Raw genomic sequence first — 177,905 nt, 5'->3', positions numbered from 1 at the left:
GCTACTCGATACGACAAGATCGCCGCCAACTTCCTTGGCTTCATCAAGCTCGCCAGCATCATGCTATGGCTCAAATGATTAAATCGTCACTACAGCCTAGCAATCTTTTGATTCTAGTGGATTTTACGATTTTGACATTTGCAGACCCATCCCAGCCGCCAGGGGATGCAAATGTCAAGATCAATCCACTAGAGGTTGGCATCCGTCTGGTTCAGCACATTGCGCTTGCATGACGCACAGAACATTTCATGCCATATCGAGAGGCGCGCGCAGCTATCGCGCCGAACGATGGCATGGCAGTGGACCGAGGTTCAGTCGAGATGCAGATATCTCGTGTCGAAATCCGCGACTCTAGCGAGCTGAAGGAAATCGAGAATGCGAATCGATCGTTTACTTCTTTCGATATACCCTTCATCAGCAAGATGCTTGAGCGTCCTGTTTATATGAACATTGGTCAAGGCCAGAGCATCGGCCAATTGTTCCTGCGTCATGGGGAGTTCGTAATGATCCTTCTCGCCAAGACCTGCAACGTCCAGACGAACGGAAAATTCGCATAGAAGATGCGCGGTTCTCGCGCGGGCATCCCTGCGTCCGACGTTGAGCGTCCATTCGCGGAAAATGGCCGCATCGACTAACGTTTCATACCACATTGCCTCTCCGACTTGAGGATATGCGGTGATGATTTCGCGGATAGCGGCTACCGGTATCATCGCGACATCGACTGTGGTCAGCGCCTGAATGTTATGATCGGCACGGCGAAGAATCGAATTGTGCAGATCGACAACGTCGCCCTTCATATGGATGGAAAATATTTGCCGGCCGCCATTTCCGGCGACTTTATGGCGAATGGCGTAACCGGAGAGCAGCAGGCAGCTATGGGTTGGTCTGTCATCCTCCCGGACGATGAATTCGGATGCTCGTAACGAACGAATGACATGCGGAAGCGACAATATTGCCGCCTCGTCTGCCGCGGTCAGCGGCAGCCAGAGTTTGAGTTTATCGACCATGGGAGAGATGGGGGAAACAGGCATAAGCGCTCCGTAATTTGACGGGAGCGCATCGCATCTCTCAGTCATTGGCGGCCAAAACACAGCCAATGATGCCGTTACCCTATATAAAAACTTCGGTCTTGTCTCTGCATTATTAATCCATGAAACTAATCTGGGATAATAATGGTTTGGAGCCTATCGCTGGCTTCGATATGAGCGCCTGCGACTGAGAGATGTCACGCTCCCGCTCACAGGGAGGTGATATGCTCAACAGATTGCCGATATTGGTCGTGGAAGATGAGCCTTTTCTGGCGCTCAATCTGGTCATGGCTATCGAGGACAATGATGGGCTGGCGATCGGTCCGGTTTCGACGGTCGCCGAAGCATTGGCCCTGGTCGAAACTCAAAAGATAGTTGCTGCCATATTGGATGCCAACCTGCTGGACCGCGACGTGACGCCCCTTGCTCTGGCATTGATCGAAAGGCTCATACCCTTCGTCATTCATACCGGGACCGGATTGCCAGAGGAGTTGGCCCGGAAATATCCGGATCTGCCCGTCATCCTCAAGCCTGCGCGATCGACGGTCGTCCTTGCCGCCTTGCTCCAGCAGCTATCGCCCGATCGCAGCCTGTTCGAGCATTGATCGAGCGTTCATGCCGGCCACAGCCGGCATTATGCACATGGTCTTTGCAGGTATTGCGCGATCGAGGATGCCGTCACACCAATCCGTTGGCGATGGCGAAAGCCACCATATGAGACCGATTTCGGGTGCGTGTTTTCAACCGAATATGGTCGATATGACGCTCCACCGTACGCGGCGCGATATTGAGCAGCTTGGCAGCTTCCTTGGCAGACAGGCCAAGTGCGATGGCGCGCAGAGTTTCGAGTTCCCTGGGGGTCAGTTGATCGATCGGACCATGTGGCGGGTCATCCATGTAAAATTCCATTGATCCAGATCAATCAATACAGGCTTTCTGTTATCCTACGTAAAACGGAATATCATTGATACTGATACGAAATCATCGGCTGCACAACGGCAATGGCTGTACGTAAAAATCCCCCGTAGCAAGAATCGTGCGAGATATTTGCAATCTATGTTATGAATAATTGTTATGAAAAGAATCTGGTAAACGCGCCAGCAGATTTCGGCATTTAAATTCGTTGCACAATGGCGGCGGCAATCATCAGGCCACGTACTTTTGTGCAGATAGGGGAAATATGCTCGATATATCATGCAATTTGCAGCTGACGGTGCGAGAGACAGAGGTTGTTTGTCTCGTCGCACGTGGCATGTCTGCAAAAGAGGTGGCGTTGATGCTGGCAATCGCGCCCTGTACCGTAGAGCGCCATGTTGAAAATGTGCGTTTGAAGACGCGGACCCGAAACCGGGTCCATATGATTGCCTATGTCATCCGTAACGGGATGCTGGCGGACAAGACGGGATATGTGGTGAACGCTGCCTAATTGCAGGAGCGCATTATGCCTGTTCATCTTTCCAATCCGCATCTTAAAGGTGCGGGGCGTATCCTGGCGCCGCAGGGCGGCTACGGTGTCGGGCGGCTGCGGTCGATACCTGTCCAATGCGTACACTGCGTAGTTGTGACCGCAGACATCGGCGTTATCTTTTGTGTCAGCCTGATCATAGAGAGCGTTCCGTTTCTCTCTGAGGGCAACGACATGATACGGTTCGATCGGATCGGCGTAATGGCAGCGGGGCTGTTTGCAATTATAGCCCATCTGGTCGGCGCTTATGAATTGCCGGTTCATTTTTCGGTGCGTCGGTCACTGCTGCGCGCTGCCAATGCGTGGGCGGGCGTATTATTGTTCGTTTTCGGCCTGACGACGGCCGTGCTTGGCTTTTCCGGACGGGCATCCCCGACGATCCTTATATGGGCTGCCGCTTGCGCGCTGGCCCTCCTTTCAGGCCGTGCATTCATGGTCGGTACGACACGCTTCTTGCGCAGACGCGGGGTTTTCGATCAGCGCAGCGCCATGATCGGCACTGGACGATCTGCTGCCCAACTGGTTCGCTACGTCGCGCAACACGAGATATTGACCCTCTCCCTGATCGGTATTTTCGGAGATACGGCGGATATTTCAGATCAGGATGAAGTGGGTGTCCCCTATCTTGGTAACCTGACGGCGCTACTTTCGGCGATACGGGAAGGGATGGTCAAAAGGGTGATCATTGCCCTGCCATCCGATCAGGAAAGCCGGGTAAAAGCTATCGTTGCCCGCTTGTCGGAAACCCCTGTCGAAATTCGACTGCTACCCGCCAACGACAGCTTCTCATGGATGGAGAATCCTGTCGTGGTGCTGGGGGAACTGCCGGTCTTCACGCTGCTGGATTGGCCCTTGTCGCGTCGCCAGCGGCTGCTCAAAGCATTGGAAGATCGGTTGCTGGCCTTTGTCGCGCTTTTGATCCTGATGCCTGTGATGGGGATGATTGCATTGGCGATAAGGCTGGAATCCCCCGGCCCTGCTTTGTTTCGCCAGCAGCGACAAGGGTATAATTGCCGGAATTTCGCTATTCTCAAATTCCGCACCATGCATCAGGCCGAGCATCCGGCGGAGGCTGTGCGTCAGGCACAGCGGGGTGATCCGCGCGTGACCCGCTTCGGCGCCATGCTGCGCCGCACCAGCCTTGACGAACTTCCACAGTTGTTCAATGTCCTGATCGGGCAGATGTCGCTCGTCGGCCCACGGCCCCATGCGCCGTCGACGCGGGCGGCAGGTCGATTGTTCAGCGAGATCGCGCAAGCCTATCCGTCCCGTCACAATGTAAAGCCGGGCATGACCGGATGGGCGCAGGTTTGTGGCTGGCGCGGGGAAACGCAGAGCGAGGCGCAACTACTCGGCCGGCTTGAGCATGATCTTTACTATGCCCGGAATTGGTCGTTGTGGTTCGACCTGCGCATCATGTTTCGGACGATCGCAACGGTGATGGGTCAGCAAAATGCCTATTGAAAGATGGGGACGGAGTTGTCCGGGAGCGTGGAGACGCGCGCCCATGCGGCGGTGAAACCGACGACTGGAGTGAAGGAATCGACTATAATTTCGACCTGTCCAGCGATGTGTACGCGGGCCTGTCCACTGATACCTGAATGGATATCCGTCGTAGCCATAGACAATCCGCATCCCAAAGCCTTCAAACATGCTTCCTTGCGGGTCCAGCCTTGAAGAAAGGCGACACCCCGCCGCGATGTGGGTGCCAAAGGGGCCAGTGCGTCCCTTTCCTTCGGGTGGAAATGCAATGCGCTGAGTTCGTCTGCATCAGCTAGATTACGGTTGGTTTCGATGTCGACACCGACCCGATTGTTGAAGTCCATGCCCACAAGGGCGAGATCGTCGGCGTAGCTCAGGCTGAATTGCCAGTTTGGGAAGTTTGCAAGTTGCGGTTTCCCATCGGCTTGCAGGACGAAGCGCTGACGATGCGCGGCGACGCCACAATGTTCCTCCAAAAGAACACGCACTGCGATGTGCGCGTTGAGATAGCGATTCCTATGGCGCGGGGACGCAAAACGGGCGGCGCGTTCGCACTCCATGTCGGATAAACAGCTGACGGCCTGGGCGTCTGGTGGAGCGGAAAGGTCGACCAGCCAAAGAGACAGTGGCGCATCTATGGCCAGCGGACGAGCCAGGCGCGCGATATCCAGCATATACGCCATTGTTCCTGCTCCTGTTCCTGGCGCCTTATCTGGCATGCGGTCCATGCAAGAAGGCGGACCCTTTGACGAAATCTCGAAAGAGGAAGGGGACAACCCTATCCTTGCGCGATCGAAAGCGTCTGAGTAAGCGCCACAGCAGATGTCCCGCCATCCAGCATATGTCGGCCAACAGCGCATAGCTTCGGCCATGATTCATGATGAAATAGCGGCGCCGGGCGTCGAACCAGTAAGCGGGAATACGACTGAAGCCCGCTTCGGTCAGTCCCGTGCTTTGGCCTGCGATATGCAACACGACGGCAGATGGCAGATACCAGCATGTCCATCCATGATGCCGCGCCTTCAGGCATAGATCGGTCTCCTCATAATAGAGGAAATAGCCTTCATCCATGAGGCCGGTGGCCTCCAGCGTTTCGCGACGCACGACCAGGCTGGCGCCCGACACCCAGTCCACCTGTTCGGGAATATTCCCCATGGATCGGGGTACGCGATGATCGCGCAGCAACCGGCTGATGATGCCGATGCTGGCGCCGCGTTCCAGTTCGCTGAAAATGGATGGAAAGCGGAAGGCAAAAGGCCAGGGGCGCTCATTGCCATCGAACAACATGCTGCCGACGATGCCTACGTCTGGGCGGGCATGGAAAAAGTCCAGAAGAGCACCCAATGTACCCGGAAAGACCCGGGTGTCAGGATTGAGCATCCAGAACAGATCAGGCGTTGCGTCCGCCATCGCCGTGCGGAAGGCTATGTTGTTCCCGTAGGCAAAGCCTCCGTTGAAGCCGGACGGGATCAATTGTGCCCAATCGGTCCAGTGGCGTTCAGCGATGGCGGTTGCGATGACATGCGCGGAATTGTCGAGGGAGGCGTTGTCGATAATCAGGACTTTGGTTTGATGGAAAGCGGCGATTTCATCGACAAGACTGGCGAGGCAGTCGACCACGAGCGCGGCGGTGCAATAGTTGACGATGACGATCGTCAATTTTGGCGCGCCTTGCCTGTCCACGGACGGTGCGCGCTCGATCAACGGGATGACATTTCGACGATGGCGTCCATTGCCTGCCTGACGCTTGACCCCGCGCTGTCAGGGGGAGGCCGGGTTTCGATGGACGGCGCAACCTCTTCGGCGCAGGCGCGCTCAATCGCGGCACGCATGGCGTCGGCCAATATGTCTACATTGGGTTCCTGCAATATACTGCTATGGCCGCCGGGAACGTTGATAAGGGATACGTCCCCGGCGACCCGCTTGCCCCAGCCGAATATATAGTCGGTATATAATTCGACATAGGGGACGTCGTCGTCGGCGCCGGTGCCGTGCGTGGCTTTGAAGAGGACGACCTGGCCACCGTCGAACAGCCCATGCGGGCGATGGGCGCGGTGGGCGACTTCGTACAAGTGCAGGAAGGACAAGTCGGGCGCGGTATCCTGGGCGTCATCGGCGTTCGCCATTTTGGCGACGGTGCGCGTGCGCCGCATCCATTCCAGACGGGTTCTCACATCGTAAGTCACGGCATTGGCGGCGCGGCGTGCCAGCAAGGCAAGGGGCGCACCTTCTCCTGACGTGCGATTACGCAGAAGCGCGCGCATGCGTTGGATGCGCGTGCGTGTAATATAAAAAGATCGTTTGTTCGCTTCGACGTCGGCCGCATCGATGATGCCAACGAAGGCCGTTATTTCTCCCAAGTCCTGCAACTGCCGCGCCATCTCGAAAGCGATTACGCCGCCGGCGCACAAACCGGCCAGCAGATAAGGGCCTTTGGGTTGCACGGTTCGCATGCGCGCGACGTAGGACGCAGCCATCTCCGGGATACCGATGTGGACATGGGTGCCGCCCACATGACGCTCCGGCTCTATCCCCAATATCGGGCGACCCGCCTCCATTCGCATCGCCAGCGCGCGATAGAGCAATGTTTCGCCCAGTCCGTCGTGGATCATGAAAAGCGGCGTCTTGTCGGCTATGCCCGGCCGAATGGTGATGACGGACAGGCTCGTTTCCGGCGCGCTGGCATCGCTCCGTGATGTCGGTGCAACCGCGCTGTCCGGGTCGATCAGTGCGCCAAGCTTTTCTACGGTTGATGTTTCCAGCAATGTGGCGAGGGGCAATTGCCTGCCGGTTCTTTTGCGCAGCCGATTCATGAATTGCACGCCCAGCAGGGAATGGCCGCCAAGGTCGAAAAAATCATCGCTGCGCTGAACGTCTCTGACACCCAGCATGTCGCTCCATATTTCCGCGATGATCCGTTCTGCGGCGGTGGCGGGCGGATTGCCGCCGGTCTGTCGATCATCTTGGACAATGGCGCGTTCGGGCTGATAGGGGGAACGCAGACGAGCGACGGCCTGATGCAGATCGAATGGCGAGATGATGAAATGGGCTGCGCGACCGCCGGAAAGAAGTGCCTCGATGATGCGCAGTCCTTCGGCGGGGCGCATATCCTGGCTAATCTGCTCCAACGGGGCGGATCTGGCCGTTGTCGATGGAGGCGCGGCGTCGGTGCTGGACAATGCCGATCCGGCCGCCATTTTGAGCATCGTGAATTCCGAGATTTCCACGACGACCCCGCCGTCCGCATCCGCCAGAAGAACGTCGAATTGGGCGACCGATTCGCTTGTGGCGGGGCGATAGCGGACGTGGCTGAACAGGCGTGCAGGCAGCGCGCCGTGCAGTTTGACGGACCCGTAGGACGCCGGCGCGAAAAAATCACGGCCGGGGCGCCGCGCGGCGATCAGGCATTGCGCACCGGCGGTCGCAAAATCGAGCAGGGCCGGATGAAGCGCGATCCGTTCCAGATCCGGCTCGAACTGCGGCGCGATCGCCAGTTCCAGCAGCGCTTCGTCCGGCCCGACGTGCAAGTGGCGGGCCGTTTGCCAACGCGGTCCGAACCGCATCATGGACGACGCATCGGTGAGCGCGGCGATATCGCCGGTGTCGGTGCATCCCATGATGAGCGCATCTATGTCGATGGACAGGGGAGCGGTCCGGGGCAGGGGCTGGACCATGCCCCGGACATGTTCGGTCCAGCCCTGTTCGGGCAGGGCATCGGTCGGGCGGCCCCATATGGCGCAGTGCCAATGGCCTTCGCCGCGCGGATGCAGATGGACGCGCAGATCCCTTCTCTGTCCGTCCGCGACCATGAAGGGTGCCAGGAACAGGATGTCGCGCAGTTCGGCGGGGCCAGGCTCGACGTGCGCGAAGGCTGCCCTGATCAATTCCAGAAACCCGGTGCCGGGGATGAGGGCGCTGCCGTCGGCCATCCTATGTTCGTCCAGCAACCAATGCGCATCGGGCGACAGCGTAGCTTCCACCACCAGTTCGTGCGGCGAGAGGCGATGTACGCCGTGGAGGAAGGGATGATCGATCGCGTCTCCCGTACCGAGCGGTGCGGTGGCGCGATCACGCGCCGCCTGTTCGGATAACAGGGATGCCATGCCGACATCTTGCCATCGGCTCCATGCGACGGACATTACGCGGGTCACGTCCTGTCGGCGGCTCTGTGCATAGGCGTCGAGGAATGCGTTACCGGCGGCATAGTCCGCTTGCCCCGCCAAACCTGCAAAGGCGCTGATCGAAGAGAATAGCATCATGAAGTCAGGTTGTTGGTCGAGCAGGACGTCATGGAGCGCCAAAGTGCCGTGCAACTTGGCGGCCAGCACCCGGTCCATCGACGCGCGGGTCTTGAGTTGCAGCAGTTCGTCGTCAAGGATGCCTGCGGCGTGAAAGATGCCGTCGATCCCGCCCCATTGTTTGCCAACCTGTCGAACGGCGCGCCGCATGGCGCCCACATCGCACACATCCGCCGCGATCGGCATGACGTTGCCACCGGCAGCTTCGATCGCATGGATTTGCCGAATGATCTGCGCTTGCGGGTCAGCGCCGGCCCGCGCCATGACATCCTGCCATCGCGCGCGTGGCGGCAAGGCCCGGCGAGTCAGCAGCACCAGTCGTGCCTCGCAGGTCCGCGCCAGATGCTCGGCCAGCAACAGCCCGAGCCCCCCAAGCCCGCCGGTGATGAGATAGACGCCGCCTTGTTTCAGACCGTTGCCGGATGACGGCCGCGACGCCGGGATGTGCGTGTTCGCAAAATCGCCGACCCAGCGTTCCGATGCGCGATAGGCTACGACCTCCGCATCGTCCGGATCGGCCAATTCGGCGATCAGCATATCGACCAGCGACGCCCAGCCCGGATCTTGGCGCGACGGCAGGCGGAGGTCGATATTGCGCAGATTGATATTCGGATATTCGCGCGGGATGACGCGGATCGGTCCCAATATTGTCGCCTTGGCCGGCGACAATCCGTCCTCATCGGACACGCGTTGTATCCCGTCGGAAAGAACCGCGATGACAATGGAGTCATTGACCCTTTCGCCCAGCGCCTGCACCAGGAAAATCAGGCTGAACATGCCCCGATCCTGCAATTCGGTCACATCATGACGTTGGCCGCCGGTTACCAGCCAGCCATGATAGATATGGCTTGGCATCCTGCCCAGGTCCGCCAACAGGCCGATGAGGCGGCCATAATCTTCCGCTTTGCGGACATCGACTTCGAAATTGTCGTCGGCCAGCTGTTTAAAGCGGCGCCCCGGTCGCACGGTCACGACGTGGCGACCCTGTGCGCGCAGGGTTGCGGCCAGTGCCACGCCGATACCCGCCTGATCCTCGAACAGCAGGACGTCGCCATCGACCGGTACAGCCAATTTTTGTGGCGTGCGGTGCCAGATCGGCTCGTAAAGCCAGTCGGCCATATCGTCCCGCCGAGGCAATGGCTCGTCGGCGGGTGTGATGCCCTGCGCCAGACCGTTGGTGGTAGGCGCCGATGCACCCGGCGCGAACCAATGTCTGGTGCGATCGAACTGATAGGTCGGCAACGGAATCCGGCAGCGCCGCTCCTGCGTCCAGAACCCGTCCCAGTCCGGCGTTACACCCGAAGCCCATAGCTGGCCCAGCGTGTCGAGCAAATGGGCAAGGTCAGTCGTCTTATGGTCGTCCTTGTGCCGCATGCAATGGAATATGGGCTGGTCGGGCGAACGATCGGGATGCTGGCGCGCAAGACTCGACAAGACCCGGCCCGGCCCGACTTCCAGCAGCACACGATCCGGGTCAGCCATCAATCGGGAAAGCCCATCTGTAAATCGTACCGTCTGGCGCAGATGCCGGACCCAATAATCGGGGTCTGTCGCTTCATCCGGCGTAATCCAGTTCCCGGTAAGGTTGGACACGAATGCCAGCGTCGGCGGATTGAGCGTGACCGCCCCAAGCACGCGCCGAAAATCGTCCAATATGGGGTCGAGCATTGTGGAATGCGCGGCGACAGATATGCCCACGCGGTGGGTTTCCACCTCCAATGCCTTCAATGTTTCGTCAAAAGCCAGGATCTGGGGCGTCGGACCGGACACGACGACGAGCCGGGGGCCGTTGACCGCTGCGATCGACAGCCCCGGCGGCAGCAACGGTAGCAGGTCCGCTTCGGACATTGGGACGCTCAGCATGCTGCCGGCTGGAACCGTTTCGAACAAACGTCCGCGTGCGCGCACGATCATCAGCGCATCGGCCAGGCTGAATACGCCCGCCAAGTGAGCGGCTGCATATTCGCCCGAACTATGGCCGATCATCGCGCCAGGGGCGACGCCCCACGACATCCACAGCCGCGCCAACGCCACCTGGACGGCAAAGAGGAGAGGCAGGGCGATCGACGGACGTTGCAACGCTTCGTCCGCCAGTGCGATGTCGTGCGTGTCGGGGTGTAACCAGCGCCTCAGCGCGTCGCCGTCATCCAGTCCCAGATGGGCAAGGCATTCGTCGATCACGGCGCGAAATAGCGGTTGCGTGTCATAAAGGTCAGCGCCCATCCCGGCATGTTGCGCCCCTGCGCCGCAGAAGAGGAATGCTACCTGGCGGCCAGCCCTGCCGGCGATAGCGCCATGGACGCGGGCCGCATCCGGCGATGTCAGAGCTGCAGCGGCGTCGGTGCTGTCCCTCGCGATCAGAATGCGGCGGTGGGACAAGTGCCGACGGCCGGTGCCGAGCGTATAGGCGACATCTGCCAGATCGATATTGCGATGGCGCGACAGATGATCGGCCAGCGCGGCGCAATTGGCATCGAGTGCCGTCTCGTTCTGGGCCGACAGCATCAGCAATTGCCATGGTCGGCTGGTGCCGCCCGATGGCCGGCTGGGCGCCTGTTCCAGGATGAGATGGGCATTGGTGCCACCCACGCCGAGCGAACTGACACCGGCGCGCCGTGGCTTCCCGGCCTTTTCAGGCCAGGGCTGTAATGCCGATACGACCTTGAAGGGGCTGGTTTCGAATGCGCAACCGGGATTGGGGCTTCTATAGTGCAGCGTTGGCGGAATTGCGCCATGATGCAGGGACAAGGCGACCTTGATGACGCTGGCCACCCCCGCGGCCGTATCGGTATGACCGATATTGCTTTTCACCGACCCGATCCCGCAAAAACCGATATCGCGCGTACCCCGCCGATAGGCCTGCGTCAGTGCCGCGATTTCGATCGGATCGCCGACCCGCGTACCGGTGCCATGCGCTTCGACATAGTCGATGCTGCGGGAGTCGATCTGCGCTACGTCCAGCGCCTCGCTGACGACGCTGGCATGACCATCGACGCTGGGGCTGAGATAGCTGACTTTGCCCGACCCGTCATTGTTGACCGCCGACCCGCGAATGACCGCGTAGATATGGTCATTGTCCGCAACCGCATCTTCCAGCCGCCGCAGAAGAACGACGCCGACGCCGCTGGCGAACACCGTGCCGGTTGAATCTGCATCGAACGGACGGCAATGGCCATCGGCACTGGCTATGCCGCCATCCTCATACAGATAGCCATGGCCATGGGGCAGTTCGATCGAGGCTGCACCGGCCAGAGCCATGTCGCATTCGCCGTTAAGCAGGCTTTGTACCGCGCTGTGGATCGCTACCAGCGATGTCGAGCAGGCAGTCTGCACATTCACGCTCGGCCCTTTGAGGTTGAGCAGATAGGACAGGCGGGTGGTCAGAAAATCCTTGTCATTGCCGGTATGGCGCAGAAGGAACAGGCCGACATCGCGGACCAGTTTGGGATTGGTCAGCAGGTTCGCCGCCAGATAGGCATTATGCCCTGTTCCGCCGAACACACCGATTGCGCCTGTTACACGATCGGCAACATGGCCAGCATTTTCCATGGCTTCCCACGCACATTCCAGAAACTGGCGGTGCTGGGGGTCCATGATCGCGGCGTCGCGCGGGCTGAGGCCGAACAAGCCCGCATCGAAACAGTCCATGTCGGCCAGGGGCGCGCCTGAACGCACATAGCCCGGAAGGGCAAGCGTGCGGGCGTCTACCCCGGCGGCGAGCAGCGCGTCGTGCGTATAATGTTCTATGCCTTCCTTCCCATCGCGCAGCGCCTTCCAATAGGCTTCTGTTCCCCGCGCGCCCGCAAAACGGCACGACATGCCGATGATCGCCACCGCGTTGTCGATGCCGGCCCCATCGCCGGTCGCATGGCTTTCCCCAAAATCTTCGGCGCGGTACATGAAGGCTTTCCCCTATTCCTGTGCAATGACGGGCGTTCTTGCAGGTCTGCGCCGACGGAGTGCGGCCCGTCGTTCGGCTGCGCGGACCTGCCCTTGCGATACGTCCACCGCATCGCCCTTATCGTCATCGGAAAGATGGGCGCTGAGCATTTGGATGGTCGGAAAGCGAAAGATGTCGGTCAGCGCCAGCGGACGATCAAATGCGTCGCGCAGATGGCGGTGTACCTGAACCGCCAGCAGCGAATGCCCGCCGATGTCGAAGAAATTGTCGTGTGTGCCCACCTCGTCGAGTTTGAGCACTTCGCGCCAGATGGCCGCGACCTTCTTCTCCAGCGCGTCGGCCGGGGCAACATGGGCGGCAGAGACGGACGCAATGCTTTGGCCGACCGGAACGGGCAGAGCCTTGCGGTCCACCTTGCCATTGGGGGTTCGCGGCAGCGCGCGCACCTCCATCAGGATCGACGGCACCATAAACTCCGGGAGATGCGCGCGCATGAGATCACGCAGTACGTCTCGCGGGGGGCAAGAAACGCCTGCTGGCACATAATAGCCGACCAGGCGGACATCTCCCGGAGTGTCCTCCCGAGCAGAGACAATCGCTTGCTCCACGCCGGGGTGACTGCTGAGGACCGCTTCGATTTCGCCCAATTCGATGCGGTAGCCCCGTATCTTGACCTGATCGTCCAGCCGCCCCAGAAATTCGAGCGTGCCGTCCGGGCGCTGGCGCGCCAGGTCGCCCGTGCGATAGCCGCGGGCATCATTGCGGAATGGGTGCGGAATGAACCGTTCCGCTGTCAGTTCGGGTCGATGCAGATAGCCCCGCACCACGCCTTCGCCACCGATGACCAGTTCGCCCGGAATGCCCGGCGGCAACAATTGCTGGCGACTGTCGAGGATGAAGATTTGCTGGTTTGCAAGCGGCCTGCCCAGTGGGACGGTTCCCGGCGCATCATCCAATCGGTGGACGGCAGACCAGATGGTGGTTTCCGTCGGACCATACATGTTCATCACCGTGCCGCCGACAAGGCCATGGAGATCCTGCGCCAACGCCGGCGGAAAGGCTTCCCCGCCGATCATCAGGCGGGTCAGCTTCGCCAGTTGGGGACGGGCGCTGTCGTCGGCCGCCAGCATATGCGCCATGGACGGCGTGCATTGGAGATGGGTGACATGATGACGGGCCATCAGCGCAGGCAGTGTTTCGGCCTGCGAGAGTTGCCCCGGATTGGCCAGTTGCCGCAATCGATCGAGCGCGGGCAGATGGTCGATCACCTGCTGCACCGGCAGGCCGAAATCGATCAGACAGCCGATTTCATCGACCCCGGCATCCCGTACGCGGTCCACCATCGCCAGGCAATCGTCCGGGGTGCCGAACAGGCCGCTCGTCGCATAATAGCGGTCGAACGCATGCTCCAGCAGCGCGTCCATTTCCGCGTCCGTGATGCTGCCCAGGTCGGTCTGCGCGCTCGATTGCTCCATGCCGGGGCGACGCTTGAACGCGGGGAAGGACCAGGCGTATGTCTTCACCAGATCGGTAGAGCTGCGCAGATAGGCGATCATCGGTCCGCGCACAGCTTCCCGTACCGCTCTTGCGTCGTCACCGACGAAACTGTGCAGCATTAGGGTGACATGGCCCTCGCCAACATGGCCTGCCGCCTTCCATGCTGCCCGATAGCGCGCGATCTTGACCGCCAGTTCATCGACCGTCTGGCCCAGCAGATGGGTGAGGATGAACGTCCCTGCCGTACCCGCCGCAGCGAAGGTATCGGCATTGCCGGCCGACGTGATCCATACCGGCAGTTCGGGCTGAACCGGGCGCGGGTAGATGGCGGTATCGACAGATGTGCCGAGGGGGCCGGGGAAGGCGCGCGTTTCGCCACGCCACAGCGCGCGTACCGTGTCTATGCCGGCCATCATGACGGCGTTGCGATCGGCAAAGGCATCGGGCCGCAACACGAAATCATTGGGCTGCCAGCCCGAAGCAAAGGATATGCCGACCCGGCCGTGCGACAGATTGTCGACCAGCGACCATTCTTCCGCCACGCGGATCGGGTGGTGCAGGGGCAGGACGACGCTGCCGCCCCGAATCTGGACCCGATCGGTGATGGTGGCGATCGCTGCGCTGGCCACCGATGGATTGGGATAGAGGCCGCCAAAGGCATGGAAATGCCGCTCGGGCGTCCAGATAGCAGTGAAATCATGGGTGTCGGCGAATTTGGCGCCTTCGATCAGCAGCCGATATTGGTCGGCCGCGCTTCCGCTATCGGCATTTGGAAAATAGAAGAGGCTGAACTCGACCGGCGCGGACGGCCTTTCCATCACGGGCCTGCCCGTCATCGCGTCGCTGGTCGCCAGCACGATGTGGAAGCCGCGTATGAGCGTCCAGTAAAGTTCCAGCACCGAAATGTCGAAGCTCAGGCTGGTCACCGCCAGCCATGTACCTGGTGCCTCAATCTCGCGGTCCATGCCCGCAAAGAAATTTACGGCATTGCGATGCTCGACCATCACCCCCTTGGGCTTGCCGGTGGAACCCGACGTGTAGATGACATAGGCGAGGTTTTCGGGCTGCACCGTAGACGGGACGGGGTCTGTGGAGAGCGATGCTATCGTCGGCCAGTCGCTGTCCAGACAGAGGATCGTCGCGTCGGTCGGCGGTAACGACCCGACAAGATCGCTGTCGGTGATGATGATCGCTGTCCGCGAATCCCTGATCATGTGGGCGATGCGATCGGGCGGGTAGGTCGGGTCGATCGGGACATAGGCGCCGCCTGCCTTATGGATCGCGATCATCGCGACCAGCAGGTCGACCGATCGCCCCGCATTCAGGCCGACCAGACTGTCCGGCCCGACGCCCAACAAGCGCAGGTGGCGGGCCAACTGGTTGGAACGGGCATCAAGCTGTGCGTAGCTCAGTGCCTTGTCGCGACAGGTTACGGCCATGCTGTCCGGCTTTCGTTGCGCCTGCTCCGTAAAAAGCTGATGGATGCACATATCCCGCCGAACAGGGGCGTCCGTGGCGTTCCATTCTTCCACGATCCGGCGCTGTTCATCGGGCGCGACCAGCGGCAGAGTGCCTATGGGTTGCGCGGGATTCATCTGGGCAGCGGTCAACAATGCCAGAAATCCGGCCTGCATGGCCAGGATCGCCTGCGGGCTCAGACGGCTGGGGTCATGGAACCATCGGCATGCGCGGCCGTCTGAACGCAAGGCGATCGTCAGGTCCGCGTCGGAGCGGGGACTGGCCTGCTCCAGCGTATCCACCACCAATAGGGCGATCGGCAAAGTGGCCGGATCGCGGGCATCCCTGCATCGTAACTCGGGACTGCGGGCAAACAGGTCTGCACTATGGCCGATCTTGCGCCGGATCTGCCGGATGTCGGCGCTCAGGCACTCGCGCAGATGGGTGAGGCTGCGTGTGAAATCGACGGCGACGCCCAGGGGCAGTTGGTCTGCGAACCAAGTTTCCATCCCGTCGTACGGGCTGCGCGAAATGGGGTCGGCATAGCCTATGTCGAAACGCGCCTTGTCGGCGATGCGCGCCAGATAGGCGACCAGTGCCGACAATATGGTGCGATCATGACCTGCGGGCGCGTCTTCCGGTCGCAGCCCGCACTGGTCGATATGGCTCAATCCGGGTGCGACAGAGCGGTTGCCGCAATCTATCTGGGGCAAAAGCAGTGGTTGGCGTTGCGCCAGTCTTTTGCGCCACCAGGGCTCAAAGCGCCCGCTCGCATTGGCAAGGATCGAAAGGTTGTCATGCTGTTGCGCGGTGAGAATATCGACCCGCGCGCCGGCGACAAATCCCCGATCGCCAAGTTCGGCGGCCGTCTGGATCGGCATGCCGCCATTTGTCGTGAGGCCGGAAAGCAGGATATCCTCGGTCACGGTGGCCATCAGCAGGCCGTCCATATCGGTGGTCAGGATGGTGCCGGTCGGCAGCCCCGACCGGCCCGGTTGCGCGATGGCCGTGCCGATCAGCAATGTCTGGCCGTTTACGCTGATTTTGGGCGATCCCAGTCTGTTGGCATAGCCGCCATGGTCGAGTGCCCGCACATGATCGGCGATGCTTTGGGCCGGGTCATTCCAGTCGATCACGCCTGCGCCGGGAAGGCGATGGCTCAGCCCGTAGAATTTGCCGGTTGTGTCATCCTGCGGCTGCGGGACGATATCACCCATTGCCAGACCGCTTATCAGGGTGTCGAAACTTTCAAGCGCCGCGGCAAAACATTTTGTGTTCGCCGAAAAAGCGGTTTCGTTGGCTGCAAGATCGAACGATCGGGTCAGCAATATGTCGCCGGCATCGACATGCGCGGTCATCAGGTGCCAACTGATGCCGTGCTGCGCTTCCCCGTTCAGCATTGCCCATAACGGCGTGTTCAGACCGGCATAGGCCGGCAGCAGCCCATCATGGAAATTGATCGCCGCGCGCCGCGGCAATATCAGGATATCGGGCGGCAGCATCTGTAAATTGGTGATACTGAACAGATAGTCGAACGGTGGCAGCTGCGCGTCAATCAAGGATGCGACATGTTCCAATGCAAAGATGCGTTCCTTGCCTGCCCATTCCAGAATGACCGGCTGATCGCTGACGATGGCGATGATGTCATGACCATGACTCCGCAACCGGGTGGCGCACTCGATCAGCAGGCGTTCCGATCCGACGAGCACACAACGCCATTGGTCGGCCTGTACGGGCTTGCTGCCGGCAAATGTCATGAGAATACGACCCTTGCCTGCCGCCGGCGGATCGCGGGTATGCCTATGATCAGCATTCCAAGGATGAACAGCCCGTATATCTGAAGGTCTGCCTGGGCTGCACTGCCTTCCCTGTCGCATGCGATCCGCGCTTGCGTGCTGGCTGCTGTAGCAGACTGTGTTGAGCCGGCGCTGGATTGCGGATATTGGCCCTTTTCGGTGCCTGCGCAACCTGTTGTGGCGTCACGCTGTCGAACGGTGGCTGCCGGACTGGCCGCATGCAGTCCTATTAACGCAATCAAGGCGATCGCTGAAAAGCGCATATCTTCCTCCAATATTCACATGAATGCCGATGGCATCGCAGATGAATTCATGAAGAACGTCATACTATATTCATGATCTGTCGGTAATTTCATCTATTACGTTGTGATTAATCACCATATCGGAATAAATGTTATTTATATTCTATGATTTTATATCTATTGTTTATGTTGTTTATCAAATATTCTACCTGTCCCTGGAGATGTGGCAGTTTTGCCAGTACGATCAGATTGGCCACTTGCGCATCATGGCGGCGGGAGATGCGCCACCAGAGTAGCGGCCATAGCGGCCAGGCCATGGGCAGCGCCCACAGGACATTACTGAAGAAGGTTCGTTTCAGCCCCGGATCGTCTCGCCCCGCGTCGGCAAAGGCTTCGGCGATCGCGTGACCATTGCGCCTGTTGCGTTGCCACCATTGACCAAAGCGCGTTATGGCCGCGTCATGCAACGTCATTTCCGCTGCAATGCGATCGACGGTCCAGCCGGCCCGGCGCAGACGATAGCAGAGTTCCGGTTCCTCGCCCGCGATCAGTGAAGGCTTGAAACCACCCACTGAGGCAAAGGCATCGGCGCGCATCAGCACGTCTCCGCCACAGCTGTGCGTTTCCCCGACGGGCGTATTCCATTCGATGTCGCATAACCGATTGTAGCGGCTGGCATGCGGATAGCGTTCGCGCCGGCGCCCGCAGACCGCGCCCAGGTCTGGCGCCCTTGATATAGCGGCGACGGCCACGTTCAGCCATCCCTCGGCCAGCTCGCAGTCCCCATCGATAAACTGGACCAGTTCGGTTGCGGGCTGAACGTCCATCAATCTGGCGAACCCGGCATTACGCGCCCGCGCAGCGGTAAAGCCATCGGCATGATCCAGTTCGACGATGATACATCCCATGTCGCGCGCCAGGGTCACGCTTTCGTCCGTCGATCCGGAATCGACATATATGGTCACCTCGATCTTGGCCCTGATGCTGGCGATGCAGACTGGCAGATGTTTTGCTTCATTGCGTCCGATGATCACGGCGCCCACTATCGGGGGGATATATGACATTGTGCGCACCTTTTCAGTCAGGTTCACGGCTGGTTCGGACCCAGTGTTTCTGTCTGCCGCCCATCAAGCGGCGGTAGATTGGCAGCTTCCACAGCAGATAGCGCGGCAGCTGGACGATCATTGCACCAGGCAGGATCTTGCGGCCCCCAAGCAGCCATATGAACAGGAGCGCACAGGCGGCCATGACTCCAGCGCCCAGCAGTGCCACAAAAGGTGCGACCGGCCCTCCCAGCGTCGCGACCCCGGCCAACAGGGCAAGGATCGCCATCGCGCCAAGTGCCAGCAGGGCCAGCGGGGCAATGGTCAGGTCCATCGCGATCGGCAGCAACGCGGGTTGCCCCGTCAGGCCAGCCCACAGGAAGCGCGGAATATAATGCAGGGCGGTAATGATCGACCCATGTTCCCATCGGGTACGCTGCCCCTGGGTCGCGGCCTGCGCGCTGGCGTTGCTGGTGAAGAGGGCATGGGTATCGAACCGGACCGGCGAGCCGGCCAAAGTCAGGTCCAGACCGAGCTTCAGATCTTCGACAAGAGAGCTGGTTTCCAGAGGCGCTGTATCGAAGATCCGCCAGGGAAATGCCATGCCTGTCCCTTGCAACAGGGCGCGGCCGCCGCTCAAACGCGCAAGCCCGCGTTGCCGCACCATGTTCTTCATCATGAAAGCCAGACAGGACACCCGCACCAGAGGCGTGGCATGGGGCGGTATGGTCAGCAGATAGCATCCTTGCACGACGCTTGCGTATCGGGCGGCATGGGCGGCCAGACGCGGCAATGCGCCCGGCCCCGGCAGGCAATCGGCGTCCACGATGATGACGATGGATGGCGGCGCGTCCTGCCGCAACGCGGCCCTGCCATAAGCCAGCGCATAGGCTTTTCCACGCAGATCGGGATCGTCGCGTTCCACCACGTCCGCGCCGGCCGCACGCGCAATCGCAGCGCTATGGTCCGTGCAATTATCCGCAACGACCAGCACCCGGTCGCACCTGCGGAGCTGGTTGCGCACGGCGCGGATGACCGCATCGATGCCATGGGCTTCGTCATGGGCGGGGATCAGAACGACGAATGGTGGCGCAGGAATATGGCTCTGCCTGGTTTCAGGAAAGGCGCCGACAAAGCATTCGGCCGCCAGCATCAGCAGAGGTGTCCCGGCGCATGCAGCGATCGCCCAACAGAGGATGAGGAGCATCGGTCAGGCCAACGGACGCAGAAGGTCGGCCAGATCGGCGACATTGTCGTCGATGTCATGGCCCGCCCTTACACGTTCACGCCCGACATCGCCCATGGCCCGCAACTGTTCGGTCGGCGTTTCGAGCGCGGCGATCATCGCATCGGCAAGGGCAGTCACCGACCCGGCCGGAATGATCCAGCCCGTTTCGCGATCGACCAGTTCCGATATGCCGCTAATCGACGTCGCGATAACCGGCCGGCCGAGCGCCAGGGCCTCCATGATGACGACGGGCAGCCCTTCTGCGAAGCTGGGCAGTACGAGCGCGCGCGCGCCGAGCATTTCTCGCCAGACGCTCTGGGGGTCGCGCCATCCGCATAGCGTGACGATATCCTCCAGATTCGCCGCTGCGATCTGGGCTTCCAGTTCCTCGCGCATCGGCCCGTCGCCGACGATGTTGAGATGAAAGTCATGGGTTTGCGCGACGATTGCGGCGGCGGCGATCAAAAGCGCAATGCCTTTCTGGGGGCTAAGCCGCGCCACGCAAATGAGCGTGTTGCCATGCAGGCCGTTGTCGGTGATCGGAGTGACGTGATGCATGAACAGCGGATCGCTGCCGCACCGGACAATGGCGACCTTTCGCCAGTCCTGGGGGGCAGACCAGCGCATGATCTGGCTTCGGCCAAACGCGCTGATCGCGATCACGAAGCGCGCGTCGGCCACCTTCTCGCAAATCTGGAGCTGTTCGGGTGCGTCGAATTCGTCGGGGCCGTGCATGGTCAGGCTATAGCTGAGCGGCCCCAAGCGGCTGGCTATCCGGGCGACGGTCGCCGGATTGGTGCCGAAATGCACATGGACGTGCCGGATGCCGGCCCGCTCCATCCGGTCAGCAAGGCGGCATGCTTCCAGAAAATAGGCGGTGCAGCGCACCAGTCCCTTGGCGCCATGCAGAAAGGTCGAACGGGTGACGCCCAATGCTCTGGCAAAGGCGCGTGGGCGCCGCACCATCCGGCTGAGGGCAGACCACAGCATGGTGACGATATGGCCGTCGAGCAATGTGATGGTGTTGTCCTGCTCGTCCTGGTCGGTCGCATCGGAAAAAATATCCGCCGATTGGCGGATCGTCAGCCGGGTCACCGAAAAGTCCAGCCGTTCCAGCGCCAATATTTCGTTGCGGATGAAGCTGTGACTGATCTTGGGATAGACGTTCGTCAGATAGGCGACCCGGACCAGCCCTGGCTCAGGCATGGTCTGGGTAAAGTGGCGCTGTGCCTGACCCGCAGCACGGGTCATTTCGGATACGCTTCCTGCGATGCGCTGCATGCGGCAGGGCGGAGATGAATAGGCATGGCAATGCTCATCCTCTATCTGTGGAGCGGCGCTGACTTGCCGTATCGCGCATCATGATCTTGTGTCGGGGCCATGCCCATCCGCGCTTACCGCCCCTCGAAACACCGTGGTGGCCAGCGCCTTCCGATATTGCCCAACGTAGATCGCAGGCTGTGGCGATGCCCGACGGGGGGGTAGCATGCCGTGGCGTCCTCGATGACGCCGATAACGTCTGGGGGACACGGGCATGCGGATATTGCTGGTGGCTGAAAACATATCGCTACGTATGAGCGGCGAGACGTTGCTGCCCTGCTGCTATTTCGAGCAGTTCATCGCCAACGGCGAAGATGTCTATATGGTGTGCCATGAACGGGTGCGGGAGGATTTGCGCGCCGACCTGCCGCCGGACGAATTTGATCGCGTCCGTTTCGTGTCGGATTCCGCGCTACAGCGCCTGCTTTTCCGGATCGGTCGGCATTTCCCATATCGGGTCGAGGATCTGATCTTCAACCAGCTGATTCAGCTGGTCACACAATGGCGCATGCGCGGCATTGCGCGCGCCATGGTGAAAGCGCTGAATATCGATGTCGTGTTCCAGCCCACGCCGATCGCGGCGAAGGCGCTCAGTTTCATGCTGGGGCTGGGCGCTCCGGTCGTCATTGGTCCGATGAGCGGCGGCATGAACCTGCCACCGGCCTTTCGCCGGATGGACAGCGCGATCGTCCGTGCAGCGATCGCTGCATCCAGATGGGGCTCGGCGTTGCTGCACCGATTATTTCCAGGGAAATTGCGCGCGACCGCCCTGGTCGTTGCCAATGACCAGACCCGTGAGGCTTTGCCGCCCGGTGTGCGCGGCAAGGTGTACCAGCTTATGGAAAGTGCGGTCGATCTGGAAAGGTGGCAGGTGCGCCCGCCGCTAGTGCGCCCTGCCAATGCGCCGGTGAGCTTCATTTTTTGCGCACGGTTCGTCGATTGGAAGGGGATAGGACTTCTGGTGCAGGCTTTCGCGCCACTGGCCCGATCGGGCGGCGCCATGCTGCATCTGGTCGGGGACGGTGAATTGCTGGAAGAGATCAAGGCACAGGTAAGGCGGGAGGAATTGAACCAGCATATCACCCTGTATGGGCGCCTGGGACGCGATCATTATCAGGCTTTGCTGCGACAAACGGATGTCTATGTGACGCCATCGCTGCGCGAATGCGGCGGGATGGCCATGATGGAGGCGATGGCTGTAGGCCTGCCGGTCATCGGCCTCAATTGGGGTGGCGTGGCGCAATATGCCTCGGCCGATTGCGCGCTGCTTATCGATCCGACATCCAAAGAGGCAGTCGTGGCCGGGCTGACCAGCGCCATGCGTCGCATGGTTCAGTCTCCATTGTTGCGCCAGTCGATGGGAACGGCTGCGCGGCGCCATCTTGAACAGGCGCGGCATGGCTGGGCCGACAAGGCTGACGACATGTTGAACATTCTGGCGGAAGTCGCAAAAAAGAAGAGAAGCACGGTTCCGGCCGTTGCCCTCACGGAGCCGTCGCCGGCCATTCTGCCCATCCCGTCCATATTCCTGCGCGTGGTGAACTGAAATGGCGGTACGCGCGTCCGTCAGTCAGGTCGACATTATTTTCTACACCCGTCAGTTACACAATGGCGGTGTCGATCGGGTAGTGTTCAACCTGGCCGAGGAATTTCTGCGCCGCGGCATCCGCTGTTCGATCCTGGTCGATATCGACAATCCCCATTCCCCGTTCCGCGCACTCATTCCCCCCGGCGTTGGATATGATGTGCTCGATGCAAGGGGGCCGCTAGCCCGGCTGTTCAAGCTGCGCCGTTACATGCGGGAACATCGCCCGACAGCGCTGATGTGTACGAGCTTCGGGTTTCCCAACCTCTACGCCGTCGTCGTGCGATGGATAGCGGGCATGCCGTTTCGATTGATGCTGACCGAACATTGTTTCCCGTCCGTCGATCGGGCTGGTCCCAGGCCGTGGCAGTCACGCTACTGGTTCTTCCCGCTGGCGCATTATCTCTACCCCTTTGCCGATCGGATCGTTGCCGTGTCGAAGGGTACAGCGCTTGATCTGGCAAAGGTGATCCGCATCGATCCGAAAAGCATCGCCTGCATCTATAATCCGATCGTCAACGACGCGATGATCGCCCAGTCGCAAGAACCCGTGGATCATCCCTGGTTTGCCGGTGGCGGATGTCCCGTCATCATCGCCGTGGGACGGATGGAACCGCAGAAGAATTTTTCCCTTTTGATCCGCGCCTTTGCCCGCGTGCGGGCGCAGATGCCGGCCCGACTGGTCATTCTGGGGGATGGTGGGGAGCGTGATATGCTCGCTGCGCTGGTGGCGCAGATGGGGTTGCAAGACGATGTCGCCCTGCTGGGCTTTGTCCCCAATCCCCACGCTTATGTGGCCAAGGCGACTTTGATGGTCCTGTCGTCCGATTTCGAAAGCCTCGCCAATGTCGTGATAGAGGCGATGGCGGTAGGTACGCCGGTGGTCGCGACCGACTGCCCGTCGGGGCCAGCCGAGGCGCTCAACCGGGGGCAGTGCGGTACGTTGGTACCGGTGGGCGACCTGGAGGGGATGAGCGCGGCGATGTTGGATGTGCTGCGGGAAAAGCCTGCACCCGTCGCGCGGAGCTGGCTCGACCAGTTCAGCACGCGACAGGTGGCGGACCGATATCTCGCCTTGCTCGCGCCGGATGCAGGGTGATGCGTGGCGGCGCTGGACGGGTCTTCCTCCCTCTCCCAACTGACGGCCTTACGCTTCGTTGCGGCCTTTGCCGTACTGCTGTCCCATCTCGACTTCCTGGGCGATGGTTCAGGCAGGGTAAGTGGCTTGCTGTACGAAACACTGTTTCGGCAGGGCTATTGCGGCGTGTCCTTCTTCTACATCCTGTCGGGCTTCATCCTGTCCCACGCCTATGGCGACCGGCTGAAGCAAGGCTCGATCGGCCTGCGATCCTACATCATGCTGCGCATCTGTCGCATCGCGCCATTGCACTGGCTCATGGCGCTGCTCTTCATCGGCTGGCTGGCGCTGGCGGGGGAGATGCCCGGCCCCGGTACGATCCTTCTCAACCTTGGCCTGATGCACGCCTGGGCGCCCGATCCGACCATTCACTATGCGCTCAATGGCCCGTCCTGGAGCCTGTCCGACGAACTCGCTTTCTATGCGCTCTTTCCGTGGCTTTGCCGGATGCAGACCCGATCGCTTGGGCTGTGCCTGGCCAGCGGTCTTCTCCTGATAACGGTTTTTGCGATAATCATGGCTCGGCATGGCGGCTATTCGGCCACCGAAGAATGGGTCTTTTATGTCTTTCCTCCGGTGCGGCTGATCGACTTCCTCGTCGGCATGCTGCTGTATCGGGTTTGGCGGTCGCGATATGGCCACGCGCTGGCCGGCACGGGCGCGGAGGTTGCAGTCGTTATCGCCGTGCCTGCGGCGATGATCGGCTTTTCGCTCATGGCCTTGCCGATGCCGCTGCGCTGGCAACTGGCGTATCTGCCGATCATGGCAGTTGCCGTGCTGACTTTCGCTTATGGGGGAGGTGCCGTCTCGCGTGCCTTGCGCCATCCGTGGCTAATCCTGCTGGGGGAATCATCCTTCGCACTATATCTGACCCATCGGCCGATCATCACGCTGACCCATCGGTTGTGGGGCAGCGATCCGGCGCATTACCTGTCCATGTCGTTGTCTCTCCCGCCATTTTGCGTGGGCGTATCCCTCATGATCTTCCTCTTCCTGGAGCGGCCAATGATGGTTCGCCTTCGACATGGGGCATGGGCGCATGACCGCAACAGGGGCAGGATAAAGGCGTGGCGACCGTCATAGAACGACCAAAATGGCACCGGGCGATGTCCAGCGGGGTCAGTCTGGTCGCAATCACGATCATCGCATCGAACCTGCTGCGTATCGTCAGCACCATCATATTGACCAGGGTATTGTCGCCTGCCGATTTCGGCGTCGCCGGGCTGACCGGGGCGATCCTCAACATTCTGCTGATGATCTCCGACGTGGGCTTCGGCGTCTATATCATCCGCCATGCCCGCGGCGACGATCCGCATCTGCTCGACATCATCTGGACGGTCCGGCTGGCGCGTGGGCTGGCCCTGACCCTGCTGCTTGCCACCTGCGCCGGTCCGCTCGCCCAGGCGCTCGACAAGCCTATGTTGCAGGTCGCCATTGCCGTTACTGCCTTGCACTTCCTGATCGACGGTTGTTCCTCGCTCGCGCCCTTCACGACGATCCGGCAGGAACGGCTGTTGATGCTCAGTCTGCTCGACATCGTCAGCGCCGTGAGCCAGACGGTGGCGGGCATCGCGCTGGCGCTGCTCCTGCACAGCTATTGGGCGATCATCCTGGCCGGACTGGTCGGGACCGCGCTCAAATCGCTGCTCAGCTACCTGCTTTTCCCCGGCGCTGGACGACGTCTCGCCTACGACGAGCAGGAAGTCCGCGATCTCTGGCGTTTTGGTCGCACGATCGCGAGCGCCCACACGATCCAGGTTCTGCTGTCCAACGTCGACAAGATCGCTCTCTCTCGCATTTTTCCGCTGTCCCTGTTTGGCCTCTATTCGCTGGCGTCCAACCTTTCGAGCGCCGCTTCCGGCTTCACGACCCTCTACCCCAATCGCATCCTTCTGCCTGCTTTCGCGCGCGCGCTGAGGGACGAACCCGCCAATCTGGCGCGGATCTACTATGCCAGTCGCCGCAAGTTGACCCTGTTATACATGGTCGCGATGGGCGGTTTCATCAGCATGGGACCGGCGGTCGTCGATCTGCTCTATGATCCCCGATATCAAGCCGCGGCCACCTATCTACAGCTTCTCGCGCTCGCTCCGGCCATCGCCATGAACAACTATGCCGCGCGCGAGATATTGATCGTTGTCGGCCGGGTTCAGGCGCTGCTCTATGCGAATCTGGTGCGGCTTGGATGGTTGCTGAGCGCAGGAAGCGCCGGCTTCCTGTTGTTCGGCCCCATAGGGCTGGTTGCTGCGGTGGGTGGTATCGAACTGCCCGTGCAATGCTATTGCTGGTATGAACTGCGGCGCGCTGGACTGCTGAGGATGGGGGAGGAGGCGCTCATCATTATGGCTCTGTTGCTGGGCATGGGGTTCGGCTTGATGGGCAACGTGCTGTATTTCATGCTGAAGGCGCCATAAGGGCGTGAAGTGGGTGCCCGCTGGCAACCGCTCCGACGCTTGCCCTGCGCCGCGCAAGCAATCCCGCGCCCGCCGCCAGCAACATCACATATGTTGTTTCGTTGCGCCCGTAGCTGGTCGTGGTCAGGCTGGCCATCAGTCCCACCAGCCCGGCGAAGCATGCCGTTGCCGACATGGCCGAATCCCGCCCCAAAGCAGGGCCGCGCGCGAACAAACGGCTCAGGACGCCAAGCAATATGGCATAATAGACCGCCGCTCCGATCACGCCACCGCGCATCAATATGGTGAGCGGCTGATCGACCAGGTCTATGATCCCTTCACCCTGACGCAGATGCTCAAGCCGCGCCAGCAAGTCCGGCATGCTAAGCCCAGCCGCCCAGTTTTCGCGCACCAGCGCCATCCCGGAAGACAGAAGTTCGGATCTGTAATCGACCGATCCGGCCGCGTCTTCCCCCGTGCCGATCGACGCGGCGAGCGTAGGTATGACGCGGGACAGCAGCAACAATAGACCGGCACATAGGGGCATCGCCAGTAGCATCTTGAATAGCCCTACCCATCGGCGCTCCTGCACCATGCAGGCGATCAGGCCGGCGACAATGACGATATAGCCGATGCGCGCGAGGGTGAAGAACACGCCACACGCCAGCAGCGCCAAGGTCGCGAAGAAGGTGAGCCGCGACTCCAGATGCCGCCGCAGCGCGACGAGTATCACAACGTCCAGACCCAGCAGCAGCGACAGGCCTGTGGATTCGGGGAAACTGGCGCGCCCCCGCAGCAACCCGCCCCGTTGCTTGGCATAGCCCGAACTCAACTCGGGATCGGCCCCGATACTCTGTGGCATGGTGTCGTACAGTAGCCAGTGACGGGGTGCCTCGAACGTCACGATCAGGGCCAATATGCAGCCGCCCAGGACGACGGACAGCATTAGATCATTGGGCGATCTGGATCGGATGAACGCCCGGCTGACGGCGAGATAGGGCAGGCCAAGGTTCAGGATCACCTGATTGCAAGCGCGGATCGAATAGGTCAGGTCGTTCCCGCGGCAGTCCATGGACGCCTGTACGATCAGCATCAATATCAGTAAGATATCCCATTGCAGCAGCCTTGGGTGGTAGATGCGTTCGCCCGCCATCAGCATCGCCAGCAACAGGCCCATGCTGAGCAGATGGACATAGGTAAGCTGGGCAAAGGTCAGGCCGCCGATGGCAATGGTGTAAACCATCATCGGCATCAGCGGCAGGCATAGCAGAAACAGTCGGTAGCGCAGGTCCAGGGCGCCTGGGCCGGGCAGGACCAGACCCGCACGGCCAAATCCCGGCGCCAGCAGGATCAGGCCGATGACACCGGCCGCGAATGTCGCATAGTGAAGGCCGAAAGTTCCGATCAGCGGCAAGGCGAGCGCAGCGGTCATCTGATGCGGTCCAGCCAGCGCGCCAAGCCTGCCGGGCAAATATCTCGCGCCTGCCAGCGCCATGGCGGTCAGCATCAGGATGACGAGGAACGACATGGGTCAAAAGATTCCGGGCATCAATGAAGGGCGTGATCCGCCGTCGCGTACCCAGTCGTAGAGCTGCATGATCTGTTCGGCCTTCCGGTCCCAGGTAAACAGCGTCCGGACGCGCTCGACGGCCGCATCGCCCAACAGGTCGAGGCGCGCGGGATCCTTCAGTAAAGCGGAAATGACGCCACGAAACCCCTCTTCCAGCGTTTGCGCGCTCGCAAAGGGCACGCGAATGCCGGTCTGATCGTCCATCAATTCGATGGGACCGCCATAGTCGGCGACGATGGGCGCCACACCTAATGCCATGGCTTCCAGCACCACGCCCCCGCCAAATTCCCTTATGCTGGGGCAGGCCAGAAAATCGCAATCGACGAGCAATGACTGCACCTGCCGATGCTCTACTGCGCCATGAAGCGTGACCGCTTGATCGACGCGCAGTTCCCTGACCAGCGCGGCGATAGAGTCGCGTTCCGGCCCGTCGCCGATGATGTCGAGATGGAGGGCATTCGCCCGCAACATGTCCTGTGCCGCGCGGATCAGCACGTCGGCGCATTTATACGGCACCAGCCGCCCGACAAATGCGCCACGCAGCGGTGCCTGCGCACGCCTTGTCCGTCGCAAGGCGAAGCGAGCAGGATCGATGCCATTTTCGGGGAAGTGAAAGCTGCGCGGCCGAGCCTGCTCCGGTAATTCAGAAAGACTATGGAGCGATCCTGCCAGTATCGCTGCGGCGTCGCGGCGGGTCGCCCTATAACCCGGCAGCCATTTATAGGCGCCGCGCAGGTGCGACAGCCATTCCCGCTCGCGCGTTCGGCGATCCGCAAAGCCGTCCGGCCATGGCAGCCCGCCATTGAGCGGCCCGACCACCAGCGGGACGCCCAGCCGCTTGAGCCGCGCGGCAAGATAAGAGGGGGTCGTCGGACTCATCGGCGTCAGGCGATGCACGATGTCGTAGGCGCCGGCCTTCAAGGCCGACCGGAATTTATCCCAGACCGCTTTTTCGAACGCATAGCATCCGATCGGCGCCAACGCCTGGTAGATCGTCCAGCCACGATTGTCGCTCGCGCCAAGAAATCGCGCGACGCGAAATATCGTGCGCACCACGGCTTCGGTATCGATGGTCGAAAAATCGCGGCCTTCCTGCCAGTCCATGGCGATGATGGCGGGCCGATTGCGGATATGGGTCACCAGATGCACGTCCGCCTGCCGGGCCAGCGCCTCTGCAATGCACCACCCGATCAGCGGCACGCTCACCATCTCGGGATTGGCGATTTCCGCTAGCAGCAGCACGTTGTGACGCCTTTGCACCGTCGATGCGGATTTCTTCCCGGTACATTCAACCACCATAATATCGCTACCTGTCGCATCGGGGTCGTGGGGCTAGAATGGGGGGCAGGAGCATGCCTCCTCGAACCCATGTGTCCGGTCAGTATATGGACACGGCCTGCAACATCCGATCATGCCCATTGGGAGGGGAGAAGTGCGTGGGGAAATCTCCGGCAATTTCAGGCATCACGTGCATGGATGTTCTGTGTCGGAAACCCGCCGCTTTGTTCGTGATGTTGTGTCTGGTTGGGTGCGGGGAAGGTGGCGTGGCCGCCGCGACAGATAATGATCGCGCGGCGGCCACGCCGGTTTCGCGCTCTGTTTCGGGGCCGTCCCCGGGCGGTATGGGGATGGGTACCAATCTGGATGGCCTTGCCTATTGGAGCAGCGCCATGCCGGTGCTGGACCTGATGAAATCCGCGAGCGTCTGGTTGCCCCAGGCTGAAGGAGTCTATGATACGGGGGAAACCATAGCGCAGGACCGCGACGGCTGGCCTCTGGCGCCGGCGGAGGCCGCCGTGCGCCGTTACCGTACGCTCCTCGTCAACATCCTGCATGACAATCCCGCTGCGCTGCCTGCCGAACGCTATGTCGTCCTTTATCAGGGCCATGGTGCGATCACGGCCGTCGATGTTGACGGAGCGCGGGTCTTATCCCGGACCGATGGGGAATTGCATGTAAGCGCTGGCCGGGGCGGAAGCCTGTATTTACGTATCGACGCCGATGGAGGGGGGGATGACCCGATACGCAACATACGCGTCATCAGGGAAGATTATCTGCCGCTTTACCGGGCCGGGCTGACATTTGATCCGGAATTTATCGAGCGGATCAAACCCTTCCATGCGCTGCGTTTCATGGACTGGATGAACAGTAATGCGTTGTTCGCGCCTATCGGTGGCCCGTTGACGGACGAAACGGCGATCGAGCGTGCGCCGCAACTGGACTGGGCGGATCGGCCCAGGCCCACGTCCATGCGTTGGGGGGAAGGCAGTCGCGGGGTGCCGGTCGAAGCCATGGTCGAACTGGTCAATCGTACGGGCGCCGAGCCGTGGTTCACCATGCCCGTCAACGCAAGCGATGATTATGTCGAAGGCTTCGCCTCCTATGTCCACGCGCATCTGCGTCCCGACCTCAAAGTCCATGTCGAACTTTCCAATGAGGTCTGGAACTGGATGTTCCCGCAGGCACGCTATGCGCGCGCTCGCGCCCGCGCGATTTTCGGCCCCGATGGCGACGGGCTGGAATGGTATGGTGTGCGCGCGGCGCAGGTGGGCATGATCTGGAAGCGGGCGTTCGGCCAAGCGGAGAAACGCGGGCTGCAATCCGGTAGGGTGGCGATGGTGTTCGGCACCCAGTTCGGCTGGCGCGGGCTGGAAGCGACAGGCCTGGAAACCCAGCATTGGCGCGACGGTAATGGACGGCGGATGCATGCCGCCGACTATTTCGACGAGTATGCCATCACCGGCTATTATGATGGGACGATGAACGTCGATGACGCCGTTCCCATCGTCCAAAGCTGGTGGAAGGATGGCGACGGTGGCTATGCTCGTGCGATCGCTGTCCTCAACAAGCGGATTTCGGATTTCAACGCGCCGCTCTATCAATATCATGCTGAACGTGCGCGGGCTCATGGCCTTCGCCTTGTCAGCTATGAAAGCGGTTTCGGCGAATATACACCCATATCCCAGCATGCTAATCAGCCTTATACGGATTTTCTGGCCAAATTGCAGCGCAGGCCGGAATTCAGGGCGCTGGAAACCGCCAACTACAGCGCCTTTGCGCAAGCGGGCGGCAGTCTCTTCATGAACTTCGGCATCATCGGCACGCCGTCCAAATGGGGGAACTGGTCGGCGCTCGAAACGATCCGGCAGACTGGTTCGCCGCGATATGATGCATTGATGACATGGTTGCGCACGCATCCGCCCTCTCCGGCACGCGGACCGGCCATTGCCTATGCCGACGCACGGATCGCACTGGGCGGGAGGCAGGGAGAAACCTTCACCGGAACCGCACATGGCTATGATGTGCTGGTCGGAGGCAGCGGCAATGACCGCTTCGTTGCCGGGCGGGGATCGGGCAGCCGCATCGACGGGGGCGGGGGGCATGATGTGCTTGTCCTGCCCGCGCGCCGGACATCCTATCGCTTCAAGGCGCACCCATCGCAGGCCGTGGTGCAGGTGTTCGGTCCCACCGGCGTGCAAAGCGTGACCCGCATCTCCAATGTGCGCTTTTCGGACGGGGCGCTGATCGACCTTGCAAAGCTCGTATCAGAGGATCGGAACGACCGGCTCGTCGGTGTGAAACGGGTTGCTGGCGTCTCTGCGCCTGAACAGACCGGGCCATGAGAGGCGCAGCCTTACCCATCGCAGCCAGATATTGGCGCCAGGATTGCGGCGCCATTGCAGATCGCGCTGATAGGCAAGGTAGGCAGGCGCAAAATCGTCGCTGAGATAGGCCAGGCAGGCGTCGCTGGACATCGGTCTATATAGTCCACCAAGGTCGGTCGTGAAATTCCACGCAATCTGTTGCAGCCTCTGCGCCGTGTCCTCTCGCATGCCAAAAGGGCGCTCGGGCGTATGAATGGCCCGCCCATGCATTATCGCGGACGTCAGCAGCGCAACGAAATATGTGCCGGTCTCGGTAAGGTGGACGTCGTCCCGGAAAAGCGTGGCCATTGTCGCGCGCGCATTATGTCCTTTCAAACCGGGGACGGACATGGGCGATAGCGCCTGTTCGACCAGTGCGGCCAGCGCCGATCCGGCCGGGATCGTCATCAGGCGGTCAGCGCGGCCGGATGCCGCAAGATCATGGTTGACCCGATCCGCGACGCATCGCCATATGGGAGTAGCCGATCGTTCATAGGCGATCCATGATGCAGGATTGTCCATGTCGGCAACGGTCATCCACGCTTCAAAAACATAGGTTCGTGCCTGCGGATTCTGTTCGACCATGCGGTCATGAAAATCGCGCAAATATCGTATCATGTCGTTCCGCACGACAGCGTCCAGCAAGCTATGCTGTTCCGTGATGATCAACGTGTCATAAGGCTGGTTTCCATAGGAACCTGCGCGCTGAAGTTCCGACAACACGTCTATCGGCTGGTCATTCCTGTTTGTCCCCGCGGCATAGCCGGTCCAGCGGCGTGCACCCTGTCCCATGGTGCGATCCTTTATGGACGAGCCGGCCAGCTGTTGCATGTCCCATAGCAGAGGTCGATCGATGCTTGCGGCAAGGCGTTCGAGATATTCAGGGAAGGGATGATCCATCAGGCTATGCCCCGAAAGGAACAGGCGCCGTGGACTGCGCAAAAGCTGGCGGGATACCGCCATCGGCGCCGCGACACCGGTCATCTGCGTCACGACCGGTGTCGCCGGACCGACTTGCGACAGGGCCACAGCCGCGATCCATAATCTTTTGCGTCCATGCCGATGCCTCATGTCGTTCGACGGCGGGTCACTTCGCCCGGCGGCGTTGCCATTGGCGAAAGATCCGGAAGATGAGGGGACCGTCCACCAGATAGCGGCGCCACAATCGCCTGGGATCACGCGTGAGTCGGAAAAGCCATTCCAGGCAAAGACGTTGCAGGATTCTGGGAGCCCGGGCCTGTTCCTCGGTCAGGAATTGCAAGCTGGCCCCTATGCAAAGCCCGACGCCTACAGCCTGCCCTGTCCGACTGATGCGGTAGGCGAGCATTTCCTGCTGTGGCGATCCCACGGCAATAAAGACATAGCGCGCGCGCGCCACGATCGCGAAGCGTACGGCATTTTGTGTCGCATGGGCATCGTGAATGAAACCCATTGGCGGATCATGATGGATCAGTTGGGAAAGGCCGAAGCGCTGTCGCAATGTATCGACCATGGCAGGGTTCCCGCCAATTATGGCGATGCGATCGTCAGCCTGAACGATGTCTCGCAGCAGCGCGACGGTCAGGTCGCTGCCCGGCACGACCGTCAACGGTACACCGGCCCGCTGCGCCAGCTTCCCCAATATGCGGCTATCGCACAGCGTGATCCACGCATTGCGATAGATGGGCCACAGATCGGATCGCTTGCGCTGGATGCGGACGACATGATCGACATTGGGCGTGACGATATAGGCAAAAGCCGCATCTGTCGGTCGTCGTTCGATATCGGCCAGCAATTGGGCCTGATCTCGCTGGCTGAACGCAAAGTCGAAAAATTCGAATGTCTGCGCCGGTGAACGATACTGTGAATATTGTGAAACAAGGGATTCGTTACCAACATTCACAGAAGGTGCGTGCAGGGGAACATGCGATGCCAGGGACATGAAATCTTCCATCCTCGACAGCTGTTGGATGATATCGGATCAACATTCAGCAGATCCGAAATTTCTATACATCCGCGCCGCAACATCGTGGTCGATTTAATATACGGGGTCATTATATCCCCGTATATTCTATCTACGCGTAAAAAGGAGGGTGCCTATTCCGTATTTCAAGTGGTCAGAAATAGGACCATCCTCGAACGACTGACAGACGCCTCCCGATCAAACTAGACTCAGTGTTCAACTGCTGGGGGCTGTCACGATGCTTGGGGCGCGAACCGATATCTATTTGCGCAAGCTGTTGCTTGTGTTCTTGCCATTATTGCTTCTTTCCAGCCCCTATGCTGCAATGGGGCAGCCTGTAGCACCCTTGGTTCCACCAATCGGTGCCGACCCTGAATATCGTATCAATCCAGGCGACGAACTCGACATATTGATCTGGGGGGAAGAGCGGTTGCAGCGCGTCGTGCGCGTCCTGCCCGATGGCACCTTCACCTTCCCGTTGGCCGGACGGATCGCGGCGGCCGATCGCACGGTGACGGAAATTGCCAACCAGATTCGCGCCAACATCGCACCCAATTACCGGGAAGGTGCGCCGGACATCACCGTTGCGGTGAGGGAGGCCACAGGCATGCGCTTCTATGTGATGGGCAAGGTACGCACGCCGGGCGGATTTTCTTCCGGCAAGGCGGTCAACGTGATCCAGGCTCTGAGCATGGCCGGCGGGCTGGCGGAGTTCGCGGACGTAAAGAACGCCATCATCCTCAGGCATACGGCGCAAGGGCAGACGGTAGAGCGGGTGCGCCTTTCTGCCTTGCTGAAGGGCGCGCGCGGCATTGATCCGGGGCGGCTCGCCGTGCCTCTTCCTCTGCTGGAGGCGGGCGATGTCCTTCTCATTCCCTGAACGTCAGGCATGGGCCGCTGCCATGGTCATCCCGGCGCTGATCGTCGTGCCGGCCAATGGCCGCACCGAACCGCGGCTGGACGTCGATATGTCGGTTCTGGCATCTCCCAATCCCCTGTTGCTGCAAGGCGAACGCAGAGGCGCGACATCGCTCGAAGTGGCGGCATCGCCCGGCATCACCATCACATCGCCGGGTGGATCGACCCTGGATGCTGGCGGCACAATCAGATATCGCAACTATACGCGCCGATACGGCCATTATCTGCTGGGTGATTTCCGCGCGGAGGGGCGCTATCGCGACAGTGAATATCTCACCGTCGGTGGATGGGCGGGATATAGTCGGGCGCTGGCGATCGACCTGCTTGCGTCCAGCGATGATGCGGCAGGCGATCCACGCGGTATTCGCAACAGCTGGTATGGTGGTGTCGATGCGGCGTGGCGGCCCGACATCCATACGCTCATCACCCCGGACGTACGGTTTGAAAGGGCCGTCTATGCGGACAGCGACCTGCTGCGCAATGCAAACGCCTTGACCCTCAGTCTGGCTTACGCCCGCCGTGTCGGCCCTCGCACAAGTATAGGACTGCGCGTCCGCGATACCATGAATTCCGTGACCGGCATGGCCGGCATGAACAGTATGGCACTCTACGCCACGCTTAATCGCCAGCTGGGGCCGCGCGCACGCCTGCTGGCGGAACTCGGTGTGGAACGGGCAGGGCGTCAGATCGAATGGCTGGAGGATGTCAAAATGCGTCGGCCAGGCCGCACCCTGCTTGCAGGCCGGGTCGACCTGTGCCGGGAGGCGGAGGAAGGCGACCATGCGTTGACCGGTTGCCTTTCCGCCATGCTGAATTCGGAAGTCAGCGGCTTTGGCGGCCTGCGTCGTGACGCGACGGTGTCGATATCGCTCAGCAAGGCTCTGGGCGAGCATTTCAAGCTGCGCGGTGTCAGCGAATATCGCCATTCCTCGCTGATCGGCGGATCGCTCTTGACCGCACCTGCCCAAGGCATGCGCACCAGTACGACCGACGCGGTGCGCAACATCGTGATGCTGGACTGGAAGTTGCGGCCGAATGTCACGTTGACCGGCAGCGCCCAATATCTTCGCCGTCAACTCGTTACGGGGAAGCGTATCGGATCGGCCTTTATCGGCCTTCAGTTGCGCTACCAGTTCGGACAGCGCAAATGAACGACGACCTCAGCCAGAATGGCAGCGTGATCAGCCTGCCGGAACTCTTCGCCATTTTGTACAGGCGGCGGTGGTGGATCGTAGTACCGACGCTGATCGGGATATTGGTGGCGCTGACGATCGCGCTGGTGATGACGCCAGCCTATCGTTCGCAAGCGACGTTGTTGATAGATTCGCCGCAGATACCGACCAGCTTCGCCACGCTGCGTACCGCCAATTACGCCAATGAACGTGTCGCAAAAATCCGGCAGCAGATCATGAGCCGGTCCAACCTGACCAGATTGATCCAAGAAGGGGGGCTTTACGAAAGGGAGCAGCGTTCGATGTCGTTCGACGACCTGCTTGAGATCATGCGCAGTGCCATCGCCGTCGATCTGGTAAGCGCCAGCGGGAACCAGCGTCCGGGCGCTGCAACCGACACGATCGCATTCGACCTGTCCTTCACCTATTTCGACCCTGCCGCCACCCATACCGTCGCTGAGAAACTCGTCGCGATGTTCATGACCGAGGACAAGAGGCTCCGGACCGAGCAGGCTGTAGGCACCGCCGCCTTTATGGGGCGGCGCGTCGATGATTTGCGTAATCAGATGGTCGCGCTGGAAGGCAAACGCCGGGAGATCGAAAGCCGCTATGCTGGCGCTCTTCCAGATCAGGTGGCGTTAAGCGCGCAATCGGGGTCATCGCTCCGTTCCGAAGTGTCCCGGCTGGATGCGGAAACACAGGGCCTCGTGCAGCAGAACAGCCTGCTTGCGACGCGGAGCGAGGAAATCGCGGCCGCGCCTCGGCCAGAATTGGACGCGTTGCGCAGGGCCGAAGAACGTGTCGCACAATTGGGCTCCACCTATTCGGATACGCATCCCGATCTGATCGCTGCGCAAATTGCCGTCGACCGGCAGCGGCGGGTCGCTCAGCGGTCGGCCGGGCCGATGCCGGGCAGCGGTGCGGTAGTGTCTGAAATGGGGGCTACGCGCGCCCGTATCGCTATGTTGGCCGCACGCCGGAATGAACTGGTTGGAACGATTGCGCAGATGGAGCGTGTGACGGCGCTTGCGCCGCAAGCGACCTATGAACTGAACAATCTGGAACGCGATTACGACAATCTGAAACGTCAATATCAGGACGTGCGCGACACACAGATGGAGGCGCAGGTCGCCGCCAGCCTTCAGGCAGAGGACAAGGGCGAGCGGTTTTCGGTCGTGAACGCGGCGAGTGCGCCGCTGGACCCTATTCGCCCCAAAACAATGCAACTGTTGATCAGCGGCCTTCTGGGCGGGTTTGTCGTCGGATTGATGTTGGTCATCATTTGGGAATTCATTGCCGGTCCGATCCATGGCGAGGGCGCGGTGGCGCGGCTGATGGACTGTCCGCCTCTTGCCATCATCCCGATATTGGCGCCCGGCATGGCGGTGCCGATATTGGAGCGCGCGCGTCGCTTCTTGCGGTTGCCGTCTAAACGGTCCGGCATCCTTCGACCGGGAGTGGAATGATGGCGACTATAGCCAAGGGCACCGCGATCATGGTCGCGCAGGCAACCGGAAGACGGGATATCATTCTCGACCGGTCGCTGCTGCTTGATAATGGCATATTCGGGCTGGAGCATATGGATCAGCGCGCGCGCAGCTTCATCCTGCTGCGGTCCCAGATCATGAACGGCTTTCACGCCGATGGCGGCAGGATATTGGCGATCACGTCGACCCAGGCGGGCAACGGAAAGACGTTCATCACCACAAATCTTGCGACGGCGCTCTGCCTGATCCAGCCGACGATATTGATAGATTTCGACCTGCGCCGGCCGTCGATGGCGGATCGCTTCGGCCTGACGGTGAAGGTCGGGGTAGACGATTATCTGCTGGGTGACTGCGAATGGGAGGATGTCGGGCAAAAGGCGAGAGGACTGGATCTGACATTATTTCCGGTTCGGCTGCCTCGGCAGGATTCCTCGACCCTTCTTGCGTCGGGGCGAATGTCCGGCGCGATACGGGCCATTCAGTCCGCATCCCATCAACCCATCTGCATTATCGACACGCCACCGGCCCTTGTTCTGGACGACATAATGCTGATCGGGCGCAATGCCGACGGCATCGTGGTGGTGATAGAGGAAGGGCGCACCACGGCGAGGGATGTGAAGCAGGTCTTGCAGTTGCTCAGCCCGACGCGGATTGTCGGATCGGTGCTGAACAAGTCCATAACCGCCAACCGGGATCGTTATGGATATGACTATTATGACGCACCCTGATCGCCACTACTGCCTGTGGGATGAAGGTCTGGAATTCCCCCACGCATTCCGCTGTCTCTGCGGGCGTATGGCGATCCTCTATAGCAGATGGCAGGACCGGCATGCGCCCTTGCAATGTCGTATGATCCTTGCCTGACAAGGTGGAGATGGACGCATGACTCCTCGTGAACTGCTTGCTGCGATCCCCCCTGTATCTCCCCCACTTGCTTTGGTGCAGGAACAATGGCCGACACCCGTTACTCAGCCTTTCATGCCGCCACTAGCCGAATATATGCCTTATCTTCAGACCATATGGGCCAATCGTTGGCTAACCAACTCCGGGCCGTTCCACCAGGAACTGGAACGTGCTTTGGAGCAGCATCTTGGTGTGCCGCATCTTTCCCTGATATCCAACGGGACCACAGCTCTATGGATAGCCTTGCAGGCGCTCAAGGTCGGTGGAGAAGTCATAACGACGCCATTTTCCTTTGTCGCGACCGCGCATGCGCTTCGCCTTGTCGGCGCGACGCCGGTCTTCGTTGACATTGATGACGCTGATTGCAACCTGGCACCGCAAGGCATAGAGGCGGCCATCACTGAGAGGACCAGCGCCATCCTGCCGGTGCATTGTTTTGGCCATCCCTGCGACGTAAGGGCGATCGGGGAAGTGGCCGACATTCATGACCTCAAGGTGATCTATGATGCGGCCCATGCCTTTGGTGTGCAGGCTGATGGGTCAAGCATTCTGTGCCATGGCGATCTGTCGACTGTCAGTTTCCATGCCACCAAGGTTTTCAGCACGATAGAAGGGGGAGCGATCATATCGCCTGACGCGCGGACCAAGGCGAAGATCGACCGGCTGCGCAATTTCGGTTTCATCGGCGACACGACGTTGGCGGGCGCCTCCATCAATGGCAAGCTGAATGAACTCCAGGCGGCATTTGGCCTCCTGCAACTGCGCTATATCGACGACATCATCGCGCGGCGGGCCGCGATCAGCGCGCGTTATCATGATGCGTTGGCAGACATGACGGGCATCACGCCGTTCCGCGCCATTGGCTCGCCCACGCTCAATCACGCCTATTTCCCCGTACGCGTGACGGAGGAATATGCGGTCAGCAGCGATATATTATGCCGCGAACTGCAATCTGTCGGGATCATGGCGCGGCGCTATTTCCATCCCCTGATCTGCGACATGCCCGGTTATCGCGACCTTCCTTCGGCACGTCAGGCTCTTCCGGTCGCCCGCCGCATCGCGCGCCAGATATTGTGCCTGCCGATCCACGCCAATCTGAGCGATGAGCAGGTCGACCGCGCTGTTGGCATACTCGCTCGTGCCTGAAGCGCGTGGACTCGGCGCGATGGCATGGATGCGCGATCTTCCTGCGCGCCTTGCTCTGCGGTGCACCAATATCGGCGTGATCGACCGGCTCCTTTACCGACGTCATGCCAAAGCATTGGCGATGCACAAAGGGAGTATGCCCATATTGACCGGAATCGATCTTAAGATCGTGGAAGGACTGCGGCGGGACGGCATATTCATGACGAGCCTCGCCGAGCTGGGGTTGCCTGGCTCTGCCGAAATGCTCGCATCGGCCCGAATGGTGGGAGACGCTTTCTCATCAGAGGCACGTCGGCTGTCCGCCGAAGGAACTGCATTCACCATCGTGCCACCTGATATCATCGCGTCCCGACCAGAGATATTCGCTTGGGGATTGCATGAACGCCTTCTGGATATTGTAGAGGCCTATCTCGGCGTGCCGGCCGGTTATGATGGCGTCAATCTTATCTACACCGCCGCCGGTGGCAAGGAGGCCGGGCCGCGTTGCTGGCACCGCGATTGGGAAGATCGGCGCACCATAAAGATCGGCATCTATTGCAACGACGTCGTCGCCGGGGGTGGCCCGTTCCAATTGATACGCCGTCGCGATTCCACCCAGGGCGGGGGACATGGCTATCGCTACGTCCTGGCCGATGACACTATTCTGACGGAAAAGCTGGGCGCGGACTATGATCAGGACATAGTCAGTTGCGAAGGTCCGGCGGGAACCGTCTTCTTCTGTGAGACTGCGCTCCATTTTCATCGAGGCGAGCCGGCGGTCCATGCGGATCGGCAAGCGTTGTTTCACAGCTATTTTGCGAGAGTGCCACGCCATCCATTTCTTTGCGAGCGGTCGGGATTGAACCGAAGCCAGATTTCCCACCTCGCTAGAACACTGAATCATCGTCAGCGTGCAAGCGCATATTGGCGGCGAGATCTACCTTGGCTCATCCGGCTCATTCCCCGGGCAAGGATTTAGTCTCCTCTGAAACGGCTAACCGCGCTGGCGCCTATTTTTGGGTTTGCCGCAATCAGCATGTGGCAATGACCCCAATTGAACCGTTCCGACTGATACCGGACAGTCCGCTTCCCACCCATCCCAGCGAACTGGCCGGATCAAAAGCATGGCGCGTCACGCCGGTGCGTTTATGTCCGCCTATAATCCATTTGCGGCCGTTCGCGGTGCGCTGCCGTGTTGAGCGAAAATGGTTGTCGCTTGGCGCGTCGGCAATAAAGTCAGTTTTGACGGAGAGCACGAAGCAAAAGACCTCATGGTCCGAGCCTTTTTGGTAATCACCAGGTGAACACGACGTCAGAAAAACACCGGAAATTGTAGTATGTTGGCGAAGGAACGACGGTAAAAATCGCGCCATAGGGTATCAACGGCGGCGATATCTCATATACCAGACTTCGTGGCCGATGCGGCGGGCCTTGGCTTCGTAGCGGGTTTCGGGCCAGCCGCCGGGGCGGGTCTGGAAATCCTTTGGATCGCTGGCCAGCCAGTCGAAATCGGGATGACCGTTCATCACCATCAGCGCCCAGCGCAGATAGACCGGATGGTCGGTGCCGAAGCGGAACTCGCCGCCGGGCTTGAGCTTCCTGGCGATCATCGCGACCGGGCCGGGGTTCATCATGCGGCGCTTGGCGTGACGCGCCTTGGGCCATGGGTCGGGGTGGAGCAGATAGACGAAGCTGAGTGAGCCGTCGGGGATGCGGGACAGGACATCGAGTGCATCGCCCATGTGCAGACGGACATTGCCCAGCGCGCCGTCGCGGATATGGCCGAGCGCCTGCACCACGCCGTTGAGGAAGGGTTCGCAGCCGATGAAGCCATGGTCCGGCAACATGTCGGCGCGATAGGCCATATGCTCGCCGCCGCCGAAGCCGATCTCGAAATGGAGCGGGCGGTCATACCCGAAAAGGTCTGCGGCGGTCACTGCGCCTTCGGCCGGCACCGACACGGCGGGCAGGAGGGTGTCGATCAGTTCCTGCTGACCCTTGCGGAGTTTCGGCCCCGACTGGCGGCCGTAGAGGCGGTTGAGCGTCGTGGGATCGCCGGATTTATGCGCTGTCATGGGGTGCGCCGATAGCGGGGCCGGGCGATGGGGGCAAGCGCGTAGCTTGGAAATGGGGTGCCCCTTCCCGGACCCCCTTCACTGTGCAGTCGAGGGGTTCGGGAAGGGGCAGAATGAAAAGTGGCTGGCGACGACGGGCGAGGAGGGGGTGTCGTCGGGTTTCGGCAGGGCCTGGCTGAAAGCCGCCCGCCGCCACAGGCTCGTCAGGTCATTTGCACTTGATGAAGCGACCCTTTGCGTCCTTGCAAGGCGCCTTTTTGACGGGCGGCTTGGGGGCGCATTTGACGAACTTGCCCTTCGCGTCCTTGCATGGCGCGGCAGATGCAGGAGCAACAGTGCCGGCAATCAGAGCGAAGCCGAGAAGGGCGGTGGCAACCATCTTTGTCATGTGAACCTCTTTGGGGAGAGGGGTGTCGGGTTCGACAGGGGTTGCGAACCCGACGAGGCTTTTATGCGCCGGTCGGGGGCGGTTGCCTAATGAACTTTTCGTCATTTTATGGACAGGTGGGGGCATGAAAAAGGGCGCCGCGGCTGAGGCCGGGCGCCCTTTTTGTGTTGTGTATGGAGGCTAGCGCCCCACCCCAACCCCTCCCCTGAAGAGGAGGGGCTAATAAGGATCAGGCCAGCGCGGCCTTGAGCGCGTCGACCAGGTCGGTCTTTTCCCAGGGGAAATAGTCGCCGTCGGGGGTGCGGCCGAAATGGCCGTAGGCGGCGGTCTTCTGGTAGATCGGCTTGTTGAGGCCGAGATGGGTGCGGATGCCCTTGGGCGTCAGGCGCACCAGCGTCGGCAGGACGGCTTCGATCGCGGAGGCTTCCACGGTGCCGGTGCCGTGCAGGTCGACATAGAGCGAGAGCGGTTCGGCGACGCCGATCGCGTAGCTCAGTTGGATCGTGCAGCGACGGGCGAGGCCGGCGGCGACGATGTTCTTCGCCAGATAGCGTGTGATGTAGGCGGCCGAGCGGTCGACCTTGGTCGGGTCTTTGCCGGAGAACGCGCCGCCGCCGTGAGGGCTTGCGCCGCCATAGGTGTCGACGATGATCTTGCGGCCGGTGAGGCCCGCGTCACCATCGGGGCCGCCGATTTCGAACAGGCCGGTGGGGTTGACGTAGATGCTTTCGTCGCCGGGCAGCCAGCCTTCTGGCAGGATGTCGGCCATGACGCCCTTGACGTAGGCGCGCAGCTTGGCGCGGCTTTCGTCATTGTCCATGTTGGCAGCGTGCTGGGTCGAGACGACGAGGGCGGTCGCGCGGACCGGCTTTTCATCGATATATTCGAGCGTCACCTGGCTCTTGGCGTCCGGCTCAAGGAAGTCCACGACCTTGGCATGGCGGTCGTGGGCCATGCGTTCCAGGATCTTGTGGCTGTAATAGAGGGTGGCGGGCATGAGGTCGGGGGTTTCGTCCGACGCATAGCCGAACATGATGCCCTGATCGCCGGCGCCTTCATCCTTGTTGCCGCTTTCATCGACGCCCTGCGCGATATGGGCGGACTGGCCGTGGAGATTGTTTTCGAAACGGAAGGTCTGCCAGTGGAAGCCGTCCTGCTCGTAACCGATGCGCTTGACCGTTTCGCGGACCGTGGCTTCGATTTCTTCCTGCGCGCCAGGCGCCCATGCGCCATTTTCATAGACGCCCTTGCAGCGGATTTCGCCGGCGAGGACGACCAACTGGGTCGTGGTCAGCGTTTCGCAGGCGATGCGGGCTTCGGGGTCTTTCGACAGGAAAAGATCGACGATCGAGTCGGAAATCTGGTCAGCGACCTTGTCGGGATGGCCTTCGGACACGGATTCCGAGGTGAAGAGAAATTGATTGCGCATGGGACTCCCGTAAGCCGTTTGGGCGGGTTGCGATATAAAGAATTGTTTATGTGGCTATTAGCTTTTGGCTCTGCGCAGCGCAAGAGCCGCGCCCAGAAGGAGCAGCATCAGGATCGCTGGCGCCCAGTTGCCAAGCCGCGCGAAGAGCGTGGGCGGGAGTGCGGGGGGCAGGCCGGAATCGAGGAAGCCGGCGCGGCCGAGGCCGAGCGCATGGACGACCTGACCGCGCGCGTCGATGATGGCGGAGACGCCGGTGGGGGTGGAGCGGATGATGGGGATGCCTTCCTCCAGCGCGCGCAGGCGGGCCTGCGCCAGATGCTGGACCGGCCCCCAACTGCCGAACCAGGCGTCGTTGGAGGGGTTGAAGAGGAAGTCGGGGCGGTTGTTCGGGTCGATCACTTGCCCGGAAAAGATGATTTCATAGCAGATCTGGATGCCCATTTTCAGCGGCGGACGGCCGGGATTGGCGGGCAGGGTCAGGCTCTGCGGGCCGGGACCGGGCCAGAAATCGGCGTCGCCCGGCACCAGGCGGGACAGGCCGATGGGTTCGAGGATATTCCGCATCGGCAGATATTCGCCATAGGGGACCAGATGCGCCTTGGAATAGCGGCCCGCGATGGTGGCGGCGGGGGTGACGATCCAGACGCTGTTATTGGCGCCGGAGAGTTTGTTGACGAGGGTGCCGTTTTCCTCGACCGGCTTGAAATAGACCTTGTCCCCGCCGGTCATCAGCAGGTCGTTCGGGCCGAGCAGGGTGGCGAGGCGGGCGCGCCAGTCGGGTTCCATGTCGAGATAGGCGGGGATTGCGGCTTCGGGCCAGAAGATCAGGCGCGGAGCCGGGCGGGGATGACCAGAGAGGGTCGAGAGCTTGTGGAAATTGCGATATTCCGCCTCGACGGAGTATTTCTCGTCCTGGCCGATATTGGGCTGGACGATGCGGATGCGGGGTGCGCCGGGAGGGGCGGCGGGGCCGGGGGATGGGGGGAAGGAGAGGAGAAGGAGGGCGAACAGCGGTGCCAGAAAGCCTAAGAGCGAGATAATGGCATAGGATAGCCACGTCCCATCCTTCCATGCCGCTGCTAAACCGGCGCGCCATTTTTGAGGCGATCTGTCGTCTTGAGCCAGCCAGTTGCGGCCATTGAGAAGCACCGTGCCTGCGATCGCGACCGTCAGGCCAGACAGGCCATAGGTGCCGACATAGGCTGCCAATCCCGAAACGCTGGTCGGCATCCAGATGACGCCGAGCGGGTTCCAGGCGAAGCCGGTGAAGAGGGTGGAGCGCAGATATTCGGTGGCGATCCACAGGGCGGCAAAGAGGAGGATGAACGAGGGCGCGTTGGCGCCCACCGCGCTGCGACCAGGCGGCAGAGCCGCCAAGTCTCGCTGCCCTTGGCCGGAGTCACGTGCCTCCGGCCAACGCTTGCGGGAGGGGAGTTTGTGGTGGAGCCACCATGCGCCCAGCGTGGCGAGGCCGGGATAGATGGCGAGATAGAGCGAGAGGAGGAGGACCGCGCCATAGCCGAACCAGTGGGGCATGGCGTCCTGAAAGGTGAAGGCGTGGGCGATCCAGTTGAGGCCGAGGGTGAAGTGGCCGACGCCGAACAGCCAGCCGCGTGAGAAGGCGGCGCGGCGGTCGGGGGCGCGTTCGACAGCCAGGATCAGCACGATCAGGCAGGCGAGCGTCACCGGCCAGAGATTAAGCGGGGCGAAGCCGGTGGCGGAGGCGAAACCCGCCAGCAGGACCGCGACCTTGGGGTGGCGGGCGAAGGCTTGTTTCAGCACGTCAGCGGATCGATTCCATCGTGGCGCCGGAGCATCTGTCGCTCTTGTGCCCGCCGCCGGTCAGCATCGAGGCGGCGATGAAGCCGCCGGCGATGAGGACGAGGAAGAGGGCGGAGAGGAGGGCGAGATATTTCTCGATGAACGCCTTGATCGGGCGGCCGAATTTCCAGAACAGGAAGCCCACCAGCATGAACTGGAAGGCGCGGCTGACGATGCTGGCCCAGAGGAAGGTGAAGAGTGGCAGGCCGATGAAGCCCGCCGTGATGGTGATGAGCTTGAACGGGATGGGCGTCGCGCCCTTGATCAGGATGATTTCCGCCCCGTAATCGCGCAGATAGCAGGCCGCGACCGGGAATTTGGCGGCGAGGCCCAGCGCGGTCAGAATCTGCTGTCCGACCGTTTCATACAGGAAATGGCCGATGGCATAGCCGAAGAGGCCGCCCAGCACCGAGGCGAGGGTGCAGATGAAGCCGAAGCGGATCGCCTTTTCCGGGCGGGCGAGACACATCAGGCCGAGCAGCGGATGCGGCGGGATCGGGAAGAAGCTCGATTCCATGAAGCTTATGGCGAAAAGCCACCGTTCGGCGTGGCGGTGCGCGGCCTTTGCCAGCGTCCATTGATAGAGCCTGTTGAGCATTGGCGCGGGGGTCAGGCCGACTTTCCGGTGATGCCGGGCTGCAAATGACGTTTTTTTCCGCTTCCGGTGCTCACGTGCTGGCAGCACGCTGCGCTCCGGTTCTCAAAAAACATCATTTTCGCCTCGGCCTGACCGGAAATTCGACCAGACCCCTAGCCGAGATCGTTTCGGGTCGCCAGCGCTTTTGCGTGACGGCTGGGTGACACAAGAGGGGCGACAGGACGGGGTGGGCGGGACGGGCTTGATTGTTCGGCGCCGTCTGGGCATGACCCCCCACTTCCAAGACCTGTTCGGCCGGCGCATTTGACCTTTTCTTCGATTCCCTGGGACAAGGTGCGACAGCGTGCCGGCGGCATCGCCTTTGCGCTGGTGCTGAACCTGCTGCTGTTGCTGGCCCTGTTCACCCTGTCCCCGACGTTCGAGCCGCCCAAGGTGGACGATCGCCTGCCGGTGACGTTCGATGTCGAAACGGGCGAGAAGACAGACCAGCAACAGGCCAAGGCGGAAAAGACGCAGAAGCGGGAGAAGCAGTCTTCACCGCAGAAGCAGGCCGATCCGGTGGTGCGGCCGCCGGTTCCTCAAGAGAAGCCGGCCGAGCAGCCGCCGTCGCCCTTCCCCTTCCTGACGCTCAATCGCGAGCAGATGGCGTCGGCCGATATCGGTACCATGCCCAAGGGGACGCAGGGCGTGGGCGAAGGCACGGGCAACAGCTCTATGGTGCAGGGGCCGGGCGAGGGGCCGGGCGGGGTGCAACTGTACGAGGCGGAATGGTATCGGCGGCCGACCCATGCGGAACTGGGCAGCTATCTGCCCGCCAATGCGCCGGCGCGGGGCTATGGCCTGGTAGCGTGCAAGACGATCGACCATTATCATGTCGAGAATTGCCAGATTCTGGGGGAGTCCCCGCGCGGGTCCGGTTTTGCCAAGGCGGTTCGACTGGCGGCCTGGCAGTTTCTGGTGATGCCGCCGCGGGTCAATGGCAAGAAGATGGTGGGTAGCTGGGTGCGTATCCGCATCGACTATACGCGGACCATGGTGCCGGGGGGTGCGGGGCCTGGGGCTGGGGCCGATGATGACGAGGCTGAGGCTGAATCGCGGCCGCAGTCGAAGCCGTTGGGGCCGGGGGTCGCCGGACCGCAATTCTGAAGCAAGCCAATTGCGATTCAGTTCTGACGGCCTGCAAATGGCGCTTTTCCGTGCTTCCGGTGCTCACCTACTTTGAGTAGGCTGCGCTCCGGGTCACGGAAAAACACCATTTTCGGCTCGCCATCTCCTGAATGTCGGTCGGCCCTAGCAGATGGAGGCGGCGATGCGGGTTGCGGTGGTTACGTTCGACGGATTCAACGAGTTGGACAGTTTCGTGGCGCTGGCGCTGCTGAACCGGGTGGCGGGCTGGCGCGCGGGGATTTGCGGGCCGGGCGAGACGGTGACGTCGATGAACGGCGTACGGGTGGATGTGCAGCAAGAGATTGAATTTGCTGGTGAAGCCGATGTCGTGCTGATCGGCAGCGGGGTGCGGACGCGCGAAGTCGTTTCGGATGCGAAACTGATGGCGCGGTTGCGGCTGGACCCGGCCCGGCAGATCATCGGGGCACAATGTTCGGGCGCCTTGGTGCTGGCGCGGCTGGGACTGCTGGAGGGCGTGCCGGTCTGTACCGATGTGACGAGCAAGCCATGGGTGGTGGCGACCGGCGCGCAGGTGATCGAGGCGCCTTTTGTCGCCCATGGCAATGTGGCGACGGCCGGGGGCTGCATGGCGGCGCAGTATCTGAGCGCCTGGGCGATCGGGCGCGGGGCGGGGGGTGAGGCCGCGCGGGCCGTGATCGACTATGTCGCGCCGGTGGGGGAGAAGGCGGAGACGGTGGCGCGGGTGATGGGGGTGGTGGCGCCGTTTCTGGGGGGGGGGGCGGGTCGCCGCATTGCGCTCCGATGAGCCTTGAGGGTTCCGTTTGAAGGCGGGATGTTTTGCATGATATCCAATGCCGGCAAGTGATGATGGAGCCTGTCGCTCCATGTTCCCCGGCGCAGGCCGGGGGCCAGGTCCAAGGCCTGAACTGGACCCCGGCCTGCGCCGGGGGACGGTTCATGTGGGCTGGCCTTCTCCTGTTCGCATAAATAGATTGCATATCGATACCGGATTGGCAGAGTGCCGCCACCCGACCGGATCACAGGAGGAGAGACGAGATGATTATCCATGGCGCGCGGCCGTCGCCCTTTGTGCGCAAGGTCATTGTCTTTGCGGCGGAAAAGGGGATCGAAGTCGAGGTGCAGGCGGCCGGGTTCGGGCGCGGGGCGGACGGCTATCTGAAGGGGTCGCCGTTCGGCAAGATACCGGCGCTGGAGGATGGCGATTTCCTGCTGTGCGATTCGACCGCGATCATCACCTATATGGATGCCCTGCACCCCGGCACGGAGATGATCCCGGCGGAGCCGAAGGCGCGCGCCCGGACGATATGGTATGAGGAATTCGGCGATACGGTGGTGCAGCCGATCGGTCAGAAGATCTTCTTCAACCGGGCGGTGGCGAAGCGGCTGAAGCGCGAACCGGATCTGGCGGCGGCGGATGCGGCCGAGGCCGGGGAGATGCCGAAAATATATGATTATCTGGAGAATGTCCTACCGCAAAGCGGGTGGCTGGTGGAGGATCGCTTCACGCTGGCGGACCTGGCGGCGGCCTGTCCGATCATCAATGTGGGCTATGTGTCGGACGGGTTGAGCGCCGATCGCTGGCCCAGGGTGGCGGGCTGGATCGGGCGGGTGAAGGCCCGGCCGAGCGTGGCGGCAGCGCTGGAGCAGGAAGCGGAGGCGGTTCGGGCAATGGTCGAAAAATAACCCATCTGGAACATTTATCTTGACATCGTCACGCTGATCTGGCAGAGATTGGCACAGTGGAAAAATGTGAATCGCCGACGCGACGATGCGGGTGGCGGCGCAAGAAGGGCTGGTCCGAAAGGGCCGGCCCTTTTTGCTTGGGGCAGGTTTGCCTGGGGCAGGGTGGATGGGCCGATGCGGATGGAGGAGGGATGGATGGCGGGTGAAGCGGAGCGGGAACTGGTGGCGGGGCGCCAGCACAGGGACGGCGGTGCGCGGGGGCAGAAGCGCAAGGTGCGCGAGGATGGCTGGACGGTGGAAAAGGTGCAGGCCTTCTTCGCGGCGCTGGCGGACAGTTGCAACGCCAGCGAGGCCGCGCGCGAGGCCGGGGTCTGCCGTGCCAGCGCCTATCGCCGGCGCAAGCTGGACACGGGCTTTGCCGAGGCGTGGGACGATGCGCTGGAGGAAGGCTATGGCGAGATCGAACTGATGCTGATGCGCGAGGCGCTGCATGGCAGCGAGGTCGAGGAAGTGGTGCTGGACGGCGAGGGGGCGGTGAAGGCGCGCAAGGTGAAGCGCGTGCGCAACCTGGCCGTGGCGTTGCGGCTGTTTGCGCTGCATCGCGACCGGATGGAGAAGCGGCGCGCGGCGAGAGAGGTGGTGGGACGGCCCGACAGCGCGGACGCCATCGCGCGGGTCGAGGCGGTGCTGGGCGAGATCGGCTGGCGACGGGAAATGGCGGGGGTTTAGGGATGGGCGCAGGACGTTGCGACGGCCTGCCCCGCTGCGACCAGGGCCGATCGACATTCAGTTCTGAGCGCCTGCGCTTGCGATCGGGCCGTGATGGTGTCACGGCGTTGGGCATGACCGTGCTTGTCTATATCGGCGCCGCGCTGGCGGAGATCGGGGGCTGTTTTGCCTTCTGGGCCTGGTTGCGGATGGGCCGGTCGGTCTGGTGGCTGGGGCCGGGCGTCGCGTCGCTGTGCCTGTTCGCCTGGCTGCTGACGCTGGTGGAGGCGGATCATGCCGGGCGAGCCTATGCCGCCTATGGGGCGATCTACATCATGGCGGCGGTCCTGTGGCTGTGGGCGATGGAGGGGGTAAGGCCGGACCGGTGGGATATGATCGGCATGGCCATCTGTTTGATCGGTGGCGCGGTGATCCTGTGGGGGCCGCGATCGGCCTGACAATTTGGCCACCGGACATTTGCCATGGATGACGGTAGCGGGCAGAGATGGTTCGGATGATGGGAGATGAATGGTGCGCAAGCTGATGATGCTGGGTCTGGCCGCGATGCTGAGTGGCGCGCTGGCCGGCTGTGGTGATGGCGGAACCGGGCAGGTCGTGGCGGAAAACCGGATCGAGCCGGAAACCGGCGCGGCGGCGCAGGTGGCCAGGCTGGACGAGGATTTGCGCAATGGCGTGTTCGCCAAGGCGATCCGCGACAGCGGTGCGGCCTGCCCGGAAGTGACGGGATCGGAACGGGCGGAAATTCGCCATGGCGTGCGCGGGTGGAAGGCGCAGTGCAGCAATGAGAGCGCGCACCTGATCCAGATCTTGCCCGACGGCACTGCGAAGGTGACGAGCCGGACCTACTGATCGCAGTCGCCGGTCGGGTTTTTCAAGCCAGCAGCCAGCGTTCGGCGGCGACGGGGTCTTCGAAGAAGCAGACGCCGTCCCGGTCGGTCAGCCGTTGCGCCTGAAGCCGGGCAAGGGTGGAGCCGCAGAGAAAGGCGAGCTTGCGCGATCGCACGTCCGGCGCGGCGAGCAGGCCGGAAAAGGCGGCCACGACATCCTGCGCCTGGATCTTCATCGCCGTGATATCCACCAGCGTCAGATGGCCGGGCGATGTCAGGCCGGCAAGGGCCGAGCGGTAGGCGGCGGCGAATTGCCGCACCTGCTCCTGATCGAAAAAGCCGGTCATCCGCACCCGCATCATATTATGACGGGGGTCGGGGACGATGTCGAAATCCACATCCATGCGCATAGTCTCCCGGAGTGAAGAACGACCGGAACGGAAATGGGTTCATCGGGATGGATTCAGGGCGATCCTGGCAGGCGGGCGCGGGCGGCGGCGCGAGGGGCGTACCAGCCCCGTCGACGCCGCCCGCGCGCCTGACGATCAGTTGGCCTTGATTTCCAGCGAAGGCGTCAGATGCCGAAGTCGAAGATACGCGCAGTCATGGCACCGGATGATCCACCGGGTGTAAGAGCGTAGATGAAACCATATTCACCGGCTTCCAGCTCTTGCGTAGGGGTTACTCTGAAGACGCCCGGACGGACCATTTCATAGTCGAAGGGAAGGCGATCCTTATCCATGACGCCCGTCTTTGCCCCGCCGATGTTCGCGCTGCCGACCCGCGCTTCTCGACGGCCATCTTTCTTCATGAGTTTGATCAGCGTAAACTCGGCTGGGGAAGAGACGGTCGCCGCTGTGCCGGCTGCCCAAGCGGTATTCGCGCGCGCAGTGTCAGGATTGGATTCGTCGAAGAAGAAATAGAAGCTGGGGCGACCGGGTTGGGCGCGGACGCGGGCGGCCTCGTTCTGAATGGCAGCTTTGATGCTCATCGACGCAATGCCGCCCGTGAAGGCATAACCAATGATGCCACCAGTTTTGGCCTGATTGGTGATAGTGGGATCAATACGCTGCATCTTGCGGCCTGCGCCGGTGCTGGACAGGAGATAGACCCCAGACGGATGAGGAACGAGTGGATCGGATGAATCCATCGACATGGTCGGAGCGGCGGTGGTCGCACTGTTGTTCAGCATCGCAGCGATGACTGGCCCGGAGACGCCCTTGCTCTTGAGCATGAGCATTTCATCCGTCGTCAGATCGAATTTGGTGCCGGATGTCTTGATCTTGGCTATTACGGCTTCGTCGCCAATGCCTGCTTGCGACAATGTGATCACGCTATCCACGCTCAATGTTTCCGCAAAGGCAGGCGAGGCGATGGCAAGCGCCATAGCCGCAATAGTCATTCTGAACATGTAAACCCCCAAAAGACTCAACTCCCCCCGGAGCCGAGTTTTGCTCTGGTGCATTTGTGGCGGGGGCGTCGTCAAGGGATAAATATTTGATCTATATTGGGGATTATGCTGCGGGCGCGAGAAGGACGGGGGTGCTTTACAGATGTGCGACAGGCGGTAGACCGGGGGGATGAGAAAAATCATCCTGCTGGCCGCAGCATCCGCCCTGACTGTTACACCCGCCGCCGCGCAGACGCGCGCGCCCGATCCTGTGCGGTTGAAGGCGACGGTGGAGAGACTGGTCGGGTTCGGGACGCGCCATACGCTGTCTTCGGCGACCGACCCGAAGCGGGGGATCGGCGCGGCGCGCAAATGGGGCGCGGATGAATTTGCGAAGATCAGCAAGGGGTGCGGCGGGTGCCTGAGCGTGGAGACGATTTCCGGGCCGTTCACCGGGCCGCGGGCGCCGAACGGTGTCGAAGTAGCCGATGTGCTGGCGATCCAGAAGGGGACGGGCGATCCACGCCAAGTGGTGATCGTGGCGGGGCATATCGACAGCCGCGTGACCGATGTGATGAACATCACCGACGATGCGCCGGGCGCGAACGACAATGCGTCGGGCACGGCGCTGGTGATCGAGGCGGCGCGGGTGCTGGCGGGCGAAAAGTTCGACGGGACGATCATCTATGCGCTACTGTCGGGCGAGGAGCAGGGGCTGTGGGGCGCCAAGCTGCTGGCGGAGACGGCGAAAAAGCGCGGCTGGCAGGTGCGGGCGATGCTGAACAACGATATCGTGGGCAACACGGTGGGCCAGAATGGACAACAAGTGGCGGACCGGGTGCGGGTGTTTTCCGAAGGCATCCGCTTTTCGGAGGATGCCAAGGCCAATCTGACGCGCCGGGCGATCGGCGGCGAGGATGACGGGCCATCGCGTGCGCTGGCCAAGAAGATCGACGGCATAGCGGAGGGCAATCCGCAGATCGGGCTGGACGTGTTCGCGGTGCGGCGGCTGGACCGGTTCGGACGGGGCGGGGATCATTCGCCTTTCCTGGAACTGGGGTTTCCAGCGGTGCGCTTTTCGGTCGGGATCGAGAATTATGACCGGCAGCATCAGGATTTGCGGACCGAGAATGGCCGCGTCTATGGCGATACGGTCGAGGGGATGGACTTTCCCTATCTGGCGAAGGTGACGGCGCTTAACGTCACGGCGCTGCGGCAGTTGGCGGATGCGCCGGCGGCCCCGGCGACCGTCTCGCTGGACGGGGCGCTGTCGATGGATACGCGGGTGTTCTGGGACGCTGTGCCGGGGGCGGCGGCCTACAAGGTCTATTGGCGGCGGGCCGATGCGCAGGACTGGAGCGACAGCCGGGTGGTCGCGGGCGCGACCGAGACGGTGCTGAAGGATATCGTGGTGGACGATCATTTCATCGGCGTGGCGGCCGTGGCGAAGGATGGGGCGGAGAGTGTGGTGACGTTCGGCGGGATGGCGCCGCGGAAATAATCGGTTCGCGCAGAGGCGCCGAAAGCGCAGAGATTTGAGAGGAAGGCCGCCTTTGGGTGGCCTTTTTTCGTCTGTGCGATCCCGGCGCCTTTGCGCGAATTTTTTTGGGGGGGGGAGGGCGATGGAGATTTCGGGCAGGGAATGGCTGGTCGCGGAGGAAGCGGCCGGCCGGGCGGTGCTGGACCTGCTGGAAGACTTGCCGGCGGCGGAGCGGCTGGCGCAGGAGTGGCGCTATCTGGCGCGACGGGGGCAGTTGCCGCCGGCGGGCGCGTGGCGCATCTGGCTGATGATGGCCGGGCGCGGCTATGGCAAGACGCGGGCCGGGGCGGAATGGGTGCGCGCCGTGGCGGAAGCGGACCCGGCGGCGCGGATCGCGCTGGTCGGGGCGACGCTGGGCGAGACGCGCAGCGTGATGGTGGAGGGGGCGAGCGGTCTGCTGGCGATCGCGCCGTGGTGGAACCGGCCGTCTTATGCGCCGGCGCTGCGGACTTTGCGCTGGCCCAATGGCGCGATGGCGACACTGTACGGCGCGGCCGAGCCGGAGAGTTTGCGCGGACCGCAGTTCAGCCATGGCTGGGCCGACGAGATCGCCAAATGGGCGAGCGGCGAGGCGGCCTGGCATAATCTGATGATGGGATTGCGGCTGGGCGCCTGTCCGCAGGTGCTGGCGACGACGACGCCGCGACCGGTGCCGCTGGTGCGCGGGCTGGTAGCCCGTGACGGGGGCGATGTCGTGGTGACGCGGGGGCGGACGGCGGAGAATGCGGGCAATCTGGCGCCGGGCTTCGTCGCGGCGATGACCGACAGCTATGGCGGCACCCGGCTGGGCCGGCAGGAACTGGACGGCGAACTGATCGAGGAGGTGGAGGGCGCGCTGTGGTCGCGCGACCTGATCGAGCGGTGCCGGGTGGCGCATGTGCCGGGGATGCTGACGCGCGTGGTGGTGGCGGTCGATCCGCCGGCTTCGGCGGGCGGCGATGCGTGCGGGATCGTGGTGGCCGGTGTCGGCGGCGACGGCCGGGCCTATGTGATCGCCGACGCGAGCGTGGCGGGGCAGTCGCCCGAAGGCTGGGCGCGGGCGGTGGCGGCTGCTGCGCTGGTGCATGGCGCCGACCGGGTGGTGGCCGAGGCCAATAATGGCGGGGCGATGGTGGCGAGCGTGCTGCTGGCGGCGGAGGAGGCGCTGCCGCTCAAGCTGGTCCATGCGAGCCGGGGCAAGTCGGCGCGGGCGGAGCCGGTGGCGGCGCTGTACGAGGCCGGGCGGGTGGCGCATCGCGGCGCTTTCCCGCAGATGGAGGACCAGATGTGCGGGCTTCTGGCGGGGGGCGGCTATGTCGGGCCGGGGCGCTCGCCCGATCGGGCCGACGCGCTGGTGTGGGCGATGACGGAACTGATGCTGGGGAAGAAGGGCGAGGCGCGGGTCAGGGGGATGTGAGGGGGTGGATTGGGGGTGGATTGGGGTTGGTCCAGCAGGTATATGATAAGCCATGGGATGGAATTTGACGACTTTTTCCGAACGATCGCGTTATCGGTTTGGCTCGATTGCGCTGATAGCGGCATCCTGCCTCGCGCTGGCGGGGGTTTTGATTGGCGTAGCTGACTGGCTCAGCTTCCTCGTCGCTGCGCCTCTATTGGCATTACTGATCGTCATCACCTACCGCCGCCTTCGCGATGGTGGATTTTCTGGCGCCTGGGTCGGGCTGATGATCCTTTCATTCGGTATCGGTCCAACCTGGCATGTGTCCGATCTGCTGACGGTCAGTCTTGGCGGGGCCATTATAGGCTGCGTGCCGGTAATTTTGGGATGGGTTATTCCGTCCAAGGGCGACGCTAGATCCGAGCCTCAGTCGGTTTAGGGTGGATTTCAGTCTTCTCCCTCCCGCAAGCGAGAGGGGAATGGTAGGGAATGCTCGTTAACCGCCATAGCCCCTTTCGGCATGCCGGGCTTGATCCGGCATCCTGCTGTCTCCGCAAGCGTCAGAAAAAGCGGGACCCCGGATCACGTCCGAGGTGACGGGAGATGGTCGTTTCCGGATTGTCGGGGCGGGAGTTCCAGTTTTTAAACGATACCTTTATTTCGGCGGCGAAGCCTCTACATCATAGCGGCATGCGCCGGGTTCAGGCCGGGCGCGCTGTCATGAAGAGGTATCGCATGCTGATCGACCGTTTGAACTGGCGCTATGCCACCAAGAAGATGAACCCGGACAAGGCGGTGCCGGAAGAGACATTGGAGCGCATCCTGGAGGCGGTGCGGCTGGCGCCGACGTCGAGCGGGTTGCAGCCGTTCGAGTTGATCGTCGTCACCAGCAAGGACGTGCGCGAAAAGATCAAGCCGATCGCCTGGAACCAGGAGCAGGTGACGGATGCGTCGCACCTGATCGTCTTTGCCGCGTGGGACAATTATACGCCAGAGCGGATCAACCATATGTTCGACCTGGTCAATGACGAGCGCGGGTTCAAAAATGAGGGCTGGGAAGCCTATCGCCAGATGCTGCTGGGCAGCTATCCGCAGCGCGACGCGCAGACCAATTTCGAACATGCCGCGCGGCAGGCCTATGTGGGGCTGGGCATCGCGCTGACCGCCGCCGCCTTCGAAGAGGTGGATGCGACGCCGATGGAGGGGTTCGATCCGGCGGCGCTGGACGAGATTCTGGATTTGCGGGCGCGCGGGTTGCGCTCCGTGGCGATCATGCCGGTCGGCTATCGCGCGGAGGAAGGCGACTGGCTGGTGAACCTGAAGAAGGTGCGGCGGCCGGTGGAGCAGTTCATATCGCGGATGGACTGACATTGCGGATGGCCCCGTCGGCTTGGGGAACCGGCCGGCGGGGCGGGTCGTTTTCGCTCCATCATGATTTAACGGAGCAAATATGATGAGGATGGCCAGTATCTGTGCGGCTGTCGTGGGTCTTTCGCTGATGGCGGGACCGGTGATGGCGGCGAGCCTGAACAGCAAGGACCGGGCGCGGGTGGCGCGCGCGGCGCCGCGTGATCGCGACGATGTGCGCTACTGTTTGCTCAAGGGCAAGAAGGGTCGCGACAAGGGTACGGTGATCGGTGCAGCCGGTGGCGCGGGTGTCGGCGTGCTGGCCGGTGCGAGCCTGGGCGAGACGTTGCTGGCGGGCGCGGCAGGTGCGGTCGCGGGCCGGGTGATCGGCAAGAGCGAAGGCACGAACAGCGTGTGCGACCGGGTGCTGGCGCGCAATAGATAGGGGGGGGACGCCCCCTCTCCGGTTTTGGGTCAGCGGCTGGCGCTGCTGATTTTCACGGACCCTCTCCCTTGCCGGGGAGAGGGTTTTTGCGTTTTGGGGGGTGCTCATATGAAATGGTTCGGAACGAAAGCGGCCGCATCGAACGATGCGCGGCCGGTGTTGGCGCGGGCGTGGGGATCGGGCGCCGTGGCGCTGGGGGAGTGGCCGGCCAGTTATGAGGCGCAGTTGCGCGCCGGCGTGATGGGCAATGCGGTGGCGCAGCGGGCGATGCGGCTGGTGTCCGAAGGGGCGGGGGCCTGCGCGATCAAGGTGCGGGGCGTTGAGGATGCGGCGGTGGCGACGGTGGCCGCGCTGGTCGGGCGGGCTTCGGCCGGGCAGGGGCTGGTGGAGACTTTGGCCTGCCATCTGCTGCTGCACGGCAATGCCTATGTGCAGGTGATCGCCGGGACGCAGGGGAAGCCGGCGGAGCTGTTCGCGTTGCGCCCTGAGCGGGTGAGCGTGGAGGCCGATGCGCGGGGGTGGCCGGCGGCGTATCTCTATCGGGTGGGGGAGAGCGTGACGCGCCTGTCGCCGCAGGATGGCGCGGGGCGGACGGGCGTGCTGCATATCAAGGCGCTGCATCCGCTGGACGATCATTATGGGCTGGGCTGTATCGGTGCGGCGGCGGGCGCGGTGGCGATCCACAATGCGGCGAGCGTGTGGAACAAGGCGTTGCTGGACAATGCGGCCCGGCCTTCCGGGGCGATGGTCTATGATCCGGGCGACGGATCGGTGCTGTCGCCCGACCAGTTCGAGCGGGTCAAGCGGGAGATGGAACTGGCCTTTGCCGGGGCGGCCAATGCGGGGCGGCCGATGCTGCTGGAGGGTGGCCTGAGCTGGAAGGCGATGAGCCTGACGCCGGCGGAGATGGATTTTGTGGGGCTGAAAAGCGCGGCGGCGCGGGAGATTGCGTTGGCGTTCGGGGTGCCGCCGATGCTGATGGGGCTGCCGGGCGACAATAGCTATGCCAATTATCGCGAGGCGAACAAGGCGCTGTGGCGGCAGACGATCCTGCCGCTGGTCGCCAAGATCTGCGGGGCGCTGGCCCAGGGGCTGGACGACTGGTGGCCGGGGCTGGTGATCGAGGCAGATTTGGACGCGGTGCCGGCATTGTCGGACGAGCGCGCGGCGCTGTGGGAGCGGGTCGCGGCGGCGGATTTCCTGAGCGCGGAGGAGAAGAGGGCGATGCTGGGTATCGCCTAGAGCATCGTGCGAAAAAGTGGGCACCGGTTTTTCGCTTAAAATGATGCGAAAACAAAAACCTAGAGCGCGCGACCTGCGTCGGATTCAACGCAGCGCGCTCTAATGGTCGCAGGCGGCCTTTGCGGCGGACCAGCGACCACCGCTGTCGAGGCAATGATCCTGCGCCAGCCAGTCGCTGTTCCACAGGGACACGGCGATGGCGGTCGCGACCAGCATGGTGGTGAATAGAAGGCGTTTCATGACTGGCAGCGCGCCGTTCAGGGCGCGTCAGGTGCGCGGGCGGGCAGGGAATCGAGGCGGCAAAAGCCATTGTCCCAGTTCCAGCTACCGCCCTGCACCATGCAGTCGCCCGCCCGGAACAGGCCGAAATGCCAGGCGAGGGCGGCGAGGATGACCAGCGCGAGGATGATCAGGACTTTGCGAGGGGCGCGTTTCATGCGGGCGCAGATAGGGATGTGCGCGCCTTTAGAAAAGATGGGTTCGCGCAGAGGCGCGGAAGGCGCGGAGAAGAAAGAGGGGCGGGTGCCGCTTTTGGCGGCTTTTGGGAGAGCGTGACATGAAAGAGGAGATGCTGGCGCGGCTGGTGGCGCAGGCGGAGGGACGGCCGATGGACATCGTGACCGTCCGCGCGCTGATCGAGGAGGCGAGCGATCTGGGCGCGGGGCGGGCGCTGGCGCGTCTGGGGCTGGCGGATCGGCGGGCCGAGGGCGACATGCGGGAATTGCGCGAATTGCTGTCCGCCTGGCGCGACGCGAAGAAGGCGGCGCGCGGCGCGGTGATCGGCTGGATCGTGCGGATCGCGATGGCGATGATCCTGCTGGGGATTGCGGTGAAGGTGGGGCTGGTCGGCCTCGTACGGGGGTGAGGATGGAAGGCGATGTGCGCTTTGCCGGCTATGCGGCGATATTCGACCGGGTCGACCGGGGCGGGGACGTGGTGCGGGCGGGCGCCTTTGGCGCGATCGACCCGGCGGGCGTGCCGCTGCTGTGGCAGCATGGGCCGGGGCAGGTGATCGGCGTGGTGGAGAAGGCGCTGGAAGACCGGCGCGGGCTGCGCGTGATCGGCCGGGTGTCGCGGCGCACGGCAGCGGGACGCGAGGCGGCGGCGGCCTTGGCGCGGGGGGAGTTGGACGGGTTGTCGTTCGGATACCGGGTGAAGGCGGCGCGCGGGGCAAGGCCGAGGGATTTGCTGCGGCTGGAACTGGTGGAGGTCAGCCTGGTGACGCATCCGATGCAGGATCTGGCGCGGGTGGTGGCGGTGGAGGGGTGAGTAGAATCGGTCTGCTTATACCTTGCAGGCTGCATGATTTTGGCAGCGAATCGCCGGCAAGCAAGTTATAATAGGATGTCAATCATTGACAGTTATCCATGTATGCCCCATTTGCAGCGTGCGCTAGGAAGGAGAATGAACATGACCTATCATGATCGTAGCCTCCTTGAAGGCCAAAGAGCCAAGCTGAAAAAGCGGGCTAAGCTAAGGCATGACATTCTGCAAGGATCGTTTAGCTTTACTCTTTTCCCGAAATCACCTCGGTTCCAATCTGGTTCTATAGAAGGCGATTGGAAAGCTGTCGGCGCCGATTTTCGTAAAGCCATGAAGCAATACGAAAATCGTGACTAAGCCTCCGGTGAAAATGGAAATTGAAGAAGAGGACGAGCGGCTCACTGTTGAGGCGCTCGAACCCCTGTTCAGGCCTGACAAAAAAGATCTGGGTGTTCAAATTGTCGCGACGATGGTGCGGCGTGTACACAGCGGCCCGTTGCCTGCTCCAGAAACCTACGCTCAATATGAGGCAGTCCATGCTGGAGCAGCTGAGCGAATTTTAAAGATGGCTGAAAAAGAGCAAGACCATCGGCATGGCAGCGAAAACAAGATCATATTTCATGAATATGGTATCCGCTATGTTGCGCAATTCGGAGCGATTTTCGCTCTTATCCTTCTTTGCTCATTGGTCGCATATTGCGCATTTGTTGGTGAACCGATTACAGCTGCTGTGATCGGCGCTGTAGGTGCGATAGTGGTAGCATTTTTACGCTATACTCAGATCAAAATTGATGTTGAGCCAGTCGAGAAACCTTTGCCGACATCCAAAAAGTTGCCGGTAAAACGAAAGCGCTGAGCATGAAAATCTGAATTATTTAACTGAGTTCAAAGGCGGTCCCATCCGGGGCCGCCTTTTTCGTATGGCGGTCCATTTGGGCCGCCCTTTTTTGTGGAGACGGGCATGACGGATCAGGTGATGGACACATTGGAAGCCAGCTTCGATGCGGTGTTGCAGGGGGAGCGGATCGAGGGATTGGAGAGCGAGGTCGCGGCGTTGAAAGGCGCTTTGCTTGCCGCACAGCGACCGGCGCTGGATGGGGTGAAGGGTGGCAGCGTCGATCCGGCGCGGGCGGTTTTTGTCGATCGGTACCTGCGGCAGGGGCATGAGGCGGGCGTGGAGTTGAAGAGCTTTTCGGGGGCTTCCGGCGCGGCGGGCGGCTATGCGGTGCCGCGCGAGATCGACCAACTCATCGGATCGACGCTGAAGGCGATTTCGCCGATCCGCTCGATCGCCAATGTCGTGCGCACCGGCACGGCGGGGTATCGCAAGCTGGTGACGTCCGGCGGCATCGTGTCGGGATGGGCGAGCGAAACCGGGGCGCGGGCCGAGACGGGGACGCCGAGCTTCAACGAGATCGCGCCGCCGTCGGGCGAATTGTTCGCCAATCCGGCGGCGAGCCAGGCGATGCTGGATGACGCGCAGTTCGATGTCGAGGGCTGGCTGGCGAGCGAGATCGCCCGCGAGTTTGCGGTCGCGGAGGGTGCGGCCTTCGTCAATGGCAATGGGACGAACAAGCCCAAGGGCTTCCTGACCTATACGACCACCAACGAGGCGGACAGCGTCAGGGCGTTCGGTTCGCTGCAATATGTGGCGGCGGGTGCGGCGGGCGGTTTTGCGGCGTCCAACCCGCAGGACAAGCTCATCGACCTGGTCCAGAGCCTGCGCGCGCCATACCGGCAGGGGGCGAGCTTCGTCATGAATAGCGCCACGCTGGCGGCGGTCCGCAAGATGAAGACGACCGACGGCGCCTTCATCTGGCAGCCGGGGCTGACCGGCGGACAGGCCGCGACGCTGCTGGGCTATCCGGTGGTGGAGGCCGAGGACATGCCGGACATCGCGGCCAACAGCCTGTCGATCGCCTTCGGCAATTTCCAGGCCGGCTATGTCATCGCCGAACGCAGCGAGACGAGCATCCTGCGCGATCCGTTCAGCAACAAGCCGTTCGTGCATTTCTATGCCGTCAAGCGGATCGGCGGCGCGGTGGCGAATTCGGACGCGATCAAGCTGATGAAGTTCGCGGCGTCCTGAGGATGAGGGGGCGCGCTACCCCCTCATCCAACTGCGCCTAGCCAGCAAGCTGGCAAGGCTTCGTATCCTTCTCCCCCATGGGGAGATGATTTTGGGGGAGGCTTTTGGGCCTCCCCCTTTTTTTGTTTTCGAGGGGGTGGCTGTGGGGATTACGGATTGGGCGGTGGCGGACCTTGTGCGGGAGGTCTGTGTCGATGCGGGGGCGGGGCCGTTGGTGCTGGGCGGGGCATTGCCGGGCTATCGCGGCTTTGCCGGGGCGCTGAGTGCCGGCGCGACCTTCCCCTATGTCATTCAGGGCGTGGCCGATCCGGGGCAGTGGGAAGCGGGGCACGGGATGATCGATGAGGGCGGGCGGCTGGTGCGGACGCCCCATGCGTCGTCGGCGGGCGGGGATGCGGTGGATTTCGCGGCGGGCGAGAAGCATGTCGGGCTGGCGCTGCATGCCGACTGGGTCGCGCGGGTCGAGACGCATGGCCATGGCATCGGGGCGATCGACGGGCTGGCGACGGCGCTGGCGGGCAAGCAGGCGGCGAGCGGCGAACTGGGCGCGATCGCGGCGCTGGCGACGACCGGATATGGGCGCGGATTGCTGACCCGCGCCGATGGCGGCGGCGCGCGTGCCTATGTGGGAGCGGTGGCCAATAGCGGCGAGGCGCAGATCGTCGGCGGGACATTGAGCGTCAATGCGCCGGGCAGCGCCTTCACCCCGATCGCGGCCGAAACGATCACCGCCTATCGCACCGAAGGGACGGCGATCATCGCCGCGCGGGGCGACGGCATCGGCGCGTCGCTGCGCGCGCTGGCCCATGGCGGCAGCAGCGCGACGCTGCGGCTGCAACGGGCGCAGGGGACGCAGGGTAGCCCGGCCGACCTGGAAAGCGGCGCGGTGGTCGCCGACATGGCCTGTTACGGCCAGGTGGCGGGCAGCTTTGCCGAATTGTCGCGGATGCGCACGACGCTGACATCCGCGACGCCCGGCGCGAACAACAAGCAGACGAAGATATCGCTGTCGGGCTGTCGCGACGGATCGGCCAGCATTTCCACCTTCATGGCGTGGCAATATGGGCTGACCGAATGTTACGGCGCGGTGCAACCGACGGCCGACAATGGCTATGCGCTGGGTGCGGCGGCCTATCGCTGGTCCACCGTCTATGCCGGCAGCGGCACGATCAACACATCGGATGCGCGCAGCAAATGCGACATCGGCCCACCGGACGCGGCGCTGATCGACGCCTGGGGGGCGGTGCAATGGCAGCGCTATCGCTTTGGCGCGGCGGTGGCGGAGAAGGGCGAGGATGCGCGCTGGCACATGGGGCTGGTGGCGCAGCAGGTGCGCGATGCGATCGACCAGCGACTGGGCGCGGGCGCGGCGGTCCGATGGGGGCTGATCTGCCATGATAGCTGGGACGCGCAAGCCGAGCAGCGGGCGGAGGATGGCGCATTGCTGCGGCCGGCGCGGGCGGCGGGCGACCGGTGGGGGCTGCGCTATGACGAATGTTTCGCGCTGGAGGCGGCGTGGCAGCGGCGCGCTGTCGCCCGGCTGGAAGCGCGACTTGCGCTGCTGGAAGCGGGAGGCGGCCATGCTGGCGGGTGAGGCGATCGGCGCGGTGGCGCTGGGTATGGTGCGGCTGGCGGGCCTGTGGCGCGGGCCATGGGGATGGGGCGTGCGGCCGGGGCAGGATGCGCGGGTGTGCGTGCGGGACGGGGCGATGGCGCCTGAAGCGAACGGGGGGAGCAAGGTGCGATGAGCCTGTATGTCAAGGACCCGCAGGCGCGGGTGGACCATGCGATCGACTGGTCGGCCTATCTGGCCGGGCAGGATCTGGTCGCGAGCCTGTGGACGGTCAGCCCGCAGGAGGATGGCGGGCTGGTGGTCGAGGCGAGCGCGTTCGAGGCGCAGCGCAGCAGTGCGCGGCTGAGCGGAGGCCATGTCGGGCGCGTCTATCGGCTGACCAATCGCGTCACCCTGTCCGACGGGCAGGTGGACGAGCGGTCGGTGACGATGCGGGTGGAGGAGCGCTGATGATCATGGTGGACGAGAGCGAGAGCGGAGCGCTGGCGGCATCGCTGGCGGAACTGAAAGCCTATTTGCGGATCGAGACGGCGGGCGAGGATGCTGTGCTGGCAGGCTTGCTGCGCAGTGCGGCGGCTTTGTGCGAGCAGTTTACCGGGCAATGGCTGGTGCGGCGCGCGGTGGGCGAGACGGTGGCGGCGGACGGTAGCTGGCAAAGGCTGGCAGCGCGGCCGGTGGCGCTGATCGACGGGGTCGAGGCGGTGGATGCCGAGGGGGTGGCGCAGGTGTTGCCGGTGGAGGGCTGGGCGATCGACATCGACGCGGCGGGCGATGGCTGGGTGCGATCGACGCGGGCGCGGGCGGGCGAGCGGCTGAAGGTGCGATACCAGGCGGGGCTGGCGGCGGAGATGAATGGCCTGCCAGAGCCGCTGCGCCAGGGGATCGTGCGGCTGGCGGCGGAGCATTTCGCGGCGCGGGGGACGGAAAGCGCGGCGCCGCCGGCGGTGGTGAGCGCGCTGTGGCGACCGTTCCGGCGGATGCGGCTGGCGTGAGGGCGCAGTTGGTGGCGCTGCTGGAGGCGCGAGCCGAGAGGCGGCGGGCGCGGATCGTGGCGGGGCTGGCGGATATGGGCGTCCCGGCGGTGGTCGAGGGCGAGGATGTGCGCGCGTCTGCGCCGGGGCTGGCGCGGCGCTGGTGGCGGAATCTGGCATTGCGGGATGTGGGGAGGGGCGGGCTATGAGCGCGGAATTGGCGGCGCGGGCGGCGGTGATCGCGGCCCTGAAGGCGGACGGGGCGCTGATGGACGGGCTGAACGGCCTGTATGACGGGGCACCGGGGCGGGCGAGCGCGCCCTATGCCTATGTCGATGCCTGCATCGGGGCGGACTGGGGCGGGAAGGCGCTGGACGGGCGCGAGGTGCGGTTGAGCCTGGGTTTGCGCGTGGGTGACGAGGCGGCGGCGCGGCTGGGCGGCATGATCGCGCGGGTCGATGCGGCGGTGGCGGGGCTGGGCGTGCAGGACGGATGGCGGATCGTCACCGCCCGGCTGGTCCGGTCACGGGTGGCGCGTGATGATGGCCGGCCGCCTGCGGGGTGGCGGGCGGTGATCGATTATCGGCTGAGGATGGTGCGGGAGGGGTGAGTAGACATGATCCCTTTCCCCTAAGAGGAGGGAGCAGCGTGCGGCCATCCTAATGATGCACCTGTCATAGGCGATGCCCCACCCCAACCCCTCCCCTGAAGGGGAGGGGCTATAAAAGTCCGCCTCTAGGGCGTTTTCCAAGCAGGTGGAATCACCTGCTGACTCGGAAAACGCGGCAAACCAAAAACTTAGAGCGGCCGGTCCGATGCAATCGGACTGGAACCTGTTCCAGTCGTTTAAGGGCATTCCCCTCCCTTGAAGGGAGGAGAGGAATTTAGGTCGAACCTTGCCCGTCAGCGGGGCTGGCTGCTTTCTTCATATTCGCTGGTGATCTTGTCGACATATTCGCCGATCTGGTCGTCCGCGTCCGAATTGGCGGCGGCGTCGGACATCTTGTCGGCCTTGTCGGAGGCGATGATGGCGGCGCGGAAGGCGGCTTCCTTGTCGGCGCAGGCCTTTTTGGCTTCCGCCTGGAAATCGCCGACCGCGATCTTCTTGTCGAGCGAGGGCTGGACCTGGGCGCTCAGGCATTTGGAAAATTCCTTGCGGCCGGTGCCGACCGCGTCGGCGGACGGGGCCGCGGCCAGCATCATCATGAGCGAAGCAGCAACAATCATACAGACCTCTCCATAAGCGGCGCGTGGCGGTTGCGACCTGATGGTCGGGCCTGCGCCGAGTCCCCTATTTTTTCGCGATTTTCCGGGCGGCGACATGGTGTTGCCGACGCGGCGATCGCTTGTGCGGAGGATGCGCCATGGGCGTCGAAAAGGGAAGTGCGTTTCTGTTGAAAGTGGGCGACGGCAATGTCCCTGCAACATATGCGACGGTGGCGGGCATGCGCACCACGCAACTGTCCGTCAACGGCGAGGCGGTGAACATCACCAGCAAGGATTCGGGCGGCTGGCGCGAATTGCTGTCGGGGGCGGGGGTGCGGTCCGTCAGCGTATCGGCGGCGGGGCTGTTCACTGGCTCTGCGGCAGAGGTGCGGGTGCGGGGCCATGCGCTGGCCGGCACGATCGAGGATTATGAGCTGAGTTTCGAGAGCGGCGAGCGGATGCGGGGGCGCTTTCTGGTCACGCGGCTGGACTATGCCGGCGATTATAATGGCGAGCGCAATTATGCGCTGAGCCTGGAAAGCTCCGGCGCGGTGGTGAGCGAATGAGCGGGGCATTCAATCCCGAAAGGGGTGAGGCGGCGCTGGATCTGGGCGGCGAGCGGCTGGCGCTGCGGCCGAGTTTCGGGGCGCTGGTGGCGGCCGAGGCGGAACTGGGGCCGCTGTTCGATCTGGTCGAGCGGGCGGCGGATGGAAAGCTGTCGCTGGCCGATCTGGTGGCTTTGTTCTGGCATTGTCTGGTGGATCGGGAGGCGGTGAGCCGCGAGGCGCTGGGCGAGGCGATCGTCGCGGTGGGGCTGGCGAAGGTGACGCCGGTGCTGAAGGCGATTTTGCAACAGATATTGGCGGGAAAATGACGCGCTTCGCCGATGGGGCGGGGCGGCTGGCGGGGGTGGCCGGATGGCTGCTGGGCTGGCGGCCCGACGAATTCTGGCGCGCGACGCCGGCGGAACTGGCGGCGGTGCTGCGCGCGGCGCGGGGGGAGGAGGCGGTCGAAGCCGCCGTGGATGGGGCGGAGTTGCGGCGGTTGATGGGGGTGATGCCGGATTGAGGGCATGAAGGTGGGTGTGTGGAGCACGCCCCCACCCCAACCCTTCCCCTGAAAAAGGGAGGGGCTCTACAGGTTGGAGGGCGGGCTATGGACGAGGATATCGAGACTTTGGTGGTGCGGGTGCGGGCCGATACGCAGGGGCTGAGCCGCGATGTGGAGGCGATGCGGGCGGGGCTGGAAGGGCCGTTGGGCGACGGGGCGGACCGAGCCGGGCGGCGGATCGAACAGGGGCTGATGCGCGCGGTGCGGACCGGCAAGTTCGGGTTCGAGGATCTGCGGCGGATCGCCGTCAGCGTGATGGACGAGATTGCGGCCAGTTCGCTGCGGTCGGCCGTGGGCGGCGGCGGGAATGGCGCCGGCGGGCTGGTGAGCTTGGGGGCGTCGCTGATGACGTCGGCGCTGGGCCTGCCGGGACGGGCGACGGGCGGGTCGGTGGCGCCGGGGCGGGCCTATATGGTCGGCGAGCGGGGGCCGGAAATGTTCGTGCCGACGAGTAGCGGGCAGGTCGTGGCGCATGGCGGCGGCGGGCGGGACGTGCGGGTGAGTATCGCAGTCAATGGACGCGGTGGCGAGAGCGAGCCGCGATTGCTGGCGCGCAGCGCGCGGCAGGTGGCGCGGGCGGTCAAGGGGGCGCTGGGCTGATGGGCGGGACAGGATATTGGCTGGCGGACGCGCGGCGGGGGCAGGAGACGCGCTGGATGAAGCGCTTTGCCGCCACGCACTGGACCGTCAATTTTCCGCGACCGATGATGGCGAGCGTCGTGACGACCGCGCCGGATGCGCTGCGGGTGGATGCGATCTTTTACGGGTCGGGCGATCTGGCGGGACTGATCTGGGACGCGGCGGATGGGTGGAGCCATCCTTTGCTTGCCTATGAAACGCGACGGGATTTCCGGGATTGCGTGCTGTCCTTTCGGTGGCGCAGCGCAGGCGTGCGGCGGCTGGACGAGACGCATGGACCGACGCTGACGATCGAGGGGCGTGATGCGGACGGAACCCCCCGCGCCTGGTATGTGCGCTTGTGGAACTATGCCAGCGGTGCGCCGGAAGATGCTGTCATCAGGCTGGATTTTGCTGCGCTGACGGGTGGCTATGACCTGCCGTCAGAGGCCGATCCGGTGTGGGCGGGGGATGTCGATCGGATGTTCATTTCGCTCGTGCCGCCTGGCTATGATGAAGGGACTACGCCCTTTGCCGCTGCGGTCGAGGGGTGGGCGGAACTGAGCGATATTGCGTGCGAGGGCGCGGGGTCAGTGCTGGCGATCGGCGACGTGATGCTGCCCGAACATGGGCTGTCGATGGCGACCGGTTACGACGATTGTTTCAACCAGACGCCCGAACGGGTGGTGGGGGCGATCCATGCGCTGGGCTATCGCGGGGCGATCAACCATTATGTGGGGATGAGCCATTATTTCCGGCTCGAAAGACTGGGCGACGGGCTTTACGTCAGTCTGGGCGGCGGGGTGCTGAACGCGGCCTGTGCGGCCTGGCACCGGGACTTTGCGAGCCGGGCGAAGGCGCTGGGCTTCGATGTCATCTGGTCGCTGTCCTACGAATTGTTCGATGCGCATTGCTGGAACGACTGGAAGCAGCGGGCGGAGGATGGCGCGCCGGCGCTGACCGGATGGGAGCCGCCGTCGACCCTGTTGTCGCCGGCCCATGGCGGTGCGATGGCGTATTTGCAGCAGGTGGCCTGTGCCTTTGTTTCCATGGGGTTGGAAGCTGGACTGCCGATCCTGTTTCAGGTGGGTGAACCCTGGTGGTGGGTGATGCCGGGGGACGGGCGGATATGCCTGTATGACGATGCGGCGCGGGCGGCGCTGGGCGGGAGTGTGGTGTCCATTCCGAGCCTGTGGGGTGATCTGGATGCCGGGCAATGCGCTTTGCTGGATGCGGCGGGGGCGTTGCTGGCGGCGTCTACGGGGGCCTTGTGCGCATCCGTGAAAGCGGTCGCGCCGGGGGCGGTGACGCATTTGCTGGCATATCTCCCGACGATATTGGACCCGCGCGCGCCGGAGGCGAAGCGGGCGAACATGCCGGTGGGATGGGCGGCCCCGGCGTTCGATGTGCTGCAACTGGAGGATTATGACTGGGTGACGGAGGGGCGGCCCGGCCTGACCGACAGGGGCGTGATGCTGGCGACGGCGCGGCTGGGCTATCCGATTTCCGAGCAGCATTATTTTTCCGGCTTCGTGCTGCTGTCCGAACAGGCCGCGCAATGGGAGCGGATTGCCGGAGCGGCGCAGGCGGCAGTGGCGCGGGGGACGGCACAGACCTTCATATGGGCGCTGCCGCAAGTGTGCCGCGATGGCTTTACCTGCTTTAGCATTGGTGGGGAGGATGATGTGCAAGCCTTTGATGACATAGTGTTTCCGATCGCGATCGGGGCGCAGGCCAGCGTATCGCCGGCCTTTTCGACGCAGATCGTGGAGAGCCCGTCGGGGCATGAGCGGCGCAGCGCCGACTGGGCGGATGCGCGGTTGTCCTATGATGCCGGGCCGGGGGTGCGGTCGGAGGCGGATATCGCCGCGCTGATCGCTTTCTTTCGGGCGCGGCGGGGGGCGGCGCGGGGGTTCCGTTTCACCGATCCCTATGATGATCGCAGCGGCGCGCCGGGCGTGGCGCCGGGGCCGATCGACCAGCGGCTGGGCGTGGGTGACGGGGTGACGGCCGCGTTTCAGTTGATGCGCCATTATGGCGTGGGCGAGGAGGCGCAGGGGCGGATCATCACGCGACCGGTGCCGGGCAGCATCCACGTGGCGGCCGATGGCGTGGAATTGACGGAGGGGTGGAGCCATGCGGGGTTGGGCGTGATCGCGTTCGATGTGGCGCCGGCGGACGGCGTGGTGCTGACCGCCGGATACCGGTTCGATGTGCCGGTGCGCTTTGCCGAGGACCGGCTGGATATCAACCGCGCGACCTTTGCTGCGGGCGAAGCTCCGTCGGTGATGCTGGTGGAGATACGGCAATGAGCGATCTGGAAAGGCTGGGCGAACCGCTGAATACGCTGGCCTTTTGCTGGCGGATCGAGCGGCGGGATGGGGTGACGATCGGCCTGACGAGCCATGATCGCGATCTGGTGATCGGCGGGCTGACCTATCGTGCGGCGCCGGGCATGACGCCGTCGGCGGTGCGTAGCGGCATTGGCCTGGAGGGCGAGGATAGCGATGTGGCTGGTGCGCTGTCGAGCGATGCGATCGGCGAGGCGGACCTGATGGCCGGGCGCTGGGACGGGGCGGCGCTGGAATTGCGGCTGACGCAATGGGAAATGCCGGGGGCATTGTGGTTGCTGCTGGCGCGCGGCGAGATGGGCGCGGTGGCGTGCAAGGGCGGGGCGTTTACCGCGGAACTGCTGGGCGTGGCGGCGGTGCTGGGCGGGCCGGTGGCGCCGTCGACCTCGCCCGATTGCCGGGCGAGGCTGGGCGACATGGCATGCCGGGTCGATATGGCCGCGCGGCGGCGGATCGTAGCAGTCGATAGCGTGACGGATACGGAGATTGCGATCGGGGGACTGGCAGCGGGCGCCTATGCGTTCGGGACGTTGCGATGGCTGGGCGGGGCCAATGCCGGGCTGGTGCAGGCGGTGGTGGATAATGGCGCGGACGGCGTGACGTTGAGCGATCCGCCGGCCTTTGCGGTGGCGAGCGGGACGCTGGCGCTGCTGACGGAAGGGTGCGACCGGCAATTGGCGACCTGCGCCGGGCGTTTCGGCAATGGGGTGAATTTTCGCGGGGAACCTTATCTGCCGGGGATGGATCTGCTGACCCGCTATCCCGGCGCATGAGCAACATCGTAGAGCGGGCGCGGGCGATGATCGGCGTGCCGTTCCGGCTGCATGGGCGCAGCGGGAGCGGGCTGGATTGCGTCGGGCTGGCGGCGGTGGCGCTGGGGCGGGATGGGGCGTCCGATGTGCCCTGCGCCTATGGGCTGCGCAGCGGCGATGTGGCGCGGGCGGAGGGCTGGCTGCGGGCGGCGGGGCTGCGGCCGGTGACGGTGGCGCGTCCGGGCGATCTCGCGCTGGTGCGGCCGGGGCCTTTGCAACTGCATCTGATGATCGGAACCGGAACGGGGTTCGTCCATGCCCATGCAGGGCTGGGGCGGGTGGTCGAAATGCCGGGGGTGTCGCCATGGCCGGTGCTGGGTTGGTGGCGGGCCTGAGGTGAAGCGAACAATGACGTGTTTAGGAGGGGCTTATGGCGACGGTGGTGCTGACGGCGGTGGGGACTGCGCTGGGCGGGCCGATCGGCGGGGCGATCGGGGCGGTGATCGGCAATGTCATCGACAATCAGGTCCTGTTCAAACCCAAGGGGCGCGAGGGGCCGCGCCTGTCCGACCTGCAAGTGCAGACGTCGAGTTACGGGACGCAGGTGCCCAAATTGTTCGGCACGATGCGGGTGGCGGGCACGGTGATATGGGCCACGGACCTGAAGGAGGTGAAGAGCAGGGGCGGCGGTGGCAAGGGGCGGCCGAGCGTCACCAGCTACAGCTATTCGGCGAGTTTTGCGGTGGCGTTGTCGGCGCGGGCGATCCGGTCCGTGCGGCGGATCTGGGCGGACGGCAATCTGCTGCGCGGGGCGGCAGGGGATTTCAAGACCGAGGTTTCCGCCTTTCGCGTGCATGGCGGTGGAGAGGACCAGCCGGTCGATCCGCTGATTGCGGCGGCGGAGGGGATGGGCGTGACGCCGGCGCATCGCGGGATCGCCTATGTGCTGTTCGAGGATCTGGCGCTGGCCGATTATGGCAATCGCATTCCGTCGCTGACCTTCGAGGTGGAGGCGGACGAGGGCGCGGTTGCGATCGACGCGATGGCCGGGGCGCTGAGCGAGGGGCGGCTGGGCGGCGCGGGACTAGCGACCGTGGATGGCTTTGCCGCGAGCGGGAGCGATGTGCGGGACGCGATCATGCCGCTGGTCGAGGCGCATGGGCTGGCGCTGCGATCCGATGAAGCGGGCTTGCGGCTGGTGCCGACGGCTGCGGTGGCCGAAGGCGAGATCGGCGTGGGGGCGCGGGTGCGGCGGGTGAACGGGCAGGCGGTCGAGCCGCTGGAACGATCGGGCGCGGCGGCCGATGCGGTGCCGGTGGCGCTGACCCTGCGCCATTATGATGCGGCGCGCGATTATCAGGCCGGGTTGCAGCGGGTGACGCGGCCGGGGCCGGGGCGGCAGGAGCAGGGCATGGAATTGCCCGCCATGATGGCGGCGGACGAGGCGCGGGCGCTGGCGGCGGTACGACTGGCGGCTGGCTGGACCGGGCGGGCGACGATGGCGCTGCGCTGCGACTGGCGGGCGCTGGCTTTGGCGCCGGGCGCGGTGGTGAGCGTGGCGGACGCGCCGGGGCTGTGGCGGATCGAGGAGCGGGAATGGGAGGCGATGGCGGTGCGGCTGGCGCTGCGGCGGGTGCCGGGCGCGGGAGGCATGCTGCCGGCCGGCGCTTCATCCGGCGCGATCGTGCGGCAGGTTGATGCCCCGCATGGCGAGACGACATTGATGCTGGCGGACCTGCCATGGTTGAAGGACGGGGTGGCGAGCGCGCCGTTGCTGGTCGCGGCGGCGAGCGGCGGCGCAGGCTGGCGCAGTGCGGCTTTGTTCGTGATGAGCGAGAGCGGCGAGGCGATGCCGGTCGGGCGCAGCGGGTTGCGGGCGGTGATGGGGAGTGTGGACGCGGCTTTGCCGGCGGGGAGCGCGACGCTGGTGGATCGGCTTCATACCCTGTCGGTGACGTTGCTGGCGCAGGATATGGACCTGGGCGGCGCGGATGCGGCGGCGCAGAGGCAGGGGCGGAATCTGTGCCTGGTGGGACGGGAGTTGATGCAGTTCGAGACGGCGGAGCGGATCGGGCCGGATCATTATCGCTTGGGCGGTTTGCGCCGGGGGCTGCGCGGGACCGAATGGGCGATGGCGGGGCATGAGGCGGGCGAGCGCTTCCTGCTGATCGAGGAGGATCGGCTGGTCGAACCGCTGGCGGCGCTGGGCAGCGTCGGCGAAACGGGGGCGATGCTGCGGGTGGCGGCGCTGGGCCTGGGCGATGTCGCGCCGGTGGAGGCGGCGCTGACGATCGAGGGCATGGCGTTGGTGCCGCCGTCGCCGGTGCATCTGACGGTGGCGGCGCGCGATGGCGGCTGGCGGATCGGCTGGGTGCGGCGCAGCCGGGCAGGCTGGCACTGGAGCAATGGCGGCGACGTGCCGCTGGGCGAGGAGACGGAACGCTATGCCATCCGCCTGCTGGATGGGGCGGCGGTGCTGCGCAGTGTCGAGAGCGCGGTGCCGCACTGGACCTATGAGGCGGCGATGATCGCGGCGGACGGCAGCGCCGGGCGATCGCTGGTCGCGGAGGTGCGGCAGATGGGGACGCGGGCGCCGGGGCGGGCCGCGTCGGTCGGCTTCGTCGCCTGACCGGGATCAAGAGGAGAATTGAGCATGGATGGAACGGCGCGATGGGCGATGCCCCTGTTGTTTGCGGGGCAGGCGCAGAAGGAAATTACGCATAATGAGGCACTTGTGCTGATCGATGCGCTGCTGCACGGGCGGGTGGAAAGCGCCGATCTGGGCAGTCCGCCGGGCGACGCGCTGATCGGCCAATGCTGGATCGTGGCGGACGGGGCCGCGGGCGACTGGGCCGGGCAGGCGGGAACGGTCGCGCTCTGGACCGAAGGAGGATGGCGCTTCGTCGTGCCGCGTGCGGGCCTGTCCATCGGCGTCGCGGACCGGGATCATGCGCTTTTCTACGACGGGACAGAATGGCGAGCCGGTGCGATACGGGACGACGGCATATATCTGAACGAAGAAAAAGTGGTGGGCGAACGGTTGGCGGCGATCCCGGTGGCCAGCGGGGGGAGCGTGATCGACGTGCAGGCCCGCTCTACGATCGCGGCTATTCTGGAAGCCTTGCGCGGACACGGCCTGATCGCGACCTAATATTACGGTAATATGCTTTTCTTGTTGCGGTGGTGCGTCAATAGTCTAGGATTTGTCTGCATTAGCTGAATAAGGCTCTACTTGCCGGGCTAGTGCGTTATTTTTGCAACGGTTTCACTAATTGTGGACTTGCCATGAAACCTTCTCGTGATTACAGGGTTTCAGCAGTCCTTCGTGACACTCTTGAAAGGGGAATTCAAATGCGGAAGCTTGCCCTCGCGGCTGCGCTTGCGACCACTGTCCTGGCCACCCCGGCCATGGCGCGTGACAATAGCTGGTATGTCGGCGTCGATGCCGGCGTTCTGCTGGTCGAAGACCAGAACCTGACCTTCGACGCCGTCCCTCCGGGTGGCTCGGCGGTTCCGTCGATCGATTACCACAAGGGTTATGATTTCGACGCCAACATCGGCTATGATTTCGGCGGCTTCCGCCTGGAGGCCGAAGCGGCCTACAAGCGCGCCAAGATCGACATCGACAAGACCGGCGGCGGCTTCGGCGGCGCGGCTTCGGCCCTGTCGTTCATGCTGAACGGTTTGCTCGACTTCGGTCCCGATGACGGCCTTCAGGGCTTCGTCGGCGGCGGTGTCGGCGTATCGCGCGGCAAGCTGGCTTCGGACATCGTGAACGACAGCGACACCGGCTTCGCCTGGCAGGCGATCGCGGGCGTTCGTTACCCGGTCACCAACAATGTCGACGTCTCGCTGAAGTATCGCTTCTTCAACCAGGATGACATCAAGCTCATCCCGGCACAGCAGAGCATCTACGGCCAGGCCGGTTCGAACGCAGAAACCAAGCTGCGTACGCACAGCCTGCTGCTCGGCCTGACCTACAACTTCGGTGGCGAAACGGTCGCTCCCCCGCCGCCCCCGCCGCCGCCCCCGCCGCCCCCGCCGCCCCCGCCGCCGCCTCCGCCGGCCGCTGAACAGTGCAACCCTGGGCCGTACATCGTGTTCTTCGAATGGGACAAGTCGGACATCACGCCTGACGCCGCCACCATCCTGGACAACGCGGTTTCGGCCTACAGCAGCTGCGGCAGCGCCCAGGTCATGCTGGCCGGTCACGCTGACCGTTCGGGTTCGGCCTCGTACAACGTCGGCCTCTCGCAGCGCCGCGCTGACTCGGTCAAGGCCTATCTGGCCTCGAAGGGTATCCCTGACGGTGTCATCACCACGCAGGCCTTCGGTGAATCGAAGCCGCGCGTCGACACTGCCGACGGTGTTCGCGAAGTCCAGAACCGTCGCGTGGAAATCAGCTACGGTCCGGGTTCGGGCATGTAAGCCGATCTCCATTCTTCGGAATGGGGTACAGAATTGGGGGCCGATCGCAGGATCGGCCCCTTTTTCTTTGCGTGGACGCGGCGCGGAAGGGCGCAAGGCGTAGGCGCGGCGTTCGGCTCTGGCGACCCAGGGTGCCTACAGCGATTTCCCGATCGTTGGCGTGGCGGGTTCGTCGCAATTTGGCTGACGGGGGCGATGATCCGGTGTGCGTGGCGTGCAAAAGACAGGGGGCGGGGGATGGAAAATGCTTTGACGATCCCGCAACCCATCACCTTTGCAGGGTGCGGCCTGCTGTTCATGGCCTATCCCCTGATCGCCGGATGGTTATATGCGCGTCAGTGGAAGTCGGCCCTTTGCTGGATCGCCGCTATCCTGTTGGCTGCCGGATGTTTGATCGTCGGCATTGAACTGACTGAGGATGGCGTCGGCTGGATCGTCGACCCGGCACCGCTGTTTTTCCGATATCTCGGTATGGCCGCGCCTGTGGCGATGCTCTTTTTCGGGGTGGGAATTGTCGCTCGCCGATGCTCTGCCAGATAAGCAGTGTCAGGCGTGTGAGTGCGAATAATAGGCAATATCAGATTGTTCCAGCGTGACAAATCGGTGTGGATCGGCAACAAAAAGCCCGTTGCCGCGTTCGCGCTTCTATCTATGACCCTTCCCTGGGAGCCTGCCATGAAATTTCTTGCCCTTGCCGCCGCCCTGCCTGTCGCCCTTGCCACATCGGCCTGCGCGACGACGGCCGATACGCCTGCCGCGCCGACCGCTTCGGCCAAGCTGGCCGCCGGCGACGGCGCTGCGCGTGGCACGGCGAGCGTGACCCAGGCGGCCGATGGCCTGCACGTGCTGGTCAAGGCGACCGGCGTGACGCCGGGCATCCATGCCGTCCATATCCATACGACCGGCCAGTGCGCCGGCCCGGACTTCACCAGCGCGGGTGGCCATTGGAACCCGACCGCGCACAAGCATGGCAAGGATAATCCGGCCGGCCCGCATATGGGCGACATGCCCAACATGACGGTCGGGTCGGACGGCACCGGCGCGATCGAATATGTCGTGGCCAGCGGCACGATCAGCGACGGGGCTTCGCCGCTGCTGGACACCGATGGCGCCGCGATCGTGATCCATGCGCAGGCGGATGATTATGCCACCGACCCCACCGGCAATGCCGGCGGCCGCGTGGCATGCGGCGTGCTGACCAAGGGATGAGGACTATGCTGCGCGGCTGATGGCGCGGTGGCATTTATGGTGCCCGGATCGTGTCCCAAGAGGGAGGCGGTCCGGGCGCTTTGTCGTTCCGCTGGGTAGTCTGCGCCGGGGGAGGTATCGAGCCCTACGAGACGATCGATTGGGCGGCCGCATTGTGGTCGATGGATATGACGTTGCGCACAGGCAGGTGATTGCCCATGATCGTCAAGGTGAGACGCATGCGCCGTTCCAGTATCAGCCCCATTTTGCTCTGCGTTATCTGCTGCCTTCTATTGGGGCCGTCGCTGTATCTGGCCTATGTTGGTGTCATCTGGGCAGATGGTCTGGACGGACACGCGCAATGGGGTGCCATCGCCCTGATCATCATGCCGGTCCCGCTGGTCATTGCAGGGCTTATTGCAGGGAAGGCGGCACGAACGCAGGACGGGGCAGGACGGCTGACGTTGCTGGCGGTCCTCTTCATCGCCTTTTCTCTGATCCCGTGGGTACTGGTGATATTGTATGGCGGGCCTATGCTATTGTAGCGGCGCCTTGGGATGCCGTGGATTTGAATATGGTCTATATGCTAGATCGTCGCGATGCCGGTATCCACATTCGAGAATAGCAGCGATCGGACCATGCGGTTCGTCATTGAGCCGAACCAAGAGGAATATGATCTGCCGCCTCTGGCGAGGATTGGTGTGAAATATGCCTTTGGCCCAGACAGCAATGACCGTGTCTTAGCCGATATCGGCGAGCGCGAAATCCGTTTCTGGTGCGATAGTCGGCAAAGGCAGGTCGAGATCGTGCATCCTTACGCCTTCGATCGTTTGTTGTGGGATATCTGCGTCCATCAGGGCTGTTGCGGGGGGGTGGTCGATGGCGAGCCGGTTCATGTTACCGATTTGCTGCCTGCGAGCGGGGTGATGACGGCGGCGCAGTTTGCCGAACTGGTCATCCAGGCGGAAGGAGAGGCGGATGCCGCACCAGCCAGCATCGCGCAATGGACGGCGCGTCTGTCAGCCCTGTTCGTACAACATATGGGCGGTGAGTCCGCACCGGTGGAAGCACTGGCGGGCAATTTTGCACAGCCTTTCGATGCCGATTATCTCTGATCCCTAGTCCGTGATGATCGGGCCTGTAGCAGTCGCCGAATATTCCTCCACCGGATGATAGCTCGCGCCGCCATGGCCGATGCGGCTTTCGTAGAGGGTGAAGCCGTCGACGCGGAAGAGCGGGCAGGTGAGTGCGGCGTGGCGGGCGACAAAGGGATCGACGAAGGCGCCGGTACGGCCGAAGCGGGCGAGCGTGATGTGTGGGAGATAGGCGCGGCTTTCGGGCGGGAGACCGGTCGAGATGCAGGCGCGGTCGGCCTTTTTATGCAGCCGTTCGAGCGGGTCGCGCGGCTGGACCCCGGCCCAGAGCGTATCGACCACGCCCTTGCGATCGAAGCGGCCGACGCCGGACAGTTGGATGTCGAACGGGGAGAAGCGGATGGCGGACAGGGCGTCGGCGATGTCGTTTGCCCGATGCCGGTCGACTTCGCCGATGAAGCGCAGCGTGAGGTGAAGCTGGGCGTCATCCTGCCAACGGGCACCCTCTACCCCCATCATCAGCGAGAGAAGATGCGCGCGCTGGTCTGCGGGCGGGCGGATGGCGACGAACAGGCGGTGCATGAGAGGCTATATATGAGATGTTTGTGGCAAATGCTTGCGTGGCCTGGAAAGGGACGGGGGCGTTCTCGACCAGAAACGGGATCATTTCCCCCTCGTTTTAGGGGGGCTTGCGTCGCCCAACCACCGATTTCCGCCCTTGGCGCCATATTGTAGCCAGGCCGGGCGCAAAAAAGGCGGCTCGTTGAGCCACCTTTTTCTTCTACCTGTTCAACGGCTTATTTCGTGCCTTCGGTCGTCTTGGCCTTGCCGCCCTTCTTGCCCTTCTTGGGGGCTGCGGGGGTGATCTGGAAGGCCAATGCCTCGTCCTTCATATGGACATGGACTTCGCCGCCATGGACCAGTTTGCCGAAGAGCAGTTCCTCGGCCAGCGGCTGCTTGATCTTTTCCTGCATCAGGCGGCCCATCGGGCGCGCGCCGTAGAGCTTGTCATAGCCCTTCCTGGTGAGCCAGGCCTTGGCTTCGTCGTCCAGGGTGATGTGGACGTCGCGGTCGGCCAGTTGCAGTTCCAGTTGCAGCACGAACTTGTCGATGACGCGGGCGACGATTTCCGGCGGCAGATAGCCGAAGGGGACGATCGCATCGAGGCGGTTGCGGAATTCGGGGGTGAAGAGCTTCTTCACCGCGTCTTCCTGCACATCTTCGCGCGTCAGTTCGCCGAAACCGATCGATTCCTTCGCCATGTCCGACGCACCGGCGTTGGTGGTCATGATGAGGATGGTGTTGCGGAAATCGACGGTCTTGCCGTGATGGTCGGTCAGGCGGCCATTGTCCATCACCTGCAAGAGGATGTTGAACAGGTCCGGGTGCGCCTTTTCGATCTCATCGAGCAGCAGCACGCTGTGCGGTTGCTGGTCGACGGCGTCGGTCAAAAGGCCACCCTGATCATAGCCGACATAGCCCGGAGGGGCACCGATCAGGCGGCTGACCGAATGGCGCTCCATATATTCCGACATGTCGAACCGCTGGAGCGGGATGCCGAGCAGGGTGGCAAGCTGGCGCGCCACCTCCGTCTTGCCGACGCCGGTGGGGCCGGAGAAGAGATAGTTGCCGATCGGCTTGTCGGGATCCCGCAGGCCCGCACGCGACAGCTTGATCGCGGAGGACAGCACCTCGATCGCCTTGTCCTGACCGAAGACGACGCGCTTGAGGTCGGTGGTCAGCGATTCCAGCACGCTCTTGTCGTCGGACGACACGGTCTTGGGCGGGATGCGGGCCATGGTCGCGATGACCAGTTCGATCTCCTTGGGGGTGATGGTCTTCTTGCGTTTCGACGGGATCACCAGCATCTGCATCGCGCCGACTTCGTCGATCACGTCGATCGCCTTGTCCGGCAGTTTGCGGTCGTTGATGTAACGCGCACTGAGTTCCACCGCCGCCTTGATCGCGTCGGGGGTATATTTGACGTGATGATGTTCCTCGAACGCGGTGCGCAGGCCGGTCAGGATTTTGACCGTGTCATCGATCGTGGGTTCGTTGACGTCGATCTTCTGGAACCGGCGCAGCAGGGCGCGGTCCTTTTCGAAATGGTTGCGGAATTCCTTGTAGGTGGTCGAGCCGATGCAGCGGATCGTGCCGCCCGACAGGGCGGGCTTGAGCAGGTTCGATGCGTCCATCGCGCCGCCGCTGGTCGCGCCGGCACCGATGACGGTGTGGATTTCATCGATGAACAGCACCGCATGCGGCATTTTTTCCAGTTCGGTGACGACCGCCTTCAGACGCTCTTCAAAGTCGCCGCGATAGCGGGTGCCGGCCAGCAGCGCGCCCATGTCGAGCGAGTAGATGACGGCTTCCTTGAGCACGTCGGGCACTTCGCCCTCGACGATCTTCCGCGCGAGACCCTCCGCGATCGCGGTCTTGCCTACGCCGGGATCGCCGACATAGAGCGGGTTGTTCTTCGACCGGCGGCACAGAATCTGGATCGTACGATCCACCTCCGCCGTGCGGCCGATCAACGGATCGACCTTGCCCCGGCCCGCTTTCTCGTTGAGGTTGACGGTGAATTGATCGAGGGCGCTGTCCTTCTTGGCCTTGCCATCCTGCACCTTCTTTTCCTCCTCGGCGGCGCCCTTCGTCTCCTGACGCTCGGGCGCGGGCGTGCCCTTGCCGACGCCGTGGCTGATATAGCTGACGGCATCGAGACGGCTCATATCCTGCTGTTGCAGGAAATAGACGGCATAGGATTCGCGTTCGGAAAAGAGCGCGACGAGCACATTGGCGCCCGTCACTTCATCCTTGCCGGACGACTGGACATGGAGGATGGCGCGCTGGACCACGCGCTGGAAACCGCTGGTGGGGGAGGGGTCGGATGCCCCTTCGACCTTGAGGCTGTCGAGTTCGGTGTCGAGATAATGGGTGACCGCGTCGCCCAGTTCGCCCAGTTCCACGCCGCACGCCTGCATCACTTTTGCCGCATGTTCGTCATCAATAAGTGCCAGGAGGAGATGCTCCAGCGTGGCATATTCATGCTTGCGCTCCGACGCATGGGTCAGCGCATTGTGCAGGGTGGTTTCAAGAGCGGGTGCGAATGAAGGCATGTCTGTTCTACTCCTGGCCCGAAACAGGGGCGGTGTTGAACCCTATGTCGGCATTGCTCGACGCGGGATCAAGGCCATGGCCCCGACCAGCGGAATTGCCTGACTGCCGAAGCCCTATGGAGCCTTTCGAGGCGCAGGGGGCATGGCAATGGTTCATCGTCTGAATAGCGCCTCGGCACTTGCCTTATGGTTAACGGCGCTTTCCAATTTCGACTTGGTCCGTATGATTTCTGCTTCCAGCGCGACGATGCGGTTGTGCAGGTCAGCCACGGAGAACGGACCCAGATCCTGTTGGAGCAGGCGGGCCAGCGGATCATCTCCCTTGCGCGGCAGATCGTCTTCCAAATCCATGACGCCAATGTTGACCCTGTTGCCCACTCTGTCAATAAGGGCACAGGCTCCGTCCGTCGATTTTAGGTGCGGTGCAACATGGTTAACGGCTGGGGGCAGCGATATGGCGGATTTGGGCGCAGTGCCGGACGAAATGACGGCGATCGCGATTCCGACGCCGGGGGGACCGGAGGCTCTGGTGCCTGAGCGGCGTCCCGTACCGTTACCGGGCGAGGGTGAGGTGCTGATCCGCGTTGCCGCCGCTGGCGTGAACCGGCCGGACGTGTTGCAGCGGCAGGGCAAATATCCGCCGCCGCCGGGGGCTTCTGACATTCCGGGGCTTGAAGTGGCCGGCACGATCGTCGCGGCCGGCAGTGGCGCGGACAGACTGGTCGGGCAAAAGGTCTGCGCGCTGCTGGCGGGCGGAGGCTATGCGGAATATGCGGTGGCGCCTGCGGGGCAATGTTTGCCGTTGCCGGACGATTATGATCTGGCCGAGGCGGCAGCGCTGCCTGAGACATTATTCACCGTGTGGACCAATTTGTTCGAGCGCGCCTATGTCGTGTCAGGCGACACGGTGCTGGTCCATGGCGGGACCAGCGGCATCGGCACGATGGCCATCCGGCTGTGCAACCTGTTTGATGTGACCATCATCGTCACCTGCGGGTCGGATGAGAAATGCGCGCAGGCGAAGGGCTGGGGCGCGGATCATGCGATCAATTACAAGCGCCAGGATTATGTCGAGGAAGTGAAGCGCATCACCGACGGGCAGGGCGTGGCGGCGGTGCTGGACATGGTGGGCGGCGATTATGTGCCGCGTAACCTCAATTGCCTGGCCGAGGATGGCCGGCATGTGTCGATCGCCGTGCTGGGCGGAGCGAAGGCGGAAGTGTTCATCCCCGCGATCATGCAAAAGCGGCTGACGCTGACCGGATCGACGTTGCGGGCGCGGTCGGTGGGGTTCAAGAGCCTGGTGGCGGATGAACTGATGCGGACGGTCTGGGGCTTTGTCGGCGAGGGCAAGCTGCGGCCGGCGATGGACCAGCGGTTCGCGCTGGCGGATGCGGCCAAGGCGCATGCGCGGATGGATGCCGGTGAGCATTTCGGGAAGATCGTGCTGGTGGCTTGAGATCATGTCGCCCCCCCTTTCAAGGGAGGGGGATTCGTTCGGCTAGCGCGGATTTGCATGAGGTGCGGCATGGACGATTGGGTTTCGGCGGGTCTTGGTGCGTGGCTGGGCAAGCGGTGCTGTGCACCGTGGTTCAAAAGGCATCCGATGCTGGGTTGGAGCCTTTTCACAATCGGAAATGTGTTAGCGATCGGCGTGCTGATCTTGACTGACTGATTTGACCCCAAACCCACGCAAACCGTAGCATTTCCGTCATATTCTCTTCGGAACTGTAACATTGCAGCGTTAAGGATTCGCTCCCAAGGACATTGATCTTTGGGGATCGTATCATGAACGCCATCACCCGCCTGCCCTTCCTGAGCGATATGGAAGAGGGCGTCGATGACCGCTTCCACATTCCGGAGCGGGAGGGCAAGCGCCGCCGGTATCGCACCATCTGGATATCGGATATCCACCTGGGTACGCGCGGCTGCAATGCGGCGATGCTGATCGACTTTCTCGACACTGTGGACAGCGACACCATCTATCTGGTGGGCGACATCATCGACGGCTGGCGGCTGAAAAAGCGTTTTTACTGGCCAGCCAGCCATAATGACGTGGTGTGGCGGCTGATGAAGCGGGCCAAGCGCGGCACGCGGGTCGTCTATATCCCCGGCAATCATGACGAAATGTTCCGTCAATTCACCGGCATGAGTTTCGGCGGCGTGGAAATCCGGCGCAAGGCGATCCACCAGACGGCGGATGGCCGCAAACTGCTGGTGCTGCATGGCGACGAGTTCGACACGATCATGCTGGCGCACCGCTGGCTCGCCTTCGTGGGGGACGCCGCCTACACCACGCTGATGCGGCTGAATGTCGTGGTCAACGCGGTGCGTCAGAAGATGGGCCTGCCCTATTGGTCGCTCAGCAAGATGGCCAAGCACAAGGTCAAGAATGCCGTGTCCTTCATTTCCCGTTTCGAGGAAGTGGTGGCGCATGAAGCCGGTGCGCGGGGCGTGGACGGCGTGGTGTGCGGCCATATCCATAATGCCGAGATGCGCGAGATCGAGGGCATCGAATATTATAATGACGGCGACTGGGTGGAAGGCTGCACCGCGCTGGTCGAACATGGCGACGGACGGATGGAGGTGCTGCACTGGGCCGATGAAATCGCCAGGCGCGAGCAGGAAGAGCAGGCCGCACGGGCACGGATGGCGGCCTGAGGCTGGTATCACGTTGAAATGACGAATGACGGGAAGGTTCGTCCCATGCGCATAGCGATCGTGACCGATGCCTGGCACCCGCAGGTCAATGGCGTCGTGCGGACATTGCAGACGATCCGGGCTGAGTTGGAACAGATGGGCCATGTGGTCGATGTGATCTCGCCCGACCTGTACGGCTCCATCCCCTGTCCGACCTATCCCGAAATCCGGCTGGCGCTGGTACGCTCCGCCGTGGTGGGGCAGGCGATCGCCGCGATCCAGCCCGACGCGGTGCATCTGGCGACCGAGGGGCCGTTGTGCCTGGCGGCGCGGCGCTGGTGCCTGCGTAGCGGGGTGCCGTTCACCACCGCCTATCACACTCATTTCCCCGATTATGTCGCGCAGCGCACCGGCCTGCCTGCCGCCTGGTTCTGGCGCTATATTCGCTGGTTCCATGGTCCGGCGCAGGCGGTGCTGGTGTCGACCCGGTCGGTGCGGGATCAGTTGCGCGCCCATGGCGTGCCCAATGTGCAGCCATGGGGCAGGGGGGTGGACCTGGCCGCCTTCACACCCGATGCGCCGCCGCCCGCGCTGTTTGCCGATCTGCCACGCCCCATCCAGCTTTATGTCGGCCGGGTGGCGGTGGAGAAGAATCTGGAGGCGTTCCTGGCCACCGTTCATCCCGGCACGAAGGTGGTCGTGGGCGATGGCCCGGCGCGTGCGGCGCTGGAGCGCGCCTATCCGCAGGCGCGCTTTCTGGGGCCGATGTTCGGTGCTGAACTGGCGGGGGCCTATGCCGGGGCCGATGTGTTCGTCTTCCCCAGCCGGACCGACACGTTCGGGCTGGTGATGATCGAGGCGCTGGCCTGCGGAACGCCGGTCGCGGCCTATCCGGTCACCGGGCCGGTCGATATCGTGATACCGGAAAGCGGGGCGCTTTCGGACGATCTGGGCACCGCGATCGGGCAGGCGCTGCTTTGCGACCGGGCCGCCTGCGCCGCCTATGGCCGCAGCTTCACCTGGGCGCGCAGCGCGCAGGAATTCCTGTCGGGCCTGCATGCCATCGACCCGCATGTCATCGAAAGCGCCGCCTGACGCTTTTCTTGGGCGTAATTCCTTGCCGGAAGCGCCGGGATGTTCTATCTCCGACCCGTCGTGGCCGCCCTGATTGGGCGGCCCTTATCGTTTTTACGTGCGGAGAAGTCCCGTGTCCCAGCCTCTCATGCCCCATGCGACCGCCAGTTGGCTGGTCGACAACAGCGCCCTGAGTTTCGACCAGATCGCCGAGTTCTGCGGGCTTCATATCCTGGAAGTGCAGGCGATCGCCGATGACACCGCCAGCATCAAATATACCGGCCGCGATCCGGTGCGCGCCCATGAAATCACCATGGATGAAATCCACAAGGGCGAAAGCAATCCCGACTATAAGCTCAAGATGCTGAAAGGCCCGGAGCCTGTGCGCCGTACCAAGGGGCCGCGCTACACCCCGGTCAGCAAGCGTCAGGACAAGCCGGACGGCATCGCCTGGATCCTGCGCAATCATCCGGAAATTTCGGACGGCGCGATCGGCAAGCTGATCGGCACCACCCGCACGACCATCGCCGCGATCCGCGACCGCACCCACTGGAACATCAGCAACATCACGCCGAAAGACCCGGTGACGCTCGGCCTCTGCTCGCAGCGCGAACTGGACGGTCTGGTGACGAAGGCCGCGAAGAAGGCGGGTATCGAGGCACCGACCGATTCGCGTCTGGATGGCGACCGTGAGGCGCTGATCGAGGAACTGCGCCGTGAGCGTCAGGACAATGTGCGCCGCGCCGAAGAGGCGTTGAAGAGCGAGTCCGAATTTATTTCCGGCGCCGCAACCATCCTCGACCCGTTCAGCAGCAACAAGGGCGAGGTCTGATGCCGTAGCGTCATCGGCCGCCTGTCACGGGCGGGCCATGATGCAGCCATCAAAAGGGCCGCGCGGGGCAATCTGCGCGGCCCTTTTTGCTGTGGTTGACGCTTGCGTAAAGCACCCGCGCGCCATAGACTTCATGCCATGGAGAGCATAGAAAAAATCTGGAGAGAGCGGTACCAGCACCCTACGGTCTGGGACCAGACATTCGCCCCGATGTCGATGGGAGAGATGGTCGAGACAAGCGCGCTGGCGCATCCCGACGCCCCGATGATCGACTTCATGGGCCGGCATTTCAGCTACGGCGCGATGCTGGAACAGATACGCCACATCGCCTGCGGCCTGCAAAAGATGGGCGTGCAGAAAGGCGACCGGGTCGGCCTGTACCTGCCCAATACCCCCCATTATGTCGCGGCCTATTATGGCGCGCTGATGGCCGGCGCGATCGTCGTCAACTTCTCCCCCCTCTATACCGCCGCCGAACTGGAGCATCAGGTCGAGGATAGCGGGACGAAAATCCTGTTCACCTTGTCGGCCAAGGCGCTGCTGCCGACCGCGCTGGAAGTGCTGGACCACAGCACGCTCGAAACATTGGTGGTCGGATCGGTCGCGGAGATGCTCCCGCCGGTCAAATCGCTGCTGTTCCGCTGGTTCAAGGCCAGCGAAAGCACGCCGTTGCCGGACGATCCACGCATCATCCGCTATGACCGGCTGATCGCCAATGCGGGCGGCTGCACCGTGCCGGAGATCGACCCGGTCAATGATGTCGCGCTGCTGCAATATACCGGCGGCACCACCGGCACGCCCAAGGGGGCGATGCTGACGCACCAGAATCTGACCGCCAATGCGCGGCAGGCGCAGGCGATCGACCCGCACCGGAATGAACCGGACCGGATCATCGCGGTGCTGCCCTTCTTCCACGTCTTCGCCAACACCTGCACGCTCAACCGCACCGTGCTGAACGGCGGCGAAATGGTGATGCTGCCCCGTTTCGACGCGGCGCAGGTGCTGGCGGCGGTGCAGCGGGTCAAGGCGACGTCGCTGCCGGGCGTGCCGACCATGTTCCAGGCGCTGCTGGATCATCCCGCCATCCGCAACATCGACTTTTCCTCGCTACGCGCCTGCATTTCGGGCGGCGCGCCACTGGCGCTGGAACTGCGGCAGAAGTTCGAGGCTGCGACCGGCGCGAAGCTGGTCGAGGGCTATGGCCTGACCGAAACCAGCCCGATCGTCTGCACCAACCCCTATGAGGGGCTGAACAAGAGCGGGACGGTGGGACAGCCGGTGCCGGGCACGCGGGTCAAGATGGTCGATCGCGAAGACCCGACCCGTCCACCGCCAGAGGGCGAGCCGGGCGAACTGCTCTTCGCCGGGCCGCAGGTGATGAAGGGCTATTGGAACCGTCCCGACGCCGATGCCGAAGTATTCGTCGGCGACTATGTCCGCACCGGCGACGTCGGCCTGATCGACGAGGATGGCTATGTAAAGATCGTCGATCGGTTGAAGGACATGATCGCGGTCGGCGGGTTCAAGGTGTTCCCCAGCCAGGTGGAAGCGGTTCTCTACCATCATCCGGCGGTCAAGGAGGCGCTGGTGATCGGCGTGCCGGACCATTATCGTGGCGAGCAGCCCAAGGCCTTCGTCACCCTGAACGAAGGCGCGGAAGTGGATGGCGCGGCCCTCAAAAGCTGGCTCAACCCGCAACTGGGCAAGCATGAGCGGGTATGCGAGGTGGAGGTGCGCCTCAACCTGCCCAAGACGCTGGTCGGCAAGCTGTCGCGCAAGGAACTGGTGGCCGAGGAACGGGCCAAGGCGGACGCCGCGCTGGCAGAGGCTGGAACTGCGGCCTGATCCTTCCTATCTGTGCGACGGTTGGTGATGTGCCTGGCGGCACATCACCCGCACCGGCCCGTTCCTCCACCCGGCCACCCACACAATACTGGCGTTGCGTGGCCGGGTGGAGGAACGGGCCGGTGTCGCGTTCAAAAACAGTTTGAGGAAATGGATCATGGCGCAGGATATCGCAACGCTGGCCGGGGGCTGCTTCTGGTGCACGGAGGCGGTCTATCAGAATCTCAAGGGCGTCCAGGGAGTGGAGAGCGGCTATATCGGCGGCAAGCTGCCCAACCCGACCTATGAACAGGTCTGTTCGGGCGCGACCGGCCATGCCGAAGCGATCCGCATAAGCTATGACCCAGCGGTCATCAGCTATGCCGACCTGCTCGACATCTTCTTCGCCACGCACAATCCCACGACCCTAAATCGTCAGGGCAACGATGTCGGCACGCAATATCGCTCCGCCATCTTCCCCCATTCGGCGGAACAGGAGAGCGAGGCCCGCGCCGGCATAGAGCGTGCGCAGGCGGACCAGAGCGATCCCGTCGTCACTACGATCGAAGCGGACGCGCCCTGGTATCCGGCCGAGGATTATCATCAGAAATATTGGGACCGGGTCGGCGACCAGAATCCCTATTGCATGGCCGTGATCCCGCCCAAGCTGGCCAAGTTGCGCAAGGGCTTTGCCGCGCGGATCGAGGGCTAACCCCCCGCGTCTACGGCCCGTCGCGTTTCGCAGCGTCCTTTATGGGCGGTTCATCCGTCTCATGCTAGGGACGCGCGAACGCACAAGCCGGGGATGAAAAATGAAGACGAAGCTGTTGCTTGCTATGCCGCTGTTGATGCTGGCGCTCCCCGGTTGTGTGCGGACCGTCGCCAGCGTCGTGACCGCGCCGGTGCGGGCCGGGTCGCAGGTGGTGGACTGGACGACCACGAGCCAAGACGAAGCAGACCGCAATTACGGCCGCAAGATGCGCAAACAGGAAGCGCGCGAAGGCAAGGAACGCAAGAAGGCCGACAAGGAACGGCGCGAACAGTGCCGTAGGGCCGGCTATGATAATTGCGGGTGAGACTGGCTGAACGAGGCATAGCTCGCGCGCGAACGTGAGACGCGATATGTCTGTTTTTGGATGTTAGCGACCGTTCAAAGCAGACCGGTTCCCGCTGGATGAGCGACGGACCCCACGGGCGCAGACCGCAAGAGTGGCAGCAATCAGCCAAACGAACGCGATTATGCCCAGCATGTCAGCAAACCGCGAGGCGATAGGGGCCATGATCGCAACGCCAAAGGCGTGCGCTCCAAACACGATCAATGCGCCATAACTTAAAACTCGGACTGCCTCGATTGTGATCCGGCTAGTTATCACCAGTGACATCGCGAGAGCAGCCAAGCTCTCTGCAATCACGATTGTGATGTCACTCATCTCGTAGAGCCTCCCGAAGCAATCTGGCCGGGAGAATGTCAGAAATGCTCAACTACCGCAAATGGGAGTTAATGGACGCACCGTCATTGAAATATCCAATTGGCATCCCAGCGACGGCTGCGACATCAAGCCGTCTGGCGCTTCACCGCATAAGGCCGCCGCATGACCGTTCGTGCCGCTGTGTTTCGGCTATTATCTGCTTCCCGACATAATCCAACGACTGCCCCTCAGGCCGCCGCGCGCCGCAGCCGGTCGTTGATCGCCGCGCCGATGCCGTCGTCGGGAATGGGCGCCACCGCGATCCGATCGGCCGCAGCGGCGTCGGCGATATGCAGCGCCGCGAAGAGGTGCGCCGCCGCCTCGCGCAAATCCGCCTCCTGGCTCAAGTTGATGTGGCAGGGCATCAGGCCGAAGCCGATCAGATATTCGTCCTTTTCCGCCCGCAGCGCGTTCAGCCGCACCGGCTTGGACGGGGCATAATGGCTTTCCAACTGGCCGGGCGCCTCGATCTTCGCATCGCCGCCGATCACCACCGGCAGGCCGGTCGCCTCCTCCAGCATCTCCGCCGTCACCGGGCCGGGGCGCAGCAGGCGGATGCGGTCCACCTCCGGCGCGGCGATGGTGGATTCGAGGCCCTCGCTGGTCGGCCCTTCGTCCAGGATCATGCGGATCTTGCCGTCCAGGCTGGCCAGCACATGGTCGGCGCGCGTCGGGCTGATCGATCCGCTGCGATTGGCGGACGGGGCGGCGAGGGGACAGCCGCTTTCCCGGATCAGCGCACGCATCGCCGGATGAGCGGGCAGGCGCAGCGCCACGGTCGGCAGGCCGGCCGTCACCAGCGGCGACAGGCCGCTATCGGCGCGCACCGGCAGCACCAGCGTCAGCGGCCCCGGCCAGAAACGGTCGGCGAGCAGTGCGCCCGATGGCGACATCTCGGCCAGCCGTTCCGCCATCGCCCGGTCGGCGACATGGACGATCAGCGGATTGAAGCTGGGCCGCCCCTTGGCGCTGTAGATCGCGGCGACGGCGTTGCTGTCGGTGGCGTCGGCGGCCAGGCCATAGACCGTCTCGGTCGGCACGGCCACCGGTTCCCCCGCCCGGATCAGCAGCGCCGCCTCCCGCAGGGACTCGCTGCCATAACGGACCGACCTGGTGGAAAAGACTGGATGAGCGATCGTCACAACCCCCGCGATATAGACCCCGATCCCGGCGATTAAAAGGCCATTGCGTCAGCGACATGACAACGGGGCCGCGCCATGTTCGGATGCTTGCGACCGCAGCCAAGCCCGGTTAAGCCCCCGCCATGAACGACGCACTATTGACCCGCATTGCCGAGGCGCTGGAGCGACTGGCCCCGCCGCCGGCCATCTCCGCCGATCTGACCGCGCATCCCGCCTATGTGTGGGATGGCCGCGCGATCCGCGCGGTGGAGGCATTCGCGCCGGTGGATTATGGCCTGCTGACCGGGATCGACGCGCAAAAGGGGCAGTTGCTCGACAATAGCCGTCGTCATGCGGCCGGCCATGCCGCGCATGATGCGCTGCTGTGGGGCGCGCGCGGCACCGGCAAGTCGGCCGTGGTCGCATCGGTCGTCGGTCAGTTGCAGGGGGAAGGGCAGGACATCGCCCTGCTGCAATGCGCGATCGACGAACTGGCCAGCCTGCCGACACTCTTTTCGTTGCTGCGTGGCACGGATCGGCCCTTCATCCTGTTCCTGGACGATCTGGGCTTCGATGAAGGCGGCGTCGGCGACGCCCGGACGTTGCGATCGCTGTTGCAGGGCGGCACGGCCGCACGTCCGGCCAATGTCCGCCTCTATGTGACGTCCAACCGTCGCCATATCGTACCGCGCCACCTGTCGGAACAGGATGATCCCATCAACCCGCGCGACGTCGTGGATGATCGCATGGCGCTGTCCGACCGCTTCGGACTCAGCCTTGGCTTCCATGCGCTCGATCAGGACGCCTATGTGGCGATCGTCGGTGGCTATGCGACCAAGCTGGGCGTCAGCTTCGACCCTCTGGAGGCGATCCAGTGGGCCACCCAGCGCGGCAGCCGCTCAGGCCGGGTCGCCTGGCAATATGTGGTCGAACTGGCCGGCCGGCACGGGCTGACGATCTGATCGCAAAAGGGGCGCTCCTGACCCGGTCAGGAGCGCCCCTTTTGCTTCCCGGCTTGTGTTTTACTGCGCCTTCGTCACGCGCCACACCACGCCGCCGACATCGTCGCTGACCAGCAGCGCGCCCTTGGCGTCGGCGGTGACGTCGACCGGGCGGCCCTGTGCCGCACCATCCTTGTCCAGGAAGCCGGTCAATATATCGACCGGCTTGGCCTTGCCCGCCTCCCCATCGGCAAATCCGACATAGACGACCTTGTAGCCGGCGGCGGGCTTGCGGTTCCAGCTCCCGTGCAGGCCGACGATCGCGCCGTCCGTATAGGGCGCGCCCAGTTGCAGCTTGTCGGCGAAGGTCAGGCCCAGCGGAGCGACATGGTTGCCCAGCGCATAATCGGGGCGCTTGGTATATTCGCGGATTTCCGGGCGCTGCGGCTGGACGCGGCGATCTTCATAGCCACCCCAGTAATTCCATGGCCAGCCATAGAAGGCGCCGAATTCCACCCGCGTCAGATAGTCGGGGACGAGGTCGCCGCCCAGCATGTCGCGTTCATTGACCACGCCCCACAATTCGCCGCTCTTCGGCTCGAAGGCGAGGCCGACCGGATTGCGCAGGCCGGACGCGAAGATGCGCTTATATCCGGTCTTGGGGTTCACCTCGAACACCAAAGCGCGGTTCTTCTCCACCTCCAGCCCGTTGTCGCCGATATTGCTGTTGGAACCGACGCCGACATAGAGCAGCCCTTCCGGGCTGGCGACCAGGCTCTTGGTCCAGTGCTGGTTGGGGGCTTGCGCGGGCAGGTCGATGATCTTGCGGCCCTTGTCCGTGATCTTCGTGTCGCCTTCCTTATAGGGGAAGGCCATCAGCGCGTCGGTATTGGCGACATAGAGCGTGTCGCCGATCAGCGCCATGCCGTAGGGCGAATTGAGGCCGGTCAGGAAGGCCGTTTTCGTCTCCGCCTTGCCATCGCCATCGACGTCACGCAGCAGGGTGATGCGGTTGGCGGACGGCGTACCGGCCCCCGCCTTGTTCATCAGGTAATTCATCACCTTGTTGACGAAGCCGCCCTGCGGACGGGGCGGGCTGTTGGTTTCCGCCACCAATATGTCGCCATTGGGCAGGCGTAGCAGCGAGCGCGGATGGGCCAGACCCTCGGCATAGCGCGCGACGGTCAGCCCCTTGGCCGCGACCGGATGCGCATTGGCGGTCCACGGCTTCACTTCGGCGATGTTCACCGTTGGCAGCATCTCGTTCTTCGGCGTGGTGAAGACCGGCTCCCTGCCGGTGTCCGCGCCCGGCGGCAGTGCGGCCGTGTTCCCCTGCGCCAGATAGAGGAAAGTGCCGCCGCCGATCAGCAGCAGGATCGCGGGGATGGCGATGATATGTTTTTTCATGACCCCACATCTATGCGGAGGCAGGATCGGGAGCAAGGGGCTGGAGAGCGCAGATTTGCGCCTTATTGGCCCCGTTCGCGCAGCCAGAGCAGCAGCGCAATCAGCACGCCCGCGCCGGCGCCCGCCAGCAGGCCGATGCTGGGCTGGCCCATCAGCCCGCCGCCGATCGCCCCGGCCAGGATCAGGAAGGCGATGATCGCGCCCGCGCCGGTCGGTTCTTTTCTGCCCTTGCTCATTCCTGCCCCTTGCCATGATAGCGGCGGCGAGGCCAGATGCTTTGGTGAAAGGGGGACGTCAAAGCGGCGCTGGCCCGTTTCGGGACCGTCCGTGTCATTTCGGGAATGCTGTCCCGCTGTGGGACTTCCCTAATGGTCCATTGACTCATTTCCCCCGCCTGCGCCGCCAAAGCGTTGAAATGGCACGGGGATTGAAAGGGCAGTCCCATAACAAAGTCGCCAAGAACAATCGGGGGTTGCAATGCAGGTGCCATATCTTTCGAACCGAAAGAGCTATGATGATGCGGCCGAACTGATGGCGCTGTTCGGCGACAATGCCGGCTATGAAGCCGCTGCTCGCGCCGATCGCAGCCTGGATCAGGGCAATCACATCCATTTCTGCCACTGGCGCCAGATCGAGCGGCTGATCGTGCTGCTTACCTACGACCAGCCGATGGGCACCATCCATTGAACGGGAATTTCAGAGAATCGTCCGGAAAAGTGGGAAGCGGTTTTTCGCTTAAATCGATGCGAAAACAAAAAACCAGAGCGCGCGACCTGCATCGGATTTAACGCAGCGCGCTCTAGAGGCGCAGGCCTGCGGTTTCCGGCAGGCCCGCCAATATGTTGAGATTCTGGACCGCCGCGCCCGCTGCGCCCTTGCCCAGATTGTCGAGCGCCGCGACCAGCCTTGCCTGTCCGCTCGTCTCGCTGCCGAACAGGAACAGCGCCAGACGGTCGGTCGCGCCGACATGCTCCAGCGTGACATTCCCCATGGCCGCGCTCTCATCCAGCGATGCGACGCTGACGATCTGCGACCCGGCATAGGCGGTTGCCAGCGCGGCATGAATGTCGGCCAGCGTCGGCGCACCCGGCATCGCCCGCAGTTGCAGCGGTACTTCCACGATCATCCCGCGATAGGCGTTGGCCACGGCGGGGGCGAAGATAGGCGGATGGGCGAGGCCCGAATAGCGGGTCATTTCCGGCACATGCTTGTGGCCCAGCGCCAGCCCATAAGGACGGAAAGCGCTTGGCGCGCCGGCTTCCCCTTCATATTCGGCGATCATCGCCTTGCCGCCGCCCGAATAGCCCGATGCGCCCGACACCGTTACCGGCCATTGGGCAGGCAGCAGGCCGGCCAGCACCAATGGCCGTACCAGTGCCAGGAAGCCGGTCGGCCAGCAGCCGGGATTGGCGACGAAGCGGCTGTTCGCCAGCACGTCGCGGTGACCCGGCTCCAGTTCGGGGAAGCCATAGGTCCATCCGTCCGCCACGCGATGCGCGGTCGAAGCGTCGATCACACGGGTATGTCCGTTGTCGATCAGCGCCACGGCTTCACGCGCGGCATCGTCCGGCAGGCACAGGATGACGACGTCCGCGGCGTTCAGCGCATCGCGCCGCGCATTGGCGTCACGGCGCAATTCTTCCGGCACGGTGATGATCGACAATTCGGCGCGACCGGCCAGCCGGTCGGCTATTTCGATGCCAGTGGTGCCATGGCCACCATCAATGAAGACCTTGGTACTCATGCGCCGATTCTCCGCCGGGCGATAATGGGCTGCGGATGCGTGTCGGCAAGCCGCGCGACCACGTCCGCCAGCGGCTCCTGCACCACCGCCATCCAATGGGCATTGGCGTGCAGCAACGTCTTGCCATCGGTCATGATGCCGACATGGCCGGGGAAGAAGATCAGGTCGCCGCGCCGCAGCGCTGCCTCACTGTCGATCGGCGCGCCGATCCCCTCGCATTGCAGGTCGGTGTCGCGCGGCACGACGATGCCGGCCTGACCCAGCGCGACCTGCACCAGTCCCGAACAGTCGATCCCGCGATGGCCGCGCCCGCCCCAGATATAGGGCTGGCCCAGATAGCGTTCCGCCGTAGCGACCCAGTCGGTCGGCCTGGTATCGGCTGGTTCGACGTGGCGAACATGGATATACCCTTCGGCGCAGGCGATGAAATCACCCTGCGCTTCGCCCGAAAAGAGCGCGCCGCCCGGCCAATGGTCGGCGATCGGCGACTTGATGTCCGCTGCGCTGAACAGCGGCGCGCTTGCCACCCTGATCCGGTGGTTCGGCGTTTCCAGCAGGTCCAGGGCATCGCGACGGATATAGCCGACATAGCCGTCATGGCCGCAAAAGCCCCAGGCCCAGTCGGTCATCACGTCCAGCGCATGGAAGGTTTCGCCGCGCAGCAATTCGCTGACCGCTTCGGCCGTGGGCGATGTGCCCGACACGATCGCCGCACCGGCCGCCACGCAGGTGAGCGGAACCGCCTTGGCGTAATGCGCCGAGAAGAGGACGCCCGCCAGCGCCAGATCCGCAAGGTCGCCACGCGCCGCATGGACGCGGCGGTCGAGCGCTACCGATCGGCCGTCGAGCGTGAAACGGGTTCGTTCAGGCGGTGCGTTCCGCGTGGAGTTTGTCGTGCCTGTCATCGCGGCCGGTTCCTGCGATGAAATGGTGAAAGGCGTCAAGGAATTCCGCGCCTTTCGACGTCCGGGTGATGAAAATATTGCGACGATCGGCGACATCGCGCTCCCGGCGGAGGTACCCAAGTGCCGAAAGCTTGTTCAGCGCGCGGGTTATGACGGGCTTCGACACATGCAGCGCCTCCGCCAGACCGCGCACCGTATGCGGGCCGGACCCGATATACACGGTCATCATCAGCGCCATCTGGCGGTTGGTCAGGTCGGGTTTGCCCGACCGGACATAATCGACAAGGGTGCGCATCCACTGTCCCAGGGGTTGAAGGGCGGGGCGCTCGGTTTCGGTGAGGCTATGCGCGTTCATGCCCCCTTAACGCATGATTCCCAATCCGGTTGCGTAACGGACTGAGAACCGGTCGCAGCTTTATTGGCTCCTGCCATAACGCTGTTGCAACAGGCGGAAAACCGCGCGCAGGCCCAATGCTTCTCCGCCCTTGGGCCGGCCGGGCCGGGACGCCGGACGCCAGGCGAAAGTGTCCAGATGCAGCCAGGGCGTATCCTCCGGCACGAACCGTTTCAGGAACAGCGCGGCGGTGATCGCGCCGGCAAAGCCGCCTTCGCCCGCATTGTTGATGTCGGCCACATCGGATTTCAGCATGTCGGCATAACCGTCCCATAGCGGCAGACGCCAGGTCGGGTCGTCCACTTGGGTACCGGCGGCGGCGATATCGGCCGCCAGCGCATCGTCATTGGCGAACAAGGCGGGCAGGTCGGGGCCGACCGCAACCCGCGCCGCGCCGGTCAGGGTCGCGAAATCGACGATCAGTCCGGGCTTCTCCTCACCCGCGCGGGTCAGGGCGTCGCCCAGCACCAGCCGCCCTTCCGCATCGGTATTGCCGATCTCGACGCTCAGCCCCTTGCGCGTGCGCAAGATGTCGCCGGGGCGGAAAGCGTTGCCGGCGATCGCATTCTCCGCCGCCGGGATCAGCAGGAGCAGCCGCACCGGCAGCCGCGCGGCCATGATGAGCTGCGCCAATGCCAGCGCATGCGCCGCCCCGCCCATATCCTTTTTCATGATGCGCATGCCCGACGACGGCTTGATGTCCAGCCCGCCGCTGTCGAAGCAGATGCCCTTGCCCACGATGGCGATGCGCGGATGGGCGACATCGCCCCAATGAAGTTCGATCAGGCGCGGGGCGAAGCTCTTGTCCGCCGCCTTGCCGACGGCGTGGATCATCGGGAAACCCTGTTCCAGCGCGTCGCCTTTAACGGTGGTGACGCTCGCGCCAAAGGCGGCGGCGACCTTCTCCACCGCCGCTTCCAGATCGGGCGGCCCCATGTCGGCGGCGGGGGTGTTGACCAGGTCGCGGACCAGCGCCACCGCCTGTGCCAGTTGCACGGTGGCGCTTGTCCGCGCGACGTCGCCGGTCAGCAGCACGCGCGCCCCGGCGGGCGCCTCCTCCTTGCGATAGCGGTCGAACCGATATTGCGCCGTCAGCCAGCCCAGCGCCGCCGCACCGACGGACCCCTCGGTCAGGCGATAGCTGCCTTCCGGCAATGTCTCGGCCAGACGGGCAAGGCACCAGCTACCCAGAGTCTCTTTATTGGCGACCCCGGCGACGACCGACCAGTCGCCATCCCGTGCGCCGGGCAGAATGGCATGCTCATGCGCAAGCCCCCTGAACTTCTGCGCCGCCAGCAGCCCGCGCACGGATGCGGGGCGGCCGGCCAGCCATGTGTCGAAGCTCTTAGCGTCGACCAACTGGATCGAATGGGCGGGCTGCTGATTGTCGGCTTTGAGCAGGTCGGAAAAATCGGTCATGACGCGGATGTAAGGGAAAGCGAACCGCGAAGGAAAGCGCATTTTTCATCGCTGCGTCGCCACGTCCGACCCTTTCTTCAATTGCGATGTGAACCGGCCGGGCGTAGCTTCGTTGGATAAAGAACAAGGAGATGGACGATGATTCATGGTGATGATCGCAGCCTGCAAGCGGCAAGGGCGCGGGCCTATGCGCTGGCCGAAAGCGGGCAATTCGACAACAGCAATGCGGTCCAGCAGGCTCTGGTAGCCGAAGGCTGGTCCAATGCCGGGCGTGCGCTCGACAGCGACTATGCCCGCAAGGCGGTCGGCGAAAAATGCCGCGCGGCTGCAAAGGCCCATTGATGCAGGGTAGAATGATGGTTTCGGCGGCGGTCCTGCTGATCGCCGCCTGCTCGCCGTCGCACGATCAGTCGACTGGCAACGCCGCAGAGAATGAGGCGGCCGCGCGCTTCGCCGACAAGATGGCGGGCGCGCCCCAGCCTCAGCCGGCGGCCAAGCCCTTTGCGCAGGCGGACAAAAGCGAATTTCTCGAATTTTCCTATGCTTATCCTGCGCAGGCGGCGGCGATTCCTTTCCTGGTCGACAAGTTCGGCAAGGACGCGGCGTCATCCAGGGCGGATGCGCTCAGGATGGCGAAGGACGATAGCGCGGCCATGAAGGCGTCGGGCTATCCCTTCCGCCCGCACAGTGTCGAAACCCGATGGCGGGTCGAGGCGGACACGCCGCGCTTCCTGTCGCTCGAATCCGAATCCTACGTCTATACCGGCGGCGCCCATGGCATGACCGGCTATGACGTGGTGTTGTGGGACAAGGCGCGCCGGCGCGAAGCCAGCGTCAAGGCGATGATGACGTCGCCGGCGGCCTTCGCGGTGGCGATTCGCGACCCCTTCTGCAAGGAACTGGACCGGCAACGCGCGGAAAAGCGCGGCGAACCGGTCGTGCGCGGCGATGACGACTTCACCAAATGTATCGACCCGATGTCGGAGACATTGGTGCCGACCTCCAGCGACGGCAAGCTGATCGACAGCATGACCGTCGTCGTCGGCCCTTACAGCGCCGGTCCCTATGCCGAGGGCAGCTATGATGTGAAGTTGCCGGTCGATGCGGCCATGCGCAAGGCGATCAAGACCGAATATCAGGACGGATTCGTGCCGGGCTGAATTCGCCCCTGTTCCCCGGCCTGCGCCGGGGAACAGGGATGCCTGTGTCTTTAAGCCGGCACCCCATAAAGGTCATGATCGTCGGCGTCCTCGATCAGCACATCGAACATGTCGCCGGCCTTCCGTCCTTCGCCCACATCGCGCAGGAAGACGTTGCCATCGATTTCCGGCGCGTCGGGCTGGCTGCGCGCGGTAGCGCCGATGCTGCCATCTTCCTCGTCCGGCTCGCCCACTTCATCGAGGATCACGGGCAGGACGCGACCGACCTTCGCCTGCAACTTGGCGGCGCTGATCGCGGCGGTCTTTTCCATGATCCGCTGATAGCGTTCTTCCTTGACCTCTTCGGGCACCGCGCCGGGCAGGGCATTGGCCGCAGCCCCCTCGACCGGCTCGAACCGGAACGCGCCGACGCGGTCCAGTTGCGCCTCGTCCAGCCAGTCGAGCAGATACTGGAAATCCGCCTCCGTCTCGCCGGGGAAGCCGACGACGAAGCTGGAACGGATCGCGATGTCCGGGCAGATGTCGCGCCATTTGGCGATGCGGCTGAGCACCTTGGCTTCATTGGCCGGGCGCTTCATCGCCTTCAATACGCTGGGCGAGGCATGCTGGAAGGGAATGTCCAGATAAGGCGTCAGCAGCCCGTCGGCCATCAGCGGAATGACCTGATCGACATGCGGGTAGGGATAGACATAGTGGAGTCGCACCCACGGCGCCTTGCCCTCGGCCGTGCGCAACTGGCCCAGTTCGCGGGCCATGTCGGTCATATGGGCGCGGACTTCGCGACCCTTCCACATGCGCGGATCATGCCGGGTGTCGACGCCATAGGCCGACGTATCCTGGCTGATGACCAGCAGTTCCTTCGTACCCGACGCGACCAGCTTTTCCGCCTCGCGCAGCACCGCGTCGATGCGCCGCGACACCAGATCGCCCCGGATGGACGGGATGATGCAGAAGGAGCAGCGATGATTGCAGCCCTCCGAAATCTTCAGATAGCTGTAATGGCGCGGCGTCAGTTTCAGCCCGCCTTCGGGCACCAGGTCGACAAAGGCGTTGGGAATGGGCGGCGATGCGTCATGCACCGCATTGACCACCTGCTCATATTGATGCGCGCCGGTGACGGCCAGCACCTGCGGGAATTTCGCGCGGATCACATCCGCCTCGTCCCCCATGCAGCCGGTGACGATGACCCGGCCATTTTCCGCGATCGCCTCGCCAATGGCCTCCAGCGATTCCTCCTTGGCGGAATCGAGGAAGCCGCAGGTGTTGACCAGCACGACGTCCGCGCCGGCATAGTCGGCGGACATCTGATAGCCGTCGGAGCGCAGCTTGGTCAGGATACGTTCGGAGTCGACGAGGTTTTTCGGACAGCCGAGCGAAACCATGCCGATTTTCGGCGCGTCTGGGATTTTGGTTGCCATGATCGCCGCGCACATAGGGATTTTTGCGGCAAATGTCACGAGGGGCGCGAAAATGAAGAAGGGCGCGCCGTCGCCGGCACGCCCCTCTCATGATCAAGCGACCGGATCGCCTACATTTTATAGGACAGGCGCAGATAGCCGAACTGGCCCGGCACGTCATAGCTGGTCGTGTCGAAATTGGCGCCGTCGCAGGTGCCGCACAGCGGCGGGTCCTGATTGAACAGATTGTTGACGCCGATCGTGAAGCGCGCGCGATGGTCCATCCAGCCGGGCGAGAAATAGGCCTGCATGTCGCCATAGAAGGTCGCCTTCATGACGTTGCCGTCGCCCTCGGTCACTTTGCTCAGATAACGGCCGGTGAAGGACAGGCCATAGGCTTCGGTCGAATAGTCGATCGTCGCGTTCGCCTTGAAATGCGGATAGGCCTGGTCGCTCGCCCCGCACCGTTCCGTACCGGCGCATTTGATCGTCGGCGCGCCCAGATCCGCTGGCGGCTTGATATTATATTTCAGCAGATAGGCGGCGTTGATGTTGAGGCCGACGGAGCCATTGCCAACCATCTTCGACCGATAGTTCAGCGTCCCGTCGATCCCGTCCGTCTCGATCGCGTTCAGGTTCTGGAGCACGCCGTCGATGCCGGCCACCGCGCCGCTGCCGGTGCGGGTGATGGCGGCGCAACTGATCGGGTCAGCCTCGAACGCGCAGCGTTGCAGCGTCAGCGACGCTGGCACCGAGTCGATCGCGTTCTTCAGCGTGATCGTGTAATAATTCACCTCGATGCTGAACTGGCTGGCGAAGCTGTCGCGCGCCCAGGCCGGGCTGTATACGCCGCCTGCGGTCCAGGTCTTGGACGTTTCCGGCTTCAGGCCGGCGAAGCCCTGCGAGAAGACGCCGAGCTGGCCGCCCTGCGGTTCTTGATAGCTGCCGCTGGCCGGCACGCCATTGGCGATGCAGTTGGCCCGCACCGTGGCGTTGGTCTGCCACGCGCTGCCCGGTACGTTCGTGCACGGATCGTTGATCGTGGCGTCGGTACGCGACCGGCCGGCATACAACTCGCCGATGCTAGGCGCGCGCAGGCTTTCGGCATAGCCGCCGCGCAGCAACAGGTCGCGGGTCGGCTTCCACAGGCCCGACACGGTATAGGTCGTGTTGCTGCCAAAGCTGCTATAGTTGGAATGACGCACCGCGCCATCCAGCTCCAGCTTGTGGAAGAAGGGCGTGTCGGCCAGGATCGGGATGCGCAGTTCGCCGTAAAATTCATCGACGTTGAAGCCGCCGCGCGCCGGACTGGTCGGCACGTCCGCGCCAAGGCCGGCAGCAATCAGCGGGTCGGGCGTGTAGCTGGCCTGCTGGTCGCGATGTTCATAGCCGATGGCAAAGCCCACCGCGCCGGCGGGCAGGTTGAACAGGTCGCCGGACAGGTTGGCGGTGACGTCCCACAATTCCTGCTCGCTGCGGTCATGCTGGTCGAAGGTCACATAATCGAGCATCGCCTGCGTAATCGAACCCGCGCCACCGAAGATATTGAACGGCACGCAATCGCCAGCGCAGTCCGCGACCGGGCCGAGCGCCCGCGCCAGCTTGGCCGCGTTCAGGTTGCCGGTGAAGGTCTGGTGCGCATTGTTGGTGCCGTAACTGCCGTTGACGTCCCAATACCATTTATGGTCGCCGACATCGAAACTGCCCTCCAGCGTCGCCGCCATGGTCAGCGTATCGACTTCCTGACTGAAGATGCGTGGCCCGCCCTCCACGAAGCGGCGGCGGATGGTCGAATAATTGGCCGCATTGCCATCCGCGCCGGACGACAGCGTCACGCCGAACGGATTGAACGGATTGCTGGCATCGACCGATATGGTGTCGAGCAGATTGCCGTTGCCCGCATCCGGCCCGATGAACAGCGGCAGGAACGCCGCCTGCGTGGTCGATTCGCGATGCTGATAGACCAGCCGCGTGCGCAGGCTGACGGCGTCGGAAAATTCGAACTTGCCGTTCAGGAACGCGCCATAGCGTTCCGACGGGGTCAGCAGATAATTATAGGGCGCGAAATTGAACGAGTCGGTCGAGGAGCTATAGGGGCGATAGTCGCCCACGACCGGCGCGCGGCCGATGACCGGGCTGCCCAGCGTCAGGCTTTGTCCCAATACGTCGTAACGGCCATTGGGCGTGGCGCTGGAGCAACCGCCATCGGCGCAACTGCTGCCGCCCGCCGCCGGCCATTGCGATATGGAACGGTCGGCGGTGCTGACCCCTTCCTGCTTCACATAATTGCCGCCGACGACGACCGATACCCGGTCGCTCTGGAAGCCATAGCTGGCGTTGACGTCATAGGTATGGCCGTCGCCCTGACGGAAGGTGCCGAACTGGGCCGACATGTCCAGGCCCTTTTGCGACTGGCGGGTGATGATGTTGACCACGCCCGCAACCGCGTCCGACCCGTAAAGCGGGGACGCGCCCGATTGCAGCACTTCCACCCGCTCGATCATGCTTTGCGGAATGGTGTTGAGATCGACCGAGGCCGGGATGCCGCCCGCCGCCGATCCGTTGACGTACCGCATGCCGTCGACCAACACGAGCGTCCGCTTGGCGCCCAGATAGCGCAGGTCGATTTCCGCCGAACCCGATGAAACGCCGGTGCCGTCCGGCGGGCCACCGATATTGCCGGCATTGTTGGTCTTGGTGTTGAGGCCGCCGGCCGCGCTGGGGATGCGCTGCAACACATCCGCGATGGAGGTGAGGCCGGTGCGCGCGATCGACGCCTGATCGACCGTGACGATCGGCTTGTCCTGATCCAGCGGGTCTCTGCGGATGCGCGATCCGGTGACGATGATCGCGGTGCCATCTTCGGCCTGCGGTTCGACGGATTGGGCGAAGGCGGGAACGGTCCAGGCGACGACGGACAGCATGACGCCACATTGCAAGGCACTTTTAAAGCGCATGATACACCCCTTATTTCAGCGACCTGTCTGGCACAGGTTCTGCGGAAAGAGTGTTTGCGTTTTACAACAGTATAGCAATCGGGGTGGCGGCTGGCCGGATGAGATATAGCGCTAATATTGCAAGTTGTTGCTGCTCTGCAACAAAACGCAACAGTTCGTCTCTGCGCAGGCTCTATTGGTCGGACGGAGCGCCGTCACCTTCGGTCACCTCGATAATGCAATCGCCGGTCTGGAGCCGCTGCGCGCCTTCCTCCCAGAAGCCGATCGGCCGATCGTCGCGATAAATGCGCAGGCCAAGCCCGGTCCTGATCGCCGACAGCGGCCCGCCAATCTCCTGCGGCAACACCGCGCGCTCATTCAGCTTGATGCGCCCGCCGGTTGCCGCCAGATCGGTCATATAATCCGCGATATGCCGCCCGCTGGTGCTGCCCGCCAGCAACAGGCCGGCGAAGCTGACCGGGTTGATGACCGTGGTCGCGCCCGCCTGCCGCGCGGGCAGTTCATTGTCCTCGTTGCGCACGACGATGCTGATCGGCAGGCGCGGGGCCAGATGCCGGGCAGTGAGCGTGATGAGGATGGAGGTATCGTCCCGCCCCGCCGACACGATCATGATGCGGGCGCGGTGGATGGCGACATCCTTCAACGTCTTGTCCCGCGTGGAATCGCCGCACAATATGTTGCACCCTTGCGCCTCCGCCAGTTCCAGCGCCTTTTCATTGCCGTCGATGACGACGATCTCGCGCGGGTCGGTGCCGCGCGCCAGCAGTTCGTTCACCGCCTCCTGCCCGCTGGTGCCGAAACCGGTGACGATGATGTGATTGTGCAGATCAGCCTGAATACGCGCCATGCGCCACCTGTAGAGGATGTTGCGGAGAAAGAGATTATAGGCCGTGCCGAGGAAGATCAGCCAGACGAACAACCGGATCGGCGTCACGAAGATGGATTCGAACAGGCGCGCTTCCGGTGTCACCGGCACGATGTCGCCATAGCCCACCGTCGTAACTGTTACGGTAGTGAAATAAAGGACGTCGATAAAACTGATCTGGTTGTCGTAATTGTCCTTCAGCCCGTCGTGCCCGACCCAGTGGAGCAGCAGCACCAGCGCGATCAGCCCGAACACCAGCCCAAGCCGCCAGACCAGATCGGCCCACAGCGGCATGGCCGACCGCCGTCGCAGGAAACCGGCCGTGGCCGAAGAGGCGGCCGATGACGAGATCGTCGGTCTGATCCTCATGCCGGGGGCAACTGCGCGATCGGGTTTACGGGCACGCGGTCCCTGCGCAGTTCGAAATGCAGCTTGGGCTTGCTGGCATAGCCGGTGTCGCCGGTCAGGCCGATGACCTGCCCTTGCTTCACCTTCTGCCCGCGCACCACATCGACGCGGCTGGCATGGCCATAGGCGCTGACCCAGCTACTGCCATGGTTGATCAGCACCAGTCCGCCGAACACCGCCACCTTGTCCCCCGCATAGGCGACGACGCCATCGGCGCTCGCGCGGATCGGCGTGCCCATGGGCGTCGCGATGTCGATGCCATTATTCTTCGCACCGCTCTCGCCGGGACCGAAGCGCGACAGGATCGTCCCCCTGACCGGCCAGACGAAGCTGCCGGCAAAGCGCGCCGGCTGGGCCGCCGGGACATTGGAGGGCAGGGGCCTGGGCGCGCTCGATGCGACCGCCTTGGGCGCATTGTCGGCTATCGCGGGCTGGCCGCCGGTCAGCACATCGTCAATGTCGATGCGGAAGGCGGACGCCCGCTGTTCCATGCTGCTGGGCGCCCGTACGGGCGTGTTGCCGGGCAGGAGCAGCCTTTGCCCCCGCCGCAGCATATAGGGTTCGTCCAGCCCGTTGACGTCCACGATCTGCCGCCATGGCACACCATAAGCCGCCGCGATGGCGATGCCCGTCTCGCCCTCCGCCACCAGATGGTATCGACCGCCGGGAATTTGCAGCTTCTGCCCGGCGCGCACGCCATAGGGCGGCGTCAGGCCATTGGCCCGCGCGATCGCTTCCGATCCCGCGCCGGTGCGATTGCCGATGCCGCGCAGCGTGTCGCCCGGCTGGACGATGTAGGTGGAGGCGGGGATGGTCCGCGCGCCCGGCACGACCTGCTGCGCGGTCCAGACCGGCTGCGGTTCGGCCAGCTTCACGGTGGAGGCGTCGGCATCCATGCGCGGCGGCGGTGTCGGCGCGGGGTCGGCCCGCTCCGCCTGATTGGGAATACAGGCCGCCAGCAACAGCGAACCCAACGGCAGGATCAGGAAGGACGTGATCGGGAGGGACGGGCGCAGCATCGGCATTCATGTACCGTATCGCGCAATGGTTTCCACTCCTTAACCAACGGCCTTTTGTTCTTTGAGCAACTTCCGTTCGGTCCGCGCCTGTCGAGGCCCCTTGCGCCTTGTTCTCGACAGGCTCGAACGGAACGCAACAGGGATAATTCGTTAGCAGGCTAACGAATTATCCCCGTGCATTGACCTGTCCAACTCGCTGTCGCACAGCGCGCGGACTGTCCTGTCAGCGCGGCTCCAATTTGGTGATCCCGCCCATATAGGACGCCAGCGCCGCCGGCACGGTGACGCTGCCATCGGCCTGCTGGTAATTTTCCAGCACCGCCACCAAAGTCCGCCCCACGGCCAGTCCCGACCCGTTCAACGTATGCAGGAAGCGGGTCTGCTTCTCGCCCTCCGGCTTGTAGCGCGCGTTCATCCGCCGCGCCTGAAAATCGCCGCAGTTGGAGACAGAACTGATCTCACGATAGGTTTGCTGGCTCGGCAGCCAGACCTCCAGATCCCAGGTCTTGCGCGCGCCAAAGCCCATGTCGCCGGTGCACAGCAGCATCTTGCGATAGGGCAGGTCCAGCGCCTGCAAGATACCCTCGGCCGCCGCGACCATGCGTTCATGCTCGGCCTCGGACTCTTCAGGCGCACAGATCGCGACAAGTTCGACCTTCTCGAACTGGTGCTGGCGAATGAAGCCGCGCGTATCGCGCCCGGCGGACCCGGCCTCGGACCGGAAACAGGGGGTCAGCGCGGTCAGGCGGATCGGCAGGCTGTCGGTCGGCACGATCTGGTCCGCGACCAGATTGGTCAGCGAGACTTCGGCGGTCGGGATCAGCCAGCGGCCGTCCGTGGTGCGAAACAGGTCCTCGGCGAACTTGGGCAACTGGCCCGTCCCGAACAGCGCGTCATCCTTCACCAGCAGCGGCGGATTGGTTTCCTCATAGCCGTTGGTGCCGCTTTGCGTATCCAGCATGTATTGCGCCAGCGCCCGATGCAGCCGCGCCATCTGCCCGCGCAGCGCGGTGAAGCGCGCGCCGGACAGCTTCGCACCGCCCTCGAAATCCAGCCCCAGCGCCGGGCCGAAATCGGCATGGTCCTGCGGCGCAAAGTCGAAGCTGCGCGGCGTGCCCCAGCGGCTGACCTCGACATTGTCCGCCTCGTCCGCGCCCTGCGGCACATCGTCGGCGGGCAGGTTGGGGATGGCTGCCAGCATCGCGGTCAGCGCGTCGCCGACCTCCCGATCCTGCGCCTCCAGCGCCGGCGCGCCTTCCTTCAACGCGGCGACCTCAGCCTTCAAAGCCTCGGCCTTGGCCATGTCCTTGGCCGCCATCGCCTGGCCGATCGCCTTGCTGGCCTCGTTGCGGCGGGCCTGGCCCTGTTGCAATTCGGTCTTGATCGCCCGGCTCTTCTCATCGAGCGCCAATATCTCGGCGGACAGCGGGGCCAGCCCACGCCGGGCAAGGCCGGCGTCGAAAGCAGCGGGGTTTTCGCGGATGAAGCGGATGTCGTGCATGGGGCCGTCCTATGCCGCCGTGCGACGAACCGCGCAACCCTGTGCGCCGCCGTCCGTTGGTCCTCCACCTACGAAAAACACAGGAGACGGCGATGCAGATCGATCATGACGCGATGATATTGGTGGCGGACGGCCGCAAGCTGCTCTTTTTCCGCAACAAGGGCGATAGCGCCTATCCGCAACTGGAGGCAGAAACGGTCGAGGTGCAGGACAATCCGGCCCATCTGGAACAGGCGTCGGACAAGGCCGGGCAATCGTCCTCCACCGGCACCGCGTCCGGCACGATGGGCGAGAATAATTTCCACGAACTGGAGGAACAGCGCTTCGCCGCCCACGCCGCCGATCTGCTCAAGCGCCGCGCCTTCGCGCAGGATTATGAGAAGCTCATCATCGTCGCACCGCCATCCGCGCTCGGCGAGATGCGCAAGCACCTGCACAAGGAAGTGCAGAACCGGCTGGTGGGCGAAATCGCCAAGGATCTGACCAATCACCCGGTGGCGGAGATCGAGAAGCTGATCGCCGCGAACTAACTGGAGCGGGATTAGATCGGTATTACCTTACATCCGTTCGGGCTGAGCCTGTCGAAGCCCCGGCCTTCCGCATTCCGTTGTTGAGCGAAAAATAGCCCTTCGACAGGCTCAGGGCGAACGGGCGTTAGCGAAAACGTGATTCCCCAGTGCGACTGACACGAAAAAGGGGCGGCCCCGACTGGCGGGGGCGCCCCTTTTTCATGCGCCGTTCCGCGTTCAGGCGGCGGCTTGCGCCTTGCGTTCGGCAAAGCGGCGGCGGGCGACGAGCGCCACGGCGGCGGCGCCGAACAGGAGTATCATGGGCGGGGCCGGAACATCGGTGCCGCCGGTGCTGCTCGAACCTCCGCTCGAACTGCTGGATGACGAGCTGCTGCTCGAAGACGAAGAGGAACTGCCGCTCGACCCGGTGCTGCCCGTGCTGCCGCTGCTACCGAAGCTCGAAGAACCACCCGACGACGAGCTGCTGCTCGAAGAGGAGCTGGACGACGAACTGGACGACCCGCCGCTGCTGCCGGAGCTACCGCTGCTGCCGCTCGATCCCGAACTGCCGCTGGAACCACTGCTGCCGCCCGAAGAACCCGGATGGTCGGGCTTGCCCGGATGGCCCGGCTTGCCGCCGCTCGACCCGCCAGAGCTGCTCGAAGAGGAACTGGACGAGGAGGAAGAACTGGAGCTGGACGAGGAAGACGAGCTGCTGCTGACGTTGCCCGAGGAGGTCGAAACATTGCCCGACGAGGTCGACACATTGCCCGACGAGGTCGACACATTGCCCGACGACGTGGACACGTTACCCGACGAAGTCGAGACGCCACCGGTCGAGGTCGAAACCCCGCCCGTGGACGTGGACACGCCGCCCGTGGTCGAACTGGTCGAACTGCTGATGCCGCCGGTCGAACTGCTGGTCGAGGAGATCACGACCGATCCGCCCCCGCCGCCGCCACCGCCGCCGCCGAAGAAGCCGCCGATGAATCCGCCGCCGCCAAAGCCGCCGCCACCGCCCATCACGACCGGCACGGCGCTGCCGCCGCCCGACATCATCGGCATTTCGGCCATCGGCGCGGGCAGGGGAATGGGCGCGGGCTGGGTCGTGACGGTCACGACCTGAGGTGCTGCGGCCACGCGGACGGTCTTGACGACCTTGCGCTTGACGGTGCGGACGGCCAGGCGCTTCTTGGGCGCTGCCTTCACGCTCTTGGTGCTCTGGACCACGGCCGGGCGCGCATTCTCCGCGACATGGACGGCGCCGCCGCCGATGATCGCCCCGCCACAGGTGCAGGCGCACAATTTTGCCAAAGCCATCCGAACCGACATAGGATCTACTCTTTTCTCATTACCCCTGCACCCTTTGCCGAATCCCCTCCAGCGCCAGGTTTCACGGGAACTTCCTATGCGTATAGAACGCAAAAAAAAGGGTTAACTGCAATCCCGTTAACCCTCAATATAGCGTTGAAGTCGCAGGAAAAGCTACCGTCTGCTGAAGGTAAATGGTTAACGTCCCACTATGGAACGGCCGGAGGCGCAGGTCTGAACGTGCGGGCCGGGCGGCCCGCCGCAGCATGGCGCAAAATCGCCGTCCATGACAACGCCTGTCATCTATTGGAAAAAATGGTTTAATCCATATTTCCGATCGTTGATTGCCCGCTTGTGTCGGTCTGCGCCGATGGCTATGAGGCCCGCACAATCAATATTTGGGCGCCCGGAATATCAAGCGCCGGGGCCTGATGAGTCGGAGAGCCAGATGGCATCGGTCCTGAATTCCGATAAAGACGGTGAAAAGCCGCCCAAATCGAATGTGACGCTTCCCGCCGATTACCGCCCGTCGGCTGACGAAGAATTTATGAATCCGCTGCAACAGGAATATTTCCGGCAGCGCCTTTGGGACTGGAAGAAGCAGATCCTGACCGAAGCGGAAGGCACGCTGGCCGTGTTGCAGAATGAACCGCTGCGCGAGCCCGACCTGAACGATCGCGCGTCGAGCGAAACCGACTGGTCGATCGAACTGCGCACCCGCGACCGCCAGCGCAAGCTCATCTCCAAGATCGACTCCGCCCTGCGCCGCATCGACGACGGCGAATATGGCTATTGCGAAGTCACCGGCGAACCGATCTCGCTCGGTCGGCTGGAGGCGCGGCCGATCGCGACCATGACGGTCGAGGCGCAGGAGCGTCACGAGCGGCAGGAAAAGATATCGCGCGACGATTAACGGTTTTTCCATCACCCCACGGCTAGGATGCTGGCATCACAGCTATCTTAACCGTGGGTTTTTGCATGGACGACGAACAGGATATTTCGGACCGGGGACCGGCGCGCGCCGCGCCGCGTGACAGCCTGTTCCTGCTCACCACGCTCACCACGCCGGATGGTGCGCAACTGGGCAAGGCCCGCGTGCGCAATCTGTCCGCCACCGGGCTGATGGCGGATTGTGAGCGGGCAGTGCCGTCGGGCATCAAGATCATCTGCGAATTGCGGGGTATCGGACCTGTGGCCGGATCGGTCGCCTGGTCGCGGGAGGAAAAGATCGGCATCGCCTTTGACGAACCGATCGATCCGCAACTGGCGCGCAAGCCGGTGGGCAGCGGCGCGCAGAAGGCGAATGTCCCCGACTATCTGCGGATGCACCAGCGCGGCACCATCCGGCGCTGATCTGCCCATATCCACGATATGAAAATGCCCCGCGAGCCGGCCCGCTCCGGGGCTTTTTGCGTGGGCCGGATTTCCATTCCCGGAGCATCGTGCGAAAAAGTGGGAACCGGTTATTCGCTTAAAACGATGGTAAAAATAAAACGATGGTAAAAAACCAGAGCGCGCGACCTGCGCAGGATTGGACGCAGCGCGCTCCAGGCAGCCTGTAGCCTATCTGTGCGGAGGGAGGGGCGGCGATCGGCGTCGCGCGGCCCCAACCTCCTTTACAGACCTTACCAGCGTCTCAGTGCTGCGCCGCCAACTCTTCCTTCAACCGCAATTTCTGCTTCTTGAGCGACGCCACGAGGATATCGTCGGGCATGGGCCGACTCGATTCTGCCTTGATTCGGGCTTCAAGGCCGGCATGCTTGGCTGAAAGGGCTGAGATGTGGCTATTTTCCATGACGTTCTCCTTACGAGGGGTGATGGATGATCAAATAAATCATGATTCGCCCCGCTTGTCTCGTGGTGATTCGGCCTTTGCGACGGGCCGCACGAAAATTTGCGATGGTCCGCATCGCCTGCCCGCGTTATCAGGCATGGCTTAGGTAGCGAAACGAAGGGCAGGGAGGCGCAGTGAGCCGGGAAGACATCATGCGTCGACTGGAATTGTTGCGGGTCGAGCATCGCGATCTCGATAGTGCGATCGCCGCGCTGATCGACGCCGGAGGTAGCGACCAGATGCAGATCGCCCGCCTCAAGAAGCGCAAACTGCGCCTGCGGGACGAAATATCCACGCTGGAAGACGCGCTGGTCCCCGACATCATCGCCTGACCGGATCTTTTTTCGTTAACACCGCGCTAACCGATCACAAATGGGACAAAGGGCGGTCGTGACCCGGCAATGGGCCTGACAAGGTTGCGAAATTATGGCAGCAACGCAGGATGCAGAACCCCGCTTTCCTTGATCCTGGCCTCCATCGCCGGCTGGTGGACGGTCTTTATCTGGAAGCTATGGTCATGGCGGATGAGGCGCGCGCCTATTTCGATGGCAGCGCATCGCTGGACGATGGGGTGGACGATCCGATGCGCCGGGTCGCCTTCGCCTGCGAATCGCTCAAGGTGACGACCCGGCTGATGCACATCATCGCCTGGCTGCTCAGCCAGCGGGCCTGGCAGCGCGGTGAAATCGAACAGATCGACCTGAGCGATGAAAAATACCGGCTGGGCCGCGCATCGCACACCGACGCAGCACTGGCCGCGAGCTTTCCCTTTGCCGCGCGCGCGCTGATCGACGCCAGCCAGGAACTGTATGGGCGCGTCGCCCGGTTGCAGGATCGGATCGACGTCATGGGCAGTGCGGCCGCGACGGCGCTGGCCAGCCCTGCGCGTGCGCTGCTCGACCGGTTGAATACCGCATTCTGACCTTTGGCCCGTAAAGCAAGGCGATTCCCGTCTTCTAGGGCTGGCGTTCGCGCCCGTTTCTGGTCTAGACCGGCCCCATGACCGATGGTTTGCGGACCCGACGCCGCTTTTCAGGCTGCCCGCAAGCCACCCGGCTTCTGCTCGCACCGCTTCTGCTGATTGCGCCCGCATCGGTGCGGGCGCAGGACGCGGCGCCGTCTGTCGTGCCGGAGCCGGATCAGGCGCCTGGCCAGGCGCTGGACGCCATGCCCGACATCGGCGTCGATTGGCCGGATATGGGCCAGCCTGACAGCATCGCGCCGCTGCCCGACGATCCGGCCGATATGCAGGCAACGGCGCCTGCGCCGACCGATCCCGCCGCACCGGACGACCCGGCGGTGCCCCAGTCCCCCGCATTGGCCCTGCCCAGCGAGGACGATGATGCGACCACCGCGCCGGCCGAGGAGAGCGCCAGCTTCGCCGACGCCAGCGAGGAACGCCGTTATACGGTCCAGCTTAGCGGACTGGATGCCATTGCGGACGCGCAATTCACCCTGCGCTTCGATGAATTGTCGGTGCTGCGCCAGGGGCAGGGCAAGCCCGCCAACCTCGCCCAGATCAATCGCCGCATGAAGGAAGATGGCGAACTGCTCGACCGGCTGCTGCGGGCGAAGGGCTATTATGCCGCCCGCATCCGCAGCGCCGTCGCCGCGCCGCCGCCGGGCAGCGACCGCCTGTCCGTGACCTTCGATATCGTGCCGGGCACGCAATATCTCCTGGAATCGGTCGATGTCACCGGCCTTTTGGAGACCGCGGGGCAGGAGGCGCGGCTGCGTGCTGCCTTCCCGCCCAAGGTCGGCGATCCGGTGGACGCGGACAAGATATTGGCGGGCCGCGACGCGCTCGGCACCGCGCTGGCCGAAAGCGGCTTCCCCTTCGCCCGCGTCGATGAACCGGAAGTGCGGATCGACCATGAGGAGCGCAACGGCGACCTCGACATCATCGTCGCGCCCGGCGGCTTCCGTCGCTTCGGCGCGATCCAGATGGACGATACCAGGCTGTTCGACGCCCATCATGTGCAGGAAATCGCCCGCTTCCATCCCGGCGACACCTATATGGCCTCCGACGTCGAGGATTTGCGCCGGGCCATCGTCGCCACCGGCCTCGTCTCCTCGGTCAGTCTGAAACCGGTCGATGCCGGCGATGGCGAGCATGTCAATCTGGACGTGGACCTGCGCCCCGCGCCGCTGCGCACCATCGCCGGCGAACTGGGCTATGGCACCGGCGAAGGCTATCGCGCCGAAGTCAGTTGGCAGCATCGCAACTTCTTCCCGCCCGAAGGCGCGGTGACGGTGCGCGGCGTGCTCGGCACGCAGGAGCAGACCGCCTCCTTCACCTACCGACGCAACAATTTCAAACGGCGCGACAATGTGCTGACCGGGCTGGTGTCGATCAGCAATATCCGCCGCGATGCCTATGACGCGCGCACCATCAACCTGTCGGGCGCGATCGAGCGGCAGAGCAACATCCTGTTCCAGAAGAAGTGGGTCTGGCGCTTCGGCGGCGAGCTGATCGCGTCGGACGAAGCCGATGCCTTCAGCGGCGGCGCGCGCCGTACCTTCCTGATCGGTGCGGTGCCGGTCAGCCTGACCTATGACGGCAGCGACGATTTGCTGAACCCGTCCAAGGGCTTCCGCCTCGGCGCGCGGGTCAGCCCCGAACTCTCCTTCCAGAACACGACCTTCGGCTATGCCCGCGTGCAGGTGGACGGCAGCGTCTATCAGCCGGTCGGCGACCGGGTCGTTCTTGCCGCCCGATCCCGTTTCGGCACCATCTTCGGGTCGACCGTCGAGCAGATCGCGCCGTCCCGCCGCTTCTACGCCGGCGGCGGCGCGTCGGTGCGCGGCTATGGCTATCAGGCGATCGGTCCGCGCTACGGCGATGACAATGATCCGGTCGGCGGCAAGAGCCTGGCCGAATTTTCGCTCGAAACCCGCATCCGTTTCGGCAATTTCGGCGTCGTGCCCTTTGTCGACGCCGGCAATATCTCGACCAGCTTCCTGCCGCGCTTCCGCGACCTGCGCATCGGCGCGGGCATGGGCCTGCGCTATTACAGCAATTTCGGCCCGATCCGGGTCGATGTCGGCACCCCGCTCAATCCGCAATCGGGCGATCCGAAGGTCGCGGTCTATGTCTCGCTGGGGCAGGCTTTCTGATGGCCGACGACGCAGCCCTGCCCGTCCCGCCGTCCCCCGCGCCCGCGCCGCGCCGGCGTGCATGGGACGGCCGCTGGCAGCGCTGGCTGGCCGGACTGTTGCTGACGCTGGTGCTGATCGTCGCGGCGGCGGTGGCATGGCTGGACACGAGCGGCGGCCATCGCTTCCTCGCCACCCGCATCGCCACCATCAAATCCTCGTCGGGCCTGCGCATCCATGTCGGCGCCATAGAGGGCAGCATCTATCGCAAGGCGGTGCTGCGCGACCTGATCCTGTCCGATCCCAAGGGAAAGTTTCTGGAGGCACCCCGCGTCGAACTGGACTGGTGGCCCTTCGCCTGGCTGTCGAACCGGCTGGATATCGACCGGCTGGTGATCCCGCGCGCGACCCTGCACAAATTGCCCAAGCTGAACCCTACCGCGCGACGCGGGCCGATCCTGCCCGGCTTCGATATACGCCTCATGCAATTTTCGGTCGGCCAACTGGATATCGCGCCGGGCGTCACCGGCCGGGTGCAGCGCGCCACCATGTCCGGCGATGCAGACATTCGCGGCGGTCGCGCGATCATCGACCTGTCCGCCCGCACGCTGGACGGCAGCGACGCGCTGACCATCGCGCTCGACAGCCGGCCGGACAAGGATCGCTTCTCCCTCGACGTCACCGTGAACGCGCCGAAAACCGGCGTTCTGGCGGCGATGGCTGGTCTGAAGCAGGACGCAAACCTGCGCATCGGTGGCAAGGGTAGCTGGAGCCAATGGGACGGGCGCTTGTCCGCCACGCTCGACGCCGCGCCGGTCGCCGACTTCACGCTTGCCGCTCGCAGCGGTGCCTATTCGGCGCGCGGCACGGTGGAGGGGGACGCGATCGCCGGCAATGGCCTGCTCCGCCGCATCGCCGCGCCGCGCCTGACCGTGCGGGCCGACGGCACGATGGTCGAGCGGGTCATCGACGGCCGCCTGTCGCTCCGCTCGGCCGCGCTGGACATGACCGCCGATGGCGCGATCGACCTGCGCAACAATGCGCTCGACAATATGCGCGTGGACGTGAAACTGGCCCGGCCCGCAGCGCTGATCAAGACCATGCGCGGCAAGGATATTGCCGCCAAAATCCGGCTGGACGGCGCCTTCACCGCGCTTGGCTACGAATATCTGCTCACCGCGCGCCAGATCGCCTTCGATAAGGCGATCATCAACGACGTTCGGGCCGAGGGCAAGGGCCGCACCACCGGCAAGGGGCCGGCGCTGATTCCGCTGCGCCTGCGCGCCCGCAGTCTGGACGGGCAGGGCGATCTGGTCGGCGGGATCGTCCGCAATTTTCAACTCGACGGCGTGCTGCAACTGAACGGGCAGACAATCGTCAGCAATCCGATGCAGTTGCGATCGGACAAGTTGCGGGGCAAGCTGACGGTGATCGCCGACCTGGCGACCGGCCGCTATGATGCGGGACTGGACGGCCAGATCAACGGCCTGTTCATCCGTGGACTGGGCATCGTAGACCTGACCTCCAAGCTGCGCGCCGTGCCGCGCGCCGATGGCGGCTTCGGCCTCAGCGGCAATGCGCTGGCGCGGGTCCGGCGGCTGGACAATGATTTCCTGCGCACGCTGGGCGGTGGCCTGCCGACCTTGCGCAGCAGGCTGGAACTTATGAAGGACGGCCAGTTCGCGCTGTCCGACATGCAACTGACATCGCCCCTGCTCAATCTGACGGCGCGCGGCATACGTCATCGCGACGGATCGCTTCATCTGGAGGGCAGCGGCCGGCATGGACGGTATGGCCCGGTCACGCTGACGCTGGACGGCATGATCGAGCGGCCGACCGTCGACCTGTTGCTCGCCCGGCCGATGGATGCGCTGGGCCTGCGCGATGTGCGGGCGAAGCTGATCCCGGATGCCAATGGCTACAGCTATACCGCCATTGGCGGATCGACGCTTGGTCCCTTTACGGGGCGGGGCGTGATCCTGCTGCCGCAAGGCGGGCAGGCGGTGGTGCGGGTCGCCAATCTGGCCGTGTCGGGCGTCACCGCCAGCGGCGATATCCGTCCCGTCGACGGCGGCCTCGACGGCCAACTCAGCGTCATGGGGCCGGTCACGGGCTATATCAATTTCAAGCCGGTCGACGCCAATCAGCAGGTGCAGTTGAAACTGACCGCCAATGACGCCAGCTTTGAAGGCCCGACCGTCATAGAGGTCCGGCGCGGCACGCTGGATGGCACCATCCTGCTCGATCCATCGGGCACCACGGTCACGGCCACGGCGCAGGCGCGCGGTCTGCGCGTTGGCGGCATATTGCTCGGCCGCTTCGCCGCCAATGCCGAACTGGTCGATGGCAAGGGCAAGATCAGCGGCAGCCTGTCGGGCCAGCGCGGGCGGCTGTTCGATGTGCAGGGCGAGGCGCAGGTCGAACCCGACAGCATCCGCCTCACCGCTGCCGGCACGATCGACAAGCGGCCCATCCGCCTGACCAGAGCCGCCGTGCTGACGCGGACGGAGGATGGCTGGCGCCTGTCGCCCGCGACGATCAGCTATGCCGGCGGATCGCTGCAACTGGCCGGTGAACTGGGCGGCGCCTCCACCCATATCGAGGCGCGGATGCAGAAGCTGCCGCTGGCGCTGCTCGACATCGCCTATGACAATCTGGGCCTGGGCGGCATGGCGACCGGATCGCTCAGCTACGCCCAGCCGCGTGGCGGCCTGCCCACCGGCAAGGCGGAACTGCGCATCCGTGGCCTGTCCCGCTCCGGCCTCTCGCTCAGCAGCCGCCCGGTCGATGTCGGCGTCAACGCCGCGCTGACCGGGGATCGGCTTGCCACCCGCATGGTCTTCGTCGCCGATGGCAAGACGATCGGCCAGGCGCAGGCACTGCTCAATCCGCTGGGGAGTGAGGGTGGCCTTGCCGCCCGGCTCAACAGCGCGCCCTTCTTCGGCCAGTTGCGCTTCAACGGCACGGCCGACACGCTCTGGCGCCTGACCGGAGTGGAGATCGTCGATATCGCTGGCATGGTCGGCGTGTCGGCGGACATGCGCGGCACGCTGGGCGCACCGGTCATCACCGGCAATTTCACGACCGACAATGCCGCCATTACCAGCCCTGTCACCGGCATGCGGTTGAAGGGCGTGAAGGCGCGGGGCCGCTTCTCCGGCGCGCAACTGGTCATTTCCAGCTTTGCGGCGACGGCGCAAAATGGCGGCACCGTCAACGGCACCGGCCGCTTCACCTTCAATGGCATCGCCGGCGTCGGCATGGACCTGAACCTGCAAGCCGACAATGCCGCCCTGCTGGAGCGGGACGATATCGCCGCGGCCGTCACCGGTCCCATCACCCTGCGATCCGACGGCGTGGGCGGCACGATCGGCGGCGATCTGGTGCTCAACAAGAGCCGTTTCACGATGGGCCGCGCCGCCGCCGTGGCGCAGATCCCCGAACTCAAAGTGGTTGAAATCAACCGGCGCGGCGACGAGATCGAACGCCCCCGCACCAACGTTCCCTGGGCGCTGGCGATCAAGGCGCGCGCGCGCAACCGCCTGACCGTCACCGGTCTTGGCCTCGACAGCGAATGGCGGGCAGACCTCGATATCGGCGGCACCGTGACCAATCCGGCCATCGCCGGTCGCGCGCAACTGGTGCGCGGCGGCTATGAATTTGCCGGCCGCCGCTTCGAGTTGCGCGAAGGCAATATCCAGTTCGACGGTAAGGTACCGGTCAACCCGACGCTGGATATCAGCGCCGAAGCGGACGTCAGCGACCTCAGCGCCACCATCCATGTCGGCGGCACGGGCCTGAAACCCGACATCACTTTCACTAGTATCCCTGCGCTGCCGCAGGACGAACTGCTCTCTCGCATCCTGTTCGGCACGTCGATCACCAACCTGTCCGCGCCCGAAGCGTTGCAACTCGCCTCCGCCGTGGGATCATTGCAGGGCAATGGCGGCCTCGACCCGATCAACGCGGTGCGCAAGGCGGCAGGCCTCGACCGGCTGCGCATCATCGCCGCCGACCCGACGCAGGGGCAGGGCACGTCGATCGCGGCGGGCAAATATCTGACGCGCAAGACCTATGTCGAACTGATCACGGATGGTCAGGGCTACAGCGCCACCCGCATGGAATATCAGGTCACACGCTGGCTGTCCCTGCTGGCGGCCATCTCCACCCTTGGCCGCGAAAGCGCCAACGTACGTATTTCCAAGGATTATTGACGTGACGAAGAGCGCGATCGACGCCGCCACCGCGATCAGCGTGATGGACCTGTTCACCATCGGCATCGGTCCTTCCAGCTCGCACACGGTGGGGCCGATGCGCGCCGCGCTCCTGTTCATGGATACCCTGCCCGCCACGCCGACGCGGGTGCAGTGCGAATTGTTCGGATCGCTGGCGCTCACCGGCCGGGGTCATGCGACGGACAGCGCCATCCTGCTCGGCCTGTCGGGCTATCGCCCGGAAAGCGTCGCCCCGGACGCGATCGGGTCGATCCTGACGGCGATCCGCAACGATGGCCGTATCCGGGCGGGCAGCGCCGTGGATCACTGGCTGCCGTTCGAGGAAGCGCGCGACCTGCTGTTCCGCATGGGCGAGTTTTTGGAGGCGCACAGCAATGGCATGCGCTTCACCGCCTGGATCGACGGGCGCGACGATCCGGTCGTGCGCGACTATTATTCCATCGGCGGCGGCGCGGTGCTTCCCGGCGTGGCGCCTGTCAGCGACGACGCACCGCTCGGCCATAATGTCGTCCAGCCCTGGCCCTTCTCATCCGGCGCGGAAATGCTGGCGCAGGGCGACGTCAGCGGCCTGTCCATCGCGACTTTGGTATTGCGCAACGAAGGTGCATGGCGGGTGCAGGCGGACACCGAAGCCTTTCTCGACAATGTCATCGACGCCATGAGCGCGTCTATTGACCGGGGCCTGATGCAGGAAGGTCTGCTGCCCGGCGGCCTCAAGGTCCGCCGCCGCGCCCGCGCCATCCACCAGCGGTTGCGCTTGCAGCAGGACGCCCTCGGCCCGGCGCAGATTTTCGAATGGGTGAGCCTGTTCGCGCTCGCCGTGAATGAGGAAAATGCCGCCGGCGGCCGCGTCGTCACCGCCCCCACCAATGGTGCGGCTGGCGTCATCCCGGCAGTGCTACATTATTATCGCCGTTTCGTGCCCGGTGCCGACCGCGACGGGGAGCGCCGCTTCCTGCTCACCGCCGCCGCGATCGGCTTCCTTTACAAGAAGCGGGCCTCCATCTCCGCCGCCGAAATGGGCTGTCAGGGCGAAGTCGGCGTCGCCTGTTCCATGGCCGCCGCCGGCCTCGCCGCCGTGCTGGGCGGCACCAATACACAGGTCGAAAATGCCGCGGAAATCGGCATGGAACATAATCTCGGCCTCACCTGCGATCCGATCGGCGGCCTCGTCCAGATCCCCTGCATCGAACGCAACACGATGGGCGCGGTCAAGGCGATCAACGCCGCTTATCTCGCCCTGCAAGGCGACGGCCGTCACATCGTCAGCCTGGACGCCGTGATCGAAACCATGCGCCAGACCGGCGAGGATATGGCCAGCCGCTACAAGGAAACCTCGCTCGGCGGTCTGGCCGTCAATGTGGTGGAATGTTGAAAAACGTTCCGTCGCTTCATCGCCCAAACGGCACGGTTGCACGGCGAATGGAGTAGGTTTCGTGACATTAATAACACAGAATCAATCGTTTATCTGCCGTTCATGAAACTAACTCGGCCGCTCCGGCTTGTGCGTCTCACCCCCTGAGAGAGGGGAAGAATGACACACGGAGTATTTGTTATGCGTAAGTTGATGGTCGCAACCCTTCTCGCCGGCGCCACTGTCGCCACCCCGGTTTTCGCACAGGATGTCGGCCCGACCTTCACCGGTCCGCGCGTCGAAGCGATCCTGGGCTATGACCGGACCGGGGCCGGCAGCGACGTGGACAATGACAATGGCAATGACGATCAGAAGATCGACGGCCTGCTCTACGGCGTCGGCGCCGGCTATGACATGAACCTGGGCAGCGCAGTCGTCGGCGTCGAAGGCGAATATACCGACTCCACCGCCAAGAGCAGCCGCCGCGACTTCTCCGACCAGTTCGGCTTTGGCCGCGTCAAGCAGGGCCGCGACCTCTATATCGGCGCGCGCGCCGGTATCTTGGCCGATCCCGCCACGCTGGTCTATGTAAAGGGCGGCTATACCAACACGAAACTGGACGTGCTGGCTGGCGACAGCGACCAGGAAACCGACACCAATTTCAAGCTGGACGGCTGGCGCATCGGTGCGGGCGTGGAACGCGCCATCAACGCCAACACCTTCGCCAAGATCGAATATCGCTATTCGAAATATGAGGATGCGCATATCGACTTCGCCAATGGCGCCACCAGCGACGAATTCGGCATCGACACCGACCGTCATCAGGTGGTCGGCAGCGTCGGCTGGCGTTTCTAAGCCAGCCACCATGCGTCCTGCATAGCCGCTAAGCCTGTCAAAGCGGGGTATCGAAGGATTTTCCTTCGATGACGGATGGTTGATGCCGAAGCAAAGGAGAGGGGCCGGTCATCGGATCGGCCCCTTTTTGCGTGCATCCGCCTATCCCCTCTATCAGGGGGCGCGCAGCCCTGTTATTGACACTGTTGTGAGTAACGCGATTCCCCACCGCTTCCCGATCGGCATCGATCCGACCGACATCGACTTCATGGGTCATGTCAACAATGCCAGTTACCTGAAATGGGTGCAGGAGGCCGTGCTGGACCATTGGCGCGCGCTCGCCCCGTCCGAAGCGGTCGCCCAGCATCTCTGGGTCGCGCTCAAGCATGAGATCACCTATCGCAAGCCTACCTTTCTGGACGACGACGTGATCGCCACGGTGCTGCTGGAAAAGGTGCAGGGCGCCCGCGCCTTCTACGAAACGGTGATCCGCCGTGGCGAGGAAGTGCTGGCCGAAGTCAAATCAAGCTGGTGCTGTATCGACGCCAGCAGCCTGCGCCCCGCGCGGTTGACACGCGAAGTGATCGACCGGTTTTTCGCTTCGGATGACGGGGAAGAGCGCGGCTGATGCGAGGGGCGTTTATGTCCGCAATGGGTGGATGGCGGAATGGCGGTTGTGCCGCCATTAAGAGCGGTAAGCAGACATTGGAGGTGCAATGCCGTTTCCTGTAGCAGAGCCGCAAATAGCCGAAGCTGAACAGGCACTCGGGCGGAAATTTCCCGTGGAGTTACGAGCGCGATTGCTCCGCGACAACGGAGGCGAGATCGTCGCTGCTGACGATGACTGGCTCATTCATCCGGTCTGGGACCCGTCAGATCGGAAGACGATGGGGCGAACGGCGGGACATATCGTTAGGGAAACAGAGGTTGCGCGCTCTTGGGCATTGTTCCCGCCCGAAGGTATTCCGTTGGCAGCTAATGGCAACGGCGATCAAATTATTCTATTAGCAGACGGAGATCAGGTTCTCATCTGGGATCACGATACGGGGGAATGCCTGCCAGTTTCAGTTGATTGGAGCTAAAGCCTAACGTCAGCTTTAGGCAATGTAAAATGAAGCTCTCGACTTCCAACTTTGGTCGTTCATCGACCAGCAGCATTGACGACTGCATAATTCTCAATCCCATTGTCGCCATGGCGGCTTGTGGCCCGGCGAGCGGTTTTCGGTAATGCCGTCTTTATAGAGTAGCCAGTAGATGAGCAGCGTGAATGGCAGCATCACTCCGAATTTTACCCACCATTTTGCATCGTCGGATAGGACGAGTGGCGGCACAATCAGCCCGATCGCTAAGGCGATGAGGAAAGCGTAGCGATGTAAAATGTAAGGGATCACACCAACTTCTCCTTCATTGGCCAAATGTCACATTGGCAAAGAAGCTGAATGTCCGCAATCGAGACGCACCAGTCTAACGCTGAACGGCAAGAAATGGTCGAAAGCCGACTCCTCTCTACAGCGTCGCCTCGATCTCCCGCGCCGCCATGTCCGGATCGTCCGCCTGGCTGATCGGGCGGCCGATGACCAGCATCGACGCGCCCCGGTCCAGCGCCTCGCGCGGGGTTACGGCGCGTTTCTGGTCGCCCATCGTGCCACCGGTCGGGCGCACGCCCGGCACCACGAAATAGCCGTCAGGCCAGGCCGCCTTGGCGATCGCCACTTCCGCGCCCGAACAGACGATGCCGTCCAGCCCGGCGCTCTGCGCCAGGTCGGCCAGACGGCGGACCTGATCCTCCGCTTTCCCGCCCACGCCGATGTCCAGCAGGTCGCCATCGTCCAGGCTGGTCAGCACGGTCACGGCCACAACCTTGGTCTTCACGCCCGCCGCCGCCTTCGCATCCTCCAGCATGGCCCGGCCGCCGGCGGCATGGACGGTCAGCACCGCCGGTTCCAGCATATGCAGCGCCTGCACTGCCTTCGCCACCGTATTGGGAATGTCATGCAGCTTGAGGTCGAGGAAGATCGGCAGGCCGAACTTCATCATCTCATGCACGCCATGATGGCCGTTGGCGCAGAAGAATTCGAGGCCCAGCTTCAGCCCGCCGACATGATGCCGCACTTGACCGGCCAGCGTCTGGGCTTTGGTCAGGTCGGGCGTGTCGATGGCGACATAGATCGGGCTGCTCATGCTGGTCCTGTAATGGTTGGAGGGGGAGCGGAAGGGAGCGGGTCCGCCACGGTCGTCAGGCCGGGTGCATCCGAAAAGGCGGGCGGCGGCGGTGGCGGGGTGACAGCCGTGGCCGCCGCGAGCGCGCGTTCGCTGCTGTCGAGCCGACGCTTCAACCGCCAGCGCGTCGCCCGCGCCATGATCCAGAAGGGCAGGGCGCCCAGCAGGAAGGCGAGGATCAGCAGCACGGGCAGCTTGGTTTCCATCACCATGTCGCCCCACAGGCGCACGGTCACGGGGACGTAATTCGCCATACAAAAAAAGGCGAGCGCCACGGCGATCACGACCCAAAAGGCTGTCCGCAAAAACTGCATAGGCTAGACCCTCTTGCTGTTGGTGGAGGGCAGCTTAGGCGATTGCGGCGGATTTCGGAAGCGCTGGATCGATTTTGTCGATGGCGATGGTCATGGACAGGCTCGCCGTCTCGCCGGGGGCCAGAACCGGCATGCCACCGCGGTTGATCGCATCGGGCATATGGCTGACCGGTTCCAGACAGAAATCGACGCTGTCGGGCGGGCGATAGACGTGCAGCCAGTCCGCCCCGGTCGCCATCACCGTCAGTCGCAGTCCGTCACCGCGCTGCACGATCGCGGTCCCGTCCCAGCCTGTATAGGCATTGTCGACCAGACTGGTGCCGCGCACGATGGTGGGACTGGACCAGTCGCCCAGCGTATCGGCGGGCGCTTGCCTGTCGGGCAGCATGTCCGGCGTGGACAGCCACAGACCCCGCGCGCCGAAGGTCAGCGTGGTCGCTTCGTCGGCGAGGAAATAGGGATGGAACCCCAGGCCGATCGGCATCGCCACATCACCGATATTGGTTACGGACAACGACATGGACAGTTGCGATGGTGTCAGCGCGACCCGCTGTTCGGCCCGATGGGCAGACGGCCAATGATCGGTGCCGCGATGGTCGTGGATAAGTCGGGTGGACACATCACCTGTCTCACTCGCTGTCCAACTTGCCTGCCAGCCAAAGCCGTGGATGCTGTGCGGATGATCGCCGAAATTGAGCGGCAACCGATAGTCCACATCCTCGAAAGTAAAGCGCCCGCCCGCAATCCGGTTGGCATAGGGCACCAGCGGAAAACTCGCCATGGCGAGCGGATCGCCGGCCCTGTCCGGCGCGCGTCGCAGCAGGTCGACGCCGTCCAGCGCCAGCCAGAGCAGCGACCCGCCGACAGCGGGCGACAGGGCCGCTTCCAGCCCTCCCGCCCGCAATATGATGCTATCGCTGCTCAGCCGACCATATCCTCAAGCTCGCGCCCCTTCGTCTCATGCACCATGGCGCGGACGAAGAAGAAGCTGATGAACGCGAAGAAGGCGTAGCCGGCATAAGTGACGACCAGCCCCGGCGACACGGCCAGCGCCGGGAAGCTGACCGAGATCGCCGCGTTGGCGATCCACTGCGCGAAGCCGGCGACGGCCAGACCCGATCCGCGAATCTGGTTCGGGAACATCTCGCCCAGCATCACCCACATGATCGGACCCCAACTGAGGTTGAAGAAGATCACATAGAGGTTCGCGGCGATCAGCGCCATCAGGCCGTTATGACCGGGCAGCGACACCGCGCCGTTCGCGCCGGTCACGGCGGTGGAGAAGGCGTAGGCGACGATTGCCAGCGTCACCGCCATGCCCGCAGAGCCGATCAGCAGCAGCGGCTTGCGGCCGATCTTGTCCACCAGCATGATCGTGCCCAGGCACGCGCCGATCGACAGAACGCCCGACAGGATGTTGATCTGCAACGCATTGTCTTCGGAGAAGCCTACGGCCTCCCACAGGGTCGCGCCATAATAGAAGACGACATTGATGCCGACCAGTTGCTGGAACACGGCCAGGCCGATGCCGGTCCACACGATCGGGCGGATCTTGCCCGTGGTCTTGCTGATCAGGTCGCTCAGTTTCGGGCGATGATGATCGGCGGACAGGCTGGCGCGAATCTCGGCCACCGTGCGCGCGGCTTCCTGCGGCCCGAACAGGCGGGTCAGCACGGCCAGCGCGCGCTCATCCTGTCCACGCGCGACCAGGTAGCGGGGGCTTTCCGGGATGACGAGCAGGGCGAAGAAATAGATGGCGGCCGGGATCGCCTGCAACCAGAACATCCAGCGCCAGGCCGGGAAGTCCAGCCACAGCGGCGCGGTCGACCCACCGGCATAGCGGGCCAGCACGAAGTTCGCGACGAACGCGCCGGTCAGGCCGGAAATGATCATCACCTGCTGCACCGAAGACAGCCGGCCGCGCACATTGGCGGGGGTGACTTCGGAGATGTAGACGGGCGAAATGACGCTCGCCGCGCCGACCCCGAGGCCGCCGATGATGCGGGCGAAAATGAAGATGGCGGAAGAGCTTGCAGCGCCCGCAAGCAGGGCACTGACGAGGAAGAGGATGGCGGCGGCCATCATCACGCCGCGCCGGCCGATCAGGTCGGCCATGCGGCCCGCGCCGAACGCGCCGATGGACGATCCCACCAGAATGGCGCCGACATTGATGCCGATGCCCAGCTTGCCAAGATCGAAGGCCGCTTCCAGCCCCTTTTGCGTGCCGTTGATGACGCCGCTGTCATAGCCGAACATGAACCCGCCGATCGTCGCCACGGCCACGATCGCGGCGATAAAGGCCATATTGACCTTTTCCGCGCTCCCCTCACTCATCCGTCTTCATCCTTCCAATTCTTATCATCGTTGCGACTTATAATGTGGCGATATGGCCCGGCAGCCCGGCCACGCCGGGGTCGAAGGCGAAGAGATCACCTGCCAGGGGCTGCTGTGTCAACGCCGCCCTGTCCAGCCCTTTGCGCGCCGTGGTCGCATAGGCCGTCGTCAGTCCCTCGCCGCCAAAGGCGATTTTGGTGATGTTGCTGACGGGGAAGTGAATCTCCCGCATCAGCTTGCCGGCCGGGTCGTAGCGGCGCACCGCCCATCCGCCGAACAGACCGGTCCATAGGCAGCCTTCCGCGTCCACGGTCGGCCCGTCGGGATAGCCTGCATCCGCTTCGATCTTCGTGAACAGGCTGGTATTGCCGACCGATCCGTCGTCGTTCAGGTCCGTGCGCCAGATCCGCTTGCCCAGCGTGTCGGTATGATAGAGCGTCCGGCCATCGGGCGACAGGGCCGGACCGTTGGTGATCGACACGGCGGGCAGGCCGGTTTCGACGCATTTGCCCTTATGGAAGCGATAGAAATAGCCGCTGTCGACTTCCTCCGCATCATCCATCGACCCGAACCATAATGCGCCATCGGGCGCGACGCAGGCATCATTCTGGCGATTGCCGGGCAGATGCGTTTCGGGTGCGTGGATCAGCGTGAAGCTGCCCCCCTCCGCCAGATCCAGAGCCGGATCGAAGCGATGCACGCCGGTCTGCAAACCGACTGCCAACAGCCCGTCGTCGGTCGGAACGATCCAGCCGACCTGACAGGGCGCCGCCCAACTGCGCCCGACGTCGATCGCCGGATCGTAGCGGTGGATACGGTGTCCCTTGATATCGACGAACCACAGGGCGGCGTCGCGCGCCACCCAGACCGGTCCTTCGCCCAGCGTCGCACCGACGGACAGCACGCTCTGCGGATCGGCGCTCATGCTATCAGCGCCAGCCGGCATCGATGAAATAGTCATGCGCAGTGCAATAGCGGGCATCGTCCGATGCCAGGAACATTGCCAGCGCGGCGACGTCCACTGGCAGGATGCGGCCGTCCAGGCATTGCGCCGCGACGATCTCCGCCTCGCCTTCGGGCGTGTACCATTTTTCCTGACGCGGCGTCTTCACATTGCCGGGAATGATGGTGTTGACGCGGATATTGTCGCGGCCAAGGTCGCGGGCGAGGCTGCGGGTCAGTCCCTCGATCGCCGCCTTGGCGGTCTGGTACAGTGTCAGTTCGGGCAAAGCGAGGTGCCAGCTTATCGACCCGAAATTCAGGATCACGCCGCCGCCCGCGCGCTTCATCGCCGGAACCGCCGCCTGCGCCGCGAAGAAGAGATGGCGCAGATTGACCGCCATCCGTTCGTCCCAATAAGCGGGCGTCACTTCCGCGATCGTGTGCCGATCGTCATTGGCGGCATTGTTGATCAATATGTCGATCCCGCCCAGTTGCTGCTCGACCGTGCCGATCATCGCGTGCACCGCATCGATGTCGCGCAGGTCAACGGCGTGGAAGATCGGCGTGAACGCCGCGCCGGACAGGCGAGCGGCCAGCGCCTCGCTTTGTTCCACCGCGATATCGCAGAAGGCGACATGCGCTCCCTGGCCGACGAACGCCTCGACCAGCCCTTCGCCGATGCCGCTGCCGCCGCCACTGATAAAGACCCGCTTGCCCTTCAGGCTGGGGTAGATGGCACGGCTCATGCGTTTTCTTTCAGCAGGCCGCGTGCGGCCAGATTGGTGAACAGGGCGGTCAGGCCATAGGTCCAGGGCGTGGCGTCCTTCGACGTCACGACGCTGTTGACCAGCTTGCCGAGGCGCGGCGTCGAAATGGCGACGACATCGCCGACCTTGTGCGTGAAACCGCGGCCCGGTTCGTCGCGATCCTGCACCGGCGCGAACAGCGTGCCGAGGAAAAGCGTGAAGCCATCGGGATATTGATGTTCGGACAACGTCTGGCGCACCAGTTCCAGCGGATCGCGGCTGATCTGGTTCATGCTGCTATGTCCCTCCAGCCGATAACCTTCCGGCCCGTCGATGGTCAGTTCCAGTTCGGCATTGCGCACATCGTCGATGGTGAAATCCCCATCGAACAGGCGCACGAGCGGGCCGAGCGAGCAGGACGCATTATTGTCCTTCGCCTTGCCCAGCAGCAGTGCGGATCGCCCTTCAAAGTCACGCAAATTGACGTCGTTGCCCAGCGTCGCGCCGATAGCTCTCCCAGCCGCATTGACCAGCAGCACGACCTCCGGCTCTGGGTTGTTCCAGGTGGAATCCGACCGGATGCCGATCTCCGCGCCCAGACCGACGGTCGACAGGACCGGCGACTTGGTGAAGACTTCCGCGTCCGGGCCGATCGCGACTTCCAGATATTGCGACCAGAGGCCATCCTCGATCAGCGCGGTCTTGAGCGCGGCGGCTTCGGGTGATCCGGGCACGACGGCGCGGATGGAACCACCGACGCGCTCTTCCAGACGACCGCGAATCTCGGCGGCGGCGCTGGCGTCACCACGGGCGCGTTCCTCGATTACGCGCTCCAGCGCGGACAGGGCGAAGGTCACACCGCAGGCCTTGACGCATTGCAGGTCGACCGGGCTGAGCAGGGGCAGGGCGAGCGTATCGATGGGACCGAGTTCTTCACCGGTGGAGGCGTCAAGCGGCAGCTTTTCGACAAGTTGCGCCACGGTAGGCGCGACGCGGCTCATGTCATAGGCGATGCCCTTGTCCACCAGGATCGGGCTGGGACCATCGGCGGTCAGGACGCGGCCGACAAACAGGGCTTCGCGCCAGTCTGCGGGCAGGCAGTCTGCCAGATTAGCGGCAGGCAAGGAGGTTTCCCCCGGCATCATCAACTCCTAAAAGGCGGTTTTAAATTGATAGCGCTACCAACATCGAACTGCCTATGAAGTCAAGAGGTGTTGCGCAAAAGGCGCGTCAGCGGAAAGTCGTAGGACAGCGGCGTGTAACGGCTTTTCCCCACGGCTGCTTTGCGGCATAGCTGCAAGGATCATGAGCAAGACCGAAGACTCGGCGCCAGAGACTGGCGCAGCCGCCGCTCCCGAAACTCCCTCAGCCGACAAGGCCAAGGACAAGACCAGGGTCGATCTCGCCACTGCGGCGATCCGGTCGGCCGGCAAGGGCGTATGGGCAGGCGCTGCCGTCGGCATTGGCTCCGCCGCGATCGTGGCGGCCTTGCTTTACAGCCGCAAAAAGGGCTGACGCCCGACAATTTCGTATGGAAGCCGTTCGCCCCGAGCAGGTGAAGGGCTTCTCTTCGTTTCTCCTGTGAGCAGGAGTGGGCAGGGCTTTGACAGGCTCGGCCCGAATGGCGTTTTCTCCAGGCACCGGTGCATAAAAAAGAGGCGGCATGGCCTTCGTTCCATGCCGCCTCCGGGTGCGACCCTTCGGGCTCTTATGTCCCCGCCTTCGTGACAGGGGGGGAACTTTTATATCGTCAGACCGCGCCACCGCTCAGATAGCCGACCAGTTCGGTCTTGCTGACCGATATGCTCTTGTCCTTGTCGGCCGTGGTGAATGCGCCACTGGCCCAGGCGGACACCTGATCGGCCGGCAGGGTGGAACCGGTTGCCTTCATTTCCTGGCTCTTGAGCGCGACCATCCAGCGAGTGAATTCCGGCTGGTCGAGCTGGCCATCCTTGTTGGCGTCATAAGCCGGGAATTCCGCATCCACGATCGCGGCGACCGACGCAGCGGGATTGGCTGGTGCCGCTGGCGTTGCTGCCTGCGGCGAAGCTGGCGCGGCGGGTGTCGCCGGAGTCGCGGGCATGGCGCCTTCGACCGGTGCCTGCTGCGCCATCGCCGGCGCCGCTATCGCCAGCGCAGCGGTGAATAGGACTGTGCGGACCATGGCAATCTCCTGCTACCTTGAGTGAGCCGGATCACAATATGTGCCGGAAGTTCGTTTATGATGGTGTAATAATGAATGGGGACTGGCTAATGTTCCTGAACATCCATTCATGTTGCTTCATTCGTCTTGAAAATATGGTCCATTCGTCGGTCTTTTCTATCGGCAGGACATTAGGAGCCGGGTTCTTGCTGGTTTGGCTTTCCAGATTTGCCCCGGTCGGCCGACGCTGCTAGGCGCGCGGCACGTTTTCCTCCTTCAGACGCTAAGGATTCGCGCCATGGTCCCACGCTACGCCCGCCCCGCAATGACCGCCCTCTGGGAACCGGAAGCCCGCTTCAAAATCTGGTTCGAGATAGAGGCGCATGCGACCGAGAAGCTGGGCGAACTGGGCGTCGTCCCGCACTCGGCCGCCAAGGCCCTGTGGGACTGGTGGGCGACAAACCCCGCGATCGACGTTCCCGCGATCGACGCGATCGAGGCCGTGACCAAGCATGACGTCATCGCCTTCCTGACCTGGGTGGCCGAGCAGGTGGGCGACGAAGCCCGCTTCATGCATCAGGGCATGACGTCGTCGGACGTGCTCGACACCTGCCTTGCCGTGCAACTGGCCCGCGCCGCCGATATATTGATCGAAGACCTCGACAAGCTGCTGGAGGTCATCAAGCGCCGCGCCTTCGAACATAAGCTGACCCCGACCATCGGCCGCAGCCACGGCATCCATGCCGAGCCGGTGACGTTCGGCCTGAAGATGGCCGAAGCCTATGCCGAATTCAGCCGCTGCAAGACCCGCCTGATCGCGGCGCGCGAAGAAATCGCGACCTGCGCCATTTCAGGCGCGGTCGGCACATTCGCCAATATCGACCCGCGCGTAGAGGAACATGTCGCGCAAAAGCTGGGCCTCGCCATCGAGCCGGTATCGACGCAGGTCATCCCGCGCGATCGCCATGCCATGTTCTTCGCCACGCTGGGCGTGATCGCCTCGTCCATCGAACGTCTCGCCGTCGAAGTCCGTCACCTTCAGCGCACTGAGGTTCTGGAAGCCGAGGAATATTTCTCGCCCGGCCAGAAGGGTTCGTCGGCCATGCCGCACAAGCGCAACCCGGTGCTGACCGAGAATCTCACCGGCCTCGCCCGCGTGGTGCGCGCGGCCGTGGTGCCGGCGCTGGAAAATGTGGCGCTCTGGCATGAGCGCGATATCAGCCATTCGTCGGTCGAGCGCTTCTTCGGCCCCGACGCGACCATCACGCTCGACTTCGCGCTGGCGCGGCTGACCGGGGTCATCGACAAGCTGCTCATCTACCCCGAGCGGATGATGAAGAATCTCGACAAGATGGGCGGCCTCGTCCACTCGCAGCGCGTGCTGCTGGCGCTGACCCAGGCGGGCGTCAGCCGCGAAGACAGCTATCGCTACGTCCAGCGCAACGCCATGAAGGTGTGGGAATCGGACGGCCAGCTCTCGCTGCTCGAACTGCTCAAGGCCGACGATGACGTCGCCGCTGCGCTCTCCGCGCAGGAGATCGAGGACAAGTTCAACCTCGATTATCATTTCAAGCAGGTCGACACGATCTTCCAGCGCGTGTTCGGCGAGGCGTAAAGCCTTCCTTTCAGGCCCGTTCGGGTTGAGCTGACAGGCTCAGCCCGAACGGGATGAACCTTATCTGGAGCCCATCCGGGGTCGCATCCTTGGCGCAGCGTCCGACTGCCGGCGGATCAGCGCATGGTCCAGCACCAGATGCTCGACCTCTGCGTCCCCGCCGCGCCGGCCCTTCAACTGTCGCACCAGCACTTCCACTGCCGCGCGCGCCATGGCGCTGATCGGCTGGCGGATGGTGGTCAGTTCCGGCCAGATGGTGGTGGCGAGCGAGGTATCGTCGAATCCGCATACCGTCAGGTCGCCCGGCACGTCCAGCCCGGTGCGATGCGCGATCGCGACCGTGGCGGCGGCCATGTCGTCATTGCTGGCGAAAATGGCGGTCGGCGGATCGAGCAGCGACAATATATGCTCGGCCGCATCCAGCCCGGACCGGTAGGTGAAGAAACCCTGCGCGATCAGTTCGTCCTGCACCGGCAGGCCGGCTTCGCCCAGCGCCTCGACATAGCCCTCGAACCGCTTTGCACTCGCGCTCTGGTTGGGATTGCCCTTGATGAAGCCGATGCGGCTATGGCCGAGCGCGATCAGATGGCGCGTCATTTCATAGGCGGCAACCCGGTCGTCGATGCTGACGGCGGCCAGTTCGCCCGGCGCGCGCCCGGTCGCGACGGCAACGGCAGGGATGCCCGCTGCATCAAGGGCATTCACCAGGTCCGGCAGGTCGCACAGTGGCGGCGGCAGGATCACCCCGTCGATCCGCCCACGCTTCAGATGGGCGACGACCGATGCGACGGACGTTTCCTCATCCCATTTTTCCACGACCAGATCGACGCTGCTGCGGCTGGCCTGATCCAGGCTGCCGACCAGAAACTCGCTGAGATAAGAGGAAGACGGGTTGGAATAGAGCAGGCCGATCCGCGTCTCGTCACCGCCCGCCAATGTCCGCGCCGCCGCGCTGGGCGCATAGTTGAGCGCAGCGATCGCCGCCTCCACCTTCTCCCGCGTGGCGGTGCGCACCACCTGCTCCCCATTGATGACGCGCGACACCGTCATCGGCGACACGCCGGCATGGACGGCGACGTCGTTGATGGTGGGCGCGTTGCGCTGGCGGCGGGAAGATCGGACGTCGCTCAAAATGGATAGGCTTTCGCTGGGATGATGTCGCGACCGGATGGTAGCGACATCATCTGGAATATCTAAGCTAAAATCAATTATGCCCCGGCGCATAGGGGAATTTCAGCGCCTTGTACCAGTTAAGATCATGCGCGGGCGTGGCCGATCCGGCGGGCAGGGGGCGTTTCGACACCGACTGGAAATAGGCGATGCTGGCATCCCGCCACCACTGCGCCTCACGATGCTGGATGGTCAGGAAGCTGTCCGTCTCCGCGAACCGCTCCGCATCGACATAGGGTTTGAGCGACGCCCATGTCGTCTGCATGTCCGCGACATAGCGGACACCGCGATCATAGCGATGGACGAGGCCGTCCCACAGCGTCTCGCCCGATTGCAGGCGATAGTCCCAGGACACATGATGGAACCAGAGCAGGTCGCGCTCCGGCGTGGTCTTCACATTGGCCAGCCGCTTCGCCACCGGCGCGGCATATTGGTCCACGGCGTCGCTGCCGCTCTTCGTCCGGTCAAAGCCGATGCCGTTCGCATCCGCCTTATGATAATAGACCGGGTTCCATTCGGGCCGCGCCAAATCCGACACCCATGGCCCCGGACCGTAGTGATGGCCGGTGTCCATGACATGGGCGAGGCCCAGCGGCGTCATATAATCGACCGCCGCCTCGCGCGATCCCATCATCATCGTCACGACCGGCTGCACGACTTTCTGGTCGGGCGAGAAGGTCAATTCCGCCCATTCCTTCGCGATCGCCTCCGCCGACAGGCTGGTATCCCATGCCAGACGGCCAAAGGCATACCAGTCCGCCTGATTGAAGATCGACCCGCTCCAGTCGCGATCGACGCCGATATTGGCGACGCCGGCAATGCCGGTCAGTTTGTGCCCGTCCAGCGATCCGTCGATCACCTTCGCCACGGTCGATCCCTTGCCCTTGGCATAGGTGTCCGCGTCCAGCGTCTCCTCGAACAACGGGCCGAGATAGGTGAGGTGCGTCGACTGGCCCAGATATTCCTTGGTGATCTGGAATTCCATCATCAGCGGCGTCTTGGGCATCGCGCCGAACAGCGGATGGAAGGGTTCGCGCGGCTGGAAGTCGATTGCGCCATTCTTCACCTGCACGATGACATTGTCGGCGAATTTGCCGTCCAGCGGCTTGAAGTCGGTATAGGCCTGCTTCGCGCGGTCGTCGGGATTGTCATGGGCATAGACGAAGGCGCGCCACATCACGATGCCGCCATGCGGCTTCACTGCGACGGCCAGCATGTTCGCGCCATCGGCATGGGTGCGGTTATAATCCTGCGGCCCCGGCTGGCCCTCGCTGTTCGCCTTGACGAGGAAGCCGCCAAAGTCGGGGATCGCCTTGTAGATTTCGTTCGCCTTCGCCTCCCACCATGCGGCGACCTGAGGGTCGAGCGGATCGGCGGTCTTGAGGCCATCCAGTTCCATCGGCGCGGTCCATTTGACCGACAGATAGACCTTGATGCCATAGGGCCGGAATATGTCCGCCAGCGCCGCCGCCTTTTCGATATAGGGCGCGGTCAGGCTGTCGGCCTTTGCATTGACGTTGTTGAGGACGGTGCCGTTGATGCCGATCGACGCATTGGCTCTGGCATAGTCGGTATAGCGCGGCCCCTTCCAGTCGGGCAGCCGCCACCAGTCCCAGATGGATTGCCCGGCATAGCCGCGCTCGACCGTGCCGTTCAGATTATCCCAATGGTTGAGCAGGCGCAGGCCGATCTTGGGCGCGCTGCGAATGTCCAGATTGTCGAGGCTCTCGCCGCTTTGTGCAAGGCGCAGCCAGTGATAAGTGCCGTGGAGCAGACCCACATCGCTGTTCGCGGCGATGACCGTCACCGCCTTGCCGTGGATCATCGTCGTGCGAATCGCATAGCCTTCCATACCCAGTCCGTCCGTTTCCACCGGCAGGGCAGGGGTGGAGGCGGGCGTCGCCAGCAGCAGCGCACCTTGCTGGATCGTTGCTGACAGGGCGGGCGTCCTCCCGGTCATGCCGGCGATGCCGCGCTGCAATTCCTGGGTTGCGATGGCCAGCGTCGGGCTGGTCCCCGCCGCCACGATAGCGGTTGCATGCGCCGCCAGAACCGGTGCGCGCGCGTTGTCCGCAGGCGCATAGCGCAGCCACAGATCATAGCCGTCCTCGGCCTGCGCCACGGGGGTCAGAACCGGCGTTAGCGCCGTTCCGGCCATGGCAATCATCCAGCAAAACAGGCGCGCTTTCACGAAGATCCTCTCCCTTGTCCCCGAACGTCAAAGCCCATTGATCGGGCATTGACAAGTCTCTCTTGTCGAAGCAATGGTAACGCTATCAGTTCTATCGCGGCAAGCGGAAAGATTGTCGTGCAATAAAATGGAGAGGGGCATCATGATCCGTAACCGCAAAATCTTGTGCGCCGCATCGGCGCTGGCCTTCGCCGTCGCCTTGCCGATGGCGCCTGTTCTCGCGGCGCCCGCAGCCGCGACGGCGAAGCCGGTCTATAAGGATGCCGGCGCCCCGATCGAGGCGCGCGTCGATGATCTCCTCTCGCGCATGACGCTGGATGAAAAGATCGCCCAGATCACCACCGTCTGGCTCGACAAGGTCAAGATTTTCGACGACCAACTGCAACTCGATCCCGCCAAGCTGGCGGCGCAATATCCCAATGGTCTCGGTCATTTCACGCGCCCTTCCGATGCGAAGGGGGCCGTCAGTCCTCGGGTCGCACCGGGACGCAATCCGCGCCAGACGGTCGCGCTCGTCAACGCGCTCCAGAAATGGGCGACGACGCAGACGCGGCTCGGCATCCCGATCCTCTTCCATGAAGAAGGGCTGCATGGCTATGCGGCCGTCGGCGCGACCAGCTTCCCCCAGTCGATCGCCATGGCCTCCTCCTTCGACACGGACATGCTGCGCGATGTGAACAGCGTGATTGCCCGCGAGATACGCTCGCGCGGCGTGCCGATGATCCTGTCGCCAGTGGTCGATATCGCACGCGACCCGCGCTGGGGCCGGATCGAGGAAACCTATGGCGAAGATCCCTATCTGGTCGGTGAAATGGGCGTCGCTGCGGTCGAGGGCCTGCAAGGCGTCGGCCGTGAACGCAATCTGCGCGACGGCAAGGTGTTCGCCACGCTCAAGCATCTGACCGGCCATGGCCAGCCCGAAAGCGGCACCAATGTCGGCCCCGCGCCGGTCAGCGAACGCGAACTGCGCGAGAATTTCTTCCCGCCCTTCGAGCAGGTGGTCAAGCGCACCGGGATCGAAGCCGTCATGGCCAGCTATAACGAAATCGACGGCGTCCCCAGCCACGCGAACCGCTGGTTGCTGGAAAATATCCTGCGCGAGGAATGGGGTTTCAAGGGTGCGGTCGTCTCCGACTATTCGGCGATCGACCAGTTGATGAGCATCCACCATATCGCCGCCAATCTGGAGGATGCCGCGATCCGCGCGCTCGACGCCGGCGTCGACGCCGACCTGCCCGATGGCCTGTCCTACGCCACGCTGGGCAAGCTGGTGCGCGAAGGCAAGGTGAGCGAGGCCAAGGTCGATCTGGCCGTGCGCCGCATGCTGGACCTGAAATTCCGCGCCGGCCTGTTCGAACATCCCTATGCCGACGCCGCCGCGTCGGAAAAGATCACCAACAACGCGCAAGCCCGCGCCCTGGCGCTGAAATCGGCGCAGCGCTCCATCACCCTGCTCAAGAATGACGGCATGCTGCCATTGAAGCCCGAAGGCACGATCGCCGTCATCGGCCCAAGCGCCGCCGTGGCGCGGCTGGGCGGCTATTATGGCCAGCCGCCGCATACGGTGTCGATCCTCGACGGGATCAAGGCGAAGGTCGGCGCACGCGCGAACATCGTCTTCGCGCAGGGGGTGAAGATCACCGAAAATGACGACTGGTGGGAAGACAGCGTCACCAAGTCCGATCCCGCCGAAAACCGCAAACTGATCGCGCAGGCGGTGGAAGCGGCCAAGGGCGTGGACCGCATCGTCCTGACGCTGGGCGACACCGAACAATCGAGCCGCGAAGGCTGGGCCGACAACCATCTGGGCGATCGCCCGTCGCTCGATCTGGTCGGCGAACAGCAGGCGTTGTTCGATGCGCTCAAGGCACTCGGCAAGCCGATCACCGTCGTCCTCATCAACGGCCGTCCGGCATCGACCGTGAAGGTCAGCGAACAGGCCAACGCCATCCTGGAAGGCTGGTATCTGGGCGAGCAGGGCGGCAATGCCGTCGCGGACGTCCTGTTCGGCGATGTGAATCCCGGCGCGAAGCTGCCCGTCACCGTGCCGCGCTCGGTCGGTCAGTTGCCGATGTTCTACAATGCCAAGCCCTCGGCGCGGCGCGGCTATCTGTTCGATACCACCGACCCGCTCTATCCATTCGGCTTCGGCCTCAGCTACACGACGTTCGACCTGTCGGCCCCACGTCTGGCCGCGACCAGCATCGGCACGGGCGGCAAAACCACTGTCTCGGTCGATGTCCGCAACAGCGGCGCGCGCGAAGGCGACGAAGTCGTCCAGCTCTATATCCGCGACAAGATCAGCAGCGTCACGCGCCCGATCAAGGAATTGAAGGGCTTCCAGCGCATCACCCTTAAACCCGGCGAAATCCGCACGGTCACCTTCACCATCAGCCCCGAAAGCCTGTGGATGTGGAACGACCATATGGAGCGCGTCGTGGAACCGGGCGATTTCGATATCATGACCGGCAACAGCTCGGTTGCGCTGAAATCCGCTACGCTGACGGTGACGCCATGAGCCTCGCACGTCGTCAGGCGCTTGGCCTGCTCGCTTCCACCTCGCTCTTCGCGGCAGCCCCGGCGGTTGCGAAAGGGAAGAACGGCCCGCTCTACAAGGATGCCTCCGCCCCGATCGACCTGCGCGTGCGCGACCTGCTGGGCCGCATGACGCTGGAGGAGAAAGTCGGCCAGATCATCGCGCTCTGGGCGACCAAGGCGGACATCATGGACGACCTGACCTTTTCGCCCGCCAAGGCGAGCAAGGCCTATCCGCAGAGCTTCGGCCAGATCACCCGCCCGTCCGACCGGCGCGGCGCCCCCGACGGATCGCAGCAGGCCGGCGGCGTCGGCGCACGCTGGCGCACGCCTGCCGATACCGTCGCCTTCATCACCGCCGTCCAGAAATGGGCGACGCAGGAAACCCGCCTCGGCATCCCGGTCCTGTTCCACGAAGAATCACTCCATGGTTATATGGCCACGGACGCCACGATGTTTCCGATGGCGATCGGCATGGCAGGCAGCTTCGACCGGCAACTGATGCAGGATGTCCAGTCGGTCATCGCCCGCGAAGTGCGCGCGCGCGGCGTTCATCTGGCGCTCTCGCCTGTGGTGGACATCGCCCGCGACCCGCGCTGGGGCCGTATCGAAGAAACCTTTGGCGAAGATCCCTATCTCTGTGGCGAAATGGGCGTCGCCGCCGTGCTCGGCCTGCAAGGGGAAAGCAAGCAGCTCGGCCCCGACAAGGTCATGGCCACGCTCAAGCATATGACCGGCCACGGCCAGCCCCAGAGCGGCGAGAATATCGCGCCCGCGCCGATCAGCCAGCGGGAATTGCGCGAGAATTTCTTCCCGCCCTTCCGTCAGGTGGTGAAGCGCACCGGCATCGCCGCCGTCATGCCGTCATATAACGAGATTGATGGCGTGCCGTCGCATCAGAATAAATGGCTGCTGGGCGACATCCTGCGCGGCGAATGGCGTTTCGACGGCGCGGTGGTCAGCGATTATGGCGCGGTCCACGAACTCGACACGATCCACCATGTTCAGCCCGACCCGGAGGCATCGGCCCGCGCCGCCCTCCGCGCCGGTGTCGATTGCGAGTTGCCCGATGGCCAGACCTATCGGACGCTCGTGGAACAGGTCCGCGCGGGCAAGGTGCCCTCCGAAGCGATCGACATCGCCTGCACGCGCATGTTGACGCTCAAGTTCCGCGCGGGCCTGTTCGAAAATCCCTGGCCCCGCCGCGATTTCGACGCGCTGACCGGCAACCGTGAGGCGCGCGCGCTGGCGCTGAAGGCCGCGCACAAATCGATCGCGCTGCTCAAGAATGACGGCACGCTGCCGCTCACCCCCGGCGCGCACAAGCGGGTCGCGGTGATCGGCCCCAATGCCGCCATTGCCCGGCTGGGCGGCTATTCCTCGATCCCGCGTCAGGACGTTTCGCTGCTCGAAGGCGTACAGGCGAAGCTCAAGGGCAAGGCGGAGGTCGTCCATGCCCAGGGCGTCTTCATCACCCGGAGCGAAGATCGCTCGGTCGATGAAGTCTATCTGGCCGACCCCGCCAAGAACCGCCAGTTGATCGCAGAAGCGGTGGAGGTCGCGAAAAACGCCGACATCATCCTGCTCGCCATCGGCGACACCGAACAGACGAGCCGCGAAGGATTCGCGAAGAACCATCTGGGCGACCGCACCAGCCTCGATCTGGTCGGCGAACAGAATGAATTGTTCGCCGCGATGAAGGCGACCGGCAAGCCTGTCGTGGTCTGCGCGATCAACGGTCGCCCACCCAGCTACCCTGCTGTGGTCGAAGGTGCCAACGCCCTGCTCGAATGCTGGTATCCGGGGCAGGAGGGCGGCACCGCCATGGCCGATATCCTGTTCGGGGACGTCAATCCCGGTGCCAAGCTGCCCGTCACCGTCGCCCGTGACGAAGGGCAGATACCGATCTTCTACAATCGCAAGCCCAGCGCCCGGCGCGGCTATGTGTTCGAGGATATCTCGCCGCTCTTCCCCTTCGGTTACGGCCTCAGCTACACGAAGTTCGATATTGGAAAACCACGACTTTCTTCCCCGCGCATCGGTACGGGCGGGACCGTCACGGTCGAAGTCGACGTGCGCAATGTCGGCAGCCGGGCAGGGGACGAGGTCGTCCAGCTCTATGTCCATGACCAGGTCGCCAGCGTCACCCGCCCGATCAAGGAATTGAAGGGCTTCGAACGCATCACGCTTGCGCCCGGTGAAACGAAGACCGTGCGCCTGCCGCTCGGCCCCGACGCCTTCACCCTGTGGAATCTCGACATGGAGGAAGTGGTCGAACCCGGCCTGTTCGACATCATGGTCGGACCCGACAGCCAGAATCTTCAGACCGTCACGCTCGAAATCATCTGAACAGGATTGCCCAAATGCCTAAGATCATTGATGCAAAGGTCATCGTCACCAGCCCCGGCCGCAATTTCGTCACCTTGAAGATCATCACCGAAGACGGCGTCTATGGCTTGGGCGACGCCACGCTCAACGGCCGCGAACTCTCGGTCGCCAGCTATTTGCAGGATCATGTCATCCCCTGCCTGATCGGCCGCGACGCGCACCGGATCGAGGACATCTGGCAATATCTCTACAAGGGCGCCTATTGGCGTCGCGGTCCCGTCACCATGTCCGCCATCGCTGCCGTCGACACCGCGCTGTGGGATATCAAGGGCAAGCTGGCTGGCCTGCCGGTCTACCAGTTGCTGGGCGGCGCCAGCCGTGAAAGCGTCATGGTCTATGGCCATGCCAACGGCACCACGATCGAGGATACGGTCAAGACCGCGCTGGAATATCAGGCGCAGGGTTACAAGGCGATCCGCATCCAGTGCGGCGTGCCGGGCATGGCGTCCACCTATGGCGTCAGCAAAGACAAATATTTCTACGAACCGGCCGACGCCGACCTGCCGACCGAAAATGTCTGGAATACCAGCAAGTACCTCCGCGTCGTTCCCGAATTGTTTAAAGCCGCGCGCGAAGCGCTGGGCTGGGACGTCCATCTGCTGCACGACATCCACCACCGCCTGACCCCGATCGAAGCCGGTCGCCTCGGCAAGGATCTGGAGCAATATCGCCCCTTCTGGCTGGAAGATGCGACGCCTGCGGAAAATCAGGAAGCCTTCAAGCTGATCCGCCAGCACACCACCACGCCGCTCGCCGTGGGCGAAATCTTCAATTCGATCCATGATTGCCGCGAACTGATCGAAAACCAGTTGATCGATTATATCCGCGCCACCGTGGTCCATGCCGGCGGCATCAGCCATCTGCGCAAGATCGCCAACCTCGCCGACCTGTATCAGGTTCGCACCGGCTGCCACGGCGCGACCGACCTGTCACCGGTCTGCATGGCCGCCGCGCTGCATTTCGACCTCAGCGTGCCCAATTTCGGCGTACAGGAATATATGCGCCACACGCCGGAAACCGACGCCGTATTCCCGCACGCCTACACCTTTGCCGACGGCGCCATGCACCCTGGCGAAGCGCCGGGTCTGGGCGTCGACATCGATGAGGAACTGGCCGCCAAATATGAATATAATCGCGCCTTCCTGCCGGTGAACCGGTTGGAAGACGGCACCATGTTCAACTGGTGATCGAGTGACCCGTCCCCTCTTATCATCGTCATTCCCGCGCAGGCGGGAATCCATCTCCCGGCCTCGCGTCTCCGCATTGCTAAGGAGATGGATCCCCGCCTGCGCGGGGATGACGAACGCTTTTGATTGGAGGGGCGAATGACGGACATCCCCAAACCCGCCATCCCCAAACCCGCCATCCCCAAACCCTCCGGCAAAGTCCGCTGGATCGTCTGCGGCCTGCTCTTTGCCGCCGTGGTCCTCTCCTATGTGGATCGCCTCGTCCTGCCGACGCTCAAGCCCGATCTTCAGGCCCGCTATGGCTGGAGCGAGAGCGGCTATGCCAGCCTCGCCATCTGGTTTCAGGCGGGCTACGGCATCGCCTATGTCATCTTCGGCCGACTGATCGACCGGATCGGTGCGCGGGCGGGCTACGCGCTTGCCGTGACGCTGTGGACGATCGGCCATGTCGCGCACATCTTCTTCACCTCCACCGCCGGCATGCTGATCGCCCGCATCCCGCTGGCCATGGGGGAGGCGGGGACGTTCCCCGCCGCCATCGCCGCAACCAACGAATGGTTTCCCAAGAAGGAGCGGGCGTTCGCCATCGGCATCTTCAATGCCGGGTCCAATGTCGGCGCGATCCTGACCCCGCTGGTGGTGCCTATCATCGCGGTGACGCTGGGCTGGCGCTGGGCCTTCATCCTGACCGGGTTGCTCACCGTCTTCTGGCTGGCCGCATGGCTGACCTTCTATCGCCGCCCGCGAGACAAGAAGAGCCTCAGCGCGGAAGAACTGGCCTGGATCGAAACCGATCCCATCGAAGAAAAGCGCCCGGTCAAATGGGCCACCCTGTTCCGCCATCGCCAGACCTGGGCCTATATGTCCGGCCGGTTCCTGATCGACCCGGTGTGGTGGACCTTCCTCTTCTGGCTGCCCGACTTCTTCAACAAACAATATGGCGTCAAGATGCTGGACTTCGGTCCGCCGTTGATCGCCGTCTATCTGCTCGCCGATGTCGGATCGATCGCCGGCGGCTGGGCCTCGTCGCGCTTCATGGGTCGGGGCTGGAGCCTCAACCGGTCGCGCAAGTCCGCCATGTTCCTCGCCGCGCTGTGCGCCGTGCCGATCGCCTTTGCTGCCCATGCGCCGTCCATGTGGATCGCGGTCGGCCTGATCGGTTTGGCCTGTGCCGGGCATCAGGGCTTCTCCGCCAATCTCTACGCGCTCCCCGGTGACGTCTTTCCGCGCTGGATGGCCGGGTCGGTCGTCGGCCTGGGCGGCCTGGCGGGCGCGGTCGGCGGCATGCTGATGGCCAAGTTCGCCGGCATGATCCTCGAAACCGTCGGCAGTTTCGGCCCGATCTTCGCGGTCGCTTCCATCGCCTATCTGATCGCGCTGGCGGTCATCCATCTCCTGCTGCCCCGCTACCAGCCGGTGGTCGCCTCTGTTCCCGAAAGTGCCGCATGACCAAGCCGCTCAGCCTGCACCCCGACCGCCTCTTCCCGTCGGACCCCGCCACCCGCGATATTGCCCGTCGCCTCTATGCGACGGTGAAGGATCTGCCGATCGTGTCGCCCCACGGCCATACCGATCCGCGCTGGTTCGCCTATGACGAACCCTTCGCCAATCCCGCCGACCTGCTGATCGTGCCCGATCATTATGCCTTCCGCATGCTGATGAGCCAGGGCGTGAAGCTGGAGGAACTGGGCATCCCGACGGTGGACGGCAGCGCCACGGAAAGCGATCCGCGCGCCATCTGGCGCCGTTTTGCCGAGCGCTATGACCTGTTCCGCGGCACGCCGACCCGGATGTGGATGGACTGGGTCTTCGCCGAAGCCTTCGGCATCGACGTGCAACTCAGCGCCGAGACCGCCGATCATTATTATGACGTCATCGACGCCGCGCTGAAAACGGACGCCTTCCGCCCGCGCGCTTTGTTCGAGCGCTATAATATCGAAGTGATCGCCACCACCGAAGGGCCGCTCGACCCGCTCGACCATCACCGTGCGATCCGCGCGTCGGGTTGGAGCGGCAAGGTCGTCACCGCCTATCGCCCCGACCCGGTGCTCGACCCCGACGATCCGCGCTTCATCGCCAATGTCCAGCGTTTCTGCGAGATGGCGGGCGAAGACCCCTCCAGCTTCGCCGGCTACCTGCGCGCCCATGAAAAGCGCCGCGCCGATTTCCGCGAGGCTGGCGCCACCTCCACCGACCATGGCCACCCGTCCGCCTTCACCGCCAACCTGCCGCGCGATGAGATCGAGGCGCTCTACGCCAAGGTCACCACAGGCCCCGCCACCGCGCACGAGGCCGAACTGTTCCGTGGTCATATGCTGACCGAAATGGCGCGCATGGCGATCGCGGACGGCATGGTGATGCAATTGCATCCCGGCGTCCATCGCAGCCACAATGCCGCCGTGCTGGCCCGTTTCGGCAAGGACAAGGGCGGCGATATCCCGACCGCCGGCGAGTTCGTGCAGGCGTTGAAACCGCTGCTCGATGCCCATGGCAACGACCCGCGCCTGACGCTGATCCTCTTCACCCTGGACGAGGATGTCTATGCGCGCGAACTCGCCCCGCTCGCCGGCCATTATCCCGCGCTCAAGCTGGGGCCGCCCTGGTGGTTCCATGACAGCCCGGAAGGCATGCGCCGTTTCCGCGAGCGCACCACTGAAACGGCCGGCTTCTACAACACGGTCGGCTTCAACGACGACACCCGCGCCTTCCTGTCGATCCCGGCCCGCCATGACGTCGCCCGCCGCATGGATTGCGCCTGGCTGGCGCAACTGGTCGCCGAACATCGGCTGGAAGAGGATGAGGCGTTGGAACTGGCCCGCGCGCTCGCCTATGACCTCGCCAAGGCGGCGTACAAGCTGTGAGCCGGCTGTCATCCGCCAGGCTGTCCTCCGCCACGCTGGCGCACTTGCCCGCCGATGTCCTCCTGCAGGCCTATGATCGCGCCGCCGTCACTTGCGGCGTCGTCCATATCGGCATCGGCGCCTTCCACCGCGCGCATCAGGCGGTGGTGTTCGATGACGCCCTCAATGCCGGCGACCTGCGCTGGGGCATCGTCGCCGCTTCGCTGCGATCGCCCGGCGTGCGCGACCAGATGCAGCCGCAGGACGGACTCTACACCATGCTGGTGCGTGACGGCGCAGCAGAGCAGGCCCGCATCATCGGCGCGGTGCAGCAGGTGATCGTCGCCCCGGAAGACCCGCAGGCACTGCTCGCCGCGCTGGCCTCGCCCGACACGCACATCGTCACCCTGACCATCACGGAAAAGGGCTATAAGCTCGACCCGTCGACCGGGGCGCTGATCGCGGACGATCCGCAACTCGCCGCTGACCTCGCCTCGCTCGAAAGCCCGCAGACTGCCCCCGGCTATCTGGTCGCCGCGCTGGCCCTGCGCCGGGCGGCCGATCTTGCGCCTTTTACCGCCATCAGTTGCGACAACCTCCCGCATAATGGCGCGCGGTTGCGGGGTGCCGTGCTGGAACTGGCGCGTCGTCATGACGCCGATCTGGCCGACTGGATCGCGGCGCACGGCGCCTTTCCCGAAACCATGGTCGATCGCATCGTCCCCGCCACCACGCCGGACGAAATCGCCGCGCTCGCCAAGCGCCTCGGCATCGAGGATCAGGCGATGGTGAAGACCGAACCCTTCCTCCAATGGGTGATCGAAGACAAATTCTGCGGCCCCCGCCCGGACTTCGGCGCCGGCGTGCAACTGACGCAGGCGGTCGCCCCATGGGAGGAAGCCAAGCTGCGGCTGCTCAACGGCGCACATAGCGGCATCGCCTATCTGGGTGGCCTCGCCGCGATCGACCATGTCCATGACGTGCTGGCGCTGCCGGAAGCGCGCGCCTTTGTCGAAGCGCTCTGGGACGAGGCGGAAACCACGCTGTCGCCGCCGCCCGAACTGGATGTCGCCGCCTATCGCCGTGACCTCATGGCGCGCTTCGACAATCCGACGCTGCGGCACCGTACGCGCCAGATCGCGATGGACGGGTCGCAAAAACTGCCCCAGCGTCTGCTTGCACCCATCGCCGCGCGACTGGCGGCCGGGCAGGGGATCGACGCCCTCTCGCTCGCCGTCGCGGCCTGGATCCGCTGGCAGGCAGGCCGGGACGATAGGGGGAACGAGCATCAGGTGGACGATCCGCTTGCCGCACCGATCGCCGCTGCGCTCGCCGATGCCGGGACTCCGCAGGATCGCATCGCCGCCATCCTCGCTTTTGACGCCATGATTCCCGCCGCGCTTGTCGCCGATGATCGCTTCAGCACAGCGCTGACCCGTTGGCTGGTCATATTGGAAGAAAAGGGTGCGCTCGCCGCGCTGGCGGCTTTCCGCCACTGACAACGTAGTCACCTATATCGTTACCATTGTTGCTGCCTGATGCCTTGACAAAGCAGATGACAGGTTTATTGAAGCCATAGTGATAGCGCTACCAGTTTACGCCCACCGGATAGTCGGGGGCGGCGCTCAGGAGAGGGGATTGTTCATGTCTTCACGCACCCAGATTTTTCGTGTCGCGCTGTTCGCCGCGTCCGCCATCGGCTCGCTCAGTCTCGCGCAAGCCGCGTCGGCGCAGGACGCCGCGCCGCAGGCCGATGCCGTCGCACCCCAGGATGGCGACGTTGCCGACATCGTCGTCACCGGCATTCGCGCGTCGTTGCAGAGCGCTACCAACGCCAAGAAGGACGCGGTGGCATTCGGCGACTCGATCTTCGCCGAAGACATCGGCAAGCTGCCCGCCACCAACCTCGCCGAAACACTCAACCGCATGCCGGGCGTGCGCCTGAAGCGCGATAATAATGGTGAAGGCACGCAGGTGTCGATCCGCGGTCTTGGCCCCAGCTTCTCGAAGGTGTTGCTGAACGGCTCACAGATTCAGGTGGCGTCGGATGGCGGCACCAATGGCGGCAGCGCCAACCGCGAAGTCGATCTCGACTTCTTCCCGTCGGAACTCTTCACCCGCCTCGACCTCGCGAAAAGCCCGTCGCCCTCCACGCTGGAAGGCGGCATCGCCGGCACCGTCAACCTGCGCAACGCGCGTCCCTTCGACAAGGAAGGCACGCACATCACCGTCGTCGCGCAGGGCCAATATACCAGCCCCAATGACAAGATCAGCCCGCGCGGCGCGATCGTCGCCAGCCACACCACCGACACGTTCGGTATCCTGGTCGGCGTCGCTGGCGTAAAGACCAAGACTCGCATCAAGGGCTTTGAATCGGTCGGCTGGACCGATGGAAACCTGGGTGTCGGCGATGCTGGCGGCAACAACTTCTCCTGGGCCTCGGTCGTCCCCGCCAATGCCGGCCATGGCCTGGTCGCCGGCGATCCGGTCGATGTCGTCGCGACATCGGGCCTCACCCGTTCGCAACTCAGCACTGCGCTGCTGCCGCGTCTTGGCCGCGAAAGCCTGACCGAGGGGACGCGCTCGCGCATTTCGGCGCTGGCTTCGCTCGAATGGCGCCCCAGCGACACGCTGCATTTCGCGATCGACGGGCTGTGGGCCAAGTCGACCCGCGATTATACCAAGGTCAACATGAACTGGCAGGTCCGCAACTCCGGTCCGGGCACCAGCGCCCAGTCGACCGGCGGCATGATCCCGATCGACCTGACCGTGGACGACAATAATGTCGTGACCAGCGGGACCTTCGCCAATTCGTCCTATTTCCTGGAAGCCAGCCTGTTCAAGCAGACCACGAAATTCTGGAACATCAACCCCAGCGTGAGCTGGGAACCGACCGACAATCTGAAGGTCAACCTCAGCGCCAACTATTCCAAGAGTCGTTTCTTCCGCGAGCAGCCGACCTGGGCGTTCCAGACTACGCCGAATTCGGGCGTCGACACCTATTATGAAAATAATGGCGGCGATTATCCGTCGATCACGTCGAACCTCGACCTCAACGATCCCGACAATGGTAGCTGGCAGTGGTATCGTCAGAACATCCAGATCGTCCGCCGCAAGACGGAAACCAAGGGTGCGCATTTGGACGTCATGTATGGCGACGACATGTTCAACGTGAAGGTCGGCGCTGCCTATGACCAGGCGATCCGCTCGATCCGCGCCTATGACAACAGCTCGGCCTATCAGTTGTCGGTTTGCGGCACGGGCTGCACCGGCGCGACCGGGACGATCCCCAACAGTCAGATCGCGCAATATCTGAAGAGTTCCTCGACTGCCGGCTTCGTCGTGCCCGACTTCAATGCCATCAAGCAGGCGACCGACTATGCCAGCTATCGTGACAGCGCGCCGGAAACGCGCGGTGCCGTGACCGGCGGCGCGACCGGTGACATGGACGAAAAGGTGCTGGGCGCCTATTTCGAGCTGAACGGCGTGACCGAAATCGCTGGCCGCGACCTGCATATCAACACCGGCATGCGTTATGCGCATACCGATCAGGAAGTAATCGGCCCCAGCCAGGTCGGCACGGCGATCGTCGACATCACCTCGCGCTCCAAATATGAAAATTTCCTGCCGTCGATCAATCTGACTTATGACGTGGCCGATAATATCAAGCTGCGCGCATCGGCTTCGCGGACGATGACCCGTCCCGACGCCGGCCAGATCCTGCCGGGCGTCACCTTCTCCGATCCGTCGGCGCTGGTGGCCAGCGCAGGCAACCCGGACCTGAAGCCCTACACCTCGGATAATTATGATCTGGGCGGCGAATTCTACACCGGCGGAATCGGCTATATCGGTCTGTCGGCGTTCATGAAGAATGTGCAGGGCTTCACTGTGACGCAGTCGACGCAGGCGACCTTCGGATCGCTGAACATTCCCTTCAGCAGCCTGCTGTCGACCCAGCAGAATGCGCTGAACGATCGTGCGACGGCAACCGGGGTGGCGGTCAACGACCTCGCCATCACCGTGCAACGCCCGGTCAACCTCAGCGACCTGAAGATCAAGGGTCTGGAAGGAACCTGGGTCCAGCCGCTGGACTTCTTCGTCAAGGGCCTCGGATTCTCGGCCAACGGCACCTATCTCAAGCAGTCCTCCTCGTCGGGTCTGGTGGCCGAAGGCGTGTCGAAATATTCCTACAACCTTCAGGGCTTCTATGAAAATCATGGCCTGTCGGTCAGCCTGAACTATGTCTGGAACGGCAAGTCCATCGCGCTCAACGGCCCACAGAACGGCATCACCGGTGCGGACCTGAAGGCCGATGCGCGCGGTCAGTTCGATCTGTCGGCCGGCTATGAACTGCCGTTCTTCAACAAGGCGATGCGCCTGACGCTCGATGTGCTCAACATCACCAACGAGCCGATCCGCACCACCTTCGAATATTCCAACGCCGCCTATTCGGTCTATTATCCGGGCACCTCGGTTTTGGCCGGCATCCGGGCGAATTTCTGATCCTCCCCAAGGACCAACTGACAGGGCCGGCCGCAACGCCGGCCCTTTTTCTTCGCGGGGGATCGGGCCGCGATCGGGATCGGATGCTTCCAATGTTGGATTTTATCTGATCTATCCGGGCCATGTTCCAAGGGAGCACAAGCCCGATGTAGGACGTGACGCTTCGCGAGGGCCTGGCGAGCGCATGACGAGCGCTTCGCGAACGCTTCGGCCCCGAAAAGGGCGACAACGGTGTGAACTTCGGCCGTCGCTTCGGTGGCGCGCCACAGGGTCAAAAGGCAAGGCGATGATGCGTCTCTCTCTCCTCTTCGGTCTCCCGCTCGCCCTGATCGCGATGCCGGTCGAGGCAAGGACCTGCACCCCTACCTGGGTCGCTGGCTGGGCCTCCTCGCAAGTTCGCCCCACCGGCGACGCGGAACTGCCCGCCGGCACGTTGCGCGACCAGACGCTGCGCCAGATCGTGCGCCCCTCCGTTTCCGGGGACCGTCTGCGCGTCCGCTTTTCCAACCTCGCCGGCACGCAGCCGCTGCGCATCGCCGGCGCCAGCATCGCCCGCGCACGGGGCAGCGCATCGCCGGCCGTCGATCCCGGCACGCTCATCTCGCTGCGTTTCGACGGCGCGCCCGAAGTGGTGATCCCCGCCGGTGCCGACTATCTTTCCGACCCGGTAGCGCTGCCGACCAAAGCGCTCGACACTATCGCCGTTTCGATCCGCTATGATGGTGAGCCGGAACAGACCTCCCACCCCGGATCGCGCGCGACGTCATGGCATCTGCCCGGTAACCATCTGACCGACGAGGCGATGTCCGGCGCCGCCAGCTTCGACCACTGGTTCAATCTCGCCGCGCTGGAGGTGGAGCGGTGCGCGCCAGCGAACCTCATCGTCGCGCTGGGCGATTCCATCACCGATGGCAAAGGCTCCACCACCAACGGCAACGACCGCTGGACCGATATATTGGCGCAGCGGCTTCAGGTCGATCCGAAGCGCCGCCACATCGCGGTCGTCAATCAGGGCATCGGCGGCAACCGCCTGCTCAACGACGGCCTTGGCCCCAATGCTCTGGCGCGGCTCGATCGCGATCTGCTGGCCCAGCCCGGCGTGACGCACATGATCCTGTTGGAAGGAATCAACGATCTTGGCATGCTGACCCGCGACGCGCCGGTCAGCGTGGCGGACCATCAGGCCCATGTCGCCCGCATCATCGGCGCCTATCGCCAGATCATCGCCCGCGCCCATGCGAAGGGTATCAAGGTGATCGGCGCGACCATCATGCCCTTCGTCGGCAATGATTATTATCATGCCGACGCACAGAATGAGGCTGATCGGCAGGCGGTGAATGATTGGATCAGGAAGCCGGGCAATTTCGACGCACTGATCGACTTCGACCGCGTGACGCGCGATCCCGCCCATCCCGAACGGCTGCTCCCTGCTTATGATGACGGCGACGCGCTTCACCCCTCGCCAACAGGGTATAGGGCGATGGGGGAGGCGATCCCGCTCAGCCTTTTCGACTGACCCGCCTGTGCCCGGCCTCCAGCACCGTCTCCATCGCGACGAAGGTGGATGTGCTGGCGACATGGGGCAGGGCGCTGATCTTCTCGCCCAGAACGACCCGATATCGCCGGATATCGGACGTCCGCACCTTGAGCAGATAGTCGAAATTGCTTGCCAGCATATGACATTCCTCCACTTCCGGGATGCGCCGCACCGCTGCATTGAACTCCCGCAAGGCCGCCTCCCGCGTGTCGGACAGCTTCACTTCGGTAAAGGCGATATGATCCATCCCCAGTTTTGCGGGGTCCACGATCGCCCGAAAGCCGCGAATGACGCCAGCTTCCTGCAACCGCTTCAGCCGCACCTGGCAGGGCGTCTTGGAAAGCCCAACAAAAGCAGCCAGATCGGTGACGGTCATCCGGCCATCCTCGACCAAAGCGGCTATGATCCGTCGGTCGAACTCGTCCAGTTCGACTATGATGGGCTTATTCTCCATCTGATATGCCTAGCAGGAGCCACTTAATAAGTCACTCCGACCGGATAGGGGCCATTCATAAGGCGGAACGAAAATCTGATATGGATTATTCTCCCTTCATGACCGAACAGCCCCCCTTCGCCGCCTTCGCCCCCGTCCTCCGCCAGCCCACCCCGCTGCGTGCAGCGATCACCGCCGCCTACCGCCGCGACGAGGCCGAAACGCTCGCGCCGCTGATCGCCGCCTCGACCCTGCCGGCCGAGATGAAAGCAGCGGTTGCCGACACCGCCCGCACCCTCGTCACCGCGCTGCGCGCCAATCACAAGGGCACCGGCGTCGAAGGGCTGGTGCAGGAATATGCGCTCTCCAGTCAGGAGGGCGTGGCGCTGATGTGCCTGGCCGAAGCGCTGCTGCGTATACCCGACACCGCCACCCGCGACGCGCTGATCCGTGACAAGATCGCCGACGGTGACTGGGGCTCGCATCTGGGCGGTGACAAGTCGCTGTTCGTCAACGCCGCCACCTGGGGTCTGGTCGTCACCGGCAAGCTGGTCGGCAGCGTGGACGATCGCGGCCTTGGCGCGGCGCTGACCCGGCTTGTCGCCCGCGCCGGCGAACCGGTCATCCGCCGCGGCGTCGACCTCGCCATGCGGATGATGGGCGAACAGTTCGTCACCGGCGAGACGATCAAGGAAGCGCTCAAGCGCGCAAGGGAACTGGAGGCGAAGGGCTTCGCCTACAGCTACGACATGCTGGGCGAAGCGGCCACCACCGCCGCCGACGCGAAACGCTATTATGCCGATTATGAACAGGCGATCCATGCCATCGGCAAGGCGTCGGCGGGGCGCGGCATCTATGCCGGCCCCGGCATCTCGATCAAGCTGTCCGCGCTCCATCCCCGCTATGTGCGGGCGCAGGTCGACCGGGTCATGGCCGAACTGCTGCCTGCCGTGAAAAAGCTGGCGCTGTTGTCGAAGGGCTATGACATCGGCCTCAACATCGACGCGGAGGAGGCCGACAGGCTCGAACTCTCGCTCGACCTGCTGGAAAGTCTGGCGACCGATCCCGACCTTGCCGGCTGGAACGGCCTTGGCTTCGTGGTGCAGGGCTATGGCAAGCGTTGCCCCTTCGTAATCGACTGGATCGTCGACCTGGCCCGCCGCGCCGACCGCAGCATCATGGTGCGCCTCGTCAAGGGCGCCTATTGGGACGCAGAGATCAAGCGGGCGCAGGTGGACGGCCTGGCCGACTTCCCGGTCTATACCCGCAAAGTGCACACCGATGTCGCCTATATCGCCTGCGCGCAGAAACTGCTCGCCGCGCCGGACGCCGTCTTCCCGCAATTCGCGACTCACAACGCACAGACGCTGGCCACCATCTACCAGCTTGCCGGCCCGGACTTTCAGATCGGCCGATATGAGTTTCAGTGCCTCCACGGCATGGGCGAACCACTTTACGAACAGGTCGTTGGCGCGGACAAGCTGAACCGCCCCTGCCGCATCTATGCCCCCGTCGGCACGCATGAGACATTGCTGGCCTATCTGGTCCGTCGCCTGCTCGAAAATGGCGCCAACAGCAGCTTCGTCAACCGCATCGCCGACCCCGATGTCTCGATCGAGGAAATGATCGCCGATCCGGTCGATGTGGTGAACGCCATGGCGCATCCCGGCCACCGCCACGACCAGATCGCGCTGCCTGCCGATCTCTATCCCGAACGGCGTAATTCGGAAGGGCTGGACCTCAGCAACGAAACGACGCTCGCCGCATTGGGCGATGCGCTGCGGCGCAGTGCGACGATCAACTGGGCTGCGGCGCCCGAAGCGGCGGCTGGGCCATCGCGCACCGTCTTCAATCCGGCCGATCACCGCGATGTGGTGGGCCGTGTCACCGAAGCATCGCCGGAGGAAGCCCGCGCCGCCGCCATTCGCGCCGCCGCGTCGCGCTGGCCGAACAGCCCGGTCGCCGACCGCGCTGTAGCGCTGGATAATGCCGCCGACGCGATGCAGGCGCGCATGCCGATCCTGCTCGGCCTCATCGTCCGTGAAGCTGGCAAGTCCTTGCCAAACGCCATCGCCGAAGTGCGGGAGGCGATCGACTTCCTGCGCTATTATGCTGCGCAGGCCCGCACGACCTTCGGCCCGGCGCAGCAGGCGCTTGGCCCCGTCACCTGTATCAGCCCCTGGAACTTCCCGCTCGCCATCTTCACCGGTCAAGTGGCCGCGGCGCTGGTCGCGGGCAATCCGGTGCTGGCCAAGCCGGCCGAGGAAACGCCGCTGATTGCCGCCGAAGCGGTTCGCCTGCTCCATGAAGCGGGTGTGCCAGCGGATGCGCTGCAACTGTTGCCCGGTGACGGCCGGATCGGCGCTGCTTTGGTTGCCGCGCCCGAAACCGCCGCCGTCATGTTCACCGGATCGACCGAAGTCGCCCGCCTGATCCAGCGGCAACTGGGCATGCGCCTGTCGCCGACCGGACGTCCCGTTCCGCTGATCGCCGAAACCGGCGGCCAGAACGCGATGATCGTGGACAGCAGCGCGCTTGCTGAACAAGTCGTCGCCGACGTCATCGCGTCCGCCTTCGACAGCGCCGGTCAGCGCTGTTCGGCGCTGCGCATCCTCTGCCTTCAGGCGGAGGTCGCTGACCGCACGCTGACAATGCTCAAGGGTGCGCTGGCCGAATTGCGGATCGGTCGCACCGACGCGCTGAATGTCGATATCGGCCCCGTCATCTCCGCCGAAGCGCGCGACGGCATCAACACACATATCGACGCCATGGCGGCGCTGGGCCGCAGGGTGGAGCAGAGCGTGCTGCCGGTCGAGGCTGCGCATGGCACCTTCGTCCCGCCGACGATCATCGAGATCGACTCCATCGCCGACCTTGGCCGAGAAGTCTTCGGTCCAGTCCTCCATGTCCTGCGCTTCAGGCGGGACCGGCTGGACGCGCTGGTCGATCAGATCAATGCGACCGGCTATGGCCTGACCTTCGGCCTGCACACCCGGCTGGATGAAACCGTCGCCCGCGTGACGGCCCGCGTGAAAGCCGGCAATATCTATGTAAATCGCAATGTCATCGGTGCGATCGTGGGTGTTCAGCCCTTCGGCGGCTGCGGTCTGTCCGGCACTGGCCCCAAGGCAGGCGGGCCGCTCTATCTTGGACGACTGGTCACGACGCCGCCAGTCTTCGCAGCGCGTGTCAGCCATCTACGCTCGCCGCTCCACGCCTTCGCCGACTGGCTCGACCAGCAGGGGGAAGGGGAGGCCGCCGCGCAGGCCCGTCGCACCGGCGATGCCTCGGCGCTCGGCGTCGAACTGGCGCTGCCCGGCCCGGTGGGGGAACGCAACCTTTACGCCCTGCATCCGCGCGGTCGCATCCTGTTGCGCCCGGCGACCCGTCAGGGCCTGTTCCGCCAGATGGCGGCCATACTCGCCACCGGCAATCATGGCGTGGTGCAGGGGATGACGGTCCCGCCCGGCCTGCCGGCCGATGTCGCCGCCTGTTTCAGCACCGATGCCAGCGGCCATTACGCCGCCGCGCTGGTCGAGGGCGACGCCGCCAAGATCGCGGCGACCGCCCAGTGCGTCGCGGATATGCCCGGTCCGATCGTGTCGGTGCATGCCGACGATCATGGCCATGGCTATTGCCTCGACTGGCTGCTGGAAGAACAGGCCATATCGGTGAACACGACAGCGGCCGGCGGCAATGCCAGCCTGATGATGATCGGCTGAGGTGTGCCGCGTCAGTTCAGGTCATGGAAAGGGCGGATTTCGATCTCGCTCGGTCCGGGCATGGGGTTGGGGCAGCGCTTCACCCATGCGACGGCCTCCTCCATGTCCTTGACCTCCCACAGCCAGAAGCCGGCGACCAGTTGGCGTGGCTCCGGGAAAGGGCCGTCGATGACCCTGCGGTCCGGCCCGTCGAAGGCGACCCGCTTGCCCGCGGAAGATGGCATCAACCCATCGGCCATGATGAGGATGCCGGCGTCTCGCAGCGCGTCGTTGAAACGCCCCATCGCATTCATCATCGCCTCCGTCTCAGGCGTAGGATGATAGCCTTTCTCGCTATCCTCGGTCGCTTTCACCAGCACCATCACACGCATCGCCAGCCTCCTCCTGCCATCCCGCATCGCACGGACGCGGCAATGTCCGCATTTCTCCGTCGGCGTGCAAATCTTTTCGCTTATGCGTCCAACCTACGTCTGCGGTAGCTGGACGGGGTTTCCCCGGTCATGTTGCGGAACGCCCGATTGAAACTGCTCTGGCTGGCAAAGCCCAGAAATTCGGCGATATAATTCATCGAGGCGTCGGATTGGCCCAGCATTTCCTGCGCCCGTTCCAGCCGGGTCTTCAGCACATATTGATGCGGACTGACGCCCGTCGCTTTCTTGAACACGCGGCAGAGGTGCGACGGAGTGATGCCGATCTGCGCCGCCATCTCGTCCAGCCCATGCTCCGCCTCCGGCCGCTCCCGGATCGCATTCATGATGTGATGGATGCGATAGGCGGAAAAGGCGGAGGTCGGAAAGTCCTGCGCCGCCGCCTTCACCGGGCCGCGCAGCATATGCGCCTTGAGCGCGTCGATCAGGGCCGAGACATAGAGGTCGCGCGGGCCGTCCGATGGCGTATAGAGTTCGGCCAATATCTGGCGGGCAAGCGCGGCGCCCAGCGGATCGTTGAAGGCGAAGCGCATGCGCGAAAACTGGTCCAGTACCGATGCCGATCTCAGATCGTCTGCGTCGATGCTGAGCGTCACGACGTCCAGTTCGCCGTCGACCAGCCATTTCGTGCTCATCGTCGCCGGCACGATCGTCGCGGCACCGGGATAGGATGTCGTCTCGCTCCACCCGTCGCGATCCCAGGTGCGCACATTGGTCTTGCCGGCCAGTTGCACCACGAACAGCGGATCGGGCAAAGGGGGCAGGGCATAGCTGCCGACGAACTGGCGCCAGCGACTGAAGCGCCAGCGACCGTCGGAGGATTCCAGCTTCACCTCCGGGTCGCGCTTCAGCGTATCGGCGATGATCGCCTCGCCATGCCATCTGCCGTCCCTATGCGAGGCCGCTTTCATGACGCGATGGCTCCGGCGAATGGACCGATCATCTTCACTCTCCTTCTTGTTCCGCCAGCTTAGCGTCTGGTCCGCGAAATTCATCCATCAGTTTGCGTTTCATCAATTTGCCGGTGGGTTCGCGCGGCAATTGCGCACGCCAAGCGAAGCTGCGGGGCGTCTTGACGCTGCCGAGCGCGGCGCGGACGAAGCATGTGAGGTTCTCATTCAGGGCGGTGTCGCCCGTCACGCCCTCGACCGGCTGGATGATGGCCAGCACCCGTTCGCCCATGTCCTCGTCCGGCACGCCGATCACGGCGGCGTCGACGACATCAGGATGGGTAACAAGGCAGTTTTCGATTTCCTGCGGATAGATGTTCACCCCGCCGGAGATGATCATGAAGCTGCGCCGGTCGGTCAGGAAGAGATAGCCGTCCGCGTCCAGATGGCCGACATCGCCCAGTGTCGCCCAGCCCCGGTCATCATGGGCGGCGGCTGTCTTGTCCGGGTCATTATGATAGGTGAAGGCCGGCCCATCCGAGAAAAAGACGTCGCCCGTTTCGCTGGCTGCGACTTCCTGCCCATCCTCTCCGACGATACGGACCCTGCCGAGCACTGCCTTGCCGACCGATCCCGGCCTTGCCAGCCATTCGGAGGATGACAGAGCCGTGATGCCGCAACATTCCGTGCCGGAATAATATTCGTGGACGATCGGTCCCCACCAGTCGATCATCGCCTGCTTGACCGGCACCGGGCAGGGTGCGGCGGCGTGGATGACGGCTTCGAGCGATCCATGATCGTAGCGGGTACGGACATCGGCCGGCAGTTTCAGCAGCCGCACGAAATGGGTCGGCACCCAGGTCGCATGGGTGACGCGGTAGCGTTCGATCAGCGCCAGCGATTCCTCCGCGTCGAAGCGATCCATCACGACCACCGTGCCGCCGAGCCGATGGATGGTCATCGCCCAGCGCAGGGGCGCTGCATGATAGAGGGGGGAAGTGGAGAGATAGATGCTGTCTTCCCCCATGCCATAAAGGCTGGTGCCCATGGCCTCCAGCGCGGTCTGCGCGTCCAGTGAGCCACCGGGCAGCGGGGGCTTCACCCCCTTGGGCCGGCCGGTGGTGCCGGACGAATAGAGCATGTCGGTTCCGGCGCTTTCGTCCGGGACGGGCGTGTCGGGATAGCGGGCGGCGCTGGCGGACCAGTTTTCGAGCGGGCCGATGGCGCTGTCGACCAGATAGCCCTGTACGCCGTCCGCCTTCGCCAGCGCAGCCTGTGCCAGCGGGGCGAGCCGGTCGGACGCGACCAGGATGCGCGCGCCCGAATCCCGCAGGATATAGGCGATGTCGGTGAAGGTCAGCTTGGTCGAGATGCTGGTGAGATAGAGGCCGATGCGCTGGGCTGCCCAGCCAATGTCGAAGATCGCGGCTTCATTGTCCATCAGGAGCGCGATCCCGTCACCCCGCACACAGCCGAGCGCGCGCAGCAGGTGGGCGCCACGGTTGGCGGCGGCCTCCAACTGGGCGTAGCTGATGGTCTGGTCGGTCGCCGGCAGGATGATCGCCGGGCGATCCGGGTCGCTGATCGCAAATGGCCTGGGGTGCATGGGTGAGCCTCTCCAAAAATCATGCAGCATGATGCGCGGAGCATGGTCGGCCGGGGCCGCTATCGCTCGCGTCTTGCGCTTGATGGCTACAGAGGCCCGGTTTGCGCGCCAGTTCAAGGCAAGCGCAAGAAATGCCAAATCTGGCATCAACTCTGGGTAAAGCCTTCCCGGTTCGGCTGGGCTAGGTCTGCTCCATCATAACCGCATCCCCCGCCAACAGGGGGAAGATGGAGGAGAGGGTATAATGAAGGTCATCACGGGCAAGGCGTTGGCGATTCTGCTGTGCAGCGGCGTGTCGCAGGTCGCGCTGGCGCAGGAAGCGAGCGCGCCCCAACCGGCAGCGGATAATGGAGACATCATCGTCACCGCGCAGCGCCGGTCGCAATCCATGCTGTCCGTGCCATTGGCCATTTCCGCGCTGGGCGGCGAAACGCTCCAGAACAAGGGCATTTCCAATTCCGCCGCGCTGGCGACGGCGGTGCCCAATCTTCAGGTCAGCAGCCCCTATGGCAGCACCCAGCCCAATTTCTCGCTGCGCGGCATCAGCGTCGCCAATGAATATAACAGCAACCAGGCCTCGCCCGTCGGCGTATACATCGACGATGTCTATATCGCCGCACGGACCAGCCACGGCATGGGTCTGTTCGACCTGGATCGGGTGGAAGTGCTGCGTGGACCTCAGGGCACCTTGTTCGGTCGCAACACGACCGGCGGCGCGATCAACTTCATCACGCGCGCGCCCAGGCTGTCCGGCACCAACGGCTATGCCGAGGTCGGCTACGGCAATTTCAACACGTTCAAGGCGCAGGCCGCGATCGAAACCACGATGGTCGAGGATGAACTGGGCATCCGCATCGCCGGCAATTATGAAAAGGGCGACGGCATGCTGCACAATGTCGCGCCGGGCGGCCGGGATTCCAACAGCGTCGATACGGCGCAGGGCCGCGTCTATCTGCGCATGAAGCCGGGCAATGGCCCGCTGGATATCAAGATCCGCGCCTATGCCGGGCGCGATCGCGGCGCGCAGGCGGCCATTCACGGGCTGACCGGTCCCAACACGCCGGGGCAGGGCTTTTTTGACATCAACGAAAATGACGTAGGCGAAAACCGCACCGACGCCTGGGGCGTGGCGGCCAATGTCGCGCTGGAACTCAGCCCGACGGTCACGCTCACGTCCATCACCTCCTACGATGGCGGCAAGCAGAACCTGCAACAGGCGGCGGACGGTTCGCCGCTCGACGTGCTCAATATCAACTGGCGCTCCAGTTTCCGCCAGTTCAGCGAGGAGGCGCGCCTCAATTATGAAGGCGATCGGCTGAAGCTGGTCGGCGGCGGCTTCTATGGCTGGGACCGCACGATCACCGACAATCGCTTCAACATCGGCAGCGCCCTGGGGCCGGGCGTCGATGGCGGCTTCTTCCAGCACTATCGCCAGACCCGCCGCTCCTATGCCGCTTTCCTTCAGGGCGATTATAGCCTGACCGACAAACTGGTCCTGACCCTGGGCGCGCGCTACACGTGGGACAAGGCGCGCTATGGCGACGGCTATGCCTATCTGTTCGCCGGCCCGTTCGGCAGCGCGGGCACGCCGCTTGCCAGCACCGTGCCCTGCGCCGGAGTGCCGGGCACCTGCGCCTATGATCCCGCCGCCCGTTTCGCGATCGACGGCAGCAACAAGGCGCTGACCGGCCGCGCGGCCTTGAGCTACACGTTCGACGGCGGAACGCTGGTCTATGCCAGCTACAGCCGGGGCTATCGGTCCGGCGCGTTCAATGGCGGCGGCTACACGTCATCGGTCGGCATCACCTATATCGACCCCGAACGGGTCAACGCCTATGAAGTGGGCGTCAAGGGCCGCTTCCTCGACAACAGACTGACCCTGTCCGCCGCCGGCTTCTATTATGACTATAGCAACCAGCAGGTACAGGATACGCGGCCCGGCCCGGTGTCCTTCCTGGTCAACGCGCCCAAATCGCAAGTCTATGGCGGTGAGGTGGAGGGCAGCCTGCGGCCCTTCGATGGCCTGGTCATCAACCTGTCGGGCGGCTATCTCCACGCCACCTACAAGGAACTGACCTTGCAGGGCACGGACCTGTCTGGCAACGATCTGCCCTTCGCCCCGCGCTGGACAGGGACGGCCGGGTTCGACTGGACCATCTTCGACACGGGCAGCGACAGCCTGACCTTCTCGCCCACGGTCAATTATTTCAGCCGCCAATATTTCTCGCCCTTCAACGGCACCGATGCAGTCGGCACGGCGCAGAACAACGCGGAATTGCAGCAAAAGGGCTATGCCAAGGTCAATGCCACGCTGGCCTGGGCGCATGGGCCGTTTCAATTACGCGGCTGGATCAACAACGCCTTCAGCCGCAAGACCTACAGCTATGGCCTGGACCTGCGCGGGGCGGGCTTCCCTTATAATTTCCTCGTCCCGGCCATGCCGCGCACCTTCGGCGTGACCGGCCGTTTCAGCTTCTGACGGCGGGAGAGCGCCCATGACCGCCACGCCAGCCGCCCCGGATCTCAAAGACCCCGATCTCTATTGCGACCGGGCGCCGCACGACCTGTTCGCGCGGCTCCGGGCGGAACAGCCCGTCTACTGGAACCCGGAAAGCGACGGGGCGGGCTTCTGGGCGCTCACCCGCTATGCCGACATCGTGGAAGTGTCGCGCAATCCCGGCCTCTTCTCGTCCGCTTATGACAATGGCGGCCATCGCATCTTCAACGAAAATGAGGTCGGCCTGACCGGGGCGGGGGAGGCGGCGATCGGCATCCCCTTCATCTCGGTCGATCCGCCACTCCATACCCAATATCGCAAGTTCATCATGCCCGCTCTGTCGCCGGGGCGGCTGGCCGGGATCGAAGAACGCATCCGGGATCGCTGCCTCAGCCTGATCAAGAAGATTCCGCTTGGCGAAACGGTCGATCTGGTGCCGTTGCTGTCCGCGCCGCTGCCGTTGCTCACCCTGTGCGAATTGCTCGACCTGCCGACCGACATGTGGGTCAAACTCTACGACTGGACCAACGCCTTCGTCGGGGAGGATGACCCCGACTTCCGCCAGTCGCCGCAAGCGATGGCGGCGATACTGGGCGAGTTCATGGCCTTTGCGCAGGGGCTGTTCGAGGAGCGCCGAGCAACGCCGGGGCAGGATCTGGCGACCTTGCTGGCGACCATGGAAGTCAACGGCCAGCCGGTGACGTTCCAGGAGTTTGTCGGCAACCTCATCCTGGCGCTGGTCGGTGCGAACGAAACGACGCGCAATTCGCTGAGCCACAGTGTCGCCGCCTTCGCCGCCAATCCCGACCAGTGGGACTTGGTCCGTGCCGATCCGACTTTGCTGAAGAACGGCGTGCGCGAAATGGTGCGCTATGCCAGCCCCGTCATGCACATGCGGCGGACGGCGACGGCGGACACCCAGATCGGCGGGCAGGCGATCGCCAAAGGCGACAAGATAGTGCTGTGGTACATCGCGGCCAATCGCGACGAGAGCGTCTTTCCCGACCCCGACCGGTTCGACATAAACCGGGGCAATATCCAGCATCTGGGCTTTGGCACCGGCCAGCATGTGTGCGTGGGATCGCGCCTCGCCGAAATGCAGTTGAGGGTGGCGTTCAGTCTCTTGGCGGAGCGTGTCGCCCGGTTCAATGTGATGGCGGCGCCACGCCGATTCAGGTCCAACTTCATCAACGGGTTGAAGAATCTGGACGTGCAGATGGTGCCTGCATGAGGAGAGGATGATGGACCCGGCGCGCGGATCGACCGACGAACAGATTATTTCCGACGCGCTTGGCCGTGCGCCCGACATCCAGTTGGGCGCCGACCATGGACGCTGGCGCCTGTGCCGCTGGCGTCAGTTCGTCGGCAGCTACACCTTGCCGGCTTTACCCGACCCGATGTTCGTCGTGCATATCGCAGGCAAGCCCAATGTCCGCACCTGGGAACGGGACGGGTGGAGCGAGACGAGTTCGCTGCCCGGATGCGCCACCATCGTTCCGTCGGGGCAGCCGACCGGCTGGCTGGTCGATGGCGAACTGGACGTCGTGACGCTGAGCGTCGCGTCCACCGACCTGCAACGCGCGCCCGCGCTCGACCAGTTCAGGCGGATGCGCTTCGCCTTCTCCGATCCGCTGGGCGTGGCGCTGACGCGGCAGGTGCTGGGCGAACTCTATGCGCCGCAGACGAAGGATCGGGACGTCTATGTCGGCGCACTCGTCGATGCGCTCAAAGCCCATATGATGCGCGGGCCGGTGAACGCCAGTAGCGCGGAAATCCCGACCACCGCTTTCTCCTCCTATCGCATCCACGCGATCATGAACGCCATTCTCGACCGGCCCGAAGCCAGTCACAATCTGGAGGAACTGGCGGCGCAGGCCGGCATCACCCCGACCCATTTCTGCCGCGTGTTCAAGAAGGCGACGGGCGTGTCGCCGCATCAATATGTCATGCGCGCGCGGCTCGACCGGGCGCAGCAGATGCTGGAACAGTCCGACACGTCGATGGCGACGATCGCCGACGCGCTCGGCTTCACCAGCCAGAGCCATTTCACCCGCGCCTTCCGCCAGTTTGCCGGCGAAACGCCGAGCGATTTTCGCAGACGCCGTCAGGAGACGCTTCAGTGAGTGCCATTCAGGGTTTCGAGGGACTGGTTCTGCCCGATATGAAGTTACGCGCAGGCGGCGATCGGCTGGCCACCGGGGCGACGATCGCCGACATCGATCCCTGCACGGCGCAGACCTTTGCGCAGATACCGGTGGCCGATGGGAGCCAAGTCGATGCAATCGTACAGGCGGCGCACCGGGCGTTCCATGATCCGGCCTGGCGCGACCTGACGCCGCTGGCGCGCGAGCGGCTGCTGCACCGCTTTGCCGATGCGATCGAGGCAGACTTGCCCCGGCTCGCAGCGCTGGAGGCGCTGGACGCTGGCAAGCCGATCGCGGTGACGGAGACAGTCGATATTCCCGCCGCGATCGGATGGCTGCGCACCTATGCCGGCTGGCCGACCAAACTGGCGGGCCGGGCGGGCACATTGTCCGCCATGCCGGGCCAGTGGCATGTCTACACGCGGCGCGAGCCGATCGGTGTGGTCGCGGCGATCACGCCGTGGAATTTCCCGCTGGTGCTGGCGATGTGGAAAATCGCGCCCGCGCTGGCGGCGGGATGCACCGTCGTTCTGAAACCTGCACCGGAAACGCCCCTGTCCGCGCTGCGGCTGGTGGAACTGGCGCGGCAGGCGGGATTGCCCGACGGCGTGCTGAGTGTCGTCACCGGCGACGGCGCGACCGGCGCGGCGCTGGTGGAGCATCCGCTCGTCGCCAAGATCGCCTTCACCGGATCGACCGCGACGGGGCAGGGGATATTACGGGCGTCCGTGCCTGAATTGAAACGGGTCACGCTGGAACTCGGCGGCAAGTCGCCCTCCATCATTTGCGCCGACGCCGACCTGTCGAACGCCATTCCGCAAGCGGCGATGGGCTGTTTCTTCAACAGCGGGCAGGTCTGTTATGCTGGCACGCGCCTCTATGTGCATCGGTCTGTCTATGACGAGGTGGTGGAGGGCATAGCCACCTTTGCCGCCGGATTGACGCTGGGCAGCAGCGCGGATCGTAGCACCGCGCTCGGTCCGCTGATCAGCGCGCGCCAGCATGAGCGGGTGACAGGCTATGTCGAACGCGCGCGGGCGGCGGGGATAGAGGCGGTGGCGGCGCATGGGGCGCTGCCCGCCGAAGGCTATTATTTCCCGCCCACCCTGCTGCGTGATGTGCCGCGCGATGCGGAGGCGGCGCGGGAGGAGATATTCGGACCGGTGCTGGCCACCGCCGCCTTCGACGATCTGGACGAGGCGATCGACCTCTCTAATGACAGCCCCTACGGCCTAGCCGCCCATGTCTTCACCCGCGACCTGGCAACCGCGCATCGCACGGCGGCGCGACTGGAGGCCGGCACGGCCTTCGTCAACTGCGTGATGCTGGCCGATCCGGCCTTTCCCTTCGGCGGCATGAAGATGTCCGGCATCGGCCGCGAAAATGGCAGCGAGGTGCTGGACGCCTATCTGGAACCCAAGACGGTGGTGGTGGCATTATGAGCGACTTGAGCGTCCATGAAGGCGGGTGCCTGTGCGGGCAGGTGCGCTACAGCTTTTCCGGCGATCCGCTGCTGGTGGCGCTATGCCATTGCACCCATTGCCGCAAGCAGGGCGGCGCGCCCTTCTCGCTGGTCTGCGCGGTCGCGGACGAGGCCTATAGCGAAAGGGGCGAAACCCGCATCTACACGGATCGCGGCGAAAGCGGCGCGGCGGTCTACCGCCACTTCTGCGCCACATGCGGGTCGCCGATCCGGTCGATGGCGGCGGCGCTGCCGGGGTTGACGATCGTCAAGGCCGGTACGCTCGACATGCCCGACCAGTGGCCGCCGATGCTGGAGGCCTATTGCGACAGCGCGCTCAACTGGATGCCGCCCATCACCGACCAGCGTTTCGCGCGGTCCAATATCGGAGAATGAGATGAGCAAGCTGGATGGCAAGGTCGCCTGGGTCACGGGTGCGGGATCGGGCATCGGTCGGGCGACCGCGATCGCGCTGGTGGCGCAGGGCGCGAGCGTCGTGCTGGGCGACATCAATCCGGCGGGGCTGGAGGAAACCGTCGGGTTGTGCAGCGGCGCGGCGACCCTGTCGCTGATGCAGGACGTCACCAGCGAAGCGGCATGGGCAGATGGCGTGGCGGCAATCGACGCGCGCTTCGGCCGGCTCGACATATTGGTCAACAATGCCGGTATCATGATGGCCCAGCCGTTCGAGGAAGCGCCAGTCGAGCTACTGCGCCGGCAGAACCGCATCAACGTGGAGAGCGTTTATATCGGCATGCAGACCGCATTGCCGCTGATGCGCCGCACCATTGCCGATGGGGCGAAGGGCGCGTCGATCATCAATATCGCATCGGTCTATGGCATGGTCGCGGGCGCGCAGTTCGCGGCCTACAGCGCCACCAAAGGCGCGGTCCGATCGCTGAGCCGTGCGGTCGCGGTCGAGCTTGCCAAGACCGGCATCCGCGTCAATTGCGTACTGCCGGGGCCAGTGCAGACCAATTTGGGCGCCGACTGGGAGCCGCCCCGCGACGAGACGGGGGCGCTGATCCCGCCGGAGGTCGCGCTCGCCGCCTGGGCGCGGATGATCCCGATGGGGCGGCTGGGCGTGGCGCAGGATATCGCCCCGCTCGTCGCCTTCCTGGCCGGTGACGATGCCGCTTTCATCACCGGCGCGGAGTTCGTTGCCGATGGTGGCTATACCGCAGCCTGAAGGACATATCATGGACAGTATCGCCGCCGTCGCCCGCGCCCCGCATCACCCCTTCACGGTCGAGCCGATCGTCATCGATCCGCCCCGGCCGGGCGAGGTGCTGGTACGGATCGTCGGGGTCGGGCTGTGCCATACCGATCTGGTCGCGCGGGACCAGTTCATCCCGATCCCGCTGCCCGCCGTGTTGGGGCATGAAGGGGCGGGCATCGTCGAGGCAGTGGGTGATGGCGTGACCAAGGTCGTGCCGGGCGACAGGGTCGTGATCGGCTTTGCCAGTTGCGGCCATTGCGCGCGGTGCGACGAGCATCTCCCCTCCTATTGCCGCGACTTTCCCATGCTCAACTATGCGGGCACGCGAGCGGACGGCAGTTCGGGGCTGCGGCAGGGTGACGCGGCGTTGTCCGGCCATTTCTTCGGCCAGTCCTCCTTTGCCGGGCATGCGCTGGCGCAGGAGCGCAATGTCGTGAAGATCGAGGCGACGGATGTGCCGCTGGAATTGCTGGGGCCGCTGGCCTGCGGGTTCCAGACCGGGGCGGGCGGGGTGATGCGATCACTCGCCTGTCCGGCCGGATCGAGCATCGCCATCTTCGGCGCGGGACCGGTGGGCCTGGCGGCGGTGATGGGCGCGGTGATCCAGGGGTGCGCGACGATCATCGTGGTCGAACCCGTGGCCAGTCGCCGCGATCTGGCGCTGTCGCTGGGCGCGACCCATGCGATCGACCCGGCAGGAGAGCCTTCGCTGCCGGACGCGATCCGCGCGATCGTGGCGGACGGCGTCGAGTTTGCGTTCGAGACGAGCGGGCGGGAAGCGGTGGTGGAGGCGGCGCCGGCGTCGCTTGGCAGCCACGGCCTGCTGGGGCTGGTCGGTGTGCCGCCCCGGCCGGAAAGCAGCCTTTCCATCAATCTCGCTGCGCTCATCACCTATGGCCATCGCATCCATGGCATCATCGAAGGCGACAGCGACCTGGACAGCTTCATCCCGGAATTGGTGGAACTGTATCGGGCAGGGCGGTTCCCGTTCGACCGGTTGATCCAGACCTTCCCGCTGGCGCAGATCAACGCGGCGGTAGCGGCACAGGCACGCGGCGATTGCGTGAAGGCGGTTCTGATCCCGTAGCAATGACGACTATCGCTGAACAAAGGAATCCGCCTGATTCAGATGACCTTCGCCACCCAGCAGGCGGGTGAAGTTGGGCAATCCGGTATGCGCCGGGCGATGTGGTCGCGCGGATCGACCTGCACGTCGATCGGCCCGGCCTTATTTCGGAAGTCCTGGCGGAATCCGGCGCCCTGATCGAATATGCCGCGCCGCTGGTGCGTTTGCTGGCGGCATGAGGCCATCTCACTCCACCGTCACCCCGACTTGATCCGGGGTTCGGCTTGCCTTCATGCGTTATGCCAGGAATTGAGCGGGATGCCGGGTCACGCCCGGGATGACCAAAGGGGACTTGCGGGCACGCACCGCAATGGTAAGCTTCATTCCATGGGGGAGCAGGGAGACGTCAGATCGCACGGGTGCCTGCGCCTTGCCATTCCAATTGTCATATTGGTCGCGCTCGGCCTGTACAGCGCTGTCCCGCACCCGACTCATAATCCCAAGAGATTGAGGGCGATCGCAGCCGAAGCACGCCATCTGATGGCCACTCACCCGATCAACCCGATTAAGCAGGCTTCCGACGTTCCGAAGGATCAATGGCCGCCTGCGATTGCCGGATTGAAGCCCTATTATGTGACCGTCTATCGTGGATCGGTGCAGATCGTCACGAAACCGTTTTTCGACGGTGGCTGGGGATATGGCTTCGCGCCGGACAAGCGGAACCTTGGCATGCTGCCTGAATGCTGGTCGGATTTGGGGGAGGGCCTGTTCTGGCATGGCCCCTGCTGATGTTCAGCGCCGTTCTCCTAATTCCCGTCCGCATCCACCATGAACACCACCGGCTTGCCACGGGACGCCGGTTCCCATCCGGCCGCCAGCGCCGCGCGCACGCCGCGTGAGACGATCGCATCGTTGATCTGGAGCCGTCCGCGCTGCAACCCCTTCAGCAACCGCTTGGGCGGTGGGAATTCCAGCACCGCCTCGCGCTGCGTGTCGGCCTGCAACAGGGCGATCGTCATGCCGCGCCAGCCGTCGGCGTCGCTCCATTGCGGCTCCCGCCGAAGTTCCCATTCATATGTGACCCCGTCGACAAGGACGGTTCCGGCCTGATTGTGCATGTTGAGCATCGCCCCGCCATAGCAGGCGGGGAGCGGCAAGCCAGCCCTATCGTCCTGGCCATGCCAGTCATCGTGCGCCCGCCCCTGCTCGTCGCAACGGTCACAAGCCATCATACAGGCTATGCCACCCATCATCCCGAAGAAGAAAGAGGATGACAATCATGGCCGACAAGACCTCGTCCCGGATCATCGCTACCAGCGCCGCGCTCTTCGTGAGCGTTGCGACTATGGCGCCCGCCCACGCGCAGGCTGTTCTGGAAGGCACGGGCGAAACCTCTACGCTCGACTGTGCGGGGGGCAAGGCGACCGTGACCGGCACCAACAACCAGGTCACGGTCGAAGGCGCCTGCACCCATCTGACGGTCGAAGGGTCCGGCAATGTCGTCACGGCGCAGATGGCGGCGCAGTCCTCCATCAATGTCGAAGGGATCAGCAACAAGGTCAGTTGGCATACACCCGGCAAGACGTCGCCAAAGGTCAGCAGCGCCGGCGTCGGCAACAGCGTGACCCGCGCGCGCTAAAAAAAGCGCCTATTCTCGTCACTGCGAGCGCAGCGGATCAGGACGGCAACCAGGATCGATCGACGTTCAGATGATGACGAGCCGAGCCGCAGGCCACCGCAGGTAAAATGGTGGTTTTTCGTGACCCGGAGCGCAGCCTACTCAAAGTAGGTGAGCACCGGAAGCGCGGGAAAGCGCCATTTGCAGGCCGTCAGGGCTGAATGTCGATCGGCCCTGGTCGGCGACTCTGCCTGGATGGAGGCGAACTTCGTGTCGGGCCTCAAGCGGCTCCCGATCCGCTACACAGTGCGATCCTGAAAGACATGGGCGCCCCGTTCACCGGGGCGTCCTTATTCATCGGCCCAGCCAGTTGGGCGCGCGCTTCTCTGCAAAGGCCTTCGGCCCCTCGACAAAATCCTCCGACGCCAGCAGCGCCTTCATCGTCGGATAGTCCCATTCCGCTTCCATGCCATCCTGCATGGAGACGGTCAGGCCGCGATGCGTCGCTTCCTTGGTTGCACGGATCGACATGGGACTGCACGCCAGAATTTCGCTGGCCCACCGCCGCGCCGCCTCCAGCACATCGCCGTCGGTCACCTCCGTTACGAAGCCCAGCGTGAAGCCTTCCTGCGCACGCACGCGGCGGCCGGTCAGCAACATCCCCATCGCGCGCTGCAAGCCGATGATGCGCGGCAATCGCTGCATCCCGCCGGCCAATGCGGCGATGCCGACCCGCGGTTCCGGCAGCGCGAACAGGGCATTGGCTGACGCGACGACGATGTCGCAGGCCAGCACGATCTCGAAACCACCGCCCATGGCAACGCCGTTGACAGCGGCAATGACCGGTTTGTTGAGGTCGAACCGGCTGGTCAGGCCTGCAAAGCCCCCAGGCGGCGTCATCATGCCGCCGCCTGCCGCCTGTTGCTTCAGATCATGCCCCGCGCAAAAAGCCTTCGACCCAGCGCCGGTGATGATCGCGACCCACTGGCTGTCGTCGCTCTGATAGTCATCGAAGACCGACTGCAACTCCAGATGCGCCTCGGCATTCAGGGCATTATGCGCTTCCGGGCGATTGATCGTCACGATCGTCAGCGGGCCTTCCCGCACCACCTCGACATAGTGATAAATCATGCGGCGATCCTTCCGGGCTGGCGTTGCAGGAATCCGGCCAGGCGACCGGAAATGATCCGCTCGGCGTCCCCGACGATCTGCGCCAGCAGGTCATGACAGGTCGGAATATCATGGATCAGCCCCTGAACCTGCCCGGCCCAGACAAGGCCCGCGTCCAGATTGCCCGTCTCCAATGCCTCGCGCCCCCTGGCGCCGGACACATATGGCCGGATATCCTCGAACACGGCATCAGCCTGCTGGCTGATGGCGACCACCTGATCCGACACGCTGTTCTTCGCGACACGAGCGCTATTGTGGAACCGGCGAAAGATCATGTTGGTGGCGCGCTCGTCATTGGCGACGATGAACTGCTTCACGGCCTCATGGATCGGCGCTTCCACCGTGGCGCAGAAGCGGGTGCCCATGTTGATCCCCTCCGCGCCCAGCGCCAGTGCCGCCGCCAGCCCGCGCCCGTCGCCAAAGCCGCCGCTCGCCAGCATCGGCACTTTCACCTTGTCCGCCGCAGCGGGGATCAGGATCAGGCCGGGAATATCATCCTCGCCCGGATGGCCGGCACATTCGAAACCGTCGATGGAAATGACGTCGACGCCCATCCGCTCCGCCGACAGCGCATGACGGACGGCGGTGCATTTGTGCAGCACGGTGATGCCATGGCCCTTGAAATCCTCGACATGCTCTTGCGGCTTGTGCCCCGCCGTCTCGACAATGCGCACACCGCTGTCGATGATCGCCTTGCGATAGTCCGCGTAAGGCGGCGGCGTCACCGACGGCAATATGGTCAGGTTCACGCCAAACGGCTTGTCGGTCATGGACCGGCAACGGTCGATTTCCCGTCGCAGATCGTCCGGCGTCGGCTGCGTAAGGGCGGTCAATATGCCAAGCCCCCCGGCATTGGAGACGGCAGCGGCCAGCTCCGCCCGGCCGACCCACATCATGCCGCCCTGCACGATCGGATGCTCGATCCCCAGCAACTCGGTGATGCGTGTGCTGATCGCCATTACAGCGCCTCCACGATGGTCACATTGGCGATGCCGCCACCCTCGCACACGGTTTGCAGGCCATAGCGCTGGCCGCGCGCGCGCAATTCATGCACCAGCGTCGCCATCAGCTTCGTGCCGGTCGCGCCCAACGGATGGCCGAGCGCGATCGCCCCGCCATTGACGTTCAGCTTGTCCGGATCAGCGCCCAGCGCCTTCAACCAGGCCATCGGCACCGGCGCAAAGGCTTCGTTCACTTCATACAGGTCGATATCGTCGATCGTCAGGCCCGCCCGCTCCAGCGCCTTGCGCGTGGCGAAGATCGGCTCCTCCAGCATGATGATCGGGTCGCCGGCCGTTACCGTCATGTTCACGATCCGGGCGATGGGGGTCAGGTCATGCGCCTTCAACGCCCGTTCGTTGACCACCAATATGCCCGAAGCGCCGTCGCAGATCTGGCTGGCATTGGCGGCCGATACCACGCCGCCGTCCTTCAGCAGCTTGACCGATCCGATCCCCTCCAGCGTAGCGTCGGCGCGGATGCCTTCGTCCGTCACATGCAGCCCGTTTTCGGTTTCCAGCGGCACGATCTGCGATGCAAAGCGCTTCGCCTGCGTCGCGGCGGCGGCGCGCTGATGGCTTTGCAGGGCATAACGGTCCAGCGCAGCCCGATCGAAGCCATATTTGACGGCGATCATCTCCGCCCCCTCAAACTGGCTGAACGTCTCGACGCCGAAGCGCTGCTTGATGCGGTCGCTGAACGGTCCCACGCCCACGCTTTCGCGCTGATGATAGCTGATGTTGGAGAACATCGGCACGCGCGTCATGCTTTCCGCGCCGGCGGCGATCACCACGTCCTGCGTGCCCGACATCACCGCCTGCGCCGCGAATTGCAGCGCCTGTTGCGACGATCCGCACTGGCGGTCGATGGTGACGGCGGGCACGCTCTGCGGCAGGCGGGAGGCCAGCACGGCATTACGGGCAAAGGCGAAGCCCTGTTCGCCCGCCTGCGTCACGCAGCCCAGGATCACATCCTCGATCGCGGCCGGATCGATTCCGCTGCGGTCGACCAAGGCGTTCAGCACCTCGCCGCCCATGTCGGCCGGGTGCCAGCCCGCCAGCGCGCCGTTGCGGCGTCCGCCGGCGGTTCTGACGGCTTCAACGATATAGGCTTGCATCATGTCATGCGTCTCCTGAAAAGTCTGGTTTGCGGCGCGCAAGAAAGGCGGCGACGCCCTCGCGGCATTCACCGCTACCGCCCGCCGCCGCGATGCTGCGCGTCTCCCGCTCCAGTTGCGCTTCGAGCGGACTGCTGGCGCTTTCCAGCAGCAGCGCCCGTGCGCCCGCGATCGCGCCGGTCGGCCCATCGGCCAGCATCCGGGCGATCTTCGCCACTTCAGCGGCAAAATCATCGTCGTCCACGGTGCGCGTCACCATGCCGATCGCTTCGGCTTCTTGCGCACTCACCTTGCGGTTGGTCAGGATGATTTCCTGCGCCCGGCGCAACCCGACATGGCGCGGCAACAGCCAGGACATGCCGCCATCCGGCGTCAGGCCGACGCTGCCATAAGCGGCGATGAAATGCGCCGATTGCGCCGCAATCACCACATCGCCCGATATGGCGAGGCTCAGGCCCGCGCCCGCGGCCGGGCCATTCACCGCCACCAGCGAGGGCTTGCCCATCCGCAGCAACCGGCTCACCGCCATATGCAGCGTGCCCGCCAGCCGGCTGAGAAAAGCCGGCACCTGATCGCCCGCCGCATCGAAGGCGGAAATGTCGCCGCCACCGCAGAACAGCTTGCCATTGCCGGTCAGCACCACGCAGCGAATGGCCGGATCATTGTCGCAGAGGATCGCGGCATCCAGCAGCGCATCGGCCAGCGGCTGGTTCACCGTATTGCCGGCCGCCGGACGGTTCAGCGTCAATGTGGCGATGGGACCGTCAATCGCGACGGTAACAGGCATATCGCTCATGCGCATTTCTCCATGGATTGGCGCGCCAGCGCGGACAGGCGCGGCAGGGCCTTGGCCCGTTCGCGCGCATGGGCGGACGCCGCCGTACCCCGGATCACGCGCCCCTTGATGCCGTGGAAGATCGCCGCCAGCCGGAAATAGTTGAAGGCAATGTAGAAATCCCAATGGGCGATGCCGGTACGCCCGGTCCGCGCACAATAGGCGGCGACATAATCCGCCTCGTCCGGAATGTTCAGCCCGCCAATATCCACGCCGCCCAGCCCCGCGACGATATCGGGCGGCATCTGGTACATCATCGCATGATAGGCGAAATCGGCCAGCGGATGCCCCAGTGTCGACAATTCCCAGTCCAGCACCGCCAGTACGCGCGGCTCCGTCGGGTGAAAGATCATATTGTCGCAGCGGAAGTCGCCATGCACGATGCTGCTTTCCTCGCCCGTCGGGATATGCTCCGGCAGCCAGGCAATCAGCGCGTCCATGTCCGGGTCGCGCCCGGCATCCTGATCCTCCAGATATTGGCGGGACCAACGACCGATCTGTCGCGCGAAATAATTGCCCGGCTTGCCATAGTCGCCAAGGCCGATCGCTGCATAATCAATCCCATGCAACTGCGCGATCGTCGCGTTCATCGCGTCGAAATGGGCTGGCCGCTCTGCGTCGGACACGGTCGGAAAAGTCGCGTTCCAGAATATCCGGCCCTCGACCATGTCCATGACATAGAACCAACTGCCGATGACGCTGTCGTCAGCGCACAGGCCAAACACCCGCGCCACCGGAAAGCCCACGCCGCCCAGCGCGCTCAGCACCCGCGCCTCGCGATCGACCGCATGCGCGCCCTTCAGCGTGTCGCCCGGCGGCTTGCGGCGCAGCACATAGCTGCGGCCCGGCGTCACCAGCTTGTAGGTAGGGTTGGACTGTCCGCCCTTGAACTGTTCGACGGTCAGCGGCCCCCGATAGCCCTCGACATGGGTATCCATCCACCGCGCAAGCGCCGCCTCATCGAAACGATAGGCATCGCGCACCGCCGTCGTGCCGGCATTGGCATCGTCGCCCACCGCGCTCATGCCGCCGTCTCCGTTTGCGCCTTTTTCCAGTCGCGCTTGATCTTCTTGGCCAGGCTCCATTTATGCACTTCGGTCGGGCCGTCATAAATGCGGAAGGCGCGGATTTCGCGGAACACCTGTTCCACGATCGTATCGCTGGTCAGGCCCGTGCCGCCCATCACCTGCACGCAGCGGTCTGCGACGCGCATCAGCGCTTCGGATACCGCGACCTTGGCCATGGAGCTTTCTGCCGTACCGAGCGATCCGCCATCCAGCACGCCCGCGCACCAGTCGATCATCAGTTCGGCCTGCTTCAGGTCGATCAGATTGTCCGCCAGCATGAAGCCGACGCCCTCATGATCGATCAGCGTCTTGCCGAACGCCATGCGACGATTGGCATAGTCGCTCGCAATCTCATTGGCGCGGATGCACGCGCCCAGCCAGCGCATGCAGTGCGACAGCCGCGCCGGGCTGAGCCGCACCTGCGCATATTGGAAGCCTTCGCCCGAATGGCCCAGCATCTGGTCGGCGGGTACGCGCAGATTGTCGATGGTCAGCACGGCGTGGCCGCCCGGCATCGAACTGTCGATCATATTGGGGATATGGTCGATACGGATTGCCGGGTCGGGCAGATCGACCAGGAACATGCAGGCGCCATCTGCGGACTTCGCCATGACGATGCCGATCCCGGCACCCTGCGCCCCGGTGATGAACGCCTTGCGCCCGTTGATGACCCAATGATTGCCATCCTGCACGCAGGTCGTACGCATCATCGACGGGTCTGATCCCGCGCCGCCCTCCATCGCCGGCTCGGTCATGAAGAAGGCCGACCGGGTGCGCCCTTCCACCAGCGGCTTCAGGAACCGCTCCTTGATCTCCGCGCTGCCGACCTTGCCCAGTAGGTACATATTGCCCTCATCGGGCGCGGCTGTGTTGCAGGCCAGCGGGCCGAGCGGCGACAGCCCGGTCTTCGCCAGCACGATCGCGGTTTCCCGCTGGTTGAGATGGCTGCCGTCGCTCAATATATGGGGCGTCAGCACGCCGGCTGCGCGCGCCTTTTCCTTCAACTCCTCGATCAATTCCTCGCTGGGGCAATCATGATGGTCCCGACGCGGATCCTGTTCATAGGGGGCGACGACATCGCGGACGAAGGCTTCGACCCTCGCGGCGATGGCGGCCGTGCGCTCTGCTCCCGCGCCACTCATCGTGGCGCCATCCGGATAGCGCCGTCCAGACGGATCACTTCGCCGTTCAGCATCGGATTGGCGACGATCTGCTCGACCATCAGCGCGAATTCGTCCGGCTGGCCGAGGCGGGTGGGGAAGGGCACCTGCCTGCCCAGCGAATCCTGCGCCTCCTGCGGCAATGTGGCGAGCAGCGGCGTCAGGAAGATGCCCGGCGCGATCGTCATGACGCGAATGCCGTAACGCGCAAATTCGCGGGCGATGGGCAGGGTCATGCCGACGATGCCGCCCTTGGACGCGCTATAGGCCGCCTGACCGATCTGCCCGTCGAACGCGGCGACGCTGGCGGTGTTGATGATGACGCCGCGCTCCTCGACGCCCACCGTCTCCGCGTCGATGATGCGCGCTGCGAATTTGGACAGGACGTTGAAGCTGCCGATCAGGTTGACGGTCAATATCCTGGAGAAGTCCGCAAGCGGGATCGCTTTGCCATCGCGGCCGATGACCTTGGCCGGCGGACCGACGCCGGCGCAGTTGGCGAGAATACGGGCCTTCCCGTTAAGCGCTTCGGCCTCCCCGATCGCCTGCTCGATCGCCGCTTCGTTGGTGACATCGACCTGCACGAAGCGCGCGCCGATCGCCTTGGCGTGGGCCTCGCCCAGTTGCGCATTCAGATCGAAGATCGTCACGTTCGCGCCGCCTCTGGCCAGCCGCGCCGCCGTGGCGCCGCCCAGCCCCGAAGCCCCGCCGGTCACGATCGCGCCCACTCCGTTGATGTCCATCGGCAATCCTCTTCTCGCTTTTTATCGAATCAAGAAACCCGTTCGATCAATATGCACTCACAAGTGTATTGTGCTTTTACGGGTTTCCTGTCAATGATCGAGACATGCAGAATTCTCCCTTCAGAAATGCGGCGCAACGGGAAGCGGACAGGGCGGCCAAACGCGACGCAGTGCTGCGCGCTGCCGTGCGGATGTTCAACGAACGCGGATTTTTCGCGACCTCGCTGGACGATGTCGCGGCCAGCCTTGGCATATCGAAGCGCACCATCTATCATTATCTGGCGAACAAGGATCAGGTGCTGCTGGAGTGCATCACCATCGGTCTGGAGCAATTGCTGGAAGCGGCCGATGAGGCGCGGGCAGAGCCGGGCAGCGGCCGTGACCGGCTGGTCAAATTCCTGCGCCGCTATGTCGAAATCAACATGGACGATTTCGGCATCTGTGTGTCGCGCACCGGGGAGGAGGCGCTCTCGCGCGAGAGCCTGCCGCGCTATCGCGCGCTCAAGAAGAAGATCGACGTCGCCATGCGCCAGATATTGGCCGAGGCGGTGGAGGACGGCTCGATCGGTCCGATCGACGTCAAGATGACGGCCTTCACGCTGGCCGGTGCGCTCAACTGGCCAGGGCGCTGGTACGATCCCAAAGGCGCCCTGACACCGGCGGAGATATCGGAGGCGATGGTGAAGGTGCTGATGGGCGGGCTGGACCCGCGCTCCTGATCCAATAGGAAAATGGGCCGGCGATTGCGATCGCCGGTCCCTCTATTTTTAAGCCGCGCTCTTTGCCGACCGCGCCGCCGTATAGCGGTTGTCCGGCACCGGCAGGCCCAGATGCTCGCGGAAGGTCGTGCCGACATACTCGCTGCGGAACAGGCCGCGCGCCTGCAAAATCGGGATCACCTTGTCCACGAACAGGTCCAACTGGCCGGGCAGGGGTTCGAACAAAACGAACCCGTCCGCCGCGCCGCTCTCGAACCAGGCCTGCAACCGGTCGGCCACCGTCTCGGCCGATCCGACGAAGGCGCCGCGCGGCGTTGCCAGCCGCTCGGCAATCTGGCGCAGCGTCAGATTTTCCCCCCGCACCTCCGCCAAAATGCGCAGCGTGCCGCTCTGCTGGCTGTTGAGGCCGATATGTTCGACATCGGGGAAGGGCGCGTCCAGATCATATTGGCGGAAGTCATGGTCGTTGAACGTGCGCGACAGATAGCCAAGGCCCGTGTCGATCGACTCCAGCGCCGCCAGTTCGCGATAGCGCGCCTCGGCTTCCTCGTCCGTATCGCCCACGATCGGTGCGATGCCGGGCAGGATGAACAACTGGTCGGAATCGCGGCCGAAACCCTTGGCCCGCGCCTTGACGTCGGCATAATAGGCTTGGCCATCCTCCTGCGTGGCCGCATGGGTGAAGATCACCTCCGCCCGCCTGGCGGCAAAGGCGCGGCCGTCATCGGACGCGCCGGCCTGGAAAATGACCGGCTGCCCCTGCGGCGTGCGCTTGATGTTCAGTGGCCCGCGCACCTGGAAGAATTCGCCCTTGTGATCCAGCCGGTGCAGCTTGTCGGGATCGACGAACTGGCCGCTCTCCTTGTCGGCGACATGGGCGTCTTTTTCCCAACTGTCCCAAAGCCCCTGCACCACATCCAGATATTCGCCGGCGATGCGATATCGCACGGCATGGGCCGGATGTTCGGCCTTGCTGAAATTGGCGGCGGTGTCGCCCAGCCAGGACGTGACGACATTCCAACCAGCGCGCCCGCCGCTCAGATGATCGAGCGAGGCGAATTGCCGCGCGACATTGAAGGGTTCGGAATAGCTGACCGTCAGCGTGGCGACCAGCCCGATGCGTGACGTGGTGGCCGCCAGCGCGGACAGGATCGTGATCGGCTCGAACCGATTGAGATAATGCGGGCTGGATTTCTCGTTGATCGACAGGCTGTCGGCGACGAACAGGAAGTCGAACTTACCGCGTTCGGCGGTCGCAGCCTGCCGCTGATATTGGGCCAGACTGGTGCTGGCATTGTTGTCGCGATCGGGGTGTCGCCAGTCGTTCCAGGTGCGCCCCACGCCATGCAGGATGAAGCCGAGCTTGATATGCCGCTGTTGGGCCATGGAGCGTCCTTTCCATGAAGAGTTGAAGGTCATGGAATAGGCGCGCGCATATCCGCGAACCAACGCGGACTGCTCGGTCATTTATGATTTGGCCAAATACTAAAGCCCTTCTGCCTCCACCCAATGGGCGCTGGTCAGTTCGCGGGCCAGCGTCCAGACCTGCCGGCGGATGTCCGGCACGGCGACGATTTCCCAATGGGCGCCGCGCGTCATCGGCCCGACGACATGCAGGCGGCCTTGCGCATCGCCATGGGCGGCGATGGCGCGGCACTGGCGATCCACGTCGATGCCGATCGCCAGCGGATCGGGCCTGATGTCGCCCCGGTCGAACAGGTTCCGCAGCAACGGATCGCTCACCCGCCGCAAATCGCCCAACGGCCCGGTGCAATTCACCACGCGCGCGACTTTCAGGCTCTCACTCTCCACCGCACCGCGCGGTCGCAAGCCGATCAACAGACCGTCGCCATCGGGCGCCGCCGTAGCCACCTTGGCCGCCTGCACCTCCAGCCGCCCCTGCGCGCGCAGCCCCTCCAGCCGCTCCGCCACACCGGGCGCGATGCGATGGCGATGCACATCCCAATAGGGGCGCAGATGGCGCAGGAAGCGGTTGCGCTCGTTGGCGCTGGCGGCGCGCCACATATCGGGGGTGAAGGGGCGCAACTCATCCACCGCATTGCGCCAGCCGATCTCCGCCGCCCGATCGCGCACCGTGCGCACCAGTTGGGATATGGGACCGGTGGGTCGGTCCTGACGCGGCGCATAGGGTGGGGCAGGGGCATGCGCCTGCGGGGCCATGCCACGGCGGGACAGGGCAATAGTCCGCCCCTTGTAACCCGCACTGTCCAGGCTCAGCGCGCAATCCACGGCGGTCAGGCCGCTCCCCAGCAACAGCACCACATCATCCGTCCCAAGGCCGGTGGCGATATCCGCAGCCCATGGATCGTTGACATAGGCCGGACGATCCAGGCCGACAAAGGCGGGCAGGTCGTGCGGCGGCAGATTGCCCGGCGCGATCACTGCGACATCGGCGTCCAATATGCCGCCCGATCGCAGCGCAACCAGGGCGCCGTCCTCTCTGACCACCAGATCCACGGCCTCGTCGCTCACGACATTAAACCGGTCGCCCGCTGCAGCACGCGCTTCATCCAGCATCGCGCACAGATAGCCGCCATAATCCCGGCGGGTCGCAAAACTGCCTCCCTGTCCCAATCCCTGTTCCGTCAGCCAGTCCACGAAATGACCGGGCTGGTCGGGCAGCGCGCTCATATTGGCGGCGCGCACGTTCAGGATATGGTCCGCCTGCGCCGCCCCATAGGCCAGCCCGCGCCCCAGCCGGTCGGGCCGCCGCTCCACCAGCGTCACGCGCACATTGCCGTGGCGCAGCAGGTTGATGGCCAGCAGCACGCCGCTGAAGCCGCCGCCAATGATGACGACATGATCGACCTTCAGCATGGATCAAGCATTTCTAATGGTTCCACCAGCATTGCTTGTGGGACATATCTCTACTGTTAAAATAGATAAAGTGTTATCTGCATCGAAGGAAGGACGATCATGAGCCTGTTGCGTTCCCTGCCCCAGCGATGGGCGCGCCTGCGCGAAGCGGCGCGCCGGGAGTTCCTCCGCGACCCCGATGTCGTCCTGTTCGAGCGGCGGGTAGAGCCGCTGGGCGACGCCACGCATGGTCTTTGATCCGCTTTCCCGGCGCGGATTTGTCGGTGCGGCGTCCTGCCTGATCCTGGCCGGGTGCGGCGCGGCCAGGGGTGGCAAGCCGAAATTGCGCGTCTCCATCACCGGCAAGGGCGAAGGCGATACCCGCCTGCTGTTCAAGGCGGCTGGCATCGTCCCCGAAGGATTCGACCTCGCCTATAGCGAGTTCCAGTCCGGCCATCTGGTGGTCGAGGCGTTGAACGGCGGCTCGCTCGATTATGGCGGGATGAGCGAAATCCCGCCCATCTTCGCGGCCGCCTCCACCATCCAGAGTTTCCGCCAGATCGCCGTCGCCCATGGCGACGTCAACAACCAGGTCGTGCTGGTGCCCAGGGGATCTAAGGCGAAGAGCATCGCCGACTTGAAGGGCAAGCGCATCGGCTATGTCCGCGCCACCACATCGCAATATTTCCTGATCCGCATGCTGGAGGACGTCGGCCTCGGCTGGAACGACATCATCCCGGTGGCGATGGGCGTGACGGACGGCGCGGCCGCCTTTTCGCAGGGCGCGCTCGACGCTTGGGCGATTTACGGCTTCCCGATCCAGCGCGCCATCGCGACCGAGGGTGCACGCATCCTCAAGACCGCTTACGGCATATTGTCGGGCAATTATCTGGTGTCCGCCCATGTCGATGCGCTGGCCGATCCGGAAAAGGCGAAGTTGATCGCCGACTATCTGACGCTGGTGCAAAAGGCTTATGGCTGGGCGGCGGCGCATCAGGATGAATGGGCGGCCATCATCGCCCAGGATATCGGGGTTCCCCGCGCCTATGTGCTCGACCAGTTCAAGCGCAAGAGCGCCAGCTATGAACTGCGCCCCGTCACCGACGAAGCCATCGCCTCGCAGCAACAGGTCGCGGACCTTTTCTATCGCCAGAAGCTGCTGCCCAAGGCGGTCGATGTGCGCCCGCTGTGGGACGCGCGTTTCAACGATGTCCTTCCCAAGAGAGGCTGAACCATCATGGCCACACAGGCACTTCAGCACGACGACGATCCACGTCAGGTGACCGGTCCCCTCAGCGCGGACCAACTCGACCGGCTGACCCGGCGGCTCGCCGAAACGGCGGAGCATTATGACCGCAGCGGCGAATTTCCCCGCGCCGGTTTCGATTATCTGGCAGGCGAAGGGCTGATCGGCCTTACCGTCCCGCGCGATCTGGGCGGGCGAGGCGCGGGGCTGGTCGAAGCGATCCGGGTGCTGGGTGCGGTGGCGAAGGGCGATCCTTCGGTCGCGCTCATCCTCTTCATGACCTATCATTATCACGCCACGCCGACGCGCGCGCGTACCTGGCCGCAGGCGATTTACGAGCGGCTGGCGCGCGATGCCGTCGCCGGTCGTGGCCTGATCGGCGGTCTGCGAGTGGAGCCGGAGCTGGGTACACCGGTACGCGGCGGCCTGCCCGCGACCATCGCCCGGCGCACCGCAGACGGCTGGGCGCTGACCGGCACGAAAATCTATTCCACCGGCTCGACCGGCCTCGACTGGTTCTCGGTCTGGGCGAAGACGGATGAGGATGAGCCGCGCGTCGGCAATTTCCTGGTGCGGTCGGACAGCGCCGGCATCGCCATCGAACCCGCCTGGGACCATCTGGGCATGAGAGCCACCGTCAGCCATGCGGTGCATTTCACCGATACGCCCACGCCGCTGGACCATGCGGTCGATATCCGCCTGCCTGCGCAATGGGCGACGGGCGCGAGCGATCCCGGCCTCGCCATCTGGAACGCGCTCGCTATCTCGACCATCTATGACGGCGTCGCGCGGGCCGCGCGGGACTGGCTGCGCGCCTATCTCAACGACCGCGTGCCGACCAATCTGGGCGCGTCGCTCGCCACCCTGCCGCGCGTGCAGGAAAAATTCGGCGAGATAGAAGCGCTGTTGCAGGTCAATCGCACGCTGATCCGCGATGCCGCAGCCCACCATGAAGCCGGCGATCCGCCGGGCGCGGTGGCGGTGAACAACATTAAATATCTCGCCACCGCCAATGCGATCCGCGCGGTGGAGATCGGCCTCGAACTCACCGGCAATCCCGGCATCAGCCGGAAGAACCCGCTGGAACGTCATTATCGCGATGTTCTGTGCAGCCGCATCCACTCGCCACAGACCGACACCATATTGATCGCCGCTGGTCGGGCGGCTCTTGGGAACTGACATGTCACTCATCATCGCCAGCCAGCTTGACGCCGATTTCAACAAGGGCCTCAGCCAGCATCCGATCGCCCCCATATTGATCGACGTCGCAGAGGAGGAGCCATGGACTGCCGCTGCCGAAGCGGACGTCCTGCTGGTGCGCCCGTCGCCGTCCTGGCGACAACCTTCCATCCAGCGCCCGCCGGCATGGCCTGGCCGGCTGAAATGGGTCTACAGCGCGTCGGCCGGGATCGATTTCTACCCGCAATGGCTGCTCGACGCGCCGCTCGTCACCTGTGGTCGCGGCGTCGCGTCGGACGAGATTGCCGACTATGTCATCGCCGCCATCTACGCCCATGCCAAGAATCTGGAGGGCATCGCCGCCCGGTCGCGCGCGCAGTGGATCAACGTCCCGCTCGGCCGGGTGTCGGGCACGACGATCGGCATCGTCGGTTTGGGCGCGATCGGTCAGGCAGTGGCGCAACGCGGACTGGCGCTCGGCGCGCAGGTGGTCGGCCTGCGCCGCACCGGGGCGCAATCGGGGATCAGCGGCGTGGAGCATGTCGGCGACATCGACACGCTGGTCGCCCGCGCCGATCATATCATCATCGCCGTGCCCGCCACGCCCCAGACGCACCATCTCTTCAATGCGGACCTGCTCGCCAGGGTGAAGCCCGGCGCCCATATCATCAACGTCGCGCGCGGGTCGGTGATCGATCAGGATGCCCTGATCCACGCGCTGGACGGAAAGGGTGGTCCCGGCTTCGCGACGCTGGACGTCACCGATCCGGAGCCGCTGCCCGAAGGCCATCCGCTCTACACCCATCCGCGCGTGCGCCTGACGCCGCATGTCTCCAGCAATCATACGCTGGTGCGCCATCGCCTGCTGGACAAGGTGCGCGACGATATTTCCCGCTTCGCACGGGGAGAGGCGCCCAGCGACATCGTCGATCCGGCGCGGGGATATTGAGCACAAAAGAGGGAGGCGATCATCATCGGCTCCCCCTTTCATCTATATGAGGCGTTCCCCGGCGCAGGCCGGGGAACGTGCGGCTACTGGCTTGTCGCTATCAAAGCGCCTCGACCGTCTCCCGCGCCAGTTCGGCCAACCGGCTGGCGGCCTTGTCCAGCTTGTCGCCAGACCGCAGGATCGCCGCCACGCGCGGCAGCGGCGGCAGAAGATCATGCTCCAGCGCCTGCGTCTCTTCCAGGAACAGATGCGTGCGACAGGTGACGCCGAGCCCCGCGCCCACGGCCGCCTTCAGCGTCGCCAGATTGGGCGTCTCCACCGCGATCCGCCATTGCAGCCCGGCATCCTCCAGCGCCCGGATCGCCGCCTCGCGGAACCGGCATGGTTCTTCCAGCACGGCCAGTGGGATGACCTCCCGATCGACCAGATGGGTGTCTCCATACCAGCTCATCGGCGCGACAGTCACGGCATGGGCATCATTGGGCGCGGCAAAGCCCAGCAATATGTCCAGTTCCCGCCGATCCAGCAACGCCTGCAATTCCGCCGTACCGGCCACGCGCGCATAGATTTGCGCGTCGGGATGCAGTTCGGCGAAGCGCGAGAGCAGGCCGGTCAGCAACGTATCGGCGAAATCCTGCACCATGCCGATCCGCGCCGGCCCGGCGAACCGCCCGGCACTCACCGCCGCCACCGCCTCGTCATGCAGCAGCAGCACGCGCCGCGCATAATCGAGCAACACCGTGCCCGCCGGAGTCAGGTTGAGCCGTCGTCCTTCGCGCAGGAACAGCGTCTGCTGCACCAGTTCCTCCAGCCGCTTGATTTGCAGGCTGAGCGCGGATTGCGTCACGAACACCTGTTCCGACGCATTCAGCATCGACCCGGTGTCGACGATGGCGACGAAGCTGCGCAGCAAGTTGGTCGGCAAATTGACCGGCACGATGAACCCCTTGAGTTTATGAAATGGGCGGAACCGATCCGATGCCGGAAACGGACAGTAGCGTATCGCCGATGCTTATATATCAATCAAAATAGTAGAGATTTAAAAGGCCGAGGAAAAACTTGGCCAAGACGAAAGATGTTCGGAAAACCGCCAATTCCCGCGTCAACGCGCCCTGCCAGGGCGATGAAATGCCACCTATGATCAATGCTGATAGGTCGGCCAAGAAAAACTTAATTGAAACGGTAGACAATTCATGTTGGGCTTGTTTGCAGTTCAATAAAGGGCCGGACATGGCGGTTTTGACGATCAATGACACATCACGGGCCGCACGGGGCCAGTCGGCATCGACGCGCCGGCCTTTCTCCCTCTCGCGCTTCGGCGGGCGCTGGCTGTCGCCGCTGCTGCTGCTGCTGCTTTGGGAGGCCGGCTCGCAAACGGGCCTGATCCCTGAGCGAACGCTGGCGGCGCCCTCGGCCGTGATCGGCACCTTGCTCGAAATGGTGATTTCCGGCGAACTGCCATCCAATCT

168 protein-coding genes (1 of these 168 running past the window's edge) are annotated in these 177,905 nt (G+C 63.9%); 102 read left to right on the top strand and 66 right to left on the bottom strand.

The window, feature by feature from the left end:
* The coding region (locus tag ASE85_RS24005; protein ID WP_235523560.1) for a hypothetical protein at nucleotides 1-233 on the top strand (233 nt) is incomplete at its 5' end.
* Between the two features lie 78 nt (nucleotides 234-311).
* Here ASE85_RS24005 and ASE85_RS15540 read toward each other — a convergent pair.
* Nucleotides 312-1,031 (bottom strand): Crp/Fnr family transcriptional regulator, encoded by a 720-nt coding sequence (locus ASE85_RS15540; protein ID WP_056690299.1) that lies wholly within the window; start codon nucleotides 1,029-1,031, stop codon nucleotides 312-314.
* Nucleotides 1,032-1,252: 221 nt separating this feature from the next.
* Between ASE85_RS15540 and ASE85_RS15535 the strand changes: the two genes are divergently transcribed.
* Complete coding sequence (locus ASE85_RS15535) at nucleotides 1,253-1,633, top strand: response regulator (RefSeq protein ID WP_056690173.1); 381 nt, start codon at nucleotides 1,253-1,255, stop codon at nucleotides 1,631-1,633.
* A gap of 73 nt (nucleotides 1,634-1,706) precedes the next feature.
* Here ASE85_RS15535 and ASE85_RS15530 read toward each other — a convergent pair whose 3' ends face one another.
* Nucleotides 1,707-1,925, bottom strand: a complete 219-nt coding sequence (locus ASE85_RS15530) for a response regulator transcription factor (RefSeq protein WP_056690296.1) — start codon at nucleotides 1,923-1,925, stop codon at nucleotides 1,707-1,709.
* 283 nt (nucleotides 1,926-2,208) lie between these two features.
* On the opposite strand from ASE85_RS15530, the gene ASE85_RS15525 reads away from it, so the two are divergent.
* Entirely contained in the window at nucleotides 2,209-2,454 is a 246-nt protein-coding gene (locus tag ASE85_RS15525; RefSeq protein ID WP_056690170.1) for a response regulator transcription factor, read from the top strand.
* Between the two features lie 15 nt (nucleotides 2,455-2,469).
* Entirely contained in the window at nucleotides 2,470-3,957 is a 1,488-nt protein-coding gene (locus ASE85_RS15520) for an undecaprenyl-phosphate glucose phosphotransferase (RefSeq protein ID WP_156358372.1), read from the top strand.
* Here the strand turns inward: ASE85_RS15520 and ASE85_RS15515 are convergent.
* The 7 genes from ASE85_RS15515 to ASE85_RS15480 form a co-directional block, all read right to left on the bottom strand.
* Entirely contained in the window at nucleotides 3,951-4,658 is a 708-nt protein-coding gene (locus ASE85_RS15515) for a 4'-phosphopantetheinyl transferase family protein (protein WP_056690165.1), read from the bottom strand. The two genes, ASE85_RS15520 and ASE85_RS15515, sit on opposite strands and share 7 nt — an antisense overlap.
* A 25-nt stretch (nucleotides 4,659-4,683) precedes the next feature.
* Nucleotides 4,684-5,634, bottom strand: a complete 951-nt coding sequence (locus tag ASE85_RS15510; protein WP_235523559.1) for a glycosyltransferase family 2 protein — start codon at nucleotides 5,632-5,634, stop codon at nucleotides 4,684-4,686.
* A 41-nt stretch (nucleotides 5,635-5,675) separates the two neighbouring features.
* Nucleotides 5,676-12,173 (bottom strand): type I polyketide synthase, encoded by a 6,498-nt coding sequence (locus ASE85_RS15505; protein ID WP_056690162.1) that lies wholly within the window; start codon nucleotides 12,171-12,173, stop codon nucleotides 5,676-5,678.
* 12 nt (nucleotides 12,174-12,185) lie between these two features.
* Nucleotides 12,186-16,886, bottom strand: coding sequence for a MupA/Atu3671 family FMN-dependent luciferase-like monooxygenase (locus ASE85_RS15500; protein WP_056690159.1), 4,701 nt, complete (start codon nucleotides 16,884-16,886; stop codon nucleotides 12,186-12,188).
* Nucleotides 16,887-17,319: 433 nt separating this feature from the next.
* Complete coding sequence (locus tag ASE85_RS15490) at nucleotides 17,320-18,231, bottom strand: glycosyltransferase (protein WP_082462856.1); 912 nt, start codon at nucleotides 18,229-18,231, stop codon at nucleotides 17,320-17,322.
* A 13-nt stretch (nucleotides 18,232-18,244) separates the two neighbouring features.
* Nucleotides 18,245-19,363 (bottom strand): glycosyltransferase family 2 protein, encoded by a 1,119-nt coding sequence (locus ASE85_RS15485; protein WP_056690153.1) that lies wholly within the window; start codon nucleotides 19,361-19,363, stop codon nucleotides 18,245-18,247.
* Between the two features lie 57 nt (nucleotides 19,364-19,420).
* On the bottom strand, nucleotides 19,421-20,689 hold the full coding sequence (locus tag ASE85_RS15480; protein ID WP_162237467.1) for a glycosyltransferase: 1,269 nt from the start codon (nucleotides 20,687-20,689) through the stop codon (nucleotides 19,421-19,423).
* A gap of 298 nt (nucleotides 20,690-20,987) precedes the next feature.
* Here ASE85_RS15480 and ASE85_RS15475 point away from each other — a divergent pair, with 298 nt between their 5' ends.
* The 4 genes from ASE85_RS15475 to ASE85_RS15460 are packed head-to-tail and all read left to right on the top strand — an operon-like array spanning nucleotide 20,988 to nucleotide 25,895.
* Complete coding sequence (locus ASE85_RS15475; protein WP_162237466.1) at nucleotides 20,988-22,304, top strand: glycosyltransferase family 4 protein; 1,317 nt, start codon at nucleotides 20,988-20,990, stop codon at nucleotides 22,302-22,304.
* Nucleotide 22,305: 1 nt separating this feature from the next.
* Nucleotides 22,306-23,442 carry a glycosyltransferase gene (locus ASE85_RS15470; protein WP_056690144.1) on the top strand — a complete coding sequence of 379 codons (1,137 nt, stop codon included), beginning with the start codon at nucleotides 22,306-22,308 and terminating at the stop codon, nucleotides 23,440-23,442.
* A 3-nt stretch (nucleotides 23,443-23,445) separates the two neighbouring features.
* Complete coding sequence (locus ASE85_RS15465; RefSeq protein ID WP_082462846.1) at nucleotides 23,446-24,564, top strand: acyltransferase family protein; 1,119 nt, start codon at nucleotides 23,446-23,448, stop codon at nucleotides 24,562-24,564.
* Entirely contained in the window at nucleotides 24,549-25,895 is a 1,347-nt protein-coding gene (locus ASE85_RS15460) for an oligosaccharide flippase family protein (protein ID WP_156358370.1), read from the top strand. Before ASE85_RS15465 ends, ASE85_RS15460 begins: the two co-directional genes overlap by 16 nt.
* Here the strand turns inward: ASE85_RS15460 and ASE85_RS15455 are convergent.
* Together ASE85_RS15455 and ASE85_RS15450 are read right to left on the bottom strand one after the other, a co-directional pair.
* Nucleotides 25,876-27,402 (bottom strand): O-antigen ligase family protein, encoded by a 1,527-nt coding sequence (locus tag ASE85_RS15455; RefSeq protein WP_056690135.1) that lies wholly within the window; start codon nucleotides 27,400-27,402, stop codon nucleotides 25,876-25,878. The two genes, ASE85_RS15460 and ASE85_RS15455, sit on opposite strands and share 20 nt — an antisense overlap.
* A 3-nt stretch (nucleotides 27,403-27,405) precedes the next feature.
* Complete coding sequence (locus ASE85_RS15450; RefSeq protein WP_200928373.1) at nucleotides 27,406-28,686, bottom strand: glycosyltransferase family 4 protein; 1,281 nt, start codon at nucleotides 28,684-28,686, stop codon at nucleotides 27,406-27,408.
* A 386-nt stretch (nucleotides 28,687-29,072) separates the two neighbouring features.
* Here ASE85_RS15450 and ASE85_RS15445 point away from each other — a divergent pair, with 386 nt between their 5' ends.
* Nucleotides 29,073-31,067 (top strand): hypothetical protein, encoded by a 1,995-nt coding sequence (locus tag ASE85_RS15445; RefSeq protein WP_056690130.1) that lies wholly within the window; start codon nucleotides 29,073-29,075, stop codon nucleotides 31,065-31,067.
* Here ASE85_RS15445 and ASE85_RS15440 read toward each other — a convergent pair.
* Entirely contained in the window at nucleotides 30,990-32,117 is a 1,128-nt protein-coding gene (locus ASE85_RS15440; protein WP_056690128.1) for a hypothetical protein, read from the bottom strand. The genes ASE85_RS15445 and ASE85_RS15440 overlap by 78 nt on opposite strands.
* 58 nt (nucleotides 32,118-32,175) lie before the next feature.
* On the bottom strand, nucleotides 32,176-33,009 hold the full coding sequence (locus ASE85_RS22575; protein ID WP_082462855.1) for a WecB/TagA/CpsF family glycosyltransferase: 834 nt from the start codon (nucleotides 33,007-33,009) through the stop codon (nucleotides 32,176-32,178).
* Between the two features lie 286 nt (nucleotides 33,010-33,295).
* On the opposite strand from ASE85_RS22575, the gene ASE85_RS15430 reads away from it, so the two are divergent.
* The 6 genes from ASE85_RS15430 to ASE85_RS22570 all read left to right on the top strand — a co-directional run bounded on the left by ASE85_RS15430 (nucleotide 33,296) and on the right by ASE85_RS22570 (nucleotide 39,614).
* Nucleotides 33,296-33,910 (top strand): polysaccharide biosynthesis/export family protein, encoded by a 615-nt coding sequence (locus ASE85_RS15430; protein WP_235523558.1) that lies wholly within the window; start codon nucleotides 33,296-33,298, stop codon nucleotides 33,908-33,910.
* The gene (locus ASE85_RS15425; RefSeq protein WP_156358369.1) at nucleotides 33,891-35,099 is read left to right on the top strand and encodes a hypothetical protein; all 1,209 of its coding nucleotides are present in this window, start codon (nucleotides 33,891-33,893) and stop codon (nucleotides 35,097-35,099) included. Before ASE85_RS15430 ends, ASE85_RS15425 begins: the two co-directional genes overlap by 20 nt.
* The gene (locus tag ASE85_RS15420; RefSeq protein WP_056690119.1) at nucleotides 35,096-36,586 is read left to right on the top strand and encodes a GumC family protein; all 1,491 of its coding nucleotides are present in this window, start codon (nucleotides 35,096-35,098) and stop codon (nucleotides 36,584-36,586) included. Before ASE85_RS15425 ends, ASE85_RS15420 begins: the two co-directional genes overlap by 4 nt.
* Nucleotides 36,583-37,335 carry a CpsD/CapB family tyrosine-protein kinase gene (locus ASE85_RS15415; RefSeq protein ID WP_056690117.1) on the top strand — a complete coding sequence of 251 codons (753 nt, stop codon included), beginning with the start codon at nucleotides 36,583-36,585 and terminating at the stop codon, nucleotides 37,333-37,335. The genes ASE85_RS15420 and ASE85_RS15415 overlap by 4 nt, the downstream gene beginning before the upstream one ends.
* Nucleotides 37,336-37,489: 154 nt before the next feature.
* Nucleotides 37,490-38,656 carry a DegT/DnrJ/EryC1/StrS family aminotransferase gene (locus ASE85_RS15410; RefSeq protein ID WP_082462844.1) on the top strand — a complete coding sequence of 389 codons (1,167 nt, stop codon included), beginning with the start codon at nucleotides 37,490-37,492 and terminating at the stop codon, nucleotides 38,654-38,656.
* Nucleotides 38,657-38,675: 19 nt separating this feature from the next.
* The gene (locus tag ASE85_RS22570; protein ID WP_082462854.1) at nucleotides 38,676-39,614 is read left to right on the top strand and encodes a hypothetical protein; all 939 of its coding nucleotides are present in this window, start codon (nucleotides 38,676-38,678) and stop codon (nucleotides 39,612-39,614) included.
* 52 nt (nucleotides 39,615-39,666) lie between these two features.
* Here ASE85_RS22570 and ASE85_RS23390 read toward each other — a convergent pair whose 3' ends face one another.
* The 6 genes from ASE85_RS23390 to ASE85_RS15380 all read right to left on the bottom strand — a co-directional run bounded on the left by ASE85_RS23390 (nucleotide 39,667) and on the right by ASE85_RS15380 (nucleotide 44,946).
* Nucleotides 39,667-40,008, bottom strand: a complete 342-nt coding sequence (locus tag ASE85_RS23390; protein ID WP_162237465.1) for a hypothetical protein — start codon at nucleotides 40,006-40,008, stop codon at nucleotides 39,667-39,669.
* A gap of 6 nt (nucleotides 40,009-40,014) precedes the next feature.
* Nucleotides 40,015-40,710, bottom strand: coding sequence for a tRNA (guanine(46)-N(7))-methyltransferase TrmB (gene trmB, locus ASE85_RS15400; protein ID WP_056690111.1), 696 nt, complete (start codon nucleotides 40,708-40,710; stop codon nucleotides 40,015-40,017).
* Between the two features lie 208 nt (nucleotides 40,711-40,918).
* On the bottom strand, nucleotides 40,919-41,098 hold the full coding sequence (locus ASE85_RS23385) for a hypothetical protein (RefSeq protein WP_082462853.1): 180 nt from the start codon (nucleotides 41,096-41,098) through the stop codon (nucleotides 40,919-40,921).
* 229 nt (nucleotides 41,099-41,327) lie between these two features.
* Nucleotides 41,328-42,527, bottom strand: coding sequence for a methionine adenosyltransferase (metK, locus tag ASE85_RS15390; RefSeq protein ID WP_056690099.1), 1,200 nt, complete (start codon nucleotides 42,525-42,527; stop codon nucleotides 41,328-41,330).
* 57 nt (nucleotides 42,528-42,584) lie between these two features.
* Nucleotides 42,585-44,306 (bottom strand): apolipoprotein N-acyltransferase, encoded by a 1,722-nt coding sequence (gene lnt / locus ASE85_RS15385; RefSeq protein ID WP_056690283.1) that lies wholly within the window; start codon nucleotides 44,304-44,306, stop codon nucleotides 42,585-42,587.
* A 4-nt stretch (nucleotides 44,307-44,310) separates the two neighbouring features.
* Entirely contained in the window at nucleotides 44,311-44,946 is a 636-nt protein-coding gene (locus ASE85_RS15380) for a YqaA family protein (RefSeq protein ID WP_056690096.1), read from the bottom strand.
* A gap of 303 nt (nucleotides 44,947-45,249) precedes the next feature.
* Here ASE85_RS15380 and ASE85_RS15375 point away from each other — a divergent pair, with 303 nt between their 5' ends.
* The 6 genes from ASE85_RS15375 (at nucleotide 45,250) to ASE85_RS15350 (ending at nucleotide 49,356) form a co-directional block, all read left to right on the top strand.
* The gene (locus ASE85_RS15375; protein ID WP_235523557.1) at nucleotides 45,250-46,092 is read left to right on the top strand and encodes a hypothetical protein; all 843 of its coding nucleotides are present in this window, start codon (nucleotides 45,250-45,252) and stop codon (nucleotides 46,090-46,092) included.
* A gap of 163 nt (nucleotides 46,093-46,255) precedes the next feature.
* Nucleotides 46,256-46,879 (top strand): DJ-1/PfpI family protein, encoded by a 624-nt coding sequence (locus tag ASE85_RS15370; RefSeq protein WP_056690280.1) that lies wholly within the window; start codon nucleotides 46,256-46,258, stop codon nucleotides 46,877-46,879.
* Between the two features lie 251 nt (nucleotides 46,880-47,130).
* A complete protein-coding gene (locus tag ASE85_RS15365; RefSeq protein ID WP_056690093.1) occupies nucleotides 47,131-47,778 on the top strand; it encodes a glutathione S-transferase family protein in 648 nt (215 codons plus the stop codon).
* A gap of 195 nt (nucleotides 47,779-47,973) precedes the next feature.
* Nucleotides 47,974-48,507 carry a hypothetical protein gene (locus ASE85_RS24000; protein WP_235523556.1) on the top strand — a complete coding sequence of 178 codons (534 nt, stop codon included), beginning with the start codon at nucleotides 47,974-47,976 and terminating at the stop codon, nucleotides 48,505-48,507.
* A 113-nt stretch (nucleotides 48,508-48,620) separates the two neighbouring features.
* Nucleotides 48,621-48,944, top strand: a complete 324-nt coding sequence (locus ASE85_RS15355) for a YnfA family protein (protein WP_056690275.1) — start codon at nucleotides 48,621-48,623, stop codon at nucleotides 48,942-48,944.
* A 70-nt stretch (nucleotides 48,945-49,014) separates the two neighbouring features.
* Complete coding sequence (locus ASE85_RS15350) at nucleotides 49,015-49,356, top strand: hypothetical protein (RefSeq protein WP_443018528.1); 342 nt, start codon at nucleotides 49,015-49,017, stop codon at nucleotides 49,354-49,356.
* Between the two features lie 22 nt (nucleotides 49,357-49,378).
* Here the strand turns inward: ASE85_RS15350 and ASE85_RS15345 are convergent, their stop codons facing one another.
* Together ASE85_RS15345 and ASE85_RS15340 are read right to left on the bottom strand one after the other, a co-directional pair.
* Complete coding sequence (locus ASE85_RS15345) at nucleotides 49,379-49,738, bottom strand: hypothetical protein (protein ID WP_156358368.1); 360 nt, start codon at nucleotides 49,736-49,738, stop codon at nucleotides 49,379-49,381.
* 170 nt (nucleotides 49,739-49,908) lie between these two features.
* Entirely contained in the window at nucleotides 49,909-50,745 is an 837-nt protein-coding gene (locus ASE85_RS15340) for a hypothetical protein (protein WP_056690087.1), read from the bottom strand.
* Nucleotides 50,746-50,914: 169 nt separating this feature from the next.
* Here ASE85_RS15340 and ASE85_RS15335 point away from each other — a divergent pair, with 169 nt between their 5' ends.
* From ASE85_RS15335 to ASE85_RS15310, 6 genes are all read left to right on the top strand, one after another.
* Nucleotides 50,915-52,225 carry a M20/M25/M40 family metallo-hydrolase gene (locus tag ASE85_RS15335; RefSeq protein ID WP_056690084.1) on the top strand — a complete coding sequence of 437 codons (1,311 nt, stop codon included), beginning with the start codon at nucleotides 50,915-50,917 and terminating at the stop codon, nucleotides 52,223-52,225.
* A 121-nt stretch (nucleotides 52,226-52,346) separates the two neighbouring features.
* Nucleotides 52,347-53,660: a DNA-packaging protein gene (locus ASE85_RS15330; protein ID WP_056690081.1), complete on the top strand. Its 1,314-nt coding sequence runs from the start codon at nucleotides 52,347-52,349 to the stop codon at nucleotides 53,658-53,660.
* Nucleotides 53,661-53,724: 64 nt separating this feature from the next.
* The gene (locus tag ASE85_RS15325) at nucleotides 53,725-54,081 is read left to right on the top strand and encodes a hypothetical protein (protein ID WP_156358367.1); all 357 of its coding nucleotides are present in this window, start codon (nucleotides 53,725-53,727) and stop codon (nucleotides 54,079-54,081) included.
* 296 nt (nucleotides 54,082-54,377) lie between these two features.
* Complete coding sequence (locus ASE85_RS15320; protein WP_056690269.1) at nucleotides 54,378-55,010, top strand: NAD(P)H-dependent oxidoreductase; 633 nt, start codon at nucleotides 54,378-54,380, stop codon at nucleotides 55,008-55,010.
* 85 nt (nucleotides 55,011-55,095) lie between these two features.
* The gene (locus ASE85_RS15315; RefSeq protein ID WP_056690265.1) at nucleotides 55,096-55,434 is read left to right on the top strand and encodes a hypothetical protein; all 339 of its coding nucleotides are present in this window, start codon (nucleotides 55,096-55,098) and stop codon (nucleotides 55,432-55,434) included.
* A gap of 108 nt (nucleotides 55,435-55,542) precedes the next feature.
* A complete protein-coding gene (locus ASE85_RS15310; RefSeq protein ID WP_056690075.1) occupies nucleotides 55,543-56,676 on the top strand; it encodes a phage portal protein in 1,134 nt (377 codons plus the stop codon).
* Nucleotides 56,677-56,775: 99 nt separating this feature from the next.
* On the opposite strand, the gene ASE85_RS23570 is transcribed toward ASE85_RS15310, so the two are convergent.
* Both ASE85_RS23570 and ASE85_RS15305 read right to left on the bottom strand, forming a co-directional pair.
* A complete protein-coding gene (locus ASE85_RS23570) occupies nucleotides 56,776-56,916 on the bottom strand; it encodes a hypothetical protein (RefSeq protein ID WP_200928372.1) in 141 nt (46 codons plus the stop codon).
* A 17-nt stretch (nucleotides 56,917-56,933) separates the two neighbouring features.
* The gene (locus ASE85_RS15305; RefSeq protein WP_056690072.1) at nucleotides 56,934-57,113 is read right to left on the bottom strand and encodes a hypothetical protein; all 180 of its coding nucleotides are present in this window, start codon (nucleotides 57,111-57,113) and stop codon (nucleotides 56,934-56,936) included.
* Nucleotides 57,114-57,232: 119 nt separating this feature from the next.
* On the opposite strand from ASE85_RS15305, the gene ASE85_RS15300 reads away from it, so the two are divergent.
* From ASE85_RS15300 to gp17, 11 genes are all read left to right on the top strand, one after another.
* Nucleotides 57,233-57,541 carry a DUF6127 family protein gene (locus ASE85_RS15300; RefSeq protein ID WP_056690069.1) on the top strand — a complete coding sequence of 103 codons (309 nt, stop codon included), beginning with the start codon at nucleotides 57,233-57,235 and terminating at the stop codon, nucleotides 57,539-57,541.
* A gap of 2 nt (nucleotides 57,542-57,543) precedes the next feature.
* Entirely contained in the window at nucleotides 57,544-57,945 is a 402-nt protein-coding gene (locus ASE85_RS15295) for an HK97 family phage prohead protease (RefSeq protein WP_056690066.1), read from the top strand.
* 141 nt (nucleotides 57,946-58,086) lie between these two features.
* Complete coding sequence (locus ASE85_RS23120) at nucleotides 58,087-58,296, top strand: hypothetical protein (protein ID WP_156358366.1); 210 nt, start codon at nucleotides 58,087-58,089, stop codon at nucleotides 58,294-58,296.
* Nucleotides 58,289-58,795, top strand: a complete 507-nt coding sequence (locus ASE85_RS15290; protein WP_156358365.1) for a DUF2335 domain-containing protein — start codon at nucleotides 58,289-58,291, stop codon at nucleotides 58,793-58,795. The genes ASE85_RS23120 and ASE85_RS15290 overlap by 8 nt, the downstream gene beginning before the upstream one ends.
* A gap of 105 nt (nucleotides 58,796-58,900) precedes the next feature.
* Nucleotides 58,901-60,028 carry a phage major capsid protein gene (locus ASE85_RS15285; protein ID WP_056690060.1) on the top strand — a complete coding sequence of 376 codons (1,128 nt, stop codon included), beginning with the start codon at nucleotides 58,901-58,903 and terminating at the stop codon, nucleotides 60,026-60,028.
* A 142-nt stretch (nucleotides 60,029-60,170) separates the two neighbouring features.
* Nucleotides 60,171-61,622 (top strand): tail fiber domain-containing protein, encoded by a 1,452-nt coding sequence (locus ASE85_RS15280; RefSeq protein WP_156358364.1) that lies wholly within the window; start codon nucleotides 60,171-60,173, stop codon nucleotides 61,620-61,622.
* Nucleotides 61,609-61,776, top strand: coding sequence for a hypothetical protein (locus tag ASE85_RS23565; RefSeq protein WP_200928371.1), 168 nt, complete (start codon nucleotides 61,609-61,611; stop codon nucleotides 61,774-61,776). Before ASE85_RS15280 ends, ASE85_RS23565 begins: the two co-directional genes overlap by 14 nt.
* Nucleotides 61,773-62,051, top strand: coding sequence for a phage fiber-tail adaptor protein (locus ASE85_RS15275; RefSeq protein WP_056690054.1), 279 nt, complete (start codon nucleotides 61,773-61,775; stop codon nucleotides 62,049-62,051). Before ASE85_RS23565 ends, ASE85_RS15275 begins: the two co-directional genes overlap by 4 nt.
* A gap of 5 nt (nucleotides 62,052-62,056) precedes the next feature.
* Nucleotides 62,057-62,593: a head-tail connector protein gene (locus ASE85_RS15270; RefSeq protein WP_200928379.1), complete on the top strand. Its 537-nt coding sequence runs from the start codon at nucleotides 62,057-62,059 to the stop codon at nucleotides 62,591-62,593.
* Nucleotides 62,590-62,781: a hypothetical protein gene (locus tag ASE85_RS15265; RefSeq protein ID WP_235523555.1), complete on the top strand. Its 192-nt coding sequence runs from the start codon at nucleotides 62,590-62,592 to the stop codon at nucleotides 62,779-62,781. Before ASE85_RS15270 ends, ASE85_RS15265 begins: the two co-directional genes overlap by 4 nt.
* Entirely contained in the window at nucleotides 62,778-63,182 is a 405-nt protein-coding gene (gp17, locus tag ASE85_RS15260; protein ID WP_056690046.1) for a tail completion protein gp17, read from the top strand. Before ASE85_RS15265 ends, gp17 begins: the two co-directional genes overlap by 4 nt.
* Before the next feature lie 293 nt (nucleotides 63,183-63,475).
* Here the strand turns inward: gp17 and ASE85_RS15255 are convergent, their stop codons facing one another.
* The gene (locus ASE85_RS15255; RefSeq protein ID WP_056690042.1) at nucleotides 63,476-63,799 is read right to left on the bottom strand and encodes a hypothetical protein; all 324 of its coding nucleotides are present in this window, start codon (nucleotides 63,797-63,799) and stop codon (nucleotides 63,476-63,478) included.
* Between the two features lie 137 nt (nucleotides 63,800-63,936).
* On the opposite strand from ASE85_RS15255, the gene ASE85_RS15250 reads away from it, so the two are divergent.
* From ASE85_RS15250 to ASE85_RS15185, 14 genes are all read left to right on the top strand, one after another.
* Complete coding sequence (locus ASE85_RS15250; RefSeq protein WP_056690040.1) at nucleotides 63,937-64,344, top strand: phage major tail protein, TP901-1 family; 408 nt, start codon at nucleotides 63,937-63,939, stop codon at nucleotides 64,342-64,344.
* A complete protein-coding gene (locus ASE85_RS15245; RefSeq protein ID WP_056690037.1) occupies nucleotides 64,341-64,652 on the top strand; it encodes a gene transfer agent family protein in 312 nt (103 codons plus the stop codon). Before ASE85_RS15250 ends, ASE85_RS15245 begins: the two co-directional genes overlap by 4 nt.
* Nucleotides 64,649-64,846: a phage tail assembly chaperone gene (locus ASE85_RS15240; protein WP_056690034.1), complete on the top strand. Its 198-nt coding sequence runs from the start codon at nucleotides 64,649-64,651 to the stop codon at nucleotides 64,844-64,846. The genes ASE85_RS15245 and ASE85_RS15240 overlap by 4 nt, the downstream gene beginning before the upstream one ends.
* An 87-nt stretch (nucleotides 64,847-64,933) precedes the next feature.
* Nucleotides 64,934-65,488 carry a hypothetical protein gene (locus tag ASE85_RS15235; protein WP_056690031.1) on the top strand — a complete coding sequence of 185 codons (555 nt, stop codon included), beginning with the start codon at nucleotides 64,934-64,936 and terminating at the stop codon, nucleotides 65,486-65,488.
* Nucleotides 65,488-67,818, top strand: coding sequence for a DUF2460 domain-containing protein (locus ASE85_RS15230; protein ID WP_056690028.1), 2,331 nt, complete (start codon nucleotides 65,488-65,490; stop codon nucleotides 67,816-67,818). Before ASE85_RS15235 ends, ASE85_RS15230 begins: the two co-directional genes overlap by 1 nt.
* On the top strand, nucleotides 67,815-68,630 hold the full coding sequence (locus ASE85_RS15225; protein ID WP_056690025.1) for a DUF2163 domain-containing protein: 816 nt from the start codon (nucleotides 67,815-67,817) through the stop codon (nucleotides 68,628-68,630). Before ASE85_RS15230 ends, ASE85_RS15225 begins: the two co-directional genes overlap by 4 nt.
* Nucleotides 68,627-69,004 (top strand): hypothetical protein, encoded by a 378-nt coding sequence (locus ASE85_RS15220; RefSeq protein WP_056690022.1) that lies wholly within the window; start codon nucleotides 68,627-68,629, stop codon nucleotides 69,002-69,004. The genes ASE85_RS15225 and ASE85_RS15220 overlap by 4 nt, the downstream gene beginning before the upstream one ends.
* A 35-nt stretch (nucleotides 69,005-69,039) precedes the next feature.
* Nucleotides 69,040-71,238, top strand: a complete 2,199-nt coding sequence (locus ASE85_RS15215) for a phage tail protein (RefSeq protein ID WP_056690018.1) — start codon at nucleotides 69,040-69,042, stop codon at nucleotides 71,236-71,238.
* Nucleotides 71,239-71,262: 24 nt separating this feature from the next.
* A complete protein-coding gene (locus ASE85_RS15210; RefSeq protein WP_056690015.1) occupies nucleotides 71,263-71,760 on the top strand; it encodes a DUF2793 domain-containing protein in 498 nt (165 codons plus the stop codon).
* 200 nt (nucleotides 71,761-71,960) lie between these two features.
* Nucleotides 71,961-73,037 (top strand): OmpA family protein, encoded by a 1,077-nt coding sequence (locus ASE85_RS15205; protein ID WP_056690012.1) that lies wholly within the window; start codon nucleotides 71,961-71,963, stop codon nucleotides 73,035-73,037.
* 237 nt (nucleotides 73,038-73,274) lie between these two features.
* Nucleotides 73,275-73,577: a hypothetical protein gene (locus ASE85_RS15200; RefSeq protein WP_056690009.1), complete on the top strand. Its 303-nt coding sequence runs from the start codon at nucleotides 73,275-73,277 to the stop codon at nucleotides 73,575-73,577.
* 135 nt (nucleotides 73,578-73,712) lie between these two features.
* Nucleotides 73,713-74,246 (top strand): superoxide dismutase family protein, encoded by a 534-nt coding sequence (locus ASE85_RS15195; RefSeq protein WP_056690262.1) that lies wholly within the window; start codon nucleotides 73,713-73,715, stop codon nucleotides 74,244-74,246.
* A 197-nt stretch (nucleotides 74,247-74,443) separates the two neighbouring features.
* Nucleotides 74,444-74,770 (top strand): hypothetical protein, encoded by a 327-nt coding sequence (locus ASE85_RS15190; RefSeq protein ID WP_156358363.1) that lies wholly within the window; start codon nucleotides 74,444-74,446, stop codon nucleotides 74,768-74,770.
* A 54-nt stretch (nucleotides 74,771-74,824) separates the two neighbouring features.
* Nucleotides 74,825-75,340, top strand: coding sequence for a hypothetical protein (locus tag ASE85_RS15185; protein ID WP_056690003.1), 516 nt, complete (start codon nucleotides 74,825-74,827; stop codon nucleotides 75,338-75,340).
* A 3-nt stretch (nucleotides 75,341-75,343) separates the two neighbouring features.
* Here ASE85_RS15185 and thpR read toward each other — a convergent pair whose 3' ends face one another.
* The 3 genes from thpR to ASE85_RS15170 form a co-directional block, all read right to left on the bottom strand.
* Nucleotides 75,344-75,901 (bottom strand): RNA 2',3'-cyclic phosphodiesterase, encoded by a 558-nt coding sequence (thpR, locus tag ASE85_RS15180; RefSeq protein ID WP_056690000.1) that lies wholly within the window; start codon nucleotides 75,899-75,901, stop codon nucleotides 75,344-75,346.
* Nucleotides 75,902-76,116: 215 nt separating this feature from the next.
* Nucleotides 76,117-78,435, bottom strand: a complete 2,319-nt coding sequence (gene clpA, locus ASE85_RS15175) for an ATP-dependent Clp protease ATP-binding subunit ClpA (RefSeq protein WP_056689998.1) — start codon at nucleotides 78,433-78,435, stop codon at nucleotides 76,117-76,119.
* 153 nt (nucleotides 78,436-78,588) lie between these two features.
* On the bottom strand, nucleotides 78,589-78,786 hold the full coding sequence (locus tag ASE85_RS15170; RefSeq protein WP_056689995.1) for a DUF1192 domain-containing protein: 198 nt from the start codon (nucleotides 78,784-78,786) through the stop codon (nucleotides 78,589-78,591).
* A 103-nt stretch (nucleotides 78,787-78,889) separates the two neighbouring features.
* On the opposite strand from ASE85_RS15170, the gene ASE85_RS15165 reads away from it, so the two are divergent.
* From ASE85_RS15165 to ASE85_RS15135, 7 genes are all read left to right on the top strand, one after another.
* A complete protein-coding gene (locus ASE85_RS15165; RefSeq protein WP_056689992.1) occupies nucleotides 78,890-79,894 on the top strand; it encodes an NAD(P)H-quinone oxidoreductase in 1,005 nt (334 codons plus the stop codon).
* A gap of 329 nt (nucleotides 79,895-80,223) precedes the next feature.
* A complete protein-coding gene (locus ASE85_RS15160) occupies nucleotides 80,224-81,096 on the top strand; it encodes a UDP-2,3-diacylglucosamine diphosphatase (protein ID WP_056689989.1) in 873 nt (290 codons plus the stop codon).
* Between the two features lie 45 nt (nucleotides 81,097-81,141).
* The gene (locus tag ASE85_RS15155; protein WP_056689986.1) at nucleotides 81,142-82,170 is read left to right on the top strand and encodes a glycosyltransferase family 4 protein; all 1,029 of its coding nucleotides are present in this window, start codon (nucleotides 81,142-81,144) and stop codon (nucleotides 82,168-82,170) included.
* A gap of 127 nt (nucleotides 82,171-82,297) precedes the next feature.
* The gene (locus ASE85_RS15150; RefSeq protein WP_056689983.1) at nucleotides 82,298-82,981 is read left to right on the top strand and encodes a DUF1013 domain-containing protein; all 684 of its coding nucleotides are present in this window, start codon (nucleotides 82,298-82,300) and stop codon (nucleotides 82,979-82,981) included.
* Nucleotides 82,982-83,119: 138 nt separating this feature from the next.
* Nucleotides 83,120-84,826: a long-chain-fatty-acid--CoA ligase gene (locus ASE85_RS15145; RefSeq protein WP_056689980.1), complete on the top strand. Its 1,707-nt coding sequence runs from the start codon at nucleotides 83,120-83,122 to the stop codon at nucleotides 84,824-84,826.
* Nucleotides 84,827-84,983: 157 nt separating this feature from the next.
* On the top strand, nucleotides 84,984-85,517 hold the full coding sequence (gene msrA, locus ASE85_RS15140) for a peptide-methionine (S)-S-oxide reductase MsrA (protein ID WP_056689978.1): 534 nt from the start codon (nucleotides 84,984-84,986) through the stop codon (nucleotides 85,515-85,517).
* Nucleotides 85,518-85,617: 100 nt separating this feature from the next.
* Nucleotides 85,618-85,881, top strand: coding sequence for a hypothetical protein (locus ASE85_RS15135; RefSeq protein WP_056689975.1), 264 nt, complete (start codon nucleotides 85,618-85,620; stop codon nucleotides 85,879-85,881).
* Nucleotides 85,882-86,462: 581 nt separating this feature from the next.
* Here ASE85_RS15135 and ASE85_RS15125 read toward each other — a convergent pair.
* Nucleotides 86,463-87,416, bottom strand: coding sequence for an L-threonylcarbamoyladenylate synthase (locus tag ASE85_RS15125; RefSeq protein WP_056689971.1), 954 nt, complete (start codon nucleotides 87,414-87,416; stop codon nucleotides 86,463-86,465).
* 122 nt (nucleotides 87,417-87,538) lie between these two features.
* Between ASE85_RS15125 and ASE85_RS15120 the strand changes: the two genes are divergently transcribed.
* Nucleotides 87,539-88,357: an ATP-binding protein gene (locus ASE85_RS15120; RefSeq protein ID WP_056689968.1), complete on the top strand. Its 819-nt coding sequence runs from the start codon at nucleotides 87,539-87,541 to the stop codon at nucleotides 88,355-88,357.
* A gap of 60 nt (nucleotides 88,358-88,417) precedes the next feature.
* Here the strand turns inward: ASE85_RS15120 and ASE85_RS15115 are convergent, their stop codons facing one another.
* A complete protein-coding gene (locus ASE85_RS15115) occupies nucleotides 88,418-89,743 on the bottom strand; it encodes a PQQ-dependent sugar dehydrogenase (protein WP_056689966.1) in 1,326 nt (441 codons plus the stop codon).
* A 62-nt stretch (nucleotides 89,744-89,805) separates the two neighbouring features.
* Complete coding sequence (locus ASE85_RS23560; RefSeq protein ID WP_200928370.1) at nucleotides 89,806-89,979, bottom strand: hypothetical protein; 174 nt, start codon at nucleotides 89,977-89,979, stop codon at nucleotides 89,806-89,808.
* Nucleotides 89,980-90,220: 241 nt separating this feature from the next.
* Between ASE85_RS23560 and ASE85_RS15110 the strand changes: the two genes are divergently transcribed.
* A complete protein-coding gene (locus ASE85_RS15110; RefSeq protein WP_200928369.1) occupies nucleotides 90,221-90,430 on the top strand; it encodes a hypothetical protein in 210 nt (69 codons plus the stop codon).
* A gap of 112 nt (nucleotides 90,431-90,542) precedes the next feature.
* Here ASE85_RS15110 and argC read toward each other — a convergent pair whose 3' ends face one another.
* From argC to ASE85_RS15090, 4 genes are read right to left on the bottom strand one after another with little or no spacing between them, the layout of a single operon-like run.
* A complete protein-coding gene (gene argC / locus ASE85_RS15105; RefSeq protein WP_056689963.1) occupies nucleotides 90,543-91,487 on the bottom strand; it encodes an N-acetyl-gamma-glutamyl-phosphate reductase in 945 nt (314 codons plus the stop codon).
* On the bottom strand, nucleotides 91,484-92,392 hold the full coding sequence (locus tag ASE85_RS15100) for a C40 family peptidase (RefSeq protein ID WP_056689961.1): 909 nt from the start codon (nucleotides 92,390-92,392) through the stop codon (nucleotides 91,484-91,486). The genes argC and ASE85_RS15100 overlap by 4 nt, the downstream gene beginning before the upstream one ends.
* Nucleotides 92,352-92,747: a MarR family transcriptional regulator gene (locus tag ASE85_RS15095; RefSeq protein WP_056689958.1), complete on the bottom strand. Its 396-nt coding sequence runs from the start codon at nucleotides 92,745-92,747 to the stop codon at nucleotides 92,352-92,354. The genes ASE85_RS15100 and ASE85_RS15095 overlap by 41 nt, the downstream gene beginning before the upstream one ends.
* Before the next feature lie 60 nt (nucleotides 92,748-92,807).
* Nucleotides 92,808-94,205: a leucyl aminopeptidase family protein gene (locus ASE85_RS15090; protein WP_056689956.1), complete on the bottom strand. Its 1,398-nt coding sequence runs from the start codon at nucleotides 94,203-94,205 to the stop codon at nucleotides 92,808-92,810.
* Between the two features lie 138 nt (nucleotides 94,206-94,343).
* Between ASE85_RS15090 and ASE85_RS15085 the strand changes: the two genes are divergently transcribed.
* Nucleotides 94,344-94,547, top strand: coding sequence for a hypothetical protein (locus tag ASE85_RS15085; protein ID WP_056689953.1), 204 nt, complete (start codon nucleotides 94,344-94,346; stop codon nucleotides 94,545-94,547).
* Between the two features lie 11 nt (nucleotides 94,548-94,558).
* Nucleotides 94,559-95,365: a DUF4163 domain-containing protein gene (locus ASE85_RS15080; RefSeq protein WP_235523554.1), complete on the top strand. Its 807-nt coding sequence runs from the start codon at nucleotides 94,559-94,561 to the stop codon at nucleotides 95,363-95,365.
* A gap of 50 nt (nucleotides 95,366-95,415) precedes the next feature.
* Here ASE85_RS15080 and rimO read toward each other — a convergent pair whose 3' ends face one another.
* The 5 genes from rimO to serS all read right to left on the bottom strand — a co-directional run bounded on the left by rimO (nucleotide 95,416) and on the right by serS (nucleotide 103,512).
* Nucleotides 95,416-96,798, bottom strand: coding sequence for a 30S ribosomal protein S12 methylthiotransferase RimO (gene rimO / locus ASE85_RS15075; protein ID WP_200928368.1), 1,383 nt, complete (start codon nucleotides 96,796-96,798; stop codon nucleotides 95,416-95,418).
* A 95-nt stretch (nucleotides 96,799-96,893) separates the two neighbouring features.
* Entirely contained in the window at nucleotides 96,894-99,719 is a 2,826-nt protein-coding gene (locus ASE85_RS15070; protein ID WP_056689947.1) for a TonB-dependent receptor domain-containing protein, read from the bottom strand.
* Between the two features lie 172 nt (nucleotides 99,720-99,891).
* Nucleotides 99,892-100,953 (bottom strand): potassium channel family protein, encoded by a 1,062-nt coding sequence (locus tag ASE85_RS15065; protein ID WP_056689943.1) that lies wholly within the window; start codon nucleotides 100,951-100,953, stop codon nucleotides 99,892-99,894.
* Nucleotides 100,950-102,011, bottom strand: coding sequence for a M23 family metallopeptidase (locus ASE85_RS15060; protein ID WP_056690254.1), 1,062 nt, complete (start codon nucleotides 102,009-102,011; stop codon nucleotides 100,950-100,952). Before ASE85_RS15060 ends, ASE85_RS15065 begins: the two co-directional genes overlap by 4 nt.
* 223 nt (nucleotides 102,012-102,234) lie before the next feature.
* A complete protein-coding gene (gene serS, locus ASE85_RS15055; RefSeq protein WP_056689940.1) occupies nucleotides 102,235-103,512 on the bottom strand; it encodes a serine--tRNA ligase in 1,278 nt (425 codons plus the stop codon).
* A gap of 92 nt (nucleotides 103,513-103,604) precedes the next feature.
* Here serS and ASE85_RS15050 point away from each other — a divergent pair, with 92 nt between their 5' ends.
* From ASE85_RS15050 to ASE85_RS15030, 5 genes are all read left to right on the top strand, one after another.
* Entirely contained in the window at nucleotides 103,605-104,042 is a 438-nt protein-coding gene (locus ASE85_RS15050) for a host attachment family protein (RefSeq protein ID WP_056689937.1), read from the top strand.
* Between the two features lie 298 nt (nucleotides 104,043-104,340).
* Nucleotides 104,341-105,147, top strand: a complete 807-nt coding sequence (locus ASE85_RS23995) for a hypothetical protein (RefSeq protein WP_235523553.1) — start codon at nucleotides 104,341-104,343, stop codon at nucleotides 105,145-105,147.
* 128 nt (nucleotides 105,148-105,275) lie between these two features.
* The gene (locus tag ASE85_RS23115) at nucleotides 105,276-105,656 is read left to right on the top strand and encodes a hypothetical protein (protein ID WP_156358362.1); all 381 of its coding nucleotides are present in this window, start codon (nucleotides 105,276-105,278) and stop codon (nucleotides 105,654-105,656) included.
* 124 nt (nucleotides 105,657-105,780) lie between these two features.
* Nucleotides 105,781-106,245, top strand: coding sequence for an RNA polymerase-binding protein DksA (dksA, locus tag ASE85_RS15035; protein ID WP_056689935.1), 465 nt, complete (start codon nucleotides 105,781-105,783; stop codon nucleotides 106,243-106,245).
* Nucleotides 106,246-106,310: 65 nt separating this feature from the next.
* On the top strand, nucleotides 106,311-106,685 hold the full coding sequence (locus ASE85_RS15030; RefSeq protein WP_056689932.1) for a PilZ domain-containing protein: 375 nt from the start codon (nucleotides 106,311-106,313) through the stop codon (nucleotides 106,683-106,685).
* A 283-nt stretch (nucleotides 106,686-106,968) separates the two neighbouring features.
* On the opposite strand, the gene ASE85_RS22560 is transcribed toward ASE85_RS15030, so the two are convergent.
* Nucleotides 106,969-107,127 carry a YdcH family protein gene (locus ASE85_RS22560; RefSeq protein ID WP_082462841.1) on the bottom strand — a complete coding sequence of 53 codons (159 nt, stop codon included), beginning with the start codon at nucleotides 107,125-107,127 and terminating at the stop codon, nucleotides 106,969-106,971.
* Between the two features lie 191 nt (nucleotides 107,128-107,318).
* Here ASE85_RS22560 and ASE85_RS15025 point away from each other — a divergent pair, with 191 nt between their 5' ends.
* From ASE85_RS15025 to ASE85_RS14990, 8 genes are all read left to right on the top strand, one after another.
* Complete coding sequence (locus ASE85_RS15025; protein ID WP_056690248.1) at nucleotides 107,319-107,498, top strand: YdcH family protein; 180 nt, start codon at nucleotides 107,319-107,321, stop codon at nucleotides 107,496-107,498.
* Nucleotides 107,499-107,608: 110 nt separating this feature from the next.
* A complete protein-coding gene (locus tag ASE85_RS15020) occupies nucleotides 107,609-108,088 on the top strand; it encodes a DUF1465 family protein (RefSeq protein ID WP_056689930.1) in 480 nt (159 codons plus the stop codon).
* A gap of 77 nt (nucleotides 108,089-108,165) precedes the next feature.
* Complete coding sequence (locus ASE85_RS15015; protein ID WP_082462840.1) at nucleotides 108,166-110,283, top strand: autotransporter assembly complex protein TamA; 2,118 nt, start codon at nucleotides 108,166-108,168, stop codon at nucleotides 110,281-110,283.
* On the top strand, nucleotides 110,283-114,476 hold the full coding sequence (locus ASE85_RS15010; protein WP_056689927.1) for a translocation/assembly module TamB domain-containing protein: 4,194 nt from the start codon (nucleotides 110,283-110,285) through the stop codon (nucleotides 114,474-114,476). The genes ASE85_RS15015 and ASE85_RS15010 overlap by 1 nt, the downstream gene beginning before the upstream one ends.
* A gap of 1 nt (nucleotide 114,477) precedes the next feature.
* The gene (locus ASE85_RS15005) at nucleotides 114,478-115,872 is read left to right on the top strand and encodes an L-serine ammonia-lyase (RefSeq protein WP_056689924.1); all 1,395 of its coding nucleotides are present in this window, start codon (nucleotides 114,478-114,480) and stop codon (nucleotides 115,870-115,872) included.
* Nucleotides 115,873-116,052: 180 nt separating this feature from the next.
* Nucleotides 116,053-116,706, top strand: a complete 654-nt coding sequence (locus ASE85_RS15000) for an outer membrane protein (protein WP_056689922.1) — start codon at nucleotides 116,053-116,055, stop codon at nucleotides 116,704-116,706.
* Between the two features lie 187 nt (nucleotides 116,707-116,893).
* Nucleotides 116,894-117,313 (top strand): acyl-CoA thioesterase, encoded by a 420-nt coding sequence (locus ASE85_RS14995; RefSeq protein ID WP_056689919.1) that lies wholly within the window; start codon nucleotides 116,894-116,896, stop codon nucleotides 117,311-117,313.
* A gap of 88 nt (nucleotides 117,314-117,401) precedes the next feature.
* Nucleotides 117,402-117,767 carry an SMI1/KNR4 family protein gene (locus ASE85_RS14990; RefSeq protein ID WP_056689917.1) on the top strand — a complete coding sequence of 122 codons (366 nt, stop codon included), beginning with the start codon at nucleotides 117,402-117,404 and terminating at the stop codon, nucleotides 117,765-117,767.
* 93 nt (nucleotides 117,768-117,860) lie between these two features.
* Here ASE85_RS14990 and ASE85_RS14985 read toward each other — a convergent pair whose 3' ends face one another.
* From ASE85_RS14985 to ASE85_RS14950, 8 genes are all read right to left on the bottom strand, one after another.
* The gene (locus ASE85_RS14985; RefSeq protein WP_156358361.1) at nucleotides 117,861-118,076 is read right to left on the bottom strand and encodes a hypothetical protein; all 216 of its coding nucleotides are present in this window, start codon (nucleotides 118,074-118,076) and stop codon (nucleotides 117,861-117,863) included.
* A gap of 115 nt (nucleotides 118,077-118,191) precedes the next feature.
* A complete protein-coding gene (gene pyrF / locus ASE85_RS14980; protein WP_056689912.1) occupies nucleotides 118,192-118,866 on the bottom strand; it encodes an orotidine-5'-phosphate decarboxylase in 675 nt (224 codons plus the stop codon).
* Nucleotides 118,863-119,219, bottom strand: a complete 357-nt coding sequence (locus ASE85_RS14975) for a LapA family protein (protein ID WP_056689909.1) — start codon at nucleotides 119,217-119,219, stop codon at nucleotides 118,863-118,865. Before ASE85_RS14975 ends, pyrF begins: the two co-directional genes overlap by 4 nt.
* A gap of 34 nt (nucleotides 119,220-119,253) precedes the next feature.
* Nucleotides 119,254-120,123: an aldose 1-epimerase gene (locus ASE85_RS14970; protein WP_082462838.1), complete on the bottom strand. Its 870-nt coding sequence runs from the start codon at nucleotides 120,121-120,123 to the stop codon at nucleotides 119,254-119,256.
* A 17-nt stretch (nucleotides 120,124-120,140) separates the two neighbouring features.
* Nucleotides 120,141-121,553 carry a sugar porter family MFS transporter gene (locus ASE85_RS14965; RefSeq protein WP_056689907.1) on the bottom strand — a complete coding sequence of 471 codons (1,413 nt, stop codon included), beginning with the start codon at nucleotides 121,551-121,553 and terminating at the stop codon, nucleotides 120,141-120,143.
* Between the two features lie 37 nt (nucleotides 121,554-121,590).
* Nucleotides 121,591-122,478 carry an SMP-30/gluconolactonase/LRE family protein gene (locus ASE85_RS14960; RefSeq protein WP_056690240.1) on the bottom strand — a complete coding sequence of 296 codons (888 nt, stop codon included), beginning with the start codon at nucleotides 122,476-122,478 and terminating at the stop codon, nucleotides 121,591-121,593.
* A gap of 4 nt (nucleotides 122,479-122,482) precedes the next feature.
* Nucleotides 122,483-123,241 carry an SDR family NAD(P)-dependent oxidoreductase gene (locus ASE85_RS14955; protein ID WP_056689904.1) on the bottom strand — a complete coding sequence of 253 codons (759 nt, stop codon included), beginning with the start codon at nucleotides 123,239-123,241 and terminating at the stop codon, nucleotides 122,483-122,485.
* A complete protein-coding gene (locus ASE85_RS14950; RefSeq protein WP_056690237.1) occupies nucleotides 123,238-124,383 on the bottom strand; it encodes a fumarylacetoacetate hydrolase family protein in 1,146 nt (381 codons plus the stop codon). The genes ASE85_RS14955 and ASE85_RS14950 overlap by 4 nt, the downstream gene beginning before the upstream one ends.
* Before the next feature lie 163 nt (nucleotides 124,384-124,546).
* Between ASE85_RS14950 and ASE85_RS14945 the strand changes: the two genes are divergently transcribed.
* Nucleotides 124,547-124,756 carry a hypothetical protein gene (locus ASE85_RS14945; RefSeq protein WP_056689902.1) on the top strand — a complete coding sequence of 70 codons (210 nt, stop codon included), beginning with the start codon at nucleotides 124,547-124,549 and terminating at the stop codon, nucleotides 124,754-124,756.
* 235 nt (nucleotides 124,757-124,991) lie between these two features.
* On the opposite strand, the gene ASE85_RS14940 is transcribed toward ASE85_RS14945, so the two are convergent.
* Nucleotides 124,992-125,405: a hypothetical protein gene (locus ASE85_RS14940; protein WP_056689899.1), complete on the bottom strand. Its 414-nt coding sequence runs from the start codon at nucleotides 125,403-125,405 to the stop codon at nucleotides 124,992-124,994.
* A 277-nt stretch (nucleotides 125,406-125,682) separates the two neighbouring features.
* Here ASE85_RS14940 and purB point away from each other — a divergent pair, with 277 nt between their 5' ends.
* The gene (gene purB / locus ASE85_RS14935) at nucleotides 125,683-126,999 is read left to right on the top strand and encodes an adenylosuccinate lyase (RefSeq protein WP_056689897.1); all 1,317 of its coding nucleotides are present in this window, start codon (nucleotides 125,683-125,685) and stop codon (nucleotides 126,997-126,999) included.
* A gap of 60 nt (nucleotides 127,000-127,059) precedes the next feature.
* On the opposite strand, the gene ASE85_RS14930 is transcribed toward purB, so the two are convergent.
* Both ASE85_RS14930 and ASE85_RS14925 read right to left on the bottom strand, forming a co-directional pair.
* Nucleotides 127,060-128,130 (bottom strand): LacI family DNA-binding transcriptional regulator, encoded by a 1,071-nt coding sequence (locus tag ASE85_RS14930; protein ID WP_056689896.1) that lies wholly within the window; start codon nucleotides 128,128-128,130, stop codon nucleotides 127,060-127,062.
* A 73-nt stretch (nucleotides 128,131-128,203) separates the two neighbouring features.
* Nucleotides 128,204-130,336 carry an alpha-glucuronidase family glycosyl hydrolase gene (locus tag ASE85_RS14925; protein WP_443018535.1) on the bottom strand — a complete coding sequence of 711 codons (2,133 nt, stop codon included), beginning with the start codon at nucleotides 130,334-130,336 and terminating at the stop codon, nucleotides 128,204-128,206.
* A gap of 166 nt (nucleotides 130,337-130,502) precedes the next feature.
* On the opposite strand from ASE85_RS14925, the gene ASE85_RS14920 reads away from it, so the two are divergent.
* The 8 genes from ASE85_RS14920 (at nucleotide 130,503) to ASE85_RS14885 (ending at nucleotide 145,329) form a co-directional block, all read left to right on the top strand.
* Complete coding sequence (locus tag ASE85_RS14920) at nucleotides 130,503-132,878, top strand: glycoside hydrolase family 3 N-terminal domain-containing protein (RefSeq protein WP_056690234.1); 2,376 nt, start codon at nucleotides 130,503-130,505, stop codon at nucleotides 132,876-132,878.
* Nucleotides 132,875-135,244 (top strand): glycoside hydrolase family 3 N-terminal domain-containing protein, encoded by a 2,370-nt coding sequence (locus ASE85_RS14915; RefSeq protein WP_056689893.1) that lies wholly within the window; start codon nucleotides 132,875-132,877, stop codon nucleotides 135,242-135,244. Before ASE85_RS14920 ends, ASE85_RS14915 begins: the two co-directional genes overlap by 4 nt.
* Before the next feature lie 14 nt (nucleotides 135,245-135,258).
* On the top strand, nucleotides 135,259-136,470 hold the full coding sequence (gene manD, locus ASE85_RS14910) for a D-mannonate dehydratase ManD (RefSeq protein WP_056689890.1): 1,212 nt from the start codon (nucleotides 135,259-135,261) through the stop codon (nucleotides 136,468-136,470).
* A 138-nt stretch (nucleotides 136,471-136,608) separates the two neighbouring features.
* Nucleotides 136,609-137,919 (top strand): MFS transporter, encoded by a 1,311-nt coding sequence (locus ASE85_RS14905; protein WP_056689888.1) that lies wholly within the window; start codon nucleotides 136,609-136,611, stop codon nucleotides 137,917-137,919.
* Nucleotides 137,916-139,331, top strand: a complete 1,416-nt coding sequence (uxaC, locus tag ASE85_RS14900; RefSeq protein WP_056689885.1) for a glucuronate isomerase — start codon at nucleotides 137,916-137,918, stop codon at nucleotides 139,329-139,331. The genes ASE85_RS14905 and uxaC overlap by 4 nt, the downstream gene beginning before the upstream one ends.
* On the top strand, nucleotides 139,328-140,809 hold the full coding sequence (locus ASE85_RS14895; protein WP_235523552.1) for a mannitol dehydrogenase family protein: 1,482 nt from the start codon (nucleotides 139,328-139,330) through the stop codon (nucleotides 140,807-140,809). Before uxaC ends, ASE85_RS14895 begins: the two co-directional genes overlap by 4 nt.
* Before the next feature lie 145 nt (nucleotides 140,810-140,954).
* Nucleotides 140,955-143,813, top strand: coding sequence for a TonB-dependent receptor (locus ASE85_RS14890; protein ID WP_056689882.1), 2,859 nt, complete (start codon nucleotides 140,955-140,957; stop codon nucleotides 143,811-143,813).
* A gap of 289 nt (nucleotides 143,814-144,102) precedes the next feature.
* Nucleotides 144,103-145,329 (top strand): SGNH/GDSL hydrolase family protein, encoded by a 1,227-nt coding sequence (locus ASE85_RS14885; protein WP_056690228.1) that lies wholly within the window; start codon nucleotides 144,103-144,105, stop codon nucleotides 145,327-145,329.
* On the opposite strand, the gene ASE85_RS14880 is transcribed toward ASE85_RS14885, so the two are convergent.
* The gene (locus ASE85_RS14880; RefSeq protein ID WP_056689880.1) at nucleotides 145,313-145,804 is read right to left on the bottom strand and encodes an Lrp/AsnC family transcriptional regulator; all 492 of its coding nucleotides are present in this window, start codon (nucleotides 145,802-145,804) and stop codon (nucleotides 145,313-145,315) included. The two genes, ASE85_RS14885 and ASE85_RS14880, sit on opposite strands and share 17 nt — an antisense overlap.
* A gap of 98 nt (nucleotides 145,805-145,902) precedes the next feature.
* Here ASE85_RS14880 and putA point away from each other — a divergent pair, with 98 nt between their 5' ends.
* The gene (gene putA, locus ASE85_RS14875; RefSeq protein ID WP_056690226.1) at nucleotides 145,903-149,505 is read left to right on the top strand and encodes a trifunctional transcriptional regulator/proline dehydrogenase/L-glutamate gamma-semialdehyde dehydrogenase; all 3,603 of its coding nucleotides are present in this window, start codon (nucleotides 145,903-145,905) and stop codon (nucleotides 149,503-149,505) included.
* Nucleotides 149,506-149,516: 11 nt separating this feature from the next.
* Here the strand turns inward: putA and ASE85_RS14870 are convergent, their stop codons facing one another.
* From ASE85_RS14870 to ASE85_RS14860, 3 genes are all read right to left on the bottom strand, one after another.
* Nucleotides 149,517-149,876, bottom strand: a complete 360-nt coding sequence (locus ASE85_RS14870; RefSeq protein ID WP_056689877.1) for a YciI family protein — start codon at nucleotides 149,874-149,876, stop codon at nucleotides 149,517-149,519.
* A gap of 80 nt (nucleotides 149,877-149,956) precedes the next feature.
* Nucleotides 149,957-150,844 (bottom strand): helix-turn-helix domain-containing protein, encoded by an 888-nt coding sequence (locus ASE85_RS14865; RefSeq protein ID WP_056689874.1) that lies wholly within the window; start codon nucleotides 150,842-150,844, stop codon nucleotides 149,957-149,959.
* Nucleotides 150,845-150,878: 34 nt separating this feature from the next.
* Nucleotides 150,879-152,429, bottom strand: a complete 1,551-nt coding sequence (locus tag ASE85_RS14860; protein ID WP_056689871.1) for an acyl-CoA synthetase — start codon at nucleotides 152,427-152,429, stop codon at nucleotides 150,879-150,881.
* Between the two features lie 244 nt (nucleotides 152,430-152,673).
* On the opposite strand from ASE85_RS14860, the gene ASE85_RS14855 reads away from it, so the two are divergent.
* From ASE85_RS14855 to ASE85_RS23110, 8 genes are all read left to right on the top strand, one after another.
* Complete coding sequence (locus tag ASE85_RS14855; protein ID WP_056689869.1) at nucleotides 152,674-154,908, top strand: TonB-dependent receptor; 2,235 nt, start codon at nucleotides 152,674-152,676, stop codon at nucleotides 154,906-154,908.
* Between the two features lie 16 nt (nucleotides 154,909-154,924).
* A complete protein-coding gene (locus ASE85_RS14850; RefSeq protein ID WP_056689865.1) occupies nucleotides 154,925-156,157 on the top strand; it encodes a cytochrome P450 in 1,233 nt (410 codons plus the stop codon).
* Nucleotides 156,158-156,164: 7 nt separating this feature from the next.
* Nucleotides 156,165-157,049, top strand: coding sequence for a helix-turn-helix domain-containing protein (locus ASE85_RS14845; protein ID WP_056689862.1), 885 nt, complete (start codon nucleotides 156,165-156,167; stop codon nucleotides 157,047-157,049).
* Nucleotides 157,046-158,512, top strand: coding sequence for an aldehyde dehydrogenase family protein (locus tag ASE85_RS14840; protein WP_200928367.1), 1,467 nt, complete (start codon nucleotides 157,046-157,048; stop codon nucleotides 158,510-158,512). The genes ASE85_RS14845 and ASE85_RS14840 overlap by 4 nt, the downstream gene beginning before the upstream one ends.
* Nucleotides 158,509-158,928, top strand: coding sequence for a GFA family protein (locus tag ASE85_RS14835; protein WP_056689859.1), 420 nt, complete (start codon nucleotides 158,509-158,511; stop codon nucleotides 158,926-158,928). Before ASE85_RS14840 ends, ASE85_RS14835 begins: the two co-directional genes overlap by 4 nt.
* Before the next feature lies 1 nt (nucleotide 158,929).
* Complete coding sequence (locus ASE85_RS14830; protein ID WP_056689856.1) at nucleotides 158,930-159,721, top strand: SDR family NAD(P)-dependent oxidoreductase; 792 nt, start codon at nucleotides 158,930-158,932, stop codon at nucleotides 159,719-159,721.
* A gap of 10 nt (nucleotides 159,722-159,731) precedes the next feature.
* Nucleotides 159,732-160,838, top strand: coding sequence for an NAD(P)-dependent alcohol dehydrogenase (locus ASE85_RS14825; protein ID WP_056689853.1), 1,107 nt, complete (start codon nucleotides 159,732-159,734; stop codon nucleotides 160,836-160,838).
* 366 nt (nucleotides 160,839-161,204) lie between these two features.
* Nucleotides 161,205-161,606 (top strand): hypothetical protein, encoded by a 402-nt coding sequence (locus tag ASE85_RS23110; protein ID WP_235523551.1) that lies wholly within the window; start codon nucleotides 161,205-161,207, stop codon nucleotides 161,604-161,606.
* Between the two features lie 17 nt (nucleotides 161,607-161,623).
* Here the strand turns inward: ASE85_RS23110 and ASE85_RS14810 are convergent, their stop codons facing one another.
* Nucleotides 161,624-161,944, bottom strand: coding sequence for a hypothetical protein (locus ASE85_RS14810; RefSeq protein WP_056690220.1), 321 nt, complete (start codon nucleotides 161,942-161,944; stop codon nucleotides 161,624-161,626).
* A gap of 152 nt (nucleotides 161,945-162,096) precedes the next feature.
* Here ASE85_RS14810 and ASE85_RS14805 point away from each other — a divergent pair, with 152 nt between their 5' ends.
* A complete protein-coding gene (locus tag ASE85_RS14805) occupies nucleotides 162,097-162,456 on the top strand; it encodes a DUF3060 domain-containing protein (protein WP_162237464.1) in 360 nt (119 codons plus the stop codon).
* Nucleotides 162,457-162,789: 333 nt separating this feature from the next.
* Here ASE85_RS14805 and ASE85_RS14800 read toward each other — a convergent pair whose 3' ends face one another.
* From ASE85_RS14800 to ASE85_RS14770, 7 genes are read right to left on the bottom strand one after another with little or no spacing between them, the layout of a single operon-like run.
* Entirely contained in the window at nucleotides 162,790-163,566 is a 777-nt protein-coding gene (locus tag ASE85_RS14800; protein ID WP_056689842.1) for an enoyl-CoA hydratase-related protein, read from the bottom strand.
* Nucleotides 163,563-164,564 carry an NAD(P)H-dependent flavin oxidoreductase gene (locus tag ASE85_RS14795; RefSeq protein WP_056689839.1) on the bottom strand — a complete coding sequence of 334 codons (1,002 nt, stop codon included), beginning with the start codon at nucleotides 164,562-164,564 and terminating at the stop codon, nucleotides 163,563-163,565. Before ASE85_RS14795 ends, ASE85_RS14800 begins: the two co-directional genes overlap by 4 nt.
* Complete coding sequence (locus tag ASE85_RS14790; protein ID WP_056689837.1) at nucleotides 164,564-165,724, bottom strand: acetyl-CoA C-acetyltransferase; 1,161 nt, start codon at nucleotides 165,722-165,724, stop codon at nucleotides 164,564-164,566. Before ASE85_RS14790 ends, ASE85_RS14795 begins: the two co-directional genes overlap by 1 nt.
* Nucleotide 165,725: 1 nt before the next feature.
* Complete coding sequence (locus ASE85_RS14785) at nucleotides 165,726-166,523, bottom strand: enoyl-CoA hydratase/isomerase family protein (RefSeq protein ID WP_056689834.1); 798 nt, start codon at nucleotides 166,521-166,523, stop codon at nucleotides 165,726-165,728.
* A complete protein-coding gene (locus ASE85_RS14780; protein WP_056689831.1) occupies nucleotides 166,514-167,581 on the bottom strand; it encodes a phosphotransferase in 1,068 nt (355 codons plus the stop codon). Before ASE85_RS14780 ends, ASE85_RS14785 begins: the two co-directional genes overlap by 10 nt.
* A complete protein-coding gene (locus ASE85_RS14775) occupies nucleotides 167,578-168,765 on the bottom strand; it encodes an acyl-CoA dehydrogenase family protein (RefSeq protein WP_056689828.1) in 1,188 nt (395 codons plus the stop codon). Before ASE85_RS14775 ends, ASE85_RS14780 begins: the two co-directional genes overlap by 4 nt.
* Nucleotides 168,762-169,526: an SDR family NAD(P)-dependent oxidoreductase gene (locus ASE85_RS14770; protein ID WP_056689825.1), complete on the bottom strand. Its 765-nt coding sequence runs from the start codon at nucleotides 169,524-169,526 to the stop codon at nucleotides 168,762-168,764. The genes ASE85_RS14775 and ASE85_RS14770 overlap by 4 nt, the downstream gene beginning before the upstream one ends.
* A gap of 104 nt (nucleotides 169,527-169,630) precedes the next feature.
* Between ASE85_RS14770 and ASE85_RS14765 the strand changes: the two genes are divergently transcribed.
* The gene (locus ASE85_RS14765; RefSeq protein ID WP_056689821.1) at nucleotides 169,631-170,245 is read left to right on the top strand and encodes a TetR/AcrR family transcriptional regulator; all 615 of its coding nucleotides are present in this window, start codon (nucleotides 169,631-169,633) and stop codon (nucleotides 170,243-170,245) included.
* 48 nt (nucleotides 170,246-170,293) lie between these two features.
* Here ASE85_RS14765 and ASE85_RS14760 read toward each other — a convergent pair whose 3' ends face one another.
* On the bottom strand, nucleotides 170,294-171,631 hold the full coding sequence (locus ASE85_RS14760; protein WP_056689818.1) for an LLM class flavin-dependent oxidoreductase: 1,338 nt from the start codon (nucleotides 171,629-171,631) through the stop codon (nucleotides 170,294-170,296).
* Nucleotides 171,632-171,730: 99 nt separating this feature from the next.
* Nucleotides 171,731-173,083 (bottom strand): FAD/NAD(P)-binding protein, encoded by a 1,353-nt coding sequence (locus ASE85_RS14755; RefSeq protein WP_056689815.1) that lies wholly within the window; start codon nucleotides 173,081-173,083, stop codon nucleotides 171,731-171,733.
* Between the two features lie 99 nt (nucleotides 173,084-173,182).
* On the opposite strand from ASE85_RS14755, the gene ASE85_RS23555 reads away from it, so the two are divergent.
* From ASE85_RS23555 to ASE85_RS14740, 4 genes are read left to right on the top strand one after another with little or no spacing between them, the layout of a single operon-like run.
* Nucleotides 173,183-173,320: a hypothetical protein gene (locus ASE85_RS23555; RefSeq protein WP_200928366.1), complete on the top strand. Its 138-nt coding sequence runs from the start codon at nucleotides 173,183-173,185 to the stop codon at nucleotides 173,318-173,320.
* Nucleotides 173,310-174,293, top strand: a complete 984-nt coding sequence (locus ASE85_RS14750; protein ID WP_056689812.1) for an aliphatic sulfonate ABC transporter substrate-binding protein — start codon at nucleotides 173,310-173,312, stop codon at nucleotides 174,291-174,293. The genes ASE85_RS23555 and ASE85_RS14750 overlap by 11 nt, the downstream gene beginning before the upstream one ends.
* Before the next feature lie 6 nt (nucleotides 174,294-174,299).
* Nucleotides 174,300-175,487, top strand: a complete 1,188-nt coding sequence (locus tag ASE85_RS14745) for an acyl-CoA dehydrogenase family protein (protein ID WP_056689809.1) — start codon at nucleotides 174,300-174,302, stop codon at nucleotides 175,485-175,487.
* A gap of 1 nt (nucleotide 175,488) precedes the next feature.
* The gene (locus ASE85_RS14740) at nucleotides 175,489-176,436 is read left to right on the top strand and encodes a D-isomer specific 2-hydroxyacid dehydrogenase family protein (RefSeq protein ID WP_056689806.1); all 948 of its coding nucleotides are present in this window, start codon (nucleotides 175,489-175,491) and stop codon (nucleotides 176,434-176,436) included.
* Nucleotides 176,437-176,536: 100 nt separating this feature from the next.
* Here ASE85_RS14740 and ASE85_RS14735 read toward each other — a convergent pair whose 3' ends face one another.
* On the bottom strand, nucleotides 176,537-177,373 hold the full coding sequence (locus ASE85_RS14735) for a LysR substrate-binding domain-containing protein (RefSeq protein WP_056689804.1): 837 nt from the start codon (nucleotides 177,371-177,373) through the stop codon (nucleotides 176,537-176,539).
* Nucleotides 177,374-177,774: 401 nt separating this feature from the next.
* On the opposite strand from ASE85_RS14735, the gene ASE85_RS14725 reads away from it, so the two are divergent.
* Nucleotides 177,775-177,905 carry the start of an ABC transporter permease gene (locus ASE85_RS14725; protein WP_200928376.1) on the top strand. It continues 595 nt past the right edge of the window, so only the first 131 of its 726 coding nucleotides appear in the window; the start codon lies at nucleotides 177,775-177,777; its stop codon lies off the right edge, out of view.

The organism is Sphingobium sp. Leaf26, from assembly GCF_001421665.1.
Taxonomy (GTDB): domain Bacteria; phylum Pseudomonadota; class Alphaproteobacteria; order Sphingomonadales; family Sphingomonadaceae; genus Sphingobium.
Note: the sequence above shows the minus strand (reverse complement) of the source record. Positions and strands in the feature narration are given on the sequence as shown.

What these genes read in the sequence shown, in the direction of transcription:
- ASE85_RS15345 (WP_156358368.1), bottom strand. Translation starts at nt 49,738, where the DNA reads ATGGATGTGGATTTCGACATCGTCCCCGACCCCCGTCATAATATGATG.
- ASE85_RS14990 (WP_056689917.1), top strand. Translation starts at nt 117,402, where the DNA reads ATGCCGTTTCCTGTAGCAGAGCCGCAAATAGCCGAAGCTGAACAGGCA.
- ASE85_RS23560 (WP_200928370.1), bottom strand. Translation starts at nt 89,979, where the DNA reads ATGAGCAAGGGCAGAAAAGAACCGACCGGCGCGGGCGCGATCATCGCC.
- ASE85_RS15160 (WP_056689989.1), top strand. Translation starts at nt 80,224, where the DNA reads ATGAACGCCATCACCCGCCTGCCCTTCCTGAGCGATATGGAAGAGGGC.
- ASE85_RS14795 (WP_056689839.1), bottom strand. Translation starts at nt 164,564, where the DNA reads ATGGCGATCAGCACACGCATCACCGAGTTGCTGGGGATCGAGCATCCG.
- ASE85_RS14920 (WP_056690234.1), top strand. Translation starts at nt 130,503, where the DNA reads ATGATCCGTAACCGCAAAATCTTGTGCGCCGCATCGGCGCTGGCCTTC.
- pyrF (WP_056689912.1), bottom strand. Translation starts at nt 118,866, where the DNA reads ATGAGCAGCCCGATCTATGTCGCCATCGACACGCCCGACCTGACCAAA.
- ASE85_RS15300 (WP_056690069.1), top strand. Translation starts at nt 57,233, where the DNA reads ATGAAAGAGGAGATGCTGGCGCGGCTGGTGGCGCAGGCGGAGGGACGG.
- ASE85_RS14740 (WP_056689806.1), top strand. Translation starts at nt 175,489, where the DNA reads ATGTCACTCATCATCGCCAGCCAGCTTGACGCCGATTTCAACAAGGGC.
- ASE85_RS15060 (WP_056690254.1), bottom strand. Translation starts at nt 102,011, where the DNA reads ATGCTGCGCCCGTCCCTCCCGATCACGTCCTTCCTGATCCTGCCGTTG.
- ASE85_RS15025 (WP_056690248.1), top strand. Translation starts at nt 107,319, where the DNA reads ATGCGTCGACTGGAATTGTTGCGGGTCGAGCATCGCGATCTCGATAGT.
- ASE85_RS14800 (WP_056689842.1), bottom strand. Translation starts at nt 163,566, where the DNA reads ATGATTTATCACTATGTCGAGGTGGTGCGGGAAGGCCCGCTGACGATC.
- ASE85_RS15000 (WP_056689922.1), top strand. Translation starts at nt 116,053, where the DNA reads ATGCGTAAGTTGATGGTCGCAACCCTTCTCGCCGGCGCCACTGTCGCC.
- ASE85_RS15310 (WP_056690075.1), top strand. Translation starts at nt 55,543, where the DNA reads ATGAAATGGTTCGGAACGAAAGCGGCCGCATCGAACGATGCGCGGCCG.
- ASE85_RS15355 (WP_056690275.1), top strand. Translation starts at nt 48,621, where the DNA reads ATGACCGTGCTTGTCTATATCGGCGCCGCGCTGGCGGAGATCGGGGGC.
- ASE85_RS14955 (WP_056689904.1), bottom strand. Translation starts at nt 123,241, where the DNA reads ATGAGCCGTGCCATCTACCCCAGCCTGAAGGGCAAGCGGGTCTTTATC.
- ASE85_RS23385 (WP_082462853.1), bottom strand. Translation starts at nt 41,098, where the DNA reads ATGACAAAGATGGTTGCCACCGCCCTTCTCGGCTTCGCTCTGATTGCC.
- ASE85_RS14950 (WP_056690237.1), bottom strand. Translation starts at nt 124,383, where the DNA reads ATGCCGGGGGAAACCTCCTTGCCTGCCGCTAATCTGGCAGACTGCCTG.
- ASE85_RS15270 (WP_200928379.1), top strand. Translation starts at nt 62,057, where the DNA reads ATGGTGGACGAGAGCGAGAGCGGAGCGCTGGCGGCATCGCTGGCGGAA.
- ASE85_RS23110 (WP_235523551.1), top strand. Translation starts at nt 161,205, where the DNA reads ATGGGGGAGCAGGGAGACGTCAGATCGCACGGGTGCCTGCGCCTTGCC.
- ASE85_RS14885 (WP_056690228.1), top strand. Translation starts at nt 144,103, where the DNA reads ATGCGTCTCTCTCTCCTCTTCGGTCTCCCGCTCGCCCTGATCGCGATG.
- ASE85_RS15350 (WP_443018528.1), top strand. Translation starts at nt 49,015, where the DNA reads ATGGTGCGCAAGCTGATGATGCTGGGTCTGGCCGCGATGCTGAGTGGC.
- serS (WP_056689940.1), bottom strand. Translation starts at nt 103,512, where the DNA reads ATGCACGACATCCGCTTCATCCGCGAAAACCCCGCTGCTTTCGACGCC.
- ASE85_RS14830 (WP_056689856.1), top strand. Translation starts at nt 158,930, where the DNA reads ATGAGCAAGCTGGATGGCAAGGTCGCCTGGGTCACGGGTGCGGGATCG.
- ASE85_RS15515 (WP_056690165.1), bottom strand. Translation starts at nt 4,658, where the DNA reads ATGGCGTATATGCTGGATATCGCGCGCCTGGCTCGTCCGCTGGCCATA.
- ASE85_RS15225 (WP_056690025.1), top strand. Translation starts at nt 67,815, where the DNA reads ATGAGCGATCTGGAAAGGCTGGGCGAACCGCTGAATACGCTGGCCTTT.
- ASE85_RS15185 (WP_056690003.1), top strand. Translation starts at nt 74,825, where the DNA reads ATGCCGGTATCCACATTCGAGAATAGCAGCGATCGGACCATGCGGTTC.
- argC (WP_056689963.1), bottom strand. Translation starts at nt 91,487, where the DNA reads ATGAGTACCAAGGTCTTCATTGATGGTGGCCATGGCACCACTGGCATC.
- ASE85_RS15170 (WP_056689995.1), bottom strand. Translation starts at nt 78,786, where the DNA reads ATGGATTTGGAAGACGATCTGCCGCGCAAGGGAGATGATCCGCTGGCC.
- ASE85_RS15480 (WP_162237467.1), bottom strand. Translation starts at nt 20,689, where the DNA reads ATGACCCGTGCTGCGGGTCAGGCACAGCGCCACTTTACCCAGACCATG.
- ASE85_RS15090 (WP_056689956.1), bottom strand. Translation starts at nt 94,205, where the DNA reads ATGACCGATTTTTCCGACCTGCTCAAAGCCGACAATCAGCAGCCCGCC.
- ASE85_RS23555 (WP_200928366.1), top strand. Translation starts at nt 173,183, where the DNA reads ATGAGCCTGTTGCGTTCCCTGCCCCAGCGATGGGCGCGCCTGCGCGAA.
- ASE85_RS15190 (WP_156358363.1), top strand. Translation starts at nt 74,444, where the DNA reads ATGATCGTCAAGGTGAGACGCATGCGCCGTTCCAGTATCAGCCCCATT.
- ASE85_RS15020 (WP_056689930.1), top strand. Translation starts at nt 107,609, where the DNA reads ATGCAGAACCCCGCTTTCCTTGATCCTGGCCTCCATCGCCGGCTGGTG.
- ASE85_RS15490 (WP_082462856.1), bottom strand. Translation starts at nt 18,231, where the DNA reads ATGTCATATATCCCCCCGATAGTGGGCGCCGTGATCATCGGACGCAAT.
- purB (WP_056689897.1), top strand. Translation starts at nt 125,683, where the DNA reads ATGGTCCCACGCTACGCCCGCCCCGCAATGACCGCCCTCTGGGAACCG.
- ASE85_RS15050 (WP_056689937.1), top strand. Translation starts at nt 103,605, where the DNA reads ATGCAGATCGATCATGACGCGATGATATTGGTGGCGGACGGCCGCAAG.
- ASE85_RS14940 (WP_056689899.1), bottom strand. Translation starts at nt 125,405, where the DNA reads ATGGTCCGCACAGTCCTATTCACCGCTGCGCTGGCGATAGCGGCGCCG.
- ASE85_RS14855 (WP_056689869.1), top strand. Translation starts at nt 152,674, where the DNA reads ATGAAGGTCATCACGGGCAAGGCGTTGGCGATTCTGCTGTGCAGCGGC.
- putA (WP_056690226.1), top strand. Translation starts at nt 145,903, where the DNA reads ATGACCGAACAGCCCCCCTTCGCCGCCTTCGCCCCCGTCCTCCGCCAG.
- ASE85_RS15295 (WP_056690066.1), top strand. Translation starts at nt 57,544, where the DNA reads ATGGAAGGCGATGTGCGCTTTGCCGGCTATGCGGCGATATTCGACCGG.
- ASE85_RS14835 (WP_056689859.1), top strand. Translation starts at nt 158,509, where the DNA reads ATGAGCGACTTGAGCGTCCATGAAGGCGGGTGCCTGTGCGGGCAGGTG.
- ASE85_RS15505 (WP_056690162.1), bottom strand. Translation starts at nt 12,173, where the DNA reads ATGTACCGCGCCGAAGATTTTGGGGAAAGCCATGCGACCGGCGATGGG.
- ASE85_RS14775 (WP_056689828.1), bottom strand. Translation starts at nt 168,765, where the DNA reads ATGAGTGGCGCGGGAGCAGAGCGCACGGCCGCCATCGCCGCGAGGGTC.
- trmB (WP_056690111.1), bottom strand. Translation starts at nt 40,710, where the DNA reads ATGACAGCGCATAAATCCGGCGATCCCACGACGCTCAACCGCCTCTAC.
- ASE85_RS15525 (WP_056690170.1), top strand. Translation starts at nt 2,209, where the DNA reads ATGCTCGATATATCATGCAATTTGCAGCTGACGGTGCGAGAGACAGAG.
- ASE85_RS15110 (WP_200928369.1), top strand. Translation starts at nt 90,221, where the DNA reads ATGCAGGTGCCATATCTTTCGAACCGAAAGAGCTATGATGATGCGGCC.
- ASE85_RS15255 (WP_056690042.1), bottom strand. Translation starts at nt 63,799, where the DNA reads ATGATTGTTGCTGCTTCGCTCATGATGATGCTGGCCGCGGCCCCGTCC.
- ASE85_RS15215 (WP_056690018.1), top strand. Translation starts at nt 69,040, where the DNA reads ATGGCGACGGTGGTGCTGACGGCGGTGGGGACTGCGCTGGGCGGGCCG.
- ASE85_RS15070 (WP_056689947.1), bottom strand. Translation starts at nt 99,719, where the DNA reads ATGCGCTTTAAAAGTGCCTTGCAATGTGGCGTCATGCTGTCCGTCGTC.
- ASE85_RS15365 (WP_056690093.1), top strand. Translation starts at nt 47,131, where the DNA reads ATGATTATCCATGGCGCGCGGCCGTCGCCCTTTGTGCGCAAGGTCATT.
- ASE85_RS15085 (WP_056689953.1), top strand. Translation starts at nt 94,344, where the DNA reads ATGATTCATGGTGATGATCGCAGCCTGCAAGCGGCAAGGGCGCGGGCC.
- msrA (WP_056689978.1), top strand. Translation starts at nt 84,984, where the DNA reads ATGGCGCAGGATATCGCAACGCTGGCCGGGGGCTGCTTCTGGTGCACG.
- ASE85_RS14770 (WP_056689825.1), bottom strand. Translation starts at nt 169,526, where the DNA reads ATGGACATCAACGGAGTGGGCGCGATCGTGACCGGCGGGGCTTCGGGG.
- ASE85_RS15415 (WP_056690117.1), top strand. Translation starts at nt 36,583, where the DNA reads ATGATGGCGACTATAGCCAAGGGCACCGCGATCATGGTCGCGCAGGCA.
- ASE85_RS14865 (WP_056689874.1), bottom strand. Translation starts at nt 150,844, where the DNA reads ATGAAAGCGGCCTCGCATAGGGACGGCAGATGGCATGGCGAGGCGATC.
- ASE85_RS15115 (WP_056689966.1), bottom strand. Translation starts at nt 89,743, where the DNA reads ATGAAAAAACATATCATCGCCATCCCCGCGATCCTGCTGCTGATCGGC.
- ASE85_RS23995 (WP_235523553.1), top strand. Translation starts at nt 104,341, where the DNA reads ATGGGCGGGGCCGGAACATCGGTGCCGCCGGTGCTGCTCGAACCTCCG.
- ASE85_RS15065 (WP_056689943.1), bottom strand. Translation starts at nt 100,953, where the DNA reads ATGAGGATCAGACCGACGATCTCGTCATCGGCCGCCTCTTCGGCCACG.
- ASE85_RS22560 (WP_082462841.1), bottom strand. Translation starts at nt 107,127, where the DNA reads ATGGAAAATAGCCACATCTCAGCCCTTTCAGCCAAGCATGCCGGCCTT.
- ASE85_RS15535 (WP_056690173.1), top strand. Translation starts at nt 1,253, where the DNA reads ATGCTCAACAGATTGCCGATATTGGTCGTGGAAGATGAGCCTTTTCTG.
- ASE85_RS15155 (WP_056689986.1), top strand. Translation starts at nt 81,142, where the DNA reads ATGCGCATAGCGATCGTGACCGATGCCTGGCACCCGCAGGTCAATGGC.
- ASE85_RS15320 (WP_056690269.1), top strand. Translation starts at nt 54,378, where the DNA reads ATGCTGATCGACCGTTTGAACTGGCGCTATGCCACCAAGAAGATGAAC.
- ASE85_RS15455 (WP_056690135.1), bottom strand. Translation starts at nt 27,402, where the DNA reads ATGTCGTTCCTCGTCATCCTGATGCTGACCGCCATGGCGCTGGCAGGC.
- ASE85_RS15015 (WP_082462840.1), top strand. Translation starts at nt 108,166, where the DNA reads ATGACCGATGGTTTGCGGACCCGACGCCGCTTTTCAGGCTGCCCGCAA.
- ASE85_RS14870 (WP_056689877.1), bottom strand. Translation starts at nt 149,876, where the DNA reads ATGCGTGTGATGGTGCTGGTGAAAGCGACCGAGGATAGCGAGAAAGGC.
- ASE85_RS23570 (WP_200928372.1), bottom strand. Translation starts at nt 56,916, where the DNA reads ATGAAACGCCTTCTATTCACCACCATGCTGGTCGCGACCGCCATCGCC.
- ASE85_RS23390 (WP_162237465.1), bottom strand. Translation starts at nt 40,008, where the DNA reads ATGGCGCGATTTTTACCGTCGTTCCTTCGCCAACATACTACAATTTCC.
- ASE85_RS15445 (WP_056690130.1), top strand. Translation starts at nt 29,073, where the DNA reads ATGGGTACCAATCTGGATGGCCTTGCCTATTGGAGCAGCGCCATGCCG.
- ASE85_RS14905 (WP_056689888.1), top strand. Translation starts at nt 136,609, where the DNA reads ATGACGGACATCCCCAAACCCGCCATCCCCAAACCCGCCATCCCCAAA.
- ASE85_RS15195 (WP_056690262.1), top strand. Translation starts at nt 73,713, where the DNA reads ATGAAATTTCTTGCCCTTGCCGCCGCCCTGCCTGTCGCCCTTGCCACA.
- ASE85_RS15165 (WP_056689992.1), top strand. Translation starts at nt 78,890, where the DNA reads ATGGCGGATTTGGGCGCAGTGCCGGACGAAATGACGGCGATCGCGATT.
- ASE85_RS15500 (WP_056690159.1), bottom strand. Translation starts at nt 16,886, where the DNA reads ATGACATTTGCCGGCAGCAAGCCCGTACAGGCCGACCAATGGCGTTGT.
- thpR (WP_056690000.1), bottom strand. Translation starts at nt 75,901, where the DNA reads ATGCACCGCCTGTTCGTCGCCATCCGCCCGCCCGCAGACCAGCGCGCG.
- ASE85_RS15205 (WP_056690012.1), top strand. Translation starts at nt 71,961, where the DNA reads ATGCGGAAGCTTGCCCTCGCGGCTGCGCTTGCGACCACTGTCCTGGCC.
- ASE85_RS15425 (WP_156358369.1), top strand. Translation starts at nt 33,891, where the DNA reads ATGTCCTTCTCATTCCCTGAACGTCAGGCATGGGCCGCTGCCATGGTC.
- ASE85_RS15245 (WP_056690037.1), top strand. Translation starts at nt 64,341, where the DNA reads ATGAGCGGGGCATTCAATCCCGAAAGGGGTGAGGCGGCGCTGGATCTG.
- ASE85_RS14790 (WP_056689837.1), bottom strand. Translation starts at nt 165,724, where the DNA reads ATGATGCAAGCCTATATCGTTGAAGCCGTCAGAACCGCCGGCGGACGC.
- ASE85_RS14825 (WP_056689853.1), top strand. Translation starts at nt 159,732, where the DNA reads ATGGACAGTATCGCCGCCGTCGCCCGCGCCCCGCATCACCCCTTCACG.
- ASE85_RS15530 (WP_056690296.1), bottom strand. Translation starts at nt 1,925, where the DNA reads ATGGATGACCCGCCACATGGTCCGATCGATCAACTGACCCCCAGGGAA.
- ASE85_RS14915 (WP_056689893.1), top strand. Translation starts at nt 132,875, where the DNA reads ATGAGCCTCGCACGTCGTCAGGCGCTTGGCCTGCTCGCTTCCACCTCG.
- ASE85_RS15095 (WP_056689958.1), bottom strand. Translation starts at nt 92,747, where the DNA reads ATGAACGCGCATAGCCTCACCGAAACCGAGCGCCCCGCCCTTCAACCC.
- ASE85_RS14805 (WP_162237464.1), top strand. Translation starts at nt 162,097, where the DNA reads ATGGCCGACAAGACCTCGTCCCGGATCATCGCTACCAGCGCCGCGCTC.
- ASE85_RS15305 (WP_056690072.1), bottom strand. Translation starts at nt 57,113, where the DNA reads ATGAAACGCGCCCCTCGCAAAGTCCTGATCATCCTCGCGCTGGTCATC.
- clpA (WP_056689998.1), bottom strand. Translation starts at nt 78,435, where the DNA reads ATGCCTTCATTCGCACCCGCTCTTGAAACCACCCTGCACAATGCGCTG.
- ASE85_RS14810 (WP_056690220.1), bottom strand. Translation starts at nt 161,944, where the DNA reads ATGCTCAACATGCACAATCAGGCCGGAACCGTCCTTGTCGACGGGGTC.
- gp17 (WP_056690046.1), top strand. Translation starts at nt 62,778, where the DNA reads ATGAGCGCGGAATTGGCGGCGCGGGCGGCGGTGATCGCGGCCCTGAAG.
- ASE85_RS14785 (WP_056689834.1), bottom strand. Translation starts at nt 166,523, where the DNA reads ATGCGCATGAGCGATATGCCTGTTACCGTCGCGATTGACGGTCCCATC.
- ASE85_RS14880 (WP_056689880.1), bottom strand. Translation starts at nt 145,804, where the DNA reads ATGGAGAATAAGCCCATCATAGTCGAACTGGACGAGTTCGACCGACGG.
- ASE85_RS14850 (WP_056689865.1), top strand. Translation starts at nt 154,925, where the DNA reads ATGACCGCCACGCCAGCCGCCCCGGATCTCAAAGACCCCGATCTCTAT.
- ASE85_RS15540 (WP_056690299.1), bottom strand. Translation starts at nt 1,031, where the DNA reads ATGCCTGTTTCCCCCATCTCTCCCATGGTCGATAAACTCAAACTCTGG.
- ASE85_RS14925 (WP_443018535.1), bottom strand. Translation starts at nt 130,336, where the DNA reads ATGATTGCCATGGCCGGAACGGCGCTAACGCCGGTTCTGACCCCCGTG.
- ASE85_RS15100 (WP_056689961.1), bottom strand. Translation starts at nt 92,392, where the DNA reads ATGACAGGCACGACAAACTCCACGCGGAACGCACCGCCTGAACGAACC.
- ASE85_RS15420 (WP_056690119.1), top strand. Translation starts at nt 35,096, where the DNA reads ATGAACGACGACCTCAGCCAGAATGGCAGCGTGATCAGCCTGCCGGAA.
- ASE85_RS15135 (WP_056689975.1), top strand. Translation starts at nt 85,618, where the DNA reads ATGAAGACGAAGCTGTTGCTTGCTATGCCGCTGTTGATGCTGGCGCTC.
- ASE85_RS15010 (WP_056689927.1), top strand. Translation starts at nt 110,283, where the DNA reads ATGGCCGACGACGCAGCCCTGCCCGTCCCGCCGTCCCCCGCGCCCGCG.
- ASE85_RS15230 (WP_056690028.1), top strand. Translation starts at nt 65,488, where the DNA reads ATGGGCGGGACAGGATATTGGCTGGCGGACGCGCGGCGGGGGCAGGAG.
- ASE85_RS15410 (WP_082462844.1), top strand. Translation starts at nt 37,490, where the DNA reads ATGACTCCTCGTGAACTGCTTGCTGCGATCCCCCCTGTATCTCCCCCA.
- ASE85_RS14745 (WP_056689809.1), top strand. Translation starts at nt 174,300, where the DNA reads ATGGCCACACAGGCACTTCAGCACGACGACGATCCACGTCAGGTGACC.
- uxaC (WP_056689885.1), top strand. Translation starts at nt 137,916, where the DNA reads ATGACCAAGCCGCTCAGCCTGCACCCCGACCGCCTCTTCCCGTCGGAC.
- ASE85_RS15200 (WP_056690009.1), top strand. Translation starts at nt 73,275, where the DNA reads ATGGAAAATGCTTTGACGATCCCGCAACCCATCACCTTTGCAGGGTGC.
- ASE85_RS15330 (WP_056690081.1), top strand. Translation starts at nt 52,347, where the DNA reads ATGGAGATTTCGGGCAGGGAATGGCTGGTCGCGGAGGAAGCGGCCGGC.
- ASE85_RS15370 (WP_056690280.1), top strand. Translation starts at nt 46,256, where the DNA reads ATGCGGGTTGCGGTGGTTACGTTCGACGGATTCAACGAGTTGGACAGT.
- ASE85_RS15520 (WP_156358372.1), top strand. Translation starts at nt 2,470, where the DNA reads ATGCCTGTTCATCTTTCCAATCCGCATCTTAAAGGTGCGGGGCGTATC.
- ASE85_RS15485 (WP_056690153.1), bottom strand. Translation starts at nt 19,363, where the DNA reads ATGCTGGCGGCCGAATGCTTTGTCGGCGCCTTTCCTGAAACCAGGCAG.
- manD (WP_056689890.1), top strand. Translation starts at nt 135,259, where the DNA reads ATGCCTAAGATCATTGATGCAAAGGTCATCGTCACCAGCCCCGGCCGC.
- ASE85_RS15150 (WP_056689983.1), top strand. Translation starts at nt 82,298, where the DNA reads ATGCCCCATGCGACCGCCAGTTGGCTGGTCGACAACAGCGCCCTGAGT.
- ASE85_RS14780 (WP_056689831.1), bottom strand. Translation starts at nt 167,581, where the DNA reads ATGAGCGCGGTGGGCGACGATGCCAATGCCGGCACGACGGCGGTGCGC.
- ASE85_RS14890 (WP_056689882.1), top strand. Translation starts at nt 140,955, where the DNA reads ATGTCTTCACGCACCCAGATTTTTCGTGTCGCGCTGTTCGCCGCGTCC.
- ASE85_RS15275 (WP_056690054.1), top strand. Translation starts at nt 61,773, where the DNA reads ATGAGCCTGTATGTCAAGGACCCGCAGGCGCGGGTGGACCATGCGATC.
- ASE85_RS15470 (WP_056690144.1), top strand. Translation starts at nt 22,306, where the DNA reads ATGGCGGTACGCGCGTCCGTCAGTCAGGTCGACATTATTTTCTACACC.
- ASE85_RS14845 (WP_056689862.1), top strand. Translation starts at nt 156,165, where the DNA reads ATGATGGACCCGGCGCGCGGATCGACCGACGAACAGATTATTTCCGAC.
- ASE85_RS23565 (WP_200928371.1), top strand. Translation starts at nt 61,609, where the DNA reads ATGCTGGCGGGTGAGGCGATCGGCGCGGTGGCGCTGGGTATGGTGCGG.
- ASE85_RS14755 (WP_056689815.1), bottom strand. Translation starts at nt 173,083, where the DNA reads ATGCTGAAGGTCGATCATGTCGTCATCATTGGCGGCGGCTTCAGCGGC.
- ASE85_RS15315 (WP_056690265.1), top strand. Translation starts at nt 55,096, where the DNA reads ATGAGGATGGCCAGTATCTGTGCGGCTGTCGTGGGTCTTTCGCTGATG.
- ASE85_RS14975 (WP_056689909.1), bottom strand. Translation starts at nt 119,219, where the DNA reads ATGCAGTTTTTGCGGACAGCCTTTTGGGTCGTGATCGCCGTGGCGCTC.
- ASE85_RS14960 (WP_056690240.1), bottom strand. Translation starts at nt 122,478, where the DNA reads ATGAGCGCCGATCCGCAGAGCGTGCTGTCCGTCGGTGCGACGCTGGGC.
- ASE85_RS15120 (WP_056689968.1), top strand. Translation starts at nt 87,539, where the DNA reads ATGAACGACGCACTATTGACCCGCATTGCCGAGGCGCTGGAGCGACTG.
- ASE85_RS15235 (WP_056690031.1), top strand. Translation starts at nt 64,934, where the DNA reads ATGGACGAGGATATCGAGACTTTGGTGGTGCGGGTGCGGGCCGATACG.
- ASE85_RS15030 (WP_056689932.1), top strand. Translation starts at nt 106,311, where the DNA reads ATGGACGACGAACAGGATATTTCGGACCGGGGACCGGCGCGCGCCGCG.
- ASE85_RS15340 (WP_056690087.1), bottom strand. Translation starts at nt 50,745, where the DNA reads ATGTTCAGAATGACTATTGCGGCTATGGCGCTTGCCATCGCCTCGCCT.
- ASE85_RS14765 (WP_056689821.1), top strand. Translation starts at nt 169,631, where the DNA reads ATGCAGAATTCTCCCTTCAGAAATGCGGCGCAACGGGAAGCGGACAGG.
- ASE85_RS15240 (WP_056690034.1), top strand. Translation starts at nt 64,649, where the DNA reads ATGACGCGCTTCGCCGATGGGGCGGGGCGGCTGGCGGGGGTGGCCGGA.
- ASE85_RS15210 (WP_056690015.1), top strand. Translation starts at nt 71,263, where the DNA reads ATGGATGGAACGGCGCGATGGGCGATGCCCCTGTTGTTTGCGGGGCAG.
- ASE85_RS15250 (WP_056690040.1), top strand. Translation starts at nt 63,937, where the DNA reads ATGGGCGTCGAAAAGGGAAGTGCGTTTCTGTTGAAAGTGGGCGACGGC.
- ASE85_RS14945 (WP_056689902.1), top strand. Translation starts at nt 124,547, where the DNA reads ATGAGCAAGACCGAAGACTCGGCGCCAGAGACTGGCGCAGCCGCCGCT.
- metK (WP_056690099.1), bottom strand. Translation starts at nt 42,527, where the DNA reads ATGCGCAATCAATTTCTCTTCACCTCGGAATCCGTGTCCGAAGGCCAT.
- ASE85_RS23120 (WP_156358366.1), top strand. Translation starts at nt 58,087, where the DNA reads ATGACCTATCATGATCGTAGCCTCCTTGAAGGCCAAAGAGCCAAGCTG.
- ASE85_RS14760 (WP_056689818.1), bottom strand. Translation starts at nt 171,631, where the DNA reads ATGGCCCAACAGCGGCATATCAAGCTCGGCTTCATCCTGCATGGCGTG.
- ASE85_RS15285 (WP_056690060.1), top strand. Translation starts at nt 58,901, where the DNA reads ATGACGGATCAGGTGATGGACACATTGGAAGCCAGCTTCGATGCGGTG.
- ASE85_RS15380 (WP_056690096.1), bottom strand. Translation starts at nt 44,946, where the DNA reads ATGCTCAACAGGCTCTATCAATGGACGCTGGCAAAGGCCGCGCACCGC.
- ASE85_RS14750 (WP_056689812.1), top strand. Translation starts at nt 173,310, where the DNA reads ATGGTCTTTGATCCGCTTTCCCGGCGCGGATTTGTCGGTGCGGCGTCC.
- ASE85_RS15220 (WP_056690022.1), top strand. Translation starts at nt 68,627, where the DNA reads ATGAGCAACATCGTAGAGCGGGCGCGGGCGATGATCGGCGTGCCGTTC.
- ASE85_RS23115 (WP_156358362.1), top strand. Translation starts at nt 105,276, where the DNA reads ATGGACGGCGCCGCCGCCGATGATCGCCCCGCCACAGGTGCAGGCGCA.
- ASE85_RS22570 (WP_082462854.1), top strand. Translation starts at nt 38,676, where the DNA reads ATGGCATGGATGCGCGATCTTCCTGCGCGCCTTGCTCTGCGGTGCACC.
- ASE85_RS15080 (WP_235523554.1), top strand. Translation starts at nt 94,559, where the DNA reads ATGATGGTTTCGGCGGCGGTCCTGCTGATCGCCGCCTGCTCGCCGTCG.
- rimO (WP_200928368.1), bottom strand. Translation starts at nt 96,798, where the DNA reads ATGTGCGCGGCGATCATGGCAACCAAAATCCCAGACGCGCCGAAAATC.
- ASE85_RS14860 (WP_056689871.1), bottom strand. Translation starts at nt 152,429, where the DNA reads ATGCACCCCAGGCCATTTGCGATCAGCGACCCGGATCGCCCGGCGATC.
- ASE85_RS24000 (WP_235523556.1), top strand. Translation starts at nt 47,974, where the DNA reads ATGGCGGGTGAAGCGGAGCGGGAACTGGTGGCGGGGCGCCAGCACAGG.
- ASE85_RS15335 (WP_056690084.1), top strand. Translation starts at nt 50,915, where the DNA reads ATGAGAAAAATCATCCTGCTGGCCGCAGCATCCGCCCTGACTGTTACA.
- ASE85_RS14965 (WP_056689907.1), bottom strand. Translation starts at nt 121,553, where the DNA reads ATGAGTGAGGGGAGCGCGGAAAAGGTCAATATGGCCTTTATCGCCGCG.
- dksA (WP_056689935.1), top strand. Translation starts at nt 105,781, where the DNA reads ATGGCATCGGTCCTGAATTCCGATAAAGACGGTGAAAAGCCGCCCAAA.
- ASE85_RS22575 (WP_082462855.1), bottom strand. Translation starts at nt 33,009, where the DNA reads ATGTCCCTGGCATCGCATGTTCCCCTGCACGCACCTTCTGTGAATGTT.
- ASE85_RS15145 (WP_056689980.1), top strand. Translation starts at nt 83,120, where the DNA reads ATGGAGAGCATAGAAAAAATCTGGAGAGAGCGGTACCAGCACCCTACG.